237 protein-coding genes, 2 tRNA genes, 1 rRNA gene, 4 pseudogenes and 1 riboswitch (2 of these 245 cut by a window edge) are annotated in these 230,686 nt (G+C 28.8%); of the genes and pseudogenes, 80 read left to right on the top strand and 164 right to left on the bottom strand.

All coding sequences use genetic code 11. The annotated features are described in order from the left end of the window. The 4 genes in view from AC5SL3_RS01845 to AC5SL3_RS01830 are tightly spaced (at most 22 nt apart) and all read right to left on the bottom strand, a layout consistent with a single transcriptional unit that may run on beyond the window. Positions 1-449: the start of an ROK family protein gene (locus AC5SL3_RS01845; RefSeq protein ID WP_027306637.1), read on the bottom strand. Its footprint begins 454 nt before the window's first position; only the first 449 of its 903 coding nucleotides appear in the window; it begins with the start codon at positions 447-449; its stop codon lies off the left edge, out of view. A gap of 3 nt (positions 450-452) precedes the next feature. Next, positions 453-1,199 (bottom strand): SDR family NAD(P)-dependent oxidoreductase, encoded by a 747-nt coding sequence (locus AC5SL3_RS01840; protein WP_027306638.1) that lies wholly within the window; start codon positions 1,197-1,199, stop codon positions 453-455. A 3-nt stretch (positions 1,200-1,202) separates the two neighbouring features. Next, a complete protein-coding gene (locus tag AC5SL3_RS01835) occupies positions 1,203-2,645 on the bottom strand; it encodes an NAD-dependent succinate-semialdehyde dehydrogenase (RefSeq protein ID WP_027306639.1) in 1,443 nt (480 codons plus the stop codon). Between the two features lie 22 nt (positions 2,646-2,667). Continuing rightward, positions 2,668-3,501: a phytanoyl-CoA dioxygenase family protein gene (locus tag AC5SL3_RS01830; RefSeq protein ID WP_020169258.1), complete on the bottom strand. Its 834-nt coding sequence runs from the start codon at positions 3,499-3,501 to the stop codon at positions 2,668-2,670. A 35-nt stretch (positions 3,502-3,536) separates the two neighbouring features. On the opposite strand from AC5SL3_RS01830, the gene moaA reads away from it, so the two are divergent. From moaA to msrQ, 6 genes are read left to right on the top strand one after another with little or no spacing between them, the layout of a single operon-like run. Next, entirely contained in the window at positions 3,537-4,529 is a 993-nt protein-coding gene (gene moaA, locus AC5SL3_RS01825) for a GTP 3',8-cyclase MoaA (protein ID WP_027306640.1), read from the top strand. After that, the gene (moaC, locus tag AC5SL3_RS01820) at positions 4,530-5,075 is read left to right on the top strand and encodes a cyclic pyranopterin monophosphate synthase MoaC (RefSeq protein ID WP_027306641.1); all 546 of its coding nucleotides are present in this window, start codon (positions 4,530-4,532) and stop codon (positions 5,073-5,075) included. It abuts the gene before it with no gap. A 2-nt stretch (positions 5,076-5,077) separates the two neighbouring features. Next, a complete protein-coding gene (locus AC5SL3_RS01815) occupies positions 5,078-5,347 on the top strand; it encodes a hypothetical protein (protein WP_027306642.1) in 270 nt (89 codons plus the stop codon). Beyond that, complete coding sequence (locus AC5SL3_RS01810; RefSeq protein ID WP_027306643.1) at positions 5,347-5,799, top strand: molybdopterin synthase catalytic subunit; 453 nt, start codon at positions 5,347-5,349, stop codon at positions 5,797-5,799. Before AC5SL3_RS01815 ends, AC5SL3_RS01810 begins: the two co-directional genes overlap by 1 nt. Continuing rightward, positions 5,786-6,691 carry a protein-methionine-sulfoxide reductase catalytic subunit MsrP gene (msrP, locus tag AC5SL3_RS01805; RefSeq protein WP_027306644.1) on the top strand — a complete coding sequence of 302 codons (906 nt, stop codon included), beginning with the start codon at positions 5,786-5,788 and terminating at the stop codon, positions 6,689-6,691. The genes AC5SL3_RS01810 and msrP overlap by 14 nt, the downstream gene beginning before the upstream one ends. Positions 6,692-6,715: 24 nt before the next feature. Continuing rightward, complete coding sequence (msrQ, locus tag AC5SL3_RS01800) at positions 6,716-7,285, top strand: protein-methionine-sulfoxide reductase heme-binding subunit MsrQ (RefSeq protein WP_027306645.1); 570 nt, start codon at positions 6,716-6,718, stop codon at positions 7,283-7,285. Here msrQ and AC5SL3_RS01795 read toward each other — a convergent pair whose 3' ends face one another. Together AC5SL3_RS01795 and adh are read right to left on the bottom strand one after the other, a co-directional pair. Continuing rightward, on the bottom strand, positions 7,286-7,633 hold the full coding sequence (locus AC5SL3_RS01795; RefSeq protein WP_006997157.1) for a DUF779 domain-containing protein: 348 nt from the start codon (positions 7,631-7,633) through the stop codon (positions 7,286-7,288). 45 nt (positions 7,634-7,678) lie between these two features. Beyond that, on the bottom strand, positions 7,679-9,229 hold the full coding sequence (gene adh / locus AC5SL3_RS01790; protein WP_026362714.1) for an aldehyde dehydrogenase: 1,551 nt from the start codon (positions 9,227-9,229) through the stop codon (positions 7,679-7,681). A 311-nt stretch (positions 9,230-9,540) separates the two neighbouring features. Between adh and AC5SL3_RS01785 the strand changes: the two genes are divergently transcribed. After that, entirely contained in the window at positions 9,541-9,786 is a 246-nt protein-coding gene (locus tag AC5SL3_RS01785) for a DUF1244 domain-containing protein (RefSeq protein ID WP_027306646.1), read from the top strand. On the opposite strand, the gene AC5SL3_RS01780 is transcribed toward AC5SL3_RS01785, so the two are convergent. After that, the gene (locus AC5SL3_RS01780; RefSeq protein WP_018413982.1) at positions 9,787-10,287 is read right to left on the bottom strand and encodes a molybdenum cofactor synthesis domain-containing protein; all 501 of its coding nucleotides are present in this window, start codon (positions 10,285-10,287) and stop codon (positions 9,787-9,789) included. It lies immediately after the preceding gene. Positions 10,288-10,305: 18 nt separating this feature from the next. Here AC5SL3_RS01780 and AC5SL3_RS01775 point away from each other — a divergent pair, with 18 nt between their 5' ends. The 3 genes from AC5SL3_RS01775 to AC5SL3_RS01765 all read left to right on the top strand — a co-directional run bounded on the left by AC5SL3_RS01775 (position 10,306) and on the right by AC5SL3_RS01765 (position 12,743). Further along, the gene (locus AC5SL3_RS01775) at positions 10,306-11,052 is read left to right on the top strand and encodes a TSUP family transporter (RefSeq protein ID WP_494578462.1); all 747 of its coding nucleotides are present in this window, start codon (positions 10,306-10,308) and stop codon (positions 11,050-11,052) included. A 29-nt stretch (positions 11,053-11,081) separates the two neighbouring features. Next, positions 11,082-11,672 carry a 2OG-Fe(II) oxygenase family protein gene (locus AC5SL3_RS01770; protein WP_494578461.1) on the top strand — a complete coding sequence of 197 codons (591 nt, stop codon included), beginning with the start codon at positions 11,082-11,084 and terminating at the stop codon, positions 11,670-11,672. Between the two features lie 89 nt (positions 11,673-11,761). Next, positions 11,762-11,825, top strand: a riboswitch (SAM riboswitch). 9 nt (positions 11,826-11,834) lie between these two features. Next, a complete protein-coding gene (locus AC5SL3_RS01765) occupies positions 11,835-12,743 on the top strand; it encodes a homocysteine S-methyltransferase family protein (RefSeq protein WP_494578459.1) in 909 nt (302 codons plus the stop codon). Position 12,744: 1 nt separating this feature from the next. On the opposite strand, the gene AC5SL3_RS01760 is transcribed toward AC5SL3_RS01765, so the two are convergent. Genes AC5SL3_RS01760 through AC5SL3_RS01750 form a run of 3 tightly spaced genes read right to left on the bottom strand, consistent with a single transcriptional unit; the run spans position 12,745 to position 15,982 of the window. Then, entirely contained in the window at positions 12,745-13,356 is a 612-nt protein-coding gene (locus AC5SL3_RS01760) for a DUF3726 domain-containing protein (protein WP_494578457.1), read from the bottom strand. 5 nt (positions 13,357-13,361) lie between these two features. Continuing rightward, entirely contained in the window at positions 13,362-15,014 is a 1,653-nt protein-coding gene (locus AC5SL3_RS01755) for a hypothetical protein (RefSeq protein WP_494578456.1), read from the bottom strand. Further along, a complete protein-coding gene (locus AC5SL3_RS01750) occupies positions 15,011-15,982 on the bottom strand; it encodes a membrane dipeptidase (protein WP_494578454.1) in 972 nt (323 codons plus the stop codon). The genes AC5SL3_RS01755 and AC5SL3_RS01750 overlap by 4 nt, the downstream gene beginning before the upstream one ends. 114 nt (positions 15,983-16,096) lie before the next feature. On the opposite strand from AC5SL3_RS01750, the gene purE reads away from it, so the two are divergent. The 4 genes from purE to AC5SL3_RS01730 all read left to right on the top strand — a co-directional run bounded on the left by purE (position 16,097) and on the right by AC5SL3_RS01730 (position 18,448). Further along, entirely contained in the window at positions 16,097-16,588 is a 492-nt protein-coding gene (purE, locus tag AC5SL3_RS01745) for a 5-(carboxyamino)imidazole ribonucleotide mutase (protein WP_494578452.1), read from the top strand. Between the two features lie 9 nt (positions 16,589-16,597). Then, entirely contained in the window at positions 16,598-17,644 is a 1,047-nt protein-coding gene (locus AC5SL3_RS01740; RefSeq protein WP_494578450.1) for a 5-(carboxyamino)imidazole ribonucleotide synthase, read from the top strand. Between the two features lie 11 nt (positions 17,645-17,655). Beyond that, positions 17,656-18,123, top strand: coding sequence for a GNAT family N-acetyltransferase (locus AC5SL3_RS01735; protein WP_011282269.1), 468 nt, complete (start codon positions 17,656-17,658; stop codon positions 18,121-18,123). A 118-nt stretch (positions 18,124-18,241) separates the two neighbouring features. After that, positions 18,242-18,448 carry a cold-shock protein gene (locus AC5SL3_RS01730; protein WP_006998008.1) on the top strand — a complete coding sequence of 69 codons (207 nt, stop codon included), beginning with the start codon at positions 18,242-18,244 and terminating at the stop codon, positions 18,446-18,448. Between the two features lie 81 nt (positions 18,449-18,529). Here AC5SL3_RS01730 and AC5SL3_RS01725 read toward each other — a convergent pair whose 3' ends face one another. Next, complete coding sequence (locus AC5SL3_RS01725; RefSeq protein WP_494574719.1) at positions 18,530-19,288, bottom strand: alpha/beta fold hydrolase; 759 nt, start codon at positions 19,286-19,288, stop codon at positions 18,530-18,532. A gap of 59 nt (positions 19,289-19,347) precedes the next feature. Between AC5SL3_RS01725 and AC5SL3_RS01720 the strand changes: the two genes are divergently transcribed. From AC5SL3_RS01720 to AC5SL3_RS01710, 3 genes are read left to right on the top strand one after another with little or no spacing between them, the layout of a single operon-like run. Next, the gene (locus AC5SL3_RS01720; RefSeq protein WP_494578448.1) at positions 19,348-19,695 is read left to right on the top strand and encodes a cupin domain-containing protein; all 348 of its coding nucleotides are present in this window, start codon (positions 19,348-19,350) and stop codon (positions 19,693-19,695) included. A 36-nt stretch (positions 19,696-19,731) separates the two neighbouring features. After that, positions 19,732-20,478, top strand: coding sequence for an aspartate/glutamate racemase family protein (locus tag AC5SL3_RS01715; RefSeq protein WP_494578446.1), 747 nt, complete (start codon positions 19,732-19,734; stop codon positions 20,476-20,478). Positions 20,479-20,481: 3 nt separating this feature from the next. Continuing rightward, complete coding sequence (locus AC5SL3_RS01710; RefSeq protein WP_006998004.1) at positions 20,482-20,922, top strand: hypothetical protein; 441 nt, start codon at positions 20,482-20,484, stop codon at positions 20,920-20,922. Here AC5SL3_RS01710 and AC5SL3_RS01705 read toward each other — a convergent pair. After that, entirely contained in the window at positions 20,912-21,223 is a 312-nt protein-coding gene (locus tag AC5SL3_RS01705) for a hypothetical protein (protein WP_494578444.1), read from the bottom strand. The two genes, AC5SL3_RS01710 and AC5SL3_RS01705, sit on opposite strands and share 11 nt — an antisense overlap. A 109-nt stretch (positions 21,224-21,332) precedes the next feature. On the opposite strand from AC5SL3_RS01705, the gene AC5SL3_RS01700 reads away from it, so the two are divergent. Next, positions 21,333-22,184, top strand: a complete 852-nt coding sequence (locus tag AC5SL3_RS01700; protein WP_494578443.1) for a DMT family transporter — start codon at positions 21,333-21,335, stop codon at positions 22,182-22,184. A gap of 4 nt (positions 22,185-22,188) precedes the next feature. Here AC5SL3_RS01700 and AC5SL3_RS01695 read toward each other — a convergent pair whose 3' ends face one another. From AC5SL3_RS01695 to AC5SL3_RS01680, 4 genes are read right to left on the bottom strand one after another with little or no spacing between them, the layout of a single operon-like run. Next, complete coding sequence (locus tag AC5SL3_RS01695) at positions 22,189-22,776, bottom strand: sarcosine oxidase subunit gamma family protein (protein WP_494578441.1); 588 nt, start codon at positions 22,774-22,776, stop codon at positions 22,189-22,191. Further along, entirely contained in the window at positions 22,773-25,769 is a 2,997-nt protein-coding gene (locus AC5SL3_RS01690; RefSeq protein WP_271564507.1) for a sarcosine oxidase subunit alpha family protein, read from the bottom strand. Before AC5SL3_RS01690 ends, AC5SL3_RS01695 begins: the two co-directional genes overlap by 4 nt. A 1-nt stretch (position 25,770) precedes the next feature. Further along, positions 25,771-26,037 (bottom strand): sarcosine oxidase subunit delta, encoded by a 267-nt coding sequence (locus AC5SL3_RS01685; RefSeq protein WP_006997999.1) that lies wholly within the window; start codon positions 26,035-26,037, stop codon positions 25,771-25,773. Next, a complete protein-coding gene (locus AC5SL3_RS01680) occupies positions 26,038-27,294 on the bottom strand; it encodes a sarcosine oxidase subunit beta family protein (RefSeq protein WP_027307073.1) in 1,257 nt (418 codons plus the stop codon). A gap of 126 nt (positions 27,295-27,420) precedes the next feature. On the opposite strand from AC5SL3_RS01680, the gene AC5SL3_RS01675 reads away from it, so the two are divergent. Continuing rightward, positions 27,421-29,106 (top strand): formate--tetrahydrofolate ligase, encoded by a 1,686-nt coding sequence (locus tag AC5SL3_RS01675; RefSeq protein ID WP_494578439.1) that lies wholly within the window; start codon positions 27,421-27,423, stop codon positions 29,104-29,106. A gap of 3 nt (positions 29,107-29,109) precedes the next feature. On the opposite strand, the gene AC5SL3_RS01670 is transcribed toward AC5SL3_RS01675, so the two are convergent. Together AC5SL3_RS01670 and AC5SL3_RS01665 are read right to left on the bottom strand one after the other, a co-directional pair. Then, complete coding sequence (locus AC5SL3_RS01670; protein WP_494578437.1) at positions 29,110-29,901, bottom strand: type 1 glutamine amidotransferase; 792 nt, start codon at positions 29,899-29,901, stop codon at positions 29,110-29,112. After that, positions 29,898-31,064 (bottom strand): iron-containing alcohol dehydrogenase, encoded by a 1,167-nt coding sequence (locus AC5SL3_RS01665; protein ID WP_494578435.1) that lies wholly within the window; start codon positions 31,062-31,064, stop codon positions 29,898-29,900. The genes AC5SL3_RS01670 and AC5SL3_RS01665 overlap by 4 nt, the downstream gene beginning before the upstream one ends. Positions 31,065-31,135: 71 nt before the next feature. Between AC5SL3_RS01665 and AC5SL3_RS01660 the strand changes: the two genes are divergently transcribed. Continuing rightward, the gene (locus AC5SL3_RS01660; protein WP_027307076.1) at positions 31,136-32,512 is read left to right on the top strand and encodes an aldehyde dehydrogenase family protein; all 1,377 of its coding nucleotides are present in this window, start codon (positions 31,136-31,138) and stop codon (positions 32,510-32,512) included. A gap of 1 nt (position 32,513) precedes the next feature. After that, positions 32,514-33,269 (top strand): SDR family NAD(P)-dependent oxidoreductase, encoded by a 756-nt coding sequence (locus AC5SL3_RS01655; protein WP_494578433.1) that lies wholly within the window; start codon positions 32,514-32,516, stop codon positions 33,267-33,269. Between the two features lie 47 nt (positions 33,270-33,316). On the opposite strand, the gene AC5SL3_RS01650 is transcribed toward AC5SL3_RS01655, so the two are convergent. The 5 genes from AC5SL3_RS01650 to AC5SL3_RS01630 all read right to left on the bottom strand — a co-directional run bounded on the left by AC5SL3_RS01650 (position 33,317) and on the right by AC5SL3_RS01630 (position 37,594). Continuing rightward, the gene (locus AC5SL3_RS01650) at positions 33,317-34,393 is read right to left on the bottom strand and encodes a type 2 periplasmic-binding domain-containing protein (protein WP_011282284.1); all 1,077 of its coding nucleotides are present in this window, start codon (positions 34,391-34,393) and stop codon (positions 33,317-33,319) included. A gap of 137 nt (positions 34,394-34,530) precedes the next feature. Next, the gene (locus tag AC5SL3_RS01645) at positions 34,531-35,862 is read right to left on the bottom strand and encodes a TRAP transporter large permease (protein ID WP_011282285.1); all 1,332 of its coding nucleotides are present in this window, start codon (positions 35,860-35,862) and stop codon (positions 34,531-34,533) included. Next, positions 35,862-36,371 carry a TRAP transporter small permease subunit gene (locus AC5SL3_RS01640; RefSeq protein WP_011282286.1) on the bottom strand — a complete coding sequence of 170 codons (510 nt, stop codon included), beginning with the start codon at positions 36,369-36,371 and terminating at the stop codon, positions 35,862-35,864. Before AC5SL3_RS01640 ends, AC5SL3_RS01645 begins: the two co-directional genes overlap by 1 nt. Positions 36,372-36,377: 6 nt before the next feature. Further along, complete coding sequence (locus tag AC5SL3_RS01635) at positions 36,378-36,572, bottom strand: hypothetical protein (protein WP_011282287.1); 195 nt, start codon at positions 36,570-36,572, stop codon at positions 36,378-36,380. Further along, positions 36,566-37,594 carry a glycerol-3-phosphate dehydrogenase gene (locus AC5SL3_RS01630; protein ID WP_006997993.1) on the bottom strand — a complete coding sequence of 343 codons (1,029 nt, stop codon included), beginning with the start codon at positions 37,592-37,594 and terminating at the stop codon, positions 36,566-36,568. The genes AC5SL3_RS01635 and AC5SL3_RS01630 overlap by 7 nt, the downstream gene beginning before the upstream one ends. Before the next feature lie 79 nt (positions 37,595-37,673). Between AC5SL3_RS01630 and AC5SL3_RS01625 the strand changes: the two genes are divergently transcribed. After that, positions 37,674-39,005, top strand: a complete 1,332-nt coding sequence (locus AC5SL3_RS01625) for a trimethylamine monooxygenase (RefSeq protein WP_011282288.1) — start codon at positions 37,674-37,676, stop codon at positions 39,003-39,005. A gap of 32 nt (positions 39,006-39,037) precedes the next feature. Here the strand turns inward: AC5SL3_RS01625 and tmoV are convergent, their stop codons facing one another. The 6 genes from tmoV to tmoX all read right to left on the bottom strand — a co-directional run bounded on the left by tmoV (position 39,038) and on the right by tmoX (position 44,785). Further along, positions 39,038-41,191, bottom strand: coding sequence for a trimethylamine N-oxide ABC transporter permease protein TmoV (gene tmoV, locus AC5SL3_RS01620; RefSeq protein ID WP_011282289.1), 2,154 nt, complete (start codon positions 41,189-41,191; stop codon positions 39,038-39,040). Between the two features lie 9 nt (positions 41,192-41,200). Further along, on the bottom strand, positions 41,201-42,226 hold the full coding sequence (tmoW, locus tag AC5SL3_RS01615) for a trimethylamine N-oxide ABC transporter ATP-binding protein TmoW (protein ID WP_006997990.1): 1,026 nt from the start codon (positions 42,224-42,226) through the stop codon (positions 41,201-41,203). Between the two features lie 72 nt (positions 42,227-42,298). Continuing rightward, on the bottom strand, positions 42,299-42,847 hold the full coding sequence (locus AC5SL3_RS01610; RefSeq protein ID WP_011282290.1) for a hypothetical protein: 549 nt from the start codon (positions 42,845-42,847) through the stop codon (positions 42,299-42,301). An 11-nt stretch (positions 42,848-42,858) separates the two neighbouring features. Continuing rightward, positions 42,859-43,236, bottom strand: a complete 378-nt coding sequence (locus AC5SL3_RS01605) for an MORN repeat-containing protein (protein ID WP_006997988.1) — start codon at positions 43,234-43,236, stop codon at positions 42,859-42,861. Positions 43,237-43,270: 34 nt separating this feature from the next. Beyond that, positions 43,271-43,750 carry a hypothetical protein gene (locus tag AC5SL3_RS01600; RefSeq protein WP_006997987.1) on the bottom strand — a complete coding sequence of 160 codons (480 nt, stop codon included), beginning with the start codon at positions 43,748-43,750 and terminating at the stop codon, positions 43,271-43,273. A gap of 90 nt (positions 43,751-43,840) precedes the next feature. Then, on the bottom strand, positions 43,841-44,785 hold the full coding sequence (tmoX, locus tag AC5SL3_RS01595; RefSeq protein WP_006997986.1) for a trimethylamine N-oxide ABC transporter substrate-binding protein TmoX: 945 nt from the start codon (positions 44,783-44,785) through the stop codon (positions 43,841-43,843). A 115-nt stretch (positions 44,786-44,900) separates the two neighbouring features. Between tmoX and AC5SL3_RS01590 the strand changes: the two genes are divergently transcribed. The 17 genes from AC5SL3_RS01590 to AC5SL3_RS01510 all read left to right on the top strand — a co-directional run bounded on the left by AC5SL3_RS01590 (position 44,901) and on the right by AC5SL3_RS01510 (position 63,017). Next, the gene (locus AC5SL3_RS01590; protein ID WP_011282291.1) at positions 44,901-47,228 is read left to right on the top strand and encodes a trimethylamine N-oxide demethylase; all 2,328 of its coding nucleotides are present in this window, start codon (positions 44,901-44,903) and stop codon (positions 47,226-47,228) included. 3 nt (positions 47,229-47,231) lie between these two features. Further along, on the top strand, positions 47,232-47,582 hold the full coding sequence (locus AC5SL3_RS01585; RefSeq protein WP_011282292.1) for a hypothetical protein: 351 nt from the start codon (positions 47,232-47,234) through the stop codon (positions 47,580-47,582). Between the two features lie 99 nt (positions 47,583-47,681). Further along, on the top strand, positions 47,682-49,010 hold the full coding sequence (locus AC5SL3_RS01580) for an NAD(P)/FAD-dependent oxidoreductase (RefSeq protein ID WP_011282293.1): 1,329 nt from the start codon (positions 47,682-47,684) through the stop codon (positions 49,008-49,010). A 72-nt stretch (positions 49,011-49,082) separates the two neighbouring features. Beyond that, complete coding sequence (locus tag AC5SL3_RS01575) at positions 49,083-50,552, top strand: glutamine synthetase family protein (RefSeq protein ID WP_027307086.1); 1,470 nt, start codon at positions 49,083-49,085, stop codon at positions 50,550-50,552. Between the two features lie 24 nt (positions 50,553-50,576). Further along, positions 50,577-51,521 (top strand): class II glutamine amidotransferase, encoded by a 945-nt coding sequence (locus AC5SL3_RS01570; RefSeq protein WP_011282295.1) that lies wholly within the window; start codon positions 50,577-50,579, stop codon positions 51,519-51,521. Continuing rightward, entirely contained in the window at positions 51,509-52,363 is an 855-nt protein-coding gene (locus tag AC5SL3_RS01565) for a GltB/FmdC/FwdC-like GXGXG domain-containing protein (RefSeq protein WP_011282296.1), read from the top strand. Before AC5SL3_RS01570 ends, AC5SL3_RS01565 begins: the two co-directional genes overlap by 13 nt. Then, a complete protein-coding gene (locus AC5SL3_RS01560) occupies positions 52,363-53,787 on the top strand; it encodes an FMN-binding glutamate synthase family protein (RefSeq protein WP_006997979.1) in 1,425 nt (474 codons plus the stop codon). The genes AC5SL3_RS01565 and AC5SL3_RS01560 overlap by 1 nt, the downstream gene beginning before the upstream one ends. 9 nt (positions 53,788-53,796) lie before the next feature. Next, entirely contained in the window at positions 53,797-54,198 is a 402-nt protein-coding gene (locus tag AC5SL3_RS01555) for a hypothetical protein (RefSeq protein WP_006997978.1), read from the top strand. A 125-nt stretch (positions 54,199-54,323) separates the two neighbouring features. Then, positions 54,324-55,724 (top strand): ammonium transporter, encoded by a 1,401-nt coding sequence (locus tag AC5SL3_RS01550; protein ID WP_494578431.1) that lies wholly within the window; start codon positions 54,324-54,326, stop codon positions 55,722-55,724. A gap of 12 nt (positions 55,725-55,736) precedes the next feature. Next, entirely contained in the window at positions 55,737-55,961 is a 225-nt protein-coding gene (locus AC5SL3_RS01545; protein ID WP_271521024.1) for a hypothetical protein, read from the top strand. Between the two features lie 66 nt (positions 55,962-56,027). Beyond that, complete coding sequence (locus AC5SL3_RS01540) at positions 56,028-56,180, top strand: hypothetical protein (RefSeq protein WP_494578429.1); 153 nt, start codon at positions 56,028-56,030, stop codon at positions 56,178-56,180. A gap of 12 nt (positions 56,181-56,192) precedes the next feature. Further along, complete coding sequence (locus tag AC5SL3_RS01535; RefSeq protein ID WP_494578427.1) at positions 56,193-57,071, top strand: class II glutamine amidotransferase; 879 nt, start codon at positions 56,193-56,195, stop codon at positions 57,069-57,071. Between the two features lie 3 nt (positions 57,072-57,074). Then, the gene (locus AC5SL3_RS01530; protein ID WP_494578425.1) at positions 57,075-57,755 is read left to right on the top strand and encodes a GltB/FmdC/FwdC-like GXGXG domain-containing protein; all 681 of its coding nucleotides are present in this window, start codon (positions 57,075-57,077) and stop codon (positions 57,753-57,755) included. A 2-nt stretch (positions 57,756-57,757) separates the two neighbouring features. Continuing rightward, on the top strand, positions 57,758-59,074 hold the full coding sequence (locus tag AC5SL3_RS01525; RefSeq protein WP_006997972.1) for an FMN-binding glutamate synthase family protein: 1,317 nt from the start codon (positions 57,758-57,760) through the stop codon (positions 59,072-59,074). Between the two features lie 43 nt (positions 59,075-59,117). Next, complete coding sequence (gene glnT / locus AC5SL3_RS01520; RefSeq protein ID WP_006997971.1) at positions 59,118-60,443, top strand: type III glutamate--ammonia ligase; 1,326 nt, start codon at positions 59,118-59,120, stop codon at positions 60,441-60,443. 3 nt (positions 60,444-60,446) lie between these two features. Further along, positions 60,447-61,589: a diaminopropionate ammonia-lyase gene (locus tag AC5SL3_RS01515; RefSeq protein WP_006997970.1), complete on the top strand. Its 1,143-nt coding sequence runs from the start codon at positions 60,447-60,449 to the stop codon at positions 61,587-61,589. Positions 61,590-61,595: 6 nt separating this feature from the next. Next, positions 61,596-63,017 carry a cryptochrome/photolyase family protein gene (locus AC5SL3_RS01510; RefSeq protein ID WP_494578423.1) on the top strand — a complete coding sequence of 474 codons (1,422 nt, stop codon included), beginning with the start codon at positions 61,596-61,598 and terminating at the stop codon, positions 63,015-63,017. Here the strand turns inward: AC5SL3_RS01510 and AC5SL3_RS01505 are convergent. Genes AC5SL3_RS01505 through AC5SL3_RS01470 form a run of 8 tightly spaced genes read right to left on the bottom strand, consistent with a single transcriptional unit; the run spans position 63,014 to position 70,466 of the window. Next, positions 63,014-63,433 (bottom strand): secondary thiamine-phosphate synthase enzyme YjbQ, encoded by a 420-nt coding sequence (locus tag AC5SL3_RS01505; protein WP_271499126.1) that lies wholly within the window; start codon positions 63,431-63,433, stop codon positions 63,014-63,016. The two genes, AC5SL3_RS01510 and AC5SL3_RS01505, sit on opposite strands and share 4 nt — an antisense overlap. Beyond that, positions 63,430-64,488: a cell division protein ZapE gene (gene zapE / locus AC5SL3_RS01500; protein ID WP_494578422.1), complete on the bottom strand. Its 1,059-nt coding sequence runs from the start codon at positions 64,486-64,488 to the stop codon at positions 63,430-63,432. Before zapE ends, AC5SL3_RS01505 begins: the two co-directional genes overlap by 4 nt. Continuing rightward, on the bottom strand, positions 64,485-64,913 hold the full coding sequence (locus tag AC5SL3_RS01495; RefSeq protein ID WP_494578420.1) for a hypothetical protein: 429 nt from the start codon (positions 64,911-64,913) through the stop codon (positions 64,485-64,487). The genes zapE and AC5SL3_RS01495 overlap by 4 nt, the downstream gene beginning before the upstream one ends. Before the next feature lie 2 nt (positions 64,914-64,915). Then, complete coding sequence (locus tag AC5SL3_RS01490; RefSeq protein ID WP_494578418.1) at positions 64,916-66,217, bottom strand: PQQ-binding-like beta-propeller repeat protein; 1,302 nt, start codon at positions 66,215-66,217, stop codon at positions 64,916-64,918. Continuing rightward, positions 66,210-66,854: a hypothetical protein gene (locus tag AC5SL3_RS01485; protein WP_494578416.1), complete on the bottom strand. Its 645-nt coding sequence runs from the start codon at positions 66,852-66,854 to the stop codon at positions 66,210-66,212. The genes AC5SL3_RS01490 and AC5SL3_RS01485 overlap by 8 nt, the downstream gene beginning before the upstream one ends. Positions 66,855-66,856: 2 nt before the next feature. Then, the gene (gene acnA / locus AC5SL3_RS01480; protein WP_494578415.1) at positions 66,857-69,526 is read right to left on the bottom strand and encodes an aconitate hydratase AcnA; all 2,670 of its coding nucleotides are present in this window, start codon (positions 69,524-69,526) and stop codon (positions 66,857-66,859) included. A 5-nt stretch (positions 69,527-69,531) separates the two neighbouring features. Further along, positions 69,532-70,119 carry a LysE family translocator gene (locus AC5SL3_RS01475; protein ID WP_494577105.1) on the bottom strand — a complete coding sequence of 196 codons (588 nt, stop codon included), beginning with the start codon at positions 70,117-70,119 and terminating at the stop codon, positions 69,532-69,534. A 5-nt stretch (positions 70,120-70,124) separates the two neighbouring features. Further along, positions 70,125-70,466: a tRNA-binding protein gene (locus AC5SL3_RS01470; protein ID WP_494577104.1), complete on the bottom strand. Its 342-nt coding sequence runs from the start codon at positions 70,464-70,466 to the stop codon at positions 70,125-70,127. Positions 70,467-70,493: 27 nt separating this feature from the next. On the opposite strand from AC5SL3_RS01470, the gene argE reads away from it, so the two are divergent. From argE to AC5SL3_RS01450, 4 genes are read left to right on the top strand one after another with little or no spacing between them, the layout of a single operon-like run. Beyond that, on the top strand, positions 70,494-71,684 hold the full coding sequence (argE, locus tag AC5SL3_RS01465; protein ID WP_494578413.1) for an acetylornithine deacetylase: 1,191 nt from the start codon (positions 70,494-70,496) through the stop codon (positions 71,682-71,684). 38 nt (positions 71,685-71,722) lie between these two features. Beyond that, on the top strand, positions 71,723-72,622 hold the full coding sequence (gene puuE / locus AC5SL3_RS01460) for an allantoinase PuuE (RefSeq protein WP_494578412.1): 900 nt from the start codon (positions 71,723-71,725) through the stop codon (positions 72,620-72,622). Between the two features lie 2 nt (positions 72,623-72,624). Then, on the top strand, positions 72,625-73,611 hold the full coding sequence (alc, locus tag AC5SL3_RS01455; RefSeq protein WP_494578411.1) for an allantoicase: 987 nt from the start codon (positions 72,625-72,627) through the stop codon (positions 73,609-73,611). Next, on the top strand, positions 73,608-74,111 hold the full coding sequence (locus tag AC5SL3_RS01450) for an ureidoglycolate lyase (protein ID WP_494578410.1): 504 nt from the start codon (positions 73,608-73,610) through the stop codon (positions 74,109-74,111). Before alc ends, AC5SL3_RS01450 begins: the two co-directional genes overlap by 4 nt. Positions 74,112-74,156: 45 nt before the next feature. Here AC5SL3_RS01450 and AC5SL3_RS01445 read toward each other — a convergent pair whose 3' ends face one another. The 3 genes from AC5SL3_RS01445 to speB all read right to left on the bottom strand — a co-directional run bounded on the left by AC5SL3_RS01445 (position 74,157) and on the right by speB (position 78,216). Continuing rightward, entirely contained in the window at positions 74,157-75,605 is a 1,449-nt protein-coding gene (locus AC5SL3_RS01445) for an NCS1 family nucleobase:cation symporter-1 (RefSeq protein ID WP_494578408.1), read from the bottom strand. A gap of 194 nt (positions 75,606-75,799) precedes the next feature. Next, positions 75,800-77,236 (bottom strand): aldehyde dehydrogenase family protein, encoded by a 1,437-nt coding sequence (locus AC5SL3_RS01440; protein ID WP_494578406.1) that lies wholly within the window; start codon positions 77,234-77,236, stop codon positions 75,800-75,802. A gap of 20 nt (positions 77,237-77,256) precedes the next feature. Beyond that, positions 77,257-78,216: an agmatinase gene (speB, locus tag AC5SL3_RS01435; protein ID WP_271520893.1), complete on the bottom strand. Its 960-nt coding sequence runs from the start codon at positions 78,214-78,216 to the stop codon at positions 77,257-77,259. A gap of 57 nt (positions 78,217-78,273) precedes the next feature. On the opposite strand from speB, the gene AC5SL3_RS01430 reads away from it, so the two are divergent. From AC5SL3_RS01430 to AC5SL3_RS01420, 3 genes are all read left to right on the top strand, one after another. Beyond that, positions 78,274-79,011, top strand: a complete 738-nt coding sequence (locus AC5SL3_RS01430) for a putative zinc-binding metallopeptidase (protein WP_494578405.1) — start codon at positions 78,274-78,276, stop codon at positions 79,009-79,011. After that, the gene (locus AC5SL3_RS01425) at positions 79,011-79,655 is read left to right on the top strand and encodes a peptidylprolyl isomerase (protein WP_494578403.1); all 645 of its coding nucleotides are present in this window, start codon (positions 79,011-79,013) and stop codon (positions 79,653-79,655) included. Before AC5SL3_RS01430 ends, AC5SL3_RS01425 begins: the two co-directional genes overlap by 1 nt. A gap of 81 nt (positions 79,656-79,736) precedes the next feature. After that, positions 79,737-80,945: a primosomal protein gene (locus AC5SL3_RS01420; protein ID WP_494578402.1), complete on the top strand. Its 1,209-nt coding sequence runs from the start codon at positions 79,737-79,739 to the stop codon at positions 80,943-80,945. On the opposite strand, the gene AC5SL3_RS01415 is transcribed toward AC5SL3_RS01420, so the two are convergent. The 15 genes from AC5SL3_RS01415 to AC5SL3_RS01345 all read right to left on the bottom strand — a co-directional run bounded on the left by AC5SL3_RS01415 (position 80,942) and on the right by AC5SL3_RS01345 (position 96,270). Beyond that, positions 80,942-83,164, bottom strand: coding sequence for a 3-hydroxyacyl-CoA dehydrogenase/enoyl-CoA hydratase family protein (locus AC5SL3_RS01415; protein ID WP_494578400.1), 2,223 nt, complete (start codon positions 83,162-83,164; stop codon positions 80,942-80,944). The two genes, AC5SL3_RS01420 and AC5SL3_RS01415, sit on opposite strands and share 4 nt — an antisense overlap. Positions 83,165-83,220: 56 nt before the next feature. Continuing rightward, entirely contained in the window at positions 83,221-84,075 is an 855-nt protein-coding gene (locus AC5SL3_RS01410) for an ABC transporter permease (protein ID WP_271486547.1), read from the bottom strand. A 3-nt stretch (positions 84,076-84,078) separates the two neighbouring features. Continuing rightward, positions 84,079-85,326, bottom strand: coding sequence for an ABC transporter permease (locus AC5SL3_RS01405; protein ID WP_494578398.1), 1,248 nt, complete (start codon positions 85,324-85,326; stop codon positions 84,079-84,081). Positions 85,327-85,393: 67 nt separating this feature from the next. Next, entirely contained in the window at positions 85,394-86,509 is a 1,116-nt protein-coding gene (locus AC5SL3_RS01400) for an extracellular solute-binding protein (RefSeq protein ID WP_494578396.1), read from the bottom strand. A gap of 136 nt (positions 86,510-86,645) precedes the next feature. Beyond that, complete coding sequence (locus AC5SL3_RS01395; protein ID WP_494578395.1) at positions 86,646-87,734, bottom strand: ABC transporter ATP-binding protein; 1,089 nt, start codon at positions 87,732-87,734, stop codon at positions 86,646-86,648. 58 nt (positions 87,735-87,792) lie between these two features. Then, positions 87,793-88,959: a M24 family metallopeptidase gene (locus AC5SL3_RS01390; protein ID WP_494578393.1), complete on the bottom strand. Its 1,167-nt coding sequence runs from the start codon at positions 88,957-88,959 to the stop codon at positions 87,793-87,795. A 3-nt stretch (positions 88,960-88,962) separates the two neighbouring features. Then, positions 88,963-89,736 carry a 3-methyl-2-oxobutanoate hydroxymethyltransferase gene (gene panB / locus AC5SL3_RS01385; protein ID WP_494578391.1) on the bottom strand — a complete coding sequence of 258 codons (774 nt, stop codon included), beginning with the start codon at positions 89,734-89,736 and terminating at the stop codon, positions 88,963-88,965. A 3-nt stretch (positions 89,737-89,739) separates the two neighbouring features. Further along, positions 89,740-90,159: a VOC family protein gene (locus AC5SL3_RS01380; protein ID WP_494578390.1), complete on the bottom strand. Its 420-nt coding sequence runs from the start codon at positions 90,157-90,159 to the stop codon at positions 89,740-89,742. 26 nt (positions 90,160-90,185) lie between these two features. After that, positions 90,186-91,751, bottom strand: coding sequence for a glutamine-hydrolyzing GMP synthase (gene guaA / locus AC5SL3_RS01375; protein WP_006997254.1), 1,566 nt, complete (start codon positions 91,749-91,751; stop codon positions 90,186-90,188). Beyond that, positions 91,741-92,178, bottom strand: a complete 438-nt coding sequence (locus tag AC5SL3_RS01370; RefSeq protein ID WP_006997255.1) for a tetratricopeptide repeat protein — start codon at positions 92,176-92,178, stop codon at positions 91,741-91,743. Before AC5SL3_RS01370 ends, guaA begins: the two co-directional genes overlap by 11 nt. Further along, positions 92,178-93,254 (bottom strand): IMP dehydrogenase, encoded by a 1,077-nt coding sequence (gene guaB, locus AC5SL3_RS01365; protein WP_011281837.1) that lies wholly within the window; start codon positions 93,252-93,254, stop codon positions 92,178-92,180. The genes AC5SL3_RS01370 and guaB overlap by 1 nt, the downstream gene beginning before the upstream one ends. A gap of 37 nt (positions 93,255-93,291) precedes the next feature. After that, on the bottom strand, positions 93,292-93,903 hold the full coding sequence (locus AC5SL3_RS01360) for an RlmE family RNA methyltransferase (protein ID WP_006997257.1): 612 nt from the start codon (positions 93,901-93,903) through the stop codon (positions 93,292-93,294). Continuing rightward, positions 93,904-94,815 (bottom strand): glycosyltransferase, encoded by a 912-nt coding sequence (locus AC5SL3_RS01355; protein ID WP_494578389.1) that lies wholly within the window; start codon positions 94,813-94,815, stop codon positions 93,904-93,906. Then, positions 94,816-95,619: a CDP-diacylglycerol--serine O-phosphatidyltransferase gene (gene pssA / locus AC5SL3_RS01350; RefSeq protein WP_494578387.1), complete on the bottom strand. Its 804-nt coding sequence runs from the start codon at positions 95,617-95,619 to the stop codon at positions 94,816-94,818. It lies immediately after the preceding gene. 3 nt (positions 95,620-95,622) lie between these two features. Continuing rightward, complete coding sequence (locus AC5SL3_RS01345) at positions 95,623-96,270, bottom strand: phosphatidylserine decarboxylase (RefSeq protein WP_011281835.1); 648 nt, start codon at positions 96,268-96,270, stop codon at positions 95,623-95,625. A gap of 77 nt (positions 96,271-96,347) precedes the next feature. Here AC5SL3_RS01345 and AC5SL3_RS01340 point away from each other — a divergent pair, with 77 nt between their 5' ends. Next, positions 96,348-97,562 carry an NADP-dependent isocitrate dehydrogenase gene (locus tag AC5SL3_RS01340; protein WP_006997261.1) on the top strand — a complete coding sequence of 405 codons (1,215 nt, stop codon included), beginning with the start codon at positions 96,348-96,350 and terminating at the stop codon, positions 97,560-97,562. Here the strand turns inward: AC5SL3_RS01340 and alaS are convergent. Continuing rightward, positions 97,555-100,224 (bottom strand): alanine--tRNA ligase, encoded by a 2,670-nt coding sequence (gene alaS, locus AC5SL3_RS01335; protein ID WP_494578385.1) that lies wholly within the window; start codon positions 100,222-100,224, stop codon positions 97,555-97,557. The genes AC5SL3_RS01340 and alaS overlap by 8 nt on opposite strands. A 245-nt stretch (positions 100,225-100,469) precedes the next feature. On the opposite strand from alaS, the gene AC5SL3_RS01330 reads away from it, so the two are divergent. Then, positions 100,470-101,849 carry a hypothetical protein gene (locus tag AC5SL3_RS01330; RefSeq protein WP_494578383.1) on the top strand — a complete coding sequence of 460 codons (1,380 nt, stop codon included), beginning with the start codon at positions 100,470-100,472 and terminating at the stop codon, positions 101,847-101,849. Between the two features lie 200 nt (positions 101,850-102,049). On the opposite strand, the gene recA is transcribed toward AC5SL3_RS01330, so the two are convergent. The 5 genes from recA to AC5SL3_RS01305 form a co-directional block, all read right to left on the bottom strand. Further along, positions 102,050-103,201, bottom strand: a complete 1,152-nt coding sequence (gene recA, locus AC5SL3_RS01325; protein WP_006997263.1) for a recombinase RecA — start codon at positions 103,199-103,201, stop codon at positions 102,050-102,052. Positions 103,202-103,305: 104 nt separating this feature from the next. After that, entirely contained in the window at positions 103,306-104,604 is a 1,299-nt protein-coding gene (locus AC5SL3_RS01320; protein ID WP_494578382.1) for a TolC family outer membrane protein, read from the bottom strand. Next, complete coding sequence (locus AC5SL3_RS01315; RefSeq protein ID WP_494578380.1) at positions 104,604-105,530, bottom strand: uridine kinase; 927 nt, start codon at positions 105,528-105,530, stop codon at positions 104,604-104,606. The genes AC5SL3_RS01320 and AC5SL3_RS01315 overlap by 1 nt, the downstream gene beginning before the upstream one ends. A gap of 6 nt (positions 105,531-105,536) precedes the next feature. Further along, positions 105,537-105,899 carry a GFA family protein gene (locus AC5SL3_RS01310; RefSeq protein ID WP_494578378.1) on the bottom strand — a complete coding sequence of 121 codons (363 nt, stop codon included), beginning with the start codon at positions 105,897-105,899 and terminating at the stop codon, positions 105,537-105,539. Then, positions 105,900-106,469 (bottom strand): SOUL family heme-binding protein, encoded by a 570-nt coding sequence (locus AC5SL3_RS01305; RefSeq protein WP_494578376.1) that lies wholly within the window; start codon positions 106,467-106,469, stop codon positions 105,900-105,902. A 165-nt stretch (positions 106,470-106,634) separates the two neighbouring features. On the opposite strand from AC5SL3_RS01305, the gene AC5SL3_RS01300 reads away from it, so the two are divergent. Further along, on the top strand, positions 106,635-107,030 hold the full coding sequence (locus tag AC5SL3_RS01300; protein ID WP_494578374.1) for a LexA family protein: 396 nt from the start codon (positions 106,635-106,637) through the stop codon (positions 107,028-107,030). Continuing rightward, the gene (locus AC5SL3_RS01295; RefSeq protein ID WP_494578373.1) at positions 107,008-108,288 is read left to right on the top strand and encodes a Y-family DNA polymerase; all 1,281 of its coding nucleotides are present in this window, start codon (positions 107,008-107,010) and stop codon (positions 108,286-108,288) included. Before AC5SL3_RS01300 ends, AC5SL3_RS01295 begins: the two co-directional genes overlap by 23 nt. Here the strand turns inward: AC5SL3_RS01295 and AC5SL3_RS01290 are convergent. Then, positions 108,281-109,153 carry a glycosyltransferase family 2 protein gene (locus tag AC5SL3_RS01290; RefSeq protein WP_494578372.1) on the bottom strand — a complete coding sequence of 291 codons (873 nt, stop codon included), beginning with the start codon at positions 109,151-109,153 and terminating at the stop codon, positions 108,281-108,283. The two genes, AC5SL3_RS01295 and AC5SL3_RS01290, sit on opposite strands and share 8 nt — an antisense overlap. Further along, positions 109,150-110,472: a glycosyltransferase family 39 protein gene (locus AC5SL3_RS01285; protein ID WP_494578370.1), complete on the bottom strand. Its 1,323-nt coding sequence runs from the start codon at positions 110,470-110,472 to the stop codon at positions 109,150-109,152. The genes AC5SL3_RS01290 and AC5SL3_RS01285 overlap by 4 nt, the downstream gene beginning before the upstream one ends. A gap of 78 nt (positions 110,473-110,550) precedes the next feature. On the opposite strand from AC5SL3_RS01285, the gene AC5SL3_RS01280 reads away from it, so the two are divergent. Next, a complete protein-coding gene (locus tag AC5SL3_RS01280; protein WP_494578368.1) occupies positions 110,551-111,093 on the top strand; it encodes a TraR/DksA family transcriptional regulator in 543 nt (180 codons plus the stop codon). A gap of 33 nt (positions 111,094-111,126) precedes the next feature. Here the strand turns inward: AC5SL3_RS01280 and AC5SL3_RS01275 are convergent, their stop codons facing one another. The 5 genes from AC5SL3_RS01275 to AC5SL3_RS01255 form a co-directional block, all read right to left on the bottom strand. Continuing rightward, entirely contained in the window at positions 111,127-111,900 is a 774-nt protein-coding gene (locus AC5SL3_RS01275; protein ID WP_494578366.1) for an MOSC domain-containing protein, read from the bottom strand. 8 nt (positions 111,901-111,908) lie between these two features. Then, positions 111,909-112,535, bottom strand: coding sequence for a glutathione S-transferase family protein (locus AC5SL3_RS01270; protein ID WP_020169162.1), 627 nt, complete (start codon positions 112,533-112,535; stop codon positions 111,909-111,911). Further along, positions 112,532-113,548, bottom strand: coding sequence for an NAD(P)/FAD-dependent oxidoreductase (locus AC5SL3_RS01265; RefSeq protein ID WP_494578364.1), 1,017 nt, complete (start codon positions 113,546-113,548; stop codon positions 112,532-112,534). Before AC5SL3_RS01265 ends, AC5SL3_RS01270 begins: the two co-directional genes overlap by 4 nt. Then, positions 113,549-113,869: a 2Fe-2S iron-sulfur cluster-binding protein gene (locus AC5SL3_RS01260; RefSeq protein ID WP_011281820.1), complete on the bottom strand. Its 321-nt coding sequence runs from the start codon at positions 113,867-113,869 to the stop codon at positions 113,549-113,551. It lies immediately after the preceding gene. An 83-nt stretch (positions 113,870-113,952) separates the two neighbouring features. Next, positions 113,953-114,720, bottom strand: coding sequence for a bacteriorhodopsin-like (locus AC5SL3_RS01255; RefSeq protein ID WP_006997279.1), 768 nt, complete (start codon positions 114,718-114,720; stop codon positions 113,953-113,955). 216 nt (positions 114,721-114,936) lie between these two features. On the opposite strand from AC5SL3_RS01255, the gene AC5SL3_RS01250 reads away from it, so the two are divergent. Next, the gene (locus AC5SL3_RS01250; protein ID WP_494578362.1) at positions 114,937-116,832 is read left to right on the top strand and encodes a propionyl-CoA synthetase; all 1,896 of its coding nucleotides are present in this window, start codon (positions 114,937-114,939) and stop codon (positions 116,830-116,832) included. Beyond that, positions 116,832-117,164 carry a DMT family transporter gene (locus AC5SL3_RS01245; protein ID WP_006997281.1) on the top strand — a complete coding sequence of 111 codons (333 nt, stop codon included), beginning with the start codon at positions 116,832-116,834 and terminating at the stop codon, positions 117,162-117,164. The genes AC5SL3_RS01250 and AC5SL3_RS01245 overlap by 1 nt, the downstream gene beginning before the upstream one ends. On the opposite strand, the gene AC5SL3_RS01240 is transcribed toward AC5SL3_RS01245, so the two are convergent. After that, positions 117,161-118,465 carry a dihydroorotase gene (locus tag AC5SL3_RS01240; protein WP_006997282.1) on the bottom strand — a complete coding sequence of 435 codons (1,305 nt, stop codon included), beginning with the start codon at positions 118,463-118,465 and terminating at the stop codon, positions 117,161-117,163. The genes AC5SL3_RS01245 and AC5SL3_RS01240 overlap by 4 nt on opposite strands. 43 nt (positions 118,466-118,508) lie before the next feature. On the opposite strand from AC5SL3_RS01240, the gene ygfZ reads away from it, so the two are divergent. The 3 genes from ygfZ to nadC are packed head-to-tail and all read left to right on the top strand — an operon-like array spanning position 118,509 to position 121,276. Next, entirely contained in the window at positions 118,509-119,396 is an 888-nt protein-coding gene (ygfZ, locus tag AC5SL3_RS01235) for a CAF17-like 4Fe-4S cluster assembly/insertion protein YgfZ (RefSeq protein ID WP_494578360.1), read from the top strand. Between the two features lie 51 nt (positions 119,397-119,447). Next, complete coding sequence (gene nadA, locus AC5SL3_RS01230; protein ID WP_006997284.1) at positions 119,448-120,437, top strand: quinolinate synthase NadA; 990 nt, start codon at positions 119,448-119,450, stop codon at positions 120,435-120,437. 5 nt (positions 120,438-120,442) lie between these two features. Then, the gene (nadC, locus tag AC5SL3_RS01225; RefSeq protein WP_494578358.1) at positions 120,443-121,276 is read left to right on the top strand and encodes a carboxylating nicotinate-nucleotide diphosphorylase; all 834 of its coding nucleotides are present in this window, start codon (positions 120,443-120,445) and stop codon (positions 121,274-121,276) included. On the opposite strand, the gene ppdK is transcribed toward nadC, so the two are convergent. The 4 genes from ppdK to AC5SL3_RS01205 are packed head-to-tail and all read right to left on the bottom strand — an operon-like array spanning position 121,273 to position 127,682. Further along, positions 121,273-123,936, bottom strand: a complete 2,664-nt coding sequence (gene ppdK / locus AC5SL3_RS01220; RefSeq protein ID WP_494578356.1) for a pyruvate, phosphate dikinase — start codon at positions 123,934-123,936, stop codon at positions 121,273-121,275. The genes nadC and ppdK overlap by 4 nt on opposite strands. Continuing rightward, a complete protein-coding gene (glyS, locus tag AC5SL3_RS01215) occupies positions 123,933-126,002 on the bottom strand; it encodes a glycine--tRNA ligase subunit beta (RefSeq protein WP_494578354.1) in 2,070 nt (689 codons plus the stop codon). The genes ppdK and glyS overlap by 4 nt, the downstream gene beginning before the upstream one ends. Next, a complete protein-coding gene (locus tag AC5SL3_RS01210) occupies positions 126,002-126,886 on the bottom strand; it encodes a glycine--tRNA ligase subunit alpha (RefSeq protein ID WP_494578352.1) in 885 nt (294 codons plus the stop codon). The genes glyS and AC5SL3_RS01210 overlap by 1 nt, the downstream gene beginning before the upstream one ends. Continuing rightward, positions 126,876-127,682 carry a S49 family peptidase gene (locus AC5SL3_RS01205; RefSeq protein ID WP_006997289.1) on the bottom strand — a complete coding sequence of 269 codons (807 nt, stop codon included), beginning with the start codon at positions 127,680-127,682 and terminating at the stop codon, positions 126,876-126,878. Before AC5SL3_RS01205 ends, AC5SL3_RS01210 begins: the two co-directional genes overlap by 11 nt. Before the next feature lie 112 nt (positions 127,683-127,794). On the opposite strand from AC5SL3_RS01205, the gene AC5SL3_RS01200 reads away from it, so the two are divergent. Continuing rightward, the gene (locus AC5SL3_RS01200) at positions 127,795-128,808 is read left to right on the top strand and encodes a polyprenyl synthetase family protein (protein WP_027306705.1); all 1,014 of its coding nucleotides are present in this window, start codon (positions 127,795-127,797) and stop codon (positions 128,806-128,808) included. Here AC5SL3_RS01200 and pdxH read toward each other — a convergent pair. After that, positions 128,805-129,431, bottom strand: a complete 627-nt coding sequence (gene pdxH / locus AC5SL3_RS01195; RefSeq protein WP_494578350.1) for a pyridoxamine 5'-phosphate oxidase — start codon at positions 129,429-129,431, stop codon at positions 128,805-128,807. The genes AC5SL3_RS01200 and pdxH overlap by 4 nt on opposite strands. Positions 129,432-129,464: 33 nt before the next feature. Here pdxH and aroC point away from each other — a divergent pair, with 33 nt between their 5' ends. Then, a complete protein-coding gene (gene aroC, locus AC5SL3_RS01190) occupies positions 129,465-130,547 on the top strand; it encodes a chorismate synthase (protein ID WP_006997292.1) in 1,083 nt (360 codons plus the stop codon). Between the two features lie 8 nt (positions 130,548-130,555). Here the strand turns inward: aroC and dxs are convergent, their stop codons facing one another. From dxs to AC5SL3_RS01175, 3 genes are read right to left on the bottom strand one after another with little or no spacing between them, the layout of a single operon-like run. Next, positions 130,556-132,469: a 1-deoxy-D-xylulose-5-phosphate synthase gene (gene dxs, locus AC5SL3_RS01185; RefSeq protein ID WP_494578349.1), complete on the bottom strand. Its 1,914-nt coding sequence runs from the start codon at positions 132,467-132,469 to the stop codon at positions 130,556-130,558. Then, positions 132,469-133,341, bottom strand: coding sequence for a polyprenyl synthetase family protein (locus AC5SL3_RS01180; protein WP_494578347.1), 873 nt, complete (start codon positions 133,339-133,341; stop codon positions 132,469-132,471). The genes dxs and AC5SL3_RS01180 overlap by 1 nt, the downstream gene beginning before the upstream one ends. Next, positions 133,331-133,576, bottom strand: coding sequence for an exonuclease VII small subunit (locus AC5SL3_RS01175; RefSeq protein WP_494578345.1), 246 nt, complete (start codon positions 133,574-133,576; stop codon positions 133,331-133,333). Before AC5SL3_RS01175 ends, AC5SL3_RS01180 begins: the two co-directional genes overlap by 11 nt. Before the next feature lie 20 nt (positions 133,577-133,596). On the opposite strand from AC5SL3_RS01175, the gene AC5SL3_RS01170 reads away from it, so the two are divergent. Continuing rightward, positions 133,597-134,529 (top strand): L-threonylcarbamoyladenylate synthase, encoded by a 933-nt coding sequence (locus AC5SL3_RS01170; RefSeq protein ID WP_494578343.1) that lies wholly within the window; start codon positions 133,597-133,599, stop codon positions 134,527-134,529. A 16-nt stretch (positions 134,530-134,545) separates the two neighbouring features. On the opposite strand, the gene AC5SL3_RS01165 is transcribed toward AC5SL3_RS01170, so the two are convergent. Then, positions 134,546-134,622: transfer RNA gene (locus AC5SL3_RS01165), tRNA-Arg, on the bottom strand. A gap of 23 nt (positions 134,623-134,645) precedes the next feature. Here AC5SL3_RS01165 and AC5SL3_RS01160 point away from each other — a divergent pair. Continuing rightward, positions 134,646-135,626, top strand: coding sequence for an RluA family pseudouridine synthase (locus tag AC5SL3_RS01160; RefSeq protein WP_027306710.1), 981 nt, complete (start codon positions 134,646-134,648; stop codon positions 135,624-135,626). A gap of 54 nt (positions 135,627-135,680) precedes the next feature. Continuing rightward, complete coding sequence (gene rpoH / locus AC5SL3_RS01155) at positions 135,681-136,562, top strand: RNA polymerase sigma factor RpoH (RefSeq protein ID WP_494578341.1); 882 nt, start codon at positions 135,681-135,683, stop codon at positions 136,560-136,562. On the opposite strand, the gene AC5SL3_RS01150 is transcribed toward rpoH, so the two are convergent. The 18 genes from AC5SL3_RS01150 to AC5SL3_RS01065 form a co-directional block, all read right to left on the bottom strand. Then, positions 136,559-137,851, bottom strand: coding sequence for an adenylosuccinate synthase (locus AC5SL3_RS01150; RefSeq protein WP_018413887.1), 1,293 nt, complete (start codon positions 137,849-137,851; stop codon positions 136,559-136,561). The genes rpoH and AC5SL3_RS01150 overlap by 4 nt on opposite strands. After that, positions 137,851-138,663 (bottom strand): bifunctional hydroxymethylpyrimidine kinase/phosphomethylpyrimidine kinase, encoded by an 813-nt coding sequence (thiD, locus tag AC5SL3_RS01145; protein ID WP_271485891.1) that lies wholly within the window; start codon positions 138,661-138,663, stop codon positions 137,851-137,853. Before thiD ends, AC5SL3_RS01150 begins: the two co-directional genes overlap by 1 nt. Position 138,664: 1 nt before the next feature. After that, positions 138,665-139,996: a phosphoglucosamine mutase gene (gene glmM, locus AC5SL3_RS01140; RefSeq protein ID WP_271485888.1), complete on the bottom strand. Its 1,332-nt coding sequence runs from the start codon at positions 139,994-139,996 to the stop codon at positions 138,665-138,667. Continuing rightward, positions 139,996-140,772 carry a dihydropteroate synthase gene (gene folP / locus AC5SL3_RS01135; RefSeq protein WP_494578339.1) on the bottom strand — a complete coding sequence of 259 codons (777 nt, stop codon included), beginning with the start codon at positions 140,770-140,772 and terminating at the stop codon, positions 139,996-139,998. The genes glmM and folP overlap by 1 nt, the downstream gene beginning before the upstream one ends. A 280-nt stretch (positions 140,773-141,052) precedes the next feature. After that, positions 141,053-142,939, bottom strand: coding sequence for an ATP-dependent zinc metalloprotease FtsH (ftsH, locus tag AC5SL3_RS01130; protein WP_027306714.1), 1,887 nt, complete (start codon positions 142,937-142,939; stop codon positions 141,053-141,055). A 51-nt stretch (positions 142,940-142,990) separates the two neighbouring features. Then, positions 142,991-144,046, bottom strand: a complete 1,056-nt coding sequence (gene tilS / locus AC5SL3_RS01125; RefSeq protein WP_271485884.1) for a tRNA lysidine(34) synthetase TilS — start codon at positions 144,044-144,046, stop codon at positions 142,991-142,993. Beyond that, positions 144,006-144,980, bottom strand: a complete 975-nt coding sequence (gene ybgF, locus AC5SL3_RS01120) for a tol-pal system protein YbgF (RefSeq protein ID WP_271485881.1) — start codon at positions 144,978-144,980, stop codon at positions 144,006-144,008. The genes tilS and ybgF overlap by 41 nt, the downstream gene beginning before the upstream one ends. 86 nt (positions 144,981-145,066) lie before the next feature. Further along, on the bottom strand, positions 145,067-145,609 hold the full coding sequence (gene pal, locus AC5SL3_RS01115; RefSeq protein WP_271485879.1) for a peptidoglycan-associated lipoprotein Pal: 543 nt from the start codon (positions 145,607-145,609) through the stop codon (positions 145,067-145,069). Between the two features lie 24 nt (positions 145,610-145,633). Further along, positions 145,634-146,974: a Tol-Pal system beta propeller repeat protein TolB gene (tolB, locus tag AC5SL3_RS01110; protein WP_494578338.1), complete on the bottom strand. Its 1,341-nt coding sequence runs from the start codon at positions 146,972-146,974 to the stop codon at positions 145,634-145,636. A gap of 2 nt (positions 146,975-146,976) precedes the next feature. Next, on the bottom strand, positions 146,977-147,786 hold the full coding sequence (gene tolA / locus AC5SL3_RS01105) for a cell envelope integrity protein TolA (protein WP_494578336.1): 810 nt from the start codon (positions 147,784-147,786) through the stop codon (positions 146,977-146,979). 5 nt (positions 147,787-147,791) lie between these two features. Next, positions 147,792-148,208: a protein TolR gene (gene tolR, locus AC5SL3_RS01100; protein ID WP_006997309.1), complete on the bottom strand. Its 417-nt coding sequence runs from the start codon at positions 148,206-148,208 to the stop codon at positions 147,792-147,794. Between the two features lies 1 nt (position 148,209). Beyond that, positions 148,210-148,884, bottom strand: a complete 675-nt coding sequence (tolQ, locus tag AC5SL3_RS01095; RefSeq protein WP_018413880.1) for a protein TolQ — start codon at positions 148,882-148,884, stop codon at positions 148,210-148,212. 53 nt (positions 148,885-148,937) lie between these two features. Further along, positions 148,938-149,432 carry a RuvC family protein gene (locus tag AC5SL3_RS01090; RefSeq protein WP_271485875.1) on the bottom strand — a complete coding sequence of 165 codons (495 nt, stop codon included), beginning with the start codon at positions 149,430-149,432 and terminating at the stop codon, positions 148,938-148,940. Beyond that, entirely contained in the window at positions 149,432-150,157 is a 726-nt protein-coding gene (locus tag AC5SL3_RS01085) for a YebC/PmpR family DNA-binding transcriptional regulator (RefSeq protein ID WP_271623014.1), read from the bottom strand. Before AC5SL3_RS01085 ends, AC5SL3_RS01090 begins: the two co-directional genes overlap by 1 nt. Before the next feature lie 5 nt (positions 150,158-150,162). Next, positions 150,163-150,969, bottom strand: coding sequence for a TIGR00282 family metallophosphoesterase (locus AC5SL3_RS01080; protein ID WP_018413877.1), 807 nt, complete (start codon positions 150,967-150,969; stop codon positions 150,163-150,165). A 100-nt stretch (positions 150,970-151,069) separates the two neighbouring features. Continuing rightward, positions 151,070-151,513: a 5-formyltetrahydrofolate cyclo-ligase gene (locus AC5SL3_RS01075; protein ID WP_494578334.1), complete on the bottom strand. Its 444-nt coding sequence runs from the start codon at positions 151,511-151,513 to the stop codon at positions 151,070-151,072. A gap of 4 nt (positions 151,514-151,517) precedes the next feature. After that, the gene (locus AC5SL3_RS01070) at positions 151,518-151,964 is read right to left on the bottom strand and encodes a cell division protein ZapA (protein WP_494578333.1); all 447 of its coding nucleotides are present in this window, start codon (positions 151,962-151,964) and stop codon (positions 151,518-151,520) included. Next, a complete protein-coding gene (locus AC5SL3_RS01065) occupies positions 151,952-152,275 on the bottom strand; it encodes a coiled-coil domain-containing protein (protein WP_006997316.1) in 324 nt (107 codons plus the stop codon). Before AC5SL3_RS01065 ends, AC5SL3_RS01070 begins: the two co-directional genes overlap by 13 nt. Positions 152,276-152,328: 53 nt before the next feature. Between AC5SL3_RS01065 and tkt the strand changes: the two genes are divergently transcribed. From tkt to AC5SL3_RS01010, 11 genes are all read left to right on the top strand, one after another. Beyond that, entirely contained in the window at positions 152,329-154,287 is a 1,959-nt protein-coding gene (tkt, locus tag AC5SL3_RS01060) for a transketolase (RefSeq protein WP_494578331.1), read from the top strand. 2 nt (positions 154,288-154,289) lie between these two features. After that, positions 154,290-155,297 (top strand): type I glyceraldehyde-3-phosphate dehydrogenase, encoded by a 1,008-nt coding sequence (gap, locus tag AC5SL3_RS01055; protein WP_494578329.1) that lies wholly within the window; start codon positions 154,290-154,292, stop codon positions 155,295-155,297. Further along, a complete protein-coding gene (locus AC5SL3_RS01050) occupies positions 155,297-156,475 on the top strand; it encodes a phosphoglycerate kinase (protein WP_494578327.1) in 1,179 nt (392 codons plus the stop codon). Before gap ends, AC5SL3_RS01050 begins: the two co-directional genes overlap by 1 nt. A gap of 1 nt (position 156,476) precedes the next feature. Beyond that, positions 156,477-157,487: a class I fructose-bisphosphate aldolase gene (locus tag AC5SL3_RS01045; RefSeq protein WP_494578325.1), complete on the top strand. Its 1,011-nt coding sequence runs from the start codon at positions 156,477-156,479 to the stop codon at positions 157,485-157,487. Next, positions 157,474-158,097 carry a thiamine phosphate synthase gene (thiE, locus tag AC5SL3_RS01040; RefSeq protein WP_494578323.1) on the top strand — a complete coding sequence of 208 codons (624 nt, stop codon included), beginning with the start codon at positions 157,474-157,476 and terminating at the stop codon, positions 158,095-158,097. Before AC5SL3_RS01045 ends, thiE begins: the two co-directional genes overlap by 14 nt. After that, positions 158,094-158,654: an elongation factor P gene (gene efp, locus AC5SL3_RS01035; RefSeq protein ID WP_494578322.1), complete on the top strand. Its 561-nt coding sequence runs from the start codon at positions 158,094-158,096 to the stop codon at positions 158,652-158,654. Before thiE ends, efp begins: the two co-directional genes overlap by 4 nt. A gap of 5 nt (positions 158,655-158,659) precedes the next feature. Then, positions 158,660-159,400 (top strand): inositol monophosphatase family protein, encoded by a 741-nt coding sequence (locus AC5SL3_RS01030; protein WP_494578320.1) that lies wholly within the window; start codon positions 158,660-158,662, stop codon positions 159,398-159,400. 35 nt (positions 159,401-159,435) lie between these two features. Further along, a complete protein-coding gene (rpmE, locus tag AC5SL3_RS01025; protein WP_271512504.1) occupies positions 159,436-159,666 on the top strand; it encodes a 50S ribosomal protein L31 in 231 nt (76 codons plus the stop codon). Continuing rightward, entirely contained in the window at positions 159,667-160,254 is a 588-nt protein-coding gene (locus AC5SL3_RS01020) for a cell cycle transcriptional regulator TrcR (protein ID WP_494578318.1), read from the top strand. 55 nt (positions 160,255-160,309) lie between these two features. Continuing rightward, positions 160,310-160,504, top strand: a complete 195-nt coding sequence (gene rpsU, locus AC5SL3_RS01015) for a 30S ribosomal protein S21 (protein WP_006997326.1) — start codon at positions 160,310-160,312, stop codon at positions 160,502-160,504. A gap of 6 nt (positions 160,505-160,510) precedes the next feature. Continuing rightward, positions 160,511-160,587 (top strand) — tRNA-Met (locus tag AC5SL3_RS01010). Between the two features lie 15 nt (positions 160,588-160,602). Here the strand turns inward: AC5SL3_RS01010 and AC5SL3_RS01005 are convergent. The 15 genes and pseudogenes from AC5SL3_RS01005 to AC5SL3_RS00935 all read right to left on the bottom strand — a co-directional run bounded on the left by AC5SL3_RS01005 (position 160,603) and on the right by AC5SL3_RS00935 (position 172,656). Continuing rightward, a complete protein-coding gene (locus AC5SL3_RS01005; RefSeq protein WP_494578316.1) occupies positions 160,603-161,859 on the bottom strand; it encodes a hypothetical protein in 1,257 nt (418 codons plus the stop codon). Continuing rightward, positions 161,849-162,562 carry a transaldolase family protein gene (locus AC5SL3_RS01000; protein WP_494578315.1) on the bottom strand — a complete coding sequence of 238 codons (714 nt, stop codon included), beginning with the start codon at positions 162,560-162,562 and terminating at the stop codon, positions 161,849-161,851. Before AC5SL3_RS01000 ends, AC5SL3_RS01005 begins: the two co-directional genes overlap by 11 nt. Before the next feature lie 6 nt (positions 162,563-162,568). Continuing rightward, positions 162,569-163,963 (bottom strand): NAD(P)(+) transhydrogenase (Re/Si-specific) subunit beta, encoded by a 1,395-nt coding sequence (locus tag AC5SL3_RS00995; protein ID WP_494578314.1) that lies wholly within the window; start codon positions 163,961-163,963, stop codon positions 162,569-162,571. A gap of 2 nt (positions 163,964-163,965) precedes the next feature. Further along, complete coding sequence (locus tag AC5SL3_RS00990) at positions 163,966-164,274, bottom strand: proton-translocating transhydrogenase family protein (RefSeq protein WP_494578313.1); 309 nt, start codon at positions 164,272-164,274, stop codon at positions 163,966-163,968. A gap of 4 nt (positions 164,275-164,278) precedes the next feature. After that, positions 164,279-165,367 (bottom strand): Re/Si-specific NAD(P)(+) transhydrogenase subunit alpha, encoded by a 1,089-nt coding sequence (locus AC5SL3_RS00985; RefSeq protein ID WP_494578311.1) that lies wholly within the window; start codon positions 165,365-165,367, stop codon positions 164,279-164,281. A gap of 9 nt (positions 165,368-165,376) precedes the next feature. Further along, positions 165,377-165,487 (bottom strand): aa3-type cytochrome c oxidase subunit IV, encoded by a 111-nt coding sequence (locus tag AC5SL3_RS00980; RefSeq protein WP_018413861.1) that lies wholly within the window; start codon positions 165,485-165,487, stop codon positions 165,377-165,379. Positions 165,488-165,492: 5 nt separating this feature from the next. After that, complete coding sequence (ykgO, locus tag AC5SL3_RS00975; RefSeq protein WP_006997331.1) at positions 165,493-165,618, bottom strand: type B 50S ribosomal protein L36; 126 nt, start codon at positions 165,616-165,618, stop codon at positions 165,493-165,495. A 13-nt stretch (positions 165,619-165,631) separates the two neighbouring features. Continuing rightward, a 5S ribosomal RNA gene (gene rrf, locus AC5SL3_RS00970) occupies positions 165,632-165,746 on the bottom strand. A 53-nt stretch (positions 165,747-165,799) separates the two neighbouring features. Then, complete coding sequence (locus AC5SL3_RS00965) at positions 165,800-166,681, bottom strand: NAD-dependent epimerase/dehydratase family protein (protein ID WP_494578309.1); 882 nt, start codon at positions 166,679-166,681, stop codon at positions 165,800-165,802. After that, a pseudogene (locus AC5SL3_RS00960) lies at positions 166,678-167,624 on the bottom strand (GDP-L-fucose synthase family protein). The gene AC5SL3_RS00965 and the pseudogene AC5SL3_RS00960 overlap by 4 nt, the downstream one beginning before the upstream one ends. Beyond that, positions 167,621-168,661 (bottom strand): GDP-mannose 4,6-dehydratase, encoded by a 1,041-nt coding sequence (gene gmd / locus AC5SL3_RS00955; RefSeq protein WP_494578308.1) that lies wholly within the window; start codon positions 168,659-168,661, stop codon positions 167,621-167,623. Before gmd ends, AC5SL3_RS00960 begins: the two are co-directional and overlap by 4 nt. Beyond that, a complete protein-coding gene (locus AC5SL3_RS00950; protein WP_494578307.1) occupies positions 168,658-169,482 on the bottom strand; it encodes an NAD-dependent epimerase/dehydratase family protein in 825 nt (274 codons plus the stop codon). Before AC5SL3_RS00950 ends, gmd begins: the two co-directional genes overlap by 4 nt. Then, positions 169,479-170,261: a glycosyltransferase family 2 protein gene (locus AC5SL3_RS00945; RefSeq protein WP_494578306.1), complete on the bottom strand. Its 783-nt coding sequence runs from the start codon at positions 170,259-170,261 to the stop codon at positions 169,479-169,481. Before AC5SL3_RS00945 ends, AC5SL3_RS00950 begins: the two co-directional genes overlap by 4 nt. Then, positions 170,258-170,986: an FkbM family methyltransferase gene (locus AC5SL3_RS00940; RefSeq protein ID WP_494578305.1), complete on the bottom strand. Its 729-nt coding sequence runs from the start codon at positions 170,984-170,986 to the stop codon at positions 170,258-170,260. Before AC5SL3_RS00940 ends, AC5SL3_RS00945 begins: the two co-directional genes overlap by 4 nt. A 2-nt stretch (positions 170,987-170,988) precedes the next feature. Then, entirely contained in the window at positions 170,989-172,656 is a 1,668-nt protein-coding gene (locus tag AC5SL3_RS00935) for a DUF8201 family protein (RefSeq protein ID WP_494578303.1), read from the bottom strand. Positions 172,657-172,923: 267 nt separating this feature from the next. Between AC5SL3_RS00935 and AC5SL3_RS00930 the strand changes: the two genes are divergently transcribed. Further along, on the top strand, positions 172,924-173,592 hold the full coding sequence (locus tag AC5SL3_RS00930) for a glycosyltransferase family 2 protein (RefSeq protein WP_494578302.1): 669 nt from the start codon (positions 172,924-172,926) through the stop codon (positions 173,590-173,592). Next, positions 173,589-174,815 carry an O-antigen ligase family protein gene (locus tag AC5SL3_RS00925; RefSeq protein ID WP_494578301.1) on the top strand — a complete coding sequence of 409 codons (1,227 nt, stop codon included), beginning with the start codon at positions 173,589-173,591 and terminating at the stop codon, positions 174,813-174,815. Before AC5SL3_RS00930 ends, AC5SL3_RS00925 begins: the two co-directional genes overlap by 4 nt. Here the strand turns inward: AC5SL3_RS00925 and AC5SL3_RS00920 are convergent. The 11 genes and pseudogenes from AC5SL3_RS00920 to AC5SL3_RS00870 form a co-directional block, all read right to left on the bottom strand. Beyond that, positions 174,812-175,825, bottom strand: a complete 1,014-nt coding sequence (locus tag AC5SL3_RS00920) for an MraY family glycosyltransferase (RefSeq protein WP_494578299.1) — start codon at positions 175,823-175,825, stop codon at positions 174,812-174,814. The two genes, AC5SL3_RS00925 and AC5SL3_RS00920, sit on opposite strands and share 4 nt — an antisense overlap. After that, complete coding sequence (locus AC5SL3_RS00915; RefSeq protein ID WP_494578297.1) at positions 175,825-176,577, bottom strand: glycosyltransferase family 2 protein; 753 nt, start codon at positions 176,575-176,577, stop codon at positions 175,825-175,827. The genes AC5SL3_RS00920 and AC5SL3_RS00915 overlap by 1 nt, the downstream gene beginning before the upstream one ends. Continuing rightward, entirely contained in the window at positions 176,564-177,127 is a 564-nt protein-coding gene (locus tag AC5SL3_RS00910) for a glycosyltransferase (protein WP_494578778.1), read from the bottom strand. Before AC5SL3_RS00910 ends, AC5SL3_RS00915 begins: the two co-directional genes overlap by 14 nt. Before the next feature lie 14 nt (positions 177,128-177,141). Then, positions 177,142-177,684 carry a glycosyltransferase family protein gene (locus AC5SL3_RS00905; protein ID WP_494578295.1) on the bottom strand — a complete coding sequence of 181 codons (543 nt, stop codon included), beginning with the start codon at positions 177,682-177,684 and terminating at the stop codon, positions 177,142-177,144. Between the two features lie 4 nt (positions 177,685-177,688). After that, positions 177,689-178,486, bottom strand: a complete 798-nt coding sequence (locus tag AC5SL3_RS00900) for an FkbM family methyltransferase (protein ID WP_494578294.1) — start codon at positions 178,484-178,486, stop codon at positions 177,689-177,691. Between the two features lie 4 nt (positions 178,487-178,490). Next, positions 178,491-179,210, bottom strand: coding sequence for a glycosyltransferase (locus tag AC5SL3_RS00895; RefSeq protein WP_494578777.1), 720 nt, complete (start codon positions 179,208-179,210; stop codon positions 178,491-178,493). A 24-nt stretch (positions 179,211-179,234) separates the two neighbouring features. Further along, positions 179,235-179,412: pseudogene (locus AC5SL3_RS00890) on the bottom strand (GDP-mannose 4,6-dehydratase); the annotation flags it as partial. Between the two features lie 83 nt (positions 179,413-179,495). Then, the gene (locus AC5SL3_RS00885; RefSeq protein WP_494578292.1) at positions 179,496-180,599 is read right to left on the bottom strand and encodes a glycosyltransferase; all 1,104 of its coding nucleotides are present in this window, start codon (positions 180,597-180,599) and stop codon (positions 179,496-179,498) included. Continuing rightward, positions 180,589-181,749 carry a glycosyltransferase gene (locus tag AC5SL3_RS00880; RefSeq protein WP_494578290.1) on the bottom strand — a complete coding sequence of 387 codons (1,161 nt, stop codon included), beginning with the start codon at positions 181,747-181,749 and terminating at the stop codon, positions 180,589-180,591. The genes AC5SL3_RS00885 and AC5SL3_RS00880 overlap by 11 nt, the downstream gene beginning before the upstream one ends. Positions 181,750-181,886: 137 nt before the next feature. Next, a complete protein-coding gene (locus AC5SL3_RS00875) occupies positions 181,887-182,039 on the bottom strand; it encodes a hypothetical protein (protein ID WP_494578288.1) in 153 nt (50 codons plus the stop codon). Continuing rightward, positions 182,032-182,745, bottom strand: coding sequence for an FkbM family methyltransferase (locus AC5SL3_RS00870; RefSeq protein ID WP_494578287.1), 714 nt, complete (start codon positions 182,743-182,745; stop codon positions 182,032-182,034). Before AC5SL3_RS00870 ends, AC5SL3_RS00875 begins: the two co-directional genes overlap by 8 nt. Before the next feature lie 6 nt (positions 182,746-182,751). Here AC5SL3_RS00870 and AC5SL3_RS00865 point away from each other — a divergent pair, with 6 nt between their 5' ends. Beyond that, complete coding sequence (locus AC5SL3_RS00865; protein WP_494578285.1) at positions 182,752-183,588, top strand: FkbM family methyltransferase; 837 nt, start codon at positions 182,752-182,754, stop codon at positions 183,586-183,588. Between the two features lie 2 nt (positions 183,589-183,590). Here AC5SL3_RS00865 and AC5SL3_RS00860 read toward each other — a convergent pair whose 3' ends face one another. From AC5SL3_RS00860 to AC5SL3_RS00690, 35 genes and pseudogenes are all read right to left on the bottom strand, one after another. Beyond that, a complete protein-coding gene (locus AC5SL3_RS00860; RefSeq protein WP_494578283.1) occupies positions 183,591-184,733 on the bottom strand; it encodes a glycosyltransferase in 1,143 nt (380 codons plus the stop codon). Then, positions 184,709-185,611, bottom strand: a complete 903-nt coding sequence (locus AC5SL3_RS00855; RefSeq protein WP_494578282.1) for an NAD-dependent epimerase/dehydratase family protein — start codon at positions 185,609-185,611, stop codon at positions 184,709-184,711. The genes AC5SL3_RS00860 and AC5SL3_RS00855 overlap by 25 nt, the downstream gene beginning before the upstream one ends. Next, positions 185,611-186,474, bottom strand: coding sequence for a class I SAM-dependent methyltransferase (locus tag AC5SL3_RS00850; RefSeq protein WP_494578280.1), 864 nt, complete (start codon positions 186,472-186,474; stop codon positions 185,611-185,613). The genes AC5SL3_RS00855 and AC5SL3_RS00850 overlap by 1 nt, the downstream gene beginning before the upstream one ends. Beyond that, positions 186,467-187,426: a hypothetical protein gene (locus tag AC5SL3_RS00845; RefSeq protein WP_494578279.1), complete on the bottom strand. Its 960-nt coding sequence runs from the start codon at positions 187,424-187,426 to the stop codon at positions 186,467-186,469. Before AC5SL3_RS00845 ends, AC5SL3_RS00850 begins: the two co-directional genes overlap by 8 nt. Further along, a complete protein-coding gene (locus AC5SL3_RS00840; RefSeq protein WP_494578277.1) occupies positions 187,426-187,644 on the bottom strand; it encodes a hypothetical protein in 219 nt (72 codons plus the stop codon). The genes AC5SL3_RS00845 and AC5SL3_RS00840 overlap by 1 nt, the downstream gene beginning before the upstream one ends. 14 nt (positions 187,645-187,658) lie before the next feature. Further along, the gene (locus AC5SL3_RS00835) at positions 187,659-189,377 is read right to left on the bottom strand and encodes an AMP-binding protein (RefSeq protein WP_494578276.1); all 1,719 of its coding nucleotides are present in this window, start codon (positions 189,375-189,377) and stop codon (positions 187,659-187,661) included. A 13-nt stretch (positions 189,378-189,390) separates the two neighbouring features. Next, positions 189,391-189,975 (bottom strand): acyltransferase, encoded by a 585-nt coding sequence (locus tag AC5SL3_RS00830; RefSeq protein ID WP_494578274.1) that lies wholly within the window; start codon positions 189,973-189,975, stop codon positions 189,391-189,393. Continuing rightward, positions 189,929-190,837 (bottom strand): hypothetical protein, encoded by a 909-nt coding sequence (locus tag AC5SL3_RS00825; protein ID WP_494578273.1) that lies wholly within the window; start codon positions 190,835-190,837, stop codon positions 189,929-189,931. The genes AC5SL3_RS00830 and AC5SL3_RS00825 overlap by 47 nt, the downstream gene beginning before the upstream one ends. Continuing rightward, positions 190,834-191,736 carry a hypothetical protein gene (locus AC5SL3_RS00820; protein ID WP_494578271.1) on the bottom strand — a complete coding sequence of 301 codons (903 nt, stop codon included), beginning with the start codon at positions 191,734-191,736 and terminating at the stop codon, positions 190,834-190,836. The genes AC5SL3_RS00825 and AC5SL3_RS00820 overlap by 4 nt, the downstream gene beginning before the upstream one ends. Positions 191,737-191,971: 235 nt before the next feature. After that, positions 191,972-192,532 carry an SIS domain-containing protein gene (locus tag AC5SL3_RS00815; RefSeq protein ID WP_494578269.1) on the bottom strand — a complete coding sequence of 187 codons (561 nt, stop codon included), beginning with the start codon at positions 192,530-192,532 and terminating at the stop codon, positions 191,972-191,974. Then, the gene (locus AC5SL3_RS00810; RefSeq protein WP_494578268.1) at positions 192,532-192,702 is read right to left on the bottom strand and encodes a hypothetical protein; all 171 of its coding nucleotides are present in this window, start codon (positions 192,700-192,702) and stop codon (positions 192,532-192,534) included. Before AC5SL3_RS00810 ends, AC5SL3_RS00815 begins: the two co-directional genes overlap by 1 nt. 219 nt (positions 192,703-192,921) lie before the next feature. Beyond that, positions 192,922-193,269 (bottom strand): hypothetical protein, encoded by a 348-nt coding sequence (locus AC5SL3_RS00805; RefSeq protein ID WP_494578776.1) that lies wholly within the window; start codon positions 193,267-193,269, stop codon positions 192,922-192,924. Positions 193,270-193,324: 55 nt separating this feature from the next. Next, positions 193,325-194,068, bottom strand: coding sequence for a methyltransferase domain-containing protein (locus tag AC5SL3_RS00800; RefSeq protein ID WP_494578267.1), 744 nt, complete (start codon positions 194,066-194,068; stop codon positions 193,325-193,327). Continuing rightward, positions 194,061-194,867, bottom strand: a complete 807-nt coding sequence (locus AC5SL3_RS00795; RefSeq protein WP_494578265.1) for a shikimate dehydrogenase family protein — start codon at positions 194,865-194,867, stop codon at positions 194,061-194,063. Before AC5SL3_RS00795 ends, AC5SL3_RS00800 begins: the two co-directional genes overlap by 8 nt. Further along, on the bottom strand, positions 194,857-196,251 hold the full coding sequence (locus AC5SL3_RS00790) for a hypothetical protein (protein ID WP_494578263.1): 1,395 nt from the start codon (positions 196,249-196,251) through the stop codon (positions 194,857-194,859). Before AC5SL3_RS00790 ends, AC5SL3_RS00795 begins: the two co-directional genes overlap by 11 nt. A 190-nt stretch (positions 196,252-196,441) precedes the next feature. Further along, complete coding sequence (locus AC5SL3_RS00785; RefSeq protein WP_494578262.1) at positions 196,442-197,188, bottom strand: cupin domain-containing protein; 747 nt, start codon at positions 197,186-197,188, stop codon at positions 196,442-196,444. Between the two features lie 3 nt (positions 197,189-197,191). Next, a complete protein-coding gene (locus tag AC5SL3_RS00780) occupies positions 197,192-198,019 on the bottom strand; it encodes a glycosyltransferase family protein (RefSeq protein ID WP_494578261.1) in 828 nt (275 codons plus the stop codon). Beyond that, complete coding sequence (locus AC5SL3_RS00775) at positions 198,016-199,179, bottom strand: class II D-tagatose-bisphosphate aldolase non-catalytic subunit (protein WP_494578260.1); 1,164 nt, start codon at positions 199,177-199,179, stop codon at positions 198,016-198,018. The genes AC5SL3_RS00780 and AC5SL3_RS00775 overlap by 4 nt, the downstream gene beginning before the upstream one ends. Then, the gene (locus AC5SL3_RS00770; protein ID WP_494578258.1) at positions 199,176-199,691 is read right to left on the bottom strand and encodes a D-glycero-alpha-D-manno-heptose-1,7-bisphosphate 7-phosphatase; all 516 of its coding nucleotides are present in this window, start codon (positions 199,689-199,691) and stop codon (positions 199,176-199,178) included. Before AC5SL3_RS00770 ends, AC5SL3_RS00775 begins: the two co-directional genes overlap by 4 nt. After that, the gene (locus AC5SL3_RS00765; RefSeq protein WP_494578256.1) at positions 199,675-201,396 is read right to left on the bottom strand and encodes an ATP-binding cassette domain-containing protein; all 1,722 of its coding nucleotides are present in this window, start codon (positions 201,394-201,396) and stop codon (positions 199,675-199,677) included. The genes AC5SL3_RS00770 and AC5SL3_RS00765 overlap by 17 nt, the downstream gene beginning before the upstream one ends. Positions 201,397-201,400: 4 nt before the next feature. Next, positions 201,401-201,856 carry a hypothetical protein gene (locus AC5SL3_RS00760; RefSeq protein WP_494578255.1) on the bottom strand — a complete coding sequence of 152 codons (456 nt, stop codon included), beginning with the start codon at positions 201,854-201,856 and terminating at the stop codon, positions 201,401-201,403. Continuing rightward, complete coding sequence (locus AC5SL3_RS00755; RefSeq protein WP_494578774.1) at positions 201,853-202,104, bottom strand: hypothetical protein; 252 nt, start codon at positions 202,102-202,104, stop codon at positions 201,853-201,855. The genes AC5SL3_RS00760 and AC5SL3_RS00755 overlap by 4 nt, the downstream gene beginning before the upstream one ends. 44 nt (positions 202,105-202,148) lie before the next feature. Further along, the gene (locus AC5SL3_RS00750) at positions 202,149-202,535 is read right to left on the bottom strand and encodes a sugar phosphate nucleotidyltransferase (protein WP_494578253.1); all 387 of its coding nucleotides are present in this window, start codon (positions 202,533-202,535) and stop codon (positions 202,149-202,151) included. Next, positions 202,535-203,971, bottom strand: coding sequence for a PfkB family carbohydrate kinase (locus AC5SL3_RS00745; protein WP_494578251.1), 1,437 nt, complete (start codon positions 203,969-203,971; stop codon positions 202,535-202,537). The genes AC5SL3_RS00750 and AC5SL3_RS00745 overlap by 1 nt, the downstream gene beginning before the upstream one ends. A 10-nt stretch (positions 203,972-203,981) precedes the next feature. Further along, complete coding sequence (locus AC5SL3_RS00740) at positions 203,982-205,016, bottom strand: MDR/zinc-dependent alcohol dehydrogenase-like family protein (protein ID WP_494578249.1); 1,035 nt, start codon at positions 205,014-205,016, stop codon at positions 203,982-203,984. A gap of 3 nt (positions 205,017-205,019) precedes the next feature. After that, on the bottom strand, positions 205,020-205,688 hold the full coding sequence (locus AC5SL3_RS00735) for a TIGR04372 family glycosyltransferase (RefSeq protein ID WP_494578772.1): 669 nt from the start codon (positions 205,686-205,688) through the stop codon (positions 205,020-205,022). A 53-nt stretch (positions 205,689-205,741) separates the two neighbouring features. Continuing rightward, positions 205,742-206,425 (bottom strand): hypothetical protein, encoded by a 684-nt coding sequence (locus tag AC5SL3_RS00730; RefSeq protein ID WP_494578247.1) that lies wholly within the window; start codon positions 206,423-206,425, stop codon positions 205,742-205,744. Positions 206,426-206,444: 19 nt separating this feature from the next. Then, a complete protein-coding gene (locus AC5SL3_RS00725; protein WP_494578245.1) occupies positions 206,445-208,082 on the bottom strand; it encodes a thiamine pyrophosphate-binding protein in 1,638 nt (545 codons plus the stop codon). Positions 208,083-208,085: 3 nt separating this feature from the next. Continuing rightward, the gene (locus AC5SL3_RS00720; protein WP_494578244.1) at positions 208,086-208,952 is read right to left on the bottom strand and encodes an FkbM family methyltransferase; all 867 of its coding nucleotides are present in this window, start codon (positions 208,950-208,952) and stop codon (positions 208,086-208,088) included. Between the two features lie 13 nt (positions 208,953-208,965). Next, entirely contained in the window at positions 208,966-210,024 is a 1,059-nt protein-coding gene (locus tag AC5SL3_RS00715) for an alpha-ketoacid dehydrogenase subunit beta (RefSeq protein WP_494578243.1), read from the bottom strand. After that, positions 210,014-210,879: pseudogene (locus tag AC5SL3_RS00710) on the bottom strand (thiamine pyrophosphate-dependent dehydrogenase E1 component subunit alpha). The gene AC5SL3_RS00715 and the pseudogene AC5SL3_RS00710 overlap by 11 nt, the downstream one beginning before the upstream one ends. Positions 210,880-210,971: 92 nt before the next feature. Continuing rightward, positions 210,972-211,274, bottom strand: coding sequence for a MarR family EPS-associated transcriptional regulator (locus AC5SL3_RS00705; RefSeq protein ID WP_494578241.1), 303 nt, complete (start codon positions 211,272-211,274; stop codon positions 210,972-210,974). 71 nt (positions 211,275-211,345) lie between these two features. Continuing rightward, entirely contained in the window at positions 211,346-212,005 is a 660-nt protein-coding gene (locus AC5SL3_RS00700; protein ID WP_494578770.1) for a class I SAM-dependent methyltransferase, read from the bottom strand. Next, the gene (locus AC5SL3_RS00695; RefSeq protein WP_494578239.1) at positions 212,005-212,958 is read right to left on the bottom strand and encodes an NAD-dependent epimerase/dehydratase family protein; all 954 of its coding nucleotides are present in this window, start codon (positions 212,956-212,958) and stop codon (positions 212,005-212,007) included. Before AC5SL3_RS00695 ends, AC5SL3_RS00700 begins: the two co-directional genes overlap by 1 nt. Further along, positions 212,942-213,943 carry a GDP-mannose 4,6-dehydratase gene (locus tag AC5SL3_RS00690; protein WP_494578237.1) on the bottom strand — a complete coding sequence of 334 codons (1,002 nt, stop codon included), beginning with the start codon at positions 213,941-213,943 and terminating at the stop codon, positions 212,942-212,944. The genes AC5SL3_RS00695 and AC5SL3_RS00690 overlap by 17 nt, the downstream gene beginning before the upstream one ends. A gap of 164 nt (positions 213,944-214,107) precedes the next feature. Between AC5SL3_RS00690 and AC5SL3_RS00685 the strand changes: the two genes are divergently transcribed. Genes AC5SL3_RS00685 through AC5SL3_RS00675 form a run of 3 tightly spaced genes read left to right on the top strand, consistent with a single transcriptional unit; the run spans position 214,108 to position 216,903 of the window. Continuing rightward, positions 214,108-214,800 carry a glycosyltransferase family 2 protein gene (locus AC5SL3_RS00685; protein ID WP_494578235.1) on the top strand — a complete coding sequence of 231 codons (693 nt, stop codon included), beginning with the start codon at positions 214,108-214,110 and terminating at the stop codon, positions 214,798-214,800. A 56-nt stretch (positions 214,801-214,856) separates the two neighbouring features. Beyond that, entirely contained in the window at positions 214,857-216,194 is a 1,338-nt protein-coding gene (locus AC5SL3_RS00680; RefSeq protein WP_494578233.1) for a hypothetical protein, read from the top strand. Then, positions 216,184-216,903, top strand: a complete 720-nt coding sequence (locus AC5SL3_RS00675; RefSeq protein ID WP_494578231.1) for a glycosyltransferase family 2 protein — start codon at positions 216,184-216,186, stop codon at positions 216,901-216,903. The genes AC5SL3_RS00680 and AC5SL3_RS00675 overlap by 11 nt, the downstream gene beginning before the upstream one ends. Here AC5SL3_RS00675 and AC5SL3_RS00670 read toward each other — a convergent pair. Next, on the bottom strand, positions 216,895-218,259 hold the full coding sequence (locus AC5SL3_RS00670; protein ID WP_494578229.1) for a hypothetical protein: 1,365 nt from the start codon (positions 218,257-218,259) through the stop codon (positions 216,895-216,897). The two genes, AC5SL3_RS00675 and AC5SL3_RS00670, sit on opposite strands and share 9 nt — an antisense overlap. A gap of 14 nt (positions 218,260-218,273) precedes the next feature. Beyond that, positions 218,274-220,949, bottom strand: a complete 2,676-nt coding sequence (locus tag AC5SL3_RS00665) for a hypothetical protein (protein WP_494578228.1) — start codon at positions 220,947-220,949, stop codon at positions 218,274-218,276. 139 nt (positions 220,950-221,088) lie between these two features. On the opposite strand from AC5SL3_RS00665, the gene AC5SL3_RS00660 reads away from it, so the two are divergent. Beyond that, a complete protein-coding gene (locus AC5SL3_RS00660; protein ID WP_494578226.1) occupies positions 221,089-221,820 on the top strand; it encodes a class I SAM-dependent methyltransferase in 732 nt (243 codons plus the stop codon). Between the two features lie 91 nt (positions 221,821-221,911). After that, on the top strand, positions 221,912-223,174 hold the full coding sequence (locus AC5SL3_RS00655; protein WP_494578224.1) for a PQQ-dependent sugar dehydrogenase: 1,263 nt from the start codon (positions 221,912-221,914) through the stop codon (positions 223,172-223,174). 12 nt (positions 223,175-223,186) lie between these two features. On the opposite strand, the gene AC5SL3_RS00650 is transcribed toward AC5SL3_RS00655, so the two are convergent. The 5 genes and pseudogenes from AC5SL3_RS00650 to AC5SL3_RS00630 form a co-directional block, all read right to left on the bottom strand. Next, complete coding sequence (locus tag AC5SL3_RS00650) at positions 223,187-225,895, bottom strand: hypothetical protein (RefSeq protein ID WP_494578222.1); 2,709 nt, start codon at positions 225,893-225,895, stop codon at positions 223,187-223,189. A 41-nt stretch (positions 225,896-225,936) separates the two neighbouring features. Beyond that, a complete protein-coding gene (locus AC5SL3_RS00645; RefSeq protein WP_494578221.1) occupies positions 225,937-227,088 on the bottom strand; it encodes a TIGR04372 family glycosyltransferase in 1,152 nt (383 codons plus the stop codon). 65 nt (positions 227,089-227,153) lie between these two features. After that, on the bottom strand, positions 227,154-228,896 hold the full coding sequence (locus AC5SL3_RS00640; RefSeq protein ID WP_494578219.1) for a thiamine pyrophosphate-binding protein: 1,743 nt from the start codon (positions 228,894-228,896) through the stop codon (positions 227,154-227,156). A gap of 12 nt (positions 228,897-228,908) precedes the next feature. After that, positions 228,909-229,696, bottom strand: a pseudogene (locus AC5SL3_RS00635) (SDR family NAD(P)-dependent oxidoreductase). A 154-nt stretch (positions 229,697-229,850) separates the two neighbouring features. Beyond that, on the bottom strand, positions 229,851-230,686 hold the 3' portion of the coding sequence (locus AC5SL3_RS00630) for an FkbM family methyltransferase (protein WP_494578217.1). The gene runs 52 nt beyond the window's last position; the window shows 836 of its 888 coding nt (coding positions 53-888); the start codon falls outside the window, past its right edge; it ends in the stop codon at positions 229,851-229,853.

The following is a 230,686-nucleotide window of genomic DNA, read 5'->3' as shown; positions in this document are numbered from 1 at the left end:
CCATTAGGTCCTGAAACAATCTGTTTATCTATAGCCAATCCACCTCCCGCACCAGATCCAAGAATAATTCCGTATACAATTTTATAATGTTTACCAGCACCATCTATTGCTTCAGATAATGCAAAACAATTTCCATCATTTTCACAAAAAACTTCTCTATTTAGAGCTTCACGAAGACTTTTTTGAAAAGGTTGTTTTTCAATCCAAACACAGTTAGGCGCATTTTTAACTAGTCCTGTTTGTGGAGAATGAACGCCTGGATGACATACACCAACTGGTAATGTTTTATTATGTTTTTTTTCTAGCTCAACTACAACATCTTTTATGGTTCGAACTATTGAAATATAATCTTTTGGACAGTCTCTTCTACTTCTATCAACTTCTTCACCGTTATCTTTTAAAATGACACTTTCTATTTTTGTGGCACCAACGTCAAATCCAATTTGCATAACTTAATAAGTTGCTCTTCCACCACTTAAATCAAAAACTGCAGCTGTTGAAAAAGAATTCTCTTCTGCAGCTAACCAAGTGACTAATGAGGCCAATTCATCAACTTTGGCAAATCTATTTCTTGGTATTTTGGATAACATATAATTTATATGTTCCTCAGTCATTTGATCAAAAATTCTAGTCTTAGCTGCTGCTGGCGTTACAGCATTAACAGCAATATTTTTATCAGCTAATTCTTTACCTAACGATTTTGTAAGTCCTATAACACCTGCTTTTGCGGTACTATATGCACTAGCATTTGGGTTTCCTTCTTTTCCTGCAATAGATGCAATATTTACTATTCTACCATAGTTATTTTTAATCATGTGAGGTACTATTGCTTTACAACAATAAAAAACAGAATTTAAATCTAAGTTCATTACTTTTAGCCATTCATCATTTGGATAATTCCAAACTTGTGTATTTTTACCTGCCATTCCAGCATTATTAATAAAAATATCAATATTTTTTTCTTTGGTAATTTTTTCAATATTTTTTGTTATGTCATCAAAGTTAGTTACATCAACTATTTGATGACTACATTTTTCAGATGAAAGTTCTTTTAAAGCTTTATCAATAGCTTTTTGATCTATATCCCAAATTATAACTTCAGCACCAGATTCTAAAAATCTTTTCGTAATAGCAAAACCAAAACCTTGAGCCCCACCCGTTACTATTGCCCTTCTGCCTTTTAAATTATAACTATTCATATGTTAACCTTTGATACCCATATGAGTGTACTTGACATTAAGGTAATCTTTAATTGCCATTGATCCACCTTCTCTACCGTATCCACTCTGTTTTATTCCCCCAAATGGTGCCTCAGCAATTGCAACAACACCTGTATTAACTGCTACAGATCCTGTTTCTAATTTTTCGGATGCAAGATGGGCTGTTTTCATAGAATTGGTGCAAACATAACTACATAAGCCAAGATCATTATCATTAGCTCTTTCAATAACTTCATCAAAAGATTTAAATGACAATATCGGAACTAAGGGTCCAAATGGTTCTTGTTTCATAATGGTAAAGTCATCTTTCACATCATCAAAAATTGTTGGTTCATAATAAAAACCTTTATTAAAGCCTGCTGGTCTTTTTCCACCTAATAAAACTTTAGCTCCTTCTTGTTTAGTTTTTTCAACTAATTCCTCAACTTCATTTAATCTTTTTTGAGTTGTTAATGGACCTAATTGAGTATCGGGATCCATTCCATTTCCAATTTTTAACTTTTTAGTTCTCTCAATAAATAAATTTATAAATTCTTCTTTTTTATTTTCATGAATATAAAATCTATTAGGAGAAATACACACTTGTCCATTATTTCTAAATTTTGCAGCAATAGCCATATCAGCTGCTTTTTTAACATCAGCATCATCAAAAACTATAAAAGGAGAATGACCACTTAATTCCATTGTTACTCTTTGAACTTTATCTGCAGCTTGTTTTAAAATTAATTTCCCAACTCTTAATGATCCAGTAATCGAAATCTTTTTTATTATATCTGATTGAATTAATTGAGAAGCTATAGCTGGAGGGTCACCTGATAAAAGATTAACCGCTCCCGGTGGAACACCGCATTCTCTACAAATATCTACTAACTCCATTACTACACCAGGTGTAATTGTATCTGGTTTAATAATAACTGAACAACCAGCTGCAAGTGCAGTTGATATTTTTCTAGCTGCTAAAATAAGTGGAAAGTTCCAAGGTGATAATGCTGCTACAACTCCAACTGGTTGATAGTAAACATGTACTCTTGTGTCTTCAAACCTACTTTCAATAGTTTGACCAAAAATTCTTTTTGTCTCTTCGGCATTCCATTCAAAAATGTCAGCTGCACCATTTGTTTCACCAACACCTTCTGCTAAAGGTTTTCCATTTTCTAAAGTCATCCATTTAGCTAATAAATCTTTTTTCTCTCGCAGTTTATCTGCTATACGTCTAAGAATATAAGATCTGTCCCAGGGTGTTGTTTTTTTCCAGATTTGTAATCCTTTTTCAGCTGACTTTAATGCTTTATCAACATCTGTTGATGTTGCTTTAGAAGCATGACCTAAAATTTCTTCTGTTGCTGGATTGATAACCTCATAAGTTCCCTTGTCTGCTGAAGGAGACCAGTTACCATCAATAAATTGTCCAAATTTTTCGTACATAATTTATAAATTTTTACTACTTTTATCCTAAAGACCAAAGTTTTGGAAACATTATACCTTCTAATTTGTCACCATTTTTATAGCCATTAGCTTCCATAATAGACCTTTCCTCTCTTGCCCATTCTCCCCTATAAATAATCTGCGAATTTTCTTTTGCCATTCTTAATGTGTAACGATGTATATCTCTATTTGGTATAACAGTATCTAATCCTCCATGTAATGTTCTAATATCGAAATAAATACAATCCCCAATATCTAGATCCCACTGCAAAAACTCATAATCATTTTTATTTTTTAATATATCGGGAGTTAATTCATATTTTTTTCCATTAACAATCCCTGGTTCACCATCAACTTCGTGGCCGTCATTAAACCGCGTTCTTAGGAATAATTTATCCCACAAATGAGAACCTTTAACCCATGCTATACCATCCTCTTTTTTTATTGGTTCAAGTGGTATCCACAAAACACACATAGATCCTTCAAAATCAAAATATGATATATCATGATGAAAAGGGGGTAATGATTTTGACCCTGCTTCTCTAAAAAACCAATTATCCATTACTAAATTAATTTTTTTTGCTTCCAAAAGCTCTGCTGCAATTTTTGCAGTAGGAGATTTAAACACGAAATCTCTAAATTCTTCATGTAAATCCCAAGTCCAAAAATCCTCATAATATCCAGGTTGATTTTGATCTTTAGTATGATTTACAAATCGCGGACTAGGGTTTTCTTTGGCTTTATTAATCCCTGTTTTTAACCTGTCAATCCATGCGTTATCAAATTTACCCTTGATTAAGACAGCTCCGTCTTTTTTAAATAGATCCAGTTCCGATTTGGTAATAATTTTGCTCATATATTATTATTATAATATAATGTAATAAATATAAGATGAAATTACTAAGTGATACTTTTGGAAGAAAATTTCCCTACATAAGACTATCGATCACAGACGTCTGTAATTATAAGTGCTCCTACTGTTTACCACAAGGTTACAAAAAAACACCTGGTGACACGAGAAGTTTTATGTCTGCTCAAGAAATATCCAGATTGACAAAAGCATTGTCTGAATTAGGTGTTTGTAAAATTAGATTAACTGGTGGAGAACCAACAGTTAGAAAAGACTTTTTTGATATCTTAAAAGATATGAAGCAAAATTCCAATATACCCAAAGTAACAATGACAACTAATGGTTATCGTTTAAACAAAATTGCAGAACAATTATTTGAAGCTGGTTTAGATGGAATAAATATTAGTATTGACAGTTTAAATAGAGAAACTTTTAAAAAACTAACAGGACATGACAGGCTTAATGAAATTTTAGAAGGCATAAAGATTTTACAAAAACTAGATTTTAAAAATATAAAAATTAATGCCGTTTTACTCAAAGGTATTAATGATACCTATGAAAAATTTGAAAAATTTGGAAATTTCATAAAAGATAACAAAATTGACTTTAGATTTATAGAATTGATGCAAACTGGTGATAATTTAGATTATTTCAAGAAAAACCATGTTTCTTCAAAAATATTCAAAGACTATTTAGAAAAAAATAACTGGATATCTCAAACATTTGGTAAAGATGCTGGTCCTTCATTAAACTTTATACATCCTGAATATGAGGGTAAATTTGGATTAATTGCTCCTTATACTAAAGATTTTTGCCAAACTTGTAATAGATTAAGAGTTACCTCTAGAGGTGATTTAAGATTATGTTTGTTTGGTAATACCGGAATTAGCATCAGGCATTTATTGCAAGATGATGCTCAAAAAGATGAACTTGTAGATCTTATCATAAAACAATTGCATCTTAAAAAAGAGTCACATTATTTAGAACTTGGAGATACTGGAATTACTCCAAATTTATCTAGTACTGGAGGATAAATGGCAAACTTAAAAGTGATAAACGAAGAAAAATTAAAAGACTGGGCTAAAGAAATTTTTAAAAAAAATTCTTTTAACATGATTGATGTTTCATCAAAAAAAGAAACATTTAGAAGAGCGTTAGCTTCTGGGAGAATTTATGTAGGAAAAGAAGTTTTTAATCTAATTAGAAATAAAGAAATGCCTAAAGGTGATCCGATCACTTTAGCTGAAGTTTCAGCAATTTTAGGTGTTAAAAAAACTAGTGAATTAATTCCATTATGTCACCCACTTCCAATAGATCATACTGCAACAAAAATTATTATGCATGAAGATGATAGCTCTTTAGAGGTTTTTTGTGTTGTGTCAGCTGTTGCAAAAACTGGTGTTGAAATGGAAGCTATTATGGGAGTTAATGCTGCATTAATTACAATCTATGATCTTAGTAAAATTGTAAACCCACATCTTAGAATTAATAATGTGAAATTATTAATTAAAGAAGGTGGAAAAAGTGGTCTATGGATCAATCCTGATGGACTACCAGAGTTTTTAAAAGATATTTTTTAAACATGAAAGTTAAACTTGAGTTATTTGGAGCAAGTAGAGATTTTAGCAATAAAGATTACTTAGAATTTAATATTAAAGAAAAAATTGAAATCAAAGATTTAAGAAGAGAAATCATCAATTACTTGGATATTAATTTTAAAGGTAATGAAGATTTTATAAAAATAGTTAAAAGCTCTGCTTTTTGCTCTGAAGATAATAATATTGTTAATGATAATTTTAAAATTACAAAAGATCAAAAAATTGGGATTATACCTCCAATAGGTGGTGGCTGATGTTACATGCAAAAATTATAGATATTGAAAAAAATAAAATAAAAACTTCTGAAGCAGAGGCATTTATAAAATCCTGCTCATATGGTGCATCAATTATTTTTACAGGAAATGTAAGAAATATTAATGAAAATAAAGAAGTTACTGGTATAACTTATGATAGTCATGACGAACTAGTGCTAAAAAGTTTTGAAGAAATTTATAAAGAGACTACAGAAAAACTTAAAATTATAGATAAAGCAGTCTTTATAGAGCATATAAAGGGCTATGTGGCGCTTGGAGAAACTAGTATAATTATCGCAGTTGCCTGCAAACATAGAGATGAAGCTTACGTATTATCTAGGTTTATAATTGAAGAAATCAAAAAAAGATCACCTATTTGGAAAAAAGAACATTATAAAAATGATGAAAGTGAATGGTTAAAAGGTAATCCTATTAAAAATGAAAAAATATAAACATTCAGAAATTACACCAGAATTAATTTACAATAAAAGAAGAAAATTTATTAAATCAATTGGGCTTGGTGTTGGTTCAATATCTTTGAGCAGTATACCATTCTTAAACAATGCTTATTCACAAAATAAAACTAAGCTAACATCATATGAAGATATTACGACGTATAACAATTATTATGAATTTGGTACCAGTAAAAGTGATCCTTATAGAAATTCACAAGAATTTATTACTAAACCTTGGAGTGTAACTATTGAAGGGGAAGTAGAAAATCCAGTTACGATTTCAGCTGAAGAAATAATTTCTTTATTTCCTTCGGAAGAAAGAATCTACAAACTAAGGTGTGTTGAGGGTTGGTCAATGGTTATTCCTTGGATGGGATTTTCTCTAAGTAAGTTACTTAATAAAGTATCAATAAAGAATACAGCAAAGTTTGTTGAGTTTGAAAGTGTCTATGATCCTGAGCAAATGAAAGGTCAAAGATACCCTGTTCTAAATTGGCCATATAGAGAAGGTCTAAGAATTGATGAGGCGATGCATCCCATAACAACAGTTGTTACAGGGGTTTATGGAAAAACATTGCCTAATCAAAATGGAGCTCCATTAAGAATTTTTGTTCCTTGGAAGTATGGTTTTAAAAGTGCAAAAGCAATTGTTAAAATAAAATTAGTTGAAAATATACCCACATCATCTTGGATGAGATCGTCTCCAAGAGAATATGGGTTTTACTCAAATGTTAATCCGAACGTATCACATCCTAGGTGGTCACAAGCCACAGAACGTGTCATAGGTGAGGGAATTTTAGCTCCTAGAATTGAGACTGAAATGTTTAATGGGTATGGTGATGAAGTTGCACATTTATATTCAGGTATGGATTTAAAGAAAAACTTTTAGATACATAAATTTGTTTTATAAAACATGCAGAAATATATAAAAATACCAATTTTCTTTTTTTGTTTACTGCCAATATTAATCATTGTTTATCAAATTATTTTTAATCAATTAGGTCCAGAACCTGTGAAAAAAATAACACATGTAACTGGTGAGTGGACACTTCGTTTTATCATAATAACTCTTGCAATGACTCCTTTACAAAAATTTACTAAATTAAATTTTTGGATTAGCTATAGGAGAATGTTTGGGTTGTTTGTTTTTTTTTATGCATCAGCACACATGATGACATATGTTGGCATAGATTATCGTTTTGATTGGTCTAGTATTGGTGATGATATTATAAAAAAGAAATTTATATTTGCTGGATTTTTAGCTTGGCTTTTATTAGTGCCACTTGCTCTTACTTCATCTAAACGAATGATAAGGTTGTTGAGAGATAAATGGAAAAAACTACACAAGCTTGTTTATATAATTTCTTTATTAGGAATTATTCACTACTTATGGTTAGTTAAAGTAGTTACAGTTGAACCTTTGATTTATCTTATTATTATAGTAATTTTACTTACACTAAGAGTTAAAATGAAATTTAATTAATTAATTAATTGATTTTTTTTCAGGAACGCAAATCTCAGATCTTGTTAAAAATCTTCTGCCAGTTCCATTGTCTAAAGAAAACATTCCACCCATACCTTGAATGCAATCAATAATTAAATCTGTATTTTTCCATGCTTCATGTTGAGTTTCACTTATGTAAAAAGGAATACCACCAATTTTTCCAACTAAAACATCATCATCACTTACTAAAAATTCTTTAACAGGGTAACACATTGGAGCACTTCCATCACAACATCCACCAGATTGGTGAAAGAGCAATTCTTTACCATGATCTTTCTTTAGATCTTCAATTAGTTCTAAAGCTGAAGGGGTTGCGGAAACTTTCATAGTTATATGGCCTGTAGTTTAATACAGGCCATTATAATATATCTGTTAAAAGAAGCCTAATTTTTTCTCACTGTACGACACGTGTAAGTTTTTCACCTGTCTATAATGATTAAGCATCATTTTATGTGTTTCTCTACCGATTCCAGATTGTTTATAACCTCCAAAAGCAGCATGAGCTGGATAAGCATGGTAACAGTTAGTCCAAACTCTACCAGCCTGGATTCCTCTTCCCATTCTATAAGCAATATTCCCATTTCTAGTCCAAACACCTGCTCCTAAACCATAAAGAGTATCATTAGCTATTTCTAATGCATGAGCTTCATCTTTAAATTTAGTAACAGATACAACTGGTCCAAAAATTTCTTCTTGGAAAACTCTCATAGAGTTATTACCTTCAAAAATAGTAGGCTGGATATAATTTCCTTTTTCCAAACCACTGTTTAAGTTAGCAACTTCACCACCACATAGAACTTTGGCACCTTCTTTCTTACCTAAATCTAAGTAAGATTTTATTTTTTCCATTTGTTCTAATGATACTTGAGCACCAATCATAGTTTCCATTTTTAGAGGATTGTCCTGCTTGACTGCTTTCGTTCTAGCAACTGCTCTTTCCATAAATTTATCATAGATAGATTCTTGGATTAATACTCTACTAGGACAAGTACAAACCTCACCCTGATTAAGGGTAAACATTGCAAAACCTTCAAGACATTTATCAAAGAAATCATCGTCTTGATCCATAACATCTTCAAAGAAAACATTTGGAGATTTTCCACCTAATTCTAAAGTTATTGGAATTAAGTTTTGTGATGCATATTGCATGATCAAACGTCCAGTTGTAGTCTCACCTGTAAAAGCAATCTTTCTAATTCTTTTAGATGAAGCTAATGGTTTACCTGCTTCAAGACCAAAACCACTTACAACATTAACAACTCCTGGAGGCAATAAGTCTCCAATAAGTTCCATTAATAGTAAGATTGATGCTGGTGTTTGTTCAGCTGGTTTTAAAACTACACAGTTACCTGCAGCAAGTGCTGGTGCAAGTTTCCATGTTGCCATTAATAATGGAAAGTTCCATGGTATAATCTGTCCAACTACACCAAGTGGTTCAGGTATATGATAAGAATATTCACTATTACTTATCTCTGAAACCGAACCTTCTTCTGCTCTGATTACTCCAGCAAAATATCTCCAATGATCAACAACTAATGGTAAGTCAGCTGCCATACACTCTCTAATTGGTTTTCCATTATCTAAACATTCAGCAGTAGCTAATAGTTCAAGATTTTTTTCAATAACATCAGCTATTTTAAGTAGTATGTTAGATCTTTCAGTTATTGATGTAACTCCCCAAGTAGGAAAGGCAGCGTGTGCTGCATCTAATGCAGCCTCAACATCTTTTGCATCTGATCTTGGAACGGAACATATAACATCATTATTAATTGGACTTACGTTATCAAAATATTTTCCTGATTTTGGTTTAACGAATTTGCCACCTATAAAATTTCCATATTGTTCTTTAAATGGAAATTTAACTTTTAAGTGAGACGTATCTAGTAATGGAGATCGTCCACCTTTTACTGTTTCTGTGCTCATTTTTACCCTCTCTCTTTTATTAATATTCTTAAGCTTATTTTTTTTTATTGGCTTAAGTAACTTCTCTTTAGCCACACCTTTTTTCTTTTTAACTTTTTTAGTATTTTTAGGTGATTGCTTGACCAAGTTTTTCTTAATTTTTTTTTTGGTCTTACTTTTAGATTTTTTGGCTGTTTTTTTCTTTTTTGTAGCCATTAATTAACTAAACAAAAATTGGTCTGAAGATCCATTAATTATATTATTATTTTCTACTTAAGATTGAATATAGTCTACATCTTGTGCTTAATTGAAATGTGTCTAATAATTTAGTTATGGATAATGATATAAAAAAAGAATTACAGTCTGCTACATTTGAAAGATTGCTCAAACATCTAGATGAACGAAAAGATGTTCAAAATATAGATATTATGAACCTTGCTGGCTTTTGCAGAAACTGTTTATCAAAATGGTATCGAGAAGAAGCAGGGAAAAAAGGTATTGAAATTTCAGACTTAGATGCACGTGAGCATGTTTATGGTATGCCTTATTCTGAGTGGAAAGAAAAATATCAAAAATAATTATTTTTCTTTAAGCCTTGGAAAAAGTTCTACAAAATTACAAGGTTTATGATTTATATCTAACTGATGTTTTAAAATTCCATCCCAGGCATCCGTTACTCCCCCTGAAGAACCTGGCAAAGCAAATACATATTTGCCATTAGCTAGTACTGCACAAGCTCTAGATTGAATGGCAGATGTACCAACTGTTTTTAAACTTATTGTTCTAAACACCTCTCCAAAACCTGGAATATGCTTGTCAGCTATCTCGTTTACTGCCTCTGGTGTAATATCTCGACCTGTAAGCCCAGTGCCCCCTGTTGTAATTACAACATCTATTTCTGATTGATTAATCCAATCTTTAAGGATTTTAATGATGTCATCTTTGTTATCTTTACAAATTTTTCTATCTATTAATTTATGTTTAGCCTCTTCTATTTTTTTTACTAAGATCGCACCGGACTTATCGTTCTCAAAAGTTCTGGTGTCCGTAACAGTTAAAAGTGCTATATTTACAATCATAAATTTAAAATAATTATTATGATTATATTATCATTTTTATTTCTTCTAACAGCAACTTTATATTCAAGTGTTGGCTTTGGTGGTGGCTCTACCTATCTAGCCCTTCTATTAATTTGGGATATTCCTTACTTGATCTTTCCTGTAATTGCTCTCTTTTGTAATATTATTGTCGTATCAGGAAATTGTATAAATTATATTAAAGCTGGAAATATCAATTTTAAGATCCTTACCCCATATTTGATATCATCTGTGCCACTTGCATTCATAGGAGGATCTTTATCAGTAGATAAAGAAATTTTTGAAATTTTACTTTTTTTAGTCTTAGCACTAGCAGGAGTTCTACTTCTCATGAAATTTCAATCTTTTGATCAAAAAATTGAAGTTTATAACAAGATACCAAAAATATTATCGATATTAATTGGTGCATCTGTTGGATTTGTGTCTGGTGTAGTTGGAATTGGTGGTGGAATTTTCTTAAGCCCTATATTGTTATTAATTAGAGTAGATAAAGCAAAAAACATTGCAACAGCAGCATCATTATTCATACTGATTAATTCTTTATCAGGACTTGCTGGCCAATTTACAAAGGCATCAACAATAAATAGAATTTATGATTATTGGCCATTATTTCTGTTTGTTTTAATAGGCGGCCAGCTTGGAAACTATTTAAATCTTAAAATTTTTCCTGCAAGAATATTAGCTCTAGTGACATCAGGACTTGTCATATTTGTCGCTATTCGAATGGGACTGAAGTTGTTTGCATAACAGAAGTATTAAATTATTATAGAAAGATTATGAAAACATTTAGAGCATTTGGACCCACCATAGGAAAAACAAAGTTATCCAAAAAAATTATTACTATATTAAATAATCACGTTGATAAGTCTCAATTATCTAAAAAAAATGATTATAGTTCTAAACTTGCAAGTCAAATTAAGAATGAAATTAAGATACCTAAAACATTAATTAATAAGAGTTTGTCTAAAGAATTAATAAAAAATATTAAAGTTTACCTTGATAAGTCAGGTGTTAAAAAAATTGAAGAAATTAAGATAATAAATATATGGGTAGTTAGGCAATTAAAAAATGAATATAATCCAATTCATTATCATGAAGGACAATTGTCAGGGGTTGGCTATCTTAAAATCCCAAAAGATATGAATCAAAATAAACTAGTTAAGAATAAAAAGATTAAAACTAATGGAACAATTGATTTTATTAATGGTCAAAAAAACTTTTTAAGTCAAAGTATCTATAATTTAAACCCTAAATTAGGAGATCTATTGATTTTTCCAAATTATTTAATGCACACAGCTTATCCATTTAATGTTGATGGTGAGAGAAGATCCTTCTCATTTAATGCTAAAATATTATTCAAGAAGTGATTTACTAATCAGTCTAATAGATATATAAATAGTTTAACCGATTTGATCCATATTGCAGGTACTAACTGCTAAAAAGGAAATCATTATATAATTGGTAAAGGTAGTTGAACTGTATTGTGCACCTAGCATAGAGCCAAAGCACTAAAAAAGTAAGGAATAAAAATGGATATTAATTTTTTTAAAACAACACGAATTTTAGATGGTGGTATGGGACAAGAATTGTTGGCTCGTGGTATGAAGCCAAACGGAACATTATGGAGTGCTAACGCAGTATTAAAAGAAGAATACCATCAACTTTTATTAGATACTCATTTAGATTTTATAAAAGCAGGTGCTGAAGTTATTGTTACAGCAACCTTTACTACTAGACGAATAAGATTACGAGATAATAAAATTGAAGATAAATTTGAATACTTAAACAAAAAAGCTGGTGAGATAGCTCAGAAAGCAAAAGAAAAATATCCTAATGTGTTAATTGCAGGTGGTCTTCCACCACAATATTTAACATACGAAGAAGATACAAGGCCAGATCATGAAATTAAACAAAATTTTTATGATCAAGCAAAATTATTAGATCCTTATATTGATTTTTTTTACCTAGATGTTTTGTCTAGCGTAAAAGAGTTTAGGTTAGCAATTGAAGCAATTAAAGAATTTAATAAGCCATATTTAATAGGTGCTCATATTTCTGAGGGAATAAATCTTCCAAGTGGTGAAAAAATATCAGATATTATTAATCATATTAACCATAACAATTTACTAGGATTAATTTTATCGTGCGTTTCTCCTGAAAACTTTTCTGAAAATTTAGAAGAAGTAAAAAATTTAGGTGTTCCTTTTGGATTTAAACTTAATGCTTTCGTGACAACTAAGCCTAAAGATGGCTATACTAACAATTACAATATGAGCAAAACTGGTAACCCAAATGAATTTTTAGGTCAAAGAAAAGACTTAACACCTGAATTGATGGCAAATTTTGTTAAAAGATTTAAAGATACAGGTGCAACTATTTTAGGTGGATGTTGTGAAACAAGACCTTCTCATATTAAGGAAATGACTAAATTTAAATAGACTAATCGTTATCAGTTAATCCAGCACCAGCACCACTTTCTTTTAAACTGTCATTTTCCTCAACAAAAGTTTCTTCTGAAAGCTTATAAAGCTCATTCCATTCTTTTTCTTCAAACGAGTCTCTGTTTTCTAAAACTTTTAAGTAAATATTTTCAGCAGATACGATGATTTCGTTTTTAGTATAATTAGAATAAATATTGTTATTGAAGTTTAACAAAAACTCCCTGTCATCCATTTTTAAGAATATTCTTTTACCGATTACCTCAGCTGCTCTACTTACAAATGGTAGGAAAAGTAATGGATATGAGATTTTTTTAAACGTTATCTCATTTAAATTTTCTAGAGTTTTAATCTGATCTAAAAAATTTACCCCTGCGATTATTGGGCAATATTCATTTTTACCAGCCTCATTGTCTTGCTTTATGATGCTGATATTCTCTAACCTTATTTCTTTTTTTTTCTTAAAAAAACTATTTAAGTTTTTAATTCCAGGTAAGCTAAAAATTTCAAGTAGTCTTATGTTTTTTCCAATTTCTTCTGCAATACCCCAAGAATATCCAGCAGCTCTACTTGATCTTTTAGAAACTGTATCTATTTCGCTTAATGATCTCATGTTGATTAATTATAAACCCAATGTTCATCATAGTTTTTTAATTGCTCTGGTAGGGGTGCACCTTGAAACATACATATTCTTAGCCACTTATCAGAACGTGGATCGAATTTTAATGCTCCAAAGAATGATAACTTTAACCTCAGCATATCAATAGGCATTATTTTTTGGCCAATAGTATTGTCTTGTATTTCAGAATAAGGGAATTTCTCTACTATAAATGCTCTTCTAACAACGTGTCTTAATTCATTATTAGTTGATAAAAATTTAGCAATAGTCCAGCTATTTTTAGTAACTGATAACAATTCATAAAGTTTTTTAATATCTCTTGCAATTGCTAAGGGTTGCTCTAACTCAGCACCCACTTCATCAAATCTATTTGCTAGTCTTGGTTCCTCTTTATTTTTTGAGATAAACCAAAAATTTAAATTATTTTCATCTTTGGTAAAATCTATTGTTAAGATATCTGGATATTTTTTTTCTAAAATTAGCTTTAAGTCTTCTACTGTTCTTTCAGTTGGAATATTAAAATATTTTTCTTCTTCAGAGCTCATTTCTTTAATTAACGGAGACGTTATATCGTCATAAGGTTCCATCATCATTGAGACGACATATTCAATACATTCTTCACAATATTTTTTTTCTAAATACAGATATAATTCGTTAAAAGCATAATCTTGCTCAAAATTAAAATCATTATCTAGATAGACAATAAATTCATTAAGATCTTTCAATAAAGATTTAATCTTATTTATTTGATATTCACTTTCAGTATTCCAAGAAGTGATATTCTTTATTGATTTTTTTAAACATTCTAAAAATAAGTTTTTATCTTTCTCTGATATTGTTTTTATCTCTCTTATTTTTTTTAAAGAAATTTCTCTTGCTGAAATCCAGTTATTTAAAAGAGTTGGATGATTAACAATAAATGGAGCCATTCCAAGACCTGTAGAATTTCCTATTCCTAAACCTTTACAAATATTTATATCAAGATTTACAGCTTTTTTTGGATTCTTACTTTTTGCAACGTGATTAACTTGATCAAAAGTAAATTGTCTTACCAGATAAACCAACATCATTTCCAATCTAAATGGACCATATATTTCTTCTCGGTCTTTAATTCTAAATCTGTCTGCTAAGCCAAATTTACCTGACCCATAAACTGCTGTGGTTCTATATAAATAACCAACACTAGTTAACAAATCATTATCAGGCTGCTTACCTTCGCTTAAACATTCAACCACATGATTGAAAACTCTTACTGATTTATTAGCTCTTGAAAGAGTTAATTCTTTATAAGAAAGTCTGCCAAATTCTTGTTTTGGTACTTCGTTTTTTAATCTTTCAATATCTTGTTTTTTTGGAACACCATCAAAAAGTGTGAAGGCTGCATCCCATTTGGTAGCTATAACTCTATCTGATCTTTCATTATCATCTAATTCATTTGCAAAACAAATTAATGAATACACTCTATTTTTTTTCTTAAATGAATAAACTGCAGTGCCATAACCATGTTCGTTTAATTCAAATAAATCTCTTTTATAATTCCAATCCTTAAACTCTTTTAAAAAACTTCTTAAAAATGAAAGTTTAGATTGATGAAAAGACCCAAGTCTTGATAATTTCATTACTACATTGGGGTCTCTTAATGAAATATTCATTGATTCATTTCTTTGTAAAAATTGTACCAGTTGTTTCCAAGAATTCCATCAACTTCATTTTCTGAAAAACCAACTTTTTTAAGTCCTATCTCTAAGTTTTCAAATCCTCTTGCATCTTTAAACCAATCAGGCTGTTTTGGAAAACCAGGTTTGTTTTTAGACCCTTCTCCATAATTTTTGCTTTTAGTCCAAGTACCATTTCTCATCCACTCAACAATAGTATCTGGTTGATTTAAACAAAGATCTGAACCTATTCCAATTTTTTCAACTCCCATAATCTCAGCTGTCTTAGCTGTCATCTCACAAAAGCTTTCTAAAGAACAATCTGTTCCATCTTTTAAATGATGAGGATATAAAGAGAGACCCAACATTCCTTTGTGTTTGGATAAAATTTTTAATAGTTCGTTTGATTTGTTTCTCTTAGCTGGATGCCAAAATGATGGATTTGCATGAGTTATTGCAATTGGTTTTTCACTTATCTCAATTGCATCAATTGTACTTTTTTCTGCTGAATGAGACATGTCTATTACAAGACCTAATCTATTCATCTCTTTAATTACCTCTTTACCAAAATTAGTAACCCCACTATCTATTGCTTCATAACATCCAGTCGCTAGTAAGGACTGATTATTATAAGTAAGCTGCATAAACCTACATCCTAAATCATAAACTTTTTCAACCAATCCAATATCATCTTCTATAGGTGAACAATTTTGAAAACCAAAAAAAACTGCAGTTTTATTTTCAGATTTAGCTTTTTCAATATCTTTAAAACTTTTACCGTGAAAAATTAAGTCGGAATTTTCTGAAAAGTGATTTTCCCAATTTTTTAATACCGTTTTTAGCTCATCAAAATCTTCGTGGTAAACAATAGTTACATGGATTGCATCCAGTCCTGCTTGTTTATTGATCTGAAAAATTTCTCTAGACCAGTTACAATATTGTAAATTATCAATTTTAAAATTCATTGTGATCTTCTTTGTTTTAAAGAATACCAATAAGATAGATAAATTCTATTAATTTTATTGAAATTTTAGGCTTAATTTGAAATAACAATTTACGTTAGAATAAAATTACAACAAATGGCTAAAAATAAATTAAACAAAGTATCAATTGTTATGGGTAGTCAATCTGACTACAAAACCATGACATTTTGTCAAAATATTCTTAAAAAATTAAACATAAAATTTGAAACAAAAATAATATCAGCTCATAGAACCCCTAAAAGAATGTATGAATTTGCTATTAATGCTGAAAAAAATGGTATTGCAGTAATTATTGCTGGAGCTGGTGGATCTGCACATTTACCAGGAATGATTTCATCCCTTACTTCTCTACCGGTACTAGGTGTTCCAATTGAAAGTAAAAAGCTGAAAGGTCTTGATAGTCTTCTATCCATTGCTCAAATGCCAAAAGGAATACCTGTTGGAACATTAGCAATTGGAGAAGATGGTGCAATTAATGCTGCCTTATTAGCTGCATCTATTATTGGTCTTAGTGATTTAACTGTTAAGAGAAAATTAAATCAGTTTCGTTTAAATCAAAGCAAATCTGTTAAAAAAAAACCCAAATAGTTGTAAAATATGTCTAAACCAATTCTTGGAATTATAGGGGGAGGTCAGTTAGGTAGTATGCTTGCTATTGCTGCAAATAAACTTGAAATTAAAACAGTTATTTTTTGCAATGATATTGATGCTCCTGCCCAAAATTTTTCTAATGATTTTGTACAAGGTGAATATAATGATAAAAACAAGATTAATGAGTTTTTGAGTAAAGTTGATGTTGTAACTTATGAATTTGAAAATATTCCCTATGAAACATTAAATGAAATTAATAAAATAAAACCTGTTTTACCAAAACCTTCTGTAAATAGAATAATTCAGCATAGATTAGCAGAAAAAGATTTTATCAATAATCTAAATATAAGAACTACAAGATATGTATCTATTGAAAAAAAATCTGAAATGGATTCTGTTGAAGATTTATTACCTGGTATACTCAAAACTACTACATTAGGATATGATGGCAAAGGTCAACACCCTATTAACAGTTTAGAAAATTTAGACTCAATTGATGTTGATTATTCAAAAGGTTATATTTTAGAAAAATTAGTAAAATTAAAAAAAGAAATTTCAATAATCATTACTAGGTTTGATATTCAAAAATATGAAATTTATGAACCCATTGAAAATGAACATGAAGATCAAATCTTAAGAAATTCTAAAATTCCAGCAGAGATTAGTGATAAAATATTAGAACAATCAAAACTATGGGCTACAACAATTGCAGAAGAATTAAAATATGTTGGAACTTTGTGTGTTGAGTTTTTCATTGACAGGAATGATAACCTTTATGTAAATGAAATTGCACCAAGAGTTCATAACTCAGGGCATCTAACAATTAATGCGTATAATGTAAGTCAATTTGAAAATCATGTAAGAGCAGTTTGTAAACTAGAGCAAATACCTCTTAAAAAAATATCCAATGCAATGATGACAAATATAATTGGAGATCAAATTACTAATTACAGAAATAAAGAACACAATGAAAATGAATTTTTCTTTGATTATCTTAAAAAAGAAATTAAACCAAAAAGAAAAATGGGGCACCTAACAACTCTTCTTAAGTAGATATTTCTCATATGCTAAAATCAATCGAAGGAAATTTTGATAATCCAGAAGTTCATGAGCTACTTATAAAGCATTTCATTGAGTTAAGATCTGTGTCACCTGAAGGTAGTGCTCACGTACTTGATATAGCTGGATTAAAAGATCCAACTATTAAATTTTGGAGCCTGTGGGAAGAAAATGACCTAATGGGAAGTGGTGCATTAAAATTCCTAGATAAAGAACATGGTGAGTTTAAATCTATAAGAGTTAGTGACAACTTTAGAGGTAAAGGAAATGGTACAAAAGTCATAAATCATCTAATTAATGAGGCAAAAAAACTTAATATTAAAAGATTGAGTTTAGAAACAGGTGCTGGTGAGTTCTTTTTAAATGCCAGAAAACTATTTAGTAAGTGTGGTTTTAAGCCCTGCGAGCCCTTCTCTCATTATAAAAAAGATATCAACTCTATTTATATGACCATGCTAATAAGCAACAAATAAGTCTTTAATTATTTATTCTTTTAAATTTAGTTGACAAAACCTCAATAAATCTAAACAAAGCGTGAATTACTTAATTATAAGTAATAAAAGTAACACAATAAAAAGTAAGAAGATAAATATGAGTCTACAAGGAAAAGTAAAATGGTTCAATCCAACTAAAGGTTTTGGTTTTATTGAAAGAGAAGATAAAGAAAAAGATGTATTCGTTCACGTTTCAGCTGTTAGAGATGCTGGTATGAACGGTTTAGATGAAGGTCAAGCTTTGACTTTTGAAGTTGAAGATGGTCCAAAAGGTCCTTCAGCGGTAAATTTAAAAACTGCATAATATTCACACTTTCTATTGGCTGCGATTTTTTAATTAAATTAATTTTTTAATTATTTAGCTAAATATTTCAGCCAATACCAATCAGTTTTTTTTAAGAAATTCACTCACTATTGTATTAAATTCATCTGGCTTCTCTAAATGGACATTGTGAGAGCAGCCATTAACTATTCTAAGTTCACTATTTATAATATTTTCTTTTAAAGTTTCTACTTGGTTGAAGTTATAGGCTTTGTCTTGATCTCCCCAAATTATCAAAGTTTCATTCTTAATATTTTTTAAATTTTCAATACCACTCCAATTTTTCATAGCAACAAGAGCATTGTCCGCCGCCTCTAAAGAAGTTTGTTTACCCGCTTCTTCACATAAATAAAAATATTTAGATTTATCCTCTTCAATGAACCATGTTTTTGCAATTCTATAAGCTGTGTTATCCAGTCCATTAATTTTTAGTTTGTCTCTAGAAACATCTATGGTTTCAAATCTGCCAGGTATATTTCCTCTTGGTCCTGTACCATAACAAATTAATTTTAATATTTTTTCACCTGCTAACTTTGCCATTTCTTGCACAATCATGCCACCCATTGAGTGACCTAATAAATAAAAACGTTCTATTTTCTTTTTTTCTAAACTTGTCAATATAGATTTAGCCATACCTTCAATTGAATTATATGAGTTAACTTTATTACTTTTTCCAAAACCAGGTAATGCTGGTGCCAAAACTCTAAAATTCTTTTTAAAAAAGTCAGTTTGTAAAGTCCACATCTCAGAAGATCCTAAAAAACCATGCACTAACACTAATGGAGTGCCACTTCCCACATCTTCAATAAATATATCTTGCATATTTATATTTTATTAATAATCATCGAATATAACAATTTAATAATAAGTAACTAACAAGTATGACAAATAGAAAAATAACTGACCTTTATGATGTTGAATTCACTCCATTTGATAATTATGGGGTTATTGTGCCTGGAATGAGTTGGCATAAAATTAGTTATAATAAAGAAAATGGTGGTAATGGAACTTATCTTTTAAAGATGGAACCAAATGCAAAAAGTTTGCCCCATGTGCATACAGGCTTTGAAGAGTTTTTGATGTTAGAAGGTGAATTAACTGATCCAGATAATAAAGTTTTTAAAAAAGGTGATTTTGTTACTTTTGAACCAGGCTCTACACACTCGTCCTTTACTAAAGATGGTTGCTTAATTTTAGTTTTTATGAGAGGTATCAACAAACCTCTTTAAGAAAATATTAAATAAATTTAACAAAAATATATATTTATGATTGGAATTTTAGGTGGAATGGGAACTCAAGCGGGACTTGATTTTTGCAATAAACTTGCAATGTTAAATAGAGGAAAAAGTGATCAAGAATACCCTCTATTCATACTTTATAACAAATCAAATATTCCTGGAAGACCAGAATCTATTGGTGTTCAAACTAAATCATTATCTACAATTCCAAGAACTTCGAAAAATACAAAAAAATATAATAGAGTTTTAAAAAGTTTGTTAGATGGATGTAAATCATTAGAAAAAAGTGGGTGCAAATTTATTGTTATACCCTGCAACACTGCACACTATTGGTATGAAGATTTAAAGAAAAAAATCAAGATACCGATCATTAACATGCCTAAAGAAGTTTTTATACAAACAAAAAAAAGTTGTAAAAAAAATTCTAAAATTGGACTTCTTGCAACAGAGGGAACTTTAAAAACTGAGATTTATGATAAAATTTTTAAAAAGGATTATGTATTAATTAAACCTTTAAGTAATTTACAAACAAGTTCAGTAAATAAAACAATCAAACATGTAAAAATGGGCAATATAAAACTAGCAGAAAAAACTATTAAGCCTGCAATTAAATATTTAATCAAACAAAAATGTAAAAAAATAATACTTGGCTGCACTGAGATACCTATTGCAATTTTTGCTTATAAATCTTTACAAAATGCTAAAGTTTCAAAATTGTACCTTGATCCTAATTTAATCTTAGCCAACTCCTGTATGGCAAAATATAAAAAATAGATAATGAATATAAAAGTCAAAAAACCATATGTTATATATATGGCTGAAATTATTTACTCCTACGTTTCTATTGAAAAAAATAAAGATCCGGAGCTTGATGTAAAACAAGCTATTAATAAATTCATGGAAACTAATGAATTTATAAAATTAAGCACTGGTGCATTACATGACGAATGGTTTGGTGAATTAAAAAAAAATGAGTATCTAGACAAAGATACTGGAAATAAAATACCAGATGAAACCATTAAACTTTTAGAAATTCAAAAAGATATGACTATTAAAAATTTAATTAAAATTCCTAAACTTTACGAGACTGAAAACAATACTCTCATCGAAGCATCAAATAGAGCACAACAATTTTTATGGCGTATGTGTGAAAGTTATGAACTGTGGTGTAAAGAAACTGGGCAATCAGAGCAGCTATTATTAGGTATTACTGATTAGCTAATTGAATAATTTTACTTGTTTTTTCTATTCTACTTTTTACTAAAGCAAAAAACTCTTCTTGGCTTTCTTCTTCTTCAACTTTTAATCTTTTATCTTCTACAAAGCTTTTAATATTTTCAGTAGGAGACTTACCAGTAATTTTTTTAACTGCTTGATTAGAACCATATGAAAGGCCAGCTTGATAGATATTACCAGAGCTAGCTAATGTATAAGCAGGTCCTAATAAGGCTGTACTTTGCACGCAACCATTAAGAAAAAATAGCAAAAATAATCCAGCGAAAATCTTTTTTAAAATCATTATACTCCCTCTTAATCTTAAGTATTTAAAAGCACAACTCAAGAGAGAAAGTGTTCATTTTGGATATTAATCTCTAATATTGGTATAAAATATAGCCTATAACCTTGGTATGGTTAAAATTTTTCCATTCATTTTTATTGTTTTATGGTCCTCAGCTTTTGTGACAACAAAACCAATAATAGATAACAGTGATCCCTTTGCGGCATTAGCATTTAGATTTTTTGTGGTAGCTTTTGGTTTCTATATTTATTCAATTTATACAAAACAAAAAATTTTAACAAATTCAAGAAACCTTCTACAATCACTTTTTAGTGGGGTACTTTTTCATGGTGTGTATTTGGGAGGTGTTTTTTATTCAGTTTCACTCGGGATGCCCACTGGTATTGCTGCATTAATTGTAACTTTGCAGCCAATTTTAACCAATGCATTAGCAGGAAAATTTTTAGGTGAAAAAGTTACTTTTAAACAATGGATTGGAGTGATCCTTGGGTTTATTGGTGCAGCTTTAGTTTTAGGTTTTGATATTGGATCAAGTCTTCCTGTTTTTGGAGTGATAGCTTCTTTTATGGCTCTTCTAGCGATCACAACTTCTACTTTATGGCAAAAAAAAATAAGTAATAATTTACCTTTGTCTGTCAGTAATATGTATCAAGCAATAGGTGGCTGTTCTTTTCACATAATAATTATTTTAATTTTTAGTGAACCTTATATTAATTTTACATCCACATTCTTAATAGCAATGAGTCATCAGATATTCCTTGTATCTTTTGGAGCTTTTACAATCTTAATGTTTTTAATTAAGAACAACTCAGCAAGTAAAACTGTTTCTATATTTTTTTTAATACCCCCTACTACCGCAATAATGGCTTGGATATTTTTGAATGAAAAATTGAATAATCTAGATTTAGTTGGTTTTGCTGTGGCAACTTTTGGTGTTTATATTGCAACAAGGAAGCAATAAATTTTTAAATTCCTTTATAACCAAATTCTAAGCAAGCATCAGTAATTGAATGATAAAAAGATTCTCCAAAACTTCTTAATGTGAATATTCTAACTTTATCTGGATTGTCATCTAGCATATCAATTGTAACTGACATTCCGTTATAAATTGAATTTAAACAAGTATTTTTTTTCAATTCATTAAAATTAAAAGGACATCCTTTTTTTAATATCTCTTTTGTATTTTTTCCCTCTATTTGAATTATCGCTCTGCTATGAGATATATTTGTTATGGCGAAATCTGTTTCTGGTAATTTTTCATTAATTTCTTTTAAAATTTCTTTCTTTGAAGAAACTAAAAGCCAGTTATTTGGTCCATTCCATAAAATTCTTGTATTGGTGTTACAGCTTATATTTTGAGTTTCATTTTTTAAGTTCAAATCATCTAACTTAATATTTTCAATAGTTATTGCTGAACTATTATACTTAACAATTTGAATGATTAGATAGTCGCTTAATTCGCTTATTTTTAACAGCTCTTTATCATTTTTTCCTTCATGATCACCAAATAAACCTTTGATATGAATATTCTTTAAAGCAGAAATTGAACTCATGATCTTACTCTTTCACCTTTTGGATCAACATAATGGGATGAAACAATCTCAACTGGTATTGTTTTATTTTTTAAAGGTGACATTGCAAATAGTTTTTGTCCTATCATATTTTTTCCATCCTTAAGAATTGCTAGTGAAAATGGATTATCGTATTCAACACTCCAACAAGATGCAGAAATATATCCTAATTTAGGGTTTGGTGTTGGAGCCATTGCGTCTTTAACTAAATGAGACCCTTCTGGGATACTTGTTTTCTTATCAATTGGAACAACCCCTACTACTTTTTGTCTATCTTCAGCTATAAATGCTTCTCTTTCTAATGAACGCTTTCCTATAAAATCTTTCTTTTTACTAACAAGTCCTTCTAAAGAGTTATCATAAGGAATGGTTCTGCCATCAAGTTCTGATCCCGCAATGTGACCCATTTCAATTCTTAGAGTTGATAATGCTTCAGTGCCGTAAGGTTGAATTTTAAATTCTTGTCCTACTTCCATTATCTTCTCCCACATAAAGTTTCCATTGTCAGATTCGACATTAACCTCATAAGCAAGCTCTCCTGAAAATGAGATTCTAAAAATTCGTGCGTGAACTCCAAATAAATCAGCTTCTAAATATCCCATAAAAGGTAACCCTTCATTTGAAGCATCAATATTTGGAAATAATTTTTGTAATAAGTCTCTAGATTTTGGCCCAGCAATTGCAGCTCCTGCCCATTGCTCTGTAGTTGAAACCACATTTACATTTAGTTCTGGCCATACAAGTTGTAGATAATATTCAAGATGAGATAAAACATTTGCTGCTTGTGCTGTTGTTGTTGTCATATGATAATGGTTTTCAGAAATTCTCGTTGTTGTTCCATCATCCATAACAATTCCATCTTCTCTTAACATTACACCATACCTTGCTTTACCAACTGGCAGTTTTAACCAAGCATTAGTGTAAACTCTATTTAGTAGCTCTGCTGCATCAGGTCCTTTAATGTCAATTTTACCTAAAGTAGTTACATCGCAAACACCTACATTTGTTCTAACATTTTTAGCTTCTCTTTTTGAACCTTCAAATAAAGTTTCTTCTCCAATTTTATAATATCTTGGTCTCAACCAAACACCTGCATCTACAAACACGGCATTATTTTTTTCATGCCAAGTGTGCATTGGTGATTTTCTTGTTGGTTTTGAATGTTTGCCGACTTCTCTTCCAACAATTGCACCAATAGTAACTGGTGTATACGGAGGTCTAAAAGTTGTATGACCTACTTCTGGCACTATTTTATTTTCAATGTTTGAAACTAATTGCAAACCGTTGAGATTACTTGTTTTTCCTTGGTCTGTGGCCATTCCTAGTGTCGTGTATCTTTTTACATGTTCTATGGATCGATACCCTTCTTTTAGTGCAATTTCTACATCTGAAACAGCTACATCGTTTTGAAAATCTAAAAATCTTTTATATGTTTTTCCTTTAGGCAAAGGCACACACCAAAATTTATCATGGGTGGTAGATTTTTTTTCCATAACTGTTGGTGATGATGTTTTGTTATCATTATTAGTAATTTTTTTTGAAAGTTCATATCCAGTTTCAAATGAACTTTTTAAAGTTTCTTCTAATGTAAAAGTTCCATTAGCAGCACCTAAAGTTGTTTCATTTTGTTTTGATAATCCAGGTACAAATGCATCTATATCCTTATTAAAAGTAGTTTTATTTCCTGATTGAGAAGCTAAATGTATTGTTGGTGTCCAAAAACCTGAAACGCAAATGCAATCACAATTGATATTTTCTAAAGTTCCTAGTTCATTTTTATCATCTGAAATTTTTGCAACTTCAGCTGATTTAACTTTTTTATACCCTTTAGCAGCAACTACCACGTAAGAAAATTTAATTTCAATATCTAGTTTTTTTGCTTCATCTATAATTTCTGACTTTGGTTCTTTTCTTGTATCTAAAATAATTGGATCAACACCATTTTTTTTAAACTCTATAGCCGTTTCATATCCGCTATCATTATTGGTAAATATTAAAGGTTTTTTACCAACTAACACTCCATAAACTTTTAAATATTCTTTTGCTGCAGAAGACAGCATCACACCTGGTGTATCATTATTTCCAAATACTAAAGGTCTTTCAATTGATCCTGATGAAATTAAAACTTCTTTTGCTCTAATATACCAAAGTCTTTGTTTTGGATTATATTTTTTAGTTTTAGGTAAGTGATCACTTAATTTTTCTGACATCACTAACATATTGTGATCATAGTAACCAAATACTTGAGATCTATTTTTAACAATAACATTAGGCATTTCTTTAAGTTCAGAAATAATATTTTCAGCCCATTCTTTTCCTGTTTGATTTCCAATATTAACCTCGCTAGTTAATAAAGTTCCACCAAATCTAGGCTTGTCTTCTGCTAAAATTACTCTTGCTCCATTTTTAGCAGCAGCATATGCACTTGCTAAACCAGAGGGTCCTGAACCTGCAATTAACAAATCACAATACTCATATTTATGTTCGTATCTTTCCTTGTCATGTTCAATTGATGCAACCCCAAGTCCTGCTGCTTTTCTTATAAATGGCTCATAAACTTTGTACCAAAAACTTTTTGGCCACATAAACGTTTTGTAATAAAATCCTGCTGGAAGAAATATTTTTAACAAATTGTTGATAGCACCAATATCAAAATTAACACTTGGCCAACAATTAACACTTGTTGCTTCCAAACCTTCAAAGAGCTCTTGTTCTGTAGCTTTTACATTCGGTTCAGTTTCATTATTTCTGTATAATTGAACAATTGCATATGGCTCATCTACACCTGCACCAAAAAAACCTCTGGGTCTATGATATTTAAAGCTTCTTCCTATTAAATGAACTCCATTAGCAAGTAATGCTGATGCTAACGTGTCTCCCTCATAACCAAAGTAGGTTACACCATTAAATTTAAATGAGATTTTTTTATCTCTATTTATTAGTCCAATATTATCTAATCTATAATTTTGTGTCATATTAAATATCTTCGCTAGCTTTAACGGTTTTAAATATTTCGTGAGTTGCAGTGTCTCTTTCTACTTTAATCCACTGTCTGCATCCTGATATATGTTGCCATAGCTCTTTGTGTTTTCCTCTTAAACTTTTTCTATTATAGACAAAATTATCCCAATCTTGATCTGAAACTTCTTTATTAAGCTCTGGTCTTTTAACGGTTGCATCACCACCATATGAAAATTCATTTTGAGATCTCATCCCACAGTGAGGACATTTAATATGAAGCATTTATGAAATCCACGTTTTAGTTCCAAGTCCTTTTTCATCTAATAAGTGACCTGTGTGAAATCTATTTAAACTATATCCAGCATTTAATTTGTGAACTCTATCTTGTGCAATTGTATGTGCAAATGTCCATCCTGATGCTGGTGTTGCTTTAAATCCACCATAACACCATCCACAATTTAAATATAATCCTTCAATATGAGTTTTATCTATTATAGGTGAACCATCCATAGACATATCCATTATCCCACCCCAAGTTCTAAGCATTTTTAGTTTGCTAAGAAAAGGCATCATCGCAATTCCTTCAGTTAAAACATGTTGAAGGGTTGGAAGGTTTCCTCTTTGCGCATAGCTATTATAGCCATCCAAATCTCCTCCCATTACCATCTCACCTTTATCCGACTGACTAATATAAAAGTGTCCTGCACCAAAAGTTACAACTTTATCTAAAACAGGTTTAACTGGTTCTGAAACACAAGCTTGTAGAAGATGTGTTTCAATTGGTACTGTCATATTTAATTTCTCTGCTAAAACATTTGTACTACCTGCAACACACAGTCCAATTTTTTTAACTTTAATATCTCCTCGTGAAGTTCTAACTCCCTGAATTTTTCCACCTACTACATCAAAACCTGTTACTTCACAATTTTGAATAATATCTACACCCATTGAATCTGCTTGACGTGCATAACCCCATGCAACAGCATCATGCCTTGCCGTTCCAGCGCTTGGTTGCATCAGTCCGCCAAATATAGGAAACCTTACATTGTCTGAAAAGTCAGCCATTGGAATAATTTCTTTTACCTCTTCTCTATTTAATAAAACTGCATCGATACCATTTAATCGCATTGAGTTTCCTCTTCTTGCGAAAACATTCATCTGGGCATCTGAGTGAGCAAGGTTAATAATTCCTCTTGGAGAAAACATTACATTGTAATTTAAATCCTGACTCATTTTTCTCCACAAATCCATTCCAAACTCACTGAACAATGCATTATCGTCATGCATGTAGTTTGATCTAATGATTGTGGTATTTCTTCCAACATTTCCGCCCCCGATCCAACCTTTTTCAATGATAGCAACGTTTGTAATATTGTGCTCTTTAGCTAAATAATAAGCAGTTGCTAGGCCGTGACCACCTCCACCAATTATAACCACATCATATTCTTTTTTAGGAGTTGGATCTTTCCAGGCCAAATCCCAATTTTGATGACCAGAGAAGGCATTTTTGATCAAATTAAATATAGAATATTTTTGCATAAAATAATTTTATACAAAGGAATATAAATAGTTCTTATTTTTTTTATATATATTTTTTAGAAGTTTCCAAAAATTTAAAATAAGATATCAATTGGGCATTAAAAATTAATTTTATAGGAGTTTAAAATGAGCGAAGTTAAGTCAGACATTCAAATAGCTAGAGAAGCTAAAATGCAACCTATAAATGATATTTTAGCCAAGATAAATGTGCCCGATGAAAGCTCAGCTTTTAGTCCAATGGGAAGACACATTGCAAAGATTAATTTAGAATATTTAGACACTTTAAAAGATAAACCAAATGGAAAACTTGTATTAGTGACGGCAATCACTCCTACACCAGCTGGTGAAGGAAAAACCACAACTTCAGTTGGTTTAAATGATGGATTAAACAAAATTGGAAAAAAATCCATTGTTTGTTTAAGAGAACCAAGCCTTGGTCCCTCTTTTGGAATGAAAGGTGGAGCAGCAGGTGGTGGTTATGCTCAAGTAGTTCCAATGGAACAAATTAATTTACATTTTACTGGAGATTTTCATGCAATAACATCAGCTCATAATTTGTTGTCAGCCTTAATTGATAATCATATCTATTGGGGAAATAAATTAGATATCGATGTTAGAAGAATTGTTTGGAAAAGAGTAATGGATATGAACGATCGTTCTTTAAGATCCATAAATATAAATTTAGGTGGAGTTGCAAATGGTTTTCCAAGAGAAGATGGTTTTGATATAACTGTTGCATCTGAAATCATGGCAATCTTTTGTTTATCAAATGATTTAGAAGATTTAGAAAAGAGAATAGGAAATATTACAATTGCTTATACTAGAGATAAAAAACCTGTTTATGCTAAAGATTTAAAAGCACAAGGTCCAATGACAGTATTATTAAAAGATGCAATTCGACCTAACGTTACTCAAACTTTAGAAAATAATCCTGCAATTATTCATGGTGGCCCTTTTGCTAACATTGCTCATGGCTGTAATTCTGTAATTGCAACAAAGACTGGACTAAAACTTGCTGACTATGTTGTGACAGAAGCAGGATTTGGTGCAGACCTTGGTGCAGAAAAATTCCTTGATATTAAATGTAGAAAATCAGATTTAAAACCTAGTTGTGTTGTAATTGTTGCAACTATTAGAGCATTAAAAATGCATGGTGGTGTAGCAAAAGATGATCTTAAAACAGAAAATGTAGAAGCCTTAAAAAAAGGTCTAGTTAACCTTCAAAGACATGTAGAAAATGTAAAAAAATTTGGTTTACCAGTTGCAGTAGCTGTTAATCATTTTATTAAAGATACAGAGAATGAAGTAAAAGCTTTGATAGAATTTTGTGACACTATTGGAGTTAAAGCAAGTCTTTGTACTCATTGGGCAAATGGTGGCGAAGGTACAAAAGAACTTGCAAGTCATGTTGCTGAATTATGTGAGAAAAATGAGGATAAATTTAAATTCTTATATGAAAGTAAAACTCCTCTATTTAAAAAAATAGAGACAATTGCAAAAGAAATTTATAGAGCGGATGAAGTTATTGCTGATACTAAAATTAGAGATCAATTAAAAAGCTTTGAAGATGCTGGATATGGTGACTTTCCAATTTGTATTGCAAAAACCCAATACAGCTTCTCAACAGATCCAAGCTTAAAAGGCGCACCCACAGGTCATGCTTTGCCAATTAGAGAGATTAAACTTTCTTCAGGAGCAGAGTTTATTGTTGTGATATGTGGAGCTGTTATGACTATGCCTGGACTACCAAGAATTCCAGCAGCAGACTCAATTAAGCTAAATAAAGATGGCGAAATTGAAGGTCTATTTTAGAAACTAGTTACGCAGATAATTAAGCCAATTTCTAACTTCACATGTTCTATTGTTAAAATCTAATTGTTCGTTTTGAGATTTTATATATGAGATATGACTTTCATACTCTTCTTCATTTAAAAAATTTTTATTTACAAATAGTCGCTCTTTACGACCAGCAATAAGTTTGAGCATTTGAAAATATTCATAATCAGGATGATATTGTAAGCCAATAATTTCCGAATTTCCCACATTAAAGGTAACACCCATTACATTGTTAACTTTATCACTTGATAGAAGAATAGCATTTTCCGGTAATTCACTTACTTCATCAAAATTAAATGCTGGTGATGTAAAAATTTTTTTCTTATCTTTGTAAATAAAATGCTTCTCACCTTCATTATTAATAATTACATCTGATGCAATTCCAATGTGAGCACCATTTTTACCAGGGTTTACCTTGCCTCCAGCTGCTGTAGAACAAACTTGTAATCCCCAACAAATAGCTAAAATCTTCTTTTTTTGAGTAAAACAATTTGATGCAAAATTAATATGTTTCTTAATCACATCTGTCATATCATTTATTCGCATTGCACCGCCCGTAAAGACAATACCATTATATTTACTCATATCTTTTAGAGCATTTGTTGTCTCATCATCATTACCAGGGTTTATAATTTCTGTATTTGTTGATGGTTCTATTTTTAAGATTAAATTTTTTAAATTATCTGCTGCAGAAGCTCCAGCTGCTTTAATAAAAAACTCACTATCTTCTCTAATATTTCCTTCAACAATTAAAATATTTAAATCACTCATTTAAACAATTCACCCGTCATACTGTTCTGGTACATTATCCTCATATCATCCTCAGTTAATTTTTTTGGATTTCCTCCAGTAGATGGGTCTGCTAAAGCCATTTTTGATAATCTATCAATATCAAAATCTTTTTCATCAATCACTTCTGATAATTTATGAGGCATATCAAGTTTTTTTCTTAAATCTAAAACCCAGTTAACAAAACCATCAAAAGATCTATCTTTAAGTTCCAAATAATCACAAATTTTAATTATCTTCTCTTCGATAATATCTTTATTAAATGTTAAAACATAAGGCATGAATATTGCATTCGATAAACCATGGTGAACATTATTTAATGCATTAACAGGATGACTTAGAGAGTGAATTGCTCCTAGTCCTTTTTGAAATGCAGTTGAGCCCATACTAGCTGCTGTTAACATATTCATTCGTGCTTCAATATTCGATCCGTTGTTAACAGCTTCTAATAGCCACTTATCAATTAATCTCATTCCTTCTAAAGCAATTCCATCTGCCATTGGATGATAACCTGGCGCACAATAAGCTTCTAAATTATGAGCTAATGCATCCATTCCAGTTGCTGCAGTCATTTTTGATGGTAACCCAACTGTTAAAACTGGATCTAGAATAACTATTGAAGGTAAAAATTTTGGATGAAAAATAATATTTTTTACACCTGTTTCTTCATTTAAAATTACAGATGCTCGTCCTGTTTCAGAACCCGTACCTGCAGTTGTGGGTACTGCAATAATTGGTGCAATTTTATCTGAATTTGCTTTGGTCCAATTATCTCCAACATCTTCAAAATCCCAGATAGGTAGAGTTTGACCTGACATAAAAGCAACTGCTTTACCAACATCTAAACCACTACCACCTCCAAACGCAATAACACCATCACAATTGTTTTTTTTATAATAATCAGCACCTTCATTAACATTCGTGCCAGTTGGGTTACCAACAACATTTGAATATAATGCAGCAATAATTCCACCCTCTTTTAAAATCGATAAAGTGTTTTTAACAATAACTGATTGAGCTAATCCATTATCAGTAACAAGCAGTGGCTTTTTAATGTTTAAATTTTTACATGCTGAAGCAACATCATTAATTCTATTTTCACCTACCCACATTGTAGTAGGATAATTCCAGTTGTATTTTTGCATATTATGTTTTAGTGTTTTATAAAGTTGGTTGATGTATATCACTTTCTAAAATAATTTTAACCGAAATATTTATGCAAAAAACTATTACACCTATTGATAATACCCTTTATATCGAAAGAAATTATGATGGAGCTAAAATAGAAGAAACTATTAATGGCTCAATGAAAGCTCAAAAAATGTGGGCCGATCTAGATATTAAAGAAAGAGTAAAACTATTAACAAGTTTTGTTGAAGATTTTTTATCAAGAAGCGATCTGATTTGTGAAGAACTAAGTAGACAAATTGGTAGACCTATTTCTCAAGCGGCTGGTGAATTAAAGGGCTTTAAAGAAAGAGCCGATTACATGCTATCTATTGCAGAAAAGAAATTATCAAATATTGATGTAGCAAAAGATGATAATTTTAAAAGTTATATAAAAAGAAAAGCTCTTGGTGTAGTTTTTGTAATAGCGCCATGGAACTATCCATACCTCGTTGCAGTAAACTCTATAATACCAGCTATGGCAGCAGGTAATTCTGTTATATTAAAACATTCTGCTCAAACCCCTTTATGTTCTGAGCAACTTTACCAATCAGCTAAAAAAATTCTGCCTAAGGATATTTTTAATTATTTACATTTAAACCATGAAGATAGTTTAAAAATTGTTTCTGATAAGCGAATTAATTTTGTCTCATTCACTGGATCAGTAAAAGCAGGTTACGATGTTCAAAGAGCAACTCAGAATAAATTTATTGATATGACTTTAGAATTAGGTGGTAAAGATCCAGCTTATGCCAGATATGATTGTGACTTAGAAAAAACAGTTGAAAATTTGGTTGATGGATCTTTTTTTAACTCAGGTCAATCATGTTGTGGAATAGAAAGAATTTATGTTGATGAAAAAATTTATAATAATTTTTTAGAATTGTTTGTTTCAAAAACTTATAATTACAAACTTGGAAATCCATTAGAAAAAGAAACCAACTTAGGTCCTGTGGTTAAACTATCAGCTGCTGATTTTATTTTACAACAAATAAACTCTGCAATTGATAAAGGTGCAAAAAAAATGATTGATGAAAGTAAATTTAACTTTTCAAAAGAACATAAAAATTATTTAATTCCTCAGGTTTTAACAAACGTGAACCATGATATGGCTTTTATGACTGAAGAAACTTTTGGACCCTGTGTTGGGATTATGAAGGTTAAAGATGATAATGAAGCAATTAAATTAATGAATGATAGTCCTTATGGATTAACAGCTTCAGTTTGGACAAAAGATCTTGATGTTGCTCAAAAAATTGGCAATCAAATTAATACAGGCACGTTTTATATGAATAGATGTGATTATCTAGATCCTGCATTATCATGGACTGGTGTTAATGAAACCGGAAAAGGTTGTTCGCTATCTGAGGTAGCTTATGAAAAATTAACTTCACCAAAAAGCTTTCACTTAAGAAAAGAACAATAAAATGAAATTAAATTTTAAAGGTAAAACTGCTGTAATCACTGGTGCAAGTGGTGGTATGGGTTTAGAGATATCAAAAAAACTATCTCAAAACAATATTTCAGTTTTAATGTTAGATTTAAAAAGTCCTAGTAAAGAATTTTTAGATAATAATAAAAAATGTGAATTTAAAAAAGTTGATGTAACTAATTTTAATAAATTGAAAGTATATATCGATAATTTTTATAAAAAACACAAAAGATTGGACTACCTAGTTAATACAACTGGTGTTCTTTGGTTTGATAAAGATGTATCAGCGGTAAATATAGATTTTAATGTATGGGATAAAGTTTTTGAAATAAATTTAAAATCTATGATGTATCTTTCAAAAATTATTGTACCTAAAATGATTAAAAATAAATTTGGTTCAATGGTGCATATATCTTCCATTGATGCATTATCTGGTGATGACAAACCTCAAGACGCTTATGGTGCTTCAAAAGCAGCAATGATTAGACTTTCAAAGTCCTTTGCCATTCAATTTGCATCTAACAAAATTAGATCAAATATAATCTTACCTGGGCCAATAGATACGGGTATGCAGATTAGATGGAAAAAAAATCCTAATACAAAGAAAAATTTAGAAAAATTTATTCCTTTAAATAAAGTAGGTAAACCCGAAGATATTTCAAATGCTTCTTTATTCTTATTAAGTGATCAAGCAGATTATATTACTGGAACTGAATTGATTGTTGATGGGGGTCTTACGGCTAATCCGTAGTTATTAACTTTAGGCGCCTCTTTCTTGAGGCGCCTAAAAAATATTTATTATCTATAAGGGTATCCAGCTTTTTCCATTGTGTTTGCATATAACTTAAATGCATCCACAACTTTTTTAGCTCTTGGACTAATACTTGAAGTCTCATCCCAGAATGCTTTAGAGTCGTTTACGACTTTAGCCCATTCATTATCAGGAAGACTTGTTAGTTCCATTTTTTTCCCATTAACACGAAGATCAGCTTCTCCACCCCAATACCAAACTTGTCTATAATAATGAGAGTCATTAATAGACATTCTGTAAAGTGCTTGAAGTTTTGGACTTAATTTGTCCCAAGCTTTTTGATTAGCAAAGTAAGATCCAAACCATGCTCCTGTAACAGAGTTAGTTAATGCATACTTGCAGATATCAGCCCAACCCACTTCATATGCCTCAGTAAACCCGCACCAAGCAACACCATCTAGTTCTCCGGTTTGCATAGCAACTTCCACATCATCCCAAGGAACCGTAACTGGTATTAGACCGTATTGCGCCAAGAATTTTCCAGCAGTAGGAACACCAAAAACTCTTAGGCCCTTCATATCTGCTAAAGAAGTAACTTTTTTGTTTACAGTGAAAAGATGACATGGATCCCAAGCACTTGTGCTCAACCATTTAACACCTTCAACCTCACTATAAGCTTCATCCCAAATTTCATTTAAACCATAATATTTAAATAAAGCTGGAACGTCTAAGCTGTATCTAGTTGCAAATGGAAAATATCCACCAAACACTGAGATATCAACTGGTGATCCCATTGTAGCATCATCACTTTGTACGGCATCTAGAGTTCCTGCTTGCATGGCTCTGAATAGTTCATCGGTAGGAACTAATTGATCCGCATAATACAGTTCAATTTCCATTTCACCATAAGCAGCTTTATTAAATGCTTCAATTTGTGGTTTGATAACATGTGCACCAAGCGGAGCTCCAGAATATGTTTGAAGCCTCCATTTAATTGGGTTTGATGCAGAATAAGCGTAAGGTGCTTTAACAACACTTGCTCCTGCTACACCAAAAGTTAACAAGCCAGCTTTCTTAATAAACGATCGCCTCTTACTTGTTATTATTTTTTTTTCTTTTTTCATTAACTCTCCCTATTAGTTAAAAAGTATTTTTAAACCCTATTATAAAAAAAATTATGATTAAACCAAAAAATGAAATTTTTTATTCCACTAAATGATAATTTTTTCAACTTTAAAACCTAAAGTTGTATTATTATTTTTTATAGGTACTTATTTGGAAGATAAGTTGCAATTTGAGGAAAAACCATAACCAAAATCAATGCTAAGAGCATCACTAAGAGAAACGGTGTAATAGATTTATAAATATCAGATAAAGTTATTTCTTTTGGTGCCATTGCTCTCATAAGAAATAAATTATAACCAAACGGAGGGGTCATATATGCAATCTGACATGTAATTGTGTAAAGAACGCCGTACCAGATTGGATCGAATCCCAATGAGATAATTAGAGGTACATAAAGTGGCGCCACTATAACTAACATCGCCGTATCATCTAAAAACATTCCCATAAATATATAGGAAAGTTGCATCATAATTAAAACTCCCCAAGGAGTTAAATGCCATCTTTCTATAAATAAAGTTTCAATTGCACGCGCAGCACCAAGACCATCAAATACCGCTCCAAAACATAGTGCAGCTAATATTATCCACATAAACATGCAAGAAACACCAAGAGTTTTTCTAAGTGTTGTATCAAGAACTTTTCGAGTAAATCTTTTTTTGTAAATGGATGCTAAAGTTGCAAGTAAAGCACCTACAGCAGAACACTCAACTAAACTTGCTATACCCATTAAGAATAATCCAGTCATGGACATAAATATTACAAATGGAATTATTCCAGCTGTTAAAAGTTTTAGTTTTTCTTTAAGTGGAATATTTCTTTCTTTTTCACTTAATACAGGACCTAATTCAGGTTGAAGACGACATCTTACATAAATATAAATTATAAATAAGGTAGCCATTAAAAGGCCTGGTAAAAGTCCTGCAAGCCAAAGTTTACTTACTGGTTGACGTGCGATCATACCATAAAGAACCATCACAACACTTGGAGGTATTAAAATTCCTAACGAACTTCCTGCTTGAACGACACCAGTAATCATTCTTTTATCATAATTACGTTTTAACATTTCAGGGAGAGCAATAGTTGCCCCTATAGCCATACCAGCAACACTTAATCCATTCATAGCTGAAATTCCAACCATCATGAACATTGTACCAATTGCTAAGCCTCCTTTTATTCCACCAAAAAATACATGGAACATTTTATATAAATCGCTAGCAATACCTGACTCTGAAATCATAAAACCCATGTAAATAAAAAGTGGAAGCGTAAGCATTGGATACCACTTAAAAAGTTTCCATGTAGCCGTATATGGCATTTCAATAGCTCCATTTCCCCAAACTAATAATGCTGAAATAACAGCCACAAATCCAATTGCACCAAACACTCTTTGACCAGTAAACATCATTGCCAACATCGTTATGAACATGAACAATGCAATAAATTCATAACTTAGATATTGAGCGAGCATTATATTTTAATACCTTTAATTTTTGCGATATCTTTAATTAACATTGAAAAAGCTTGTAATAACATCAAGAGTATACCCAGTAACATCAAAGATTTTATGGGCCAAAGATAAGGCGCCCAAGCAGTAAAAAGTTTTTGTTTGTATTCCAATGTATATTGTAAACTTGAAATAGAGCCATAAAGAAGAACTACCAAGAAAAAAATCAAGAAAATACTTGTAAAAACATCCATTTTAGCTTTACCTTTTGCAGATAGTTTCCCATAGAATAAATCCATTCTAACATGATCATCAGTAATCATCGAGTAACCACCCCCAAGTAAATAATACGCTGTAAGAGTAAATTGAGCCATCTCTATAATCCACATTAAAGGATAGTTAATAATGTTTCTCGTAACGAAAGATAATATTAAAAGAAACATCATAAAAAAAACACCGTACATTACAAATCTGCCAACTTTGACACAAATGTTGTCTATTATATTTACATAAATTGAAAATATTTTTGGCATAAATTTCTAATTTTTATTTTTTTTAATTTCTTCTTCACAAAATTTTTTAGCTTCCGCAAGATCAGTAATTTTAGATTTAGATAGTTTTTGGCTTCCAGCTAAACAGGCATCTACTGCTCTTTTAAGATTATGGTCGCTAAAATTTAAAATAACCACCATTCCAAGTATTATAAAAACAAATATTAATATATTTTTTACCATTGAATTTCTAATTTCTTATTATCGCATATAGTATTTAACATACTAAACATTAATGGAAAATGTTTAGAATTAAGATCTTGTAAAATTTTAGGACCAATTTCCAATGCAAGTTGTGCACCTTCAACTGTAATATTTTTCATAAATTTTTCTTTAGCTTCTTTATAAAGGTATCCTTCGCCTAAATATTTTCCCATCAAGCTATTTCTTCCTCCTATTGCACTAACATACAAATCACCTAAACCAGCTAGGCCATAAACAGTTTCAGGTCTTCCTCCATAGAAAGAAACAAACTCAACCATTTCAGATATTGATCTATGAATTAATGAGGCTGATGTATTTAAATAATATTTAGATTGAATTTCTTTAGGTGCTTTTGAATTACTTAACCCTTCTGAGGCTCCAATTAACATAGAATAAATATTTTTAATTGCACCTGATAATTCAATGCCAGTTAAGTCATCTGATACTTCTGTTGAATAGTAATCTGTTGATATAATTTTTTTTAATTTTTCAGTTTCTTTGATATCTGGGTTTGCAATAACTGTGCCTGTCCTCATTTTATATGCAAGACCTGCTGCCAAACAGGGTCCTTTAATCGCTGAAATATTTACTTGTGTATGACCTTCATCTTTGAGAAGTTTTTTAATTTTATCTGAAAGTGTTATTAATTCATTACCCTCAATAGCCAGGCCTTTGGTTAATAAAATAATGGGAAGATTTTTTTTGTAGCTCTTTGTAATTTGCTTAACAAACCATTCAATTCCTACCGAGCTAACTCCAGCAACCATGATGTCTACTCCCTCTTCAAGTATTGATTGTAATTTTTCAAATTTTTCTACCTTCAATTTTGATGGTAATTCAATATTTAAAGCTGGATGAAGATTGTTATTAGATTTAATATTATTTATTAAATCATCTTCTAAATGCGTACCAACGAGTGTTACCTCATTTTGGTTTTCAAGACATGGTACAGCAAAAGCTGATCCCATTGCTCCAGCACCAATAATAATAATTTTTTTCATAATTTAGTATTTTTTTATATTAATTTTTAGCATTTTGTTGGTAAAGTACAGTTATAAATTTATAGAGAGAGATGATATTATGACAAAAGTAGCTATTATTGGTGCTGGCCCTTGTGGTTTGTCCGCTTTAAGATCCTTTGAACAAGCAGAAAAAAATGGTGAAAAAATACCTGAAATAGTTTGTTTTGATAAGCAAGAAGATTGGGGAGGATTATGGAATTACAGTTGGAGAACTGGATCTGATCAATACGGTGACCCTGTACCTAATAGTATGTATCGATATCTTTGGTCAAACGGCCCTAAAGAATGTTTAGAATTTGCTGACTACTCATTTGATGAACACTTTGGAAAACCAATTCCTTCTTTTCCACCTAGAGCAGTTTTATATGATTATATTTTAGGTAGAGTTAAAAAGGGAAATATAAAATCTAAAATAAAATTTAACACCTCTGTTACTAATGTTTCTTATGTAAACAGTAACTTTGAGGTTACTTATCGAGATAAAAAAAATGACAAAATTTCGAAAGATATTTTTGATTACGTAATTGTATCTACTGGTCATTTTTCGGTTCCATTCATCCCAGAATATCCTGGAATGAAATCATTTCCTGGAAGAATAATGCATTCTCATGATTTTAGAGATGCAGAAGAATTTCGAGGCAAGAATGTTGTTGTTTTAGGAAGTAGTTATTCTGCTGAAGATGTTGCTCTTCAGTGTCATAAGTATGGGGCAAAAAGTGTTACTATTGGTTATAGACACAATCCAATGGGATTTAAATGGCCCAAAGGTATGAAAGAAGTTTTTCATCTAGATAGACTTGAGGGGAATAAGGCAATATTTAAAGATGGCCACGTGCAAGAAGCAGATGCTGTAATTTTATGTACTGGATATCTTCATCATTTCCCTTTTATATCTGAAGATCTTAAATTAAAAACTGGCAATAGATTGTATCCTCCGATGCTATACAAAGGTGTAGTTTGGCAAAATAATCACAAATTAATGTATTTAGGTATGCAAGATCAATTTCATACTTTTAATATGTTTGATTGTCAGGCTTGGTTTGCAAGGGATGTTATAATGGGAAAAATTAAAGTTCCAAATGACTCTGAAATTGAAAAAGATATTAATAAATGGGTATCAATGGAAGAAAAATTGGAAAATCCTGAACAAATGATAGATTTTCAAACTGAGTACACCAAAGAACTTCATGATTTATCTGATTATCCTAAAATTAATTTTGAATTAATTAGAAAAACTTTTAAAGAATGGGAACATCATAAAGTGGAAAATATAATGACTTATAGAAATAAATCATTTGCTTCACCAGTGACAGGCTCTGTTGGACCAATTCACCATACACCATGGGAAGAAGCTATGGACGACTCTTTAAAAACATTTTTAAATAAATAAAAGATTTATTATCTAGTTTAAGAGAATATTAGCTATCCTATACCAAGGTGTTTTTTTCTTTTCCCAACCCACGTTCTGATTAAATGGTCAAATATTAGGCCAATAAAAGCAACACAAAGTCCCAATGTCAATCCTATACCTGCACCCTTTTTATCAGATAGAGCTTTTAGAATGTACTGTCCTAAATCTTCTGTTCCAATAAAAGCCCCAATAATTACCATGAACAAAGCAAATACAATTGTTTGATTTAAACCAAGCATCATGTGAGGAAAAGCTAAAGGGAATTCAATTTTTAATAACCTTTGTACTTTATTTACACCTGACATTGTGGCAGCGTCATGTAAAGCTTCTGGAACACTTCTTAAACCTTCAATAGTATACCTTGTTGCAGGTATAGTTGCATAAACTATTACAGCAATTAATACTGAAGTATCTGTAACTCCAAAAAGCATCATCACAGGAATCAAGTATACAAACGAAGGGAAGGTTTGAAAGATATCACAAACGCCCAGCATAAAATTTGCAGTATGCTTGTTTTGAAATGATATAATTCCAACTGTAAATCCAATTATAGTGGATATAAAAACTCCAAAAGTTGCCATGTACAATGTAACTAAAGCTCTATCCCACCAAGGACTCAATGCAATAAATAAAGTTAATCCGCCCACTACAAGAGCTGAACGAATTCCTCCAATTATATAACCCGCTCCAATGACTAAAACTAAAGTAGCAACTGCTGGCATTCTTAAATATAAAGCTCTCATGGGTTGCAACACATCTACTATCAACCAAGTATTAAAAATCTTTAAAGTATGAAAGAAAGTATCCCAAATCCAATCCACACCTTTATTCCAAAAATCTGCTGTTGATATTCCTTTATTGTGAGGAACTTCAAATAAATAATTAGACCCATCTTTAAAATAAAATGACCCCAGATATGAAAAAATAATTCCTAGAATTACAGCAGCTGCAAAAAATAATATATTTTTATTACGCTGAAAATAAGTCAAGTTACCAAAATAATCTATTTGCTTATTTGCCCAAGCTAAGGACATCTTATCCAAAAGTATTGCAATCAAACTAATACATAAACCAGCCTCTAATGCTAATCCAATATTTAGCTGGTTTAATGCTAATAATAAATTAAACCCTAAACCTTTTGCTCCTATAAAAGCTGAAATAACTGCCATAGAAAAACACACCATTATGACCTGGTTAACTCCAATTAAAATATCTCTTCTAGCAGTAGGAATTAATACTTTAGTCATCAGTTGCCAATTATTACACCCACTCATTCTACCAGCCTCAATAACCTCAGAGGGTATTCCTCTTAGACCTAACAAGGTTAATAATATCATTGGTGGAACCGCTACAACCATAGTTATAATAACTGCAGCATGATCACCAATGCCAAAAAGAACAATTGCAGGAACTAATACTGCGTATTGAGGCATAGTTTGCATAACCAAAAGTATTGGATATAAGAATTTTTCTACACGTTTGCTTTTAAATGCCATAACTCCAAAAGTTAAACCAAAAAGAAAAGAAAGTGGTGCTGCTACTAATATAAAAGAAAGAGTTTGCATCGAAGGTTTCCATTGACCAAAAACAGAAATATAAATCATGACTAAACCTGCAAATAAAGCTAAGCCTTTACCGCTTAATTTATATCCAAGTATTACCGCACCTGCTGTAACGATTGTCCAAGGTAATCCTGGCAGTTCTGCCCATGGATTTGCATCTATCCAATCCCAACTACTAAATGAAACAATTGTTTCAACACCTCCTAATAAAATTTCTCTTATTAACTCTATAAGAAACGTCATAAATGAAGTTAAATTTCTTGTAATTTGTAAAAGTAGAGGTTGAGTTCTGAACTCTTGAATGTCTTCATTCCAAAACTCCATTGGCATCCATTCATTCATTAAAAAAAATAAAGAATCGTTTATCCAAATAGGCAACCATCCAAGTAAAGGTGGTAGTCTCCAAAAAACATCAAACGCATAATATCTCACCTCAGCACCAAATAATGTGTAAGTACTTTGATTAGGGTCTTTAATGAATTCGGCTTGGCCTCTTATAAAATTATAAGTTTCAGGAACTTCTATTGCAAAACATAAGCTAAAAAATACAATTAACAAAAATAACCATTGAAAAAATTTTGGATATTTTTTTAATAATTCCATATTTTGCCTTTATTTTTTCTCCCTTGAAAAAACAGTATGAATTATTTTTGAGGGGTGAACGCTTCCAACAATTTTATTATTTTCATCTGTAACAGCTACAGATTTTTCTTGAGTTAAAATTTTTTCAGCCACATTTTCAATTATTTCATTTTTCGAAACTTTGAAATCACTTAAATTTTCAGTTTCTGGTTTTTCCATTAGATCTGCTATTTTTAGAACCTTTCCCCTAGGTACTTCTTCGGTAAATTTTCTTACATATTCAGTTGCTGGATTTAAGACAATGTTGGCGGGTGTATCCAATTGCTCAATAACTCCATCCTTCATAATTGCAATACGGTCAGCAAGTCTTAATGCCTCATCAAAATCATGAGTAATAAACATAATTGTTTTTTGTAACTTTTCTTGAAGTCTTAAAAATTCATCCTGCATTTCTTTTCTAATTAATGGATCTAATGCAGAAAATGGTTCATCTAAAAACCAAATATCGGGCTCAACCGCTAATGATCGAGCAATACCTACTCTTTGTTGTTGTCCACCAGAAAGTTCTCTTGGAAAGTAGTTTTCTCTTCCATCAAGACCTACAAGTTTAACCATTTCCATTGCTTTATTGATGCTATCTTGAGTTTTAATCCCTTTGATTTGAAGTGGAAAAGCAATATTTTCAACAACTGTTTTATGAGGCAGTAAAGCAAAACTTTGAAAAACCATTCCCATCTTATTTCTTCTAAGTTCAATTAATTCTTTATTATTTAGTGTAAGTAAATCTTGACCGTCTATATAAATTTTTCCGCTTGTTGCATCTGTTAATCTAGAAATACATCTTAGTAATGTTGATTTTCCTGAACCAGATAGCCCCATCACAACTAACATTTCACCTTTTACAACTTCAAAAGAGGCATTATTTACACCAACTATACACCCATTATCTTGAAATGTTTTTGCATCCACATTTCCATTTGCTTCATGAAGCATCTTCTTGGCGTTAGAGCCAAAAATTTTGTAAACTGATTCACATTTAATTACAGGATCGCTCATAATGTATTAATAAGTTATACGAAATAGAAATAAAATACACTGTATATTATTTTTATTTATTGTTTTTCCTCCTTAAAAATTTTTAATAAAATAAACTCTTGTATCAATACCAGTACTTAAAAAACTTAAAGCTTCACCAGTAACAGTAATTGTTTCATCTATCCCAATGTTATTTCCACTTACCGTATAACCTGTAATACATTTGTTTTTGTCTTTGTCCCATTTAACAAATGTTTCATCAATTAGATTTCCATTCTTAGTATAAATTTCATGTGCCTTAAAATTTAAAAAATTTGCACCCATAATTGCACGTTGTGGAATAAGTTTTGTTGCATTACAAACTGCCTCATACAATTCATCTGTTAATTTAAAATGATTCGTTCCATCAAAAGTTACTAAAATACCTGATGGAAGACTTGATGTCAGTTCACTTAGTTTTCTTTCTTTTGCAATTCTTTCTTCTTCTATTTTCATCTTTTTAACTAATTCATCTCCTTGACCAAAAAAGATATTTAGAGTTACAAAAAATAAAATTACAACAACGGTAACTGAAATAAGACCAACAAATTGATTAAGTGCATGAGGTAAGTTTCTTAATTTATCTAAATATTTTTTTTCCATTATTATTTTAATTATTCTTGTAACTTCCCATTTTTCCAAATTCCTATTTTTTCCTTTCCATCGGACCAGGTAAATTTTCCTTCACCATTCATGAAGCCATTAGTCCATTCCCCATCATAAGTTGAGCCATCAGGAAAAGTTAAAATACCTTGACCACTCCATTCGCTATTTTTAAATTCACCTTTATAAATATAGCCATTTGGCCAAGTTTCAGTTCCATTACCCTCTTTTTGCGTCTGAACCCACTCTCCTTCATAGGTGGTTTTATCTGTGTACACCCATTTTCCAAAGCCGTTTTCACAGTTTCCCTCTTTACATCCGGTACTTCGGGCTAGGGCTATAGATGTGGTTAAAAAACTTAAAATAATACAAATAAGATATTTTTTCATTATTATATTTTACACAAAATTAGATAAAAAAAAATCAGACTTTTTTCTCATTTTTTTTACATGAATAAAAAGAAATATCTTTTTCAGAGTTTTCACTTTTCATGTCTCTTGTAATTTCATGAATTAATTCACCAGATTTTCTATTTATAATTCCTGATTCAGAGTAGTTTTTTTCTTCATCAATAGCTTTAAATAAAACTACGTCTTTGTTTACTATTCTAACTGTTAGTTTTTCTTTTTTTGAAAGAAATGAAGATAATCCATTTATTAAAAGTGTTTTTGGTTGTTTTGCATTGATTTCAAATTTATCTAAATCTTTATCCTCTAAATCCTTAGCTAAAAAAGTTTGATAATTATATTCTGCATTCTTAACTATTTTTTTTTCTAATTCACATACAAAGCTAAGACTAATATTTTCCTCTATATTCACATCTTGTGCTAAAGAAAAATTAAAAACAAATAAACTTATGGAAATGTAAAAAAAATATTTCATAACTTGTATAATTTTTTTCATTAATAATATGAATGTTTCTTGAAAAATTACCTATAAAAAAATCCCCCCCAATAAATATTGGGGGAGATCTTAAATTATTTGTTTATATCCTTATTTAGTAAAAGGAGTCCAAACTGACTTATTATCTGCAAGCCACTTTTTAGCTGCATCTTCGTGAGTCATTTTGTCAACGTCAACTAAAGCAGCCATTGCACCAATGTGACTTGTAGAGAATGACATCTTTTTAAACGTTGCAGCCGCAGCTGGATGAGTTTTTGGAAAGTCTGCATTTACAGCTTTTTTCAAGTAACCATCAGGCGAACCACATTTACCGTCACCACCATCTTCTGGTCTACAACCAGCAGTATATGGAGGGAAGTCTATAAATGTAAAACCAGCACCATCTGTAAAGTTTGGTGTCCAGTTGAATATTATAGTTCCTCTTCCTTCTTTTTCAGCAGCTACTAATTCTGCCCAAAGTGCATCTGCACTTCCAGCAAATTTAACTGTCCAAAGATCTCCTAAGCCTAAAGCATCAACCCTTTGAGGTATCAAATCTCCATGCCAAGTTTGAGGTCCTTCTAACATTCTTCCTTTTCCACCTGAGTCAGGTGTTGTAAAGTTTTTAGCACAAGCTGGATTTTTTAAAGCAGTCCAATCTGGTAGACCTGGACATAATCCTTTTTCAGCAACCCAGTTTGGATATCCCATATCTTCAAGCGTTCGAGCTTCATGATCTCCCCAATCAACTAAACCACCTTTATCAAGCGCTGTAGTAAATGATTTACCAAAAGCAGATTCCCAAACTTCATGAGATAAACTTACATCACCTAGACGAATTGACTCATACACAGCTTGTGAATCAGTATTTACGTATTTTACGTTATTTCCCATACTTTCGAAAATTCCACCAATAACGTGAGCCATTACAATTTGGCTTGACCAGTTATGAGTTGGAATTACGATGGGCTTTTTACTGTCTGCTGCGTTAGAAATTCCAGCGAAACTTACTACTGAAATTACTAGGGCAGACATTAATGATACTATTTTTTTCATTATTCTCTCTCCCTTAATATTAAGTTATAAAAGTATGTTCTCATTTATTAAATTTATAGTCAATCCCTTATGAATATATTATGCTTAAGGTAATTTATCAAAATTTACACTGGCAATGCTACATACTAGTAAAGATATACGAAGTCCTGGTTTAAGAACGTTACCACCTGGAGTTGAAAGATATTTTGTAAGAGGTGGAGGTTTATCAATTATAGAAGTTTTACCAGAAGATAAAATAGAAATAATAAATGAAGAAGGAAAACAAATTTGTGAAATAATTGTTTTTAATTCAAAAGGTAAATCTGATTTATCTATTTTAAATTTAAAAGAAAATTCTAACGCAGATTTTTCAAAAAAAACTATCTCAAACGATGAAAAAATTTCAAAAATTTTAAAGAAAAAAAACTTAAATTTAAGTAATGCTAAAGCATCTATCATTTTTAACGATGATTGCTTGATGGGTGAAAAAATAACACTAACCTCAAAAGATAAATGCATTGTAATGATTGCTGCACCTGGTGATGCAATGAATGTTCATGAACAAAATCCTCCAACAGATTTAACGATTTATTTAAATAAAGCTAAATTTATTGAAACTGATGAACAATTTATCTTACCAGATCCACTTAGTGATCCAATTATAGAACAACTTGTAAAAAGAAGAACTGCTGAAACCTACAGTGTTAAAGCTGGTGAATATATTCAAATAATTGATCCAGGTGGAAGACAGTGTTCTGATTTTTTAGCTTTTGATACACAAAAATTAAATGACGGTATTGAAAGCATTATTGATGATAAAACAACACGAACCTTTATGGGTGGTGCCTACCCTGGGCCAGGATTATTTTCAAAGTTTTATGACGGCGATCATGAAGCTATGATTGAAGTTGTGAGAGATACCGTTGGAAGACATGATACTTTCAATCTTGCTTGCACATCAAAATACTATGAAGACATGGGATATATGGGGCACATAAATTGTACAGATAATTTTAATAATAGGCTGGATAAATATGACATCAATTCTCGAAAAAGCTGGTCTGCAATAAATCTTTTTTTCAATACTGCTATTGACGCTAATAATGTTGCATCTTTTGATGAGCCTTGGTCAAGACCAGGGGATTATGTTTTGTTTAGGGCTTTAAAAGATTTAACTTGTATATCCTCTGCTTGCCCATGTGATGTAGATGCTGCAAATGGCTGGAATCCAACTGATATTTTTGTTAGGACTTATTCAAAGGAAAAAAAATATTCAAAAGCAATAGCATTTAGAATGAAAACAGACTCAGAGCCTAAATTAACACAAGAGACAGGGTTTCATAAAAAAACTTCTGAGCTAACAAGAAATTTTGTTGAGTATAAAGGTTTTTGGCTTGCTAATAATTTTACAAATTCAGGAACAATAAAAGAGTATACGGCTTGTAGAGAAAGTGCGATTGCAACAGACTTATCACCTCTTAGAAAGTTTGAAATTCTTGGACCTGATGCAGAAAATTTAATGCAATACACACTTACTAGAAATGTTAAAAAACTATCTATCGGACAAGTTGTTTATACAGCTATGTGTTATGAAAATGGCTGTATGCTAGATGACGGTACTTTATTTAAATTAGGACAAGATAATTTTAGATGGATCGGTGGAGATGAATACAGTGGTGAATGGTTAAAAGAACAAGCTAAGAAGAAAAATTACAAAGTTTGGATAAAATCTGCAACAGATCATATTCATAACATTGCCGTTCAAGGTCCAAATAGTAGAAAAATTTTAGAAAAGTTTGTATGGACGGCGCCAATCCAACCATCAATCACTGAACTTGAATGGTTCAGATTTAATATTGCAAGAATAGATCATGAAACAGGTACGCCAATTGTTATTTCAAGAACAGGTTACACGGGTGAACTTGGTTATGAAATATGGTGTCATCCAAAAGATGCTGCAGAAGTTTGGGATAAAGTTTGGGAAGCTGGTAAAGAGTTTGATATTACCCCATTAGGTTTAGAAGCTTTAGACATGGTTCGTATAGAAGCTGGCCTTATTTTTTATGGTTATGAGTTTGACGATCAAACAGATCCATTTGAAGCTGGAATTGGTTTTACAGTTCCACTTAAAACTAAGGAAGATGATTTTATAGGTAAAGAAGAATTAATTAAAAGAAAAGCAAATCCACAAAAAAAATTAGTTGGTCTGGAATTAGTAGGTCATGAACCGGCATTACATGGAGATTGTGTTCATGTAGGTCGTGGTCAAGTAGGTGTAATAACAAGTGGAATGCTATCCCCTAAACTTGGAAAAAATATTGCGCTTTGTAGAATAGATGTAAAATATTCTGAGATTGGAACTGAAGTTGAAATTGGTAAACTTGATGGTCATCAAAAAAGAATTGGAGCGAAAGTTGTACCTTTTCCTTTCTACGATCCAACAAAATCAAGAGTTAGAGCGTAATAAATGCCTAATAACAGTAAAGATCTTTTAAGTTTTTGGGAAGACCAAATGAAGCAATCCCATACTTCAAGCAACTATTTTTTTAGAAAATCCCCTTCTCATTATCATATGATGCTACTTGTAATGTCAGCTTACAAACATAATGAAAAGTTATCTGTTGAAGGGCTAAAGACAAAACTATTCAAAACTTCTAGACCAAAATCTGCATTGATTATTAATGAAGCTTGTGAAAAAGGATTCTTTCGTCTTGAAAAGACTTCAACTGACCAGCGAATAAAAAACATAGTGCCTAGTGAGACTTTTATTAATGAGTTTAAAGAATATTTAAATACACTGCAAAAGTTAAGTTATTAGTCACTTTTTAAAAAAATCTATAATATATAATTTATATATATAATTTATAGATCTATAAAAAATTGTATTTTTTTTTATCCAAAAAAATATTGTTTTGCTATGTCAACTTTACCAAAAAAAGCAAAAGTCGTAATTATAGGTGGTGGGATTCATGGCTTAAGTACAGCATGGAAACTTTCTGAAACTTATAAAAACGAAAATGACATAGTTGTTCTAGAAAAAAAAGATATCGCAGCAGGTGCAAGTGGAATTGCTTGTGGTGTTGTTAGAAATAATTATTTTCAGCCCGCTATGAGAGAATTAATGGCTCACTCAGTATCGGTTTGGGAAAGTGATCCCAAAGCATTTAAATATAACTCTGTCGGTTATTTGCAAATTTCACCGGAAGTTATGCACGAAGATGTTGCTTCAATAGCTAAACAACAAAAAGCAATAGGATATGATTCAGAATTTATAGAAGGTGAAGCAGACTGCATGAAGTATATGAAAAATATGTTTGGTGACTGGCAAGCTCAAGGGATAACTTCAGTTCTTCATGAAAAAAAAGGTGGTTATGCATTTAATAAAGATTCTATAAAAGCGCTTGAAGAAAAATCAACATCAAATGGGGTCAAGGTTGTTAAAGGGGTAACTGTTACAGGTTTTAAAAGAGGTAGTAACAGTAAAGCTGTTACAGGTGTTGAAACAGACAAAGGTATTATTGAGTGCGATCAAGTTGTTGTTGGTGCTGGTCCTTGGGTGAGAGATTTTTGGAATATGCTAGAGCTACCAAAAACTGCAAAAATTAAAGATAAAGATGGTAAATTTCATGAAACTGAAATGTGGAAATACTGGATGCTACAGGAAGGTGTAATTGGTGTTGATGAGGATTTTTTAAAAATGGATAATGGTGGTCAACCACCTGTAATTCATGTCGATTCTACGGCTCCTTTATATTCTGATAAAACAAAAAAATTAATTACTGATAAAATTTGGGGAATTTATTATAAACCTGATATCGAAGGTTTGGGAGTACAAGGTGGAACGTCACCCTACATAGTTGATAAACATTTTGATAAAGTTAATGTTGACCCCTATGGAATTGAGTCTCCTGAATTTCAAACTACAGAAGAGTTTAATGATATGTGGTGCTCAGCTTTAGCTCATTGTCAAAAAAGATTTGAAGGAAAATCTGATCTTTATAGAAAAGGCCCTTCAGGTGGACTTGGTTGCATGACCCCTGACTCATTTCCAATTTTTGATAAATTTTTAGAAAATGTTTACATGATTGCTGATGCTAACCACGGTTACAAAATGATTGGTGTTGGTGAACTTGTTGCAAAAGAAATTCTTGGAACTGAAAGTGATTTATTAAAACCGTTTAGATTCAACCGTTACGAGAAAGGTGAACTTCACCCAACTTCTAACAGTCCGTTCCCTTGGAGTTAAACTTCAAGCCTAGACACTAATAAATTTTTCAGTTACGGTTCGTTAAATAAAAATTCATTAGAGGGAGAGATAATGACAGATTTAGATAGACACGTAAGACAACCTGGTAGAGACAAATTAGTAAAGCAAGTTAGAGCTAAGATTAATGAGCTAGGTGTTGAATATATTTTTTTTCAATTTATTTCAGTAACTGGAAGAGTTGTAGGTAAAGGTATTCCTACTGATCACTGGGAAAGAACTTGCGAAAAAGGTTTTCAATTAGTTTACGGTGCTACAGCTAACTTATTTGTTGATCGTCATGGAGATTATATTGGTTATGGTCCAGAAGCAAAAGAGCTAGTTGGTATTCCTGATCCTGAAACTTTTTGCCAACTCCCTTGGGATAAAAAAGTTGCAAGAGTGTTTGTTACTTGCTTTAGAAATAGAGAAGAAAGAGAAAACCCAGGTGCACACTTAACTTCAGACTGCCGTGGAAATTTAAGAATACACGCTCAAGAATTTAAAAAGAAACACGGCTACCAATTAAGAGTTGGAACAGAGCCTGAAATGATGTGGTTAACTAAAAATGAAGATGGTTCACCAACAGGTAAAGGTTTTTCTAAACCCTACTGCTATCATATTGATCAATTCGAGTCGTTAAGACCAGTATTTATGAAAGTTTTTGAATACGCTAGAGCAATGGGCTTTGACATGATTCAAGGTGATCATGAGGATGCACCAGGACAATTAGAATTAAACTGGATGTATGATGACGTATTAAGAAATGCAGATAGACTTTCAACTTATAGACAAATTTGTGCTCAAGTTGCAAGAGAGTTTAATTTGATAGCTTGCTTTATGACAAAACCTTTTATGGGAGTGTCAGCAAGTGGTTGTCATACTAATATGTCTTTGTGGAAAGGTGGAAAAGATAAAGTTAATAAATTATCCCACAAATCAATACCAGCGATGGATGAAGTTTTCACTTATGTTGAAGGTGGAACTAATTACTTTATGCCTGATACTAAAGATATTCAGTTACCAGGTAAGGTTGGATTAAAAGCAATTGGTGGAGTAATGAAACATTTAGGTGCATTAACTGCAATTGGATCATCAACTGTAAACTCTTATAGAAGATTATGGGATACAGGTTTTTGGGCTCCTGTTTATGCTGATTGGGGATTTCAAAACAGAACATGTGGATTAAGAGTTTCTGCACCAGGAAGATTTGAATATCGTTCAGTTGACTCAATGCATAATCCTTACTTGATGGGTTCAGGATTATTGAAATGTTTTGATGATGGGATAACAAATAATATTGATCCAGGAAAACCAGAATCTAGAAGTATGTACGATGCTCAGGCAGCTGGTAAAGAAGTTAAAAAATTACCTTTAAGTCTAGGTGAAGCTTTAGATCGTCTGGCAGAAGATGAAGTGATCAAAGCAGCTATGCCAGATGAAATGTATAAAGTTTTCCATTGGTATAAAAATGATGAATGGGAAAGATTTTTAGGGGCAACAACTCAGTGGGACCTAGATACTTATCTAGATTGTCTACCGTAATCTTTAATAAAATAGGGGAAATATATGTGTGGAATAGCAGGATTAATACATAGAGGAAAATCATCAAATGTAGGAAGTGAACTACAAGGAATGCTTCAAGCTTTAAAACATAGAGGAGAAGATTCTACAGGTTATGCTTTATATGGAGATACTGATGGTAAAAATTTTATCATGCGTTTTAAAGTTGGAGAAAATGTTGGTGAAGGAAGTTCATCCATAATGGAAGATGTTTCTGTTTATGACAAAAGAAAGAAAATTGTTGATCAATATTTATCTGAACTAGGTGCTAAAATAGTAAAAGAGGAAAGAATTTTACCCTACTCTTTGAGATATGAGCTTGATTATGATGTAAAAGATCTACTAGAATTTTCACAAAAGATTGAAAGTATTCCAGGTGTTGAAATTTTATCTATGGGAAAATCCTTAGAGGTAATTAAAGATTTAGGAAATGCTCAAATGGTTCTTGATAGGTATGATTTAGGTAAAGTAGTTGGAACTCATGCAATTGGCCATGCAAGAATGGCTACAGAATCTGGTGTAGATATTAAATCAGCCCACCCTTTTTGGGGTTATCCTTTCAGTGATGTATCAGTAGTTCATAACGGTCAGTTAACTAACTATTGGAACAATAGAAGAATGCTTGAAAATAAAGGCATGAGATTTATGTCTGAGTGCGATTCAGAATTAATAGCGGTTTATATTGCTCAAAAAATGAAAGAAGGAGCAAGCCTTGAAGAGGGCATGAAAGCTTCATTAACAGGTCTTGATGGAGTGTTTACATATTTTGTTGCAACTAAAGATTCTTTAGGAATGGCAAAAGATACTATGGCTGCAAAACCTTTGGTTCTTTATGAGTCAGATGATTTAGTGGCAATGGGTTCAGAAGAAATAGCAATCAGATCAGTTCTACCACAAGAGATAGATACATATGATCCATTTGATGGAGAGGTAAAAGTATGGCAAATTTAAAGAATACAGAGAAAAAAACTAAAGCCCAGTCAATGGGTATGCACTCAGAAGTTTTAACAGGAAGAACTCAACAAAAGTTTTTTAATCCTGATGAAGGTGAAAACCTTTATTATTTTGGAACTTACGATGTAGATTTTAATAAAAGAACAGAGCTAGATGTTAAAGATATGACAGCTCCAGAAGCTAATAAAGAAATTGATAACTTAATGAGCCAAGGATTTGGCACAATTGTTATTAAAAACCCTCAAGGTAAACATAGTTTAGGGGTTGGTATTTTAAATAAATTAAATTTAATTTTTGAGGGAAGTTTAGGTTATTTTGGTATGGGTTCATGTGATGGACCTACTGTTAGAATTAATGGTAGAGTTGGTTGGTCTTGTGCAGAAAACTTAATGGCAGGAAAAGTTGTTATAGAGAAAAATGCAGGGTCTTGCTTTGGTGCCGCTATAAGAGGTGGTGATTTAATTTGCAAAGGAAGTGTTGGTGCAAGAACTGGAATTGACATGAAGGGTGGAACTATCATTGTTGGTGGTGATGCTGGAGCGTTCACTGGTTTTATGATGCAAAGAGGAAGAATAATTATTCTTGGTGATGTTGGAATAAACTTGGGTGACTCTATGTATGATGGCACAATCTTTATTGGTGGAAAAATAGGATCATTTGGAAGTGATGCTGTGCCTGCTGATCTAACTGCTAGTGATCAAGATTGGTTAAAACGAAAATTAAAAGTTGCAGAAATTGGTGAAAAATTTGATGTTAGTAAAATGACTAAAATTGTAGCTGGTAAAAAACTTTGGAACTATGACAATCTAGAACCTCATGAAAAGAAAGGAGCTATCTAATGGCTAAAAAGAAAACAAAAAAAAATGAAAAAAAATTAAAAAAAGCTAAAGGTAGTGTTGGTGGAAAAGCTGATGTTCATGCACATGAAGATGGTAAAAGAAATAAAAGTCTATTAGGTCACAATGCTATTTTTACTCCTGAAGTTATAGACGATATTCACATCAAAGCTCAACTTGGAAGATACAGAATGCGTGGAATGGCATTAATGAAAAAAATTCCAACATTTGATGATTTAGTATTCCTACCAGGAACTCTTACTAGATTTGTAATTGAAGGTTATAGAGAAAAATGTGAAACAAAAACTATTATCGGTCCTAATTGTGAGAACCCGATTGAACTAGATATACCAGTATATATTACAGGTATGAGTTTTGGTGCGCTTTCTTATGAAGCTAAAACTGCTTTAGCAAGAGGAGCAACAATGGCTGGAAGTGCTACTTGTTCAGGAGAGGGTGGAATGATTCCAGATGAAAGAAGATATTCTGAAAAATGGTACTATCAATGTATTCAATCAAGATACGGGTTTAACCCTCACCACGCTCAACTTGCTGATGCAATAGAAGTGTTTATTGGTCAAGGACAAAAAGTTGGAATGGGTGGACATTTAATGGGTCAAAAAGTTACTGATCAAGTTGCAGAAATGAGATCTTTACCATCTGGTATTGATCAAAGATCTCCAGCAAGACACCCCGACTGGCTAGGTCCAGATGATTTAGCTTTAAAAGTTGAAGAATTAAGACAACTTACAAAAAACAAAGTACCAATTCAGTTAAAACTAGGTGCATCAAAAGTTTATGATGATGTTCGTATGGCTGCAAAATGTAATCCTGACTCAATCTTTTTAGATGGTATGGAAGGTTCAACTGGAGCTGGTCCACATATAGCTGCTGCAAATACTGGTATCCCAGGAATTGCTGCAATCAGAGAAGCAAGAAGAGCTATTGATGATGTGGGTAAAACTGGACAGGTAACTTTAATTTATGCAGGTGGTATTAGAGATGGTGCTGATATGGCGAAGGCTTTAGCCTTAGGTGCTGATGCAATAGCAATTGGAACTGGTGCTTTAATAGCCTTAAACTGCAATAAAGATATTCCAGAAGCAAACTTTGAAAAAGAAATGGGTGTTAAGGCTGGTGACTGTTATCACTGCCACACTGGTCGTTGTCCAGTTGGTGTTGCAACCCAAGATCCTAAATTAAGAGCTAGATTAAATCCTGATGATGCTGCTTTAAGAGTTTATAATTACTTGCATGCAATGACATTAGAGGCTCAACTTTTAGCAAGAGCTTGTGGTAAAACTAATATTCACTCATTAGAACCAGAGGATTTAGCTGCACTAACAATGGAAGCTTCTGCACTAGCAAAAGTTCCTTTAACAGGAACCAACTTCACTGTTGGTGTTGATAACTATCACAAAATATAAGAGGTAAATATGGTTAAGAAAAAAACGAAAATAAAAGTAAAAAAAGAAAATCTAGGTGGAAAGTCTAAAGAAACTGCTAGAGAAAAAATGATTGGGCAACATATTGGTTATAGATATGATGTTAACTTACTCCCTGATTATAAAAAAATCACTCCATTCTTAAAAAAGTATATTGAAGCAATGGGATGGGATGATCTTAATTGGCTAGAAGATATACACATGGGTTATGAAGAAGATAGACCTGCTGTATTTTGTAGAAATGCAAATGGTTGGGTTACAATTCCAAAATCAATCAAATTGCCAAACAACCAACAAGACAGAGATATGATCGCAAGAGAGCTTTTAGTTAAGTTTCAAATGTCTAAAAAACACCCTCTTGTTGATTTGAAAAAAGCTTACCTTAAGTTTTAGTACCTCAATCAAAGGTTGATTATTTTTCAAAACTTGTAGTTATTACTTGCTTATTTAAGCAATGTATAGTTTGTCACGTCTCTATAAATTTTATAGTCTTTCTTAAAACTAATAGGAGAGAGATTATGGATGATCAATTAGGCGCTCTTACAGTTATATTTACAGAATTTTACTACTGGGTAACAGTAGTATTAATGTTCCTGATTCACGTCGGGTTTTGTATGTATGAAGTTGGAGCCTCACGATATAAACATCACCAGCATACTTTAATGAAAAATACCATGGTAATACCACTAGTAACGGTAACCTGGTTTTTCTTTGGTTGGTGGATTTACTGGGCATTCCCAACAGGACCTGGAATAGCACCTTCAATAATGAATGAGAGTTCAGCATTAATTACTGACGAAAGTACTTTTAGTGCGAAATGGTATGTGGCAAATACTGAATTTATGGCTGTCAACTTAGGTGACCGTATAAGTGGAGTATTCTGGGCTGCATTCTTACTATTTTCATGGACAGCTGCTTCAATTGTTTCTGGAGCAATCATTGAAAGAATTACAACTTTTGCATTTGGTATTTTAGCAATTGCAATTGGTTCGTGTTTCTGGGTAATTGATGCTGCATGGGGATGGCACTTTGATGGATGGATGCTTAAAATTTTAGGATATCATGACGCTTACGCATCAGGAGTAATTCACGCAATTGCGGGTGGATTTGCTTTAGGTGTTCTAATCGTTTTAGGACCTAGAATTGGGAAGTTCTCATCAAGTGGTGAGCCAAGAAATATAGGACCAAGAAACCCATGGCTAGTTACAGTTGGATTATTTTTAATCTATACTGGTTTCTGGGGATTTTATGCGGCATGTAATATACCGATATTTGATCTTGGACCTGAGTATGGAATGGAAGGTGTAACGTACTGGACAGCAACAAACATATATGTAACCCCAACCACCCTGAGTGGAATAACTTATAACTTCTTGATGTCACTATCAGGTGGATTATTGGCTGGATACGTGGTCGCTAAAGGTGATCCATTCTGGACTTACTCAAGTGGACTGGCTGGTATCATCTGTGCATCTGCAGGTAATGATTTGTATCACCCGATACAAGCAATGCTTATTGGTGCAATCGGTGTAGTTATTTCATACAAAATGCATTACTGGGTTGAACGTAAGTTCAAAATTGATGATGCAGTTGGTGCAGTAGCGGTACATGGTTACGCAGGATTTGTTGGTCTTGTAATTTGTGGATTTGTTTTAAATGGCTATCCTTCATCTGGATACAGTGTTGGAGCTATGTGGGACGGATCAACTTATGCATCAATCAATCCACTGGGACAATTCCTTGGAGCAATTATAATGTTCGGAGTTCTTGGAATGTTACCAGGTTACGTTATTGCTAGAGTACTAAGCGCTTTTGGTAAATTAAGAATACCGCGTGAAGTTGAAATAGCAGGACTAGACTATGAAATAATGGAGGACGATAGAGAAGCTGAAAAAGCGGTCGCCTCTTCAACTAGGTAAAGGAGAAAAAATATGGCTACAGTTACAAACTGGATAGATCATTTAAGTGCAAAAGAGGTTGTCGGAGCAGTTTATCCGGGGGCTGGATCCACTGAAACTTTACTAGTTTTTCTTGGTGTAGTTTTTTGGATCGGTTGGCATGTTTTAACTGCTAGATCTGAAAGTGAAAAACTTTCAAGATTAGCAAGAAAGAGACATGGCGCTAATGATCATAAGAGCAATATTACCGACTGGTAATATCAATTAAAAATTTGGGCGCTACTTAATTGTGGCGCCCTTTTTTTTTATAAAGATTTTACAATCATGGATAGAAAAAATAACGAAGATCTAAGACCGAGTAAAATGAGAGGTGTCGTTTTTCCAAAAGCAAAGTATGGAGTGATAGCGGCTATTATCATCATTGTAGTAGGAAATATTTTCTACTATAAAGAATTCTTAATATCCTTAATTAAATAAACTTAAAAATCTATGTGTGGAATAGTAGGAATTTATCTTAAAACAAAAAAATACGAAAAAGATCTTGGTAAATTTTTATCTGGAATGCTTGATGGTATGGCGACTAGAGGCCCTGATAGTGCTGGATTTGCAATATACACAAAACAAAATAAAAACAAATTTAAATACTCTATTTGTTTAAATCAATTAACAGATAAAGAATTTAAAAAAAAAATATCTAAATTTTTAAAAAAAATAACACTTAAAACTTTTTCGGATCATGTAATTCTTGAAACAGAGGAAAAAACCGAAAAGGTATTAGAAATCCTAGATTCTAAATTAAAAGAAGTTTCTTTGGTGGGTTATGGTAAAAGTATTAATATCTTCAAACAAACAGGAAATCCTAAAGACGTGGTTAGAAAATTTAAATTATCTTCTTTTTCAGGAACTCATGCTATAGGACACACTAGGATGGCAACAGAGAGTGCAATTACAACTCAAGGTTCTCACCCCTACTCTACATCAGAGGATGAGTGCTTGGTTCATAATGGATCTCTTTCAAATCATAACAATGTACGAAGGTCTTTAAAAAAAGAAGGTCAGAAATTTAATTCAGAAAATGATACTGAGGTTGCGGCTGGTTACATCTCTAATCAAATTTCAAAAGGAGAAAATCTAGAAGAAACCCTAAAAAATAGCCTAAAAGATTTAGATGGTTTCTACACCTTTATAGCTGGTACTAAAGATGGTTTTGCATTGTTGAGAGATGAAATAGCTTGCAAGCCAGCAGTTGTTGCAGAAACAAAAGATTATGTAGCGGTTGCTTCAGAATTTCAATGTATGGCGCACTTGCCAAATGTAAACACAGCTAAAATTTTTGAACCAAAACCTGGTATTGTTTATCACTGGTAAATTATGAATTTAGATCTAAATAAAAAAAAACTAAGAGAAATTAATCAACTACTACAAAATGTTAGTAGAGAAAAAAATAACAGAAGTTTCCAAATTTTAAATCCCCAAGGTCAACACGCTATTTGTGCAGGTTTAAAAGATGATATTGAAGTTTCAATAAAAGGGCACACTGGCTATTATTGTGCTGGGATGAATAAAAATGCTTCTATTACCGTACACGGAAATGTTGGAACGGGTGTAGCTGAAAACATGATGTCTGGTAAAGTAATTATCAAAGGCAATGCTTCTCAATCTGCTGGTGCAACTGGTCATGGTGGTTCTTTAATTATTGAAGGAGACGCAAGTTCAAGATGTGGCATATCAATGAAGGGGATTAACATTATTGTAAAGGGATCTGTTGGTCATATGTCAGCATTTATGGCACAAAAAGGTAATTTAGTTATTTTGGGAGACGCTGATGCTGATTTAGGAGACTCAATTTATGAGGCTAAAATATTTGTTAAAGGTAAGGTTAAAAGTTTAGGTTCTGATTGTATAGAAAAAAAAATGGATGATAAAAATATAAAAGAATTAAATAAGATTTTTAAAGATTTGAATATATCTGAAGATGCTAAAAAATTTAAAAGATATGGATCTGCGAGAAATTTATATAATTTTAAAATTGATAATGTGAGCTCATATTAGTTATGAAAAAAGATTTAAAAGAATTTAAAACATTTCCATCTTCAACAATTAAAGAAATTCAAAGAGCTGCTAAGGAAGGAATTTACCAAATCAGAGGATTGGGTGCTAAAAGAAAAGTTCCAGACTTTGATGACTTGGTATTTTTAGGAGCTTCCATGTCTAGATATCCATTAGAAGGTTATAGAGAGAAATGTAATACCTCTGTAATACTTGGGGACCGTTTTGCAAAAAATCCTATTAAATTAGATATACCAATTACTATTGCTGGAATGAGTTTTGGAGCTTTAGGTGCCAATGCAAAGGAAGCTTTAGGCAGAGGTGCTTCTGCTATGGGAACTTCGACAACCACTGGAGATGGAGGCATGACAAAAGAAGAAAGAGGATCTTCTAAATATCTAGTATATCAATTATTACCTTCTAGATACGGTATGAATCCAGATGATTTAAGAAAAGCAGATGCTATAGAAATAGTTGTGGGACAAGGTGCAAAACCTGGAGGGGGTGGAATGCTTCTTGGACAAAAAATTAATAAAAGAGTTGCTGGTATGAGAACTTTACCTGAGGGCATAGATCAAAGAAGTGCTTGTCGACATCCAGATTGGACAGGACCTGACGATTTAGAAATAAAAATTCAAGAATTGAGAGAAATTACAAATTGGGAAAAACCAATTTATATAAAAGTTGGAGCAGCAAGGCCATACTATGATACGACTTTAGCAGTAAAAGCTGGCGCTGATGTTGTTGTGTTAGATGGAATGCAAGGTGGAACAGCTGCAACACAAGATGTTTTTATAGAACATGTGGGAATACCAACTCTTGGTGCCTTAAGAGAATCTGTAGATGCTTTAAAAGAATTGAACATGCATAGAAAAGTTCAATTAATTGTTTCTGGTGGAATTAGAACTGGTGCTGATGTTGCAAAAGCAATTGCAATGGGAGCAGATGCTGTATCAATAGGATCTGCTGCTATGATGGCTTTAAATTGTAATGCAGATCTTTATAGAAAAGATTACGAAAAACTTGGAACAGAGCCAGGTTACTGTCATCACTGTCATACAGGAAAATGTCCTGTAGGTGTTGCTACACAAGATCCTATACTAGAAAAAAGACTCAATCCTATAGAGGGGGGTAAAAGATTAAAAAATTATTTATCCACATTAACCCTAGAGTTGCAAACATTAGCAAGAGCAAATGGAAAATCAGATGTAAGAAATTTAGAACCTGAAGATTTAGCAGCTTTAACAGTAGAAGCTGCAGCAATGGCAAGAGTTCCGCTGGCTGGAACAGATTGGATACCAGGACTAAAAAATAAAAAATAGTATTGTGAAGACTAATTAACAGTTGTAAATTAAGAAATAAAATATGCCTATTAATTTATCTAAAATTGCTAAAGCTAAAAAAATAAAATATTTTTTGATTAGTTTTGTAGATTTTTTTGGTGTCTTGAGATCTAAATTAGTACCAGCACAAGCGATTGCTGACATGCAAAAGAATGGGGCGGGTTTTGCGGGTTTTGCAACTTGGCTAGATATGTCTCCTGCAGATGGGGATATGTTTGCTCTACCAGATCCTAAAAGTTTAATTCAATTGCCTTGGAACAAAGAAATTGGCTGGTTAGCTTCTGATTTATATATGTATGGTAAACCAGTTAAGGCTTCACCTAGAGTAATGCTCAAAGAGCAAATTAATAAATTACATAAAAAAGATTTAGTCATGAAGTCAGGTGTAGAGTGTGAATATTTTTTGATCTCAGAAGATGGGAGTAAAATTGCTGATGCAAGAGACACTCAATCAAAACCTTGTTACGATCAGTCTGCTTTAATGAGGAGATATGATTTAATCAAAGAAATATGCGATAGCATGATTACTATGGGTTGGAACCCATACCAAAATGATCATGAGGACGCTAATGGCCAGTTTGAAATGAATTGGGATTATACAGATTGTTTAACTACAGCTGATAGACATGTATTCTTTAAATATATGGTGAAATCATTAGCTGAAAAACATGGTTTGAGAGCAACATTTATGCCAAAACCTTTTAGCAATCTAACAGGAAATGGCTGTCATGCTCACATCTCTTTATGGAATGGAAAAATTAATAAATTTCTAGATAATGGAGACAAATTAGGTTTGAGCAAATTAGCATATAATTTTCTAGGTGGAATTATGAAACTTACTCAGCCTTTGACAGCGTTTTTTAATCCGACAATTAATAGTTATAGAAGAATAAATGCACCACCAACAAAATCGGGAGCTACATGGTCGCCTAGTAGTATTTCTTATACAGGAAATAATAGAACTCATATGATAAGAATTCCAGATAAAGGTAGATTTGAACTAAGGTTAATGGACGGAGCAGTAAATCCTTATTTGCTTCAAGCTGGAGTAATAGCTGCTGGTTTACATGGAATAAATAATAAAATAGATCCTGGTGAACCTTTATCTTGTAATATGTACACTGATCATAAAAATTACCCTCACCTAAAAAAATTACCTGACATAATTGAAGATGCATTAGATCAACTAGAAAATAGTAAAGAAATTAAGGAAGCATTTGGCGGTGATACTATTAAAAGCTATCTAAAGTTAAAAAGGTCTGAAATTAATGATTTTAATCAAGAAGAAAAATTTGATAAAAAAAGCTCGGTAACTCACTGGGAAAAAAATAGCACTCTTGATTGTTAATAAATGAAATCAATCATGCAGAAAGACCTTTGGTCTATTACATCATTTTTAGAGAATAAAAATTATAAATTTAATAAAGAAAATATACTTACGCAACTTCCAGAAAAATTTATAGATGAAGCAATTAAGGCTATATCTAGTTGGGATAATTATGCCCCCACTCCATTGGTTAAATTAAATAAACTAAATGATGAATTAAAATTTAAAAATATTTACTACAAAGATGAGGATAAACGGTTTGATCTAAAATCTTTTAAAGCTTTAGGTGGAGCTTTTGCTGTTTACAAGATTGCCAGTGAAAAAGAGAATATAACTGTATCAACAGCAACAGCTGGAAATCATGGTCGATCTGTAGCCTGGGGGGCTCAAAGACTTGGATTAAAATGTAAAATATTTATAAGTGAATTTGTTAGTGAATCTAGAGCTGAAGCAATGCGTAAATTGGATGCTGAAGTGATTAGAGTTAAAGGTAATTATGATAATTCATTAAAAGAATGCATAAAACAATCTAAAGAAAATAATTGGGAAATTGTACAAGATGTGTCTTGGGAAGGTTACAAGGAAGTACCAAAATTAATTATGGCTGGATACACCATAATGATTAAAGAAATTTTAGATGAAGTAAAATCTAATTCAATATCACACGTATTTCTTCAAGCTGGAGTTGGCGGAATGGCTGCAGCAATGATTGCTGGCTTTGCAAAATTATCACAAAATATTCCAAAATTTATTATTGTTGAACCAGAAAATGCAGACTGTGTATTTCAAAGTATTAAGAATAATAAACCCACAAGTGTTGATATTAAAAAGGAAACAGTAATGGGTGGAATGTCTTGTGGTGATGTATCAAGTATTGCCTGGGAAATTTTAAAAAATTCTTCAAATTATTGTTTAACTATATCTGATGAAGCAATCTCAACTACTGTAGCATTGCTAGCAGAAAAGCGTTTATCCGATCTAAAAATAATAGCTGGTGAATGTGCTGTCCCAGGTATAATCGCGTTAATAAGCTCATTTAACAATAAAGAATACTTAGATAAGCTAGAGTTAAATGAACAATCAAATGTACTTTTATTTGGTTGTGAAGGTTTAACTGATAGTGCAATGTATCAAAAACTACTAAGTGATGGATTGCAAAAAATCTGAGTAAATATGACAAAAAAAGCCATTGTTTGGATTAGAGAAGATTTTAGAATTGAATATAACGAAGCCTTAGCGACAGCAACTCAAAATCATGAGTATGTAAGTGCTCTTTATATATATAACCCAAAAAACTTTGATAAAAAAAGAGAGGCTCAAAAATGGTGGCTGTCTAAATCATTAGAAAATTTAAGTATAGATCTAAAGAAATTAAATATCACATTGGAAATTCAGTTAGGTGATGAACTAGAGGTATTATCAATTTTAAAAAAGAAAGATGATGTTACTGTTTATTGGAGTAAAGTTTATGAGCCAGATGTAATTAATAAAGGTAAAAAAATAAGAGATCTATTTATTAAGAATGAAGTTCAATATAAATATTTTAAAGGAAATATTCTTGTAGAATTTCAAGAAATGACTAAAGACGATGGCACTCCCTATAAAGTATTCACTCCATTTTGGAAAAAAACTGAACAGCATTATATTTCAAAAGCTCCTTCAAAATTAATACGAGTTAAATCAAAAATTAAAAAGATAAACATATTTAAAAATTCAATTTCTATAAAAGAAATTTTACCTAAAAAAAATTGGTATAAAAAATTTGAGAAATACTGGGACCCATCTGAAAAAGAAGCTAAAAAATATTTACAAGAATTAATAAATAATAGAATTGAGGACTATGGTGATGCACGAGATATTCCAGGTGTTAACGGAACCTCCAAGTTATCTCCTTTCTTAAAATTTGGTCAAATACATGTAGAAACAATTTGGAAGAAATGCCAAGACATTAAAGTTAAAAAAATTGGATATAGAAAGTATATTAATGAATTAGGATGGAGAGAATTTTCTCATAGTTTAATTAATTACTTTCCACAAATGTTAAAAGGTAATCTTAGAAAAGATTTTGACAATTTTCCTTGGGTTAAAAATGATAAATTTCTTAAAGCTTGGAAAGCAGGCATGACAGGATACCCTATTGTAGATGCTGGAATGAGAGAACTATATGAAACAGGATGGATGCACAATAGAGTTCGAATGATTGTTGCTTCTTTTCTTGTTAAACATTTAAGAATTCATTGGATGGAAGGTGAAAAACATTTTAAAAATTGTTTAGTTGATTATAATGAAGCCAGTAACGTTGCTCAATGGCAATGGGTTGCAGGATGTGGTGCAGATGCAGCTCCCTACTTTAGAATCTTCAATCCTATCCTTCAGGGGGAAAAATTTGACAAAGATGGGATTTATACAAAAAAGTGGGTTCCAGAACTTAAAGACATGCCTAATAAGTTTCTATATAAACCATGGGAGCTTGAAACCAAATACCAAGAACAGATTAAAGTAGTTGTTGGTATCAACTATCCAAAACCAATTGTAGATCACGTTGAAGCCAGAAATGCTGCTCTAGATGCTTTTAAAACAATTAAGAAAAACTAATCTCCTAAATAATGAAGAATAATCAATCTTTTTTGCTTCTCAATTCTGTGCTCAAAAAGATATAAACCCTGCCAGGTACCAAGTAATAACTCATTGTTTTTAACGCTTAAAGAGATTTGATTATTAGTTAACGCAGATTTTATATGTGCAGGCATGTCATCTTTTCCCTCAGCTGTATGGATGTAAAGGGAATTGTCCATAGGTACGAGCTTATTAAAAAAATTTACCAAATCACTTTGAACATCTGGATCAGCATTCTCTTGAATTATTAAAGAAGCACTGGTGTGTTGAATGCTTATATTGATAATTCCATTATTAAATTCATTATCCTTGATCCATTTGTTAGTTTGGCTTGTAAATTCATAGAGATTCTGGCCATTAGTACTCAATTCTAAGTTAAAAAACTCTTGTCTCATAACTTCGTATACTTAATAGATGTTAATTCATACAACCTACTAATAGTTCTTTTAAATATTTTTTTTAAATCTTCAGAAGAGCTTAATAAATCTAATTGTAATTGAGAAGTTATCATAAGTGGTATTTTTTTTTCATAAAGAATATCAATTAAAGTAATAAATCTTTGTTGTTGATTAGAATTATCACTGTTAAAAATTGGAATATTTTCTATAACAATAAAATTACATACTTCAGTTATTTTAATGTAATCTTCGGCTCCAATATTTTTAGAACATAACTCTTTAAAATCAAAACGTGCTATTCCATTAAAGTAATTCTTAATAGTAAGCTTTCTACCTTTAATACTTAAGATCATTTCTTGATTAGTAAGATTTTTAGTTATTTTTCTAAAAAATTTATTAAGTTTAAAATTAGTTGATTCATTTAATGGATAAAAATATCTTTCATTTCTGTTTTTTACAGACTTTCTATAATCATCTTGGATAATCAATTGCGTCTCGTAAGTTTTTTCCTTCATTATTTTAATAAAGGGAAGAAATTGATCTCTTTGTAATCCGTCTTTATAGAGATCATTTATTTTAGTATTTGATGAAAATAAAACTTTTATATTCTCATCAAATATTTTTTTAAATAAGCTACCTAAAATCATAGCATCTACAATATTTGTAACCTGAAACTCATCAAGATAAATTAATTTAGATTTATTTTTTAGTTTTTGAACAAATTTATCTATAATATTTTCTTGTGTATTTTCTTTGTTTTTAAATACAAAGTCGTGAAAACTAATCATAAACTCATTAAAGTGAAATCTTTGTTTAGTTTTATCAAAATTATTATAAAAAAAATTTAGTATCATGGTTTTACCTACACCTACATCCCCTTGTAAATAAAACCCTGTTTTATAATTTTGTTTAGTAAATATTTTTTTTAAAAGTGATTTATTAAAGTTTTGAGTATAGAATAAACTCAATTCTTCTATTAAGTCTAATTGACTGGGATTAATTTCTAAATTATTAATTTTACAATAACTAAGAAATAATTTATTTAAATTCATTTTTTCGTTTTAAAATCTATACCATATTCAGATCTAGGGCCTTTTCTTAATCCAAAGGGTCCAGATATAAACAAAGTAAGCGGTCTTGTTCCTGGTTTAAGATCAACTCTGTGTAAATTATTAGCTGACCTGAAACCTATATATCCAGGCGCTCTCCAAAATCTTCCAGTATTTAGTGTTTCCCAGTAACCCCCTCTTAATATCACTGTTATGTAAGGAAATGTATGATTATGAACTCCTTCTCCATGATCGTCAGCTAACATTTCATGTAATAAAATATTAAATGGAAACCATTTTGGCCTATGCCTTAATAAGACATAATATCTGTTCATCCAAGGTTTAGCTTCATTAAATTTGGGGTGAGAGGGTCCTCGATCTAAAACAATTTTTTTTTTTCCTAGCTTATCAAGTAACTTAAGAAACATTACTAATTTAATTTAATAATAGAATTATCAGTAATTAGATATAAATTTTTATTAAATATAGCTGGCCTAGAAATTCTTTTATTGTCAATTTTTAGGATAGTCCTGGCTTTGCCGGTAGTAATATCAATAACTAGAAAACGTCCAATATTAGTTGATAGGTAAATATTTTTGTTCCCAACAATAAAGCCAGCTGGTCTTATCTTAAGTCTATTTTTAGCTTTAAATTTATTAAGTAAATAATTTGATCTTATAATATTTCCAGTATTTTTTTCCATAATAATTAGATAACCTTCCATTGATATAGTGAATATTAAGTCATTAATTATTACTGGTCTTAAGTTGGAGTTAATCTCTTGTTTCCAGTTTAAGTTACCAGTTTGTATATCTAGTGAAAAAAATTGATTTTGGTTATTAGAAAAAAACAATGCCTCTTTGTCAGCTACAACATCAGATGTCTTTAAAAAAAAACCCGTATCAAAGGCTAAACTACTTTGTGTAGGGGTTTGCCATAATAAATTACCGTTATTAATATCGACAGCACTTATATCGCCCAAAGAATTATTAAAGTAAATTTTTTCATTTAAAATTACTAATGAAAGTCTTTTTTGAGATCTTATAAGTGAACCTTGCGTTTTTCGAGCCCAAATTTCTTTTCCATCGTTTATTGAATAAGCTCTTAAAGTATTTTCAAAATCTATTACATAAATTCTATCTTTATAAATCTTTACTTGTGAATTAAATGGCGCATTATTATTTTTAGACCATAATAATTTTCCTGTATTAATATTGATAGCATATAATTTTGCTATATTATCAGCAATTATTAAAATTTTATCATTGTAACCAAAAAATAAAAATGGGTTTTGTTTTTTTTCATATTTTGAATAAAAGTTTTTTTTCCATATTAAATTCGATTTATTGTCAAAGTTTAAAATAGACCCTTCATTATCAAAAAAAATAATATTATTTTGATTAAATGTGATTTCTGGTTCGTATTGATAAAAATCTTTTATCTTTTTAAATTTATATCTAGATAAACTCTCAAGTTTACCGTTGTAGTTAATTTTGCCGCTATTATTGCTAAGATTTTTAAAAAAACTATTACTTACAGCTCTTGAATCGAGCTCTATTTTTAAATTAGGATTAAATTCAAAATTTAATTTTTCTTCTTTTTTGAAGATTTCTGTTATGTTTTTATTTTTTTCTTCTTCAATATTTTCTTTATTCCAAAACTTTGAGCTTTTGTGAAATGAACAATTTGTAATAAAAATAAAAATTAATAATAATTTAAAAATTTTACTCACCTATATCTCTGTTAAGTCTTTTTTGTGATGCTAGTTTAATTTCATTATTTGCATTGGACAGTAATAAAATTTGATTAAAAAATTCTTTTGCTTTTTGTTTTTCATCTTTTGAATAAAAAAATTCTGCAAGCAAGTATAATGCATGGGACTTCCAGATACTTTCAGAATTAATTACTGGATTAAGTATTTTCAATAATTCATTTTCACTAACAAAGTCTGAATTGAATAATGCTTTTTTATATATAATCAAATTCTTAATTTCATTATCGAGTTTTGTTTTTTCAATTAACTCATTAAATAATATATTTATCTCATCATTGTTCTCTAATAAATTATTGTCTATTAGATGGTATAAAGCTAATGGAGAATAAGTTGCATCATTACTTTTTACAACATTAACCATTTCATCAATTGTTTTTTGTTTATTTTCAGGATTAAGATCTATTAATGCTAAGTTGTATTGATTGGCTAATTTAATTCTATTTTTTTCTTTAGAATTTTCAAATGATAGATAGCCAATTATAATTACTAATATTATTGAAATAATTATTATAAGTTTTTTTTTATTATTTATAAAAAAATTCTTTATTCTCTCATTTCTTGCGTTTGTATCTATGATTGTAATTTCTTCGTCCATTGCTATATCATATTCCTTAATACATACTGAAGTATTCCACCATTTTTATAATACTCTAATTCGTTTTTAGTATCTATTCTACATAGCGTTTTGATCTTTTTAATATCTCCCGAGGCATATTTTATTTCAACTTGAACATGATCTGATGCATTTATACCGTCTTCAATTTGAAGAACGGTTATCAACTCTGAACCAATTAATTTTAAGTTTACCCTATCGTGTCCTTCGGTAAATTGTAGAGGTAAAACACCCATTCCAATTAAATTAGATCTATGAATTCTTTCGAAACTTTCTGCTATTACAACTTTAACACCTAATAGTTTTGTTCCTTTAGCAGCCCAATCTCTTGACGATCCTGTTCCATATTCTTTTCCTCCTATAACAACAAGGTCTGTCCCTCTTTTTTTATATTCCTCAACAGCATTATAAACTGGCATTACTTTTTCTTCTGGATATAATTTTGTAAACCCACCTTCTGTTCCTGGTGCCATTTCATTTCTTATTCTAATATTTGCAAAAGTTCCTCTCATCATTACCTCATGGTTTCCTCTTCTTGATCCGTAAGAGTTATAATCTGTTGGAAGTATTTGATGTTCCATAAAATACTCACCTGTCGGACTTTCTTTTTGAATATTTCCTGCTGGAGAAATATGATCAGTTGTAACCATATCCCCTAAAATTAAAAGTGGCCTTGCATCTTTAATAGGTTTAAATCCCTCAGGTTGATCAGATAAATTTTCAAAAAATGGTGGTTTCTTTACATAAGTTGAACTTGAATCCCAATTGTAAATACTGGTATTTTCAGTTTTAATTTCTTGCCATTGTTTAGGGCCTTCTGAAACATTTGAATATCTTTTAACAAACATCTCTGCATTTAGAGATTCTCTTAATGTGTCTTCAATTTCCTTATTAGATGGCCAAATATCTTTTAAAAATACATCTTTACCGTCTTTACTTTTTCCTAAAGGCTCTTTGTATAAATCAAATTCCATGTGACCAGCAAGTGCATAAGCTACTACAAGTGGTGGTGATGCTAAGTAATTAGCTTTTATATGTGGAGATATTCTTCCTTCAAAATTTCTATTTCCAGATAAAACTGACACAGCGTAGATGTTTTCCTTGTCTATTGCTTTAACAATTTCCTCTGGTAAAGGGCCTGAATTTCCTATGCAAGTCGTGCAACCATATCCAACCAAATTGAAACCAAGTTTATCTAAAAATACATTCAGTCCTGCTTTTGCTAAATAATCTGTAACTACTTGTGAGCCTGGTGCTAATGATGTTTTAACCCAAGGTTTAGTTTCTAAACCAAGTTCAACTGCTTTTTTTGCTAATAACCCAGCACCAATTAATACATTTGGATTAGATGTATTTGTACATGAAGTAATAGCTGCAATTAATATTGAGCCATCTTTAATTTCATAATCTGTTCCTGATACTTTTGAAAAATGTTGTTCTTTTCTATTAGTTGCATCTTCAAAAACTTTTTTAAATTCAGTAGATGCCTCTGTTAATAAAACTTTATCTTGAGGTCTTTTAGGTCCTGAAATAGTTGGAACAACTGTAGACATATCTAATGATAAGGTATCAGTAAATTCAACTTGGTCATTAGCCCATAAACCTTGTTCTTTTGCATAATTTTCAACTATATTTACTGTGTTCTCATCTCTACCTGAGAATCTTAAATATTTTAATGTCTCTTCATCAATTGGGAAAAAACCACATGTCGCTCCATATTCTGGTGCCATATTTGCAATTGTTGCTCTATCAGCAAGAGTTAAATTCTTTAAGCCTTCTCCATAAAATTCAACAAATTTTCCAACAACTCCTTTATCTCTTAACATTTTTACAACTGTTAAAACTAAATCTGTCGCAGTAGTACCTTCTGGCATTTTATTTTTAACTTCAAATCCTATTACTTCTGGAATTAACATTGAAATTGGCTGACCTAACATTCCAGCTTCAGCTTCTATTCCACCAACACCCCAACCAAGAACTGATAAACCATTAACCATAGTAGTGTGACTATCAGTACCAACTAACGTGTCAGGAAATAAATAGTTCTCGTTTTGAAATTTTTCAGACCAGACTACTTTTGATAAATATTCTAAATTAACCTGGTGACAAATCCCAGTTCCAGGAGGAACAATTCTAAAGTTATTAAAAGCTTGTTGTCCCCATTTTAAAAAAGAATATCTCTCACCATTTCTTTTAAATTCAATATCAACATTTTTTTCAAATGAATCTGAGTTTGCAGATTTATCTACTTGTACAGAGTGATCAATAACTAGATCAACTGCAGAAAGTGGGTTGATTGTATTGGGATCTTTATTTTTTTCTTTAACCGCTTCTCTCATAGCTGCAAGATCAGCAACGGCTGGTATTCCCGTGTAGTCCTGTAACAAAACTCTAGCTGGTCTATAAGCTATCTCAGTTAATGATTTTTTTGTCTTTAGCCATTCTTTAATTGCTTCTATTTGTCTTTTAGTTACTGACAGATCGTCCTCGTATCTTAAAAGGTTTTCTAACAAAACTTTTAATGACTTTGGAAGTTTTGAAATTCCATCTAAACCGTTCTTTTCTGCTTCTACTAAAGAATAATATTTGTAGTCCCTATCATTAATACTGATAGTTTTTAGGGAGTTATAAGAATTTTGATTTCCTGGTTTCATTTAATTTAGATATAGAACCCTATTATACAAACAATAAGTAGCAAGGACATAGCATAATTAAATCGTTTAATAAAATTATTATTTGTCGCAAAATTCCTTAAAAACTTACCTAAAAAAGCCCATGCTGTAATACTTGTTAGAGCTGTCAAAGAGCAAACGATAATAACTGTTAAAGAACTATTTAAGTAATCGTTTTCTAATACAAATTTTGAGATCAATGTAATAGCTGCCATTACTCCTTTAGGATTTAAAAACTGGAATGTAAAAGTATCAATAAATTTTACTGGATTAATTTTTTTACCCTCTTTGGATGTTTCAGAAAATGAAATTTTATAAGCTAAATATAAGAGGAATAAAGTTCCTAATATTCTGATCACTTCCTGGATTAGTGGATATTTGATAAAAGTTGATATCAATACAAAATTGATCAAAATTACTAACACAGTATAACCCAACCAAACTCCCATTATTAATGGAATTGTTTTTTTTATACCAAAATTAAAACCTGAGTAAGAAGCAACAGCATTATTAGGTCCTGGTGTAAAACCTAATGAACAAGAAATTCCAATCAATAAAAATAATTCAGGATGCATAAAGTTTAAGCTATTGGAAGCCCATTCTCTGATTGTTGAGATGGGTGAACTAGTATAACTTTGCCTTCATCATCAATCGAACCTAAAATAAGAACTTGTGAAACTACACCTGCAATATTTTTTTCTGGAAAGTTACAAACGCCAATAACTTGTTTACCTTTTAAATTTTCTTCATTGTAATAATGTGTAATTTGTGCGGATGATTGCTTAACACCTATATCTTTTCCAAAATCCACTTCAATTACTAGTGAAGGTTTTCTAGCTTTTTCATTTTTTTTAACTGATATTACAGTTCCAACTCTAATATCTATTTTATCAAAGTCATTATAGGTGATTTGTTCTTTCATATATTTAATATATAATGGTTGATAAATATGAGTACAGAAAATAATTTAAAGCTATTGTATAATAATTCAGTTCAAATTTTAACTGACTTAATAGCTTTTAAAACTATTTCAGGAGAAGATAATAGCTCATTAATTGATTATTGTGATGGTATCTTAAAAAAATTAGGTGCTACTTCTTTTAGAACTTATGACAGTGAAAAAAAAAGAGTAAATTTATTTGCAACACTAAAAGCTAAAAATTCAAATAGTAAAAAACCAATTATATTATCAGGCCATACTGATGTTGTTCCAGTTTCAAAAGGTTGGAGCTCTGATCCTTTTACTGCAACTATTAAAGGTGATAAATTATATGGAAGAGGTTCGTGTGATATGAAGGGTTTTATTGCTTGTGCTTTAGCTTATGCACCTGTTTATTCTAAATCGAACTTAGATAGAGACATTCATTTCTCATTTACATTCGATGAAGAAACTGCATGTCAGGGTGCTCCTATACTAATAGAGGAATTAAAAAAAAGAGATATTAAAGATGGTATTTGTATTATTGGTGAACCGACTAATATGAAAATTATTGATGCTCATAAGGGGTGTTATGAATACACAACTTATTTTAAAGGTTTAGCAGGACATAGTTCAGCACCTCACAAAGGTGTAAGTGCTGTTGAATATGCATCAAAATACGTAAATAAATTAATTGAACTTAGGGAGAAACTTAAAAGTAGAACACCAAAAGACTCCATTTTTGAACCACCTCATTCCACTCTTTCTATTGGTGGTGTGTTTGGTGGTATTGCGCATAATGTAATAGCAGACAAATGTCATGTTAATTGGGAAACACGACCAGTTATTAAGGAAGATGGTGTATTTTTAAATCAAGAAATCGACAAGTATGCAAATGAGGTGTTATTACCTGAAATGAAAAAAGTTTTTCCTAATGCTTCAATCGAAAAAGATATTATTGGTGAAATAGTTGGGTTTGATAGAGAAGATAAGTCAGATGCTTGTGAATTAATTTCAAGTTTAACGGGTGATAATTCTAGACAAGTTGTTTCATTTGGAACTGAAGCAGGTTTATTTCAAGAAATTGGGATTAGTACTGTCGTGTGTGGTCCAGGATCAATTGATCAAGCTCATAAAATTGATGAGTTCATTGTTTTGGATGAGCTTAAAAAATGTTTAAACTTACTTGATGGTATCAAAGCAGAGTCTATTTCAAATTAATAAATTGTTAAACAATACAAAGTAAATTATAATTTTTTATGTCTAAAAAAGATCCAAGAGATATGATTGGGTATGGTTCCAAGGATCAAAAGATTATTTGGCCTAATAATGCACGTATTGCTGTTCAAATAGTTTTAAATTATGAAGAAGGTGCTGAAAATTGTGTTTTAAATGGTGACAATAACTCAGAAATTTTCTTATCAGAAATCATTGGCGCTCAACCTATCAAAGGTAGACATATAAATATGGAGTCTCTTTATGAGTACGGTTCAAGAGCAGGATTTTGGAGATTGCATAAACTATTTCAAGAAAAGAAAATTCCTATTACGGTTTTTGGAGTCGGTATGGCTTTAGAAAAAAATCCTGAAGTTTGTAATGCTATAATAAAAGCTGATTATGAGGTTGCATCTCACGGGTGGAGATGGATTGATTATCAAAATATTAAAAAAGCAGAAGAAAAAAAACATATGAAACTTGCTATTCAAGCTCATAAAAAAATTTTTGGGGAGAGACCTAATGGTTGGTATACTGGTAGATGTAGCCCCAATACTAGAGACTTAGTTATGGAAGATGGTGGTTTTTTATATGACAGTGACTCTTATAGTGACGACTTACCATACTGGGAAACTAGAAATAAGAAAAAACAATTAATCATTCCTTATACTCTAGATAACAACGATATGCGATTTGCTACCAATCAAGGGTTTAATACAGGTGATCATTTTTTTTCTTATCTAAAAGATAGCTTTGATGTTTTATACGAGGAAGGAAAAACAAACCCTAAAATGATGTCAGTAGGATTACACTGTAGATTAATTGGAAAGCCTGGAAGAGTTCAATCTTTAAAGAAATTTCTAGATTATATTCTTAAACATGAAGATGTATGGATATGTAAAAGAATTGATATAGCCAAACATTGGATTAAAAACTATTCTTAATAATGTCAAAAAAAATTATTTTTACAAATGGTCTTATAGATTTAGCTCAACCTAGATTGGGAACTAAGGTTATATTTAAAACTGATGATTTTTTTGCTTCAGCAAATAGAATTATTAGTCCTTTACCAGCAATTTTTAAAGATGGATTGTTTGATAAAAATGGTAAATGGATGGATGGATGGGAATCTAGAAGAAAAAGAACTAAAGGGCATGATTATATAATTTTAAAATTAGGAAAACCTGGTTCTATTAAAAAAGTTGATGTTGATACATCACATTTTAATGGAAATCAGCCAGCTATGATTTCTATTGAAGGAACAAACTCAAGTTCAAATAAAATAAGTCAATTAAAGTGGGAACCATTACTTTCTAAGAAAAAAACTAAAGCTAATAGCCATCACTTCTTTACTACAAATAGTAAAAAAAAATTTACACATATAAAATTTAATATTTTTCCTGATGGTGGGGTTGCTCGACTGAGGTTATTTGGCTCAATTGCTAAATCTAATAAATTGAAAAATAAAAAAACAAATCTTGCATCACTATTAGATGGTGCCTCTGTTATTGCTTGTAACAATGAACACTTTGGTAAAGCTGAAAATATTTTAGCCCCTGGTAAAGCTAAAAATATGGGAGATGGATGGGAAACAAGGAGAAGACGTGGCCCAGGATTTGATTGGCTAATATTAAATTCTTTAGATGGAAAAGAAATTGATAAAATTGAAATTTCTACTCATCACTTTAAAGGTAACTTTCCAAGCTATTGCTCTTTACAAGCTGCTTATTTACCAACAATAAAAGGCTCTAAACAAATTGTAAATTCTTCGGTCAAATGGAAGTATTTATTAAAAGATGCAAAATTATCCTCTAATAAATTACATATTTTTAAAAATAATCTAATGAAAAAAGATAAAATTAATTTTATAAAAATTAATATTTTTCCAGATGGTGGGATATCTCGATTTAGAATATATGGAAAAAATGTATGACCAACTTAGCAATCAAACCCAAACCTATTAATAAAGAAAATTTTAAAAAGTTTGGAGATATGATCACAACAGACGATATCAAGCCTTTAGAAATAAATGATGGCTATGCAAAACGATATGATGGGATAGCTAACCTGGATGCAAAGAAAGATGGTGGAGAGTCTATAATTAGTATTTTTTCAGCTTTAAAAAGATCTTTTCCTATGAAGATTGATATGATGGAAAAACATCCACTTGGTAGCCAAGCCTTTATCCCAATGAAAGAAACAACATTTTTAGCTTTTGTTGCTCCTGAGGGTAATAAGCCTGATTTAAATAAAGTGGAGGCTTTTATTATTCCAAACGGAATTGGAGTAAATTATAATGCTGGTATTTGGCATTTTCCTTTAATTGCAACTGAGGATATGAATTTTTTGGTTGTTGATAGAAAAGGTGAAGGTGACAATCTAGTTCTTCATGATTTAAATAAAGAAAATATCACTTTAGAATTTAAAATATAAAAAAAGCCCACCAATGAATTGATGGGCTTTTAGTTATAACTTTAATTATCTTTTAGATATAGCTAGATGAACTACAGCACCTAATGATGCTCCAATTATCCATGCATATCCCCCGCCGCCGCCTAAGTTAGCGAAGAAATCACCTAAACCTAAAATTAAAATGTTTGGCCAAACAGTACCAACAGCAATGTAACCTGAAATTACCCACGCTAACATTCCTTTAGTATTAAAGCCACCACTGTAATGATATTTAGCTTTTGGACTATCATCAAATAATGCATCCACATCTAATTTTTCATTTTTAATGATATAATAATCAACCATCATGATACCAAATACAGGTGCAAGAATTGCTCCTAGTGTATTAACAAATGGAAAAAGTCCCATTTGTGTAATAACAGCAACCCACATACCACCAATGATAAAACCAAAACCAGCAGTAATTAATCCACCTGTTTTGAAGTTTATTTTATCTGGCATTAAATTAGCCAAGTCATATGCCGGAGGTATAAAGTTCGCAACCATATTAATACCAACTGTCGCTGCAAAAAATGCGAATGCAGCAATAATTGTTAATCCTAAGTTGTCTACTTTAGCTACCATCTCTGTTGGACTTGCAACATATTCACCAAAAATTGCGATTGTTCCACCAGTAATCATTAAAGTAATAAAAGAGAATAAGATTACGTTACCTACTAATCCCCATAGGTTTCCTTTTCTCATTTCATCTTCATTTTTAACAAATCTAGCAAAGTCACCAAAATTGATTACTACGGCAGCAAAATATCCAACCATAATACCAAATACAGCTATGAATGCCCCAAATGATCCTAAGCCTTCAAAACCACCAGTTCGTTCTCCTCCAGAAAATATAGTTCCTACTTCTGAAAAAAGTCCTCCACCAGCTTTAGCCCATATAACCAACATTAAAACAATCATTACCGCATAAACAGCTGGTCCAGCAAAGTTTAAGAATTTTTTGATAAGATCAACACCTTGCCAAAATAAATAAACTTGGAATGCTGAAACAAATATAAATGAAACCCACATTACACCTGTCATACCAAGAAGCATAACTTCACCTTCCATTCCTGTAATTCCAGTAATTAAAAGTGCTACAGCTGTTGATGCCGCATAAGTTTGTGCTCCATACCAAAACATTGCAACAAGACCTCTGGCCATTGCTGGAAAGTTAGCTCCAAATACACCCATACTAACACGGGCAAAAACTGGATATGGTATTCCATGTTTTACACTTGGTTTACCTGAAAGGTTTACTAGCCACATGATAAAAAATCCTGCAAGAATTAATGCAGCAAATACAGCCCAACCATTCAGTCCTGATGCTAAAAACAATGATGCTGCCAAAGTATAACCAAATAAACTTTGAACATCATTGGCCCACACGTTAAAGATTTCAAACCATCCCCAATTTTTCTTACTACTTGGAGTTGGAGCCAAATCTGAATTGTAGAGTTTTGACGATCTACCCATTTTATTTCTCCCTATTATTTTTGTTACTCTTACTAACTATTAAAAAGTTATGGTAACGATTAGTGCGACATTATGGATTATAAATGTTGTGTCAAAGAATAAAAACATACAACCTTAAGTTTGTAAAATTAACCAATTAAAATAAGGATTATTTAATTTTTAAAAACCTATAATGAACATTAAGTGTGAACTAATTAATCGTTCCAACCACTTACTACTTTAACTTCTAAGTATTCTTCTAAGCCTAATTTACCTGCTTCACGACCAATACCTGAATGTTTGTATCCACCAAAAGGAGCATCTGGTGCCAAGCCTGCACCATTAATATCAACCATTCCTGATCTTAATTTTCTAGCAACACGATTAGCTTTTTCTTGATCTTGAGTTTGAATAAAGTTTAACAATCCATAGGGAGTGTCATTGGCAATAGCGATAGCCTCTTCTTCAGTTTCAAAGGGTATAATTGATAAAACAGGTCCAAATATTTCTGTTCTTGCAATTTGCATTTGATTATTAACATCTGCAAAAGCAGTAGGTTTAACAAAATATCCTTTATCAAGTCCATCTGGTTTGCCAGTTCCACCAGCAACTAGTTTAGCACCTTCATCAATGCCTACTTGAATTAAAGCTTGGATTTTATCAAATTGAGCTTTTGAAACAACAGGTCCAATATGATCACCTTCTTTTGTTGCAATATCAACTTTCATTGAATTAGCAAAATTTTTTACTCTTTCAACAGTTTCATCATAAATAGATTTTTCAACTAACATTCTTGTTGGTGCATTACAAGATTGCCCTGAATTTCTAAAACATCTTAGAGCACCTCTTTCAACAGCTTCGGCATCAGCATCTTTAAATATAATATTTGCCCCTTTTCCACCAAGTTCAAGACTAACTCTCTTAAAATCATTTGCTGCATTTTGAGAAATTAAAGCACCTGCTCTAGTAGATCCTGTAAATGAAACCATATTTACATCAGGATGACTTGTTAATGCATTTCCAGTAACTGCACCATCTCCATTAACTAAATTGAATACACCTTTTGGTAATTTAATTTCATCTATCATCTCTGCTAAAATCATTGATGATAATGGGGCTATTTCAGATGGCTTAAGTACCATTGTACATCCTGCAGCAATTGCTGGAATAACCTTTAAACAAGTTTGGTTCATTGGCCAGTTCCATGGAGTAATTAACGCACAAACTCCTTTTGGCTCATGTAAAATATTATTATTAAGAGCATGCTCACCTAACTTTGCTTCAAATGTATATTCTTTTAAAACTTTTATATAAGATTTTATATGGCTTGCTCCAGTTCCAGCCTGCAATTGTGTTGAAAAGTCAATTGGTGCTCCCATTTCAAGAGTTATAGCCTTAGCCATGTCAGCCCATCTTTTTTTATAAACAATATACAAAGCTTCTAAATATTTTAATCTCTCTTCTTTGGTTGAAAATGCCCATGTTTCAAAAGCTTTAGTAGCAGCACTTACAGCATCATTTACATCTTCTACTCCACCTAAAGATATAACGGCACACTCTTCCTCTGTAGAAGGATCTGTTACCTTGAAGTCATTTGGTTTTTTTGGAGAAACCCATTCACCATTGATATAAAATTTTTTCTTATCTAGCATTTTGAGAAACTATCCTTTCTTTATGATTTTGCAAATAAATTTGTTAATTCGTAAACAATGGTTGCTGCAGCTAACGAGGTAACTTCAGCATGATCATATGCTGGAGAAACTTCAACCACATCTGCAGAAACAAGATTTAAACCAGACAGACCTCTTAAAACATTGACCATCTCTCTTGTAGTCATACCCGCAATTTCTGGTGTACCTGTACCTGGGGCAAAAGCTGGATCTAAAACATCTATATCAATTGACAAATAAAGTGGATTGTTACCAACTCTTTTTTTAATTCTTTCTGCAATTTTATCTGTACCTTGTGTTTGAAATTCATCACAATGAATAATTTTAAAACCAAATTCTTCATCATTTTTAATATCATCTCTACTGTAAAGAGGACCTCTAATTCCAACATGCATTGAAGCATCATCTAAAAATAAACCCTCCTCTCTTGCTCTTCTAAAAGGAGTTCCATGTGTATAAGGAGCACCAAAATATGTATCCCAAGTATCTAAATGTGCATCAAAATGCACTAAGGCAACTGGTCCATTACATTTTTTATTGATTGCTCTTAATAAAGGTACTGCAATTGTATGATCACCGCCTAGACTAATTATACCACCAACTTTATTTAATAAATCTGTTGCACCAGCTTCAATCTGTTTTATCGATTCATCAATGCTAAATGGATTACAAGTGATATCACCAGCATCAGCAACTTGCTGCACTTTAAAAGGCTCAACATCATAACTTGGATGATAATTAGTTCTTAAATGTCTTGATGCCTGCCTAATACTCATTGGACCAAATCTAGCTCCTGGTCTGTAACTTGTACCAGCATCAAAAGGAATTCCAACAATTGCTACATCACAACTTTCAACATCTCTTAGTTCTGGTAATCTTGCAAATGTAGATGGGCCAGCAAATCTTGGAACTTTAGTTCCACTAACAGGTTGAATTGGGTTTTTATTTCTTTCTTTTTTCATTTATAAATAAAATGTACCACATTCTTTAATAATGGAATATCTTCTATCTTTATAATTATGAACCTAATAAGAGCCATTTTACTATTAATAATCTTTATTACACCAGTAAAAGCAAACACTATCTATAATCTCATCAAAATACCTAATTTAGAGATTTATGAAATAAATACTAAAAATAAACTTAAGTATTTTTATGCTGTCAGACCTTTTAGACTGGGTACTCAAAAAAATATTGTTTGCTCAAATCCAAATAAAAAAGATTTGGAAGTAAAATATAAAATTATCCGTAAAAATCTAAGTAGATATTCTTATGATTATTTAAAAAAAATTAATCTGAAATATATTGTTATGTGTAAAAATTTATCAATCTCAGAATTATATACAGCAGGCATTCCAGATAACGTAATGAAAACATTAATACTAGATATTAAATTTAATGAAAATTACTTTGAAAGAGTAATCCATCATGAAGTTTTTCATGTAATGCATCTTCAGCATAAAGAGGTTTTTAATGAAGAAGAGTGGATTAAATTTAATAATTCTAACTTTAAATATGCTGAATGTTCTACTTGTACAGAAAATATAGGGTTAGAACAATACAAAGAAACGAAAGGTTTTTTTACAGAATACTCTAAATCAACAGCCTCAGAGGATATGGCGGAAGTTTACTCACACATGATATTTTTAAAGGAAAAAGAAATTAACCAAATTCGTAAATCAGATCCTATTTTAAATAATAAAATTTCATATATTGAAAATAAAATAAAAGAAATAGATAATTCATTTACTTTTTAATGATAAAAAAAATTAAAGCTTCTACATCAGAAAAATTTATTTTTGTTTTTTTAATTTTATTAGGTATCGCAACTTTCTGCACATATTTTATTGTTAAAAATAAATGTTTATTCATCAAAAATATTAATCCAAAGGATATTATCTTTAAGGAGCCAAATAATATTGCAATTTTAAATGCACCTTGTGGAAATGTAATTATAGAACTTTATCCAAATATCTCACCTAATGCCGTTCAAAGATTTGCAACTTTAATTAGATCTAACGCTTATGAAAATATTGCTTTTCATAGGGTAATTGAAAATAAACTTATTCAAGCTGGTGACTTAGAGTTTGGTAAGAAGGGAAACTTAGATTATGGAAAAATTGGTACTGGAAAATCAGGTTTAGGTACAATTAAATCAGAAATTGATAATAACTTTAATTACACAAAGGGAAGTGTAGGATTAGCTCGAACATTTAAGAACGATACTGAAGACAGTCAATTTTTTATTATCTTACAGGATGAACCATTATTTGAAGGTGAATATACACCTGTTGGTAAAGTTCTTTACGGTCTAGAAGTCTTAAAAAAAATAAAATATGAAAAACGCTCAGAATATATTTTAAGACCAGATTTTATTAATTCCTTTAAAATGCTTAATTAATAAGGGATAAAATCTCAAGTTGAACCCATTTTAGTCACTCTATAACTATTATTATCAATCAAAAGTTGATGAGATAGATTTGTGAAAAATGTCCTAAAAAATACAATTAGGAAAAAAATTAGTTTAAGCAAAAAAAAATTAATTGAAAAACCCTTAAAAATTTTAAAAAAGATTAATATAGAAAAATTAACAAAATTCACATCATCATCTCTAATAGAAAAATACAATAAGTTCAAAGAAAGAGCTAAACAAAAAGAACTGCGTAGAATTAAATTAATAAAAGAAGAAAAAATTAAAGAATTAAAAAAAGAAAAGTTAGAGCAAGAAAAACAAAAAAATGAAGAAATAAGGTTAATTAAACAAAATGAATTAAATCTAATAAAAGAAGAAAAACAAAAAATAGAGAAACAAGAAAAGCTAAAAGAAAAAATTATAAAACAACAGCAGCAGATTGAAAGAAAAAAAATTAAACTTGAATCTCAAAGAATTAAAGCTGAAGAGCAAAAACTAAGAGATGAAGAAGAGGAAAAAGTAAGACAAGATGATTTAAAATTAAAAGAAGAAAAACTAAGATTAGATTTTTTTGAAAAGCAAAGAATAAGGCAAGAGCAACAAAAAGCTAAAATTGAAAATGATAAATTGATGGCTCTTGAGAAACAAAAAGCCCGTGAAGCTAAACAGAAAATAAAAGATGAAGAAGAAAGATTAAAAAATATTGAGATTGATAAACAAAAAAAAGATATGCAAAAGTTAAATGAAGAGGAACATAAATTAAATTATCAAAAACTAAAACTTGAAGAAATTGAAAAAAATATCAAAAAAATTGAAGTTGAAAGAATAAGAGAAAAAGAAATAAAAATATTAAAAGAAGCTGACGAGTTAAGAGAAAAAGAAAAAGAACTTAGACTAAAAGAACAATTAGAAATAGAAGAACTTAAGGAATTGAGATTAAATGAACTTAATCAAAGAAAAATCCAGGAAGAATTACAACTAAAAGAAGAAGAAATAAGATTAGAAAATTTAAGGGAACAAAAAATAATTCAAGCTAGAATTATCGAAGAAAAAAGAATTAAAGATGAAGAAGAGAGAATAAAAGAATGGGAAAGGAAATTTGATAAGGAGCAAATAGCAAAAGAAGAAGAATTGATTAAAAAGTTTAATGACCAATTAATTAAAGAAAAAGAACAAAGTGAAAAGATAATAGAATTTAGAAAAGAAGAAGTAATAGAAGAAAATAAAGAAGAAATATTAGAAAACGAGGTAAAGAAAGAAGAAGACGAAAGATATTAGTTAATTAAAGGCTTTCCTGTTGCTAGTGTGTGTTTAATTCTATCTTGTGTTTCTTTTGTTTCGATTAGTCTCATGAAAGCATCTAATTCTAGCTTAAATAAATCATCTTCTGATAAAATTTTATCAATAGTTGTGTCTCCTCCACTCAAGACATGGGCTAATTCCTTTGCAACCGTAACACCGTGCTCACGAATTATTTTTTCATTATAAAGTTTTTCTATAATTTTATTCATTTCTACTAAGACTTCTTTTCCTGGTAGATTAAATTCTGTCTCTAACGGAGCTTTAAATTCTTTATTGTCATCTAAGATTTTTTTTGAAACTTCTAGTAAACTATTTCTATTCATTATTTTCTTATCTTGAGGTTTTAAATATTTTAATGGCTCTGCCTCAACTGGTGAAGTTGCAGTTTTTCCATAACCAATAATATCAAACACTTTAAGGGGTGCGTAATGAGGATCTTTTTTAGCTTCATCTGTATCAAGCCATCTTGCTAACATTTCCTTACATCCTCCACCAGCTGGTATTAATCCAACTATTGTTTCCACCAATCCAACTACAATATTTGTATGTGAAGCTACAAAATTACTTTGTACCATAACTTCAAATCCTCCACCGAGTGTTAAGCCTGATGGTGCAGAGACAACTGGGTGATTAGAATACTTAAGATGTTTGCAGGTTTCTTGAAAATATCTAATAAATTTTTCTATAGATTTAAAATCATTTTTATTTGCAAAATCCATCGTGTAACTCAAGTTTACTCCTGCCGAAAATTGCATACTTTCATTTATTATAATCAACGGTTTATCTGTAGCTTTTTTTAAAGCATCCATTGAATCGTAATCTAGAGCATTTGCTTTAGTGGTGAACTCAACAATATTATAATCATTAAATCTATATATCTGAGCAGAGCTGTTTCCATCCACACTTAATGCTTTCTTTTTAGCTTTTCCAAATGTTTCAATGTTAGTATATTTTTGTCTTGATCCATAAAAATCTTGATCTTTATTTTGAGATAAATTTTCTAAAAAAACATTTCCTTTAAAGTCATCAATCTTATCAAAAAAAGTATCAACACCGATCTCTTCCAACATTTCAAATGGACCTTTAGTCCAATTAAAACCTAGTCTCATGGCTTCATCAATATCATTAAAATCTTTTGTAATTGATGGAACTAAAGAGGAAGCATATTTAATAATCTTAGAAATAACAGACCAAGCATATTCACCATACTTGTCGTCTCTTGAGATTAATTTTTTAAGATCTACATTATCTGATTTAATATTAATCTTTTTACTTGCTGAATATTCTCCAGTTCCAAGATTAATAGCTTCCATAACTTTAACTTCACCTGTTTTATTAACCCTGTAAAACCCACCCTTACCTTTTCGACCTGTGTACCCTGTTTCAATTAATGTTTTTACTAAAGGAATTTCTTTTGCAACCACTTGAAAAGGGTCATTTTCTGATAATTCTTTAATAAAACTTTTTAAAACATCAGCCATTAAATCAATACCAATTAAATCATAAAGACCAAACACTCCTGTTTTTGGTATACCCATTGGTCTTCCAAAAATCGCATCAGCTTCTTCTATGGTTAGTTTCATTTTAAATGCCTCAGTCATTGCAACTTGCATTGCAAAAACACCTATTCTATTTCCTAAAAAACCTGGAGTGTCATTACAAATAATTGCACCTTTCCCAAGTTCTGTTTCACAAAAATCTTTTAAAGCACTTATTTTATCTAAATCATTATTTTCATTTTTAACTATCTCTAATAACCCCATGTATCTAACAGGATTAAAAAAATGAGTAATACAAAAATCTTTTTTTTCTTCTTCTGATAAATGCTCAGATAAGACCTTAATAGGTATAGATGATGTATTTGAAGAAACTATTGCTCCCTTTTTTCTTTCTTTAAATATTTTTTTATAGATATCATGTTTGATATCTATTCTTTCAACAACAGCTTCTACTATCCAGTCAGCTTCTTTTACTTCTTCAAAATTATCTAAAATGTTTCCTACTTTAATGTTTTTTATTTTGGACTTATCTAATAAAAGTGGTGGTCTAGATTTGTAAATTTTATCTCGTGCTTGCTCACTTATTTCAGTTTTTAAATCTAGTAAAGTAACTGGAATATTTGCATTACACAAATGCGCTGCAATTCCACTACCCATAGTTCCAGAACCAATAACTACTACTTTTTTAATTTCCATAAGGTTTTAAAATTGAAGGACTATTTATAATAAAAAAAATGAACTTAGTAAATAAATTACCTGTTAATTCCTCTTAGTCTTTCAGACCTTCTTCTTAAAAGTTCTGCGCTAACAAGAATTAATGTGGACATTATAATTAAACAAGTTGCTACTGCCATGATTGTTGGACTTAATTGTTCTCTTAGACCAACCCACATTTGAATTGGAATAGTAGTATTTTCAAGTCCTGCCAAGAATAACACAACGACAACTTCATCAAATGAAGTTACAAAGGCAAATAATGCACCTGAAATAACACCTGGTAAAATTAATGGTAATGTTATTTTCATAAAAGTATTAACTGGATTGCTTCCTAAACTTGCAGCCGCACGTGTCACACTATGATCAAACCCTGTTAATGTTGCTGTTACTGTAATAACTACAAATGGTGTACCTAAAATAATATGTGCTAAAATTATTCCTGTATGCGTTGCAGCTAAACCTACTTTTGCCATAAAGAAGAATATTGCTGTTCCTGAGATAATTAACGGCACAATCATTGGAGATATTAATAAAGCCATGAACGCTGCTTTATATGGCATATGTCTACTACTTAAACCTAGCGCTGCAACCGTTCCTAAAATTGTAGAACCAATGGTTGCAAAGAAAGCTATAAAAATACTATTCTTTGCAGCAAGTCCCCATGGATTTTTAGTTCCATAAATCATATCCTCATACCATCTTAATGAAAATGCGTCAGGGTCAAGTGCTAACATTCCTTTAGAAAAGTGAATATATTGCTCTGCATTAAATGAAAGTGGTAAGATTATAAACAGCGGCGCAATTAAAAAGAAAAATACTAATGCACAAATTGTTAAATAAGTGTAGTGCCAAACTCTATAATTCCATGATGTATAATTTGGTAATGACATAATTTATCCTAATTTAATATTATCTATTCCTACTAATTTATTATAGATCCAGTAAATAGTTAGGACACCAACCAACAGCATTGTTCCTAATGCAGCAGCAAATGACCAATCTAGAGAACTTTTCATATGATAGGCAATTGTATTACTAATCAAAGACCCACTTGCCCCTCCAACTAATGCAGGAGTTATATAATAACCTATTGCTAAAATAAAAACTAACAAGGATCCGGCACCAATTCCAGGAATTGTTAATGGAAAATATATTTTTCTAAATGCTACAAATGGTGTTCCACCCAAAGATTTTCCAGCTCTCATTAAGCTTGGAGATATTGTTTTCATCACACTGTAAAGCGGTAAAACCATAAATGGTAATAAGATTTGAGTCATTGCAACAAAAGTTCCAATTACATTATACATCAATTCTGGTCTGGCATCGTTTGCTGCAAGTCCGAGCCATACAATCAAATCATTAATTGGGCCTTGTTGTTGAAGTAAAACCATCCAACTTGAGGTTCTGACCAATAGTGATGTCCAGAATGGAAGAAGCACACATATCATCAGTAAATTACTATATTTCATGGGTAATGTAGCTAATAAGTATGAAATTGGATAAGCAAGCATGAAGCAAAATATAGTTACCCAAAAAGCAACTTTAAGAGTTCTTAGCCAAAGTATTTTATGAACTCTTCTATCTTCATCTTGTTGAACGATGTTTCTGTCTGGGTCAAATTTTAAATCCACACCTTTTAAGTATTTAGCATATGACCATTTTGGCGCAGTATTCTTTAGAGCAACCCAGTAATCTACATCTCTCCAGATTTTATGAGTTTCCATAAACTGCTCTTTGTAGTTACTCTTTTCAAATTTCTTAATTTTTCTATTTGTTTTTTTTAATCCACTACTAAAACCAGATTTTTCATAGTTTAATCTCTGATATAATTTTCCAGCTTCTTTATTAATAGCCAATGGATAGAAATCCTTGTAAAAAGCTTCATATACATCCTCTTCTGGTAACTCTTTACCATCCCATTTCTTAAGTGCTGCAAAAGTATTTGGCAACTTACTTGTAATCATTCTATCATCAACGCTTCTAAACAACATATCACCAATTGGGAACACGTAAGTAATTAAAAGAAATAAAAATAAAGGACCCACAAGCATTAATGCTCTTATCTTGTTTCTTCTCTCGGCTTTTTTTAAACTAACCTCAAGAGGTACACCATCAGATGATAAAATTTGTTCTGTGCTCATAATAAAAAAAGGGCGGTTACATAATAACCGCCCTTTAAATAAAATAAAAGTTTAATCTATAATTAAATTACAGACCAGCTTTCATAGCTTCCCATTTTTCACCAATTTCGTCCTGGTTATCTGCCCAGAATTCAGGGTTCATAAGAATGTATGATTTAGTGTTCGCAGGTGCTGTTGGCATATGTGGTACCATGTTAGTTTTACCATCTTTAAACCAAGGCTCTCCTGCTTCCATGATAGCAATTGAAGATTTTCTCCAAGGAGCGTAAGCAATATACTTAGCACTTCCTGCTAGACCTTCAGTACTTGTCATTTCTCTAAGAACTTTCAAAGCTTTACCGTTAGCATCGTTAGGTCCACCTTTAACCATAGCGAAATACTCATAGTCAAGAATTTGTGAATCCCATACTTGCACAATTGGAGTTCCTTCCATTTGAGCATTAAAGAATCTACCATTCCAACCAGTAGCCATAACAACTTCACCATTAGCTAATAGTTCTGGTGGCTGAGCTCCAGCATTCCAGAATACACATCCACCTTTTGGATCTGCACATAGTGCTTTGATTTTAGCAATTGCTTTATCAACTCCACCATCAGCTTCAAGTTGGCTGTAAATCTTATCACCACCTTTACCAGCTTTTGTACCTGCTGCCATAGCTAATTCTAAGTTAGACATTGCACCTTTGTAGATAGCTCTTTTACCAGGAAACTTTTTAGTATTAAAAAAGTCTTTTGCTGATTTTGGAGTACCTTTTACATTGTCTTTATTGTAAGCAAAGTTCCAAGAGTACAAGATGTTTCCAACTGCACATTTTGAAGGCATGCCAGTAAAGAAGTCTTCACTTGCAGGTGTTCCATCTGGAGCAGGTGCAAAGTCTTTATCGAAATCGAATTCAACAAAAATTCCTTCATCACATCCAATGATAGTATCTTTTGCGTATACATCAATGATGTCCCAAGTGATTTTTCCAGCTTCTTTTTGAGCTTTAATTTCTGATAATCCACCAGTGTAGTCTACCCAATTAACAGGTATTCCTAATTTTGCTGCTGTAGGATCACCATACCCTAATTTTTGACTTTCAGTGTAAGCACCACCCCAAGACACTACAGTAACTGCAAATGCTGAAGTTGTGATAGAAAGTACAAAAGATAGAGCAAGTAATAATTTACTTATTTTTTTCATTTTCTCTCCTATTTAACGTTAACGTTTGTTATTTTATAAAGTGAAAGTAAAACAATATAGACAAGTTTAGTCAACAGCCAATTATGTCTATTTTGCCTTTATTTTATTTAAGTTTTTTTAGGGATTTTTTTTAAGATTATTTTGGATCTAAAGCTCTGCAATCAATACTGTTCCAGCCTATATTAAGCACATTACCTTTTTTTAAATCTAATCTTGCAGTGCTATTTGGTACTTTAAGAATGAATCCTCTATTTCCCAACAAATCAACTCTTAGTCTAGTGTGATCACCGTGATAAATTATTTCTTCAATTTTACCTTTATGGTTATTATCCATTTTATCTGTAGGATCTATAATTGCTCTTTCAGGTCTTAGTGAAACTTTAGTTTTATCCCCTTTTGCTTTAACAGCAACTGGATTTGCTAAAATTTCTGTGCCATTTTCTAATTTAACTTTACATTTGTCTCCTGAAATATCTAAAACTTGACCTGAAAATTTATTATTTTCTCCAATGAACTCAGCAACAAATGAGTTAACCGGTTTTTCATACAATTCATCTGGACTTGATAGTTGCTGAACTTTACCATCATTGAAAACTGCAATACGGTTTGACATTGTTAATGCTTCAGTTTGATCGTGTGTAACATACACAACTGTTACACCAATACTTTCGTGAATATGTTTAATTTCATATTGCATACTCTCTCTTAAATTTTTATCTAAAGCTCCAAGTGGTTCATCCATAAGTACTACTTGTGGATCAAAAACTAAAGATCTCGCCACAGCAACACGCTGTTGTTGTCCACCAGATAATTGCATAGGCATTCTTGCTTCAAAACCTTGAAGGGATACCATTGATAAAGCTTTATCAATTTTTTTATCTGCTTCGTCTTTTGGAATTTTTCTCACTCTTAATGGAAAAGCTAAATTTTCATAAACTGTCATATGTGGAAATAAAGCGTAGTTTTGAAATACCATTCCAATCCCTCTTTTGTGAGGTGGAATATTTGAAATAATCTTACCATCTAAATAAATTTCTCCATGAGTTGGAGTTTCAAAACCAGCAAGCATCATTAAACAAGTTGTTTTACCAGAGCCAGAGGGTCCCAACATAGTTACAAACTCACCTTCTTCGATGTCTAGATTTAGTCCTTTAACGACAAGTACTTTGCCATCGTAGCTTTTGTCTACATTGTCAAATTTTACAAATTCTTTATTTTTAATCATATTTTTTAAATGAATTTAAAACATTTGTTTACTTGTTTTTCAAGTTTTTTTATTTCAATTATTTAATGTGCAGATCTTTTGAAAAATTACAAAATAATTCACATCCTTTGTCGGTTATTCGTATTGCTTCTGATGCTTCAACTCCCCACCCCCCGAATTGCATTACAGCAATCATATGAAAAGTAACATTTGGTTCTAGAATAGTCATATCACCTTTAGATATATTAAGAGTATGCTCACCCCAATCAGGTGGGTAACCAATTCCTATTGAATAACCAGTTCTAGAGGTTTTTTCTATTCCATATTTATCTAAAATTTTCCAAAAAGCTTGTGCAACATCATCTGCAGTTTGTCCAGGTTTTGCAGCATCTATTCCAGCTTGAAGTGCCTCATTAGTTTTATTCATAGTATCAATTTTCAATTGATCTGGTTTTCCAAGTAAAACTGTTCTGGCCATAGGACAATGGTACCTTTGATATACCCCTGAAAGCTCTATTATTGTAGCCTCACCCTCCACAAACTTATCTTGAGTTGCTGTTAAATGTGATGCTGAAGTACCTTTCCCCGTTGGAAGTAGCGTTGCAATACTTGAATATTCACCACCAAATTCTGGCGTTCCATAAAATAATGCTTTTTGAATTTCACCCACCGCATCACACTGCCTGACACCAGGATTTATAACGTCAATTGCTGTTTGCATTCCTTTTTGAGAAATTATTGCTGCAGATTTCATAAGTTCTATCTCTGCATCAGATTTAACAACACGAGCCCAATTAACTAATCTTTCAGAATCTTTTAACTTAACATTTGGTAACCCTTGTTTCATTTTTTCATAACAATAAGCTGTAAAATAATGACTATCCATTTCCAAACCTATTGTAAGTTTATCCCATTTTCTTTCTTTTATAATTTCTACTAAATTATCAAATGGATGAAGTGGCCATGCATGAATATATTTTTCGTCATAGACTAAAATATTTTCATTTTTTAAATAAGTTTTTATATAAGCTCCACCTGAATCTTGCTTTCTTACCCAGCATAATGGCTCATCAGCATTCACATGTACAATTACAGCTTGAGCATAATAAAACGACCAAGCATCATAACCAGTTAAATAGTTCATATTGGCTGTATCACTAGAGATTAATAGTTCAATGTTTTTTTCTTGCATTGCGCTTTGAACTTTTTTTAATCTTGCTTTGTATTCTTCTTTGCTAAAATTCATATCTTAATAACTATTAGTTTTCTTTGGAAATTTTTTATTTTTAACTTCATTTTTAAATTTAATTATAGCAGTATTAATCTGTTTTGTAATATTAGAAAATTTTTTAACAAATCTAACTTTTATTGGGTTTAAACCTATTAGATCGTCAGTAACCAGAACTTGTCCGTCGCAGTGTACTGATGCACCAATACCAATTGTTGGAACTTTAACAGTTTTTGTAATTTCTTTTGCTAATGAACTTTCAACACACTCTAAAACAATTGAAAATACACCAGCTTCTTCTAAAAGTTTAGAGTCCTTTAAAATTTTATTTCTTTCTGTTAACTTTTTTCCTTTAAATTTAAAATTTGTTGCAGATTGTGGAAGAACACCAAGATGTCCCATTACTGGAATTTTATTCTTAATTAAATTTTTAATTATTTGAACAACTTTTTTACCCCCCTCAAGCTTAATTGCATCACACTTCGTTTTAGACATTATTTTTTTTGCATTATTTAAGGCTTCTTTTGGGTTTCGGTAAGTATTATGAGGCATATCTACTACCATTAAGCTTTTTTTAACACCCATTCTTACACTTTTAGAATGTTCAATCATCATATCTAATGTCACTTTTTTTGTGGAAGAAAAACTATAAAGTACAGATCCAAGGGAGTCGCCTACTAAAACAAGATCACAGTGTCTATCTACTATTGATGCAATATTTTTAGAGTAAGCAGTAAGACTTATAATTTTGGATTTATTTTTTTTTTTAATAAAGTTTAAGATTTTTTTGTTCATTTTTTACCAAACACCTTCATTTTTCATTGAGGACCAAGGTTCTTTAATTTCTAAATTACCCTCTTGTAAGATTTCTATAGAAATATTGTCAGGAGATCTGACAAATGCCATATGACCATCTCTAGGTGGTCTATTAATTGTATATCCCATATCTTGAAGCCTCTCACAAGTTTGATAAATATTTTCAACACGGTATGCTAAGTGACCAAAATTACGAGATCCATCACCTAATTCATCACCATCCCAATTGTAAGTTAGCTCTAGTTCGGCTTTTTCATCGCCAGGTGCTGCTAGAAAAATTAAGGTAAATCTACCTTGCTCATTTTCCATTCTTCTAGTTTCAATTAAACCTAATCCCTTACAGTAGAAATCTAATGATTTTTCCACGTCTGAGATTCTGATCATGGTGTGTAAATATTTCATAATATTATGTACTCTATAGTAAAGTATTACTCTAATTCAATGGTACTAGGTGGTTTTGAAGTAACATCATAAACAACTCTGTTTATACCTCTAATATTATTAATAATTTGATTAGAGATTGATTGCATAAAACCTTTAGGAAAATCAAAAAAATCAGCAGTCATTCCATCTTCAGAGGTAATTGCTCTTAACAAACAAATATGTTCGTAAGTTCGATTATCACCCATAACACCCACAGTTTTTACTGGTAGGAGTGCAGCATATGCTTGCCAAATTTTATCATATAACCCATGCTCTCTTAAAGCTTTTATAAAATAGAAATCAGCCTCTTTTAAAATTTTAATTTTTTCATTGGTTATAATACCGGGCATTCTAATAGCTAGACCAGGACCGGGAAATGGATGTCTAGAGATTATGTCATTAGATAAATTAAGTTCTAATCCTAATTTTCTAACTTCATCTTTAAATAAAAATTTAAGAGGTTCTACTAATTTTAATTTCATTCTTTTAGGAAGGCCCCCTACATTATGATGTGATTTTATTTTTGAAGTTTGACTACCAGTCACAGATTTACTTTCAATTAAGTCTGGATAAAGAGTGCCCTGAGCAAGAAATTTAACATTCTTAATTCTATTAGCATATCTTTCAAATATTTTAATAAATAGATTACCAATGATTTTTCGTTTTTTTTCAGGATCAGATACATTTGTTAATTTTCTAATAAATTCTTTTTCTGCATTAACATAAATCAAATTAATTTTTAATTTTTTCTTAAAAGTATTAACTACTTGTATTTCTTCATTTTTTCTTAAAAGGCCATTATTAACAAAAATACAAGTTAAATTTTTTCCAATTGCTTTGCTTAATAATTGTGCAACCACACTACTATCCACACCACCCGACAATCCACAAATTACTTTGTTGTCACCTACTTGTTCTTTAATTTCATTAATTAATTTTAATTTTTGATCTTTTGATGACCAGTTTTTTTTAATTTTACAAATAAGAAAAACAAAATTTCTTAATAAAATTTTACCTTTATTAGTGTGTGTTACTTCAGGGTGAAATTGTACACCATAAAAATTTTCTTTAATATTTTCAATAATTGTTAATTTAGAGTTTTTTGTAGAAGCTATAATTTTAAAATTTTTTGGCATCTTTGATACTTGATCAGCATGGCTCATCCAAACATCACTTCTATTATTTTTATTAAAAAAATTCTTAGTTAAAGTACTATTGGATACTTTGTTTATAGTGGCTAAACCAAATTCTCTATGTTTTGATTTTTTAACTTTGCCACCTAATAGTTTTGACAATATCTGATGTCCAAAACATATACCCAGGATTGGAATTCCAAGTTTTAATATCTTCTTATCAAATTTAAATTTATCATTTTCATAAACATTAAGAGGTCCACCAGACAGTATTATTCCAGCAATATTATCTTTTGTAATTTGAGCTATTTTTATTTTTTTATGACTTACAATTTCTGAAAAAACCCCTAATTCCCTTACTCTTCTTGCAATTAATTGTGTAAATTGAGAACCAAAATCGATTATTAAGATTTTACTTAAATTATTACTAAGACTCATTTTTAGGTTCCAAATTCTTTAAGGATTCTAAAATAGAATTTTTCTTATCACACAATTTATTGCAAATTTTTGAAAAATTATCTGCTAGTTCTTTTACTTTGGAATAATTAGATCTTTTTAACTCTATTTCCATAAGCATGTAGTTTGCTTCTTCATTTTTTGGATCAAGTAATAACACTGTATCTATATTTTTTTGTTCTTCTCTTTTGTTCTCTTCAAAATTATAAATTTTTGCTAAATACAAATATGAATCTTTGTCCTTAGGGTTAAAAACAATACTTCTTTGAAATAAAAATTTAGATTCTTCATATTTTTGTTCATCGTATTTATTTTTTCCTTCTTCAAAAAAGTTATTTTCTGCAAAAGAAGAACTTCCAAAATTTAAAATTATAAATAGGACAATTATTAATTTATTTATTGTTCTCATTAATACTTGCTCTCATTTTTAACTTGATCAACATTATGAACCATACTTTCATAAAAACCAGCCTTAGTTATTTTTACAAAATTTGGTTTATTTTTAAGGTTTGGTACTTTTTTTGCACCTAGATATCCCATAGATGATTTTAATCCTCCAATTAATTTATAAATTATACTTTTCACATCACCTTTATATTTCACAAAACCTTCTACTCCTTCTGGAACATATTTAGATATATCTTTTTGTTTGGTTTGAAAATATCTATCAGCTGATCCTTTATTCATCGCACCAACTGATCCCATTCCTCTAAAACTTTTAAATAACTTACCATTTTTTTTAATTAGTTTTCCAGGTGTTTCTAAGCTTCCTGCAAACAAAGATCCAATCATTATAGCATCGGCACCTGCTGACAATGCTTTAGCTAAATCACCTGAATATTTAATTCCACCATCTGAAATTATTTTTACTTTATTGTTTTTAACACCTTTTTTAACTGCAAGGATCGCACTTAATTGTGGTACACCAATGCCAGCGACTAGCCTAGTTGTACAAATTGATCCTGGCCCTATTCCAACTTTAATAATATCTACTCCTAATTTTATTAAAAATTTTGCTGCTTCAGCTGTTGCAATATTTCCAGCACATAGAGTTGTTTTGTTTGTTTTTAATTTTTTTATAGCTTTAATAATTTCAGCTACTTTTTTGCTATGTCCATGAGCTGTATCCACAACAATTAAATCAACTTTTTCTTTTAAAATTGCTTTTGCTCTTTTAAGTTCTAAAGGACCAGCTCCAACTGCCGCACCAACTAATAAGTTTAATTTTTTAACTTTTTTAATTTCTTCAACTTGTTTTTTAATATCCAAATTTCTATGAATTACACCAATGCCTCCTGCTTTAGCTATTGCTATAGCCATTTTACTCTCAGTAACTGTATCCATTGCAGAGGATAATAAAGGTATTTTTAATGTTAAATTAGATGATAATTTAGTGCTGGTATCAACTTCAGAAGGTAAAACTTCTGAGTATTTTGGTGCCATTGTAACATCGTCAAAAGTGAGAGCTTCTTTTATAGGATCCATAATCATTTATATATGATTCCCCTCAAAAAAAAAGTCCCTATCTTAAGATTTTACAAATAATAAAACTTTCCTTAGATTCTTTTCTGCTAGACTTGGGTTTAAACACCTTCACTTCTTTAAATAATTTTTTGCCCAAAGCAACAATTTCGTTAAATGATGAGCCTAGAAAAATCTTAGAGACAAATCGTCCTTCTTTAACCAACATTTCTTTGGAAAAATTCATAGCCTCCATTGCAAGTTCACCAGTATAAATTGCATCTATATCTTTTATACCCGTTGTATTTACAGCCATATCAGAGACAACAACATCCACTTTTGATTTGAATAAAGCTTTTATTTTTTCTTGAGATTCTAAATCAGTAAAATCACCTTTGATTTGGATTGTATTCTCAATTTCTTCCATACCTTTTAAGTCGATTGAAACCAACCTTCCACTTTTTACTGTTCTTGAAATATATTGAGACCAGCTACCAGGTGATGCCCCTAAATCGATTACAGATATTCCATTTTTAAATATCTTAAATTTTTCATCTATTTCTATTAATTTATATGCTGATCTGGCTCGATACCCGTCTACCTGAGATTGTCTAACATAAATATCTCTTTTTTGTTTATTAATCCAGTTTTTAGAAATTCTATTTTTTTTCAATTAATGACCAAACCTTAAGCTTTTTGATAAAATTTTACCCTCTAAAGTTTTTATATCTATCTTTACTTCTCTATGTAATCTCATGTCTTTATCTCCATCCCAAATCCCAGATGCAAGATGTATTATACCCAGTTTATGATTGGGCAAGTAAGGCTCCACAAAGCTTTTTTCTTTTTCATTAAATTTTGGTAAAAGATTACTAACTAACCAATTGCAATTATGAGGTAGGAACTCTGTTTCTAAATCGTCAATGTAAACTGACATGTTAATAGCCAATTGTTCTGAACCAAAAATATTTCCAGCTTTAAGTGCTTGTTCTAAATTTTTTTGCCAAGTCGTCCAGCCAACTGAATTTTTTTCTAAAGAAAAAACACCAATATTAATATGTGGGGCGAAAGCAAGTTTCCGCGCTTTATCTATTCCAATTTTTGACTTTATTGCATGTTTAAAATTTTGAGATTTAATTATTGCTAATTGTCCAAATATCCATTTAACTTTGGACATTATTTTATATCCTGGTGTAAAGGTTTGAGTAATTCCTAATTTTCCATCTTCACAGGCCTTAAAATAAAGCTCTATTGAATTCCAATCCCCTACCCAAGCGTCACAATCTATCCATAAGAATTTTTCATAACTAGGAAAATATTTTGGTAAGAAAGCCCTAGACACTTGACTCTTTAGCCATTCTCTTCCTTTTACTTTAAATGCTGGAACATCAATATCCCATTCAGCTGATTTAATTTCATCTACTTTTTTAGATAATATATTTCTTTGTTGCTCGGATAAACCTGCATCTAGAATGCAAATTGCTGTATCTTTGCTTTGTTCAAAACTTTTAATAGAATCGACCAATTCATTAAGCAATTCAAAGTAATTTGAGTCTGCCAGAGATACAATTACATTTTTTTTCATCTATAGAATGTCTTCAAGGTCTTCTTTAGTGTCACTTTCACCATTTAAAATTTTCTGTTTATAAATTTTTTGATAACTAAAATATCCAACTGGAATTAAGCAAATATAGATTAATCCACAAATGACCAAAACTTTAAATGTGTATATTAATAAAAGTCCAAAAAATAAAACAACACCAAACAATGCAAAAATTGTCAAGTGACGAGGAATAGAAATTTTTTTAAATGCAAATGTAGGTACTTTACTGATCAATAAAAATGATATCAAAATAAACAGTATTGGTACTACTATATCGTAATTAATTTTGATTAAATTTATCTCGCTTAGACTTAATATTAAAGGCATCAATACCAAAATTCCACCTGCAGGTGACGGCACACCCTCAAAGTAATTGTCTTTCCATGATGGTTCAGAGTTTGAACTTACATTAAATCTTGCAAGTCTAAGGGCAACACAAACTACAAAAATCATTGTGAGTAACCAGCCAAATTTACCTAAATTATTTAAAGACCAAAAATACATTATAAAAGCTGGAGCTACTCCAAAACTAATTAAATCCGCCAATGAGTCTAATTCTTTTCCAACTAAAGAAGTTCCTTTTAACATTCTTGCAACTCTGCCATCTAATGCATCAAAAATTGCGGCAAAAATAATAGCTATAATAGATAATTCAAACTTTGCATCTAATGCAAATTTAATAGAACTTAATCCAATACACACATTTATTAATGTCAGTGCATTAGGCAAAAGCATTCTAGCTTTTTTATCTGATACTATTTTAAAATTATTTTTTGGTTGTTCCATAAGCTACTTTTTAGCTAATAGTGTTTCACCAGCAATTGTTTTTTGTCCAACTTTAACTAACGATTCATAATTCTCAAAATAAACGTCCGCTCTACTTCCAAATCTAATCATACCAATTCTTTCACCTTGTTGTAATTGTTGATCTTTTGAAGATTCGCAAACAATTCTTCTGGCAATTAAACCGGCAATTTGAACAACTATTATTTCTTCGCCATGAGTATTTGTTATCTTGTAATAGTTTCTTTCATTATCTTCACTTGCTTTATCAAGTGATGCATTTAAAAATTTTCCAGGCTTATAAAGTATTTCTGAAATTTTACCTTCACAAGGAGTTCGATTTACGTGACAGTCAAATACGTTCATAAAGATACTAATCTTAGTAAATTTTCTATCTTCTAAACCTAATTCTTTTGGACCATCTACTTCATGGACCATCAAAACTTCACCGTCAGCAGGACTGGTTAGATAGTTTTCATCATTTATTGAAATTCGCTCTGGATCTCTAAAAAAATAATAAACCCATATCGATAACACTAGACCAATTAATCCTAGAAAAGTGCTCAGGACATATAAAAATATTGTTACAATGATAGCTATCGCTAAAAATTTGTAACCTTCAGAATGAATTTTTGGGAAAATTTTCTCTAACATAAGCTTCTATTTGATAATTTTTTATTAATATGTATATAAAGCACTAAATTACAATTACTAATATATATTATTCATTTATGGCTAAAATAAAGGTTAAAAATCCAGTTGTTGAACTAGACGGTGATGAGATGACTAGAGTCATTTGGGAATTCATCAAAAGTAAACTGATTTTGCCTTATTTAGATTTGGATATTAAATACTACGATCTTGGCATGAAAAGTCGTGACGATACAGATGATCAAATAACAATAGATTCTGCTAACGCAATTAAAGAACATAGTGTTGGTATAAAATGTGCAACAATTACTCCGGATGAAGCACGAGTTGAAGAGTTTAAATTAAAAAAAATGTGGAGATCTCCAAACGGAACGATACGAAATATTCTTGGAGGTACAGTTTTTAGAGAGCCTATAATTTGTAAAAATATTCCAAAACTTGTTCCAACTTGGACAGATCCTTTAATTATTGGAAGACATGCTTTTGGCGATCAATATAGAGCAACAGATTTTAAAGTACCCGGTAAAGGTAAAATGGAAATAAAATGGACTGCAGAAGATGGCAGTGATGAAATTAAATATGAGGTCTTTAACTTTCCTGGACCAGGAATTGCTTTATCGATGTACAATTTAGATAAATCTATAGAAGACTTTGCAAGATCTTGCTTTAACTATGGAATAATTAAAAAATGGCCCGTTTATCTTTCTACTAAAAATACTATTTTAAAAATTTATGATGGTAGGTTCAAAGATATCTTCCAAGATATTTTTGATAAAGAGTTTAAATCTGATTTTGATAAACTTAACATTACTTATGAGCATAGACTAATTGATGACATGGTTGCTTGTGCTATGAAATGGAGTGGTAAATATATTTGGGCTTGTAAAAATTATGATGGAGATGTTCAATCTGATACTGTGGCTCAAGGTTATGGATCATTAGGGCTAATGACAAGTGTTCTTCTTGCACCAGATGGAAAAACTATGGAAGCAGAAGCAGCTCACGGAACTGTAACTAGACACTACAGAATGCATCAAGAAGGTAAAGAGACTTCTACAAATCCAATTGCTTCAATTTTTGCTTGGACTAGAGGTTTGGCACATAGAGGAAAATTAGATGGTAATGAAGATTTGATTAAATTTTCAACTACATTAGAAAAAGTTTGTATTGATTGTGTTGAAAATGGATCAATGACAAAAGATTTGGCAATTTTAATTGGGCCCTCAAGTAATTATCTAACGACTAATCAATTTTTAGATGAATTAGATGGTCAGCTTAAGAAAAAGCTTAATTAATTAGTTTTTTAATATTTTCAAAAGACTCTTCAATTTTATCAGGCAAAGTTCCTCCAGCTTGTGCAAAGTCAGCTCTGCCACCACCGCCTTTACCCCCAATAACTTCTGAACTAGCTCTAACAATTTTTACAGCATCAAACTTTTTTTCTAATGTTTTGGTAACACCTACAGCCAACCCAACTTTATTATCATTGATTGCATAAATTATAACTAACCCTTCACCAATTTCTTTTTTGCCTTCATCAATTAGCTTACGTAAATCTTTAAATGGTAAATCTATAATATTTTGAAATCTAACTTTAAATCCATTAATGGTTTGATCGTTGATTTTATTTTTATCTTTATCTTTTAATATTGAGATAACTGAAAGTTGATCAAATTGTCTATTAAGGTCTTTTATTAAAGTTACTTGATCCTTGTTTTGAAGATTAGGTTTTCCTCCTAATTTAATAATCTTTGTCTCTAATTCTTTTATAACTGCCTCATTTTTTTGATCCGACAAATTGGATTGGTTTTCTTTTTCTTTTAAAAAATCAGTTAACTGCACATCTCTTAATGCTTCAACTCTTCTTACGCCTGCAGCAATAGATGATTGGCTAATAATCTTAAATTTTCCAATATCAGCTGTGTTTACAACGTGAGTTCCTCCACATAATTCAGTTGAGAAAAATTTACCTTCTTCATCTCCCATAGACAAAACTCTAACTTCATCGCCATATTTTTCTCCAAATAAAGCTAAGGCACCATTTTCAACAGCTTCTTTAGGTGTCATTATTCTTGTTTTAACCTCTGACTTTTTTTCAATTATTGAGTTTACATAATGTTCAATTTTTCTAATCTCTTCGTCTGAAATAGGTTTCATATGACTAAAATCAAATCTTAATCGATCAGATTGAACTAAAGATCCTTTTTGGGTTACATGCTCACCCAAAACTCTTCTTAATGCTTCGTGCAACAAATGAGTGGCAGAATGGTAAGCTCTAATATTATTTCTTCTCTGTGTGTCTATTTTTAATTCAACATTGTCTTTTAGTTTAACTGAACCTCTTTTAACTTTTCCGTAATGAACAAATAAATCTCCTAATTTTTTTTGAACATCAGACACTTCAAATTCAAAAGCCTCTTTAGAGATTATTCCAGTATCTGCAACTTGTCCTCCTGACTCTCCATAAAATGGTGTTTGATTTGTTATTATAATGCCTTCATCGTTTTCTTGTAGATCTTGAACCTCTTTATTATTTTTAAGAATTAAAGTGACTACACCTTCTGCTTTATCTGTAGAATATCCTAAAAAATCAGTTGCCCCTAAACGATCTTTTATATCAAACCAAATTTGATCTACCGAACTATCCCCTGATCCTTTCCAATTTTTTTTTGCTAATTTTTTACTTTCTTTCATTAATAAATCAAACTTCTCCCCATCGACAGTCATTGATTTATTTTTCAAAATATCTTCTGTTAAATCTAATGGAAAACCAAATGTATCATAAAGCTTAAATGCCACTTCACCAGGCAATATCTTTTCTACTTTCTCTAGCTCTTCATTTAATATTTTTATCCCTCTATCTAATAAAACCAAAAACTTTTCTTCTTCTGTTTTTAATGTTTCTTTTATTAAAGATTGTGCTCTTTCAAGTTCTGGATAGTTTTTCGACATTTCTTCTAGAAGCGTTTTAAAAATATTATAGAAAACTGGTTTTTTAGAACCTAGTAAATGTGAGTGTCTCATTCCACGTCTCATAATTCTTCTAAGCACATAACCTCTACCTTCATTAGAAGGCAGAACTCCTTCTGCTAATAAAAATGAACTTGCTCGTAAATGATCTGCTATTACTCTAAAGCTTGATTGATTATCATCAGTTACTTTAACGTTTAATGTGTCAGATGCAGATAGTATTAGTTTTTTAAAATGATCTGTTTCGTAGTTATCGTGTGTTCCTTGTAATAGTGCAGCTATTCTCTCAAGACCCATACCCGTATCCACAGATGGTTTTGGTAAATTTATTCTCTTATCTTTTGAAATTTGTTCATATTGCATGAATACTAAATTCCATATTTCTATAAACCTATTACCATCTTCGTTTTTAGTGCCAGGTAAACCACCCTCTAGATGATCACCGTGATCATAAAATATTTCAGAACATGGTCCACAAGGCCCTGTGTCACCCATCGACCAAAAGTTATCTGACGTTGCTATCTTGATTATTCTATCATCACTAAAACCAGCTATTTTCTTCCAAAAATTAAATGCTTCTTCATCGTTATGATAAACTGTTACATAGAGGCGATTTTTATCAATTCCGAACTCTTTAGTTATTAAATTCCATGCGTAACTAATGGCCTCTTCTTTAAAATAATCTCCAAATGAAAAATTTCCAAGCATTTCAAAAAATGTATGGTGTCTTGGTGTATAACCTACATTTTCAAGGTCGTTATGCTTACCACCTGCCCTTACACATTTTTGCGAAGTTGTTGCTCTTACATAGTCTCTTTTTTCTAATCCAGTGAATACATTTTTAAATTGTACCATTCCTGAATTTGCAAACATTAATGTCGGATCATTATTTGGAACTAAATTACTAGATTCAACAATCTTGTGATCATTTTTTTCAAAATAATCTAAAAAAGTTGTTCTGATTTGATTTAACGTTTTGTCAGCCATATAATTAAAATACAGCTTTTTTATTTGATGTCTAGATAAGTGTAGGGAAAAAAGGCGCTTAAATTATGCACTTGAGGGACACACTACCTCACACTAGCTCACACTAGTTATGCGGATGATTTAAAATTCATAAAAAATAAATTGCATAAAGACTCGTCAAATTAAGCAACAAACTAGATACCAGACTAGATCATTTAGAGATAAATCAGATGGTTAATTCTCGAGTCTTTTGATAACGTTTAATAATGAAAAAACTTTTAATAATTCTTATATCGGTAATTTTATTTCAAAATAATCTTCTAGCTCAAAATTTTAGTAAATTTAATCAATGGCTTTTAGAAAATGGCCATACTCAATATTTAAAAGAAGGTGGAAAATTTGATATTTGTAGTTTTTATAAAAAGACAGGAAAAAATGGTAGCTGGTTATATGAGAAATGTGGAAGTTTTCCAGAAGGCAAAATGAGACTAATGAACAATTTAGAGATTGAAACATATAGTGGTAGATGGGCAATTCCTTCTCAAAAAGATCCAAAAAATAGAGATACTTTAATTTATTATAATTATAAGAATTTATTTAGTCATTTTAATGGTGATAGAAATACATATCAATTCGATAGATATGAAGCCAAACCTTCCAGCAAAATTTATAAATTTAATACTAATGTAAAAGAAAATGAATTTGTTCAAAAAGAAATGCAAAAAAAAGCAATACTAAGTTATTTGTATTTTCAAGATGATCAAATTTTAATCGATGAACTTACACCCAAAGATAGATTTGGTGAATTTGTAAAAAATGAAACTAAGTTAAGATCAAACTCTGTTGGAAAATCTATGGTGTCCGTTGTGTTGGGTCATGCTATTTGTGATGGGTATATAGAAAGTCTAGATAGCAAAATAAATGATTGGCCAATTCTACAAAATACACTTTATGAAAATCAAAAAATAATTGATTTAATAAATATGAATGCTGGTGATTATAAATACATTAATGATGATGGTGTCGTAAAAGATAATTCATATGATGTAGATATAAGATCAATAAGTGCTACTATGAATAAATTTTTTAGAAATACAGAGAAGGCCAAGCCAAAATATAATTACACTCAATTAGTTCCCAACATTATTTTTAATTACGTTAGACATAAATCTGGAGATAATTTTCAAAATTTAATAAATAAATCTTTTCAAAAAGCAGGAATTGAAAATAGCGTTTATTTCAATAAGCTTAGAGAATCAGCAGAACATGGAAATGCTCACAACATGTTTTTTGCATCTAGATATGATTATCTTAGAATAGCAAAATCAATAATGGATGATTATAAAAACGACACTTGTGTAGGTAAATATTATAAAGAAATTCACAAAAGAAGGATTGCAAAGAAAAACAAAGGTAAAGAGTACGAAGATCCTCCGTTTAGTCCAGGAACATCTTATGGTGGTTTGTTTCACATGGATTATGCTGGCTTAAAAAACAAAGTAATATTTGGAATGAGTGGTTATGGTGGAAACACAGTTATTATTGATATGGAGAACTCAAAAATAGTAGTGCTGAACTCAATTCATTGGAGCAATAAAAAATATAAATACAATGTTAAAAAACTTTTAATAAAACCTTTTAAATAAGCCTAAATGAAAAAACTTTTTGGGATTTTGGTTCTGGGTTATAGGATTTTATAGGACAACTAGATACCAGACTAGATCATTTAGAGATAAATCAAGTTTCTGGTGTGAGTATGTTTGAATAAGCGTTGGTATTCCTAAATTTACTTGGGGAAAAAAGGCGCTTAAATTAAGCGCCTTTTAATAATTAAAGATGACTTTAACTAATTCTTTTTAGATGGAGGTGTTACTTCTTCCTTTGTTTCCAGTTTAGGCTCCTCTATTTGATCTTTTGCTGCTTTTTCTGGATCTAGTGGATTACCTTCAATTTTTTTTGCTATCACTCCAGCCTTTTCTCTAATTGCCATTTCAATTTCTGCAGCAATTTGAGGATTTTGCTCTAAATAAATTTTAGCATTTTCTCTTCCTTGGCCAATTTTTTCACCTTTATAAGCATACCAAGCTCCAGCTTTTTCAACAATGTCAGCTTTTGCACCAAGGTCAACTAATTCACCCACTTTACTAATACCTTTGCCGTACATTAGGTCAAATTCAACAACTTTAAATGGTGGTGCTACTTTATTTTTAACCACTTTAACTCTTGTTGAGTTACCAATAATTTCATCTCCATTTTTAATGGCACCAATTCTTCTAATATCCATTCTAACAGATGAATAAAACTTAAGTGCATTCCCACCAGATGTAGTCTCTGGACTTCCAAACATAACTCCAATTTTCATTCTAATTTGGTTAATAAAAATCATCATTGTGTTCGTGCTTGAGATTGAGCCTGTTAGTTTTCTTAAAGCCTGACTCATTAATCTTGATTGAAGTCCTACATGGTGATCTCCCATTTCTCCTTCAATTTCAGCTCTAGGTGTTAGCGCTGCAACAGAGTCAATTACGATAACAGAAATCGATCCTGATTTAACTAAAGTATCAGCTATTTCTAGAGCTTGTTCACCAGTATCTGGTTGTGAAATTAATAATTCTTCAGTATCTACACCAAGTTTTTTTGCATAAATTGGATCTAAAGCATGCTCTGCATCTATAAATGCACAAATTCCTCCAGCTTTTTGGGCTTCTGCTAATACTTGCAATGCTAAAGTTGTTTTACCAGATGATTCTGGTCCATAGACTTCAATAACTCTTCCTTTTGGTAAGCCTCCTATTCCAAGCGCTACATCTAAACTTAATGATCCTGTTGAAATAGACTCGACGTCCATTGCTCTTCTTTGGCCAAGTTTCATTACCGATCCTTTTCCAAAATTATCGATAATTTGGCTCATTGCCGCGTCCAAAGCTTTGTTTTTTTCGTTGCCTTCTGATTGTTGCGCTTTTGTAGATTTAACTACTTTTAGGTTGTTTTTAGTCATTTTATGCCTTTTTTATTAAATAATTAGTGTTCGAATCGTCTCTTAAATGTACACATTTTGTTCTTATTTTCAATAGTTATTTTTTTTATAATAAAATGGCTTAATTACTGTATTTTTAAGTAATTACTATTCAACAAACCAATGGCTTGAAGAAGTTTAAATTGTGAAAGTAAATAATTTCTTTCAGAATTTGCTAGGCTTATTTTTGAGTTTAATAAAATTGAGTTTGACTGAATAACATCAAGTGTAGATCTTCCAAGACCTGTTTCATATTCAACTGTTATTCCTTCGTTTGCCGTTTCTGCAGCTTTAACTTGCGCAGTAACTGAATTCAATAAACTTTTTGATACTTGAAAGCTTGACCATGCACTTGCAATATTTGCATCATTTGTTTTTAAGGCATTATCTAATAATAATTTTTTTCTATTTTTCAAATTTTTACTTTTATTTAATGAGGCAGTATTTTTTCCACCATTAAAAATTGGCCATGAAATAGTTGCTTTTAATATTTCTTTATCACGCTCTCCAATACTTGAGCTTACATTGTCTGATTTTGAACTATTAAAGGATAAAGATGCAGACGGTGATAGATCAGATCTGGCTATAGTTACATCTTGTTCAGATTGTTCATACTCTAACCTTGAAATAATTAAATTTGGATTAGTTGTTTTTGAAATTTCAATTGCTTCATTTAAATCTTTTGGTAATTCAAAAGTTAAATCTGAATTCTTGCTCAAAGTATTAGTATTTACAATTGGGCCTATAATTTTTTCATAGGTTAGCTTAGCTGTAATTGTTTCATTTTTTGCTTGTAAAAATTGTGCTTGCGCACCTGCAAGTGAAGACTCGGATTGTGCTAAATCAGATATAGTAATTTGACCTCTTTCTAATCTTGCTTGATTGGTCTCAACTTGCCTCTTTAACAGGTTAACGTTATCTTGATTAATCTTAAGTTTTTCATCAGAAAAAACTAAACCTGAATAAGCTTCAATAGCTTGGTACAAAATCTCCTGTTCAGTTTTTAAAAGTTTTGCCTCAGCTAAAGTTAATCCAATTTTACTTTTTTCCATGCTGGCTATACCTGCAAATCCTTGGAATAATTTTTGCTCAATATCTATTGATTGAGTTTTTGGATCGACATCAGTAAAAGATGAATTAGCACCTGTTCCATCAGTTAGCTTTTCTGTATTTTCTTGGCTCTTAGAACCTGACAGTGTTACACTTGGTAAAAATTCACTTCTTGATATTTTTACATCTTCTCTAGAAACTTGAATATTTTCACGTTCTGCATTTAATACTGGGTTTTCATTATACGCTTGAAACAATGCTTTTGATAAAGGTACTGAAAAAGCTTTTCCATTTAAAAGAATAATAGCTAAAGATATTAATATTATTTTTTTCATTATTTTTTAAATTTTATTTTTTCAATCTGATGATTACTATTTAAATTCATTATAACTGATGAGCTTTTTATCGCATCTTTAAACATTTGTTGAGTAATTCTTTGATAAGTCTGCATAAAGTTTATCACATCTCCACTGCTCATAATCTTTAAGTTTTTCTTGTTTTTTGTTTGAACCCAGAGTTTTCTCTCCTGCTTTAATCTCCATTCTCTTAATAAGCTAAAGTTTTTAGCCTTTAGATACAGCAATCCATCTAATTGCTTGAATAAGGTTTTGTATTTAGTTTTTAATTGATTGTTAACATGGGTTCTCCATTTAGTTCCTTGATCATAAACTTTTTCAAGTGAGTTAATTGGTTTTTTAAGCTGGCTACTTGATTGAGCTCTTGCTCCAACACACCAACCTTCAAAAATGACCACATCAGGCTTTGTTTTGATTTTATACCATAAACTTTTTTGGCACCTATCATCTATTGCTTTATTAAATGTTGGAATTTGTAAACTTTTAAAGTTTTTATCTTTAATCTGTTTAAAAAAATTTAACATTAAATCTACATCGTGAGTTCCTGGTACTCCTCTCGTCATTAATAAGGTGTGTTTATTTTTAGACAATAATATTCTGTCTTTTCTTGTTTTATAAAAATCATCAATAGAAACTTTAAAAACATTTAACTTAAAATATTTTTTTAAAATTAAAGTTAAAATTGATGAGATAGTTGTTTTGCCTGACCCTTGTCCTCCAGCTAAACCTATCATTAATGGTTTTTTTTTATTAATTTTTTTTGCTATCCAAAAACTAACAGGTATTAAAAAAGATTTGATCATCTTATCTTTATTTTTAAATTTATCCTTCTTGGTTTCTTGAGAAGAGATAAATCTAAAACAATCTTTTTTTACTTTTTTAAAACAATCATTAACTGCTTGCATAAAAAATTACTTATTGTCTAGAGGATGATTTTGCCCATCATTGACTGCAACATTTTCTAATTCAAACGTATTTATTTCATCTACGCATCCTAGATTAAATCCTGTCATAGCTGGGTTGGCTCTTGGATTATGATGTGTATAAATTCCGCAGTTCGAACAAAAATAGTGTTTCGCAATTTTTGAATGAAATTGATAAAGTTTTAATTTATCCCCACCTTTAATTATTTTAAAATCTTCGTTCTTAACCATAGACATTATTGCTCCTTTTCTTTTACAAATAGAACAATTACATTTTAAAACTTTTTCTAAGTTATCAGACACATTTATTTCTGCTTCTACTTCTCCACAGTGACATGTTAGTTTTTTCATTTATATTTCTCCTTTATTTTTTATATTTATTTCAAACATTGCTTCATTTCTTCTGTTCATAGGTAGTGTGAAAGGTCCATCGTAAGTTGCTTTAATAGGTGGGCTCAAAATTATCATATTATCTTTTTTTAATTCATTTTCTAAAATGCTTTTATGTTTAATAAAATTTTTATCAGAAGCCCTTCCTGAGTATCTAATAACTGCATAATAACCACCTTTAATATTTAATATTTTAACATCTGGATTAGACGGGCTCGGTATGTTTTCTTTATTAAATCTTGAAGGTAAATAAAATTGCATGGTCATATTTCCTTTTTTTTCTATTTGGGTGACTGGTGTTGTCATCTTAATCTCTTCATTTTTATCATTGTTGCCTGATATGTAGTTAAATAATTTTCTAAAACTGTTGCCTTCATTTGATATATCTGTTTCAATTGCTAAACGATCAGAATATTTTCTGATTTCATAAACTCCATTTTTTTTCACTACTTCATAGTTTGCTTCTTCATATGACATACTGTTAGAAGTTATAATTAAGCTAAGAAACACAATTGATAGAAATTTTTTCATTTTAATATGAAGCTTAAACTATCTCTGGTTGAAGTTATCCACAAGAGCACAAAATGTAGTTTCAATGTTCACGTTTTGATTCACCTTTGATTCAGTTACAGACTCAAAATACAACCTATTGCGTGTACTGTATAACTAGTCTATAAATTAGAACAAAACAAGAACATGAAATTAACTATTCCCTTTTACTTACATAAAGCTGGAGCTGGCTTTCCCTCTCCTGCAACAGATTACATTGAAGAAGATGTAGATCTTAATGTTCACTTAATCAAAAATGTTCCTGCAACTTTTATCATTAGAGTTCAGGGAAAATCGATGACTGATGTTGGTATTTATGATGGTGACTTATTAGTTATTGATAGAAGCTTAAAACCTAAAAATTTTTCAACAGTGGTTGCAAATGTTCATGATGAGTTAGTTGTTAAAAGTTTTGTTAAATCAAAAGATGGTCAATTTTTAACATCAGGTTCAAAAAATATTGAAGATAAAATAATTATTAGAGATGAAACTGAAGTGTTTATTTGGGGAGTTGTGACTTATGTCATCCATTCAACGTACTAAGAAAATAGCATTAGTAGATTGTAATTCATTTTATGTTTCCTGTGAAAGATTATTCAATCCTAAGATTAGAAATAAGCCAGTTGTTGTATTGTCTAATAATGATGGCTGCATTATTGCAAGATCAAATGAAGCAAAGTTTCTTGGTATTAAAATGGGCGAGCCTTACTTTAAAGCTAAAGAAATAATACTTAAAAATAAAGTTTATGTATTTTCTTCAAATTATTCTTTGTATGGAGATTTATCTAGAAGAGTGATGAGAACTTTAAAAAGATTTAATCCTGAGTTAGAAATATATTCAGTAGATGAAGCTTTTTTAGATTTGAGTAATTATCCAGATGATGAAGTAGAAGATGTGGGAAAAGAAATTAGAAGCATTGTTTTACAATGGACAGGAATTCCAACTAGCATTGGTATTGCTAAAACAAAAACACTAAGCAAAATTGCAAATCATATAGCAAAAAAAAAACAATCTGGTGTTACGAACTTAATAGGAATTGAAAATATTGATCCACTATTAGAAAAAATAGATATCAATGATGTGTGGGGAGTTGGTAAACAGATGACAAAATTTTATCATCAAAATGGAATTTATAATGCCAAACAATTAAAGAACATGTCAAACACTTGGATTAAAAAAAGTTCTAACGTTTTAAGTTCTAGAACTGCCTTAGAGCTTAGAGGTATTCCTTGTATCCCACTAGAAACTAAAACTTCAAAAAGAAAAAGTTGTGTAGTGTCAAGGTCATTTGGTACAAGGGTTGAAAAGTTTCAAGAGTTAGAAGAGGCAGTTACAAGTTATTGCTTAAATGCTTCAGAAAAAATTAGATCAGAATCTTTAATAGCAAAATCAATAACTGTGTCTGTTAGAACAAGCCCTTTTCAAAATAGAGGGGTATATTATTCAAATGCTAAAACTATAGATTTTCCAATAGCTACCAATAATAGTATTGAAATAGTTAAAACTGCTTTGATTGCTTTAAATGAAATCTTTATTAATGGATACAGATATCAAAAAGCAGGCATAACACTGACTGGTTTAGTTAATTCAAGTGGCAGTAAAAATCTATTTTCCACTGAAAAAGATGAGAAAATTAAAGGCTTAATGAGATCTATTGATAGCACAAATTATAAGTATGGACGATCAACATTAAGTTTAGCTAGTGCTGGAGTAAATAAAAAATGGAATATGAGAAGAGACCACTCTTCAAAGATAGATACAGCTAATTTTCATTCGCTACCAATAATAAAAGCTATTTAAGTTGATCTACACTACTAATATTTTCTAAAGAGTTTTCAAATTCTAAAATACTTTCTCTCTGAGAAAGTATAATTACTGAAATCATCATAATAAGAACTCCTATAACAGGCAATAATGTAATCCATGATAGATTACCAGCAACTAAAAATAAGTAAGCAATTAAAAAAAATATAGATCTAATCAATAGTGTCATTTTAAAAACAGCTATAATTGATAGTGAGTGTTTTAATAAGTTAATAAAACTCATTTTCGATGGACTAAAAAATCTTTTACCTCTTATTGATGGGATAGATTTTCTATCTTTAAATAGTTTAGCAACAGCACCTGAAAAACTACTCCATGTTGCTTTATCTTTTATCATTTTATTAACTGCAAATTTAGGTAAGCAAATAAAATTACCAAACTTAATAGACTGTCCAGTGAAAACAAAAGTTAAATATTTATGTAAAAGGTAACAAAGTTTAAAGAAAGAACCTTCAGATCTTTTTACTCTATTAGCTGTAATAACTTTATCAGGATAGTTATTTATCTTATTAATAAGAAGAGTTATTTCTTCCGGTCTATCTTCACCATCTCCATCCATTGGAATTATATAATCGTAATCTTCATGCTCAGCAATATATCTTAGGCCAGACGCATTACATCTAGCATGTCCCTTATTTGTTTTCATGTTGATTATTTTTATAGACTTAAGGTTATTAAAATTAAAATCATTGGAAGGTTTTTCTTCTGTAGAGCAATCGTTTACAATTATAATTGAGAATTCATGCTTTAAATCTCTAACTTGTAAGTCTATATCTTCTAAAAGTTTAAAAGCTGACTTCCAATCATTATATATAGGGATTAAAATTTTTATCTTGCTCATCTATTTCCTACACAAATATTATCGATGCAAATATATTTCGACAATGAATTAAGCTTATCTTTTGTAATCACCCCTTCCCAAACGGGTCTAGAATTTAGGTGATATGATAAATTTCCAGCATGCCATTCATCGCCAAGAACAACATTAATTGGCAATGTATAATTTTGCTTCCATAAGTATTCAGTTTTAATTGCTATTTCTTTACCTAAATAATCTGTTCTTTTGTCAGTTTCAGTAATTGAAATATAAGCATAAGCAAAGGGTGAAAAAATAAACAAGATCAAAAATATTGATATAAACCCATTTAACTTTTTAAGATTTATTTGTGCTTGAAAAATATAGATAATGAATACGCCAAAAAATAAATAAAATGGGGTCATCCACATTGTTCTTATTTTAGACCCTGTTAACATGGAAGTTAAGAACATTAATCCAATTGGAATTAGATTAATAAATATTAAGAACAATAGCTTTTTATCTTTTAAAGTTACTTTTAACTTAATTTTTTTTATTAAAAAAAACGACATTAAAAAAAATGGAATTAGTATTCCTATTTGTTTGCCTAAAAATATTAAAGGGTAAGTTATATGATCTAATAAACTTGAATTCTCAAGTCCTGTTCTGGCTAATCCATATGTAATTGTAATGTAATCATTATTAGTTAACCAAATTAAATGGGGGATTAATAAAACAATAAAGACCTCTAAAGATATTAGATATTTGAAATCAAATTTTTGATATTTTTTTACAAAAATTATATAAAAAAATAATAAGATAATTGATATTAAAAGATAAACAAAAAGGTATTTTGATAAAAAACCAATAGCTGCAAAAACTCCAAGTAAAAAACAATATTTAAAGTTTATTACTTTTTTATCAAATATTTTCCACGAATAATAAACACACAACGACCAAAAAGGTAATTGGCAAACATTCACATTAAATTCAGGTGTTGTAAAATTATAGAAATAAATACCCTCTAAAAGAAGTACCGATATTAAGCTTAAAGTTTTATTCTTAAAAAGTTCTTCAGCAAATTTAAAAACAATAATAAATGCAGTTACTACAAACAATTGACTTAACAAGTAATAAAACCAGTCCTGCGAACCAAATGCTTGATAAATAACTTCTGGAAAAAATGCACTCGCTGGTGGATGTTTATTAAATCCCCAATCTAAATTACTTCCCCAGGCCAAGGCTTCAATTGTATCAAGTGGTAAATTGTTATTTGTTAATGTTGGAATCAATGTCCATAAAATTAAATGAATTATAAGAAAACTATAAAACAATTTATTTATATTGTTTTTATTGATTAACATTTCATTGATTTTATATGAATTAAGCTTGCTTGACACGTATTAATTGCTGAATATACTCCGGCCACTAAATTTATACATATGCCTAAAATCTCAAAACCATCTACTAAAAAGACAATAGCTAAAACAAAAAAAGTTGCTGCTGTAGTCAAAAAAGCTACTAAAGTAATAAAAAAAGATAGTACACCTAAAATCAAAGTAAAGGCACCAATTAAAATTTCAAAAACATACATCCCAAAAGAAACAGAAAAATATATGTGTGATAAGCATTTATCTTTTTTTAAGATAAAACTTACTGAATGGAAAAAAGAATTGGTAAAAGCAAATAATGAAGCTCTTTACAATGGGTCAATGGATGACAATAGTGTTTCAGCAGATATTGTTGATCAAGCAAGTTCTTACACAGATAAAACTGTAGAAATGAAAGCAATTAATAGACAAATCAAATTAATTTCTAAAATTGACCAAGCTTTAATGAGAATAAAAGATAAAACTTTTGGATTTTGTGCAGAAACTGCTGAGCCAATTGGATTAAAAAGATTGATGGCAAGACCAGTTGCCCATCTTTGTATTGCAGCTCAAGAAAAGCATGAAAAAGATGAAAAGGTATACGCTGATGATTAAACTTAAAAATTGATAGCTAAAACCTCTTTATTATTAACATTCCACTATATTTCCTGCTTCTACTTTACCTTCATCTAAAGATCTCAAGTAAACACCCATATCACAATGATCGTAGTTTTTTTTTAATAACTTCAGCAAACTCTTATCACTAATATCTGTTTTGGGTTTTAAATTAACTGCAGTACAACGTGGAATATTTTTTTCTATTTTAAAAGAAATATTATTAATTTTTATAATCTTTCCAATCCACTTACGCTCTTCCCAAGCTTCAAGTCCTTCAATGTAAAAATTTCCTCTAAATCTCTCTAATTCAATTTTTTGATTAATTTTTTTTTCAAAATCTTTAATACTATTTAAATTTATAAGGGATATGGAATTAAAGATTTTATTTGAATGAGATGTATCAAAGAAAGGGGCAATATTACTTTGTAATAAGAAAATTGGTTTGGTTAATGAATTTTCTAATTCTAGTATTTTATTTACAAGTATAGATTTTTGCTCTGGATCATCTGCTATTATTGATAATAGCTGCTTGTCACCAAGTTTTAAAATTAATTTATTATTTTTGTATTCAAAATTATATTTATTTAAAACTGGTGAATTTTTTAATGTTAAGAAATTATTAAGCTTTCTTTCACTTGGGTTTTTCTCAAGTATAAGAGCTTTTTTTGAGTCAATAATTCTGGAAAATACAAAACTTCTATCATTTACAATTCCCAAATCTTTTTTAATGATACATGATTTGATATTTGTAAAAGATAAAGATTTTACAGGACTAAAGTATATTGATGAAATCAAAACACTCATAAAGATTATTATGGTTGTGGAATCTTAGAGTTGTTTTTTAATAAATCGTACCCTCTAATAACAGCTTCTCTTTTTGCAATATCTAAATACCATCTAGTTAAGTTGTTATAATTTTTAAGACCAATATCATGCCATTCATGTCTTGCAATCCATGGCCAAGTTGCAATATCTGCAATCGTATATTCGTTTCCAGCTAAGTATTTTGATGAAGATAATCTTTCGTCCAATTCGCCATAAATTCTTTTTGTAATTTTAAAATATCTTTCTTCTCCAAATTCACTTTTACCAGGATTATAATGATGAAATTGATGATGTTGCCCGATCATTGGTCCAATAATTCCCATCTGTGCCATCAACCATTGATTTATAACATTTCGATCTTTTACTTCATAAAATTTATTATATTTTTCTGCTAAATATATAAGTATTGCTCCAGACTCGAATAATGACTGTCCATTTTCGTGATCTATAATTACTGGTATTTTTCCAAATGGGCTTATCTTTTTAAAATCTGTTTTAAATTGTTCATCTTTTGACAGATCAATTTTAGTAATTTTAAAATCACAACCTATTTCCTCTAACATTATTGTAATTTTTTTTCCGTTTGGAGTATCTGCTGTAAATAATTCTATCACTTTTTAACGCCAAGTCTTTCTTGGGCTGCCTTTGATGTGGTAGTAAATTCAAATCTTAACTTTTCATCAGGTCTAGCATATTTAAAACATCCTCTAGCAGCTAAAGCTCCTTCATGAAATCCTGAAAGTATTAATTTTAGTTTTCCAGGATAGGTACAAATATCTCCAATTGCAAATATACCGTTTAGATTTGTTTCAAAATTTTCTGTGTTAACGGGAATTGTTTTTTTATCTAAGTTTAAACCCCAGTCTACAATAGGACCAAGCTTCATAATCAGTCCAAAAAAGCCCAAAACATAATTTGTTTCTAACTCTTTTAAACTTTCGTCGTCATGTTTTATTTCTATTGATTTAATATTTTGCTCTCCCTTAACTGAGTTTAATTGGTATTTAGTATAAATTTTTAGTTTTCCAGATTTTTCTAATTCTTTAATTTTATCTATACTCAATTGAGCTCCTGTAAATTCATCTCTTCTGTGTATTAAGTTTACATATGAGCTTTTTGATAATTCAATTGCCCAATCTAATGCTGAATCTCCTCCTCCAAATATTGAAATTGTTTTATCCTGAAAAATTGTTTTATCTTTAATTGAGTAAAATAAAGATCGATTTTCATATTTTTCACATTCTTTTGGCGAAAATTTTCTTGGCTCAAATGATCCCACACCACCAGCAATAATTATATTTGGTGTTTCAAACTCTTTTTTTTTATTTGTTTTTACAATCCACTTATTATTAACTTTATTAACTTCTTCTACTCTTTCATTAAGATGAAATTTAATATTAAAAGGCTTTATTTGTTTGATTAAATTATTAGTTAATTCTTCTCCAGTACATTCTGGAACTGCTGGAATATCATAAATTGGTTTGTCTGGATAAAGTTCAATACATTGGCCTCCAATTTTATCTAAATTATCAACTATCTCACAATTCAATCCAATTAAACCTAGTTGATGAGCACAAAATAATCCTGTTGGACCTGCGCCAATTATTAATGCATCTGTTTTAATCATTTAACCTTGTTTTGATGGAATGCTAACTGTTAGTCCATCTAATTCATCTGAAACTAATATTTGACAACTCAATCTACTGTTTTGTTTTGGTTCAAACGCCATATCTAACATATCTTCTTCCCCATCTTCTTTTTTTGGAAGTTTGTCAAACCATTCTTCTTTGACATAAACATGACAAGTAGCACAAGCCATTCCACCACCACAATCAGCATCAATTCCAGGAATGTCGTTTTGAACAGCGCCCTCCATTACACTCAATCCATTGGAGACTTCTATGGTATGAGACTTTCCATTATCTTCTAAGTATGTAATCTTTGGCATATATCTAAATATAATGAGATAAAAAAAAAGGGCAAGTATGTAAAAACATACCTGCCCTTCTTCTAATTATTTAACGAGTAAAACTACTTAGCTCTACCAGGTTGAGACATTGCTGCTGCCCAAATGATTAGACCAAAAGCGATCTTGTTCAAAAAGTCAGCTGCGTTGTAAATCACGTTTAGTGAGTTTGCGTCCATTCCACCAGTCATGTAACCAAATACATAACCTAATGGGTAGATAGCCCAACCAACTGTAACGATCATTCTCATTGCACCAAATGCAGTAACAAGAGCCTTGTTTCCACTTTTCGCTGCATTTTTTCCTGCTTCGCCTGAGAATACTTCATAAAGAATGTAGAACCATCCAGCCATACCGATTACAAAACCAAGTGTAGTGTTGATGTATCCTGCTTCTCCTAAGTATCCACCGATTAACATTACTAAAGTACCAATCATCAATCTCCAGAAAATTCCAGAGTTTGCTTTATTTACTGCTGCAAGAACAAAATAGAATTCTAACATCAATAATGGAACTGTAATTAACCAGTCAATATATCTGTATACTGTTGGTGACTCACCAGTCATAACCCACACATCTCTCATGTACATGTAGTGAATAAATGCAATACCAGTAACTAGTCCTGCAACAGTGATTGAAACTCTCCAGCCAGCTGGAACCGATGCTCTTTCAATAAAAAAGAATGCCGTTGACGCTAATAACGCCATTGACACAAGCCAGAATGAAATTCCAACAAAGTCATCAGAAGCTAACAGTGTAGTTTCTGCGTTTGCTACACCTGAAACACCCATTAGGGCTACAGCTGTAAGAGCAAACAATTTTAGTTTTTTCATAAAAAACTCCCTCTTTCGTTAGTTTTTAACTTTTTAGTTTATATAAACTAGACTTAAACAAATGCTTAAGTCATGTTGAGGATTAACTATCAAAATAATTAAGTTTTTAGAAGGTTTAATTGCCTCTAATTTGTATTGATTTTACTTACTTTTTGAATTTTAATACAATTTTTAATTTAATAAGTCTTAAAATATCAAAATAAAGAATCATTAGTGATGAATAAAAAATTCAGTGAAATTTATCAAAACTCCATAAAAAACCCTGAAGATTTTTGGCAAGAAGTGTCTAACGATATTTTTTGGTTTAAAAAACCAACAAAAATTCTAAACAAATCTAATCCTCCTTTTTATAAATGGTTTGAAGATGGGGTTACTAACACCTGTTATAATGCTTTAGACCTTCATATCGATGAAGGTAGAGGTGAAAAATTAGCTTTAATCTATGACAGTCCCATAACTGGCAACAAAAAGCAGTTTACCTATAAAGAATTAAAAGAAAAAGTTTCAAAATTTGCAGGAGCTTTAAAAAACCAAGGGGTTAATAAGGGAGATAGAGTTATAATTTATATGCCCATGATCCCAGAGGCAGTTATTGCAATGTTGGCTTGTGGAAGAATCGGGGCAATTCACTCAGTAGTATTTGGTGGTTTTGCATCTAGTGAATTAGCAAGCAGAATCGATGATAGTAAAGCAAAAATATTAGTTACGGCTTCGTGTGGTTTTGAACCTGGAAGAACTGTTGAGTACAAACCTCTAGTGGATGAGGCCATAAAAATGGCATCACATAAGATAGAAAAATTAATCCTATTTCAAAGATCTGGAAATGAAGCAAATATAAATGCTCCAAAAGAAATCAGTTGGGATGAAGCACTTTCAAATGCAAAAGAAGTAGATTGTGTTGAAATGAATTCAAATGATTTAGCTTATATTTTATATACCTCAGGAACTACGGGTGTTCCAAAAGGAATAGTTAGAGATATTGGTGGTCATATAGTTGCTCTAAAATGGACTATGAAAAATATTTACAATATTGATACTGATGATGTCTGGTGGTCAGCAAGTGATATTGGCTGGATTGTTGGTCATTCTTATATAGTCTATGCACCTTTGTTTAAAGGTTGCACCACAGTACTATTTGAAGGAAAACCTGTTGGCACTCCTGATGCTGGTGCTTTTTGGAAAATAATTTCTGATTATAAAGTAAAATCACTTTTTACTGCACCAACTGCTTTTAGGGCTATTAAAAAAGAAGACCCTGAGGGAAAGTTTTTTTCTAAGTATGATTTAAGTAAATTTGAGTCATTGTTTTTAGCTGGTGAAAGGGCGGACCCAGATACCATTAAGTGGGCAGAAAATTTATTAAAAGTTCCTGTAATTGATCATTGGTGGCAAACTGAAACTAGTTGGGCAATTAGTTCTAATTGTACAGGAATTGAAATGATGAAAACAAAGTATGGCTCCGCTTGTAAGGCAGTTCCTGGTTATGACGTTCAAATAATGAAGCCAGATCAAACTTTAGCAAAACCTAATGAGATGGGAGATATAGTTATAAAATTACCTTTGCCTCCTGGAACTTTTCCAACACTATGGAATGCAGATCAAAGATACAAAGATAATTACATGACCAACTATGACGGTTACTATGAAACTTATGATGCAGGTCATATAGATGAAGATGGTTACATTTGGATTATGTCTAGAACAGATGATATTATTAATGTTGCAGGTCACAGATTATCAACTGGAGCAATTGAAGAAGTATTATCAGAACACCAATCAGTTGCTGAGTGTGCGGTATTAGGCGTTGCAGATAAATTAAAAGGACAATTACCAATTGGTTTGGTCGTTCTTAAATCTGGTGTTGAAAAAGATCACACAACAATTTCAAAAGAGTGCATTCAGATGGTTAGAGATAAAATTGGTCCTGTTGCTGCATTTAAGATTGTAATTGTTATTAAAAGATTGCCAAAAACAAGATCTGGAAAAATATTAAGAGGAACAATAAGAAAAATTGCTGATGGAGAAGATTATAAAATGCCAGCAACTATTGATGATCCTGTAATTTTAACTGAGATAAAAGAAGACTTAATGAAAAATAATATTCTTAAATAATGATAAAGACATATTTATTTTTAACTATTGCAATTTTTTGTGAAGTAGGTGGAACAATGTTATTACCCGTTTCACAAAATTTTACTAAAATAATTCCAACCACAACACTTGCAATTTTATATCTATCTTCATTTTACCTTTTAACATTTGTGGTTGATAAACTTCCTATCGCCATCGTTTATGCAACATGGAGTGGCCTTGGTATATTTACAATTGCAATATTAGGATATATTTTCTTCAAACAATCACTATCATGGCAGGCTGTTTTAGGGTTATTCTTTATTGTTACTGGTGTTGTTCTGGTAAATAGCTTTACTATAAAAACTATTTAAAATTTTAAAGGCTTACCGTCAGGTTCACCCAAAATCTTACCATCTCTCATTTTGATTTGGCCAGCAATAATTGTTGACACAGGAGTTCCTTTAAATTCATACCCATCAAAAGGTGACCAAGCACATTTACTTTCAATATTTTCATTTTTAATTGTAATTTTTTTATTCATATCAACGATTGTGAAGTCTGCATCAAATCCTTCTTTAATAAAACCTTTGTCTTGAATGCCAAAAATTTTTACTGGATTTTCACATATAGAATTCATTAATTGTTCTAAACTTAATTTTCCATCATTAACATGGTTTAACATAACTGGTAAAAGTGTCTGAACACCTGGCATTCCAGATGGTGAATTGGGATATTTTTTTTCTTTGTTTTCTTTTAAATGTGGAGCATGATCAGACCCAATTGTGTCATTAAGATTATTTTTTACTCCATACCATAACCTGTCATAGTGAGACTTATCTCTTATTGGTGGGTTCATTTGAGCATATGTTCCAAGTTTATCATAACAATCTGGGGCATAGATTGTTAGATGTTGAGGTGTTATCTCAAATGTGATGTTACCTTTGTGCTGCGATAAAAAATCAATTTCTTGTTTGGTTGTTACATGAAGGATGTGTGCTTTTTTTTTATATCGCTCAGCTATTCTTACAATTCTTCTAGTCGATGAAATTGCACATTCTTCACTTCTCCAAATTGGATGTGAGTGAACATCTCCATCTTTAATTAATTTTTTATTCCTATTTAAAATTTCTTCATCTTCAGAGTGAACTGAAACAACTTTAGAGCTACTTTTAAATACTTTCTCAATATCTTCTTCAAATTGAACCAATAGATTTCCTGTCGAAGAACCAGCAAAAAGCTTAATTCCACAACATCCTTCTAAGTTTTTTAAGTCTGCTAACTCATCAGCGTTGTCTGGTGTTGCGCCAAAATAAAAAGCATAGTTGCAATACATTCTATTTTTTGCAAGATCTAATTTCTTTTGAAATTCAATTTTATTAGAAGTTGGTGGATTAGTATTTGGCATTTCAAAAACACTCGTTATTCCTCCAACAATTGCTGCCTTACTTCCAGAATGAAGATCTTCTGTGTCAGTTGATCCGGGTTCCCTAAAATGAGTTTGAGTATCAATACATCCTGGTAAAACAGTTAATCCCTTGGCATCAAAAACTTCTTTTGCTTCACTATCAATTTTGCCAATTTCTATGATTTTACCATCTTTGATTGCTATATCTTGATCTTTAAGATCTTTATCTATGTAGCAAGAGCCGTTTTTAATTATTAGATCTAACATTTATGAAAAAAGTAATTATATTATATTAAGACATCAATCAATTATGAATAATCAAAATGTATACATTTTAGAAGATAGAGGAATTCTGTATATAAACGGTGCAGATGCTAAAGAATTTTTACAGAATATGATTAGTAATGACATTAATAAAGTAAGTGAAGACAGTAGTTGTTTTGCATCACTATTAACTCCTCAAGGAAAATTTCTTTTTGCTTTTATTATCATAAAACACAAGTCTGGCTACTTCATTGACTGTGAAAAATCTCAAACAGAAGCACTTTTCAAACAACTTAGTGTCTATAAACTTAGATCAAAAGTTGAAATTATGAATCTTAGTAACGAATTTGTTGTAGCTGCGTTTAATAAAGAAAAATTTTTAGAATTTGAAGGATCAAAAGATATTGCTGGGAACACAATTAAATATAGAGAAGATTCCATCTTGTTAGACCCAAGAAATAAAGATTTAGGAGCAAGGCTTATCATCAATTTAGAAAAGCTTTATCTGTCTTTAAAAAAATTAGAGCTAAAAGATTCTCCAATTACTGAATATTATAAATTGAGTCATCAATTAGGAATTCCTCAAAAAAACATGAATGAATTACAGAATAAGCTATTTGGAATTGAATGTAACTTTGAAGAATTGAATGGAATAGACTTTAAAAAAGGCTGTTATGTTGGGCAAGAGAATACCGCAAGAATTAAATTAAAAAATAAACTTTCAAAAAGATTATTACCTATTTATTTAATTGAAGGAGAAATAAATCAAGATGATTTAATCTATAATGGTGATTTTGAGATAGGAAAAGTTTTAATAAGTAATGAATATCCTTTTGCTATAATTAAATATTTGGATAATAATTTTAATCAAGAAAATGAGTTTAAAAGCAAAAACGCCAAGTTAAAAATCAAAATTCCTAACTGGATTAATTAGTGCGTCAGAATAAATGCATGACAAGATTGTATCAAATTGATAGGTTTTAATATGGAGTTCACTGAAGAAGTAAAAAAAGCAACCGATCCAATTTATCAAAAAATCTCAAAGGTTTTACCTGAGATTGAATGGTCAGTTCATGCTCCCTATATTCATAGAATTAATCAATTAAAAAAAGAAAAAAATGCGGTTATTCTTGCGCATAATTATCAAACACCAGAAATTTATCACGGTGTAGCAGATTTTGCAGCTGACTCTTTGGCTCTAGCAGTAGAAGCTTCAAAAACTTCAGCAGATATTATTGTAATGGCTGGTGTACACTTTATGGCAGAGACAGCAAAATTAATGAGCCCACAAAAAAAAGTTTTGTTACCCGATATGCTTGCAGGATGCTCCTTGTCATCCTCTATTACAGGTAAGGATGTAAGATTATTAAAAGAAAAATATCCAGGGGTACCTGTTGTTTCCTATGTAAATACTTCGGCAGATGTTAAAGCTGAAACTGACATTTGCTGCACATCAGCTAATGCCGTTAAGATTGTTAATTCTCTTGGTGTTAAAAAAGTTATATTTCTACCCGATGATTATTTAGCTAAATATGTGGCTTCTCAGACAGATGTTGAAATTATTGCTTGGAAAGGAATTTGCATTGTTCATGACCAATTTAATGAAAAAGAAATTCACGATATAAGAAAAAATAATCCAGGAATAAAAATTATTGCACATCCTGAATGTCCACCCGATGTAATTAAGGCAAGTGACTTTGCTGGTTCAACTTCAGGAATGATCAAATATGTAGAGGACAATCAACCTAAAAAGGTAATGATGGTTACGGAATGTTCTATGAGTGATAATATTCAGGTAGAAAATCCTAATGTTGAATTTATTAAACCATGCAACCTATGTCCTCATATGAAAAGAATTACTCTACCAAAAATTTTGGCCTGTTTAGAAAATGAAACTGGTGAGATAATTATGGATAATGAAACTATCAACAAAGCAAGAATACCCGTTGAAAGAATGACTGCTATTGGCAGATAATAAATGTGCCTAAAATTAAATTAAGCAAATATTATATCAAGAATAAAGTTAAGCTTGCATTAAATGAGGATCTTTATCCAAATGGAGATATTACTTCAAGTTTAGTTAAGAATGGTAAAGTTATAAAAATCAAATTAATTTCAAATCAACAAGCTGTAATTGCTGGCTTAGAGTTTGCTAAACAAACCTTCAAATTAATTGATAACAAAATTGAATTTATTATTAAAAAAAAAGAAGGTTCAATAGTCAAAAAGAACGACGTAGTGGCAACAATTGAGGGTAGGGCTGAAAATATTTTAATTGGTGAGAGGGTTGCTTTAAATTTTTTAAGTCATATCTCTGGAATTGCTACTAAGACTAATCAATTTGTTAAATTAGCTAATAAAAAAACTAAAATTTGCTGTACTAGAAAAACAATTCCAACCTTAAGAGTAATACAAAAATATGCCGTTTCGTTAGGTGGTGGTACAAACCATAGGTTTAATTTAAGTGATGAATTTCTTATTAAAGACAATCATATTGCAAGCTCTGATATTAAAACTTTAGTATCTCTTGCAATCAAAAATAAAAAAGGAAGAAAAATTACAGTAGAAGTTGATAATTTAAATCAGCTCAAAAAAATAATGGGTTTAAAATTTAATACTGTTTTGTTTGATAATATGAACAATAAAACACTCAAGGCAGGTGTTAGAATGGCTAAAAAACATTATGAAACAGAAGCTTCTGGGAACGTTAATTTGAAATCTATTAAAAAAATTGCAACAACGGGTGTCGATAGAGTTTCAATTGGAAGTATCACTCATAGTGTGCCAGCTATAGATTTTAAATTTGAAATCTAATTTTTTTTAGAAAGTTCAGCTTGTGCGGCAGCTAATCTTGCTACTGGAACTCTATATGGTGAGCAAGAAACATAATCCAAACCTGCATTAGCACAAAAGTGAATACTTTTAGGGTCTCCACCATGTTCTCCACAAATTCCAAGTTTAATTTTTTTATTAGTTTTTCTTCCTTTTTCAACTGCAATTTCTATTAAATCACCTACTCCGTCATCTATAGAGATAAATGGATCTATAGAAAAAATCTTATTCTCAAGGTAATCATTTAAAAATTTACCACTATCATCTCTACTTAAACCGAATGTTGTTTGAGTTAAGTCATTAGTTCCAAAACTAAAGAACTCAGCGTGTTTAGCTATATCATCAGCTTTAATTGCTGCTCTTGGTAATTCAATCATTGTACCAACTAAATAATCTATTTTAATTTTTTTATCCTTTTGAACTTCTTTTGCAACTCTGACTACTAAATCTTTCATTATTCTAATCTCAGCTTCAGTTGATACTAAAGGGATCATAATTTCTGGAAATGCCGACTTAATTTTTTTTATCTTAAGTTCAGATAAAGCCTCAAAGATTGCTCTACATTGCATTTCATAAATTTCTGGAAAAGAAATTCCCAATCTGCACCCTCTATGACCAAGCATCGGGTTTTGTTCATGTAACTCGTTAATTCGAGACTCAATTTCTTTTAATGGTAACCCCACAACTTTTGCTACATCATTAATTTCTTTTTCTGTTTTTGGAAGAAACTCGTGTAATGGTGGATCTAACAGTCTCACTGTGACAGGAAGACCATTCATAATTTTGAATATTTGGACAAAATCTTTTTTTTGATGTGGTAAAAGTTTTGCTAGCGCCCTGTTTCTATCTTCTAGTGTTTTTGATAAAATCATTTCTCTAACAGATAAAATTCTCTCTTCATCAAAAAACATATGTTCGGTTCTACAAAGTCCTATGCCTTCTGCTCCAAAGTCTCTTGCAGTTTTTGTATCTAATGGTGTTTCTGAATTCGTTCTTACTTTTAGTTTTCTAAAATTATCTGCCCAACTCATTAATTTGGAAAAGTCTCCTGAAATTTCTGGTTTGACTGTTGGTACTTCTCCTAGGATAATTCTTCCTGTTGAACCATCAATTGTAATAATGTCTCCCTCTTTAATTTCAATAGAAGAAGTTTTAAAGGTTTTTGCCTCATAGTTAATATCAATCTCACTAGAACCAGAAACACATGGTCTTCCCATTCCTCTTGCAACCACTGCAGCATGACTAGTCATCCCACCCCTTGCTGTTAAAATTCCTTTTGCAGCGTGCATTCCATGAATATCTTCAGGTGAAGTTTCTACACGTACTAAAATAGTATCCTGCATAACATTGTTTAATCTTTCTGCTTCCTCTGATGTAAAAACAACCTTACCACTTGCAGCACCTGGAGATGCTGGCAAACCGTTTGCTATAACGTTTAGTGTGCTTTTTTCATCTAATGTAGGGTGTAACAATGTATCTAAAGAAGCTGGATCTATTCTCATTACTGCTTCTTTTTTAGAAATCAATTTTTCTTTAACCATATCAACTGCAATTCTAACAGCTGACTTTGAAGTTCTTTTTCCTGATCTTGTTTGTAGCATCCACAATTTATTATTTTCAACTGTAAATTCCACGTCTTGCATATCTTTGTAGTGTTTTTCTAAAATTTTTAAAATCTTATCTAATTGTTTAAATACTTTTGGCATAGCTTCTTCCATCGAAGCTTCTTTTGCTTTTGCATCTTTTCTTGCTTTTTTAGTTATATATTGAGGAGTTCTTGTACCTGCCACCACATCTTCTCCTTGAGCATTAATTAAATATTCACCATACACTTCATTAACCCCATCTGATGGATTTCTTGTAAAGACAACACCAGTTGCACAATCATTACCCATATTACCAAATACCATTGATTGAACGTTAACTGCAGTTCCCCATTCAGCAGGAATTTGGTTTAGTTTTCTATAAACTTTTGCTCTGTTACTTTCCCAAGATAGAAATACTGAACTGATAGCTCCCAATAATTGATCATATACGTTCTGGGGAAATTCTTTTTTGGTTTGATCTTTAATAACTTTTTTAAAATCATTAATTAATCCCTCCCAATCATCTGCATCAAGATCTGTATCTAAAAGAACACCTTTAGTTAATTTGTAATTTTCAATTAATTCTTCAAAGTGATAGCCATCAACACCCATAACAACATTGCCATACATCTGAATAAATCTTCGGTAACTATCTTTTGCAAATCTGCTATTAGAAGTTTTTTTTGATAGTGCAATAACGGTCTTATCGTTTAATCCTAAATTCAAAATTGTGTCCATCATACCAGGCATTGAAACTCTTGCACCAGATCTAACAGATAATAATAAAGGATTTTTTAAATCACCAAATTTTTTCCCTACTTCTTTTTCGATAATTTTTAATTCCTTTTTTATAGTATTAACAATTTTTGAATTTAATTTTTTCTTATCTTTATAAAATAATTCACAAACTTTTGTTGAAATTGTAAATCCAGGAGGAACTGGCAGTCCCATTCTGCCCATTTCAGAAAGGTTTGCCCCTTTTCCACCTAAAAAATTTTTAGGATTTTTAATTTTTTTTGAATCTTTTGATTTAAAATTTAAAATTAGCTTATTCACTGTTTGATTTCTATATTTGAAAAATTTATGTAATTATCAAATGTTCTACATAACATTTGTAAAAGTTCCAATCTGTTTTTTTTAATATTTTTATCATCATCATTGACCTTAACATTGTCAAAAAACTCTGAAGTTGCTTTTTTAGCGCCAGCAAGAATTTCAAGTGTTTCTCTGTAGTTTTCATCTTTGCCAATATTTGTAAAATATTTTCTTATTTCATTAATTTTTTTAAATAGGTTTTTTTCATAGTCATTTTTAAAAATACCAGGGTCAGTTGTATTTGACAGTTCAAGATCTGTATTTTTCAACTCACTTTCAAGTATACTGTAAGCTCTTTTGTAGCTTGTAATAATGTCCTCTCCTATAACTTTGCTGATTAGCCCACTAAGTGTTGAAGCTTTTTTATATATTTTGTTCATATGATCTAATCCATGTGCTTTTATACTGGCTTCTATTACCTCTGGTCTAATCTTTTTCTCTTTCATGTAGTATTTTAATCTGTCCATTAAAAAATCGGATAATTCTTTTTGAGATGAGTCGTTTGAAAAAATAAACCCTTGGTCTTTATGTAGTGAAGTGGAATAACTAATAAGATCTTTGATTTTAAACTCTTTATTATTATCAATTAATAGCTTTATTACACCAAGTGCAGACCTTCTAAGCGCATAAGGGTCTTTTGAGCTAGTTGGTTTTTGGTTAATTCCAAAAAAACCTACTAAGGTATCAATTTTGTCAGTTAAAGCTAAAGCAATACTAAATGGTTTCTTTGGAGTTTTGCTATCAAGACCTACTGGTTGATAATGCTCACTTATTGCTAGCGCTATCTCTTTATCAAAACCTTGCACTTCAGCAAAATGTCCACCCATAATTCCCTGAAGCTCAGGAAATTCACCAACAATATCAGAAACTAAATCAACTTTGCAAATCGATGCTGATAGTTCAACTTGATCTTTGCTAATTAATAATTCATCAGAAATCATTCCTCCAAGTTTTCTCATTCTTTGAATCTTGTCAAAATAAGACCCAAGACCTTTAAAATAATTCATATTTTTTAATTTTGAAACTTGTTTAACTAAATTTTGAGATTTATTTTTTTCCCAAAAAAATTGAGCATCGCTTAATCTTGCTTCTACAACCCTTTCATTACCCATCTTAATATAACCTTTTTCATCATTGTTATTTGCCACAACTAAAAATTCATTAGTAATTTTTCCTTTTTTATCAAATGTTGGAAAATATTTTTGATGGTATTGCATTGTAATAATCAAAATTTCTTTTGGAATATTCAAAAATTTCTGATCAAACTTGCACACTAAAATATTTGGTTGCTCAACAATATCTGTAACTTCATCTAAAAGTTTATTATTAGGCTCGACAATGAAATTATTTTTTCTAGATATTTTTTCAATTTCTTTAACAATAAATTCTTTTCTCAATACGTGATCTATAATTATGCCAGACTGACTAAAGAAATCTTTATAACTTTTAAAATTTTTAAATATTTTTTTTTTATCTTCAAACTCTTTGTCAATAAATGTTGAGTTAGAGGCTATTAAATGATGAAATTTAAAATTTAAACTTTTATCATCAAAAACTGCTAGGATAGATTTTAATGGTCTCGCCCAACTAAGGTTATAGTTTCCCCATGTCATAGATTTTTTCCATTGTAATTTATCAAGGATTATAGGTGTATATTCTTGAAGTAAATCTATGGTATTAATTTTACTTGATGCTTTCTTGAAAAAATAAAATTCTCCTTTTTCCAATGTTTTTTTAAGAAGATCTTTTTTTTCTATTTGATTTGACCTTAAAAACCCCTCAATAGCTTTTTCTGGAGCTTTAACATTTGGTCCTTTTATTTCTTCAGCTTTTTGTATTATTTCTTTAGATAGGCCTTCAAATAAAATTATAAGACGATTTGGTGTTGAAAATGAAGAACTTTTTTTGAACAGAATTTTTTTTTCCTCAAATAAATTTTGAAAATTTTCTAATAAAACATTACGTGAGTTACTCTGTAAACCAGCTGGTATCTCCTCACTAAACAACTCTATAAAAAAATCTGACATTAATCTGTTTGACTGCTTAACCAACTTTCGGCGACTGCTTTTGTAATGTCTCTAATACGCCCTATATAACCCGCTCTTTGAGCAACACTTATAACTCCTCTTGCATCTAAAATATTAAATGCATGGCTTGCTTTTAGACATTGATCATATGCAGGTAATGAAATTTTTTTATCTACCAATGCTTTTGCTTCAAGCTCGAACATATCAAACATTTTGAATAGATTTTCTGTATTGGCATGTTCAAAATTATATGCTGAAAACTCTTTTTCAGCTTGAAGAAACACATCCCCATATTTTACACCTTCATCATTCCATATTAGATCATAAACATTTTTCATTTGTTGAGTAAACATGCAAATTCTTTCAAGACCATATGTTATTTCAACTGAAACAGGTTTACATTGAAATCCAGCCATTTGTTGAAAGTATGTAAATTGAGTAATTTCCATTCCATCACACCAAACTTCCCATCCTAAACCTGCCGCACCTAAAGTTGGACTTTCCCAATCATCTTCAACAAATCTAATATCATGTTCTTTATGATTAACACCGATTACAGCCAAACTATTTAAATAAAGTTTTTTGATATTATCTGGTGAAGGTTTTATTAAAACTTGGAATTGATAATAATGCTGTAATCTATTTGGGTTTTCTCCATATCTTCCATCAGTGGGTCTTCTTGATGGCTGAACATAAGCTGCTTTCCATGGCTTAGATCCTAATGATCTTAAGGTTGTAGCGGGATGAAAGGTTCCTGCACCAACTTCTATGTCATATGGCTGTAGAAGAATACATCCCTGTTTGCTCCAATATTTTTGAAGATTCAAAATAGTATCTTGAAACGATTGAAATTTAGGTTTTATAATTTTTTCCTTAGAAGCCATATCTTTGCCAGATAGATCTTTCCTCTAAAATATTTGCTAGTTGATCTATTTGATTGCTAGAGGAAGATAATTTCTTACTTAACCAACCCTTAGATTTTTCAAATTTTTTGATAATCACATCTTCACCAAATTTTTCTTTTAAAATTTCATTAGCATTACCTAATCCATCAATAAGACCAAGTTCTTTTGATTTACTACCCGCCCAAAACTCTCCTGAGAACAATTCAATCCCATCCTTTTTAAGTTTAGATCCTCTACTTTCTTCTACAACTTTAATAAAATCTTTATGTAAATCTAATTGAATATTCTTAAGTCTCTCAATATCTTCTGACTTCTCTTCTTGAAAGGGATCTAATGAGCTTTTATTTTTTCCAGCTGTATGAACTCTTCTTTCTACACCAATTTTTTTAATTAGTTCGGTAAATCCAAATGATGAATAAATAACCCCTATTGATCCAATAATTGAACTTGAATTTGCATATATCTCATCTCCTGCACAAGCTATTAAGTATCCACCAGAAGCTGCAACATCTTCTGCGAACACTATTACTTTTATTTTGTTTTTCTTAGCTTGAGCTCTAATAAATTTGTAGATTAAATGTGATTGGACTGGTGATCCACCTGGTGAATTTATAGTAATTGCCACTGCTTTTGCTTTTTTTAGTGAAAAAGCCTTTTCTATAATCTCTTCTTGTCCTGCAAAATCTATGCCCTGTTTAAACTTTCCAGCATTGCCAATTACGCCATTTAGCTTGATATGAGCTATTATTTTTTTCTTTTTAAAAAAAGAGAACATTGTTAATCCTTATAGAATTTTTGATTTAATATAAAGCCTACTTATAGTTGAAGATTAAGGTGCGTCAATTGATAAGTAATAAATATAACTTAATTATACTAACTTATTTTTTATGGGAACTGTAGTTCAACTTAAAAACCAAATAAATAATTCATATTATCAGCTAAAAGATTCTGTTGATGAAAAATTAGTTTTAGTTGAAGAAAAGATTAAATCAAAACTCTTGAGTGAAGTTGATCTGGTTAAGAAAATGACTGAATATCATATCGACACTGGTGGAAAAAGATTAAGAGCCCTACTAACGCTCGGGTCAGCTAAGTTATGTGGCTACACTAAAGGAGGTCGAGATATTAATTTAGCAGCATGTGTAGAAATGATACATGGGGCCACTTTAATGCATGATGATGTCATTGATCTTGGAAATATTAGAAGAGGTAAAAAAACATTAAATTCAATTTGGGGAAATCACTCTTCTGTATTAATTGGTGACTATCTTTTAAGTAGATGTTTTGAAATGATGGTCGATGATGGGAATATAGAAGTTTTAAAACTTTTATCCTCAACTTCGTCAAAGATCGCTCAAGGAGAGGTATTACAACTACAACACAAAGGTGAAGTAGACATGTTAGAAGAAACATATTTTAAGATTATTACAGCAAAAACAGCTGAACTTTTTTCTGCTGCAACTAAAGTTGGTGCAATTTTATCTAATAAAGAAATAAAAGAAAAAGAGGCACTAGAGTTTTATGGAAAAAACTTAGGCTTAACATTTCAAATTGCTGATGACACATTAGATTACAATTCTGATCTAAAATTTTTTGGTAAAAAAATTGGTAAAGATTTTCTTGAAGGTAAAATTACTTTACCTGTTATTTTGTTATTTCAGAATGTATCGTCAATAGAAAAAGATAAGTTAAAAAATATTTTTAAACAAGAAACAAGATCAAATGAAGATTTAAATTTTACCTTAGAGCTTATTAAGAAGTACAACATAATCAATGAATGCTACAAAAAAGCTGAACATTTTATTAACCTTGCATCAAATTCTTTAACTGTATTTAAGGATAGTGATGAAAAAAAGATTTTAGAAAGTCTTACATCATTTAGTCTACAAAGAACCTTTTAGGGACTTAATAAAGATTTAACCCAGTTTCCCTCAGTATCTTTAGTATATTTAAGTCTTTCATGAATTCTGCTCTCTCCATCTAACCAAAATTCTACACTTGTGGGTATTAAATTCCAACCTGACCAATACTCTGGTCTTGGTACATCATTTTTATTACTATATTTTTTTTTATATTCTTCTATTGAGTTTAAAAGCTCATCTCTATTATTTAATACAGTGCTTTGTTTTGAGGCCCATGCACCAATTCTGCTTTCATAACCTCTACTGTTATAATATTCATCTGCCACTTTATTAGAAACTTTTTGCACCATTCCATTAATTCTTACTTGTCTTAGAAGGCTTTTCCAATGAAAACACATGGATGCTTTTGGATTATTTTTTAATTCATTTCCCTTCTGACTATTTAGATTGGTATAAAAAACAAATCCATCTTTGTTAAAATCTTTTAATAAGACCATTCTAATTGATGGAAAATTATTTTGATCTGATGTGGCTAAAGCTAGTGCATTTGGATCATTTAACTCTGTTTTTTTTGCTTCATTCATCCAAACTTCAAATAAATCTATTGGATCAATTTTATCTAAAAAGCATTTATTAAGGCCTAATGAGTTTTTTTGATTCATAATTTTAACAAAATAATCTATATACTATAGATAATGTCATTTAATACTTTTGGAAAGCAATTTCGTTTCACAACATGGGGAGAATCTCATGGCCCAGCATTAGGTTGTGTCGTTGATGGTTGTCCACCAAATATAAACTTAAAAGAGCAAGATATTCAAGTTGAGCTAGATAAAAGAAAACCAGGACAATCAAAATTTACAACACAGAGAAAAGAAGATGATAAAGTGCAAATTTTATCTGGTGTATTTGAGGGCAAAACGACTGGAACACCTATTTCTTTAATTATTTACAATCAAGATATGAGGTCAAAAGATTATGGAGATATCAAAGATAAATTCAGACCTGGACACGCTGATTTTACGTACTTTAAGAAATATGGAATAAGAGATTACCGTGGCGGTGGAAGATCCTCTGCAAGAGAAACAGCTGCAAGAGTTGCTGCGGGTGCAATTGCTAAAAAAGTTTTAGAGAATAAATTAGGTAAAAAATTTAAAGTTGTAGGGGCTGTTACTCAATTAGGAATATTGGGATGTGATACTAGAAAATGGAACGACCTAACAATTAACAAAAATCCCTTTTTTTGTCCTGATAAGAATATGCTGAAACTTTGGGAAAAATATTTGTTAGATATAAGAAAGTCTGGATCATCTTGTGGAGCAGTTATTGAAGTAAGAGCCAGAGGAATTCCTGTTGGTTTAGGTGCTCCAATTTATTCTAAATTAGATATGGATATTGCCTCTGCAATGATGAGTATTAATGCTGTTAAAGGTGTTAATATTGGATCTGGAATGAATTCTGCACAATTAAGTGGAGAACAAAACTCTGATGAAATTTCACAAAAAGGTAAAAAATTAAAATTTGATTCTAATAATGCAGGTGGAATTCTTGGTGGTATTTCAACAGGACAAGAAATTGTTGTTTCATTTGCTGTTAAGCCAACATCATCGATTTTAACAACTAGAAAAACTATAAATAAGTTTGGAAAAAATACTACTATTTCAGTTAAAGGTCGGCATGATCCTTGTGTTGGTATTCGTGCAGTTCCTGTAGGGGAAGCAATGATGAATTGTGTTTTGTTAGACCATTACTTAATGAACAAAGCTCAGTGTAGCTAATTTTAAATTTAATTTTTAACTACTTTTATCGACTCTTTTGTAAATAAGATGTCTAGTATTTTTTTTGATATTTGAGATGCGTTAAGACCAGCAACATCATACATTTTTTTTGGACTATCTTGTTCGATGAAAATATCAGGCAATATCATAGTTCTAAATTTTAAACCTTTATCAAATATACCTTTTTCTGATAATAAATTTTCCACGTGAGAGCCAAAACCTCCAATAGATCCTTCTTCTACAGTAATCATAGCCTCATGTTCTCGCGCACACTTTAAAATAAGTTCTTGGTCCAAGGGTTTAGCAAAACGAGCATCAACTATCGTTGACTCAATTCCTTTATTTTTTAACTCTGCTGCTGCAATTTTACATTCTTCCAATCTAGTTCCTATACTTAAAATACAAACTTGTTTCCCTTCTTGAATAACTCTTCCTTTTCCAATCTCTATGTTCTCATCTATTGATGGTAATTCCACTCCTATGCCATTTCCTCTTGGGTATCTAATAGCACAAGGTTTGTTATTGATTGTCATCGATGTATTTATCATTTTAACTAATTCTGCTTCATCACTTGGTGCCATTACTATAAAATTAGGAAGAGTAGAAAGATAAGTAATATCGAATGAGCCAGCATGAGTTGATCCATCAGCGCCTACTAAACCTGCTCTATCTATAATAAATCTCACAGGTAAACTTTGAATAGCCACATCATGAACCACTTGATCATAAGCTCTTTGTAGAAAAGTCGAATAGATTGCAACATATGGCTTATAGCCTTCAGTGGCTAACCCTGCTGCAAAAGTAACAGCATGCTGCTCAGCAATTCCAACATCAAACATTCTTTTTGGAAAATCTTTGGCAAAAATATCCATACCTGTTCCACCTGGCATAGCAGCAGTAACTCCTACAACCTTGCTGTCTCTTTCTGCATGCTTCACTAAAGTGTTTGCAAAAACCTTTGTATAAGCTGGAAGATTTGTTCCACTTTTTACCTGTTCACCAGTTAAAACATTAAATTTTGAAACACCATGATAATGATCACTAGCTTTTTCAGCATAAGAATATCCTTTACCTTTTTGTGTTTTTATATGAATCATAATTGGACCTTGATGCTTTGAATCTCTTGCATTTTTTAAAATTGGTATGAGTGTAGACAAATCATGTCCATCTATTGGACCAACATAATAAAAGCCTAAAGAATTAAAAAGAGTACCACCAGTTACAGCTGATCTTAAAAAATCCTCAGCTTTTCCAGCTTTAGCACTAAATCTTTTAGAAAAAGCAGAAACTATTAATTTAAAAGTTTCCCTTAAACTGAAATAAATTTTTCCTGTTAAGAGTTTAGCTAAATAAGTTCTCATAGCACCTACTGGTTTTGCAATCGACATATCGTTATCATTTAAAATAACAATCATTTTAGTTTTTGAAGCACCTGCGTTATTCATAGCCTCATATGCCATACCCGCACTAATTGCACCATCTCCTATGACTGCAATTATATTATTTAATTTATTTGATAACTTATTTGCTTCCGCCATGCCTAGAGCCGATGATATTGATGTTGAGCTATGTGCTGCACCAAATGGATCATACTCACTTTCAGATCTTTTTGTAAAACCAGACAATCCATTACCTTGTCTCAATGTTTTAATTTTTGATTTTCTTCCAGTCAAAATTTTATGTGGATAAGTTTGATGACCCACATCCCAAATTAGTCTGTCATTTGGAGTATCAAATACGTAATGTAAAGCTACGGTTAGCTCAACAACCCCAAGACCTGCACCTAAATGTCCTCCTGTTTCAGATACTGCATCAATCATCTCTTTTCTAACTTCGTTAGAAACTTCTTGAAGATCGTTCTCTGATAATTTTCTTAAGTCAGAAGGAAAATTAATATCTTTGAGAAATTTATAGTTTTGCATTATTTATTTCTTTTTAAAATGTAGTCTAGGGTTTCATTTAAACTGTTAGTGTTTGAACTATATTTATTTAAATCTTTAATTATTTTAGACTTAATTTTATCAGCATATTTAATAGCATTTTGATATCCTAGTAAACTGATTAAAGTGGCTTTACCTTTTTTCTTGTCCTTACCTGTTAACTTACCAGCAATAACTGTAGAGCCCTTAAAGTCTATTAAATCGTCAGCAATTTGAAATAAAAGTCCAATATTTGACCCTACATTTTCAAAAAACTTTATTTGTGTATTACTTTTTCTCTTAATAATAACTGGGACAGCGCAACAAAAGCTAAAGAGCTTGCCTGTTTTTTTTATTTCCATGTCTATAATTTTACTTTTAGAAACTTTTTTTTTTTCAAAACTAAGATCTAAATATTGACCACCAGCTATTCCTAGATGTCCAGAAGTCTCTGAGAGTTTTTTTATTAGATCTACTTTTATTTTTTCATTGAACTTTAAGCTCGAACTAACCAAGATTTCAAAAGCCATTGTTAAAAGTGAGTTTCCTGCTAGTACTGCTGTTGATTCTCCAAATTTAATATGTGTAGAAATTTTTCCTCTTCTTATTTTATCATCATCCATGCAAGGTAAATCATCATGTATTAATGAATAAGCATGAATACATTCAACTGCAGCGCCAATAGAAATTAATGTTTTATAATTAATTTTAAATATAGCTCCTATATCAATTAAAATTTTTGATCTAATTTTTTTTCCACCTGGAAATAACCCATATTCCATAGCAGCTATTAATTCTGTTCTTTTTTGTCCTTTAATAAATCGCTTTAAAAATAAGTTTGTATCTTTTGCTATTCTAGCAAGTTTATTTTGCATTTTTTTTTGAATTTATATTGTTAATTTTTTTTTTTGTTTCTTCATTGATCATTTTTGAAGTTTTATAGAATTTTTTTTCAATAATATTATTTAATTTTAATAATTGCTGATATGAATCAATTGAATTCTGCAAGTCTTTCTCCGACTCTAAAGATTCAATAATATTATTTGCCTCTTTTGTTAACTCCTCAAGAGTCAGTGTGTTATTATCAAGTGGTAAATTTTTATCTTTCATATAATAATAATTATTAATACATGAAATCTAATCAATCAAATATCAAAAAAGCAAAAAAATACCTTGATAAAAATTACTGTATTGGCGTGCCTACTGAAACCGTTTATGGTCTAGCCGCTAATGCATACAAGAATTCAGCAGTAAATAAGATTTATAATTTAAAAAAGAGACCAAAAAACAACCCTCTAATCGTACATTATCACGATATCGATTCTCTTAAAAAAGATTGCTTGATAAATGATAATTTTATTAAACTTTATAAAAAATTTTCACCTGGCCCAATAACATACGTATTACAATTAAAAAAAAACTCTAAGATTTCAAAATATGTAACTAATAATAAGAAAAGTTTAGCTGTAAGATTTCCAAAACACACAATATTTAAAAATTTACTAAAACAGCTAGATTATCCATTAGCTGCACCTAGTGCTAATATTACAACTAAAGTAAGTGCTGTTAATGCAAAAGATGTTAAAGAAGAATTCGGTAATAAAATTAAATATATTTTAGACGGAGGTACTTGCGCTATTGGAATAGAGTCTACAATAGTTAATCTTACAGCTAGACCAACTATACTGAGATTAGGAGGACTAGATATTTCAAAAATTAAAAAAGCTTTAGGTTTCAAGATGAATATATCTACCAATCCTAAGAAAAAAATAGCTCCTGGTCAATCACGGCTACATTACTCTCCTGGTATTCCTTTAAGAATGAACGTCACAAAACCAAAAAATGACGAAGCTTTCATAAAAATTAAGAAAAAGAAAACTAAACAAAAAAATTATTTTTATTTAACTTCGAAAAGTAATTTAGATGAGGCAGCAAAAAACCTTTATTCGTGTCTAAGAAAAATAAAAAATGAGGGTTATAAATCGATTGCTGTGGAAAAGATTCCTAATATAGGACTTGGTAAAGCTATAAATGATAGATTGCGGAGGGCATCAAAGTATTAGACATTTTGTTTGGTTATGGTGCGCCTGCTAGGAGTCGAACCCAGAACCTCCTGATCCGAAGTCAGGCGCTCTATCCAGTTGAGCTACAAGCGCATATAGTATTAATATTACATTTTATGGAAAAAAACATTAATTTAATAGTTGGTGAAGATGAAAATAATCTCAGGCTTGATGTATTCATTAATAAAAGAGAAAACTTAATTAGCAGATCCAGAATTAAGAATTTAATTCTTAAAGAAAAATTAAAAATAAATGATCAAATTATTAATAGTCCCTCAAAAAAAGTACTGAGTGGAGATGAGATAAATCTTCAAATTCCAGAACCTAAAGAAGCATCATTAAAGCCATATAATTTTAAGTTACAAATTGTTTATGAAGATGATGATTTGCTAATAATCAACAAACCAGCAGGTATAATTATGCATCCAGGTGCAGGTAATTATGATGAAACAATTGTTAACGCCTTAATGCATTATAACAAGGACTCGTTATCAACAATAGGTGATGAACTAAGACCTGGCATAGTTCATAGGATTGACAAGGATACTTCTGGATTAATAGTTATTGCTAAAAATAATGAAACACACGAAAACTTATCACATCAATTTAGTGAGCACACAATTACGAGAGTTTATCAGCTTTTAATTTGGGGGAAACTTAGACCGTCCTCTGGAAAAATTGATACGTTTATAACTAGAAGCTCAAAAAATAGACAGATGATGGAAGTTAGCAATTCTAAAGGCAAAAGAGCAATCACTAATTACAAAACAATTGAGATTTTTGAAAATGATAAAACTCCTACATTAAGCTTAGTGGAATGCAGATTGGAAACTGGAAGAACGCATCAAATAAGAGTTCACATGACACATATGGGTAATAGTATTATGGGTGATGGAAAATATAAAAAAAAATATAAAAAACTTAAAAATATCGATACTAATTTAGAAAATTTAATTTATAAATTAGATAGACAATTTTTGCATGCTCAAACATTGGGGTTTATTCACCCAAGAACTAATGAGGAAATGGTTTTTACCTCAATTTTGCCACAAGAACTTGAAAATATTTTAGTATTGCTTAGAAATACTGGCAAATAAAACCTTGAAATAATACTATAGTCAATTAAATAAATACAACTTATGAGTACTACAATGAATAGTAATCTTCCCACACTTTCTAATGAAGGTGGTTTATCAGCTTATCTGGAACAAATTAAAAAATTTCCTATGCTGGCAGCAGAAGAAGAATATATGCTTGCAAAAAATTGGAAGGCAACAGGAAATGTTAAAGCTGCAGAAAAACTTGTTACTAGTCATCTGAGACTCGTTGCAAAAATTGCGATGGGTTACAGGGGATACGGTCTTCCAGTAAATGAAATGATTTCAGAAGGAAATGTTGGGCTAATGCAAGCTGTTAAAAAATTTGAACCTGAGAAAGGATTTAGATTAGCAACTTATGCAATGTGGTGGATTAGAGCTTCTATACAAGAATATATTCTAAGATCTTGGAGCTTAGTAAAAATAGGAACAACAAATGCACAAAAAAAATTATTTTTCAATTTAAAGAAAATTAAAAATCAAATCGCTCCTCAATCTGAAGGTGATTTAAGACCTGAGCATGTAACTGAAATTGCAAACAAGTTAGATGTCAACAAAGATGAAGTAATTTCAATGAACAGAAGACTATCTGGCAAAGAATTTTCTTTAAATGCGCAAGTTGGAGAAGATGGTGATGAATGGCAAGACTGGTTGGTAGATAAAGAGCTTGATCATGATCTTAAATTTGCACATCAAGAAGAAATGGGTCAAAGACAAAGCTTACTTAAAGATTCTATAAAAATTCTTAATGAAAGAGAAAAAGAGATTTTATACTCTAGAAGATTAAATGATGAACCTACAACACTTGAAGATTTAAGTAAAAAATACAAAATTAGTAGAGAAAGAGTTAGACAAATTGAAAATAAAGCATTTGAGAAGCTTCAAAAACACATGTTATTATCTGCTAAATCTAAAAATCTACTTCCAGCAAACTAAACCTCAAAAGGGTTTTCTAAAAGAATAGTATCTTCTCGTTCAGGGCTTGTTGAAATACTTGAAACTTTTGTTCCAATAAAATCTTCTAATGCGTAAATATAATTTTTTGCATTTTCTGGTAAATTTTCAATATTCTTTATTCCTTGTGTAGAACTTTTCCATCCAGGAAAAGTTTTATAAATTGGTTTAATTTTTAACTGATCCTCAACTGCAGCTGGTAAGTAATCCATTTTTTTACCATCAAGCTCATACTCGACACACATCTTAATTTCATCTAATTCATCTAAAACATCTAATTTAGTTAATGCTATTCCGTCTATGCCTGAAATTTTAATTGTTTGTCTAACCAAAACACCATCAAACCAACCACACCTTCTTTTTCTACTAGTGACAGTCCCAAATTCTTTTCCTCTTGAACCAAGCAATTCTCCGATATCATTTGTTAACTCAGTTGGAAAAGGTCCTTCACCAACTCTGGTGGTGTAAGCTTTTGTTATTCCAAGAACATAATGAATAGAATTAGGACCACAACCAGTTCCTGTTGCAGCCGCAGATGCAACAGTATTGGATGATGTTACAAAAGGGTACGTTCCATGATCCACATCTAGTAGTATTCCTTGTGCACCTTCAAATAATATTCTTTTTTTTTGTTTCTTAAATTCATCAATTCTAAGCCAAACAGGTTGAGAAAACTTTAATATCTCTGGAGCAATTTTTAAGAGTTCTTCTTTAAGTTTATCTTTTTCAAAAATTTTTTTACCTAACCCTTTTCTAATTGCATTATGATGAAGAAGCACTGTTTCCAATCTATGGTCTAGATTAGTCTCAGATCTTAGATCCATAACACGGATTGATCTTCTTCCCACTTTATCTTCATAGGCTGGCCCAATTCCTCTTCTTGTTGTTCCAATTTTTCCTTTTCCAGCAGCATCTTCTCTTATTTCATCCATCTCTCTATGAAATGGTAAAATAAGATTTGCAGATTCTGAAATTATAAAATTATCCACATTAACCTCAACACCCTTAGATTTAATTTCTTCTATTTCCTCTAATAGTGCCCACGGGTCAACAACAACTCCATTTCCTATAATAGAAATTTTATTTTTTCTTACAATTCCAGAAGGTAGTAATCTTAATTTATAAGTTGTTCCATCAATTACTAATGTGTGTCCAGCATTGTGTCCTCCTTGAAAACGAATAACAACATCTGCTTGGTCTGATAGCCAGTCGACTATTTTACCTTTTCCTTCATCACCCCATTGAGATCCAACAACTACAACATTTTTCATTATCTAAATTTTTTTTCTATTGTTACTGAACTTAAATGGTTGATAGGCCCATGACCTTTACCGAATTTAAGGTTTGAATTTATTGAATTGTGTACATACTTAGTTGCAAGCTCACAAGATCTCTTTAAGGTTTTTCCACATGAAAAGAATGTAGAAATAGCAGAAGAAAGGGTGCAACCTGTGCCATGTGTATTCCTGGTTGTAATTCTTTTATTTTCTATAATGAAAATTTCATTTTTGTTTACAAAAATATCTTGGACGATTTTAGACTCTAAATGACCACCTTTTATAAAAACATTTTTTGCTCCTAATTTTATTAGTATGCTGGCAGCAAAAATCATATCTTCTTTTGTTCTTATTTTAGTTTTAGTTAATATTTCAGCTTCTGGAATATTTGGAGTAATTAGGCTAACTTTTTTAATTAGTTCATTTTTTAATAACTGAATTGCCTTATAATCAATAAGTTTTGCACCACCTTTAGCTACCATAACAGGATCTAAAATTATTTTTTTAACTTTAATAAGATTTAATGAATGAATTACTGATTTTATTACTTTTGTAGAATGCAACATTCCAATTTTTATGGCATCAGGTTTAATGTCTTTTGAGGTAAATTCTATTTGATTTGAAATTTCCTTTGGATCAATTGGTACTATTGATTTTACACCTGTTGTATTTTGAATTGTGACAGCTGTTATTGCTGTCATAGCATACGAACCTAAAGCTGTGATAGTTTTAATATCAGCTTGGATACCAGCACCACCAGATGAATCTGATCCAGCAATAACTAATATTTTAGATTTTGGTTTCAATTTATTTAATTTTTCTTAAAATGATTTTCAGACATTTTTGAAGCAATTTAATATTATCACTCTCTCCCATTACTCTGATTTTAGACTCCGTTCCTGAGCTTCTAACTAATATTCTACCTTGACCTTTAATTAATTTCTCTGCTGATTTTATAGAATTTTTAATATCAATATTTTTGATTATATTTTTGTCTTTAACATCAATATTTTCTAATATTTGTGGAGTTTTCTTAAAGGTATTAAAAAAACTACTAGCTTTTTTTCCTTTTCTTAATGAAAATAAAACTTCTAAAGCAACCAATAAGCCATCTCCAGTGGTTGCAAATTTGCCTAGAATAATATGCCCAGATTGCTCACCACCTAAATTAAAATTATTTTTTTGCATTTTCTCTTTTACAAAGCGATCTCCTACATTTGATCTTAAGAATTTTATATTATGTAGTTTAAAAAACTTTTCTAATCCATAGTTAGACATTAACGTGCCAACTACACCTCCTTTTAACATTTTTTTTCTTTTCCATCTCATTGCTATTGCAGCAATTATTTGATCTCCGTCAATTACAATACCTTTTTCATCACACATAATAATTCTATCGGCATCTCCATCAAGTGAAATTCCTATATGAGCTTTATATTTCTTTACTGCAAATCTGATTTTATTTGGAAAAGTAGATCCACAATTTTTATTAATATTAAGACCATTAGGATTTATTCCAATTGAAAATACTTTAGCACCTAAAGATTTTAATAATTCAGGTCCTGCCTTATATCCAGCCCCATTTGCGCAATCAATTACTATTCTTAAACCTCTTAGGTTAAAATCTTTTGGTAAATTATTTTTTAAAATTTTTATATAATCTTTATTTGCAGTTTCTAACCTTTTTACACGACCCAATTTTTTTGGTTTTGATAAAGATTTTTCAATTTTTTGATCAATTAAAGTTTCAATTTTTTTTTCAATTTTATTTGACAATTTTAACCCATCTGGTCCAAATAACTTTAGCCCATTGTCATGATATGGATTATGAGATGCTGTAATCATAATTCCCATGTTAGCTTTCATACTCTTTGTGAGCATTGCTAAGCCATTAGTTGGAAGTGGGCCTAATGTATAAACGTGCATACCAGCCGATGTAAGTCCTGATACTAACGCAGGTTCCAAACTATACCCTGAGAGTCTCGTATCTTTAGCAATTATTGCTATTTGTTTCTTTTTTTTTTGAGTTTTAAAGTAAGTTCCTGCTGCAAGACCAAATTTAAAAAACATGTCTCCATTAATATTTTTACTATTAACAGCACCTCTTATTCCATCTGTTCCAAAATATTTTTTTGCCATTAGTTTTTAATTAATTCCTTAAACACCTTTATACTTTGTCTTAATTCATTCACATCATGAATTCTTAGAATTTGAACCCCTTGCATTATTGCATACATGGAAGAGGCTATTGTTCCACCTAATCTTTCCTTGCTATCATTTTTTCCAGATAAATCCTTAATAAATTTTTTCCTAGAAAGTCCAAGTAGTATAGGAAAACCAAGAGTATGAAAAATAGAAATGCTTCTAATTAAATTCATATTATGTTTCAAATTTTTTCCAAAACCAATCCCTGGATCAATCACAATATTATTATGCTTTATACCCATGGATCTTAAAAATTTAATCTTTTGTTCAAAAAAATCATAAATATCTAATAATTCATTTTTGTACTTAGGGTTTTTTTGCATTTTTTCTGGAGTACCTTGCGAATGTTGAATGACAAATGGAGTTTTGCTTTTTATCAACACCTCAACTGTTTTAGGGTCATAACTTAGACCTGACACATCGTTTATAAGTTTAACTCCTAACTGAATCCCTTTAATCATAATTTCTGATTTTCTTGTATCTAATGATAGTGGAATTTTTTTATTAACATCTTTTAATATTTCTTTTATTCTATTCCATTCTTCCTTTTTACTTACTGGTTTAGATCCAGGTCTTGTTGATTCTCCACCAACATCAATAATATCTGCTCCTGATTTAAATAAATTCTTTGCATGAGATATTCCTTTTTTCTTTTTATTAAACTTGCCTCCATCAGAAAAACTATCTGGTGTTAAATTTAATATACCCATTATATTAGGTATTTTATTAAAATTTAGACTTGAAAAATTTTTATTTTTTTTAACAATTATCTTGAGATCTTTATTAATTTTTTCTTTCAGTAGTTTGGGTAATTTTTTTATATCTTTAAGATCAATTTTTTCGATAGAAGTTCGTGTAAGAATTTCAATTTGTCCAAAGGAAATTTTCTTATTACCATTTAGTGGGAGATTTTTTTTTTCTAACTAATTCAATTGAAAATTTACCATAAGCAAAATTACACGCTCTTGTGTAATATTTTTTCATTTAGTATTAATGAACTATTTTTGGCTTAAGACCCATTGAACTTAAAGCTGAACCTTTATCTTCATCTTCAACTTTTAAATCCTCTTTATTGCTTGGATATATATTTTTATTAATCAGGTTTTCTATTTCTTCACCTGTAAGTGTTTCATATGTTAAGAGAGCTTTCGCTAATTTATGTAGATCATCAATTTTTTCAGTTAAAACTGTTCTTGCTCTTTCATAACCTTTATCTACAATTTTTCTAATTTCCGAGTCTACCTTCTTCGAGGTTTCTTCAGACATATTTTGAGTTCTCGCAACAGACCTTCCTAAAAATACCTCTTCTTCATTCGAACCATAGGCAACTGGTCCCAACTCTTTACTAAGGCCTGCTTGCATTACCATAGCTCTAGCTCTTTGAGTTGCTTGTTCAATATCACTAGATGCACCAGTTGTAACTTTATCTTCTCCAAATATGATTTCTTCTGCTACTCTTCCACCCATAGCTATAGCTAATTGAGCATGAAGCTGTTCTCTTGTTTGAGATAGCTGATCTCTCTCAGGTAGTTGCATAACCATTCCTAAAGCACGACCTCTCGGAATGATTGTTGCCTTATGAATTGGATGAGCTGCATCCTCATTAATAGTTACTATTGCATGTCCAGCTTCGTGGTAAGCTGTTAATGTTTTTTCTTCTTCTGTCATGACCATGGATCTTCTTTCTGATCCCATCATCACTTTATCTCTTGCTTCTTCAAACTCAGTTAGAGTAACTAGTCTTTTATTTTTTCTTGCAGCAAGTAATGCCGCTTCATTAACTATATTTGCTAAATCTGCACCTGAAAAACCTGGGGTTCCTCTAGCTACTGTTCTTAAATTTACATCAGGTGCCATTTTAATTTTTTTAACATGAACTTTTAATACTTTTTCTCTTCCTATTATATCTGGAAGTCCAACAACTACCTGTCTATCAAATCTACCTGGTCGTAATAATGCTGGGTCTAATACATCAGGTCTATTTGTAGCGGCAATAATTATTACACCTTCATTCGTGTCAAAACCGTCCATTTCAACTAATAACTGGTTTAAAGTTTGCTCTCTTTCATCGTTACCTCCTCCAAGACCAGCACCTCTACTTCTTCCAACAGCATCTATCTCATCTATGAAAATAATACAGGGTGAATTTTTTTTACCTTGTTCAAACATGTCTCTAACTCTTGAGGCTCCAACACCCACAAACATTTCAACAAAATCTGATCCTGATATTGTAAAGAACGGAACTCCTGCTTCCCCAGCTATAGCTCTAGCAAGTAAAGTTTTACCTGTTCCAGGTTGGCCAACTAATAAACATCCTCTTGGTATTTTTCCACCAAGTCTACTAAACTTTTTAGGATCTTTTAAAAATTGAACAACTTCTTCTACTTCTTCTTTAGCCTCTTCTACTCCAGCGACATCATCAAAAGTAACTTTACCTTTTAATTCATTCATCATCTTTGCCTTAGATTTTCCAAAACCCATGGCTCCACCTTTGCCACCCTGCATCTGTCTCATAAAGAAAATCCAAACAGCGATTAGTAACAACATCGGAAACCACGACAATAAAACACCAAACAAAGACGGCATCTTATCTTCTAAAGGAGCAGCTGATATACTCACACCTTTTTCAGATAGCTTCTCAATTAAATTTGGATAATTCGGTGAATAAGTAGAAAAAGTATTTCCATTAGCTAATACTCCTCTAATATTGTTTCCTTGAATATCAACTTTTATAACTCCACCATTATCAACTTCTGATAAAAATTCTGAAAATATAATAGAATTACCTTTGCCCACATTAGCTTGAGGGTTCTTAAACATATTATAAAGGCCTATTGTTAGAAAAACAATTACTGCCCACATTGCTAAATTCTTCATATTCATACTTATAAGATAATAATTATTATTAATTAAACAAGTGTCAAATTGTTACAAAACCTTAACTTTATTAGTGTTTTCCCTTGAAATTAATATGGTCTCATTAACTCTTTCAACAAAACAACCTCCTAAAGTTATTTTTGAAAATGTCTTTAGGATAATTCGGTTAATCAGTTCGTTGATACTTTTTCCTCTAACAGGATAGTATTTTTTCCCTATTTTTTGAATAACAAATGTCAAAGATCTAAAAACAACTTCGTGTGATTGATCAAAAAAATTGTGACTTAAAATATAAGTATCTTTTGTTTTAATATGTGTAGAATTATTCTTCAAATTTTTGTTAACATAAAACTTAATTGATTTGTCTGAGTCTCTTAAATTATCAATGGTTAGTTTTAGTTTTTTTAAGTCCAATCCCTCTTTTTCAAGAGATTCTAATAAAGTTCTAATTCTTGTTCTTTTATATATCTCATTAATGTTAGATGGATCTTTTATAAAAAATTTAAATACTATTTTGGAAATATTAATTAAATCATTTTTTTTTAAGTTTAGTAATGGTCTTAAAATATTTAGATCTTCATCTTTATATTTTACACTTTTGTTAAAAGATACCAATCCATTTAGTCCACTTCCTCTAACCACTCTAATTAAAAAATTTTCAACTAAATCATTTGAATGATGTCCTAATAATAAGTGCTTAATATTATTTTTTTTACATTCTTTTGATAGTAAAGAATATCTTGCTTCTCTTGCTAAAGACTGAATATTTCTAGAAGGTTTTTTACCTTTCCAGATTAATACTTTGCATGTAATACCAATTTTTTGTAAAATTTTTTTTACTAACGTTGCTTCCTTTGTCGACTCAGTTCTAAGTTTATGATCAACTAAAAAAAATTTAACTTTTATTTTATTTTTTATTGAATAGCATTTAGCCAAGTAAGCCAGTGCCAAACTATCGGGTCCACCCGAAACTGCTACTGCTAAATTTTCCCCAGAATTTAAAGAGGAAGAGAATTCACTATAAACTTTTGAGATTTTTCGATCTTTTAAAAAACTAAGAATTTGTTTATGAGTTTTGTTTTGAACACTCAAACTTTTTTGATTCATATTTTGCTTTTTGAAGCACAGATTGATTTGCTTTAGGATATTGCTCTTCAACCCCCACAATCATTTTACAACCTTGCTCTTTTTCTCCTATTTGAACCATTGATACACCAAGTTTTAATAAATTTATAGGAGCCTTCTCACCTTTTGGATATTTTTGATATCCTTCAAGATAAGCAGTAGCTGCATCTGTATAAAGCTGTCTTATTCTAAACGTTTCAGCATACCAATATTGAGCATTGCCTGCCAATTTATGCTCTGAATTATTTATCACAAATTCTCTAAAAGCTCTCTCTGCAGTGCTGTAATCACCTACCTTTAAAAAACTAGTTGCAAATTCATATTGTTTTTCTGGAGTAGCATTTGGAAGTATATTTTTTTCTGACTCAAAGTTTTCTGTCACTATTGATGAAGTAGTTTCTACTGATTGTATTTGCTGACTAGTTTCTTCACTTTCTGTATCTTTATATGAAATAGACCCTAAGTCTTGAGGTTGTGAAGAGCCTGGTAAAGTTTTGTCTACTTGTTCCTTTGGTATTGAAGTTAATTTTTTTCCAATTTCTCCAGATGATAAAGCATTTTCCAGATCTTGAAATCTAATTTGGTTATCTGCTTGAACCTTAGAAAGCCTATTTGATAATTTATCTAACTTGAAATTAATTTCTTCAAACTTATTAGTCAGTTCTTGAAATTGTTTTTCAACATCAGACAATTTTAGAAGATGTCTTGTTAAAACATCCTCAGAGTTTTCGTTTGTGCCTGTTTGACTATTTGAATTAATTGACCCTGAGTAAACAGCTTTTTCCAGGGTTTTTAAATCTTTTTGAATTAACTCTAAAATTTCATTTATATTATGATTATCAGCAAAAATAATATTTGGAAAAAATATAAAGACTAATATTAATTTTAATCGAATTATTTTTTTATAATTAAACATAATAAATTGAGTAGTAATTATAATGATGGCAAAAAAAAGACCCTATTCACAAATGTGATAGGGTCTTTTATAATTTATTAAATTGATTAGTTCGCTTTAACAGTAACTGATCTTCTATTTTTAGACCATGCTAAAGGGTTAGATCCAGAATCTACTGGTCTTTCTTTACCATAACTTAATACAGAAATTCTGTCTGAAGAAATTCCATATGTCATTAAATAGTCTTTTGCTGAATTAGCTCTTCTTTCACCTAATGCTAAGTTGTACTCTCTTGTACCTCTTTCATCAGCGTGACCTTCTAATACAACATTAATATCTGAATTTTTTCTTAACCATGCAGCTTGTTTTCTTAAAGTTTCTCTTGAAGCTGTTGTAAGTACAGTTTCATTTGTTGCAAAGAAAACTCTATCTGGAACACCAGAAGCTAAATATTCAACAGAATCTGTTCCTGTATAAACATCACCTTGCATTTGTCCTGTTGTTGTTTTTTTTGTAGCACAAGCAGTTAATACTAAACTTGCTAAAACAATTAGAAATCCATTTTTTAAAATCTTGCTTAAGTTCATTGTTGCTCCTTGATCCTTGTTTTGTAATACTTTATTTTTTTCATATTTAATTAGACCTTTCAAGTTAAAAATCAAGTAAAATTAAGACTAATTGCTTAATAAAGACGACCAAGATGGGTCGGAAGCGTCAGTTTCGGTTTCAACCATCTTTTCATTGTACCCTGTTAAATCAATAGACCATAATTTAGCTGAAAATCCTTCTCCTTTAGAGTTAGTCTTAGTTTCTCTATAAAAGATAAGAACCCTTCCATTTGGTGACCATGATGGAGCTTCTTGATAAAAGTTTTCTGTTAACAGTCTTTCACCTGTTCCATCTGTTCTCATTACTCCAATATAAAATTTACCTTTATGAAGCTTTGTAAATGCAATTAAATCACCTCTTGGAGACCACACTGGAGTTCCATACAAACCATTCCCAAATGAGATTCTCTTAACATTTTTTCCATTACTATCCATTACATAAATTTGTTGGTAGCCACTTCTGTCTGAGTTAAAAGTAATTCGTTTTCCATCTGGTGAGTAAGAGGGCGATGTGTCAATTGATGGATGATTGGAAATTCTTTCAACAATTCTGTTTTCAAGATCCATAGTATAAATATCAGAATTGCCATCTTTAGCAAAACTCATTATAATTTTTTTTCCATCTGGTGAAAACCTTGGGGCAAATGTCATTCCAGGAAAATCTCCAACTACTTCTTGCATTCCAGTTTCAATATCTAATAAATATACCCTAGGTAAATTTCTAAAATAAGAAAGATATGTGACCATCTGATTTGTTGGGCTAAATCTTGGTGTTAAAACTAATTCATTTCCAAGTGTTAAATATTTATTATTAAAACCATCTTGGTCCATTATTGCTAATTTTTTTATTCTTTTAGTTTTAGGGCCTTCTTCAGAAACGTATATTATTCTAGTATCAAAATAACCTTTTTCTCCAGTTAAGCGTTCATACACCTTATCTGTAATAATGTGACCTACTCTTCTCCAGTTACTAGGAACAGTAGTAAATGCTAAAGCCATCATTTCTTTTCCAGCTAAAACATCCCACAATCTAAATTCTACTCTTAGCTTTTCATCTACAAATGTAACCTTGCCTGTTACTAAAGCTTGTGCTTTAATTAAATTCCAATCCTCGAACCTTGGTTTTAAATTAGCTACATCTGGTTCTTGAAGAAATGCATTTTTGTCTAGTGGATTAAATAGACCAGATTGTCTTAAATTATTTTCAACAACTATTGAAATTTCTGATCCTAGATCTTCTTGTTTTAAAATTTTTTTAAAATTTTCTTTTGATTTATTATCTATTGATAAAGGGGATACAGCGACTGGTAGAGGATTTAAATTTCCTCTAGTGATATCAACTTCAATTAAAGCAAAAGCTTTAATGGGAATAATAATAAATAATATAAATAAATATCTTAATAACATTTTTATCCTTCTAACATTTCTCTAGCATCAAAGTTTAGCTGCATATCTTTCCATCTTTCATAACCTGTACTAGGTACTCTAAGAGGTTGGCAAAGCTTTATAGCTCTTAATGCACTTTCAGCTAACACTTTATAAAATCCTTGTCCAGGCCTATTCATTCTAGCATGATCAAGAATCTCTGTTTTTATAATAGAACCATCTGGCTTTAATTGTAACTTAATTCTAACTAATAAATCTTCGTTAAACGGCAACCCTAGAGGAATACTCCAACAACCAAAAATTTGAGCTTTTAGTGCATCTTCTTCACTTAAAGTTAATCCAGAAAAATCCATATCTTTATCCTGATCTTGGGTAACTTGATTGGATTTTTTATTTGTTTCTGCACTCTCAATCTTAGATTTATCAATTAATGCAGCAATACTATTAGTGTCAAATAGTTCTTTTTTTTCAAACTCTGAAATTTGTTTAATTTCTGTTTCTTCTTTTTCAGGGTTTTGTTTTTCATCTTTAATTTTCTTTATTTTTTCTATTTTTTCATCTGGCAATGGTACAGCATCTGGTTTTTGTTTTTTTATTTTTTTTGGTGGTGCCTGTTCAGAAACTAATTTTTTTTCTTTTTCTTTGACTTTCTCTATTATTTTTTTTGCTTTTGGTGCAAAAGGAATATTAGTTTTGTCTGTTATTTGAATCAGCTCAACTGATATAATCGGAGGAAGATCAATCGGTTTTTTAGCAAGGAATGGTAAGCTCATAGCTGTGATTATCACAAGAAATATATGAAGCCCAAAAGAAATAGCAATATTTCTATTCACTTTAGTTACCTCTCTTTATATGGCTCAGAAATTAATGCTACTTTAGTAAAGCCAGAGCCAGATAGCATTCCCATTATTTCTAAAACTCTACCATAGTTTATCGATTTGTCTCCTCGAACATAAATTCTAGTGTCTGTTCTATTTTTAGATACAGCTAAAATCTTTGCAATAATTTTATCATACTCAACTTTAGATTCTTGAATAAATATTTCACCTTTAGAGTTTATAGATAATGTTAATGGTTCTAATTCTTCAGGTAATGAGTCAGCAGAGCTTTCGGGTAGATCAACTTGTATTCCAACTGTTAATAATGGTGCTGTTACCATAAATATAATTAACAATACCAACATTACATCAACAAATGGAGTAACATTTATTTCACTCATAGGCTCTTTTGATGAACGTTTGAGATTAAAGGCCATTTTATATTATTGATAAAAATCTTTTAGAAAAATTTTCTAATCTTTGTGAATATTTTTTTGAGTCATTATTAAATTTATTATAAGCAACAACTGCAGGTATTGCAGCTAATAATCCAAGAGCAGTTGCAAATAAGGCTTCAGCTATTCCTGGTGCTACAATTGCTAAACTTGTATTTCTTGAGATTGCTATAGATTGAAATGAGTTCATTATTCCCCATACAGTTCCAAATAAACCTATAAAAGGTGCCGTCGAACCAACTGTTGCTAAAAAAGTAAAACCTTTGTCTATTTTTGAAATTTGTTTTTCAATATTAACCTCAAGTATGCTTGCCATTCTTTCATTTAGGTTAGTTTTACTTTTGGCTTTTAATAAACTTTGCATTGTATCTTTAAACAACAAAGCTGTAGGGTTCTCTACATCAGCTGGCAAACTATTGTAAAAAGTTTCGGCTGATTTTGATTTCCAAAATTTTTCTTCAAATTCCTCAGATTCTAAATTAATTTTTTTAAACAGTCTAAATTTTTCAATAATGACAGCCCATGAATATATAGAGCAGCCAATCAACATAAGTATTACTGACTTTACAATAAAATCAGCTCTTAAAAATAAACTCCACAAGGAAAAATCAGTATTTGAGGCAAGTCCTACTGCTTGAGATGTAATATCAGCTTCCATATTGAAGGTTTCACACTTAAATGTGTCATGAATTTGACTTTTAATGTCTTTATTTATTCTTCTAGTTTATAAGTTTCGTAATAAAAGCTAGCAATCAATATCGCATCAGCTTTATTTGAGTCTTTTTTTCTAGATAACTCTGATGAAAAATAAGGAAATACCTCTATTGCTTTTGTTCTACTAGCGTCTTTTTCTGAATTAATAAGGTTAAAATACTTTTTCCATTTTGTCGGTCTTACAAAATACATCGGTAATTGCATTGCAGAACAAATTCCTTTTAAAATACCAAACGATTGTCCAAAATTAAACATACTAGTAACACCTTGACCTGGCATAGCTGATACTTGTTCAATTATAACTTTGATATCTTCCTTCTTTATGTCTTTAATTCTTGAAGAGATTTCATAATAAATTTGAGCACCATTAACTTGTTTTTTATTTTTTTTCCCTTCAGGCATGTTTGGCATTTCAATAACATCAATTATTTTACCATCTTGAAAAAAACAAATAGAACCTGTTATCCCTGGGTCTATTCCAATAATAAGCATTAGCTATTCTTAAAATTTATATTTGAATAAACACTTTGAACATCATCATCATCTTCTAATGTTTCTAAAAACTCTATTGCAGCTTCCACTTTGTCTTTTTCAACAACTACACTATTTAAAGGAACCCATTCAATCTCAGTTGAGATAAAATTTGCAATTGTTTTTTCTAAATTTTTTTTTACATTATAAATTTCACTCATAGGGCATTGAATTTCATGAAATTCATCATTTGAAATACACTCATCTGCACCAGATTCAATTGCTAGTTCAAAAATTTGTTCATCTGAGATTTCTTTTTTATCAATTTTTATAATTCCTAACTGATTAAAGTTATGTGAAGCAGATCCCTGAGTTCCTAAATTGCCACCACTTTTTACAAATATAGATCTAACATTGGAAGCTGTTCTGTTTTTATTGTCAGTTAATGCTTCCACAATTACGGCTATTTTATCTGGACCAAATCCTTCATATCTTAAATTTTCATAATTTGTTTCAGAGTTAACCGAAGATTTGGCAATAGCTCTTTCAATATTATCTTTTGGCATGTTGGCTGATTTTGCTGCTTGAATTGCAGATCTAAGTCTTGGGTTCATCGCAGGATCTTTATCACCTAGTTTTGCTGCTACACTTATCTCTTTAGATAATTTTGAAAATACTTTAGATCTTTGTTTGTCTGCTTTTCCTTTAGAGTGTTTTATACTTGCCCATTTTGAATGACCCGACATAATAATTATTGAGAATTTTTTAATTCTCCTCCATGTATAAAATTTTTTACAGTTTTTGCTAACCCTGTTTCTACATCACATTCAACAATCACACCACACAAACTAGCTTCACCAATTGCTGGAAAGTGCTTTGTGGACTTTTTTTTTAAAAACCTATTAATTGAATTATCTTTATTCATTCCAATAACTGAGTCATAATCACCACACATTCCTGCATCAGTTTGATAAGCAGTACCACCTTTTAAAATTCTAGTATCATTTGTTGGAATATGTGTGTGAGTTCCAACAACCAATGTTGCTTTACCATCAAAAAAATGTCCCATAGCTGACTTTTCACTTGTTATTTCACCGTGAAAATCGACTAATAAAAAATCATAATCTTCTTTAAGCTTATATTTTTTCATAAATTTTTCAGCTGCTTCAAATACATCTTCACATTTCTTCATAAAAACATTTCCCATCAAATTAAGCACTCCTACCCTCATTTCATTTTTAGCAGTAAATATTCCAAAGCCTTTTCCTGGAGATGGTTCAAATAAATTTTTAGGTCTAAGAAGTCGATTTTCTTTTTCAATATGAGACATTGTTTCTTTTTGATCCCACACATGATTTCCCGTTGTAATAACATCTACACCACAGTTAAAAAAATCTTTACATATTTCCTCTGTAAGACCAACACCTGAGTCAGCTGCATTCTCACCATTAACAACTACAAAATCGATTTTTTCATCTTTAATTTTTGATAGTAAATTATTCAAAACCATCGACCGTCCTGAAATGCCAACAACATCACCTAAAAAGAGTATTTTCATTTTATAATATTTTTATTTGTTACAATATAATCTAATTTTTGATCATACATATTAGTTGGTACTTTATCAATTTCTTGAATTGAAAAAGCTAAACCTATCTTTATGATATTTTTTTTTTTGATAATTTTTCAATTAATCTATCGTAGTATCCACCACCATATCCAAGTCTGTTTAATTTTTTATCAAATGCTACCAAGGGAATTAATAAAACGTCAGGGTATACTATATTTTTAGCTTCTGGTTCAGGTATTCCATATTTATTTATTTTTAAAGGCTCGGAAAATGACCATGAATAAAAATCCATTTGAAAATTTTTCTTAATTATGGGCAAAGAAATATTAAATTTATTCTTCTTAAATTTCCTTAACAGTGTCAAATCATCTATCTCAAAGTTTACTGGATAGTATCCACCTATCGTAATCTGATTGGTTATCTTTTCTTTTTTAAGAATTTTTACAATTTGCTTAAAGTTGAGCTGAATATTTTTTGTATCAAATTTTTTTCTTACTTTAAGAATTTTTTTTCTTAATTCAGATTTTAACACAAATCTATTGAATTGGATTTTCTAAATTTGCTTTTTCAACAAAATTTTCAATTTCATCTGCTGCAGCTTCGATTATTTTTTCATAATCTTCTTTATTTTTTTCTATTTCTTTTTTAAAACTTTCATGATCTTGTTGTAGTTTCTTCATCTCTTCTTCTTTTCTATCTCTGAAATCATAAACTAATGACTTCAATTCTCTAAATTTATTTGATAAATTCAGTAATTCAGTTTTTTTTTGTTCTACTTTTTTTTTAGTTTCAAAATATTCATCCATTATTTGAACTGAAGTGATCAATAGAAGTTTATTTTCCCCTATGTTTCCAAGGTCATTCTTTAAATTGCTAAATTTTTCATTAATATGAGTTAACAATTCTTCTAAATGCTCTTCCTGTCCATCATCACAAGATAGAAGAAACTCTTTGCCATTAAATTTAATATTTACATTTGCCATTTGTCTATTTCTTCTAATAAAGTATCTGTTTCTTGATTTAATTCATCTATTTTTTCTGAAAATTCTGTCTCTTTTTTTTGTTCTTCTATTTTTTGCTGGTTAATATCTTCTAATTTTTGATTAAGAGCTTTGTATTCACTTTCTAAATTTTGATATTTTTCTTCTATTTGTTTTTTTTCAATTTCTAATTGATTTTTTTGAATGTTTAAGTTTTCTAAATTAGACTTTAGCGTTGGGTTTTGTAAATTCAAACTCTTCAATTTATTAAGTGCAAAACTGAGCTTTTTTTCTTTTTCACTGTCTGTTTTCATATATATATATTTATATTATTAAATTGAGTCTTCTAAGTCTAGATAGGATATATTTGAACAAATTACATAAAGATTTATCAAACGCAATAAGGTTTTTATCTATAGATGCTGTACAAAAGGCAAATTCGGGTCATCCTGGAATGCCAATGGGTATGGCAGACGTAGCAACGGTTTTGTTTAAAAATTTTCTTAGATTTAATCCAAAAAATCCTAACTGGATAAATAGAGACAGATTTGTTTTATCTGCTGGTCATGGATCTATGCTTCTTTACTCTTTATTACATTTAACTGGGTACAAAAGTATTTCTTTGAATGATATTAAAAATTTTAGACAATTAAAATCTATTTGTGCGGGTCATCCTGAATATCACCCTGGTACTGGTATTGAAACTACGACAGGTCCTCTTGGGCAAGGAATTGCTAATTCAGTTGGTTTCGCTATTGCAGAGGAAATTTTGAAGAAAAAACTTGGTAAAGAAATAATAAACCATAAAACTTATGTTTTAGCTGGAGATGGATGTTTAATGGAAGGCATTAGCCATGAAGCAATGAGTTTAGCGGGACACTTAAAGTTAAAAAATCTAGTTATGCTTTTTGATAATAATTCAATATCTATTGATGGACCAACTAGCTTGGCGGTTTCAGATAATTTCAAAAAGAGATTTGAAAGTTATGGTTGGGATTACATACTAATCAATGGTCATAACGAAAGAGAAATTTTTTCAGCATTAAAAAAAGTTCAAAATGCTAAAAGACCAACTGTTATTTCATGCAAAACAAAAATTGGTTATGGCTCACCTAATAAATCTGGTAAAGCCTCTTCGCACGGTAGTCCAATTGGTTTAGATGAAATTAAATTAGTTAGAAAAGCATTAGATTGGAAACACAAACCTTTTGAAATTCCTAAAAATATTTTAAGTGAATGGAGAAAAATTGGTAATAAGGGTGCAAAACTTGATTCTGCATGGGATAAAATTTATAAAAGAAAAAAAAATTTAGTAGATAGGGTCTTTAAAAATAATTTCTCTAAAGCTTTAAAAAATGAAAAACAAAATTCTCTTAGAGAAAACAAAAGTTTAGCCTCAAGAAAAGCTTCTGAGTTAACTCTTAATGCTCTTACGAGAGAAAATAATACATTAATTGGTGGTTCAGCTGACTTAGCGGGATCTAATAACACTAAAACCAAATATCATAACGCTATTAATTCTGTAAATTTTAATGGTGATTATATTCACTATGGTGTTAGGGAGCACGCCATGGCAGGAATAATGAATGGTTTAGCACTTCATAGTAAATTTATTCCATATGGGGGAACTTTTTTAATATTTTCTGATTATTGTAAACCTTCCGTTCGTTTATCTGCTTTGATGCAGCAACGTGTTATTTATGTGATGACCCACGATTCAATTGGTTTAGGGGAAGATGGACCAACACACCAACCTATTGAACAACTCTCTGGATTAAGATCTATTCCTAATTTAAATGTTTTTAGACCAGCAGACAGAATGGAAACTATCGAGTGTTGGGAGCTAGCATTAAAAAACCCAAAGACACCAAGTGTCTTGTCTTTAACTAGACAAAATCTTGAACCTATTAGAAAAAAATATTCAAATATGAACAAATGCTCTTTAGGTGCTTATGAGGTTTTAAGAACAAATAAAAAAATTAATTTAACAATATTTGCTAGTGGTTCTGAGGTTAATTTAGCAATTGAGACTAGCCATAAATTAGCCAAAGATAAAATTTATTCTAAAGTTATATCAGTACCATGCCAGGATATTTTTGATTTGCAGTCAAAAGCATATAAGAAAAAAATTCTTAATGAAGCAAAATTTAAAATATCTATTGAAGCAGCTTCAACTGATTGCTGGAAAAAATATATTGGAACTGAGGGTTTAACTTTTGGAATTGATACATTCGGTAAAAGTGCACCCTACAAAGAAATTTATAAATATTTTGGATTAACAGTTCAAAATATTTCACAAAAAGCAAAAAAACTAATAAAGAGTTAAATATGACAATAAAAGTTGGTATCAATGGAATGGGAAGAATTGGTAGAATGGTAATTAGAGCTATCATTGAAAGCCAAAACAAAAACATAAAAATCAAACACATCAATAACCGATCAAATTCTGAAGCCAGCTGTTCTTTAATTAAATACGATTCTATTCATGGTAAATTTAATGCAGATTTAGATTATGATGAAAAACATTTAATTATTAATAATAATAAAATAACATTTTCACAAGAATCTAATATTGAAGATATTAACTGGAAAAAATTTGATGTTGATTATGTTTTTGAATGTACTGGAAAATTTAATTCAAAAGAAAAATTATTAGCTCATATAAAAAATGGGGCTAAAAAAGTTATAGTTTCAGCTCCATGCAAAAATGCAGATAAAACAATTGTCTATGGTGTAAATGAAAATATTTTGACAAAAGATGATCAAATTATTTCTGCGGCCTCTTGTACAACTAACTGTCTTGCACCTGTGGCTAATATTTTAAATGAAACTTTTGAAATTGAAAAAGGGTTTATGACAACTATTCATGCTTTTACAAGTGATCAAAGAATTTTGGACAATTCCCATAAAGATCCTAGAAGAGCAAGATCTGCCAGTCAATCTATTGTGCCAACTTCTACGGGTGCTTCAAAAGCAATCGGTGAAATTATACCTTCATTAAAAGGAAAACTTGAAGGCATTGCAATGAGAGTGCCAACTCCTAATGTTTCCCTTATAGAACTAGTTTTTTGTACAAAAAAAGAGATGAGCAAAGAGACAATTAATAAGGCATTTACTATCGCCTCTAAAGAACAATCAAAGAAAGTTTTAGAAATTACTTTAGAAAAATTAGTTTCAATTGATTTTAATCATAATTCAGCTTCAGCAATTGTTGATTTGTCTTTAACTAATGTAGTTGGTAAAAATATGGGAAAAATTTCAGCGTGGTATGATAACGAATGGGGCTTTTCAAATAGAATGTGTGACATAGCAGAACATCTTCATCAAGTCTCTTAATGAGAAATATTCAAGACGAAACTAATTTTAATCAAAAAAAAGTATTACTTAGGTTGGATTTAAATGTTCCATTAGATAATGGAAAAATTACTGACACCACTCGAATAGATAAAATTTTACCTACTATTAATTTTTTATTAAAAAATGAAGCAAAGATAATAATACTATCTCATGTAGGTAGGCCCAAAGGCAAGATTATAGAAGAACTCTCTCTTAAACCAATATGTGAAGATCTAAAAAATAAACTAAACCAAAATATAAAATTAGTCACAAAAAATATAAAAGAAATTAAATCTACTGATTTATTTAATGAACATGATGAAAAAATTGTAATCCTTGAAAATCTTAGGTTTTATGAAGAGGAGGAAAAAAATGATAATGGTTTTGCAAAGCATTTAGCAAGTCTAGCTGATATTTATGTTAATGATGCTTTTTCATGTTCGCATAGAGCTCATGCTTCAATTTTTGAAATTACTAAATTTATTCCTTCATACGCTGGCCTTCAATTAAATTTAGAAATTGATGCACTAACTAAAATTACATCTGAAATTCAAAGACCTATAACATGTATCATAGGTGGTTCTAAAATATCTACAAAAATTAATATCATTAAGAACTTAATTGCTAAATTTGATAATATTATAATAGTTGGTGGGATGGCTAATAATATACTTAGATTTAAAGGATATGAAATTGGAAAATCTATTCAAGAAGATAATTGTGATAAAATTATTGAAGAAATATTTTCTTTATCAAAAAAGGAAAACTGTAAGATAATTTACCCTGAAGATGTTGCTGTAGGGAAAAACTTAGATGGATCAGCTAAAATAAAGGAACTAAATAATATTTCTAAAGACGAGTTAATTTTAGATATTGGTCCCAAGACAATTAAAGCTATTAATTCATTAATTGAAGAAAGTAGTACTATCTTGTGGAATGGGCCAGCTGGTTATTTTGAAAACTCTAATTTTGCCAAAGGAAGTCTTGAAATAGCAAAAAAGATTATTGAAAAAAATAAGAGTAATACAATTTACTCAGTTGCAGGTGGTGGTGATACCGTTTCTCTTTTAAATGCTATTGGAGCAATTAATAATTTTAATTTTGTTTCAACTGCGGGTGGTGCTTTTTTAGAATATCTTGAAGGAAAAGAACTTCCTGGTATAAAGGCTCTTAATTAACATGTCAGAACTTAACAAAATTGCATTAAAAATACTATCTAATGGTAAAGGAATCCTTGCGGCAGACGAAAGCAATGGAACCATGACTAAAAGATTAGAATCTGTCAATGTACCTTCCACCCCAGAAAATAGACTTTTATTTAGAGAAACTCTCTTCTCATCAAGTGGCATGAAAGATTTTATTGGTGGTGTTATTTTGTATGATGAAACTATCAACCAAACATCGAACTTGAAGCAGACTATTCCAGAATTAATTTCTAAGTCTGGAGCAGTTCCAGGAATTAAAGTTGATACAGGTGCAAAAATTCTGGCAGGCTCTCATGAGGAAAAAATTACAGAAGGCCTGGATGGCTTAAGAGAAAGGCTAAAGGACTACTATAAACTTGGAGCAAGATTTACAAAGTGGAGAGGTGTTTTTAATATTTCAGATAAATATCCAAGCAAATTATCCATGCACTCCAATGCTCATGCACTTGCAAGATATTCAGCTTTAGTCCAAGAATGTGGAATGGTTCCAATTGTAGAACCTGAAGTTTTAATGGATGGAGATCATTCTGCCGAAACTTGTTTTAATAAAACTTCCGAAGTTATTAAAAAATGCTTTGAAGAATTAAAGATTAATAAAATAGATTTAAGTGGTATAATTTTAAAGCCTAATATGATTTTAGCTGGAACTACTGCTGAGCAAAAAATATCAAGTGAAGAAGTTGCAAAGCTTACCCTAAAATGCTTAAAAGAAAATGTACCAACTGATGTACCGGGAATTGCTTTTTTATCTGGTGGACAAACAGAAGTAGAAGCAACAGAGAATTTAAACTTAATTAATAAGCATAATGACACAAATTTTATTATGACTTATTCCTATGGTAGAGCCTTACAACAAAGTGCACTTAAATTTTGGTCAAAAGACATTAATAATACTAGTGGTACTCAAAAAGTCTTCAACCACAGAACAAATATGTGCACGCTTGCAGCTCAAGGCAAATGGTCAAAAGAACTTGAAGCAAAATAAAATAAATAAGAAATTTGTTTATCTAATTTCTCCAAATAAAATACCTGATATAAATTTTTACGATGATTTAGCTCTAGTATTTAATTCAAAAAAAATAAGTTTTTTTCAACTGAGGCTTAAAAAAGAAACAAATTTAAATAAACTAATTATTGGAAAAAAAATTAAAAAAATTTGTAATAAGTACAAAGTTAAATTTTTAATCAACGATGACCCTCTACTTGCTAAAAAACTAAATGCAGACGGTTGTCATCTAGGTCAAAAAGATATGAACTTGATAAAAGCTAGAAAAATATTGAAGAACAAAATTATTGGTGTGACCTGTCATAATTCTATTAATCTAGCAAAGAGAGCTATTAATGATGGTGCTGATTATTTAGCTTTTGGTGCATTTTATGCAACTAAAACTAAAACAGTTAAATATAGAGCCAGTTTAACTGTATTAAAATCTATAAAAAAAATAACCTCCTTACCAATTGTGGCTATTGGAGGTATAAAGCTTAGTAATTATAAAAAACTTTTATTGAATAAAGCTAACTTTTTGGCTATTTCAGGCTACATTTGGAATAATAAAAAATACAAACCATTAGAAGCTATTAGAAAATTAAAATGAAATTATACGCAAGTGAAATTAGAGTTGGAATGTTAATTGAATACAAAAATGACCTTTGGCAAGTTTTAAAGACACAACATGTAAAACCTGGAAAAGGTGGTGCCTTTGCTCAGGTTGAAATGAAAAGTGTGAATAAAAATACAAAATTAAATGAAAGATTTAGATCAAGTGAGTCTGTTGAAAAAGCTTCATTAGATGAAACAAAATTTAATTATCTTTATAGCGATGAAACTGATTATTATTTCATTGACCCAAAATCTTATGAACAAATAAATATTAAAAAAGAAACAATTGGAGAAAAAGGTAAAATGTTAACTGAAAATTTAGAAGTCAGTATAAGTTTTTATAATGAAAAACCTTTAACAGTTGAATTGCCTAATCAGGTAACGTGCACAGTTGATACAACTGATGTTGCTTTAAAGGGGCAAACAGTTTCTTCTTCTTATAAGCCCGCAACTTTAGATAATGGAGTGAATATTCAAGTCCCTCCATTTATTGAAAGCGGAGATAAAATCATAGTTGATACGAGAACTATGGAATATGTCAAAAAAATATAAATTATATGCAATCAATATCAGCCAATCTAAATGTCATGATAAAGGCTGCAGAAAAAGCGTCTAGAGCTTTAATTAGAGATTTTGGAGAAATAGAAAAACTACAAGTTTCAATCAAAGGCCCTACTGATTTTGTATCAAATGCTGATTTAAAAGCTGAGAAAATAATTATAGAAGAATTAAAAAAAGCAAGACCCTACTATTCTATTATTAGTGAAGAAGAGGGTTCTGAAACTAATAAAGATAAAGAACATACATGGATAATAGATCCTATAGATGGCACTACAAATTTTTTACATGGAGTTCCTCACTTTGCAATATCAATTGCTTTAAAATCTGGTGATGAAATAGTTTCAGGATTAATTTATGACCCGATAAAAGATGAAATGTTTTATGCTGAAAAAGAAAGTGGTGCGTTTTTTAATAATCAAAGAATTAGAGTATCCAAAAAAAGAGAGCTTAATAGTTGCTTGTTTGCTACAGGCGGGATAACTAAAAATGAAGTTGATTTGCCTTTAAGAAAATCTGGAAGTGCAGCACTTGATATTGCCTATGTTGCGGCTGGTAGGTACGATGGTTATTTTCAAAATGATCTAAATTTGTGGGATATAGCTGCTGGCATAATATTGGTAAAAGAAGCTGGTGGCTTAATTAACGAAATTGACCTCTCACAAAATAAAAACATCAAAATAAGAGCTTCTAGCATGGCAATTAACAACAAAATGCTTGAAAAATTAAAGAACTTTTAATTGTTTTATAAAATTCTTTTGCTATAAGTCTCGATATGAAAAAAGACATACATCCAAACTACCACACAATTAAAGTAGAAATGACTGATGGAACTCAATTTGAGACAAGATCAACTTGGGGAAAAGAAGGAGAGGTTTTAAAATTAGAGATCGATCCAAAATCTCATGCTGCTTGGACAGGTGGAAAGCAAAAATTAATGGACAAGGGTCGTGTTAGTAAATTTAATAAAAAATTCCAAAATTTTAGATCAGAAAAGAAAGATTAAATGTCAAACGTACCGTTAATGCCAATGGCAACAGCTGTTTGGTTAGTAGAAAATACAACGCTTACTTTCAAACAAATTTCAAAGTTTTGTAATTTACATGAAGTTGAAGTGCAAGGTATCGCGGATGGTGAAGTTGCAAAAGGAATAATGGCTTATAATCCAATTATATCAGGTCAACTTACTAGAGAAGAAATTGAACTAGCATCTAAAGATGAAAATAAAGAATTGCAAATAAAAAATACTGATATTGAAATTTCAACTGAAGATAAAAAAATTAAAAAATACATTCCTTTATCTAAAAGACAAGATAAGCCAGATTCAGCATTATGGTTAATCAAACATCATTCATTACTAAAAGATTCACAAATAGCAAAACTAGTTGGAATAACCAAGGCTTCTGTTACTGCGATTAAGAATAAAAGTTATTGGAATTATAACAATTTAAATCCTAAAGACCCTGTAGCATTAGGACTGTTTTCTCAAAAGGATCTAATCGAAGCTATTGAAAAATCTGAAAGAAGAATAAAAAGAGAAAAAAAGGAAAAAGAGAAAGCAAAACTAACAAGAGAAGTTTCAAACATTGAATAATTTTAATAGACACCAAAATTATATGATGGTACTTAAACATTCTTAAAAAATATTTATGAAAATAGAAGTTAAAGATAACAATATTGAACAAGCTCTTAGAGTTTTAAAAAGAAAATTACAACGTGATGGTTTTTTTAAAGTGGTAAAATTAAAGAGTGTTTACGAAAAACCCTCTGAAAAGAAAAAAAGAATCCTACAAGAGAATATTAAAAGAGTTAAAAAGCTTAATAAGCTTAAAAATAGAATTTAAATATACCGCGGGGTGGAGCAGTCTGGTAGCTCGTCAGGCTCATAACCTGAAGGTCGGCGGTTCAAATCCGTCCCCCGCAACCAATTTTTGTAAATAAACTAAACTAAATAATTAATTTTAAAAACTCTCATCAAAATATAGATTACACTTAAAAGATATAGATAAAAAATATTATTTTTTTTCTTAAGAAAGTTTTCTATTCCTGGGTATTTTATTAAAGTAAAAAACATTATCAATATTAGAGGTTCGTAATATTTGTGATAGATCGTGTTTTGAACATTAGAAACTATTAGTAATGTTAATAAAAAAAAATTATTTAAGCTTAAAGATGCAATATATAAAACAAAACTAATAAAAAAAAATGATCCTATATAAAAAAAATAATTATTATCAAATAAAAGGTTTGATAGACTAAAAAAAACTCCTCCCCCAGTGTAGCTTAATTGATAGTTAAAAAAATAAATTAAACATACCACCAAAGGAGCTATTATTATAAATCTTTTATCTAAAAAACTTTTGAACTGATTAAAAAAATTATCCATAATCAGTATTGGTGATAAATGAAAAAAAATTATCGAACTAATAATCATTAACTTATCTGATAAATTGAAACTAAAATTGATGCTTTCATTATTTAAACTTGGGGTTTTTCCTGCTGCTAAAAAATTTACATCTAAAATAAAAATATAATATAAAATCGGTAATGATGCCAAAAAATTGAATATCAACAAAAAGCTTAGTTTTCTAAATTTAACTTTTTTGAGAAAAAAGAAAAAAAAATATACAAAAAAAACTGAGAAATTAGGACTTATATACGATGATACCACAAGTGAAATACAGGTGTACCAAGTGTACTTAAGGTTGTCAGTTTTTCTAAATTTTAAAAAAAAATATATTGTTAAAACAAAAAAAATTAAACCTGGGAGCCTACTATCAGGCCAAATTGCTAGAGATCTAAATGTTGGAGACAAAAAAATAATTAAGGATAATAGAAAAAGGTAATCATTATTAATATTACTAAATAATAATCTTAGACATTGATAAAAAACTATTATTAATGAAATACAAAGGTGTAAGTGAACAAGTCTAATTTGATTGAGATCAAGTCCTAAATCTAAAAACAATGATAAAAATATTAGATATACTGGTGAGTGTCGGTGTCCATAGCTATCAAAATTTAAAAATGTATAAGTAAAGTTATTTGAGAAATCCTTTATAGGCTCACGATTGCTTCCAATCCAATCACCATAAGATCCATAGTTTAAATTTTCACCAAAAAAAAAACCAATTACTAGTGTTAAATAAAAGAAAAGAAAAAACGAAACATTTTTAAAGGTTAAAATTTTAAATTTCACTATTGTCAATTTTAAATTTAGATTTCTTGCTATCAACTAAAAAAGCTTTAACTGTTTCCTTGGTAAGTTGATCAAATGTTTTTCCAAAATTTTCTATTTTTTCAATAGTTGTTGGTGGGATGGTTATAATATGACAACCCAATTGTTTTGCTTGTAAGTAATTATATGGCTCTCTGACGCTAGCCCAAAGTATCTCTACATTTTTAAATTTCTTTGACATTGCTACACTTTTCTTAAATTCTGGAACCGGATCTTTACCAACGTCACCTGCTCTACCAGCAAATATTGAAATTATAACTTTGGTTTTATTATTAATTAATTTTAGAATTTTTTCTGTTTGTTTTGCGCTATATATTGCTGTGATGTTAAGCTTAATATCTAAATTGTTAAGCTCTTTAATAATTTTACCCATAAAAACACCTTTAGAATTAGCAACTGGTACTTTTACATAAACGTTTTTCCCCCAGGTATTAATCTCAAGAGCTTGTTTTTTCATTCCCATATAATCATCAGCAAATACTTCTAATGAAACAGGTTTATTATTACAAATTTTTAATATTTTCTTTGAATAAGATTTATAATCTTTTGCTCCAGCTTTCCTCATTAAGCTAGGATTGGTCGTAAAACCTTTTACAATTTTTTTCTTATTAAACTTTCTTATTTGATCTAATTCTGCAATGTCACAAAATATTTTTGTTATCATTAATTTTTAAAGATTTTTAGTTATATCCTCAGTCATTTTTTTAGCATCAGCAAATAACATTAATGTGTTTTCCTTGTAAAATAGGTCATTATCAATTCCTGCATATCCAGGAGATAAACTTCTCTTTACAAATAATACTGATTTACATTTTTCAACATCAAGAACAGGCATTCCATAAATTGGGCTTTGAGGATCTGTTTTAGCAACTGGGTTTGTTACATCATTTGCTCCAATTACAAATGCAACATCTGCATTAGCAAAATCATTATTAATTTCTTCAAGTTCAAAAACCTCATCGTAAGGTACGTTTGCTTCAGCTAATAATACATTCATATGACCTGGCATTCTTCCTGCAACAGGATGAATTGCATAAGTAACCTTAATATCATTTTTTTTTAATGTATCTACCATTTCTCTTAATGCATGTTGTGCTTGAGCTACTGCCATACCATAACCTGGAACAATTATAACTGATGATGCATTTTTCATTAAGAATGCTGCGTCTTCCGCATTACCACTCTTAACTGGTCTTTGTTCTTTATTTCCAGTTGATGCCGACTGTTCTGTTGCGCCGAATCCACCTAAAATTACATTAAAGAATGAACGGTTCATGCCTTTACACATTATGTAAGATAAAATTGCACCTGAAGATCCAACAAGAGCACCTGTTATAATTAATGCTGTATTTTCTAAAGTAAAACCAATTCCTGCAGCAGCCCAACCAGAGTATGAATTTAACATTGAAATTACTACTGGCATATCTGCTCCACCAATTGGGATAATTAATAAAAATCCAATTAAGAACGAAACTGCTATTAATATCCAAAAAAAATTAGATGTCTGTGATGAACAAAGTAAATAAGTTAAAATTAGAATTGAAATTAATAATAAAGCGTTAAGAAAATGCTGTCCCTTAAATGTGATTGGTGACCCTGACATTATTCCTTGAAGTTTTAAAAAAGCAATTATTGAGCCAGAGAATGTTATAGCACCAACTGCGGCTCCGATTGACATTTCAATTAAACTTGCAAGTTTAATAGCACCTACTGATCCTAGATTAAATGCTTCAGGGTTTAAGAAAGCTGAGATTGCAACAAAAACCGCTGATAATCCAACTAAGCTATGAAAACCTGCTACCAACTCTGGCATAGCAGTCATTGGTATCTTATAAGCTATGAATGCTCCTATAAGTCCACCTACTAGTAAAAAAATTAGTACATAAATCAGTCCACTAGAAAAACTTCCAACAGATAAAAAAGTAACCGTGATGGCTATAACCATCCCTAAAATTCCAAAAAAATTACCCTGTCTTGAAGTTTCTGGTGATGAAAGACCTCTTAATGCTAATATAAATAAAACTCCTGAAATTAAATAAAATATTGCTGATAAATTTGCTGACATAATTATTTGTCTTTCTTCTTCTTTTTATACATTTGAAGCATTCTTTGAGTGACCAAAAATCCTCCAAATATATTAATAGCTGCAAGCGATATTGCTAAAAATCCTAAAATATTAGAAACGGTAAAGACATTGTCTAAGCTTCCTGCTAAACCTGCAATTATAGCACCAACAATAATTACTGACGATATAGCATTAGTAACTGACATTAATGGTGTGTGCAAAGATGGAGTTACACTCCACACAACGTAATAACCAATGAAAATTGATAAAATGAATATGCTTAATCTAAATATAAAAGGGTCTATTTCCATAAAACTATTTTATTAAAGTTTTCTCAATTATCTCATCTTCTAAATTAATATTAATCTTTTTATTTTCTTTATCATATAAATTGGACACAAAGTTAAATACATTTTTTGAATATAGGTTCGAAGCCGAAACAGGGAGCTTATTTAGAATATTTGTTTCTCCCATAATCTTTACCCCATTTTTAACTACAGTTTTATCAACTTCAGTAAATTCTGCATTTCCACCTTGAACTGCAGCCAGGTCATAAATTACTGATCCAGAATTCATGTTGTCAATCATGGAACCCTTGATAATTAATGGAGCTTTTTTGCCCGGAATTAAAGCAGTACATATTACAATATCAATTTTCTTTAAAGTTTCAGCTAAAAGATCTTCTTGTTTTTTTTTGAATTCTTCTGAAGCTTCCTTTGCATAGCCACCTTCAGTTTCAAGATTTTCAGAACCTTCTACTGTTAAAAATTTTCCCCCTAAACTTTCGACCTGTTCTTTTGATGCCATTCTAACATCTGTTGCAAAAACTATTGCGCCCATTCTTTTCGCAGTTGCAATAGCTTGAAGACCAGCAACGCCTGCACCAACCACTAATACTTTTGCTGCTGGAATTGTACCTGCTGCTGTCATCATCATTGGTATTGCTTTTTCAAAATTTGCAAATGACTCTATTACTGCTTTGTAGCCAGCAAGGTTAGCTTGAGAAGAAAGTATATCCATTGATTGGGCTCTAGTAATTCTTGGTAACATTTCTAAAGAAAAAACATTAATATTTTTTTTTGATAAATTTTCTATTTTTTCTTTATTAGCATAAGGATTGAATACTCCGACAAGTGTTTGGTTTTCTTTTAAATTTAAAAGATTTTCATCAGATAATAAGCCTAACTGAATAATAATATTAGCTTTACTTAATATTTCTGTTTCATTAGTGGAAATTTCAACACCTAACTCTTTGTAGTCAATATCATTAAAACCTAGATGCTCACCATATTTTTCAACTAATGTAATTTGAAAGCCAAGAGCTATATATTTTTTTGCAATCTCAGGAGTGATAGCAATTCTTTTCTCTACTAATTGATTTTCTAAAATTGAAGCAATTCTCATACGAGAACTCTACAGCAAGAATATCGCCATTAAAACTAAAACACCTATAACAGCGACAGTTCCCCACAACACAAATTTTGTGAAATTATTCCAGGTATTCTTATGGTCTTGATTATCCATAAAAATTACTTCTGTCTTGCTTTAAATTTTGGGTTTGTTTTATTGATTATGTAAACTCTTCCTCTTCTTCTAACTAACTTAGAATTAAGATCTCTTTTTTTAAGTGATTTTAACGAGCTTTTAATTTTCATAATATTTTTTTATAGCCGGCAATGTCCTACTCTTCCGTGTCTTAAGACAAAGTACCATTGGCGCTGAAGGGCTTGACTTCCGAGTTCGGAATGGGATCGGGTATTACCCCTTCGCAATAATCACCGGCGAGAGTGTTATACCTAAAATAAATATATTGTAAACAAAGAATTCTAGTCTTTTTTAAGAGTTTTTAACAATATTTGCCACGTAATCTTTAAGATTGATTTTTCCAAACATTTTATAAACTTTATTTGACAAGTTCATAGTCGTTAAAGCTGAAGCGTATCTTTCACCTTCTCTGGGTGGAAGAAAATTAATTTTACTATTAAACAATTTTGCAACTTCAATAATCGTATAACTTTTTCTACTAGATATGCTATAGTGCTTACAATCATTTTTTTTCCATGCATAATAGCATACTTGAACTGTATCAAGGATATGTGTAAATCTTCTAGATTGCGAACCAGGCTTTACTATTGTTAATGGTATTTTTTTTTTAAACTGATCTTCAAATATCCCTATTACAGTTGACATTGGGCCTGTTTTTATTTGTCCTGGTCCATAAACATTATAAAAATAAACTATTTCAAATTTAAAATTAAACCATTTTTTTAAATTTTCTAATAATTCCAAATTTTTTGCTTTAGTAAATGCATATGGAGATAAGTTTTTATCGTTCCCTTTATTTCCAATACTAGCTGATGTTGCTGAGTATATAAGCTTTATTTTATTTGATAGACAAAAGTTAAATACTTCATGCGAGCCAATATTATTAGAATTAATACATTCTTCCATCTTTAAAAAACTTTGATATATTCTAGAGAACTCTCCAAAATGAAAAACTGTTTTTATTTTATTTATTTTTTTTTTTAATATCTTGCTAATATTTTTTGTATTTCCCTTTACATATGTAACTCTTTGATCATTTAAATGATTTTTTGTTTTACCAGTAGAATAGTTATCTATACTAATAATTTTATATTTTGTTTTTTTTAGCAATAATGTAATTAGGTTAGAGCCAACAAATCCAGCTCCTCCTGTTACAACAATAGTATTCTTCATTGCCTTAACTTACTTTCTTTTTTATATGACTGGTAAGTATCTAATATAGATTTTTTAAGATCAATGCTGTGTTTCCATCCTAATTTTTTAGCCAATGACACGTCCATAACCTTTCTTTTGGTTCCATTCGGTTTAGATAAATCATATTTAATGATAATTTTTTTTTTTGGTAGGATTGTTTTTGCAATTAATTTTGCATAATACTCAATTGAATAGTCTTTACCAGTTCCAATATTGATAAGTGTTGGTTTTTTTTTTTATTCATAAAATAAACACATGCATTAGCAATATCATCCACATGGATAACCTCTCTTTTAGCTTTTCCATTGCCCCATAAAATCAGCGTATTTTTTTTACTATCTTTTAATTTGTCAATTTTTTTAATAAGTGCGGGAAAAAAATGTGAATTTAACTCATCATAATTATCATTCGGCCCAAATGTATTTGTCGGCATTAAGCACTTATAGTTAGTTTTATACTGTGTATTGTAACTTTCACACATTTTAATCCCAGCAATTTTTGCTAATGCATAAGAGTCATTTGTTGGTTCAAGTTCTCCACTCAATAAATAACTTTCCTTTATAGGCTGTTTACAGTTTTTTGGGTAAACACAACTGGATCCTAAAAATATAAGATTTTTAATTCCTGATAAATAAGCCCCATTTATGACGTTTAATTGAATTGCTAGATTTTCGTATAAGTAATCTGCTTTATATTTATTATTTGAATATATGCCACCCACTTTTGCAGCTGCCAAAAAAATAAAATCCGGTTTATTTTTCTTTAAAAACCTAAGAACACTTAATTGATTAGTAAGATCTAATTTTTGTCTATTAGCCACTATAATCTTTTTGTATCCTTTTTTTTTTAGCTTTCTTAGAATTGCATTTCCAACTAAACCATTGTGTCCTGCTACATAAATTTTAGAATTATAATCGATCACAAGGATATATTTTTTAATTCTACAATTACCATTTCCTTTACTAGTTTAGTAATGTCATATTTAGGCTTCCAATTTAACTCTTTCCTTGCCTTACTTGAATCTCCTAGCAAAGTATCAACTTCAAGAGGTCTAAAATATTCTTTATCACACTCAATGATACAATTGCCTTTATCATCATAGCATTTTGTATTAATTCCTTTTCCTTTCCAGTGATATTTTATATTAAGTTCTTTTAAAACTAAATTAACAAAATTTTTAACTGAATATTGTTTGCCAGTGGAAATTACATAATCTTGAGGTTTTTTATTTTGCAACATTTTCCACATTGCCTCAACGTAGTCTTTTGCGTGTCCCCAATCTCTTCTTGCATCTAAATTACCTAAAAACAATTTTTTTTGTTTACCTAATTTTATTTTACATAGGGCCATAACTATTTTTTTAGTGACAAAAGTTTCACCTCTAACAGGACTTTCATGATTAAATAAAATACCATTACAAGCAAAAATTTTGTAAGCCTCTCTATAATTCACTGTTATCCAATGCGCATAAACTTTTGCAACGGCATAAGGGCTTCTTGGATAAAATGGAGTTTTTTCAGTTTGTGGTATTTCAGCAACTTTACCAAACATCTCTGATGTTCCTGCTTGATAAAATTTTGTTTTTTTTTCAAGTGCATGAAATTTAATTGCTTCTAATATTCTTAAAGCGCCAATTCCATCAGCATTGGCAGTATACTCTGGAACCTCAAAAGAAACAGCAACATGTGATTGTGCTGCTAGATTATAAATTTCATCAGGTTTAATATTTTTTATTATAGATGATACTGATATAGCGTCAGTAATATCACCATAATGTAAAATAAACTTTCTATTTTTTTCATGAGGATCTTGATAAAGATGATCTAATCTACCAGTATTAAATGAGGAAGACCTTCTTTTTACACCATGAACTATATAATTTTTTTTAAGTAAAAAACCAGCAAGATAAGAGCCATCTTGTCCTGTAATTCCAAATATTAATGCTATTTTTTTTTTCATTTTTTAAAAAAAAAACTCTTACTTATTTTCAAACATTCATTTTTAAGTTCTATAACATCATTTTTAATTTTAATCTTATGCATAAGCTTCTTGTTATTTAAAGTAAAACTATCGTTATTGAAACTACTTTTTGGATTAATAGTTTTTATTCTTTTTGTATTATAAAAATTCAACCACTCAATCAATTGATTTATATAAATTTTTTTTCCTAAAGAGAGATTGTATGATCCAAAAGAGTTTTTATTTATTAATTCATAAACTATTTGATTGAATTTATCAATAGAAATGAAGTCTTTGTATGTTTTTTTATTTTTATAAATTAACCCACGTTTTGCCATTTCAAAAAAAATGTCTGAAAAAGTTTTGTGGAGTTTTCTCTTATTCTTATTTGGAGGGCTGATAATATTTGAAATTCTCAAAATTAAAACTCTATTGGCCAGAATTTTTTCTACTGAAATTTCTGATATCAACTTATTTTTTGAATAATTACAATTTGGTTTTTTCTTATCTAATTCTTTAATGTTAAATTTAGCTTTATAAATTTTTCTAGTACTCAACATAACTAATTTTGTTTTTGAATATATAATTTTATTTGCAATTATTAGATCATTATCGTTTCTAGTTTGATATTGATTTTCAATAAATTTTTGATTAGATGTGCAGTTAATAATAATATCATACTTGTTAATATTTTTATTTTGGGTTTTAAGGAAGCTTTCAAAGCTGAGGGAGTAAACTTCTATTTTCTTAGTTTTAAAATATTTAAATAAATTACTACCGATAAGCCCTTTTTGACCAATAATTAATATTTTTTTATTCATTTCATACAAAAATTAATGCAATTTGTTAATAGGTAATCTAAATTTTTTAAATGACGTATATTATTTTTAAAAAAAAAATATTTTACATAATCATGAGCTTGTTTACGTCTTTTCCACCATTCAAATGATAAAAACTTAAAATTTGCTGAAATCATTTCTTCTGATTGCCTATAATAAGTAAGGTTTTCATCCAAAACACAAAAGTTTTTTTTAATAAATTTTAGATATAGACCTATTCTAAAATCCATCCATATATCTGGAAATAAATTAAAATTTATTTTATTAAATATTTTTTTAAATTCTTCTCTTTTTATGACGATACAACTTTGTGGAGGAATATAAGGCCAATAATTAGAAACGAATTTTTTTTTATTTTTGATAAATTTTAATTTTTCTTTATATTTATAAATTGGAAGATCAAATAATGAGGTTATTTTTTTATTTTTTGAAAATGCATTAATTACATTTTTAATCTTATTTTTGCTAAATAAATCATCGCTATCCAATAAGAATATAATCTCACCATTGCTTATTTTAAAAGCTCTATTATATGCATTCATTTGGTTATAAGAGCCATATTTGCCTCTTTTTTTATTCTTTATAATTTTAATATTTTTATATTTATTTATTCTTTTAATGGAATTGTCAGATGATGCGTCATCATGAATTATTATTTCAACGTTTTGATAGGTTTGTTTTTTTATAGAATCGATACATTCAGTTAAATACTGCTCATTATTATAATTGGCAATTAGTACTGATACTTTAATGTCTTTCAATTTATTAACTCTTCTCTTTTATAAATATATTCAAATGTTTTTCTAAATGGCATTTTAGATTTATATATTTGATTAAAATTATTCATTTTCAAAAAATTATTAATATCTGTAAAAGTATAATTTTTGATAATCATATTATCATAATGATGTTCAAACATTAAAATTTTAACCAGGCTTATTTTATTCCCTAATCCAAGTAAAATTTCATATTCATATCCTTCAGTATCTATCTTTAAAAAATCAATTCTTGTTAGATTTTTATGAACTATATAGTCTTCAAGCTTTTGAACCCTAATATCAAATTCATAGTATGCATCCTCCTTACTAAAATAGTTTAATAATTTGAATTTTTTTTTAAAATATTTACTATTTTTATCTATTTTTTTAAATGTTGATGATGAACTTTCATTAAATTGTTTGAATGTTTTGGTGGTATTATTAGCGCCCAAAGCCATATTTTCTAGTACAATCTCTGTATATTTATTGATTTTAATAAATTTTTTTTCTTTTTTTTTTAACAATTCATAATTTATTGGACTTGCTTCAAATGAATAAATTTTTTTTATAAAAAAATTTTTTGAAAATAATTCAATGGTTTCACCTATGTGTGCCCCAACATCTATCAAAATTTCAAAACTTTTATTATTTTTTTTTAAAAAATTAATAATTTTTATTTTATGAAAATAATCAAAGAAATTGATAACTAATAAAATTATTTTTTGCATAATTAATTAATATTAAATTTATATATATTAAAAACTTTTTCAATCTTAGGTAACATATCTTTTTTACAATTATTTTCTCTTAACTTACAATTTTTATAATTTTCAATATATTCATTAATTCCATTTTCTATCCTGTAATGATGATTTGTTACTCTAAATGAAAAATTCTTAAGAGGATTAAAGTTATATTGTAAAATTTCATTATTTATTCTTACTGCATTTCTGCAAAAAAAAATCAAAAATGAAAATGCCACTAAATAAATGAATTTTTTTTTAATCTTATTTTTGTCAATAACAAAACTTTCAAATTTGATGGATGCAATAATAAAAAATATTGAAGCTATTAAGGTATAGCCACCATACCTTAATGAAGGATGATTGTAGAACCATTCAAAAAATAACATGACTAAAAAAAATAATAATAATAAAATGTTATTATTTATCCTTGAGGTAATTTTTTTTTTAGTATGGAATGTTAAGCCAACTATTAACATTAGTGTAATAATGCCCAGTAAAAAATCACGAACTTTATTAAAAAAATACTCGTCAATCCAATGGCCAACCCAATTGAAACTCTGTATATAAATTTCTGGATTGTCCACTCTAAAATCAGGTCCTGCACCTGCTTTTGACCACTGTTGATACCACTCTTTCATTCTTATAATTTCAGAGTTTGGTATAGACCAGTCAAGATTACTAAAGCATATTTGATTCACTGGGTAAATTAAGCAACCTGTATTAAAAAAATTAGTGAGTAAAATTAAAACAAACATTAATAAAGAGAGCTGTAACCCTCTATTTTTCAATAATAATAAAAAAAATTCTTTTATTTCTAATTTTTTTTTTAATATTAATATAATTGGGATTAACAAAACTACATACAGTACATAAAAAGCTTTAAAAGATACAATTAATGCAATTAATAAAAATATCTTTGATAGTTTTTCATTTTTTATTTCACCAATTAATATAAATGCTAGTAGCTCTGCCACAACAACTAAAAGTAAAATTTGTGCCGACCTGTCTGTTCCATGTTCGGCTATTCTGTAGAAAAAAATATTTATAAATAAAATACTTAAGAGAATAAAGTAACTTACAAAATTAATATTTTCTTTTTTAAAATTTTTCTTTAAATTACAAATAAATACAATGTTTGCATATCCCAGTATTAAAATAGCAGGTAAGTGAAAAAAATAATATTTAATTAAAGGTAAATAAAATAAAGAATTTAAATAGAATATTGCTGAAGGAGTTCTAAAACCATGATTAAACATTCCAATTCCAATTGTTAGACTTGATTGAGTGAGATAGTGGCTATAACCAAAATGATAATAAGGAAAATCATCATGGGTTTTAAAAATAATAATCGAAATAAACAAAATTGAAAATATTAATAGTGTTAATAAAATTTCAAAAAAGTTTTTTTTGGTATTAAAAAAAAAACTAACAAATCCTAAAAACATGAATATTAAATTATGGAGTGCATTATGTGGATAAAAAAAATGACTCAGGTATGAATATAATATTAATATAAAAATTCCTAATAAACCTAAAAAGCCATAATTTAATTTTTTTTTAAAAATTAAATTAGAAAATAAATTTCCATACCCAATTACTGAAAATGATAAGAATATATAAGAGAAATAAATTATTATAATATTAATTGCCATTTTTACAGTGAAAAGGTATTAGTTAAAATTAATGTAAAGTATTTTGAACGATAATTAAATAATATAATTTTTTACTATTAAATATCTTAAGAGTATAAAATATATCAAATTCTATTAAAAGAAGTATTTCTAATCAAACTAATATTTATAGCATCTACTATGGGAATACATTTAACGTTTATGTGAAAAAAAACAATAGAATATTTATTTTACTATTTTTTTTTATATTTATATAAATTTATTAAAACTTGATATATTACGCTTTAAATGAAAAATTTAACACTTTTAATTCCAGCAAAAAACGAGAGTGAGTCATTACCTATGGTTCTGGATGAAATCAAAGAGCTAAATTGTGAGAAAAAAATTATTTTATCATCTGATGATTTTGAAACAATCAATGCGATAAGAAATTATGATGTCGAAATTATTTATCAAAAAAATTTAGGCTACGGAGATGCTCTTATCAATGGTATTAATGAAACTCAAACTGAATATTTCTGCATATTCAATGCCGATGGTTCTTTTATGCCTACCGAAATATATAATATGATAAATTATTTAGAAAAAACTGGATCTGACTTTATTTTTGGCTCTAGATATCAAGATAACTCAGGAAGTGAAGATGATACAATTATTACTCTCATAGGAAATAAAATTTTTACACTTATTGGAAATATTTTTTTTAATTTGCAAATAACAGATATTTTATACACTTTTGTTGTGGGTAAAACGGTTAATGCAAAGAAACTAAATCTTAAAAAAAAAGATTTTGCTTTTTGTGTTGAACTACCAATCAAAGCAAAAAAAAATAATATGACAATTAAATCATTTTCTTGTTATGAAAGAAAAAGGTTTGCTGGAACTAAAAAAGTTAATGCCTTTAGAGATGGATTTATTATATTAATACAGATGTTAAAATTTTTATTTAAGAAATGAGTCTTTTAAGTGCTTTTAATAATAACAGAATAAATTTTTTTTTTGTTTCTATATTTTCTCTATTTCCTGTGGTGTTACTACTAGGCTCGGGTGCTATTAATATTGTTATTGTTATAATTGATGTATTTTTTTTATATAAATTATATGTCACAAAAAACTTTAATTACCTTAATAATAAATTTTTTTACTCATTGTTAATATTTTGGATATACTTAATTATAAATTTATTTTTTTCACTTAATTTTGAGGGATCCATCTCAAGATCTTTCGGTTTTATCAGGTTTATTATTTTTACATTCTCAATAAGATATTTTTTTAATGAAATAGATAATGATGCAAGAAAATTAATATTAAACTCATGGACCATAATATTTTTTATTGTAAGTTTTGATTTAATTTTTGAATATATTTTAGGCTATAATATATTAGGATTTAGTTCTTATATGCCTGGAAGATTAGGTGGTTTTTTAAATCAAGAATTAAAGATAGGTCATTTTTATTCAGCTTTTATATTGATATTTTTATGTAACTTACATAATTATTTTTATAGTAAAAACGTCACTTATTTTAATTACAATATATTTTGGTTATGTGTAATTTTATCAATATCAATCTCACTAATGATTGGTGAAAGATCTAATTTTTTTAAAGTATTTATAATGATAATCATTTTTATTTTTTTAATAAATAAGGAAAATTTACTAAAAAAAATTATATCAATTTCTATAGCGCTTGGAATTTTTTCATTAATTATACTTAACAACTCATGGTATAAGCATAGGTATTGGAATTTTTTTATTAAACCAGCATTTAATAACCCTGTAAAATTTGTACTAAACACAGATTATGGGTCTCACTATTTAGTTGCCATAGAAGTATTCAAAAATCATAAATTTTTTGGTGTAGGTCTTAAAAACTATCGCTTAGAGGTTCAAAAAGAAAAATATGGTAAGAATGCCTCTATACACCCTCATCAAATACACTTTGAAGTGATTGCAGAACTGGGATTGGTCGGATACATTTTTTTCATTTCAATATTAGCTTTTAATATTTATTTTTCATTTAAATATTTTTTAAAAAAAGGGGGGAAGCTTCAATTGAGTGGATTACTTTTCGTAATAGCAACTTTAATACCAATAATTCCTTCAGGAAGTTTTTTTACAACATTTAGCGCAGCATTATTTTGGCTCAATTACTCATTTATGCTACCAAAAAAGAACTAATATTTTACCCTTAATGCAGAATAAACAGATAAATAAATAAAGATATTAAAAATTATTAATATGCACAAATATAATGTTTTATCTAAAAAATTTATTGAAAATAAAAAAATGCATAAATTATAAACATTTATTAAGATAGAAGAAATTTGATTAGAAAACTGACTATATCTAAAATTCTTTTTAAATAAATACCTATATATTAACTGATGTAAATGCTTTGTATCTGGAAGAGTTGATTCATATCTATGAATTTTTTTTCTCAATATAGAAAAAAAATTTTCAAAAGCAGGATACCAAAGTAATAAAGCAAAAAAGTATGGCGATATTAATGGATTTGCCGTGTGTATTTTTAAAATATAAATACCAATCACAAAACCAATCAAATAAGCACCTGAGTCACCTATATATAGGTAATTTAAATAATTGAGAATCAATAAAAAAGATATCACTATTATAAGAGGCACTACAGACTCATAATTTATATTAAACTTTTTAAAAATTGAAGCTAGTAGTAAAACAATTAAAACTATAAAAAAATAACCAAGATTCAATCCATTTAAACCATCAATAAAATTAGATCCATTTAAAATTATCAATAAACAAAAGGTTGAAAAAAAAAGTCCTAAATAATAATTTGAAAAAATTAGGTTTAAATAATCAATTCTCAAATCATTAATTCTTAGTTCTGAAAAGAAGAGAAAAATTATTATAACTAATAATTGTAGGCTTAGCCTTGTAAATGGAGATTTTAAATAATCGATGTCAGAAAGAATGCCCAAAACCAATAGGGCGAAACTACAATAAATAATTAATTCATCATTAAAAGTTGGGGTAAAACAAAGACTGATAAAAAGAATAATTCCTCCAATTAATGGGACCGATTCAGTACCTACGAGTTTTTGATGGGGGGAATAAAATTTGCTTTTTAAAATTAAAAGTTTATTTGAAAGTAAATTTAATACAAAAAAACTAAAAAAAATTATTAAACAAATTTTGAAATAATAAAGCATCATTTTTTTTTGATATAATTAATTGATAAAATTAAGGTTTTTAATATTGAAGTTAATATACTAAAGTTTAAATATTTATAATAAACTAAAAAAGCATCTTTAATTTTTTGAAAAGAAGACTCTGATAGTGAGTTAGAAGCATTTGTCCAATTTGTGAGATATTTATCAATTGAATGAAAGATTATACCCTTTTTGGAAAGTTTTAACCATAATACATAATCTTCTTTTGTTTTTAATTTTGGAAAATTATTTGTAAATTTTAAAATATCTTTATTTAAAATAACAGTTGAAAGTCCAATATTACAAGAGTTTAAAAGTTCTCTATAATTCAGATCTATAGCTTTTCTTTTAGAAATTATTTCCCCACTTAAATTTACCAAATTGTAAGAGGTGTGAGAAGCAAGATATCCTTTTCTTTTCATAAATCTTAGCTGATAGGATAGTTTATTTTTTTTCCATGTGTCATCACTATCCAAAAAGGCAATATATTGACCTAATGCAGCCTTGATGCCTTTATTTCTTGAAAAACCAGCGCCTAAATTTTTTTTATTATAAATAATTTTAATCTTATATTTATTTTTATTTTTATTTAGTTTTTTTAAAAATGATATGTTTTCTAAAGTATTATTGTCATTTATAATAATTATTTCATAGTTAGTGTAATCTTGCTTAAAGACACTAGATAAAGTTTTTTTTAACAAAGTAATATTTTTGTAAAATGGAATTATTATGCTTACTTTATTTTTTATCATTAAAAAAAGTTAGTAGGTGATTAAAATAATAAGTTGAATTTTGTTTGATTAAAAAACGATTTAACTTAGATTTTGCAATTTTATTTTTGTTATTTGAAGTCTCATAATTGTCTATTGCATATAACATTTTTTGAGCTAGTTCATGTGGTGAATTTGGCCTTACAAGATAACCTCCTCTACCATTCAATAAAATTTCATCTGGTCCACTAGGACAATTTGTTGAAACACAAGGAGTGTCAAAGTTGATTGCATCAAGTAAAACATTTCCTAAGCCCTCATAAACTGAACTTAATACAAACAATTTTGATTTTTTTAAATATTTATCAGGATTTTTAACCCAACCCTTAAATATTACTTTTTTTTCTAAATTAAGATTTTTTGTTAATTGTTTTAATTTATTTTTTAAATTCCCATGTCCTAAAATAATTAATCTGTAATTTCTATTTTTATTAGAAAAAATTTTAAATGCTCTAAGAAGAGTAAAGTGGTCCTTTTGCTTTCTTAATCTACCTATATTTAATATTGTATTGTTTTTTTTATATTTTTTAATATTTATTGACTTAATTATTGGGTTATAAATTGTTTTAATTTTTGATTTATTAAAAAAAAAATCCCCAAAGATTTTGCTGATCCTAAAGAATTTGTAATTGCTCCATGACTAAAATTATAAAACATAAATTTTAAAACAAATACAATTAAACCATAAAATTTATTTTCAGAATTTATTGCTGAATAAAGAGAATTTTCTGAATTGCGAATAATAATTTTAGTACGCGTAAAAATACACGTAATTATTGCTGCTATATTACTTTGCATCGAATGAACAATTACATTTTGATTGATTTCTTTTTTTGTTATCAAGTCTTTAAGTTTATTCATAGCATAAAAAGCTGAAATAAATCTAAAGGGAATAAAGAATATTCTTCTTTTAATTTTATATGAATGAAAAAAAATATTATTTTTTTTTATTTTTCTAATGAAATTTAATGAACATATTACATGAATATTTATATCTTTGAGGTTTTGACTTTTGAGTAAATTATACAATGTTTTAGTAACACCACCTCGTTCATATGATGGGTAAAAAATGATTATATTTTTCTTCATATTTTTATTTTTTAATAAATACAAAATTTGATAGATGATAAATATTATTTTCAGGTCTACTCGGATCAACTCTTATAAGTCCATTATTAAATGGTAAAATCTTATAAATTTCATAATTTTTTAAAAATTTATGAAATTGATATAAATTCTCTCCATTAAATAAATTATGATAATTCATCTCTATTTGAATAAATTTTGGCTTAAATTTATTAATGCTATTTTTTGCGCCCTGAATGACATTAAAGTCATTACCTTCTGTATCAATTTTAATAAAATCTACACCATTTATAAAAAGTTTTTTATTTTTTTTAACAAAATTATCTAATGTATTAGTTTTAATTTTAAACTTTTTAAATATTTTACTCTTAAGAAAATTTATTTTTTTTAAATTTTTATTTAATGAGGATAGTTGAGAGTTTTTATTTGTATAAAAAATTTCTCTTACTTCAATTTTATTTGAAAGCGCAACATTGTGACAGCTAAATATATTTGGAAAATTTTTTTTTACTTTTTCTAACTTTTTAAATGCTTCTCCCATTGGCTCAAATGCTATTACTCTGAAACCTTTATTGAGTAATTTTTTTGAATAATCACCGTTATGAGCTCCTACATCTAAACAAATTTTAATTTTTTTTTTTGTTAGAAAATTATTTAAGAAATATTCTTCTCCAGTTTCATTAAGGTTTCCAAAATTTTTATAGCCTTTAACTTTAAGTATTAAATGTAGAAAAATATCAGATATAAAATTAAATCTTTTATTAGAAAAAATTAGAGTAATTGTCTTAATTAAAAAATTAAACATATATTTATCTATTATATAATATATTTCGAAATTTATTTAATATTCGTAAAAAATATAAAATAGTTACAAAAAGTATGCTTTGTCCATTTTCATATCTAATTTTTGATTCATAATAATAACTTTTATAAAAGGGAATTTTTGAAGAATATCCATTTAAATCAAATTTACCAAAAATTTCATTTTTTTTTGCAACCATTCCTTTAAATTTTTTATTTTTAAGAAGTTTAAAAATCAGGTCATAATCTGCACCAAAATTTAGCTTGGTATTATAAAGCCCTATCTTTTTGTGCACACTTTTTCTTATAAAAAAACCTGTGGAATGTGAGGGGTAAATATTAAATCTATAATTAATTTTTTCAGGTTCAAACCTAAATAAAATCCTATCTTTTTTTACAGGTCCAAACAAAAAATCTAATTTTTCTTTTTGTTTAAAATATTTATTTACTATTTTTAACGTATTTTTATAAAATACATCTCCTGAATTTATAATACCTATAATTTCACCTTTGCTATGAAGTATTCCTTTATTCATTGCTTCCCATAAATTTTTATCACTTTGAGAAATTAGTAAATCTATGTTGTTTTTATTTTTATTTAATATCTTTAATGTTCCATCCTCTGAGTTTCCATCAATTACAATATATTGAAAATTTTTATATGTTTGTTCAAATACACTTTTTAATGTATTAAATATTTTATTTTGGTCATTTTTAACAACAGTGATAATGGTAATAAGAGGTTTTTTAATTATTGTTTTTTTTTTTTCATGAGGATCTTGATAGATATGATCTATTCTTCCAGAATCAAATGAAGAAGATTTTATTTTTAACACCATGAACGATATAGTTTTTAAATAATAATAAATCTGCTAGATAAGATTCGTCTTGACCAGTAATTCCAAATATTAGTGCTATTTTGAACTTCATTAATTGTTTAATATAACTATAATCAATATTTTATATACATGCTTTTAATTAAATTTAAAGCAATAGTTAATAATTAATTGTAATTAAAATAATTGATTAATAATTCTTTCTAGTTTTTTTGTTGTATTGGAAAACATAAATTTTATTAATTCCTTTCTACCCTTTAACACTTTTTTTTGAAGTTTAGATGGGTCTTCTAAAAAATCGTCAATTTTCTTAGCCAATTGTTTATAATTTTCAGTTTCAAATAAAGTTCCGTATTTTCCATTACCTAAAATTTCTGCAGTGCCACCAGCACTTTTTGATGCAATTATAGGTACACTATAATTTATTGCCTCCACTATATTGTTTGGCAAACCTTCGAATATTGCGGCATGTATTAATAAATCAGCATTATTGTATATTTTTTTTTTATTTTTTTCATGTCCAAGTATTTCTATTTGATTATTTAAATTATTAATTTTTACAAAATTTTCTAAACTTTTTTTTAAATTTCCATTGCCATAAATTTTTAATTTAAAATTTTTTCTTTTTACAAGTTTGATAGATTTTATAATAGTTTTGTAATCCTTTTGATGTGTTAATCTACCAACTGAAATTAAATTGAAAAACAATTTTTTTTTAAATTTTTTTTTAGGTATAATTTTCTTTATTGTTGCTGAATAAACAACTTTAGATTTTAGACCTTTCTTTAAAAGCTCTTTTGATAAAACTTTAGAATTAGTTAAAATTTGATCTGCTTTTTTATACATAGGTTTTAATAAAAATTTGATACATCTATTTTTTAAAAAATTTGGAATAGATAAAAATAAATCTAGTTCCTTAAATGAAGTTCTTTCAAATATAATTAATTTAAGGTTTGCAATTTTTCTTAAAAAAAAAATTGATATTATGTTTGAATAATGGATGTTTGATATAAAAACATTTTTGGCGTTTTTCTTTATTATACTTTTTACAATTTTTCTTATTTTAAAAAAACTTGTTATTGTAGAAAATTTTTTACTATATGTTTTTACATTAATGACATTGATTGTTTTTGGTAAAATTTTTTTATAATTTGAGCTTCCAATAAAAATCATAAATATTTTAAATTTTTTTTTATCAACTTTATTTAAAAAGTTAAAAATTGAATTACTTGCTCCACCGAAGTTGAAATCTGAAATAAAAAAAAATAAATTAATTTTCATTTTCTTTGATAATTGATTGCAGGATTTTAAAATGGTTAAAAAGTGTAAACTCTTTACATTTTTTTTTTAATTTCACTTTTTTTCGAAATATTTCGTCATCATTTTTTTCTAATAATTCATCAAGTTTTTTTACAAAACTTTTCAGTGAATTATTCTCAAATAAAAATCCATTATTACCATTATTTAATATTTCAACTGAAGCATTAGGACAGTCACTTGAAAATACAGTTTTATTTAAATAGCCCGCTTCTATTAAAACAAACCCGGGATCTTCCCAAAGAGATGGTAAAATAAATAGTTTAGAATTTTTTAAATAGTCGTAAATATTTTCCTTGTACCCCACTAAGAATACTTTTTTAGTAAGGTTTAGTTTGCTAATCATTTCTTTTAATTTATTCATTTCCTCTCCATTTCCTAAAATAAATAAGTTTAAATGTTCATATTTCTTAGATATTTCAAAAAACCCATTTATCAATAGCGAAAAATTTTTTTGATGTGTAAGTCTTCCAATTGAAATTAGAGAATTATTAATTGATAATTCTTTTTCAACATTATTATTTATCCTTTTTTTTATTTCTATTTCTGCAATTTTTAATACAGGATCTGGTAAATATTTAATTTTACTAAATTTAAATATTTTTTTTTTAATAAGCATATCCGCCGTTGTTACCGTTGGTGTGGTAATATAATATATTTTGTTACTAACAAACTTCCAAAACAACGTTCTTAAAAATGTCATCTTAGGATAGCCCGATATTCTAAGTATAAATTTAGTTTTATAATTAAAAAGTAATAATAGAGACAAAGGGATAAATGTTAATAAGTGAATTATAAGATACTCTGGTTTATCCCGTTTTATAAGTTTATGTAGTTTAAATACTGTTAAAAAAAAAATTACAAAATATGTTAATCTGCTTTTTATAAAACCAAGTTTCGGCAAATATTTAATTATATTCCTATTAAATAATTTAATTGTACTAATATTATTTTTTGTTAAATACTCCTTCTTATTACTCCACTCTCCCACCGAGTCTACAATTATAGGGTCAAAATTTTTTTTTGAATATTTTTTTATTGAAATAATTGAATTTGTAACTGCCCTAATTGTTGCTACTTCATTTATATATGGGGACCAATAATAAATTTTCATTTTAAAACTTAGAAATATGATTTTTGAAATACCATATCTTGGTTTTTTTAAATCCAACACTAAATGTTTTAAAATTATTGATTTTTGTAACTTTTTTTATCAATGTATTGTCTCCATGTGTGTTGAAAACATCTGTTTTATTTTTTTTTATTCCATTCTCCAACTACATTTAATATCAATGGTTTATATTTTTCTTTGGAAAACTTTATTAATGATACTGCAGAATTGATAACAGATTTTACAGTTGCAACTTTGCTTATAAATGGGCACCAATACATAACTTTAATCATTTTTTAAGAATATCATGTCTCCTTGTAAGAGTTTGTTGTGTCTCTTGTTAAAAACTCCATTTTCTACAGAATAAATCACGAATCCTTGGCTCTCTAATAAGCTTACTGTCTCCTGCCATAATTCCTGTCCATCATAAAGATGTTGAAAAGATACTTCACAAAATATTATTTTGCAGTGTTTTAACAAATTTACCGCTCCTCTTAAAATTTTGTTCTCGTAACCCTGGGTATCAATTTTTATCATTATATTTTTTTGTAAAAAATTTTTACTTACCGTATCCAGTTTAATTATATTAACAATCTCTTTATCAATCATTACAGCCGACGGTTTGGCTTCTTTATGCATATCAGTGAAACTCAAAATACTTGATGATGGAGAGTAGTTCGAAATATTTAAAATAATTTTTCCATCGATATCGCCTATGGCACACCGGTCATGCACGGTCCAAAATTTATCCTTAGTAGCTTTTTTTTTTATAATCTCATGCTCTCTTTTAAGAGGCTCAAAACTAATAATATTTTTTTGATAACCTTCTTTTCTCAATTTTTCAACAAACTGTCCTGAATTTGCTCCTATATCCAAAACTAAGTCTATATTTTTTTGTAAAATTTGATTATATATAAGGTCATAAGAATTTTGATTTTTAGATATTTTTATCAATCTTAAATCAAATTTTTTTAAAATTTTTTTAATTACATCGATCATATTTTAATGAACATTAATTACTTTAAATATATCAAAACATCTATCAATAAATTATTTGGCACTATATTATTTTACTTAATTCCAAATAACAAAAGTGCATATAATTTTAGCAAACTGTTAATTAATCGATATAATAATAATAGAAACTTTAATCCCAAAACTAATGGTGAGTTTAATTTACTGCTAACATTTATAAAATCCAAGATTGATGATAAAATTTTTTTTGATATCGGGTGTAATATTGGTGAATTTGGTGAATTTTTAATTAAAAATAAATATGATGGGAAAATGTTTCTTTTTGATCCATTAGACAGTATACGCAACAATGATGTTAAAAAATATGGAATTTTTACAAAAAAATTATTTTGGGATAAGGAAGAAAAATTAAATTTTTTTATAGACCAAAATAATATGGCATCTGGAACAAACAGCATATTTGATATGAATAAAATTGGCTACTTACCAAAATCAAAAAGTATTATACTTATGACTTCCACTGTAGATAATTATGTTTATAAAAATAATATAAAAAAAGTAGATTATGTCAAAATTGATGCTGAGGGTGCTGAGTATAGAATTCTATTGGGCATGAAAAAAACATTAACAAACAAAATGATTAAATATATTCATTTAGAATTTGGTCATGCCGCTATGGCAGATAAAAGATATATAAAAGACTATTATGATTATTTAGTTCAATTTGGTTATGATATGTACATAATAAAACCAAAAGGTATTCAAAGAATCGAATACACACCAAATTTAGAAAATGAATATGATTATATAAATCTTTTCTTTTCCTTGAGTGAAAATATACATAAAATAAATATTAAATTATTATAAATCTATATAATTTTTTTTATAATATTTAAATATTCAAATCCAAACTTTTTTCTTTTTGTTATATAATTTTTATTATTAAATTTAATGAGTCTAATATTCATTTTTTCTGTTTTTAAAATAGCTTTCGCTAATTCAATTGGATTGCTTGGGTTGAAATAAATGCTACGATTTGGTTTTTGCTCAATGTGTGTTGGAATTTTAGATAGTATGCATATTTTATTATAAATTTTTGCTTCCTCCACAGAAGTGCTCCATCCTTCAAAAAATGAAGGGTTTATAACAGCTTTGCAACGAAACATGAGTGAACAAACTTCTAAATAAGAAATCTCACCCAAATATTGAACTTTTTTAGAAGATAAATTATCAATTTTTTTTTTTATTTTTTGTACGTATTCATTATTTCTATGATCATCCATTTTTCCTGTAAAAACAAAATTAGGATAGATGTGATTTGAATTTAGATATTTTATAGCTTTGAGCAAGCATAAATGGTTTTTATGTTTCCAGAATTGATTTGGAATAAAATAAAAATCTTCATTAATATGAAATCTTTTTTTTAATTCTTTTAAAGATAGTAAATTTGAAGGCTTAATAACAGTTGGTACAAATTTAAGCACATTAACTTTATTTTTATATACATAATGATAATTATTAAAATCAACTAAACTATAATTGCAGCTTACAATTACTTGATCTGCAAATTTTGCAAGGTCTGTATGCAATGCTATATTTCTTTTGATAGAAATTTTCCCAAAAAAATTCTTTAAATGCAGGTACTGAAAATCTCCTATCCAACCTATTAACTTTATGTCTAAAAGTTTCGTGTAATTTGTGTGAGATAGAATATTAATTCTGTGATATTTAAAATAAAGTTCTAGAATAATATTTTTTTTAAAAATAAAGTCAGTTAATTTTAAAATTATTTTATTTATCAAAGAATCATTAAATAATTTAGATTTAATGATCTTAATTTCAAAATTCCTGAGATTGCCCATATTGGACTGTGAAGGAACAAATAGAATTTGATTTATGTTTTTAGATTTTACTAAATTTAAGGCTGAAGTTAAACTTCTTAAATAGTTAATACCACCGTGCCAATTAGGATCTCTGAGAACGAATCCTATATTGATTGTTTTTTGAACCATTTTTTGTAATTATTTATTCCATTATTTATTTTATAAACTGGCTTCCAACCTAGATTTTTTAACTTTTTTATATTGATTTTTAAACTTTTTGGATCTTCTTTATTCAGAATACCACTAAAGTATAACTTATTTTTATTATTGTAGATAGTTTTTTTTACAATGATCTTCAATAAATTTTTAATTTTGATAGGATTGCCAGATCCACAATTATAAATTTGAAAATTTTTTTTATTTTTTTTTAATATTAGGTCTATTGCATTGATAGCATCACTGACATGAAGAAAATCTCTTTCTTCATCCCCTGTTCCAAAAAAAGTTGCGCTTTCTTTTTTGTTTATTTTGGTTAACGCGTCCCATATAATTTGTTTTTTTAAAAATGGTCCATAGATTGAGCTAAATCTAATAATAACAAGTTTATTTTTTTTTAGGTTGATATTTTTTTTAAGCTTTTGTTCGTATTTTAATTTATTTTTTGCATACACAGATATAGGATTACACTTAGATTTTTCTGAGCATTTTATTTTAGTGTTTCCATAAACAGAATAGCTTGAAAAGTAAACAACTGTGCATGGGTTTATATTTTTTTTTACTAATTTAATTAAATTATTATTAATTATTTCTTCTTTTTTATTTTCAGAGAATTTTAATGATTGCTTAACATTTCCTATTCCATTAGAAAAAATAATTGTATCAAAATTTAATTTTTTTTCTTTTAATAATTCATAATTTTGATTTAGATATATCCATCTTAAATTTTTTTTTTTAGTAATTATTTTTTTTGATGTCAAACAAATTAATTTATAATTTTTATTTTTATAAAAATCTGTAATATTTCTTCCTAAGAAACCAGAGGATCCAGCTATAGCAATTGTTTTCATTATTTTTTTTTTAGCATAAATGAATATGGTCTTCCAGGGGTGCGATTTCTTGCATTTATTAAAAAAATTAAAATTAATTTTATAAATTTACTAATAATATTATTTTTTTTTATGATTATCTTAAACCAATCTTTTCTAATTAAAAACTTGCTTTTGGTATAGTGTAGCAAAATACTCTCTATATTATTTGGACAATAATTTAATGGAGAAGAATAAGTCTTGAATGTTTTTAATATTTTAAATCCACTATTTTCGAATGCATTCAAATAATCGCTTAATAAATGTGCGTTCTCATCTCTTGTGTATTTATGTAGTGGGTGATTTTTTAAAAAAATCTTCTTGTCTTCTATTCTGTCAATAACATGATCTTTTACAGTAATAAAAAAACTTTTTTTTTTTAATACTCTGCAAATTTCTAGGCAAGAAATTGTAATATTTGGAGCATGGTGCAAAGATTGTCTTGAGTATACCAAGTCAAAAAAGTTATCGTCAAATGGCAGTCTATCAAAATTTCCTTTGCAGAGATTTATTTTAAGGTTTAATTTTTTGATTAACTGCTTAATTGAATTCAGCCCAGCATTATTTCCAGAGTTACCATCAAATGCATAAACTTCATATCCCATTTTAGCCAACGCTAAAGAAGCGATACCTCTTCCAGCTCCAAAATCTAAAACTTTTCCTAATTTAACACCATATTTTGCATGCACATTTTTTAATTCTATCCATTCCTTACTATTTTCAAATCTATTTAGGGCCTCTTCAATGGGGTCATCGTAATAACAAGATTTAATTAAATCTTTATAGTCATCTTGGTTTTTTAAACTCTGTATTACTTCCTCCCAATAATTTTTATTTTCAATCATTTTGAATTAAATTTAAATCAGAAATTTTTATTAATTGGTTTTTTTCAAGATCTAATACTTCTAAATTTTCTATTTGTTTTATTTTGCTTGAATTATTTAAAAAATTTAACTTCTTATTTTTATCTCTTGAATCAGAAAAAATTTGTTTCCTGTAAGCCTCCCTGGGCAATCGTTCAACAAGATTCTGTTTTCTGTCACTTCTAACAAAAAAAAGATTATTTCCAGCAGAATTTGACCCAATTAAACTATACCCCTTTTTTTTTCCAAGAGCAGCAAGTGCTGAAATTGAAGCGCCCCAATACTGTCCTGAAAAATGCTTTTCCTCTCTTACAAATTTTTCATCGTAAGGGATAGTAATATTTTCTTTTTTCCCGAATAAACTATTCCACTCAATAATTAATATAATTGGGTTTATGTTATTTATTTCTTTCCAAATCCAATAGTCATTTCCATCTATATCAATACTTAGCAAACCAATTTTTTTTTGTTCAATATTTTCTTCAATGATTTGTTTAATATTATTATTTTTTATCCATTTATTTATAACTTTAAGACCATATTTCCAGCAATATTGAGAGTTTTTGATTTTAATAAAACTATTATAATCTCCCTCAATAACTAGTCCGTTCCAATAATTATTAATTAATAAAAATTTAGAATTGCATTCTGTATAGTCACCAACTCCAAATTCTATAAAATACTTTTCATCTTGTTGAATTTTGGTTTTCTCAATAAGAAAATTTATAATTCCATCTTCACCAAATTGAGAAAATACTTTAAACTCATAATCTTCAATGTTTAAAGTGGTTTTTGTTCTATTAATTTCAATATTTGATTTTGCAGATAAAACTTTTAAATGATCTATTTCCTGTTTAATTTCATTTGTATAAAATACCTTACTATTTTGAAATCGTTTGTTAATTGCTCTGACAATTTTTTTGATGAAATTCACTATTTTTCTTTTATTATTTTGTCTATTTCTTCTATAGAATTTAATTTTGAAATATAGTTGTGATCTATTTTTTTTTTTATAATTTTTTCAATTGCTAAAAAAATTCTAATCGAAGCCAAACTATCCCACTCATCAAAATCTTTATTTTTTGAGTTTTTCTTTATTTTATGTTTGTCAATTTTCAAAACTTTTGAAACTAAATTAATGGCGTTAGTCATATTTTTTATTTAATCTATTTAGTTTTTGTTAAAAGCTCATCAATAATAGCTTTATCTTGAATTGTTGACAAATCTCCATATTTATTTTTTTTATTCAAAATATCTCTTAATAATCTTCTAAGTATTTTTCCACTTTTTGTTTTTGGTAGTCTTGAAAGATAAATAATCTTACTTGGTATTAAGTGACTTCCAAAATTAGATTTTAATTTATTAATCAACATGGTGTCGATATTTTTCTTTTTACATGATAAAAATACAACTAATTTATTACCTTCTAATAAATCATTGTACCCAACAGCGCAACACTCTTTTATATATTTTATTTCTAGTAAATTAGATTCAATTTCCTCACATCCAACTCTTTTTCCCCTTATATTGATGACGTCATCTGATCTTCCGTGAATAAATAAATTCTTATTTACGATTGTTGCTTCATCAAACATTTTAAAATTATTATTTTTATCCCAATACTTCGACCAAGCGTTTTTGTCATCTGAAAGAACACCCTTCATTAACCCTGGCCAAGGCGTAAGTATTTTTAATTCTTTTTTTTCAACTTCACTTAGCTTGTTTGTTTTAATAAATTTTGTTGACAATTTTCCTGCAGATCCATGTGGACATTCCGAGATTGAATCTTTAAATTTAGGAGAAGCTATTATTCCTCCATTTTCAGTTTGGTAGTATGCATTTACGATTGGTCTATCTTTTTTTAAAAAAGTATTTGCGAACCATTTGGCAACATGGGGCGCTATATGCTCACCCATTGATCCCAATGTCTCTAAAGAATTTTTTAAAAATTTTTTTTCCCCAAAAATTGCACGCATTATTCTAATTAAAGTTACTGGAAGATATAAAATCGTAACATTTTTATTCAAAACTTCTTCCAAAAATTTTGAATTTAGTAAATTTAAAGGTTTCTCCAGTATTAATGTAGTAGTACCAATGCAGAGAGGTCCAAATAACATGTAGTTATGACCGTTCAACCAACCAATATCTGATGCTGTTAAAATTGTAGATTTTGTATTCATTCCAAATTGGTTTTTTAATGTAAATATTGTGTATAATAAAAATCCTCCTGATGAATGAACTATTCCTTTGGGCATACCCGTTGATCCTGATGTAAATAAAGTAAATAAACTTTTATTAGAATGAAAATAATTCAATTTCTTTTCTGAAGACATTGTATTTTTTAACTGGTCAACTTCTTCAAATGCTAAACTTATAAATTTATGTTTTTTTTGATATTTTTTTATTGATTTCAATTTTATATTGTTGCAAAAAAAAATATCTGGCCGAAACAACTTAATTCTCTTCAATACTCCCTCTTCTGCAAGATCTTCGAATACTGCGCAATATTCAATGCCAAGCTTAACGCATGCTAAAATCAGTGCAATTGTTTTGATATTTGTTGAAGATTGCAACATTAATTTGGAATTGGATAATTTTTTATTTATATTAAATCTTAAAAAAAACTCATATTTTAATACTAAATTATGAAGTTGTTCATAAGTGTATTCTTCGTAGTTATTTTTTTCTGAAAAATATTTAATTGCAATTTTTTTTTTATTTTTAGTATTTAATTTATTTAAAATGCAATTTTCATAAATATTTAATTTTCCGTCTAAAAACCAATGGTGCTTGTTATTTTTTTTAATTTTTAGAATAATTGTTGGTTTTTTTTTCCATAAAATTAACTTTAGTTTTGATTTCCAGAATAGTTTTAAATTTTGCATTCAGAGTATATCATTAATTGGTTTTAATAATTCTTGCAGGATTTCCCATAACGACATGTCTTGATGGCACATCTTCAACAACATAACTCATTGGCCCTACTATCCCTTCTTTCTCGACTGTAACACCGCGAGTTATAAAAGAACCAATACCAATCCAAGCATCGTCCCCGATACAAATCTTCGAAGATCTTATGTTGATATTGACTTCGCTGTTTTTGTTACTATCGAATCCTTTTGTAACAATATCTCTAAAGTGCTGAAATCTTAATTTGCTATCTATTGGATGGCTATCTGTATCTATAATATTTACATTATGAGCAATTTGACATCTACTACCTATGCAAACTTCTTTAGCTGACCATATTTCAGTATTGTGAGCCACATAAGTATCATTCCCAATTACTATTTTTCCAGAATGCGCAAATACAATAAGAGTGCCTTTTATAATCGTATTTTTACCAATTATTAAGTTTTCTTTTTTATTACTAAAATTAAGAATTTTTGCTCCTTCTCGAATACTAGAGGTCTCATGAATAATATAGTTTCTATCTTTAGAAAAATTTTTTAAGAAACTTGTATATAATTTTTTTAGATGCATTTATTAAATTTGGTTTATATATTTTATTATACTCCATTAAAAGGAGCTTTTTATCTACTTTTATGCGATTGTTATGTTTTAATGGAAAATCTAATTCATAATTTCTGATTTTTTTAAGAACATCATTTGTTTTTGTATGGGATGATCTACTGTCGAAACCTATATTTTTTATTAAGTTCACGGTGGGAACAACCGCAATCATATTTCTTGAAATTATAGAATAAAGCCACTGAAAATCCCATGCAGTCTTAAGCTCACCATTCACAATATCTTGACATCGTCTAGAAAGCATTTCTCTAAAAAAAGAATAATCAGATAAATTTTTATTAAAAGAATTTTTATATTTAGTTCGATGCCAATTTTTAAGAGATGAATCGTTGTGTTTCCATGCTCTTTTCCACGTAGCCCAGCCCCATGTACTACCAAAAGTAAAATAGTAACTTTTTTTATGGAAAGAGTTTTCAAGATTATTTCTCCCACTGATCATTGAAATTTTTTTATTATTTTTAAACTTTTTTAGTAAAATTTCGCAAAAATTAAAAAAACTTATTGAGGGAATGCAATCATCTTCCAAAATAATGCCCTTATCCTCTGTTTTAAAGATCCAATTAATAGCAGAGATTGGATGATTTTTAGAATTTTTATTATATTTGTTAATTTTTACTTTAACTTTAGTTTTCCAATCAATTTTTTTAATCAACTCAATATTTTTTTTTATCTTTTTTTTATCAGAATTATTATTTTTTCTAGGACCGTCAATGCTCAGATATATTTTTTGAGGTTTTATAATCTTAAGAATATTAATAATTTTAACAAAAAAATCAGGTCTGTTAAATAAAATTATTAAAATAGGTGTTTTCATTTAGAAATTAAAAAAATATAGACACTAATATAATTTAATAATTTTTTTAAAAAAATTTTTATATGTGTGCTGTAAGAAATATTTTTATTCACATTTTTTTGTTTGATAATTTTATTTTTAGTGATAATTCTCATTTTTTTAAAAAAGCCTCTTGAGGCTAATGAATAATTTTTTACCCCCAAATCATCATCTATTGATGCAAACAATTCTCGTTTTAAAATTCCAACTCTATAAGGAAGCCAGTGGGTATCATTTTGTGTTTTTTCAAAATTAAAAGGTAGCATTTTATCCCATTTGGGGAAAAATTTATCTTTACGTGCTAATAGCTGAACGAATATTTTTTTTTTTATTATAGAGCAGCAACTAATAATAAAGATATCGCATATTGATTTATTGTTTTTCACATAATCTATTCTTTTTTTATGATCATTTTTTGTATAATTACCAAACAAAATATTTTTATCGTATGAATAGTTATAATCTTCGAAAAATTTAAGGTTATTTCCAAAAAAAAACCAAGAGTAAGGAATGTAATCTAAGTTGTTTGCATAAGCAGATCGAATGACTTTGTTAAAATATTCATTTCCCCCAACACAAATATGATCTTCTACCCAAAAAAAAATGAATTTAGATTTTAAATAAGTGCTTATTTGAAGAGAATCATGAAGCCAACCTTTTTTAGTTTCTATAAAGAAAAAATTAACTTTAGCTCTATTTAGTTTTTTTTTTAGATAATTATGTGCTTCATTTTTCTTTGCACCCCTTATATTAATTACCCAATTTTCAATATTTACTTTATAAAAAGACTCAAATGAAATTTTTAATTTTTCTAGTCTTTCTTGATCAGGGATATAAAAATTGCCAAAAACAGAAATTTTATTCATTAAAAAATTTATCATTCTTATTAATATTTTTCCATCTTTTCGTTGACCATCTATTCCATAAACAGTTTCTGCCCCAAGTTCTTTTGCTACTTTTAACCAAGTACCTTTTCAACAACCAACATCTAAAATTGAATTTGGTTTTGTAATATCAAAAACAAATTTTAATATTTCACTTGCTGATTCTAGTCTTGTGTTACTGTCTTCATAAAATTTATCATTATAAATTTCATAAATTATATTTTGTAAAAAATTAATTATAATTTTTATTTAATAGCTTCATTAGTAAATGGCCAATTATTATCTGCGTATCTTCTGCAATCTGCATGTCATTAATTTTAAAGTGCAATGGAACATTTGCTAAAGATTTGGCCTTGCCACCACTAAATCCTAGTATTGCATAGCTTTTAATTTTAATTTTTTTTGCCATTTTTAGTACATTGAGAATATTTTTTGAATTTCCACTTCCAGAAAGAACGATTAGCAAATCTCCTTTAGTTGCTTTAACTCTCAATTGTTCAGAAAATATATTTTCGTATCCAATATCATTAGCTAAACATGTAATTACAGATGAGTTAGATGGTAGTGCTTCAATATTAAATCCTTTGCCTGAGGATATCCCCGCTCCATAAGTAAGATCATTTGCAATATGCATGGCATTTGCTGCACTTCCCCCATTCCCACAAATAAAAATTTTTTTATTTTTTATTTTTATTTCCCTAATATCATCCGCTAAATACTTAACATTTTCAAAAGTTGGATCAGTCAATACTGAAGAAAGTTTATTTAGATAATTTTGTATTTCTTTTTTCATTAATTATAAAACCTTGTTATATTTTTTGTTGGCTTAATTTGTTTATTGATTTGACAATTGTAGACTATAGCTTTTAAAATTACCATAGGTTTATCTAGGTTCTTTAATATACTTGGTAAATAAACTTTAAGGTGAGTTCCATTAAGTTTTTTTTTACTTAGATTTATCATTTTCCAATAAAAGATATACATTTTATTTTTTGATAAAAAATTATGTATTTTAAGATAAATGATAATTAAATAATGAAATTGTTGCTTTTCTGCAATTAATAATTATTGGACTAATTCCTATATTTAATTATTTTTTTTCTTTGATTGCTCCACGAAAGTATTTATTTAGCCTCTCTTGATCATTAATATAAAAATTAGCAAATACAGAAATATTCTCCATCAAATAAATTTAGTATTATTGTTTATTTTTGTAATTATTTGTTTCTTTATTTCATGATTGTATTGAGCTGCTCTTAAAATAATTATTGGATGATTTTTTTTAATTAATATATTTGGACTATTTACTTTAATGTTTGTTCCGTATAAATATTTTTTTTGTTTATTGATATCATTATCAAGAATTGCTTCAATATTAGAGACATTTAAACCATGTGATATTAATACTTGTGAAAATATATGGGCTCCAAAAAGAAATACTTCTTTTTTGTTCTCAATTAGTTTGTTAATTTTTTTGACATCATTTAAAATCTTTTTATTAAAATTTAAAAATAATTTTTTATTTGCAATAAATTTTTTATATTTTTTAATTTTATTTTTGTTTTTAATGCCACTTTTAATTGTTTTATAGAATATTGAATGATTTAAATATTTTTTTTTTTATAATTTCAAAGCCGTTTTTTTTTAAAAGATAATCAATCATATCTTCTTCTAAAAAATAAGGATGTTCAAAATTCATAGCATTTGTAAATCCACTTTTAATCATAGACTTTAAATTTGGAACACTAAACATGTGATAACCATTGTCTTCAAGAGACTCAAAAATATCTTTAAGAAATTTATTTGGATCATAAATATGCTCAAATAAATGTGAGTGGATAATTAAATTAACTTTCCCAAAGTTTTTCTTTACATGTCCCTTTGAAAAAAAACGTTTTAGATAAGTATGTTTGAATTTAGATACAGATTTTTTTTTAATATTAGGGTCATAACTAATTAAATCATAGCTATTTGGTGATTTTAATTGATCTATATTTTCGGAAACAGAATTGTGGCCTCCACCAATTTCTATGATTTTGCCTTTAATATTACCAGAAATAAAGCTAAAAAAATTTAAATGATGATTTTTCCAAATTTTTCCAACTGTCCCAGATCCATGTGGTTTAAAATACAACTTTTTCAAAGGAACCTTTGGGTTTATCTGCACACTACCAGATATTTTATTTATCTTAAAGCATAAATTTTTAAATTCTGCTTTATAGTTTTTTTCAACAACACCCATGTAAATTGGAAATTTTCTAAAAGTAAAAAGTTTTAAAAACTTTGAACTTTTAGAAATTGGACAAATTAGTTTATTACCTTCAAACATCAAAATTATAATTTAAAATTTTTTTAATTTTGTTAATATTAAGTTTTTTTCCTGTATAAATTTTAAACTGCTCAATACCCTGTATTAAACTAATCTCTAATCCACCTGTATATGGAATTTTTAATCTTTTAGATAATAGTTTTAATTTAGTTTTTTTGTTTACTGGAAAATCAATTATATGCTTTGGTTGTTTGTTTTTAAAAATTGCTATAGGTAAATTATTGTTAAATTTCATTCCAATTGGTGTACAATTAATTAGTAAATCTACTTTTATTTTATGTCTTTTATCCCAGCTAATAATAATATCTGATTTTCTTAACTTCCAATTTTTGAATTTGCTTATATCTCTTGCACAAAGTATAATTTTTTTAACTTTTAAATTTTTTAACACTTCATATGTTGTTTTGCTTGTCGCACCATTTCCTAAAATGATACTAGTAAATATATTGAATTTTATTCTTTCTATAATCTTTTTTATCGCAAGGTAGTCTGTATTATATCCATAAAGTTTATTACCCTTACGTAGAATTGTATTTACAGCATTTATTGTCTTTGATGTTTTATCAATTTTATCTAAATACTTAATTATTGAACTTTTAAATGGCATCGAGACAGATATGCCTCTGAATTTTTTAACATTAAGAATATTTTTTAATTGAGTTAAATCATCACATTTGAAAGGTATGTACACACAGTTTAATTTGCTAATTTTATATCCAAGATTGTGCAACAAAGCCCCTGTATTTCCAGGAAAACTAGCTACTGAAATAAAAACGTTAGTTTTGTTATTAATTTTCATTATTTTTTAAATTCAAGGTTTTTTGTAAGAAATATTTTCCATATACAAATAACAACTTATCAAAGGGATCGTGATGTAGAGGGGCCATATTTAAAAAAATTAGACCAGTAATAATTCTTACTTTATTGATATCAAAACCTTTATTTCTAAGGTAATTTTCAAAAAAACTAATTAGCTCATTTGTCTTGCCTCTATGAGGTATTATTAAATTTATCTTATTTTTATTAATTTTAAATTTAAATTCGTTTTTTTTAATGAGGTCATAGTTAATTACTAAACCACCTAGTAATTTAGCCAAATCGTAATATCTATCTCCTATTAATAAATTTTTCCCAAAATTAGGTCGCCAATCAATCAATGTAAAATTATTTTTTTTTAGCAAAATATTATCAAATTGAAGATCACCATGAATAAAATTTGGGACTCCATTAAAAATATGTTTCCAATCAATTTCTTTAAATATATCTTTAATTTTAAGAATTTTACTTCCTTTATAAATATAACCACTTTTATCTAGGAATGGGTGTTTACTTTTAAATATTTTTATTCGTTTTTTAGTTTTATTTAAATAAAAATTTTTACAAATTTTACTATAATTCTTTGTTTTATTAGTTTTATCATTCCAAAGATTATTTTCTAAAAATTTCAATAATAATTTAAAGGTTTTAATATTGTAATGATTGTATAATGTGACACCGTCCACATAGTCATATGAAATAAAGTGATTTTTTATTTTTAAATTTTTTGGAAAGATATTTTTTTTAGAAATTGCCTTTTTATACAAATTGCTAATAGTTTTTTTTTCTGAAAAATATTTAGTAACTCTTTCACTTGAAATAAAAAGTTGCTGATTATCTTTATTAAAATTATATTTTTCATATTTTAATATTAAATCTTCATAATTTTTTTTTGTACCCGTATCTTCCCAATCTATATCAATTTTTTTTATATTCTTCTTTTTTAAAATATTATTGAATCCTAATGATACTTGAGGTTCCTTCAATGTTTTTGGCTTTAAGCCCTCCCAAAAAAATTTGTAGTCTTTGATAAATGCTAAACCCACAAATATGCTTGTGCTTTTGTTGCTAATAATTTTTTTTTTATCAATTATTTTAAAAATAGTATTTTTTTTTGAAATTAAATTACAATAATTTTTAGTATCTATTTTTGATGAACTAAATGAGCCCATCCAATTATATTTATTTATATTAAAAATTTTTTTTTTCCAAATCGTATCACAAGAAACAAAAAAAAAAGGTTTTTGTAAAAATTTTTTACATTTAAATAATGAAAGGCCAGGGCCACTGCCGCTTCCATTATAATTTTTTATTTTTACAAATTTAACATTTAGATCTGGATGATGAATCTTTACAAAATCTCGCACTTGATCTCCTTTATATCCTATAGACAAAATAAAATTCGAGTTACTGGGAAAATTTTTAAATATTCTACTTAATATTGATTTTTTGTTTAGAGATAAAAGTGCTTTATTTTTTTTTTTGTGTAATTCTCGAGCCTACTTCCCGTACCAGAGGTTAAAATACACACAGTAGGTTTTGTCATTGTAAATACTTCTAATTTCTATGTTCAGAAGAAATTCTTCCATTATTTCTTTGTTGGTCATCGGATATTCTTATAACGTCATCTAAGTGTGGGGTTGAAACTTCATATAACATAATATCTGTAATTGCTCTTAATCTGTGTACTGCATAGTTTTTCACATTAACATAGTCGCCACTTTTAATTTTCTTTGTTAAAATATTATTTAAAATTAAATTTATTTTATTTTTACCATTTTTTCTACTCATAACTAATTCTGCCTTGCCTTTAAATAAATAATTAGTTTCAATTTTTTTTTTATGGTATTGTAGACTCGTTCTATTACCTTTTTTAATAAGTATTTTTTTAAATGAATATGGAGATTTTTCGCCATTTAACCATAATTCGTATCCCCATGGTTTAATTACTTTGTATATATTTTTTTCTGTAAAATTTTTTATAATGTCTTTACTAATTTTTTTTTTTATCCCAGCTATTCCAAATGTTATTTTATGACTTGAGCTTATGCTTAAGTTTTTTAATCTGAAATCAAAATATTTATATTTTGAGATTTGGTAACTCTTTTCATTTATCTTAATTACAGCATTATTCTTGTCTGATACAAAAATAGCTATTGTTCCAATATTTATATCTTTACTATTAAATGTTTTTTTATTATTTAAATTTACAATTGAATAATTATAATTATCTGTTGATAAATTCTGTTGCAATTTACTGTTTTTTTTAATTTTACCAAATTCTAATCCACATAATTTCTTCATAATTTAAATCTTATACTTTAGTAACTTTATATTTTTTTTAAAAAAATCATCATATAATTTTTTTACTTGTAAATGCATATCCCATCTACTTTCAAATTTATATTTTTTTTTCATCCAGTTTAATCCCTCTGAAATGTAAAGTTTGATATTTTTACTAAAAGGTTCAGTTTTAATAAGAGAATTTTTATTTAATAGATATTTTTCATTTTCTTCTATCCATACCTCCGCTGTTATTGCAGCTGCCATGTTGTTTTTATAAGCTTTCAAAATTAATTCTGAATCAGCACCAAAACCTCTAAAATTATTTCCATCGAAAAGAAAATTCATATAACTTGCTTTCTTTTTTTTGTGTATTTTTTTTATAAAATCCTTTCTAATAAAATATGCATTATTGTGTATATACCAAAAAAACATTAATTTTTTAGATTTCAAAAGTAATTTTTCCCCCCAGTTTTTTGAGCATGGGGAAAGTATAGCTACCTTGTTATTTTTATCCATAATTTCTATCAATTTTTTGATAAATAATTTATCTTCTACTTCACTATCATTTGTAAGTAATAAAAAATAATCGTAAATATCAAATTTTTTTTCCTTATATAAGTTTAGTAAACCATAATTCATACCTCTACTAAATCTTAACCCCTTTTTTTTAATACTACTCCAATTTGCATCCCAGGTTGTGTATTTTGATTTTTTATCTATATCAGAGCCAGAATCTATAACAAATATATCTGTAAATTTATGATTATATTTTTTAATTTTTTCATACAATTTATTTGTAACTATTGGTAAATTTCTATTTAAAATTATTGTTGCTACTCTTTTTTTCATTTGATTAAATTAAAATTTTTTGCGTATCTGTGTATGGAGTAATAAATAGATTTTTGAAGATGATTATTTAAATTTATATTTTTTTTTAATAAGAATAATTGTACTTTTTTTTTTAATATTTCAAATTTTTTATTTGAAAAAATATAGTGTCCTGATATTATTGCTTTTTGAACTTTGTCTGCATTACTATTTGGTACTAACCATTTTTTCCATTTGTTTGAATTATAAGAAATCTCATAAAATTCTTCTAGTAATTTTGTTTTATTGAATTTTTTTAAAATTTCTATAAATGCTCTTGTTTCTACGACACCAAACTCTGGTGCTATGTTTGCAGCGTGAATTCCTAGCCTCGGATGTAAAGACAAACTATGATTTGATAAATAGTCAGCATTATGCTCCTTCATAAATATTTTATTTTTTTTACATATTTCTATCATTTTAGGTAATTGAATTTCAACAGGTAGCTCATTAGAAATTCTTAGAGGGGACTCGAATGAACCTATATTTCTAGTTTCTAAAACTTTAGTTCCCGATTGTATTACTACAAAAATTGGTTTTTCATAATTTTTAATTTTACAAAATTGAAAAACTTTAGCTAGAGTGTAGCTTAGTTCTTCAGGAGTATTTGTACTACCAGACTGTTCCTCAGTACCAATCTCAAAATATATTTTTTTATTATTTTTTTTTGCAAATTCATTACAATGTTCAAATAGTTCATAAAATCTTTCAAGTGAATTTTTTATTGAAACTGCTTTATTATTTGGCTGTACACTCGTATCAATATGTAGAATCTTAAAATTATTTAATATATCAACTTCATAAGATCTTTTTGCAGACTCCATTGCTTTTTTAAGTGTGTACTTATTTTTTATTTCAGTATTATTTTGCCATGGACCTCCATGATCTCTTGCTAAAATTACAGTATTTTTTTTATCTGCTAATTTTACAAAATCAGCATACTCATTTGTTGTCCAATTATTAACATAGCCACCACCATGCTCAGCAGAATCTACCTGTCTTCTACTTGCAATTAACATTATTGGAAATAAATAATTATTAGATAAAGCTATTGCTGCTTTAACACAATTTAAGCTCATTGGGCCAACTCCTAGTAACGTTTTGTTGGGTTTAATCAAATTTCTTAAATTAAATTTTTTCATTTTAGAACTTTTCTATTAATAAATTTAAAAAGATTAGTTTCATTAAAAAAAAAACCTTTAATTCCACTTTTTTTTGCAAATTGCATATCAGTAATTTGATCACCAATCATAAAAGAATTTTTCTTATCAATGTTATATTTTTTTGCAACAATTTTAAACATTCCATTGTTGGGTTTCCTTAAGTTGCTTTTTTTAGTAAATATTTTTCTTATTCCATTTATATGGTATGGGCAAAATAAAAAATGATCTATTTTTGTTTTATGTTTTTTTAATATGTTGTTCATATATTTATGTAAAATTATCACATCTTTTTTTAAGAAATAACCTCTTGCAATACCTGACTGATTAGTAACAACTACAATCTTATAATCAAAATTTTTTATTAGTTTAATCGCATCTATTGCACCTTTAACCCATTCAAAATTTCTTTTATTACCAACATAACCTCCATTTAAATTTTTATTTAGAACACCATCTCTATCTAAAAATGCAATTTTAATTTTTTTTATCACTATTAGTAATTTTACTTATTTTTCCATTTTTCATATGAATGATTTTGTCAAAATTTTTTAAATACTTAGTACTATGTGTAATCATAATTAAAGTTACATCTTTTATTTCTATAATTTCATTAATAATTTTTTTCTCATTATAATTATCTAATGCGCTAGTTGGTTCATCTAATATTATTATTTTTGGATTTTTATATAAAGCTCTAGCTATTCCTAACCTTTGTATTTGACCAGATGATAGTCTTTGACCTCTCTCACCAATTTTAGTCTCTAATTTTTTTGGAAGCCTATTGACTATTTTGTGAATATTTGCAATTTCCATTACCTTTTTTAATTGCTTTTTATCTGATTCATTTTCACTAAATAATGATATGTTTTTTGAAATCGTGTCATCTGTTAGGTACACATTCTGAGGTACATAACCAACTAAATTTTGAAAGTCTTTTTTATGATATTTTAAATTTAATCGATCGACAGAAATTGTTCCTTTTGAAGGATTAATTAATCCAATTAAAATATCAACAAGCGTGGATTTACCAGCTCCACTTTCTCCAACTATAGCTATTTTTTCACCCTTAGAAATCTTTAAACTGATATTTTTTAAGGAAAAATTTCTTTTTGCATATTCAAAACTAATATTTTTTAATATAATTTTTTTAAATGAAAAATTTTTATTTTTTTTATAAATGATATTATTTGTTTTTAAACTAAACTCTCTTGCTAATGTACTTACTGCAGCTAAATTAAAATTTGCTTGCTGAATTGCTAAATAAATCTTTAAGATAGATGGTATCGCCTTTATTGCTGTAATTGAAAATACACCAATTATCATTATTAAGTATGAGTTCTCATTTTGCTCAAATGACATAAGTAACAGTATAGATACAAAAAAAACTACACTAAACTCAATCATTAACCTTGGTATTTGTTGCAATGTAGTAAATATACTTACAGCTGAAGCAATTTTTTTTAATGAATGTCTATAAATTTTAAGAATCAACTCTTCAAGATTTCCAATCTTAATTTCTTTTATTCCTCCTAGTCCTTGTTGTAAATTTTTTAAAGCTACATTAGAAAAATCATGCCTCGTATGTCCAAGTTTTGCGATATATTTGGTTGTAAATAAATTATATAAATATAAAAGAATAAAGAATGTAATTATAGTTAGTGCAGTTAACTTGACGTTAAAGTAAATCATAAATAAAAAAATACCTGAAATAAAAAATAATTCAGATACTAATTTTAAAATATTTTTTAGAAAAACTATAAATGTTGCAACTTCAATATTAATATTTCTCAACAACTTTGATGAATTATTAATCTTATGAAATAAATAATTTTGTTTTAAATAAATACCATAAAGTTTTGTAGATAATGTGACAGTTAAATTTTCTACAAACTTATTCTCATAATATATAATTAATGATAACAAAATATTTTTTACAAAAAAAACTACAATTATTAATACAACAAATATTGTAGTCCAATTGTACATATTTAAAAATTTTAGGTTATCATTTAAAATTATTTTAAATTTCTCTATTATTTCAGTATTTGTATTTGTTAATTCAGTTAATAGGGGCAGAAAAATTCCTATACTAAGAATTTCTAAAAGAGATCCTAAAAAAAATAAAAATAATAATAATAATGATCTTGTTCTAAAAGATTTAGGAATTATTTTTATAGTTAAAAAAATTATATTCATTTTACTACTTAATTAAAAATGAATTCTTTTTATTATTGTTGCCAACTTTAAGATTGATCATTTCTACTAAATTTAAATTTCTATTTTTTTTTATACTATAAACTTTTTTTAGGACAATTATAGAATTTTGCCTTTTAGTAATAAAATCTTCAGCATTTAATGAGATTGAGTCTATCCTTAATGTTAGCCTTCTGTAAGCAGATGCTATATTTAAAAAGCTGGTATTGCCACTTACCATAATTTTAGATTTACTTATTAAATATAATTTTAATTTTTTTGTAAAATTTTTTTTTATTAGCTTATATAAATTTCTCAGTCTTAATGATTCCTTTTTGTCTAAGTAGTTTCCTATTCTAATTATATATATTCTTCCAACTTTAATTATTTTAATGGATTGGATAAATATTAATAAACAATAAACACTTTTTAATAAAAAAAATAAAATAATCTTTTTAATCATCTAACGCTAATATAGTCTCTTATACTTCCAATATCTTGGAAGATTTTATTTGTCTTGAATGCACTAATTTTTAATAAATATTTAACTAATATCTCTTTTATAAAATCTTTTTTATCTTTATATTTTTTGAACATTTCACTTAATGCTTCTTTGCCAATTAAATACACAGCTCCATTTGCATCTGTTCCATGTGATACTTTTTCTTTTTCATAAATTTCATGAACTATTCCATTTTTAATTTTTAGAATTCCTTTTTGTTTGTAGTCATTACTTTTAAAACTAATTAGAGAAATTAAACATTTTTTTTTTTCATTTTAAGAAAAAAATTATAGAATTTTCTTAAGCTTTCTTGTGTATAATTATCTGCATGTATTAAAAAAATATCATGATTTTCACAAAAATTAATATTTTTCATTAAAGTCCCTGCCGAACCAAGTAAATTTTTTTCATATGTTAGTTTTATTTTTGACCTATACATTGATTTACTTATGTGAGCTTTTACTATTTTTGATTTATAGTGTGTGTTTATAAGTATCTCTGATACACCAACTCTGATTAATTTTTCTATCCATAAATCAATTATTGGTTTACCTTTAATTTTTAGTAAGCATTTTGGTTTTTTAAGTGTCAAACTTTTTAATCGTTTGCCATATCCTGCAGCAAGTATAATTGCCTTCATTAGTGATCCATGCTTGACCTAATTAATTCCAAAAATGTTTTTTTATTAATTGGTGTATTGCCTATTGAATTTGCTTGTAAAGCGGCAAATAAAGATCCAGCAAAAGATGCTTCCCAGATTGAACTTCCAGAAGCAAGCATTAATGATGACATAACCAACAATGCATCGCCAGCTCCTGAAACATCTTTTGGATTTTTATTAATAGCTGGAATTTTATCAGTATGGATAAAGTTTTTTATTTTCTTAAATTTTTTTTGTATCAATATTCCATCAGCAGCTAATGTCAGAATAATATTTTTTGTCTTAGTTATTTTTTGAAGTTTATTAATCAAAACTACTAACCCATCAGTGTTATTCTTAACACCTATTCTTGCCTCTTTTTCTGTGGGAGTAATCAAATCTATATTTTTAAATCTTGCTATATCACCAATTTGAGAAGACGATTGACTGTCAGCAGAAACAAAAATTTTATTTTTTTTTGCAATTTTGATTATCTTTTCAACAAGATTTTGTGGTAAACAGCCATAATTAAAATCAGAGAGTATAATTAGATCTATTTTTTTTATATTTTTATTTAATTTTTCAAAAATAAAGTTTTGATCAATTTTTGATATAGGATCTTGATTAAGGTAGCTTACTTTAATAATTGACTTGTTGTCGACTTTAAATCTTTTTTTCAAAGTAGTTGGTCTCGAAATATCTTGATTCAAGTGATGGTTTACACCATTTTTTTTTAATTGATTAACAACAAGCTTACCATTTTTGTCAGGTCCAATTATACTCAATAATTTTGTTTCAGCACCAAGCTTACTTGAGTGACAAGCTACAATTCCAGCTCCACCTAAGAATTTTTTTGATTCGTACGGATTAATTACGAGGCATGGTTCTTCATTTGAGCTTCCTAGTAAATTGCTATTAATATATTCGTCAACGATTATGTCTCCAATCACACATGTACGTAAGTTATTAAAGCTTTCTATATACTTTATAATTTTGTCTTTTTTAATCTTATGTCTATGGATAAAATCTTTAGGTAGATTTAGTGCCAATGGTTTAATTCTTATCTCTCTTTTAAACAACTCACTAGTTGAATAATTAATTGCACCAGATCCAAAAATTAACTTAGCTTTAAGTTTTTTTAGATATTTTTCTTCATGGTTTTTTACACTTCTAAATTCTTTACCTTTTACTATTACATCAGGTCTGATCTTAAAAAGTGTTGTTTTTAGATTTTTTACTAAAAAAACTTCATTAACAAAACTTAGGTCTTTAATATTTTTTATTCTTAAATCTTCATTAATAAAAATATTTTCAGTCAAAACTGAATCTGAATTTACTCCAACAATTAATTTAGATCCTAGTTTTTTAGCATATTTAAGAAGTCTTATATGTCCTGGATGAACAATATTAAAATTACCTGAAACAAAAACCTTCATATTTAATAATTCAAAATTTTATTAATGGTCTTATTACTTTGCCTTTAATTAGATCATTAATTGCTAAATTTATATCTTCAATCTTATAGACTTTTTTTATTATAAAATCAAAATATCTAATATTTTTTTTTATAATATTGTATATTTTTTTAATATCCTTCTCCAGATTAGTTGAACCACCCCAACTTCCAATAATTCTTTTTCCTTTTATTAGGTCATGTGGAAGAATCTTTATTTTTAAATTTTTATCAGGATGTGAGCTAAATATTAATTTTCCATTTGTCTTTAATAATTTAAAAGCGTGTTCAATTGTATCTATCTTTCCACAACTTTCAAAACAGATATCAAAATTTCCTTCATTTTTAAGAACATTTTTAATGCCCATTTTTTTCGCAATTAAGATTCTTTGTTTATTAATATCCCAAACTGTAATATTTTTTATACCCAATGAAATTAAGGTGATAAGGCAAGAAAAACCTATTCCACCTAATCCATAAACTAAAACTTTATCATTTTTTTTTATTTTAGTTTCATTTATAGCCATTCCAGCACCAGTGGCTAAAGCACAACCAAAAAGAGAGGAAATTTTTTTATTTATATTTTTAGGCTTAACTAACAGTCTATTTTCTGAGATTAATGAATATTCTCCAAACGTTGTTATTGGACCAAAATTTATTATTTTTTTTTTAAAAATTAATTGTGAATTTTTTACATTTGCACCCTTGCATTTAAGCCAAGTTAAAATTACATCTTGCCCTACTTTTACTTTTTTGACATTTTTACCGATTTTAAATACTCTACCTACACCTTCGTGCCCTAATAAATGTGGAATATATTTTTTGTTGTTTCGTCCACCCATTATTTCCATTACCTGACTTGCACAAACTCCTGAATAATCTAACTTAACTAATACCTGGCCTGATTTAGGTTCTGGGAAAAAAATATTTTTAATTTTTAACTTTGATTTGATTTTATATAGTATTGCATTTTTTGACCTATGCATTTTTGCATAATTATCTGATTTTTTTTCTAAATTTTTATTCATCATCTAGCTTAAAAAATTAGGGTAATTTTTTTCAACTATTGAACTCATACTAATAGGGGGCAAAGAATTATCTTCAAATATTTTATGAATTCGTTTTTGATTTTTACTTAATCTATTTTTTTTCTTTAAAACATGAATTTTATACATCTCTTTAACACCATTCAAAATATCCTCTTCTGAATTCTCAATCACCTTGACATTCAATTGTTTATAATATGATAGGTCAGTATTGGTTGCGTAAGGGTTTTTTAATCTATTTGCAAAGTTAATAATTTTTCCATTTCTATATAACATTTTTGGTAATATATGATCTATTTTTGATCCATCTACTCCAGCAAGTGGAACCCAATTTGTCATTAGCTTTGGTGTATTAAATACTGCAGAATAAATTGATGGACCAGATCCAGTCATGATAGAAAATTTACAGTTTGCAATTAAAAAAGGGATTAAATCAGTCTGTAAATTTGTTGTGCTCAAATCTATAAACTTATTATTATTTTTTATCTTTTTTAAAGGCTTATCACCCAGTCTAATGACGTGGCCACCCTTGCTTATAATAAAACTTATTGCTTTATTATAACTTTCAAAACTTGCATTTCGTAAGCTAGAAAACTTGCTATAAAAATTTTCTCTAACATTAATTACTACATACCAGTTGTTTTTTTTATCTATACCAAAATTTTTTAATAACTTTTCTTTCTTAATACGATCAATTTTTGAAAACTTTAAAATTTTTTTTTTTTAAAAGTCTTTTCCCATTGTTTATTAACAAGATAGCAAAAGTTGGGAAGTTTTAATATATCATTTTTATACTCCATGGCATCAAGTGATAGTCCTAAATTTTTTTTTATTATATTGAATTTTTTTGGATCAATTGTTTGATTTATTATTTTTATTTCTGGTAGCTTTGAATATAATTCTAATAGTGATTTATTATATTTATTAAATGGACCGTATATAAATATTTTTCTTTTTTTTACTAAATTAAGCCTTATTGCTTTAACCAAGTATTCTATGACTGCAAAGTGTCCAAGTTTAGAAAAATACTCTGGATAAATTGCGTAATGTTCACTTAAATTAAAAAGTGAAATATTAATTTTCTTTTTGTAAAATTGTATTTTATGTAGCAATTTACCTAACTCTGGATCACCACTATTTTCAAAAATTGGTGCAAGAAAAGTTGCTGTATCAAGTTCTGCTAAGTTTTTCTCTACAATATATGTCGCTAGTTTTTTTGATTTATAAATTTTGTTTTTTTCTATATATCCATATGCTAAATGTATATAAAAATTTTTTAATGAGCTAAAGTAAAGATCAAAAAATTTTAAAAAATTTAATAAGTTAAAGACAAAAAAATTTATAATTTTTAAGATTGTGTAATATAAAATTTTATATAATCTTATTACCATATTTTATAAGCAGATTTATTTAATTATCAGTCTCTACTTCGGCCGAGTAATCTGTTTTGATTATTATTGCACTAGATTTTTTGCTTTTGATTAATGAGCCAAAAGTAGTTTGATTTATTTTTTTTGAATCGATGATTTCATGTTCTAAGTCATAAGATTTTAAAATTTTTGAAACTGAAAATAGAGGCATTTTTGCTTTGTTATTTCTAAAATCTGAAGCTATAAAATTTGATGAATAAAACTCTCTTTGAGTTTGGCGTATAATCCCATATCCCTCATTATCAATTACAATTAATTTAATTTTATATCTACTAGCCCACGCTAATTCTTGGCTATTCATCGGTAAACTTCCATCACCAATGATAACATAAACATTTTTTTTATTTCCTAAAGCAGCACCTATACCGGCACAATTTGCATATCCCATTGTATGAAGATTGAAAGAGGTAAAGATGGGTGCACAATTTTTTAATAAATTGGCTGCTTGATAACTCCAGCTCAGAGATGCACCTGCATCTGAAAAAATAACACTTTTGTTTACATCTAATTTACTAAATAAAGTTTTTAAAGAATTAACAGGTGTTATATTTGAATGTATAAAATTACTACTTTTTACTTCATTAACTATAATATTCTTTAAACAATTCTTTTTTTCAAGAATTTCTAAAAAATCATGACAATCTAGATTTAAATAATTTAATCTTTTTCCAAATTGATTTTTTGCTCTTTTGCACTCATTTATTGAAGTATCTACATAAATAATTTTAGCATTTTTTGCAAAATTATTTTTTATCTTTAAAGTTTGATGTTGCAACAACGATGCACCCATTGAAATAATAAGATCAGATTCTTTTAGAAATGCATTTGCTGTACCAGGACTATGATTTCCAAATAAACCAATTGAATTTAGTTTTTTATGTCTTTGAATATTTTGTGCACCCCAAGTTAGTGTGAGATTACAATAATATTTTTTTAATATTTCTAAACTCCTTTTTATATCTTGAGACTGAGCAAAACCAGAGCCCAAAATAAATAAAGGTTTTTTAGAGCCTTTAATTAGTTTGCTAATTAAATGTATTGTTTTTTGTGGAATGTCTTTTTTTCTCTTTACTAGCTTTTTCTTAACATTAGGTAAAAAATTAAGTTTTTTACGCTGTATGTCATCAGGAAACTCAAATGCAAAAACTTTTTTATTAAAGTTATTAGCAAATATTTTTTTACGAGATTTTTTATAAAAATCCAAACTCTCTATTTTAAATGAAGAATCTACAATGGGTTTAATTATTTCTAAATGTTGAACTTCTTGAAAACCAACCATTCTTGTTTTTGTTTTTTTTGCAACATTCAAATCTTTACCGACTTGACCCACAATTACAACTAATGGAATTCTATCAAAATAACATGCTGCAATTCCTGAAACACCATTTGTAAGTCCTGGACCAGTAGTAAAAATAACTCCTGCTGGTTGATTGTTAGCCAAGTAATACCCGTGAGCAGCATACCCTGCTGTTTGCTCATTCAGAACAGGGTGAAATCTTCCACCTAAGCTAACCACTGACTCAATAAGTCTTGCAGAAGCTCCACCTTGTAAGCCAAAAAATGTTTTGAAACCCTGATTCATTAAATCTTTAATTAATATATCTGAAAGACTATTCATTAATTATCTCCAATTCATTTTATTTGTTTTTGATAAAAATACTGAACCTTTTTTATATGTGGTTGGCATTTTTTGCAAATTTATAACTTTTTTCCAACCTGATACTTGTGAAAAAATATTTAAATCTATCTCTTTACAATGTTCAAATATTTTTTTTGCATTTTCTTTACTACCTATTTCCATAATTGCATCTGTTTTATTCCAATCTACTGATGAAGTGGATAAAATTAACTCTGCTTCATGTCCTTCTACATCTATTTTTATTAAATCAGCATTTGAAATTATTTTTTTAAAATCATCTGTTTTTACTGAAATAGTTTTTGTTTTTCCATAAACATCTTTTTTATCTCCTAAAATATGATTACCTGTTGTATTTCCTAAAACTTTTAAAAATTTTACTGTACCTTCATAGCTTGTTACAGCTTTTTTAAATAATTTGACTTTTTGATCTTGTTTATTAATTTTTAAATTTTTTTTTTGCTGTTTAATATGAGTAGGATCTGGCTCATATGAAAAAACTTTATAATTCAATTTTGAAAGAATTAAAGAGTGTATCCCAATGTTGGAACCTAAATCATAAACCTTTTTATATTTATTTTTGTTTATAAAGTAAAAACAGAAAATTACTATTTCATCAATTCCAAACAAATGTTTCGAATTAATAGCACCCATTGAAAATAAAGGAAAATTAATTTTACAAATATTTCCTAACTTTAAAAACTTATTAGAAGTGTAATTTTTATAGTAATCATCAATATAATCTTTAATAATTTTAGAAAATTTCTTATATTTTATATTTCTACAAGAATGGGCTATTTGATTTTGTAATAATAATTCTAAGGTTTGATAAAATTCTATTTCTTTTGTCATAAATTTTTTTATTTTAAAATGGTCCTTTAAACCAATCTCCAGGAACATCATGAGGAATTGGATCTGCTAAATTAATATTTTTTATACTTTTAATCTTAAGCAACTTTAGTACTTCTCTGCTGATTTTGCTTGCTCTAATATAAAAATTTTTAGTTAACGCATAACTTGTTGGCTCTGGAACATCTGGCATTGCCATTTTTTTTGGAAAACTTTTAAGGACTTTCGTATTTTTGCTCATCACACTATATATTATGTCATTAGCAATTGAGCCTGTAAAAAACCCTGTGTCTGCAACAATTAAATTTTTGGTTTTTTTAACTGATCGATTGATAGTATCAATGTCTAAGGGCTTTATAGAGATTAAGTCAATTACTTCTGCTTCTATATTATAAAATTCTTTAAGAAATTTTGATGCTTTTATGGCTTCTATCGTCAGGTATGAAGTTGAAACAATTGTGATATCCTTACCTTTGATACATATTTTAGAGTCAATATTTTTTTTTATTTTTATTTTTTTTTCATTTTCTTCATTCTCATGTAACCATCTGTGCTCTAAAAATAATACTGGATTTGGGTCAAATATTGATGATATTAAAGCGTCCCTAGCATCATTTGCAAAAGTTGGCATTACGACTTTTAGGCCTGGAATGTGGTTAAACCATGATTGAAGGTTTTGAGAATGAGTCGGACCTTGGCCCCATCCTCTTCCTATAATCAGTCTAATGGTGATTGGAACTGTTATAACCGATCCAAACATATAATGCCATTTTGCAGCAGAATTTACGAGTTGATCCATCGCCAAAAGAAAGAAATCAAGTCTCTGGTGAGAAACTACAGATCTCACACCGTTTAAAGCTGCTCCAACTGATATACCCGTTAACGCATTCTCTGATGTAGGTGTATCAAAGACTCTTCTTGATCCAAATAATTTTTCTAAATCCTTAGTAGTAGAAAAAATATTTTTTGGGTCAGTAGTTCCTAACCCATAACAAATCATATTTTTATCTTTTTTCATTGTAAACTTGAGAGCACTATTGATTGCCGAAGAGTATGTAGTTTTTTTATTTTGCATAAACTCCTTTAAATGCTTCACTAGCAGCTGGAAATTTTGATTTTTCAGCGTATTCAAATGCTTTAATAACTTCAATTTTGATTTTTTTTTCTATCATATTAACTTTTTTTGAACTTAAAAAATTTAATTTTTTTCTTATTTTAAGAAGTGAATCTTTTTTTATCCATTTTTTAAATTCATTTTTTTGACGATAACCAATATCATTATCAAAATTTGGTCCACAATGTTCTCTCCATCTATAATTTTTAAATTCAAAAAAATAAGGTCCTGAATTAAGATCTTTAAAATTTATCTTTTTTTTAATGTACTCATATATTGCATACGGATCATCTGATTCATTGTAAAATGATTTAATTCCCATAGCTTTAACCATTTTATAAATTTTTCTATTTTTAGGCTGTCTTACTTTTAGTGGTGAATAAACTGAGTAGAAGTTATTTTCACATATAAATACTACTGGTAGTTTTTTTACTACAGCAAAATTTACAGATTCATAAAATACTCCTTCCTCTACTGCACCATCTCCAAAAAAAATAAAACTAAATTGGTTTTTTTTTTTATTATTGATGACAATCCTAATCCAACTCCTATTGGAATTGTATTGCCAACAATAGCTGTCGAGCCCATGAAATTTGACTTCAGGTCTATTAAGTGCATTGAGCCACCTTTTCCTTTTGAGCAACCCGTTTCTTTTCCATATATTTCTGCTATCATTCTTTTTAAAGAACCACCTTTAGCCAAGTAATGAGCGTGTGCTCTATGTGAACTTACAGCAAAATCATTTTTACGCATTATTAGCGATAGCGCAGCAGGAACTGCTTCTTGCCCTATCGATAAATGTGTGGGACATCTCATATGACCATCTTTATATCTTTTTGCTATTTCCTCTTCAACTGTTCGCGTTCTAAATACTTCCTTGAAAAGTTCAGTGATTATCTTCTTGTTCATTATTTATTTAAAATTTCTGACTTCAATTGATCATATTCTTTTATTTTTTTTTTCATAAAATTTATTGTCAATTTTGTTTTTATAGAAATACCTTTTGGTGTCAGGATGTATAAATAGTTAATTTTTTCAGGATTTCTTTTAAAATTCTGAATTTTTATTAAGCCTTTATTTTGTAATGCTTTTAGACAATAATTGAGTTTACCCAAACTAAAACCCAGTTCCTTTGCTAACTCTCTCTGAGATGAATTTGGTTTTTTTTGAATTTCTCTTAATATATTAAAGTGATCCTGGTCTTTTTCCATTGGTAAAAATATGTTTTTTGTGTTCAAAATTTAAACATCTATACCGTTCAATTTTTGAACAGTAAAGCTTTTTATGGAATAAACCAAAAATAATCACCATTGTAACAATTTTTAGCAAAAAACTTCTTCCAATCTTCTACTGACATAATTGTTTTTGCAGTTAAGTTCCACGCATACATCAATTTTTTTTCTTCCTCGTTCCTGTATGCGTCAACAGTTATGAATGAATTTTTTTTTGAGACTCTTTGTATTTCTCTAAGCGCTTTTCCACAATTTTCCAAGTCTAGATTATGAATAGTATTTATTGAAATAACTACATCAAAAGAATTGTCAGGAAAGGGTAATTCGCACGCATTAGCTACTAATAAATCTTTTTTAACTTCTTCAACTGAATTTTCGATTGCATAATTAGAAATGTCTATTCCTTTAATCTTAATTTCTGGTATAGAAAGCTTTATATCATAAAGCATAAAACCTTTTCCACAACCCACATCTAAAACTGAACTACTTGAGTTTAAATTCCAATATTTTTTAAATGTTGGTATTACAGGTTGCCAAAATCTAGGATTATAAAAGAATCCTCCATAACCATTTTTTCTTTCTCCATCAAAAAATTCTTTACCAAATTTTCTTGCGATCTTTCTATCTTCGTCAGTTTTCTCTAGAGCTCTTTTTAGTGGGTCTCTTTTTGTTTTAGGATAGTTTATTAATAAATCTATTTCTTTTCCCATTATATTTTCAAATGCTTCATCCATTTAACAGTATAATAACTATCTTTTTCAACTAATTTTCCATCATTAAAATTTTTTACAATTTCATCAATAGCATTATTAACACTTTTCTCTTTTTTAAACCCTGTATTTAATAGTTTATCTGAATTCAATCTATAAGATCTAATATCATTAACAGGAAGAATTTTTATTTCGGACTTCACTTTTTCGTTAACCCTCTTGGCTATATCTAAAATTGACAAGTTTTCAAATCCAGCATTATAAACTCCACTCTCAATATTTTGATTTTCTAGAAAATGAATAATTGCATTTGTTAAATCAGAAATATGTATATTTGGTCTTACTTGTTGTCCGCCATGAATAGTCATAACTTTATTTTTTAAAGCTTGAAAAGTAAGCATATTTACACTCACATCTAGCCTCATTCTTGGGGAAATTCCACAAACAGTAGCTGGTCTTATACAGTGTACTTTAAACTTATCTTTAAAGCTCATTAAGACTTTTTCTGAAACCATTTTTGTTTTATTATAAATTGAAATTGGAACTAAACTTAATTCTTCTGTCACATTTTCTTCTTCTTTAACGCCGTAAACACTTCCGGAACTAGCATAAACAATCTGATCCACCGATGAATTATTAATTTTATCCATTATTTGATGAGAGGCTAAAACATTTACTTCCCATGATAAACTTGGGTTTAATTCAACACCTGGATCATTAGCAATATTCGCAAGATGAACTATCTTATCAAATTTTTCTAAATTATATTTATCAATATTTCTAATGTCATCTCTTATAAATTCTAATTTATTATTTTTTTCTAAATAATTTCCAAACCATTGGGTGTCATAAACAACTACATGAGCATTTTTTTTCAATAATTTATGAACAAGAACTGAACCAACATAACCACACCCACCTGTAACTAAAATTTTTTTATCTTTTATGCTCATAAAATAATGGAAGCTTATTTATTTTTTTTAGATTGGTATTAATCCATTCTTGTGTTTTAAACAAACCTTCAGTTAGACTTACCTTGGGTTTCCATTTATGCTCTTTTATTAATTTATTACTATTTAGAGTGTAATACTTATCTTTTCCAGGTCTTTCTGCTACAATTTTTATAAATTTTTTAACTTTTAAACCATTTAACTTAAACACCTTTTCAACTAGGTTTTTTATACTAATTAAATTTTTACTAGAAATATGGTAAATGTTACCTGGCTTAGATTTAATTGCAATTTTGTAGGTTGCTTCAGCAACATCAGTAATATAAATAAAAGATCTCATTGATTTTCCACCACCGTGTAATTCAATTCTTTTTTTATTTAAAGCGCATATTATTGATTTTGGGACAATTCTATAAAGTTGTTGATGAGGCCCATAAACGTTTGCAGCTCTTGTAAACACAACAGGAAAATTATAATTTTTATTCAGAGCCATCAAGTGCATATCTAAAGCTGAGCGTGAAATCGCATACGGTGTACTTGGATTATATGACGTATTTTCTTTTGTTGTCCCGGATATATTTCCGTAAACTTCAGGAGTTGAGACGTGAATAAATTTTTTTATTAATTTTTTTTTAACCAATTTATTTGTTAAATTTACTAATGATAAAATATTTGTTTTATAATAATCACCTGGATATAGCCAACTTTCAGCTACCATTGCTTGAGCTGCAAAATTAATTACATATTTAATTTTATATTTTTTAATTAACGAAATGATTTTATCATTATCTTTTTCTAAATTTAAATTTAAAGGTTTAAATATAAATTTCTTCAAATTTTTATTATTTTGATAAGGTAAAAATAAATTATTAATCTTTTTTGATCTACTAACTCCTATTGTTTTATGACCTTTGGATAGTATAAAATTTACAAAATGGGAACCTGAAAATGAATTGCTACCAATTACTAAAAAAAAAATTTTTTTCACTATTTATTAGAATTTGAAATAATATTTCTTACACACATATATTATAATTAATTATTTTTTTTAACATTTTTTATGATTAATACTGAATTAAACTAAATATTAATTGATTTTTAAAATAAAACAATTGATATTCAGTTTATGTATAAAATCAAATTAATTTAAAAATGAAAAAAAAATTAAAAGTTTCTGTAATAATCCCAGTATATAATGAAAATAACTATATTTTAGAAATATTAAACAGAGTAAATGAGCAAAAAAAAATAATAGACATGCAGATAATAGTTTCGGATGATTGTTCAAACGATGGGACTCTTGAAAAACTCAAGGAAAATTCTAATTTATATGACGATCTAATTACTTCATCTAGGAATCTTGGAAAAGGTAATGCAATTTCAAAATCTATCTTGCAAGTTAAAGGTGATATTATCATTATCCAAGACGCAGATCTTGAATACAACCCAAAAGATTATGCAAAAATAATTTTTCCATTTGCGGAACTAGGAGCAGATGTTGTTTACGGAAATAGATTTACAAATAATGGGTATCAAAGATTGCATTATTTTTTTAATAAAGTTGCAAACAGGATAATAACTTTAATGACTTCTTTAATAACAAATATCAACTTTTCAGATGTGGAGGTTGGCTATAAAGCATTCAAAACTGATATAATTAGAACTATCGACATTAAAGAAAAATCTTTTGGATTTGAGATTGAGATAACAAAAAAGATATCAAAAATTAAAAATATAAAGATATTTGAGGTGCCTATAGATTATAATGGAAGATCATTTGAGGAAGGGAAAAAAATAAGATTAAAGGACGCTTTTGTAGCAATATATTGCATCTTCAGATACTAACATATTAACTAAAATTTGCTGTAGATTTTATAAATGATAATTAAAATAAAATTTTGATGTCTAAAAAAAGATTACTATCTATCTACTTAAATGAATTCAATTATAATTATCTAATAAAGGGTGCTAAGAAATTTAAATGTAAGCATATATCAAAAATATTAAAGAAAAAAAAATATTTAACAAATACAAATGATAAAGTTCAAAATAAAAATTTAGACCCTTGGGTCCAAAATGTTTCAATTAATGTTGGGATTGAGTCTAAGTATCACAAGATTTATAATTTAGGTGAAGATATTTTTTTAAAACAAAATCAAATTTGGGACATACTTGCAAAAAAAAATAAAAAAGTTTTGATATGGGGACCTATGAATGCAAAACTAAGAGAAAATAAAAATTTGAAAATTTTTTTTCCTGATCCTTGGAATTCTAACCAAAAAACTAAACCAAGGAGACTTGGTTACTTATCCTTATTACCAAATTACTATGCAAGAAATTACCTTAAACCTAGTAAGTTTTATCTTACTAAATACAGTTTATTATTTTTTATTGGTTTATTTATTAATGGTTATGCATTAAGGTTAATAAAATTTTTACCTTTTCTAATTAAAGGTTTATATTTAAAAGGATTTAATAATTATATTTTATTTTTACTGCTAGATTTAATATCAATAATTGGGTTAAAAAAAGAAACTCAAAAATTTATACCAGATTTTTCTCTTATATTTCTTAATTCTATCGCACATTTCCAGCACAATCACTGGAATGAATCAAAAGAACAAAAAAACTTTTTTCAATTCTTGGATATAATTTTTTGTGAATTAATTTCTTTAGAAAATTATTATGATGCAAAATTAATATTTAATGGTTTTTCACAAAAAAGAGTTAAAGATCGATACATTATAAGACCACTTAGTCCCCAAAAATTTTTAAAAAATATTGGTTTAACATTTAAAAAATTAAATCAAAATATGACTAATGGGGGGCTTATTTTCTTTAACAATAAACAGGAAAAAAATAAAAATCTTAGTATTTTGAATGGAATTAAATTAGGAAAACTTTATTTTTTTGAAACACATGAAATAGATGATAAAACAATTTTTTATAGAATCCAAATAATATCTAAAGCACCAATTGATTATATAAATTCAAGGAATATTAATAAGTTATTAGTATATGATAAAAATCAAAATAAAAAACAAATAGGAAAATTTTTGCTTAATCTAACAGTAGATGATCTAATAAACTTTAAGTTTATAAAATCTACAGGTTCACATGTTTCTTTAGGGCTTCTTTTGTATGAAAACATCAATATAAATAAAAAGTATATTAAAAAAACGAAGATATTGAATCATAATATTTTTAAGATAATTCGGAATTACTTTGATGAAAAATGATAAATTATGCATTGTAATTCCCTGTTATAAAGTTGAAAATCATATTTTACATGTATTAAAAAAAGTTAATTTAAATTTTATAAACCATATAATAATAGTTGATGATTCTTGCCCAAATAAGAGCGGCCTTAAAGCAAAAAAAAAATTTAAAGATAAAAGAAAATTCACCTATATTTTTTTAAAAAAGAACCTGGGTGTTGGAGGAGCAACTTTAGCAGGAATTAAAGTAGCTTTAAAAAAAAAATATAGATACATCGTAAAACTCGATGGTGATGATCAACATGATGTTAAAACAATAAAAGATTTTTATAATATTTTCAAAACAATGAAAAATATAGATATATGTAAAGGATATAGGAGTCTTAATATTTTAGATCAAAGTGGGATGCCTTTAATTCGTTTAATTGGAAATATTTTCATGACTTTAATCTTTAAAATAATTTCAAATAAATATTTTATAAAAGATGTTACCAATGGATTAATTGGTTTTGATTCAAAAATTATAAAAAAAATTAACCTAAATACTATAAAAAAAAATTTTTTTTTCGAACAGGATTTATTATTCAATCTTATTGAAAATAATGCAAAAATTTATCAGGTCAAGACAAAGACAATTTATGCAGATGAAAAAAGTAATTTAAAGCCAATAGCAGTAATTCTACCTTTTTCAATTTATTACTTACAACAAATTTTTAAAAAATTATTTTAATGAAAATTTTTGTATTACTTGCCTCAAGCCAAAAGAGAAATATAGAGACAATAAAATTATAATAGGAAGGTTATATCTTGAGCCTCCAGTCCAACCTAAAAGAAATGTAAAATAGAAAGATAATAACAACAGTAAAAAATTAATTCTAATATCTAAGTTTTTTAAAGATTTTATAAAACCTATTATAACAATAATATAAAACAATAATGAATATGATAGACTTAAATATAATTTTTTTTTAGAATTATCAGTTTTCCAATAATCCTTATCAACCATGTTCATATCTAAGTAACTTGATAAGTGTAAGGGATTAATTATAAGAAACTGAAAAGTTTTCCATACCACATATTTTATAGTAACTATTGGAGCTTCTTTAATAATCTTAAGTGTATACTCCTTTTTAAATATTGACAATTCTATTCTGTCTTTTTCTAAGTTTAAATCTATATTATTTTCATTTATCCACTTTTCCTCATTTTCTTTTTTAATATCGTAAGCTTCATCACTTAGAATGCCTTTGCTTTTTGAATATATTGGATCAGCTAAATACCAATGAATAGCATCATTCGCTTGAGTTGGAGTAAAATAAAAAATTCCAGATCTTTCATAATTCGAATATCCTATAAAAAAAATTACAATCAAGTAACCTAGGGAAATAAAAAAAAATTTTGACAAAGCTTTTAATTTAAAAAATAATAAATAATAAATAAAAATTGGTATTAAAAGATAAAAAGAAGTTGTCTTAAGCATATACATGATGCCTAAAAAAATACCTAAAAAAAAATTCTTATATAAATAAATAGGTGGTCTCAACATAATTCCTATAAAAAAATTTAAAAGAGAAAGATAAATACTTTCTGTCATAAATAATGAATGATACTGGAAGATTGTTGGTTCAAACAATAAAAATAAAATCAAAATATTTTTGACACTTTTATCTAATTTATCAAGTTTACTAATTAAAAAAGCAACTGAAAAAAAATAAAAAAAACTTTGTAAAATTAGAAAGTACAATTTGACTGGTGTTGGGTTTGGTGGATTAACATCTTTGATTTCATCAGTATTAAAAACATTTTCGTTAAATAAATGGTAAAACCCTCCAATCAAAATTGGATACAAAAAAGACGCTTGATATTCACCTGAAAATAAAAAAAAATTATTATTCTCTAAATTTTTTTGAAAATACCTGGCTTTTACAAAGTAATGTGCTGAGTCCCCTTTTATTAAATTATTATATTGATTATTTGACTTGGTTAAATTTTCTTTATCATGATTAATATATGTATAAGTTGATAAAATTATGGACGCTAAAAAAGCTACAAAAAAAATAATCTTTTTAAATTTAGTATCAAGCATATTCTTTAAAATAATTATTTTTTTATAAGAAAGTTAAATTTGTATAGAAATATTAGTAAAAATATCATTGAAAAATAATACATAAATAAAGCATACTGGTTAATTCCATATTTACCTAAGTTATAACTAACTTCCAGCATTTTACTATTTTGTGCTACTTTGACACCTAACCAATACCCATTGGCTTTAACAGTTTCTGTTTTTTTACCATCTACAAAAACTTCCCAGTTTTTATCATATGGAAATTTAATTAATAACCATCCATTTTCTTTTATATTTAAATCAAAAATAAAATTATCTGCCTCACGATTTAAATTATTCATTAAAGTATATTTTTTAAAAATTAAATTTATTTTTTTAGGATCAAATTCTTGCTCTGTCATAAAGTGTATAAATCCATTTTCTATACTATCTAAAATAAAAGTATTATTTATATGCAAATCATTTTGAGTGAGGTTAAACTCTTTTTCATTAACCTCTAATTTAACTAAATTTAAATTGGAAAAAATAGTTCCATTAATATAATTAGGAAATTCTTTTGGTTTCTTAAACTTATACAATTTTTGTTTATTATTTTTTTTAACTAAAATTAAATCTTTATTTTTTATATTTATTATTTTATTTTCAAAATGTTTTTTATTAGAAATTTTATATTCATCACCTTCAGTTTCATTATAATCAGAAAGGTAAATATTATTTCTAAATAAATTTTGATCATTAAAAAAATCTTTTAATTTTGTATCTTGGGAGGTGGTAAAGTTGTTAAAAAAACTAACTAAAAATAAATCATCTTTAAAGTACTCCATGTCTTTTACTTCATTTAAAGTTGCATACGCTTTATGTCTGAGTTCATAAATATTGGGTTTTTCTAAAAATCTAAACATAAAAATTGTTTTATAAAACTCACCTATGTATGTTGCTTTAGCAAAATATGTATAATTATAAAATCTACTATCTGCAGGTTCATTTTTTTCTTTATTTAATCTAAAGACTGGTCTTTCTTTAAATAACTCTAACGATAAACTTGAATTAAGTGGATTTGGATTATCGATTAAATGACTACCCGGATAAGAAGGATTGGCTTGATAAACTGGTAAATATTCTAAAGTTGAGTAGCGCATAGCTTTATAATATGATTTTAAAGCATACCCATCTAATAAGAAGCAAGACAAAATCAAAATAAGACTTATTTTTTTATTATGAAAATTTAGATTTTGATTTAGATAAAAAATCAAAAATAAAAAAAACAAAATAGCACTATAAACAATTGCAACTTCATAATTGATGTCTTTGATTATTAAATACCCCAACATGATCATGGTTGCTAAAAAATATAAAATTTTTCTTAACAAAAATTTATTAATTTCTATTTTATCACTAATTGCAATTACCCCCATTACAAATAATGGAATTAATACAAATGGTAATACTAGTGTCATCATATGTGTATTTTGTATTAAAAATGAAAAAGGATTTAAAAAAGCTGTAAATAAATTTGCATAAAAATTTATATCAAAAAACAAAATATCTCTTGGTCCTTGCATCGCAATTACAAAAATTATTGCTGAAAAAAAATACCATTTTTCTTTATGTTTAGAAAAAATTAAACCAAATAAAGATACAAGAACAACCGTAATTCCTATAAATGCAGGAGCTTGATAATTAATGTTATCTTTAAAATTTAAAAAATAAGATAAAAAATTAAAAATCGAACAAGTTGTAACTGTTGTGTACTCATCAAAAATACATCTAGTATCTGGAATATAACTTTTAAAAAATTTTACTGGATTTAAAAAATTGTTAAGCCTTGTTTCAGTAAGATTACCATCATACCCTATTGTTCCTGTCAGGACTGACGTTTCATTCACAATAAAAAAAAATGATATATTGAAAATTATTATAACTAATAAAGATAGTAATAATAAAAAATAATGATAACTAAAATTCAAATTAATAGTTAGAAAATTCTTATAATGTGATTGAAAATAGTTTTTTTTGAAGAAATAATTGTACAGCATAACTACAAAATACATTGTAATTATAAAATGAAAGGGAGGAAAAAAATAACTTAAAGAAATAAGTGGAATTTGTGAAAATATAAAAATATAGAAAATTAAAAAAAAAACTAAAGGAATAATATTATTACTTCTTAAAAATTTAATTAAATAATAAATTAAAATTGGGGTAAGTGATAAAATCCACGCTAGCTCATATCCAATAGGTAATAAAGATGAAATCAAAATATTAATAAATAATATCAGGGGCAAGTACAAATATTTTTGTACTTTATAAATATCTAAAATTAAGATTATTCCAAAAGTTCTAACTAAAATGAAAAGAAATTGAACAAAGTATGAATGAAAAACTCTAAAAAAATTATCTGATTTGAAAAATGATAAAAAGATATAAATTAAGCCTTCGATTAAACCTTGTAAATTATAAAAACCTTGGGCTAAATGATAAAACGCAGTATTTGAGTGATCAAAAAAATTCCAAAATGTAAAATTTAAGTTTTTGATATATTTTGCATGAAATAAAGCTGCCTGATAAAAATTTGCCAGTGTATGATTTGATGTAAACTTAATTTCTGCAAATATAAAACGTTCTGGATAAATTACCCCTAGAGCCAAATAAGTTAAAAAAGAATAAAATATTAAATCTAAATGTTTTTTTTTAGGGACTATCCACATACAATAAGTGTATTTCAGTTTAATTAGATATATATATTATTTTAAATAAATGTGTATTCAAGAAGTTTAATAAGTAAAGATAAAATTTAAAAAATTTTTTTATAGACTTTAAAAACATAATAATCAATTTTAGATCAATATGAAAATTAAAACTTTATTAAAAAAATACCCAAAAAAAAGAGCGCCACTTTCAAAAAAAATTAAAAAAATTTTTAATAATGAATATACCAAAAATAGAACTAACTTTCTGTCTCAGCTTAGTGAGAGTTGGTTGCATTTTTCAATTAAAGGAAGAAAGTCTAAAAAAAAATGCTCTACACTAGAAATTGGTGCAGGCAATTTGAATCATTTAAAATATGAAAGCCCAAATAATTTACTTAACTATACAGTTATTGAGCCACAAAAATTTTTATTAAAAAATAATAAATATAAAAACTCTGTAAAAATTTATAAAAACCTCAACCAAGTTAAAAAAAAAAGTCTTGATCGAATAATCTCTTGTGCTGTGTTAGAGCATATTACTGATCTACCTAAATACTTGGCACAAAGTAGTGGTTTACTAAAAAGTAATGGCTATCAATCACACTCTATTCCTTGTGAGGGTTATCCTCTTTGGCACTTAGTTTGGGACATTGTAAGCGGTATACCTTTTAAAATTCGTACAGGTTTAAATTTTAAAGAAATTCAAAAATATGAACATGTAAATAATTATGATGAAATACTTTTTTTAATCAAATACTTTTATCATGAGTGTGAAATTAAGTTTAGTTATCCTTCGTTTTTTACACCTTACCTAAGCCTATATGCAAATATAACCTTTTCTAAACCAAACAACACCAATATAAATAAATACTTTTTGTTAAAAAATTGACTTAATTAGATCTCTACTCTAAGTAAAACTTATGTCATTTAACTAAAAAAATTATTAATTTAATACTAACAATGATAAGATAAAAATAATCGTGATAAAAAAAAATAAAAATAAAATTGTTTGGCTAGTTTTAGCATTTATAATGGTAATTATATCCATCAATTTTAGTAGTAAGATAAATTTTCTCTATGTTAAAGAATTTTTAAAAAGAAAAATAGATCCCAAATATTTTTCAATTCTACAAGTAATTGGAGATATGGATAGATCAAGCAAAAAATTAAATAATGATTATAACATAAAATTTTTACCAGAAACACAATATCTTGATCTAAATTTTAAAAAAATTGGTTTAATAGATTATTTTACAGATGAACAAGTTTCCGGGTATGCAGATCATTTAAAGCTAAAAGTTAGACAAGTTTTTTATATTGATAATCACTTAAAAAATATTATTTTTTTAACAAGTTCTGGTAAATTATTTTATAATGATTACTCTGAGATACTTCAAAAAAAAGAGTTAAAAATTATTAATTCAAATCTAGATATAATTACTGCTTTAGACTTGCTGGTAAGTGATGGCTATATGTACGTATCTGCTGTTTATGTTAAAGATGAGTGTGCTTACCTTACTTTATATCAAGCAAAAATTTCTGACCTAAATAATTTAGATTTTGTAAGCATTTTTGACTCTAATGAATGTGTAGCTATGATTCAATCTGGCAGAGTTGTAAAATTAAGTGGTAAAAACTCCCTACTCTTGGCAACAGCTGCAGATGTTCTGATTAAAAAAAATGAAATGGATGATAAACCCCAAAACAACAACTCTATTTATGGCAAAATTTTAGAAATAGACTTAAAAACAAAGGAACATAAGATATTTTCAAAGGGGCATAGAAATATTTTAGGGTTATATAGTGACGAAAATGTCATTCTATCAACTGAGAATGGTCCTCGTGGTGGCGATGAAGTAAACAAAATAGTTATTAATGAAAATTATGGTTGGCCCGAAGTTTCGTATGGTCAAAAATATAATGGTAGAGAAGATTATCCTAGCTCACACTCCGAATACGGCTACAAAGAGCCAATATACTCTTTCATACCGTCTGTTGGAATTTCACAAATAGCTAAAGTAAATAAAAAATTTTCAAATAAATGGGAGGATAATTTTTTAGTTGCATCATTAAACGGCAATCATTTATTTAGAATGAAATTTGATAACAGCTATGAAAAAGTTTTCTATATAGAGAATATTTTTATTGGTGAAAGAATGAGGGATTTAATTTATTTTGAAGAAGAAAACGTATTTTTAATAGCCTTGGAGACTAGTGGATCACTTGGAATTTTGAAACCTTAACGTTCATATTAATCATATTTTTATAAGAAAGTTAAATTTGTATAGAAATATTAGTAAAAATATCATTGAAAAATAATACATAAATAAAGCATACTGGTTAATTCCATATTTACCTAAGTTATAACTAACTTCCAGCATTTTACTATTTTGTGCTACTTTGACACCTAACCAATACCCATTGGCTTTAACAGTTTCTGTTTTTTTACCATCTACAAAAACTTCCCAGTTTTTATCATATGGAAATTTAATTAATAACCATCCATTTTCTTTTATATTTAAATCAAAAATAAAATTATCTGCCTCACGATTTAAATTATTCATTAAAGTATATTTTTTAAAAATTAAATTTATTTTTTTAGGATCAAATTCTTGCTCTGTCATAAAGTGTATAAATCCATTTTCTATACTATCTAAAATAAAAGTATTATTTATATGCAAATCATTTTGAGTGAGGTTAAACTCTTTTTCATTAACCTCTAATTTAACTAAATTTAAATTGGAAAAAATAGTTCCATTAATATAATTAGGAAATTCTTTTGGTTTCTTAAACTTATACAATTTTTGTTTATTATTTTTTTTAACTAAAATTAAATCTTTATTTTTTATATTTATTATTTTATTTTCAAAATGTTTTTTATTAGAAATTTTATATTCATCACCTTCAGTTTCATTATAATCAGAAAGGTAAATATTATTTCTAAATAAATTTTGATCATTAAAAAAATCTTTTAATTTTGTATCTTGGGAGGTGGTAAAGTTGTTAAAAAAACTAACTAAAAATAAATCATCTTTAAAGTACTCCATGTCTTTTACTTCATTTAAAGTTGCATACGCTTTATGTCTAATTTCATAGACATCTGGTTCATCTTGTAAATTTTGAAATATAAAATTTGTTTTATATAATTCACCTATGTAAAGTTGTTTTGGGAAATAAGACTTGTTAAATATTAAATCTTCATAATCATTTTTTTCTTTATTTAATCTAAAGACAGGTCTTTCTTTAAATAACTCTAGCGATAAACTTGAATTATGTGGATTTGGGTTGTCAGTGTCATGTATTTCAGGATATGTTTTGTTAGAAATATAAACTTTAAATAATTTAGCTCCCGAGTAATGACCCTCAGAAAGAATTTCTCCTGAGCGCATATCTTTATAATATGATTTTAAAGCATACCCATCTAATAAGAAGCAAGACAAAATCAAAATAAGACTTATTTTTTTATTATGAAAATTTAGATTTTGATTTAGATAAAAAATCAAAAATAAAAAAAACAAAATAGCACTATAAACAATTGCAACTTCATAATTGATGTCTTTGATTATTAAATACCCCAACATGATCATGGTTGCTAAAAAATATAAAATTTTTCTTAACAAAAATTTATTAATTTCTATTTTATCACTAATTGCAATTACCCCCATTACAAATAATGGAATTAATACAAATGGTAATACTAGTGTCATCATATGTGTATTTTGTATTAAAAATGAAAAAGGATTTAAAAAAGCTGTAAATAAATTTGCATAAAAATTTATATCAAAAAACAAAATATCTCTTGGTCCTTGCATCGCAATTACAAAAATTATTGCTGAAAAAAAATACCATTTTTCTTTATGTTTAGAAAAAATTAAACCAAATAAAGATACAAGAACAACCGTAATTCCTATAAATGCCGGTGCTCCATACCAAATGTTATCTTTAAAATTTAAAAAATAGGATAACACATTATAAATTGAGCACTCCAATAATGTCAGCAAGCCTTCATTAAAGCCATAAACACATCTAGTATTGGGAATAAAGGTTTTAAAGAAGTTTATTGGATTGAGTATATTGTCAAATCGCGACACACGATTACCATCATACCCTATTGATCCTGTTAAGGCAGCAGTTTCATTCACAATAAAAAAAAATGATATATTGAAAATTATTATAACTAATAAAGATAGTAATAATAAAAAATAATGATAACTAAAATTCAAATTAATAGTTAGAAAATTCTTATAATGTGATTGAAAATAGTTTTTTTTGAAGAAATAATTGTACAGCATAACTACAAAATACATTGTAATTATAAAATGAAATGGAGAAAAAAAATAACTTAAAGAAATAAGTGGAATTTGTGAAAATATAAAAATATAGAAAATTAAAAAAAAAACTAAAGGAATAATATTATTACTTCTTAAAAATTTAATTAAATAATAAATTAAAATTGGGGTAAGTGATAAAATCCATCCCAATTCGTATCCGAGAGATACAATTGATGAAATCAAAATATTAATAAATAATATCAGGGGCAAGTACAAATATTTTTGCACTTTATAAATATCTAAAATTAAAATTATTCCAAATGTTCTAACTAAAATGAAAAGAAATTGAATAAAGTGTGAATGAAAAACTCTAAAAAAGTTATCTGATTTAAAGAAAGATAAAAAATTATAAATTAATCCCTCCATCAAAGCAGGTAAATTATAAAAACCTTGGGCTAAATGATAAAACGCAGTATTTGAGTGATCAAAAAAATTCCAAAACGTAAACTCTAAATTTTTGATATATTTTGCATGAAATAAAGCTGCCTGATAAAAATTTCCGATTGTATGTGAAGACGTAAATCTAATATCAGCAAATATAAAACGTTCTGGATAAATTACCCCTAGAGCCAAATAAGTTAAAAAAGAATAAAATATTAAATCTAAATGTTTTTTTTTAGGAATGTTCAGCATTTGGTAATATTATTTTAATTAAATTAAACATATATTAATAATCATAATAAATTCTGATTATCTTTTAAAAATTTATTCGAAACTGATAATTTAAGCTCATTTTTCAAAAAATTAATTTTTTCTTGATTGTTGTTTGTAATACTTTTCCAGAATTGATCATTTAATTTTGCAGAGTCATTATTGTTATTATTTCCTTCCAATCTTTCCTCCATCTCAATCACTGCATCTAATATTTCTTGTGGAGAGTTATTAATAACACTTAAATTATTTTTTAAATATGGATCACTCTCTGAATGTATACTAAAGTTGATTTTTATATTTTCTTCAAATGTTAAAAATCTGCCTTTTTGGTTGTCAAAAATTTTTTTTGGTAAAATTATCGAACCTGGGCTGCAATAGCTCAAATTTGATAATTTTAACGGTATTAGGTTCGCATAAATTATTTTTTTTCTTAAAATATAAGAAATACCAACTATTCCCGAGTTGCCTATTATATTGTAACGCGAATATGCATTTAACAAATAATCAATTTCTTCATTTGAATTAAAATTTTTTGATGAAAAAAAAGAATTTTCAGAGATTTTGAAATTTTCCTCACGAAAAGTTTCTCCAAGTTTAATCACTGAATTGCTATTATTTTTTAAATATTGAATTACTAAAGAATAATCATTAAAATCAAAATTTCTAAAATCATGGAAATTTTTGTCATCTAATCCATGTTTTTGCATGTATAAATTATTTCTAGCATGAAGGCAGACAAAGTTTTTTTTAATGTTATATTTTGAAAGAATTTTTTCTAATTCAATGTCTGAATAAGAAGGAAGTTTAATTCTACTTTTAAATTTCAACTTATAAGAAAATAATGGTCCATACTCTTTCCAACTGATGATATAATTTGAATTTGGATTTACAGTTAATATAGAATTATAAAAATATTTGAAAAATTTACTGAAGAAAACATTTTTTTGGTTTTTAAATATATTTAACACAAATTTATTTGAAACTTTTTTTTCATAAGAGCACAGTAAAAAGGTATTTTCTGGAACTGATAATATTGCACTATCAAAATTTATCGTAAGATGGCCTATCCTACTTGAATATATATGGCAAAATTTAATCCTTACAAAATATTTTGATATATCTAAAATTAAAATAGTCACAACTCCAAAAAAATATAGAAAAAAAGATTTCATTTTTTATTGTACGTTTCTAAAATAACATCAGGTTTTTTTTCATTTCAATAATAATTTAATCTTTATTAATTGTTTGTATTGGATACTGATTTTGGAAAAAAAGGATGCATTTCATTTAAGGGTTGAGGTGCAAATTGTCCATTATCAAGTTTTTTATACCCTTGTTTAAAAAGTGAGGGTTGGGTTTTGCTTGTTATAATTTCACATACTATTGGGGATTTGTATTTCATTATTCGATTTATCGTTTGATCAATTTGATTGTATTTTTCGACTTTTAGGTAACTTAAACCAAAAGCTTTGGAAACTGACTGAAAATTTGGCATAATTAAATTACCCTTAGGATCAGTTCCATAGTACCTGCCTTTAAGGAATTCTTTTTGTGTGTGTCTTATAGCAAGATAACCATTATTATTAACTAAAATTATAGATATATTCATTTTATATTGCTGAATAGTCTGAAGGTCCTGAATGTTCATTAAAAAGCTTCCATCACCAATTATGCATACTATCTTTTTAAATTTACCACTCTTATAACAGCCAATAGACTCAGCAAGACCAGTTCCCATTGAAGAAATAGCTGAAGAGCAAATAATTCTTTGATTTGCTTTTACAATTGTACTTTGAAATCCGCTATATAAAGCTGTTCCTCCACCATCCACAACAATACAAGAATTTGATGGCAAAACATTACTCAACTTATTAATAAAAAAGTCAGAATTAATTTTTTTATTTTTTTTTGGGTTAGCCCAATTTATTTTCTTTAAATACTCCAGGTTTTGCCAGCTCAAATTATTAAATAATCTTTTATTTTTAATTTTAAAAAGAAATTGTTTAATATCTGCGCAAATTTTTAAATCAAATTTAACATTCAAATTTTCTAATTGATTTTTATCTATATTAACTATTATCTTTTTTGATCTTGGAGCATAATTCTCATATAATGTTGTTGTGTGTGGGATTGAAAGATGAGTGCCAAGACAAACTATTAGGTCAGCTTCAAACATTGCTTTATTAGCTCCTCGTTGTCCACTCATCCCTATAGTGCCTAAATTTAACTTGTGATTTGATGGAAAAAAATCTTTTGTGTTCCAGGTACAAACAAATGGTATTTTATTTTTAGATATAAAATGTTTTATATTGCCGATTTTAGGATCTGATAATCTACATCCATACCCCATTAGAATTAATGGTTTCTTTGAATTTTTGCACAATTTTAAAAAATTGTTAATTTTATAATTAACAGCAAGATTATTTTGTAAAATTTTAGAAACTTTAGTTTTTTTTGTATACTTTATTTCTGACCATTGAATGTCCAATGGAATATCTAGCCATACTGGTCCTGGTCTACCACTAATAGCTATGGACAAAGCTTTTCTTAACTCTTCTTGAAAATTATCTTTATTTTTTACAAAGCTTGCATATTTTGTAATTGGTCTAACAATATCACATATATTTACTTCTTGTGTTCCAGTCTGTCTTACTTTTTTATTGTAAGATGTATGATTGCTTCTAGATTGCCCACTTATAAAAATACAAGGGACTGAATCCTGCCATGCTGACAATAGTCCTGTCATTGCATTTGTACAAGCTGGACCAGTGGTAACCACAACACAACCAATATTTTCATTTGCTTTGGCGTTAGCTACTGCTGCTAAAGATGCTGTTTGCTCATGAGGTGTATATGTAACATTTAATTTATATTTTTCTAAGGAATCAAAAATATGAACTACTGCTCCACCCTGCAAGCCAAAAACACTCTTTATATTATTTTTTTTTAAGATTAATGCAAGAACGTCTGTTAGTTTCATTGTACTAAATAATTATGTTAAATAATTATGTGTCATAAAATGTCTAGATTGACCGGCATCTACTGGGACAATGGCTCCATGACTAAAAGAAGCAAGCTGAGAACAATAAAATGTTACCACTGGACTTATCTCATCAACCTTACCAAATCTTCCAAGCGGACACCTTTCTTCTAAATATTTTTTAGCATGACCAGGATTGGTCTTTAGAATTTTTTCCCAATGTCCTCCCTCAGTAGCAACAACGCCAGGAAATACAGCTGTCATAACAATATTTTTTGACTCTGTAGCTAGTATTCTTCCCATAGTTCTGGTGTAAGCGGTTAGTGCTGCCTTAGAAACAGTGTATGTTACTGGTCCACTATTCTCAAGTCCCGCACATGAGGTGATATTAACTATTCTTCCCCAATTTTTTTTTTCATTTGAGGAACTAATGCATTAATTATCTGAACTGGTGTGTCAAAATTTACCCTCATTAATTTATGCCAGTCACTTATTTTGCAATAAGGATCTGTAAGATCCATAGTATGTCCTGCATTATTTACTAGAATGCTGATATTTAATTTTTTTATTTTATTCAAAAAATTTGTTAACGATTTTTTATTTAAAAAATCTACTTTAATACCTTTAGATTTAACCTTGTATTTTTTCAGATTTTTTTCCATCTTAATAATGGTTTGTGTGCTCCTGGAAGTAAAATAAATGTTTACACCTTCATTTGCCAAATGTTCACTTATAGATTTTCCTATGCCGTTTGCACCTCCTGTAATTAGTGCATTTTTTTTATTAATTTCTAGGTTCATAAGATAAATATATAGCAATAATAATAAAAAAAATATAAAAAATATAAAAAATGTGCAGTAAGATTAAGGTTTTTCCTAATCAAATTTTACAAGTTCTTTTTAATCTCACAGAGTAAAATTTACAATTGGGCTTAAGTAAAATAAAATTTATTTACTAATTAAGATTAAAATCATTACTTTTACTCAAAAAAACTAAACCGTCATGATAAGATTTTGGCATTTCAGTAAATTTTTTTACTTTTTTCCATTTAATTTTATGAGCAAAAATATTTATTTTTATTTTTTTACAATGTTCAAAAATTTTTTTTGCATTTTCTTGGCCTCCAATTTCAACAAATGCATCAAAAAACTTCCAATCATTAGCTACTGTTCTTTTAATTACCACACCCTCAACATTTTCTATGTCAATTTTAAATATAGACTTTCCTTTTTTGGGCAAAATATATTTAAAGTCAATTGCCTGAACATAATATTTTGTAATTATTCCGTAAGGATTTTTTTTTGCATTTAAAATATGTGAACTTGTAGTATTGCCATGTATTTTGTTAAATTGAACTTTTTTTGATTTGTTAAAAACTGCTTTTGGACATATTTTTACAGCTTGAGAATTATTAAGTCTAAAATTTTTTTTTATTTGTTTTAAGTGATCTACTTCTGGTTCAAAACAAGTAATTTTTTTGTAACCTAGTTTTAAAAAGAAAATTGAATGAAAACCTATATTTGCTCCTAAATCATATGCAGCATTGTAATAATTAGACTTTTTTAGATAGTAGCCAAATAAAATCATATCTTCCAAATCCCACATATTTGTGGATGTGATGTTGCCATATGAAAAAAAGGGAATATATATGGTTCCAACTTTTTTTATTTGTATTCGTTGAGGTCCATCAGGTCCAAAAACTTTACTTGCTAACCTTGAAATTTTTGTCTTAAGATTGATAAATTTCTTACTTTTAATTCCGTAATAAAAAAATTTTTGTGGCTTGGTTA

This window comes from Candidatus Pelagibacter sp. PS_34, from assembly GCF_059417845.1.
The sequence above is the reverse complement of the archived record's forward strand: the minus strand, read 5'-3'. Positions and strand labels throughout refer to the sequence as shown.

Bases quoted from the DNA above. Each gene is read 5' to 3' on its own strand.
- AC5SL3_RS01815 (WP_027306642.1), top strand. From the start codon at position 5,078: ATGAAAGTTAAACTTGAGTTATTTGGAGCAAGTAGAGATTTTAGCAAT.
- AC5SL3_RS01305 (WP_494578376.1), bottom strand. From the start codon at position 106,469: ATGAAAAAATTTCTATCAATTGTGTTTCTTAGCTTAATTATAACTTCT.
- AC5SL3_RS00965 (WP_494578309.1), bottom strand. From the start codon at position 166,681: ATGAAGAATACTATTGTTGTAACAGGAGGAGCTGGATTTGTTGGCTCT.
- AC5SL3_RS01425 (WP_494578403.1), top strand. From the start codon at position 79,011: ATGATAAAAAAAATTAAAGCTTCTACATCAGAAAAATTTATTTTTGTT.
- AC5SL3_RS01260 (WP_011281820.1), bottom strand. From the start codon at position 113,869: ATGCCAAAGATTACATACTTAGAAGATAATGGAAAGTCTCATACCATA.
- AC5SL3_RS00820 (WP_494578271.1), bottom strand. From the start codon at position 191,736: ATGATAAATTTTTTAATGAATAAAATTTCTGTTTTTGGCAATTTTTAT.
- AC5SL3_RS00700 (WP_494578770.1), bottom strand. From the start codon at position 212,005: ATGGGAAAAGAAATAGATTTATTAATAAACTATCCTAAAACAAAAAGA.
- AC5SL3_RS00990 (WP_494578313.1), bottom strand. From the start codon at position 164,274: ATGGAAATAGACCCTTTTATATTTAGATTAAGCATATTCATTTTATCA.
- AC5SL3_RS01405 (WP_494578398.1), bottom strand. From the start codon at position 85,326: ATGAGCACAGAACAAATTTTATCATCTGATGGTGTACCTCTTGAGGTT.
- pssA (WP_494578387.1), bottom strand. From the start codon at position 95,619: ATGGAACAACCAAAAAATAATTTTAAAATAGTATCAGATAAAAAAGCT.
- moaA (WP_027306640.1), top strand. From the start codon at position 3,537: ATGAAATTACTAAGTGATACTTTTGGAAGAAAATTTCCCTACATAAGA.
- AC5SL3_RS01640 (WP_011282286.1), bottom strand. From the start codon at position 36,371: ATGCCAAAAATATTTTCAATTTATGTAAATATAATAGACAACATTTGT.
- AC5SL3_RS01665 (WP_494578435.1), bottom strand. From the start codon at position 31,064: ATGCAAAAATACAACTGGAATTATCCTACTACAATGTGGGTAGGTGAA.
- AC5SL3_RS01700 (WP_494578443.1), top strand. From the start codon at position 21,333: ATGGTTAAAATTTTTCCATTCATTTTTATTGTTTTATGGTCCTCAGCT.
- AC5SL3_RS00725 (WP_494578245.1), bottom strand. From the start codon at position 208,082: ATGAATAGTCTTTCAGATATATTAATTAAAGATTTAATGAATCAGGGT.
- AC5SL3_RS01340 (WP_006997261.1), top strand. From the start codon at position 96,348: ATGGCTAAAATAAAGGTTAAAAATCCAGTTGTTGAACTAGACGGTGAT.
- AC5SL3_RS01585 (WP_011282292.1), top strand. From the start codon at position 47,232: ATGCCTAATAACAGTAAAGATCTTTTAAGTTTTTGGGAAGACCAAATG.
- AC5SL3_RS00640 (WP_494578219.1), bottom strand. From the start codon at position 228,896: ATGAAACTAACAGACGTTCTTGCATTAATCTTAAAAAAAAATAATATA.
- AC5SL3_RS00850 (WP_494578280.1), bottom strand. From the start codon at position 186,474: ATGATTGAAAATAAAAATTATTGGGAGGAAGTAATACAGAGTTTAAAA.
- AC5SL3_RS01310 (WP_494578378.1), bottom strand. From the start codon at position 105,899: ATGAAAAAACTAACATGTCACTGTGGAGAAGTAGAAGCAGAAATAAAT.
- nadA (WP_006997284.1), top strand. From the start codon at position 119,448: ATGGAGTTCACTGAAGAAGTAAAAAAAGCAACCGATCCAATTTATCAA.
- AC5SL3_RS01725 (WP_494574719.1), bottom strand. From the start codon at position 19,288: ATGCAAGATATATTTATTGAAGATGTGGGAAGTGGCACTCCATTAGTG.
- AC5SL3_RS00980 (WP_018413861.1), bottom strand. From the start codon at position 165,487: ATGGATAATCAAGACCATAAGAATACCTGGAATAATTTCACAAAATTT.
- tmoW (WP_006997990.1), bottom strand. From the start codon at position 42,226: ATGAGCGATCCTGTAATTAAATGTGAATCAGTTTACAAAATTTTTGGC.
- AC5SL3_RS00825 (WP_494578273.1), bottom strand. From the start codon at position 190,837: ATGAAAACACCTATTTTAATAATTTTATTTAACAGACCTGATTTTTTT.
- AC5SL3_RS01645 (WP_011282285.1), bottom strand. From the start codon at position 35,862: ATGCTCGCTCAATATCTAAGTTATGAATTTATTGCATTGTTCATGTTC.
- AC5SL3_RS01830 (WP_020169258.1), bottom strand. From the start codon at position 3,501: ATGAGCAAAATTATTACCAAATCGGAACTGGATCTATTTAAAAAAGAC.
- AC5SL3_RS01180 (WP_494578347.1), bottom strand. From the start codon at position 133,341: ATGCAAAATAAACTTGCTAGAATAGCAAAAGATACAAACTTATTTTTA.
- AC5SL3_RS00840 (WP_494578277.1), bottom strand. From the start codon at position 187,644: ATGACTAACGCCATTAATTTAGTTTCAAAAGTTTTGAAAATTGACAAA.
- AC5SL3_RS01430 (WP_494578405.1), top strand. From the start codon at position 78,274: ATGAACCTAATAAGAGCCATTTTACTATTAATAATCTTTATTACACCA.
- AC5SL3_RS01715 (WP_494578446.1), top strand. From the start codon at position 19,732: ATGATTGGAATTTTAGGTGGAATGGGAACTCAAGCGGGACTTGATTTT.
- AC5SL3_RS01410 (WP_271486547.1), bottom strand. From the start codon at position 84,075: ATGTCATTACCAAATTATACATCATGGAATTATAGAGTTTGGCACTAC.
- AC5SL3_RS01685 (WP_006997999.1), bottom strand. From the start codon at position 26,037: ATGCTTCATATTAAATGTCCTCACTGTGGGATGAGATCTCAAAATGAA.
- AC5SL3_RS01835 (WP_027306639.1), bottom strand. From the start codon at position 2,645: ATGTACGAAAAATTTGGACAATTTATTGATGGTAACTGGTCTCCTTCA.
- AC5SL3_RS01760 (WP_494578457.1), bottom strand. From the start codon at position 13,356: ATGAGATCATTAAGCGAAATAGATACAGTTTCTAAAAGATCAAGTAGA.
- AC5SL3_RS01670 (WP_494578437.1), bottom strand. From the start codon at position 29,901: ATGAGTGATTTAAATATTTTAATTGTTGAAGGAAATATTAGAGAAGAT.
- AC5SL3_RS01580 (WP_011282293.1), top strand. From the start codon at position 47,682: ATGTCAACTTTACCAAAAAAAGCAAAAGTCGTAATTATAGGTGGTGGG.
- AC5SL3_RS01485 (WP_494578416.1), bottom strand. From the start codon at position 66,854: ATGGACGAAGAAATTACAATCATAGATACAAACGCAAGAAATGAGAGA.
- AC5SL3_RS00715 (WP_494578243.1), bottom strand. From the start codon at position 210,024: ATGCAAAATAAAAAAACTACATACTCTTCGGCAATCAATAGTGCTCTC.
- AC5SL3_RS01280 (WP_494578368.1), top strand. From the start codon at position 110,551: ATGCCTAAAATCTCAAAACCATCTACTAAAAAGACAATAGCTAAAACA.
- AC5SL3_RS01070 (WP_494578333.1), bottom strand. From the start codon at position 151,964: ATGGCAAATGTAAATATTAAATTTAATGGCAAAGAGTTTCTTCTATCT.
- tilS (WP_271485884.1), bottom strand. From the start codon at position 144,046: ATGAATCAAAAAAGTTTGAGTGTTCAAAACAAAACTCATAAACAAATT.
- AC5SL3_RS00835 (WP_494578276.1), bottom strand. From the start codon at position 189,377: ATGCAAAATTTAAAACTATTCTGGAAATCAAAACTAAAGTTAATTTTA.
- AC5SL3_RS01740 (WP_494578450.1), top strand. From the start codon at position 16,598: ATGTCTAAACCAATTCTTGGAATTATAGGGGGAGGTCAGTTAGGTAGT.
- AC5SL3_RS01050 (WP_494578327.1), top strand. From the start codon at position 155,297: ATGAGAAATATTCAAGACGAAACTAATTTTAATCAAAAAAAAGTATTA.
- AC5SL3_RS01150 (WP_018413887.1), bottom strand. From the start codon at position 137,851: ATGAAAAATGTTGTAGTTGTTGGATCTCAATGGGGTGATGAAGGAAAA.
- tmoX (WP_006997986.1), bottom strand. From the start codon at position 44,785: ATGAAAAAAATAGTATCATTAATGTCTGCCCTAGTAATTTCAGTAGTA.
- AC5SL3_RS00800 (WP_494578267.1), bottom strand. From the start codon at position 194,068: ATGTTTGAAGGTAATAAACTAATTTGTCCAATTTCTAAAAGTTCAAAG.
- AC5SL3_RS01505 (WP_271499126.1), bottom strand. From the start codon at position 63,433: ATGAGACAAGAGTTTTTTAACTTAGAATTGAGTACTAATGGCCAGAAT.
- AC5SL3_RS01265 (WP_494578364.1), bottom strand. From the start codon at position 113,548: ATGATTAAAACAGATGCATTAATAATTGGCGCAGGTCCAACAGGATTA.
- AC5SL3_RS01770 (WP_494578461.1), top strand. From the start codon at position 11,082: ATGAAAACATTTAGAGCATTTGGACCCACCATAGGAAAAACAAAGTTA.
- guaB (WP_011281837.1), bottom strand. From the start codon at position 93,254: ATGGATCCTATAAAAGAAGCTCTCACTTTTGACGATGTTACAATGGCA.
- AC5SL3_RS01540 (WP_494578429.1), top strand. From the start codon at position 56,028: ATGGATAGAAAAAATAACGAAGATCTAAGACCGAGTAAAATGAGAGGT.
- AC5SL3_RS01635 (WP_011282287.1), bottom strand. From the start codon at position 36,572: ATGGTAAAAAATATATTAATATTTGTTTTTATAATACTTGGAATGGTG.
- AC5SL3_RS01720 (WP_494578448.1), top strand. From the start codon at position 19,348: ATGACAAATAGAAAAATAACTGACCTTTATGATGTTGAATTCACTCCA.
- AC5SL3_RS00760 (WP_494578255.1), bottom strand. From the start codon at position 201,856: ATGATTAAAAAGATTATTTTATTTTTTTTATTAAAAAGTGTTTATTGT.
- guaA (WP_006997254.1), bottom strand. From the start codon at position 91,751: ATGAGTCTTAGTAATAATTTAAGTAAAATCTTAATAATCGATTTTGGT.
- AC5SL3_RS01530 (WP_494578425.1), top strand. From the start codon at position 57,075: ATGAATTTAGATCTAAATAAAAAAAAACTAAGAGAAATTAATCAACTA.
- msrP (WP_027306644.1), top strand. From the start codon at position 5,786: ATGAAAAAATATAAACATTCAGAAATTACACCAGAATTAATTTACAAT.
- AC5SL3_RS01030 (WP_494578320.1), top strand. From the start codon at position 158,660: ATGCAATCAATATCAGCCAATCTAAATGTCATGATAAAGGCTGCAGAA.
- AC5SL3_RS00925 (WP_494578301.1), top strand. From the start codon at position 173,589: ATGAGTCTTTTAAGTGCTTTTAATAATAACAGAATAAATTTTTTTTTT.
- AC5SL3_RS00745 (WP_494578251.1), bottom strand. From the start codon at position 203,971: ATGAAGGTTTTTGTTTCAGGTAATTTTAATATTGTTCATCCAGGACAT.
- AC5SL3_RS00750 (WP_494578253.1), bottom strand. From the start codon at position 202,535: ATGAAGGCAATTATACTTGCTGCAGGATATGGCAAACGATTAAAAAGT.
- ybgF (WP_271485881.1), bottom strand. From the start codon at position 144,980: ATGTTTAATTATAAAAAAATAATTCGATTAAAATTAATATTAGTCTTT.
- AC5SL3_RS00645 (WP_494578221.1), bottom strand. From the start codon at position 227,088: ATGAAATCTTTTTTTCTATATTTTTTTGGAGTTGTGACTATTTTAATT.
- AC5SL3_RS01160 (WP_027306710.1), top strand. From the start codon at position 134,646: ATGGAAAAAAACATTAATTTAATAGTTGGTGAAGATGAAAATAATCTC.
- gap (WP_494578329.1), top strand. From the start codon at position 154,290: ATGACAATAAAAGTTGGTATCAATGGAATGGGAAGAATTGGTAGAATG.
- AC5SL3_RS01650 (WP_011282284.1), bottom strand. From the start codon at position 34,393: ATGAAAAAAGAAAAAAAAATAATAACAAGTAAGAGGCGATCGTTTATT.
- AC5SL3_RS01090 (WP_271485875.1), bottom strand. From the start codon at position 149,432: ATGCTTATTATTGGAATAGACCCAGGGATAACAGGTTCTATTTGTTTT.
- AC5SL3_RS01200 (WP_027306705.1), top strand. From the start codon at position 127,795: ATGGGAACTGTAGTTCAACTTAAAAACCAAATAAATAATTCATATTAT.
- tmoV (WP_011282289.1), bottom strand. From the start codon at position 41,191: ATGGAATTATTAAAAAAATATCCAAAATTTTTTCAATGGTTATTTTTG.
- glyS (WP_494578354.1), bottom strand. From the start codon at position 126,002: ATGTCAGATTTTTTTATAGAGTTGTTTAGTGAGGAGATACCAGCTGGT.
- AC5SL3_RS01000 (WP_494578315.1), bottom strand. From the start codon at position 162,562: ATGATAACAAAAATATTTTGTGACATTGCAGAATTAGATCAAATAAGA.
- purE (WP_494578452.1), top strand. From the start codon at position 16,097: ATGGCTAAAAATAAATTAAACAAAGTATCAATTGTTATGGGTAGTCAA.
- AC5SL3_RS01020 (WP_494578318.1), top strand. From the start codon at position 159,667: ATGTCAAACGTACCGTTAATGCCAATGGCAACAGCTGTTTGGTTAGTA.
- AC5SL3_RS01605 (WP_006997988.1), bottom strand. From the start codon at position 43,236: ATGAAAAAATATCTTATTTGTATTATTTTAAGTTTTTTAACCACATCT.
- efp (WP_494578322.1), top strand. From the start codon at position 158,094: ATGAAATTATACGCAAGTGAAATTAGAGTTGGAATGTTAATTGAATAC.
- rpsU (WP_006997326.1), top strand. From the start codon at position 160,310: ATGAAAATAGAAGTTAAAGATAACAATATTGAACAAGCTCTTAGAGTT.
- AC5SL3_RS00900 (WP_494578294.1), bottom strand. From the start codon at position 178,486: ATGTTTAATTTTTTAATTAAGACAATTACTCTAATTTTTTCTAATAAA.
- AC5SL3_RS00675 (WP_494578231.1), top strand. From the start codon at position 216,184: ATGAAAAATGATAAATTATGCATTGTAATTCCCTGTTATAAAGTTGAA.
- tolQ (WP_018413880.1), bottom strand. From the start codon at position 148,884: ATGGAAGCTGATATTACATCTCAAGCAGTAGGACTTGCCTCAAATACT.
- AC5SL3_RS00665 (WP_494578228.1), bottom strand. From the start codon at position 220,949: ATGTGGATAGTCCCTAAAAAAAAACATTTAGATTTAATATTTTATTCT.
- AC5SL3_RS01240 (WP_006997282.1), bottom strand. From the start codon at position 118,465: ATGTTAGATCTAATAATTAAAAACGGCTCTTGCTACATAGATAAAGAT.
- AC5SL3_RS01210 (WP_494578352.1), bottom strand. From the start codon at position 126,886: ATGGCTTCTAAGGAAAAAATTATAAAACCTAAATTTCAATCGTTTCAA.
- AC5SL3_RS01475 (WP_494577105.1), bottom strand. From the start codon at position 70,119: ATGCATCCTGAATTATTTTTATTGATTGGAATTTCTTGTTCATTAGGT.
- AC5SL3_RS01810 (WP_027306643.1), top strand. From the start codon at position 5,347: ATGTTACATGCAAAAATTATAGATATTGAAAAAAATAAAATAAAAACT.
- gmd (WP_494578308.1), bottom strand. From the start codon at position 168,661: ATGAAAAAAAAAATAGCATTAATATTTGGAATTACAGGACAAGATGGC.
- AC5SL3_RS00810 (WP_494578268.1), bottom strand. From the start codon at position 192,702: ATGATAAATCTAAGTAAAAAAAAACTTAATGGAACTCACCTTAAAGTT.
- tolB (WP_494578338.1), bottom strand. From the start codon at position 146,974: ATGTTATTAAGATATTTATTTATATTATTTATTATTATTCCCATTAAA.
- AC5SL3_RS01315 (WP_494578380.1), bottom strand. From the start codon at position 105,530: ATGCAAGCAGTTAATGATTGTTTTAAAAAAGTAAAAAAAGATTGTTTT.
- AC5SL3_RS01660 (WP_027307076.1), top strand. From the start codon at position 31,136: ATGCAAAAAACTATTACACCTATTGATAATACCCTTTATATCGAAAGA.
- folP (WP_494578339.1), bottom strand. From the start codon at position 140,772: ATGGGTATATTAAATTTAACACCAGATAGTTTTTCTGATGGAGGCAAG.
- AC5SL3_RS01065 (WP_006997316.1), bottom strand. From the start codon at position 152,275: ATGAAAACAGACAGTGAAAAAGAAAAAAAGCTCAGTTTTGCACTTAAT.
- AC5SL3_RS01440 (WP_494578406.1), bottom strand. From the start codon at position 77,236: ATGCTAGATAAGAAAAAATTTTATATCAATGGTGAATGGGTTTCTCCA.
- AC5SL3_RS00785 (WP_494578262.1), bottom strand. From the start codon at position 197,188: ATGAAGAAATTATGTGGATTAGAATTTGGTAAAATTAAAAAAAACAGT.
- AC5SL3_RS01255 (WP_006997279.1), bottom strand. From the start codon at position 114,720: ATGAAAAAACTAAAATTGTTTGCTCTTACAGCTGTAGCCCTAATGGGT.
- AC5SL3_RS01535 (WP_494578427.1), top strand. From the start codon at position 56,193: ATGTGTGGAATAGTAGGAATTTATCTTAAAACAAAAAAATACGAAAAA.
- rpoH (WP_494578341.1), top strand. From the start codon at position 135,681: ATGAATAGTAATCTTCCCACACTTTCTAATGAAGGTGGTTTATCAGCT.
- dxs (WP_494578349.1), bottom strand. From the start codon at position 132,469: ATGCAAAACTATAAATTTCTCAAAGATATTAATTTTCCTTCTGACTTA.
- AC5SL3_RS00740 (WP_494578249.1), bottom strand. From the start codon at position 205,016: ATGAATAAAAATTTAGAAAAAAAATCAGATAATTATGCAAAAATGCAT.
- alaS (WP_494578385.1), bottom strand. From the start codon at position 100,224: ATGGCTGACAAAACGTTAAATCAAATCAGAACAACTTTTTTAGATTAT.
- AC5SL3_RS01560 (WP_006997979.1), top strand. From the start codon at position 52,363: ATGGCTAAAAAGAAAACAAAAAAAAATGAAAAAAAATTAAAAAAAGCT.
- AC5SL3_RS01510 (WP_494578423.1), top strand. From the start codon at position 61,596: ATGACAAAAAAAGCCATTGTTTGGATTAGAGAAGATTTTAGAATTGAA.
- AC5SL3_RS01170 (WP_494578343.1), top strand. From the start codon at position 133,597: ATGAAATCTAATCAATCAAATATCAAAAAAGCAAAAAAATACCTTGAT.
- ykgO (WP_006997331.1), bottom strand. From the start codon at position 165,618: ATGAAAATTAAAAGCTCGTTAAAATCACTTAAAAAAAGAGATCTTAAT.
- AC5SL3_RS01755 (WP_494578456.1), bottom strand. From the start codon at position 15,014: ATGAATATTTCATTAAGAGACCCCAATGTAGTAATGAAATTATCAAGA.
- ygfZ (WP_494578360.1), top strand. From the start codon at position 118,509: ATGAATAATCAAAATGTATACATTTTAGAAGATAGAGGAATTCTGTAT.
- msrQ (WP_027306645.1), top strand. From the start codon at position 6,716: ATGCAGAAATATATAAAAATACCAATTTTCTTTTTTTGTTTACTGCCA.
- AC5SL3_RS00985 (WP_494578311.1), bottom strand. From the start codon at position 165,367: ATGAGAATTGCTTCAATTTTAGAAAATCAATTAGTAGAGAAAAGAATT.
- AC5SL3_RS01045 (WP_494578325.1), top strand. From the start codon at position 156,477: ATGTCAGAACTTAACAAAATTGCATTAAAAATACTATCTAATGGTAAA.
- AC5SL3_RS01300 (WP_494578374.1), top strand. From the start codon at position 106,635: ATGAAATTAACTATTCCCTTTTACTTACATAAAGCTGGAGCTGGCTTT.
- AC5SL3_RS00795 (WP_494578265.1), bottom strand. From the start codon at position 194,867: ATGAAAATTAATAACAAAACTAACGTTTTTATTTCAGTAGCTAGTTTT.
- AC5SL3_RS01550 (WP_494578431.1), top strand. From the start codon at position 54,324: ATGGATGATCAATTAGGCGCTCTTACAGTTATATTTACAGAATTTTAC.
- AC5SL3_RS00940 (WP_494578305.1), bottom strand. From the start codon at position 170,986: ATGCAAAAAATAATTTTATTAGTTATCAATTTCTTTGATTATTTTCAT.
- AC5SL3_RS01705 (WP_494578444.1), bottom strand. From the start codon at position 21,223: ATGATTTTAAAAAAGATTTTCGCTGGATTATTTTTGCTATTTTTTCTT.
- AC5SL3_RS00860 (WP_494578283.1), bottom strand. From the start codon at position 184,733: ATGGTTCAAAAAACAATCAATATAGGATTCGTTCTCAGAGATCCTAAT.
- glnT (WP_006997971.1), top strand. From the start codon at position 59,118: ATGCCTATTAATTTATCTAAAATTGCTAAAGCTAAAAAAATAAAATAT.
- AC5SL3_RS00695 (WP_494578239.1), bottom strand. From the start codon at position 212,958: ATGAGCATAAAAGATAAAAAAATTTTAGTTACAGGTGGGTGTGGTTAT.
- AC5SL3_RS01390 (WP_494578393.1), bottom strand. From the start codon at position 88,959: ATGAATTTTAGCAAAGAAGAATACAAAGCAAGATTAAAAAAAGTTCAA.
- AC5SL3_RS01245 (WP_006997281.1), top strand. From the start codon at position 116,832: ATGATAAAGACATATTTATTTTTAACTATTGCAATTTTTTGTGAAGTA.
- AC5SL3_RS01555 (WP_006997978.1), top strand. From the start codon at position 53,797: ATGGTTAAGAAAAAAACGAAAATAAAAGTAAAAAAAGAAAATCTAGGT.
- AC5SL3_RS01765 (WP_494578459.1), top strand. From the start codon at position 11,835: ATGGATATTAATTTTTTTAAAACAACACGAATTTTAGATGGTGGTATG.
- AC5SL3_RS01380 (WP_494578390.1), bottom strand. From the start codon at position 90,159: ATGAAATATTTACACACCATGATCAGAATCTCAGACGTGGAAAAATCA.
- AC5SL3_RS00950 (WP_494578307.1), bottom strand. From the start codon at position 169,482: ATGAATAAAAAAATATTAATTATTGGTCAAAAAGGGCTTATCGGTAGT.
- moaC (WP_027306641.1), top strand. From the start codon at position 4,530: ATGGCAAACTTAAAAGTGATAAACGAAGAAAAATTAAAAGACTGGGCT.
- AC5SL3_RS01625 (WP_011282288.1), top strand. From the start codon at position 37,674: ATGACAAAAGTAGCTATTATTGGTGCTGGCCCTTGTGGTTTGTCCGCT.
- AC5SL3_RS00870 (WP_494578287.1), bottom strand. From the start codon at position 182,745: ATGATCGATGTAATTAAAAAAATTTTAAAAAAATTTGATTTAAGATTG.
- AC5SL3_RS01735 (WP_011282269.1), top strand. From the start codon at position 17,656: ATGCTAAAATCAATCGAAGGAAATTTTGATAATCCAGAAGTTCATGAG.
- AC5SL3_RS01205 (WP_006997289.1), bottom strand. From the start codon at position 127,682: ATGTTCTCTTTTTTTAAAAAGAAAAAAATAATAGCTCATATCAAGCTA.
- AC5SL3_RS00765 (WP_494578256.1), bottom strand. From the start codon at position 201,396: ATGAATATAATTTTTTTAACTATAAAAATAATTCCTAAATCTTTTAGA.
- acnA (WP_494578415.1), bottom strand. From the start codon at position 69,526: ATGAAACCAGGAAATCAAAATTCTTATAACTCCCTAAAAACTATCAGT.
- AC5SL3_RS01680 (WP_027307073.1), bottom strand. From the start codon at position 27,294: ATGCAAAAATATTCTATATTTAATTTGATCAAAAATGCCTTCTCTGGT.
- AC5SL3_RS00720 (WP_494578244.1), bottom strand. From the start codon at position 208,952: ATGACAAAAGAAATAGAATTTTATCAAACCTTAGAATTATTATTACAA.
- AC5SL3_RS01355 (WP_494578389.1), bottom strand. From the start codon at position 94,815: ATGAAAAAAAATGTAATTGTATCTCTGGCAGACTCAAATTACTTTGAA.
- AC5SL3_RS01330 (WP_494578383.1), top strand. From the start codon at position 100,470: ATGAAAAAACTTTTAATAATTCTTATATCGGTAATTTTATTTCAAAAT.
- AC5SL3_RS00775 (WP_494578260.1), bottom strand. From the start codon at position 199,179: ATGAAAAAATTTAATTTAAGAAATTTGATTAAACCCAACAAAACGTTA.
- AC5SL3_RS01395 (WP_494578395.1), bottom strand. From the start codon at position 87,734: ATGATTAAAAATAAAGAATTTGTAAAATTTGACAATGTAGACAAAAGC.
- AC5SL3_RS01775 (WP_494578462.1), top strand. From the start codon at position 10,306: ATGATTATATTATCATTTTTATTTCTTCTAACAGCAACTTTATATTCA.
- AC5SL3_RS01590 (WP_011282291.1), top strand. From the start codon at position 44,901: ATGCTACATACTAGTAAAGATATACGAAGTCCTGGTTTAAGAACGTTA.
- AC5SL3_RS01320 (WP_494578382.1), bottom strand. From the start codon at position 104,604: ATGAAAAAAATAATATTAATATCTTTAGCTATTATTCTTTTAAATGGA.
- AC5SL3_RS01795 (WP_006997157.1), bottom strand. From the start codon at position 7,633: ATGAAAGTTTCCGCAACCCCTTCAGCTTTAGAACTAATTGAAGATCTA.
- AC5SL3_RS01780 (WP_018413982.1), bottom strand. From the start codon at position 10,287: ATGATTGTAAATATAGCACTTTTAACTGTTACGGACACCAGAACTTTT.
- AC5SL3_RS01525 (WP_006997972.1), top strand. From the start codon at position 57,758: ATGAAAAAAGATTTAAAAGAATTTAAAACATTTCCATCTTCAACAATT.
- aroC (WP_006997292.1), top strand. From the start codon at position 129,465: ATGTCATTTAATACTTTTGGAAAGCAATTTCGTTTCACAACATGGGGA.
- AC5SL3_RS00995 (WP_494578314.1), bottom strand. From the start codon at position 163,963: ATGTCAGCAAATTTATCAGCAATATTTTATTTAATTTCAGGAGTTTTA.
- AC5SL3_RS01655 (WP_494578433.1), top strand. From the start codon at position 32,514: ATGAAATTAAATTTTAAAGGTAAAACTGCTGTAATCACTGGTGCAAGT.
- AC5SL3_RS01345 (WP_011281835.1), bottom strand. From the start codon at position 96,270: ATGTTAGAGAAAATTTTCCCAAAAATTCATTCTGAAGGTTACAAATTT.
- AC5SL3_RS01785 (WP_027306646.1), top strand. From the start codon at position 9,541: ATGGATAATGATATAAAAAAAGAATTACAGTCTGCTACATTTGAAAGA.
- AC5SL3_RS00885 (WP_494578292.1), bottom strand. From the start codon at position 180,599: ATGAAAATTAATTTATTTTTTTTTATTTCAGATTTCAACTTCGGTGGA.
- AC5SL3_RS01400 (WP_494578396.1), bottom strand. From the start codon at position 86,509: ATGAAAAAAATAAGTAAATTATTACTTGCTCTATCTTTTGTACTTTCT.
- AC5SL3_RS00875 (WP_494578288.1), bottom strand. From the start codon at position 182,039: ATGATTAAAGTTATGTATTGGTGCCCATTTATAAGCAAAGTTGCAACT.
- AC5SL3_RS01840 (WP_027306638.1), bottom strand. From the start codon at position 1,199: ATGAATAGTTATAATTTAAAAGGCAGAAGGGCAATAGTAACGGGTGGG.
- argE (WP_494578413.1), top strand. From the start codon at position 70,494: ATGAGTACAGAAAATAATTTAAAGCTATTGTATAATAATTCAGTTCAA.
- AC5SL3_RS01175 (WP_494578345.1), bottom strand. From the start codon at position 133,576: ATGAAAGATAAAAATTTACCACTTGATAATAACACACTGACTCTTGAG.
- AC5SL3_RS00855 (WP_494578282.1), bottom strand. From the start codon at position 185,611: ATGAAAACAATTGCTATAGCTGGATCCTCTGGTTTCTTAGGAAGAAAT.
- AC5SL3_RS01600 (WP_006997987.1), bottom strand. From the start codon at position 43,750: ATGAAAAAAATTATACAAGTTATGAAATATTTTTTTTACATTTCCATA.
- AC5SL3_RS01690 (WP_271564507.1), bottom strand. From the start codon at position 25,769: ATGACACAAAATTATAGATTAGATAATATTGGACTAATAAATAGAGAT.
- AC5SL3_RS00780 (WP_494578261.1), bottom strand. From the start codon at position 198,019: ATGAAAAAAAGAGTAGCAACAATAATTTTAAATAGAAATTTACCAATA.
- AC5SL3_RS00865 (WP_494578285.1), top strand. From the start codon at position 182,752: ATGAACATTAATTACTTTAAATATATCAAAACATCTATCAATAAATTA.
- AC5SL3_RS01610 (WP_011282290.1), bottom strand. From the start codon at position 42,847: ATGGAAAAAAAATATTTAGATAAATTAAGAAACTTACCTCATGCACTT.
- zapE (WP_494578422.1), bottom strand. From the start codon at position 64,488: ATGAATTTAAATAAATTATTTCTTAGTTATTGTAAAATTAATAATTTA.
- AC5SL3_RS01285 (WP_494578370.1), bottom strand. From the start codon at position 110,472: ATGTTAATCAATAAAAACAATATAAATAAATTGTTTTATAGTTTTCTT.
- AC5SL3_RS00660 (WP_494578226.1), top strand. From the start codon at position 221,089: ATGAAAATTAAAACTTTATTAAAAAAATACCCAAAAAAAAGAGCGCCA.
- AC5SL3_RS01515 (WP_006997970.1), top strand. From the start codon at position 60,447: ATGAAATCAATCATGCAGAAAGACCTTTGGTCTATTACATCATTTTTA.
- AC5SL3_RS00730 (WP_494578247.1), bottom strand. From the start codon at position 206,425: ATGGTAATAAGATTATATAAAATTTTATATTACACAATCTTAAAAATT.
- AC5SL3_RS01675 (WP_494578439.1), top strand. From the start codon at position 27,421: ATGAGCGAAGTTAAGTCAGACATTCAAATAGCTAGAGAAGCTAAAATG.
- AC5SL3_RS00650 (WP_494578222.1), bottom strand. From the start codon at position 225,895: ATGCTGAACATTCCTAAAAAAAAACATTTAGATTTAATATTTTATTCT.
- AC5SL3_RS01450 (WP_494578410.1), top strand. From the start codon at position 73,608: ATGACCAACTTAGCAATCAAACCCAAACCTATTAATAAAGAAAATTTT.
- recA (WP_006997263.1), bottom strand. From the start codon at position 103,201: ATGACTAAAAACAACCTAAAAGTAGTTAAATCTACAAAAGCGCAACAA.
- AC5SL3_RS01565 (WP_011282296.1), top strand. From the start codon at position 51,509: ATGGCAAATTTAAAGAATACAGAGAAAAAAACTAAAGCCCAGTCAATG.
- adh (WP_026362714.1), bottom strand. From the start codon at position 9,229: ATGAGCACAGAAACAGTAAAAGGTGGACGATCTCCATTACTAGATACG.
- AC5SL3_RS01495 (WP_494578420.1), bottom strand. From the start codon at position 64,913: ATGTTTCTTAAGTTACTTGATAAGCTAGGAAAAAAAAAAATTGTTTTA.
- AC5SL3_RS01575 (WP_027307086.1), top strand. From the start codon at position 49,083: ATGACAGATTTAGATAGACACGTAAGACAACCTGGTAGAGACAAATTA.
- AC5SL3_RS01370 (WP_006997255.1), bottom strand. From the start codon at position 92,178: ATGAGAACAATAAATAAATTAATAATTGTCCTATTTATAATTTTAAAT.
- AC5SL3_RS01080 (WP_018413877.1), bottom strand. From the start codon at position 150,969: ATGAAAATACTCTTTTTAGGTGATGTTGTTGGCATTTCAGGACGGTCG.
- AC5SL3_RS00830 (WP_494578274.1), bottom strand. From the start codon at position 189,975: ATGCATCTAAAAAAATTATATACAAGTTTCTTAAAAAATTTTTCTAAA.
- AC5SL3_RS00705 (WP_494578241.1), bottom strand. From the start codon at position 211,274: ATGGAAAAAGACCAGGATCACTTTAATATATTAAGAGAAATTCAAAAA.
- speB (WP_271520893.1), bottom strand. From the start codon at position 78,216: ATGAAAAAAGAAAGAAATAAAAACCCAATTCAACCTGTTAGTGGAACT.
- glmM (WP_271485888.1), bottom strand. From the start codon at position 139,996: ATGGCAAAAAAATATTTTGGAACAGATGGAATAAGAGGTGCTGTTAAT.
- AC5SL3_RS00685 (WP_494578235.1), top strand. From the start codon at position 214,108: ATGAAAAAAAAATTAAAAGTTTCTGTAATAATCCCAGTATATAATGAA.
- alc (WP_494578411.1), top strand. From the start codon at position 72,625: ATGTCAAAAAAAATTATTTTTACAAATGGTCTTATAGATTTAGCTCAA.
- AC5SL3_RS01630 (WP_006997993.1), bottom strand. From the start codon at position 37,594: ATGAAAAAAATTATTATTATTGGTGCTGGAGCAATGGGATCAGCTTTT.
- AC5SL3_RS00920 (WP_494578299.1), bottom strand. From the start codon at position 175,825: ATGCTTTATTATTTCAAAATTTGTTTAATAATTTTTTTTAGTTTTTTT.
- AC5SL3_RS01085 (WP_271623014.1), bottom strand. From the start codon at position 150,157: ATGTCGGGTCATTCAAAATGGGCAAGTATAAAACACTCTAAAGGAAAA.
- AC5SL3_RS00935 (WP_494578303.1), bottom strand. From the start codon at position 172,656: ATGGCAATTAATATTATAATAATTTATTTCTCTTATATATTCTTATCA.
- AC5SL3_RS01445 (WP_494578408.1), bottom strand. From the start codon at position 75,605: ATGGGTAGATCGTCAAAACTCTACAATTCAGATTTGGCTCCAACTCCA.
- pdxH (WP_494578350.1), bottom strand. From the start codon at position 129,431: ATGAATCAAAAAAACTCATTAGGCCTTAATAAATGCTTTTTAGATAAA.
- AC5SL3_RS01570 (WP_011282295.1), top strand. From the start codon at position 50,577: ATGTGTGGAATAGCAGGATTAATACATAGAGGAAAATCATCAAATGTA.
- AC5SL3_RS01470 (WP_494577104.1), bottom strand. From the start codon at position 70,466: ATGAAAGAACAAATCACCTATAATGACTTTGATAAAATAGATATTAGA.
- AC5SL3_RS01730 (WP_006998008.1), top strand. From the start codon at position 18,242: ATGAGTCTACAAGGAAAAGTAAAATGGTTCAATCCAACTAAAGGTTTT.
- AC5SL3_RS01290 (WP_494578372.1), bottom strand. From the start codon at position 109,153: ATGAGCAAGATAAAAATTTTAATCCCTATATATAATGATTGGAAGTCA.
- panB (WP_494578391.1), bottom strand. From the start codon at position 89,736: ATGAACAAAAAAATCTTAAACTTTATTAAAAAAAAAAATAAATCCAAA.
- AC5SL3_RS01295 (WP_494578373.1), top strand. From the start codon at position 107,008: ATGTCATCCATTCAACGTACTAAGAAAATAGCATTAGTAGATTGTAAT.
- AC5SL3_RS01250 (WP_494578362.1), top strand. From the start codon at position 114,937: ATGAATAAAAAATTCAGTGAAATTTATCAAAACTCCATAAAAAACCCT.
- AC5SL3_RS01545 (WP_271521024.1), top strand. From the start codon at position 55,737: ATGGCTACAGTTACAAACTGGATAGATCATTTAAGTGCAAAAGAGGTT.
- AC5SL3_RS00880 (WP_494578290.1), bottom strand. From the start codon at position 181,749: ATGAAAATTTATTATTGGTCCCCATATATAAATGAAGTAGCAACAATT.
- tolR (WP_006997309.1), bottom strand. From the start codon at position 148,208: ATGGCCTTTAATCTCAAACGTTCATCAAAAGAGCCTATGAGTGAAATA.
- AC5SL3_RS01750 (WP_494578454.1), bottom strand. From the start codon at position 15,982: ATGAATTTTAAAATTGATAATTTACAATATTGTAACTGGTCTAGAGAA.
- AC5SL3_RS00915 (WP_494578297.1), bottom strand. From the start codon at position 176,577: ATGATAAAAAATAAAGTAAGCATAATAATTCCATTTTACAAAAATATT.
- AC5SL3_RS01415 (WP_494578400.1), bottom strand. From the start codon at position 83,164: ATGGAAATTAAAAAAGTAGTAGTTATTGGTTCTGGAACTATGGGTAGT.
- AC5SL3_RS00670 (WP_494578229.1), bottom strand. From the start codon at position 218,259: ATGCTTGATACTAAATTTAAAAAGATTATTTTTTTTGTAGCTTTTTTA.
- AC5SL3_RS00815 (WP_494578269.1), bottom strand. From the start codon at position 192,532: ATGAAAAAAGAAATACAAAATTATCTAAATAAACTTTCTTCAGTATTG.
- ftsH (WP_027306714.1), bottom strand. From the start codon at position 142,939: ATGAAGAATTTAGCAATGTGGGCAGTAATTGTTTTTCTAACAATAGGC.
- AC5SL3_RS00905 (WP_494578295.1), bottom strand. From the start codon at position 177,684: ATGAAGAAAAATATAATCATTTTTTACCCATCATATGAACGAGGTGGT.
- AC5SL3_RS00930 (WP_494578302.1), top strand. From the start codon at position 172,924: ATGAAAAATTTAACACTTTTAATTCCAGCAAAAAACGAGAGTGAGTCA.
- AC5SL3_RS01710 (WP_006998004.1), top strand. From the start codon at position 20,482: ATGAATATAAAAGTCAAAAAACCATATGTTATATATATGGCTGAAATT.
- rpmE (WP_271512504.1), top strand. From the start codon at position 159,436: ATGAAAAAAGACATACATCCAAACTACCACACAATTAAAGTAGAAATG.
- AC5SL3_RS01695 (WP_494578441.1), bottom strand. From the start codon at position 22,776: ATGAGTTCAATTTCTGCTTTAAAGAATATTCATATCAAAGGTTTATTT.
- AC5SL3_RS00680 (WP_494578233.1), top strand. From the start codon at position 214,857: ATGTCTAAAAAAAGATTACTATCTATCTACTTAAATGAATTCAATTAT.
- AC5SL3_RS01275 (WP_494578366.1), bottom strand. From the start codon at position 111,900: ATGAGTGTTTTGATTTCATCAATATACTTTAGTCCTGTAAAATCTTTA.
- puuE (WP_494578412.1), top strand. From the start codon at position 71,723: ATGTCTAAAAAAGATCCAAGAGATATGATTGGGTATGGTTCCAAGGAT.